Source organism: Pseudomonas sp. CFSAN084952 (assembly GCF_009648855.1).
Taxonomy (GTDB): Bacteria; Pseudomonadota; Gammaproteobacteria; order Pseudomonadales; family Pseudomonadaceae; genus Aquipseudomonas; species Aquipseudomonas paracarnis.
The window spans coordinates 2237964-2468649 of sequence record NZ_CP045767.1 but is presented as its reverse complement, the minus strand read 5'-3'; the positions used below and the strand labels follow the sequence as shown (position 1 = coordinate 2468649).

Below are 230686 nucleotides of genomic sequence, written 5' to 3'. Positions count from 1 at the left end.
GAAACGCTGCAGGTAAGCGCGGCTGTGGACCCGCAGCAGATCCTCTTCACTGGCGGGCGGCGCGCTATGCAGTTGTAGTTGGCGGCTCAGTCCGGAGACATCCAACAGGCTTTTCAGGCGGCGCTTGGTCTCCGGTGACTCGGCATGCCCGCTGCCGGCCGGCGGCTGCACCCAGCCGCCCACGGGCAGGGTCAGCGCATGGGCGCCGGCGCTGTGCCACAGGCTCATTTCGTCGAAAAAAAATGCGGTGGTTGGGTTCATACCGGTTCCAGTTCAGTGGGGGAATGGGGACGGCTGGCGGCGATCATCACCAGAGACAGCAAGGTGATAGCGGCTGCACCAAGCAGCAACAGGCTGAAACCGCCGCTGGCCTCGATCAGGCGGCCAGCGAGCGCCGGGCCGATGGCCAGGCCGCCGCCGATGACCAAGTTGGAGGCGTTCATCAGCTTGCCGCTGTGATCAAGGTCGGCCAGGCAGGCCAGGATCAGCGGCAGAATGAAGGTCCAGGTGAATTTGAACAGCAGCGCCGCCAAAGCAAATCGCAGCAATGCGGGCTGGCCGAACAACAGAAGCACCGCTGCCGCCATCAACAGGTAGCCCAGCAACAACAGCACTCCACGCGGCAAGCGGGTCCCGATCAGTGAAGCGCTCGCGGCCCCGGCAATGCCCATCACGGTGGCGATGGCGAGGATGTCGCCGCTGTGCTGCGCCGAAATCCCGGCACTGGCGCCCAAGGCACCGATAAAGGTCCAGACCCCTCCCAAGCTGATATAAAAGGCCAGGACCGCGCCAACCCCCAGGGCGGCTTTCCAGCGTGAACCGGGCAAGACCGGGGTGTGGCTGGCGGGCAACGCACGGCTACCGGCGGGAAAAGCCCGCGCCAATGGCAGCAGCAGAGCCATCAACCCTGCCAGGATCAGGTAGCAGGCATTCAAACCAAACCGTTCGAACAAACCAGGCAGCACCACCAGGCCGACGGCACCGACGATCAACTGCCCCATCACCCACAAACCATAGACTCGGCTGGGATTGGCGGTGGTGGCGGCACTGGCCAGGCAGAGGATCATCAACGAACCGCCGGCCAGGGCGCTGGCCCCGCGCAACACCAGCAGCACGGCGTAGGTGTCGGCGAGCATCGACAGCAGGTTGGCCGCAATGAACAACAGCGCGGCGACCCGGGCGGCAGTGCGCCAGTCAACCCGCTTGAGCCACCACCAGGCGGGCAAGGTCGCCAGGCTCATGGCGCCCAGTTCCACGGAAAACAAGTCGCCAATCCGCGCCGGGCTCAGTTGCCATTGGCTGGCCAACTGCGCGGCCACGGCGGGAGCAGTCATCAGGAGGGTCGGAGTGATGGCGGCAAACAGTACGATCGCCGCCAGCCGTGCCGTTATCGCAGGGTTGGAAATGGGCATTTTCAAGCTCCAGGGAAAGGGGTCAGAACACATGCACGAGGCGCAACAGCGCTTCGGTGCCGGCATAACCATTGGAAGCCGCAACGTGTTGCGAAAGGCTGACCATCAGTTGGTTCTGCCGGTCGAGCCAGTGCCCGAGTTCGAAGCCGACTTGGGTGTAGCGCTTGTGGGTATCGTCGAGGCGACGGTTGTTGAGGCGCAGGGCGCCACCGTCGGCCTGGATCAGGCGCAATGCGCCGTAAGTGGCGGCGCTGAAGTCATACGAGGCAAAAGCCTGCAGGCGATACAGCGGGGCTTGCTTGAGTTCGCTGCCGAAGTAATCGTCATTGCGGCCATAGAGCTGGGCTTCCAGGTTGGCTTCCAGCACCCATTTCTCACCGATACCGTGGGTGTAGTTGTAGACAAAGGTGGCGCCCCAGCGATTGGCACCGGGGGACACGTCCGGGTTTTGGCTGTGGTACTCACCTATCGGCACAGTGATCAGGCTCAACAAGCCGCTGTAAGTGCGCGTCACCGGGTCGTTGACGAAAAACAGCGTGCCGCCCACCTGTGGATCGCCCAGGCCGCGCTCGCGGCTGCGCTGGTTGGCGCCGGGAAGGCGTGCGCTGATGTCGGCAAAGGGCAGGATGAATTGCGGCGTGCACAACGTGCCGCAGGCGTCGGTGAAATACACCTGACGGTAGGCCACGGCGTTGACCCTGAGGTCGGCCTTGCCGGTGCTGTCGGCGGGGCCATGGAAATCGCTGGCACGGGTGGCGGGCAGGTACAGCACACCCAGGCGGGTGCCCGGTGGGGCGGCGAAAAAATCGCGGGCGTTGAGGTCGGCAGCCTGGCTGTCGAGGCTGAACAGGCTGGCGCACAGCACTGTCAGGTTACGTAGGCGCGTTGAAGTCATGGCGAAGCGTCTCGTGTTAGAGGAGGCCGGAAAATGGGCAACAGCAGCCCGTGACCGTAAAAAACGACCGTGGCAAAACCGTGGGCGAAGCGGGCAGGGTCAGTCGGGCGGGGCGTGCACCAGGTGCGCTATGCGCGCCTTGTCCTTGACGCCGAGCTTGGCGTAGATGGCGCGAATATGGTGGCGCACGGTATTGGGCGAAAGGCCAAGGTCGCGGGCCACTTCCTTGTAGGTCTTGCCCTCGCCGAAGCCTTGGGCCACGTCGTTTTCCCGTGGGCTGAGCTGGGGCAGGGCACGGTTGAGGCGCGCGGCCAACAGCAATTGGTCGCCCACTGGGGACGCCTGGATGTGGATGCGCTTGCCGTCATACCCGCGCTCATCAAGCGGCACCGGCAGGGTGGGGCCACACCATTGCGGCCATTCGCTGAGCAGCAGGTCGACAAAACCGCGCTCGGCGCATTGCAACACACCCCGGGGGTCGCACACCGCCAGGGCCAGATTGCGCGGGCTGGCCAGGGTTTCACGCATGGCCACCAAGGTGCGGATCTGGTTTGCCGAGACCGCCGCCACCAGGTGCAGCATCAGGTTATTGAGCAACTGGCAATCCTGCACGTTGAACGTGGGCGCAGTGGGCTGGCGGTAGAGCGTCAGGTGGTGGCTGAGGTGGGTTTGCGGGTCGATATGGATGACACACAGCAATTCACCTAGGCCGTGGCGTTGCGCTAGCCAGTTCAAGGCGCTGCCGCTGGCGGGGTCGCGCATATCGATAATTACTGCCTCGCCAGGCGAGGCATGCACCCGTGCAACGGTCACGTCCAGATGGCGGATTGACTGCCAGTCCGCCAGGTAGTCGGGCGGCAACTGGTAGAGGTAGCTGTTGTGCTCTTGCGGCAGACCGTTGATGACAGCCGAGCGCCCCCACCAGGCACTGTCGAAGGCCAGCAATTGGCTGACGCGTGCCAGGGCATGGCACTGGAAGTGTTCGATGTCCTTGTGTTGGGCCAAGCGTTGCAGGTCCAGGGTCAGGGTGCTGAAGGCCTGCAACAGGCCCGAGTAATCAAGACGGCTCATGGGTATTCCTCTGTGGGACTTTTTTTGTTGTTCTCGTCACAGGGTGAAGGCCGAAGTGTCGGGTTGACGGGGCAGGGCCTGAGCTGAGTATCGGCGCTGCGCATAGGGATCGCCATCGTTCAGATGCAGGATGGTGCTGGTTGGCTGGTAAGAAAACGCCCGACTCGTCAGCCAGGCGCTTAGCCTCTAAACTGGTCCGCCACTTGTCTTTCAAAGGATGAAATGCAATGCACCCACCTGAACCGTCTATCGTGATCCAGCGTTTTACCGAGGCCCACCTGGAGGGCGTCGCCTCGCTATACAACGAACCGGCTGTTTGCCGTCAGGTGCTGCAAATGCCTTTTCAGTCGGTTGAGATGTGGCGCAAGCGCCTGGTGATGGATAACGAGCGGCGCCTGCAACTGGTGGCGTTGCATGGCAGTGAGGTGATTGGCCAATTAGGGCTTGAGCAGTACCTGCGCGTACGCCAGAGCCACGTTGGTTCGTTGGGTATGGGCGTGGCGCCCGCGTGGCAGGGCAAGGGTGTCGGTTCGCGGCTGTTGGCGGCCGCGCTGGAGGTGGCCGACAACTGGATGAACCTGCGCCGTGTGGAGCTGACGGTCTACGCCGACAACGAGCCTGCGCACAACCTGTACCGCAAGTTCGGCTTCGAAGTGGAAGGGCGGCTGCGCGATTACGCCCTGCGCGACGGTATGTTTGTCGACACCCTGAGCATGGCGCGCCTGCGCACGTCGGCTTGATCCTGTAAAACTGTGGGAGCGGGCTTGCCCGCGAAGGCGGAGTATCAGTCACTGAATCTTCAACTGAACCACCGCTATCGCAGGCAAGCCAGCTCCCACACGGGTCATGCATTGCCCACAGAGTCAGCGCCCGGTACAGATGCCCTGCAAGGCAAACCCCACCGCGGCCTGCGCGTGCAACGCGGTGGTGTCCAGCAGCGGCAGTGCGCTGTGTTCGGGCTGGATCAGCAGGCAGATTTCCGTGCAGCCAAGAATAATCGCCTGAGCGCCGCGTGCGGCGAGAGTCTGGATCGCCTGCTGATACACCTGGCGCGAGGCGTCGCTGATGACGCCCACGCACAACTCTTCATAGATGATTCGGTGCACCGCCTTGCGTTCATCCGCGTCTGGCACCAGCACGGTGAGCCCCTGGCCGGCGAGGCGCGATTTAAGGAAATCCTGCTCCATGGTGAACGCGGTACCCAACAAGCCTACCGTCAAGGTCCCGGCCTCCAGGGCCGCAGCCGCCGTGGCATCGGCAATATGCAGGAAGGGAATCGACACTGCCGCCTCAATGCGCGGTGCCACTAAATGCATGGTGTTGGTACACAGCACCACACAATCAGCCCCCCCGGCCTGCAAGCGTCGCGCGGCATCTTCCAGGATCAGCGCGGTATCGTCCCAACGCCCGGCATGCTGAGCCTGTTCCACCGGGCCGAAATCCACGCTGTACATCAACACTTGCGCCGACCGCAGCGGGCCGAGCTGGTCGCGCACACGCTGGTTGATAAGGCGGTAATACTCGGCGCTGGACTCCCAGCTCATGCCGCCGATAAGGCCGATGGTGCGCATGTGGTGCTCCGGACAAAAAGTGTGGCTTCACCTTACCCATTGAAGGCGGATGAGTCATACGCAGTTGCCAGCCAATTCACCGGAGCAGTTCAAATAACCTTGATCAACGATCACTTCTGATCAATACCCGGCGCTAAATTAAGGTGCGATGCCTCAACATTGGCTATACCTACCACTCGTTCTTACGATGATGCTCGCCAGGGAGTTCAATAATGAAATTAAGGCTAATGATCGGCACACTGTGCGTCGCTTCGCTCGGTATGGCCGGTTGCGCCAGCAAGGTGGTGCAACCGAATGAGTATTCAGGGTTTCTTTCCAACTACAGCCAGCTCAAGGAGGCCAAGTCACCCTCGGGGGCTGAGGTGATGCGCTGGGTTGATCCACAACTGGATTTGAACCGTTACACGGCAGTGTACATCGAGCCCACCCAGTTTTACCCCAAGCCCCAGGCCACTTCCCGCATTCCAGAGAGCACGTTGCGGGGAATCAACGACTATTACAACCAGGCGCTCAAGCGCGAGCTGGCTCAGTCATTGCCCGTGGCCAATGCCCCTGGCCCTGGAGTGATCGTGGTAAGGGCGGCGATTACCGCCGTGAGCAGCAAGACCGAGAGCCTCAAGCCTTATGAGTTTATCCCCGTCGCCCTAGTGGCTGCGGCAGTGAGCACCGGCACCGGCATTCGCGACCAGGAGACCACCCTGGGCACCGAGGCGCAGTTTCTCGACGGCGCCACTCATAAAGTGCTGGCCCAAGTGGTGCGCAAAGGCACCGGCAAGCCGCTGGCTAATGACTCCCAAGTGATGAAGGCCGACGATGTGAAAAGCGTCATCGATGGTTGGGCGTCGGACCTGCACCAGTCCTACGTGAAGCTGAAAAAACACTGAGTCAAAAAAAGCACGGTGGGTCATCGCCCGCCGTGCTTTTTTTCGCCGAGCTTATTTAAGCGGCGTCAACGCTGGTAGCTTCCACTGGCCGCCAGCGACTTCAGGCTTGGGCAGGTAAATGCGCAACACCGCGTAGAACGGGCCGGGCGGGGCCGGCAACCAGTTGCTCTGCTCAGCCTTGGGAGGTTCGTGGTGCTGCAGCGCCAGGGTCAAGCCACCATCGGCATCGAGCTTGAGGGTCGGCAGCATCTGCGAATTGATCAGGTAGCGCTTCTTGTGATTCGGCACCAGCAATTTGGTCTTTGCGTCATACATCGTCAGTGACCAGAACGCATCGGCCGGCGGCAGCTGGTCCTTGGCAAAATGCACGGTGTAGCTGTGGCGTGCACCATTAGCCGGCTTGCCCTCGCTGTCGATGACGTAGCTCAAGTGCGCGGCTTCATCACTGGAGTTGCCGAACATCCCCAGCTCGGCACCGGCGTAGCGGTACAGGTAGTTGTTTTGCAGGTGGTCGCGGCTGCCGTACAGGTCTGCGTCGGTCACTTGGTGGGTATCCACCTTGGCCTTCTTGAACGCGGCGAATTCGGCGCGGCCATCGGCGATGCCGTCCTCCAGGGCCTTGCGCTGCTCGGTAGTCAACTGCTTGACCTTGAACGGCGCGCCTGGGGCGATACCGATCTTGGCAAAGCGTGCCAGCAGATCTTTTTCGCTGTCCTGGGGCGCGGCGAAGGCCAGCATGAAGTTCAGGTAGCGAAACAGCTGCGGGCCTTCGGTCATGGTTGCCATCGGCTTGGGCCATTGGATCTTCGGCACAGTGGCAGGCGCGGGTTGCTTCACATAACTGCTCAGCGCCTGCACCTTGTAGCCGCTCTGGACCTGCTTGACCTTGCCCAGGTCTTTGTCATCAAACAGCTGCGTGCGGTAAAGGGCGTAGGCGATGTTGCTTTCGCTGTAGACCACACGGTCGATGTCCACCGGCTGCTGACCTTTCCAGTCTGGCCCGGCGATCATGTAGTGGCCGCCGTTATTGCCGGTACTGCGGGTACCCAGGTAGGCAAAATTCTGCGTATAGAGGTCGATCAACTGCACCGAGTAATAGCGCTTGTCTTCAATCTTGGGCAGGGTCAGCACCAGCGGCTCTTTACGCAGGTCCATCCACACGAACGAGTAGGGCGTGTCGACGTTGGGGGTGGTAACCGCGTTGTCCTTGGGGGTGAGCACCTGGGCGCCGTTGTCGATACGGTTAAACGGCGCCTTGAAGTGGGCACCGCCTTTATCAACGGCCTGGGTGTAGAGCGTCTTGTACATCTGCACCACCGGGAAGCCGTACAAGTAGGCTTCCTTGGCAATGGCCCTGGCTTCGCTGGGGCTTGCGGTGAAGTCAGCCCAGGCGCCGGAGCTCATGAGTATCCAGAGGCTCGCCAACAGCAGGCGCGTCGGTTTTCCAATCATGTTGTTGCGTCCTTCCTGAGTGCTATCTGAGAGCGTGGCGTGAAGGCGCTGAGTTTCCTGTTTTATTGGCCGGTCGTCACGTTAATCTCTGCAAAGGACGATGAGGAAGGGGCGTTAGAGCATGGATTTGACTTTGTCACGCAATTGATCAATGGAGAACGGCTTGCCAATCACCTGCATACCGGCGGGCACATCAATGTTTTCGGCATAGCCGCTGGCAAACAGGATAGGCAGGGTAGCGCGCAGTTCGCGGACTTTGGTTGCCAGTTGTTTGCCGTCCATGTCGGGCAGGCCGACGTCGGTCATCATCAGGTCGATGATCTGGTCGGTATTTTGCACCTGCGCCAGTGCTTCCCCAGCATCCGCGGCTTCGAGCACCGTGAACTCCAACTCTTCGAGGACATCGACGATCAGCATGCGCACGATGGCGTCGTCTTCGACTACAAGGATGGTGGAGGTGTGGGACATAGTGAACTTTCCTGAACAGTGAGAGCGCTGGGCTTAAAGGCAACTAGATTGTGAGTAATAACAATGCCAGCAAGTTCCGAAGCAATTGCTGGCATTGTGACCTTAGCGGCGCAAAAAGTCCCGTCCGCTTGCGTGTCGACTCACCAAGGTACCGGCGCCATGCGCTTGACCGCATCCGCTGTCAATCAACGCACAAACATAGCGTTGAGCGATGTTATTCGGGCAAACTTGCGGTTTTCCCGCATTTGGCCAAGGCATGCCCATGACACCCGCGTCGTCCGTCGATGAAAAAAGCTTTCGTACCCTGCTGAGCCGGAACGTGGCCCTGCCCTTGGGCGTGGGCGTGCTCAGCGCGGTGTTTTTCGTCTGCCTGATTACCTATTTGCTCTCGGTGATCCAGTGGGTGGAGCACACCGACCGCGTCATTAACAACCTCAATGAGACGTCCAAACTGACGGTTGACCTGGAAACAGGGATGCGCGGGTTCCTGATCACCGGTGACGAGCACTTCCTTGATCCGTACGAAGTGGCCAAGCCGCGGATCATTGCCGACCTGCGCAATCTGCAAGACCTGGTAGCCGACAATCCGCAGCAGGTTGACCGGCTCAAGCGCTTGGAAACCTTGCAGACCGAATGGAACACCTACGCGCAGTCGATGATTGAGCTGCAGCGCAACAGCGGTGATTACCGTGGCGCGGTCAAGGCGGGCCGGGGCAAGCGGCTCACTGATGAAATTCGCAAGGAGTACGAAGACGCGGTGGCGATGGAGCAGCAGTTCCGTATCACCCGTAACGCAGAGGTCACCCGCACGACGGTGATCAGTGTCACGCTGTACTTGGTGTTTGTACTGGGGTTGAGTGGTTTTCTGGCCTACATCGGCAGGAAGAATTTAATCTCACTTTCAAAGAGTTACAGCGCAAACCTCGCGTCACAACAGAAGATTGCACGGCGCCTCGAGCAAACCGCCTGGCTGCGCAATGGCCAGACCGAGCTGGCCGAGCAAGTACTCGGCCAACTGACCCTGAACATGCTGGGACGCAATATCCTGCAATTCTTCGCCCAGTACATGGGCTCTGCGGTCGCCGCGCTGTACGTGCGTGAAGAACACGGCGGCCTCAAGCGCGTGGCCACGTATGGTTTCTCCCGCGAGCAGGAACAGCAAGAACAGTCGATCTACAGCGACGAAGGCATCGTCGGGCAGGCCGCTCAGCTCAATCGTCTGATTCGCCTGGACGATGTGCCGGTGGATTACTTCAAGGTCAGTTCCGGTCTTGGCGAAGGGGCCACTCGCAGCATCCTGGTGATGCCGACCAGCGATGATGACCGTGTCAACGGCGTAGTCGAGCTGGGCTTCCTGCGCCCTCTGGATGAGCGTGATATCGAACTGCTGGAACTGATCGCCGGCAATATCGGCACCTCCATCGAAGCCGCGCGCTATCGCCAGCGCTTGCAGGAAGTGCTGGCCGAGACCCAGCAACTCAACGAAGAGCTGCAAGTGCAGCAGGAAGAGCTCAAGACCGCCAACGAAGAGCTCGAAGAGCAATCGCGCATCCTCAAGGAGTCCCAGGCTCACCTGGAAACCCAACAGGCTGAGCTTGAACAGACCAACGAGCAACTCGCCGAACAGACCCAGACCCTGGCCGAACAGCGCGACGCCATGGACCGCAAGAACATCGAGCTGAACCAGGCCCAGCTTGAGCTGGAAGACCGCGCCGATGAGTTGCAGCGCTCCAGCAAGTACAAATCCGAATTTCTTGCCAACATGTCCCATGAGCTGCGCACACCGCTCAACAGTTCGCTGATCCTGGCCAAACTGCTGGCGGATAACCCGCAGGAAAACCTCAGCGCCGAGCAGGTCAAGTTTGCCGAGTCGATCTATTCGGCCGGCAATGACTTGCTCAACCTGATCAACGACATCCTGGATATTTCCAAGGTCGAAGCCGGCAAGCTGGAAGTGCGCCCGGAAAACGCCAGCGTCGAGCGCCTGGTGGATGGCCTGCGTGGCATGTTCGAGCCGCTGGCAATGGACCGCAAACTGGGCTTCCAGGTGGACGTGCAACAAGGCTCGCCAACCCTGCTGTTTACTGATCGCCAACGCCTGGAGCAGATCCTCAAGAACCTGTTGTCCAACGCCATCAAGTTCACTGAACAGGGCGAGGTCAGCCTGTCGGTGTCCCGCGCGCCGGGGGAGGGCATTGCCTTTACCGTGCGCGATTCCGGCATTGGTATCGCCCCGGATCAACAGGAAAGCATCTTCGAAGCTTTCCGCCAGGCCGACGGCACCACCAATCGCCGTTACGGCGGTACAGGCCTGGGCTTGTCGATTTCCCGTGACCTGGCCACCTTGCTGGGCGGCTATATCAGTGTGACCAGCGAACCGGGCAAAGGCAGTATTTTCACGCTCGTATTGCCTGAACAGTATGTAGAACGCGACGAGGCCGCGGCGCCGATCGAGCCACCGCGCCAAGTGGTGGTCGCGCCGGCACCAACGCCCGTCAAGGTATCGCCGCTGCCGGTGGCTGATGCCGAGTTGATCCCGCGCTTTGCCGATGACCGCGAAAAAGCGCCGTTCAGCACTCGCTGCATCCTGGTAGTGGAAGACGAGCCGAATTTTGCGCGCATTCTGTTCGATCTTGCCCACGAGCTGGGTTACCACTGCCTGGTCGCCCACGGTGCCGACGAGGGCTACAGCCTCGCCGAGCAATACATCCCCGACGCGATTCTGCTGGACATGCGCCTGCCCGACCACTCAGGACTGACTGTGCTGCAACGCCTCAAGGAGCACGCCAACACGCGCCACATCCCGGTGCACGTGATCTCTGTGGAAGACCGTGTCGAAGCCGCCATGCACATGGGTGCCATCGGTTATGCGGTCAAGCCCACCACCCGCGAAGAGCTCAAGGACGTGTTCGCGCGCCTGGAAGCCAAGTTGACCCAGAAGGTCAAGCGCATCCTGCTGGTGGAAGACGATGACCTGCAGCGCGACAGCATTGCCCGCCTGATCGGCGACGATGACATCGAGATCACTGCCGTAGGCTTCGCCCAAGAGGCCCTCGACCTGTTGCGCACCACCATCTACGACTGCATGATCATCGACCTCAAGCTGCCGGACATGCTCGGCAACGAGCTGCTCAAGCGCATGGCCACCGAGGACATCTGCTCGTTCCCGCCGGTGATCGTCTACACCGGGCGCAACCTGACCCGGGACGAAGAGGCCGAACTGCGCAAGTATTCACGCTCGATCATCATCAAGGGGGCGCGCTCGCCCGAGCGTCTGCTGGATGAAGTCACGCTGTTTCTGCACAAAGTCGAATCCCAGTTGTCCCATGACCGCCAGAAGATGCTCAAGACCGCCCGCAGCCGCGACAAGGTGTTCGAGGGGCGCAAAATCCTCTTGGTGGACGACGACGTGCGCAATATCTTCGCCCTGACCAGCGCCCTGGAACACAAAGGCGCGGTGGTGGTGATCGGGCGTAACGGCCAGGAGGCTATCGATAAACTCAATGAAGTCGAAGATATCGACCTGGTGCTGATGGACGTGATGATGCCGGAGATGGACGGTTACGAGGCCACCGCCTTGATCCGCCAGGACCCACGCTGGAAAAAACTGCCAATCATTGCCGTGACGGCCAAGGCCATGAAGGACGATCAGGAGCGTTGCCTGGCAGCAGGCTCAAACGATTACCTGGCCAAGCCGATTGACCTGGACCGCCTGTTCTCACTGATTCGCGTATGGCTACCGAAGATGGAACGCATTTAAGTGGAGCAGTGTTTCTTGGATAAGAGCAGCGATATTGAGCTGCGCCTGTTGATCGAGGCGATTTACCTCAAGTACAGCTACGACTTTCGCGACTATTCGGGCGCGTCGGTCAAACGCCGTGTGGCCCATGCCTTGCGTCAGTTCGACTGCGCGACCATTTCCGCACTGCAAGAGCGCGTGTTGCACGACCCTGCAGCGTTCATGCAGTTGCTGCAATTCTTGACCATCCCGGTGAGCGAGATGTTTCGCGACCCGTCGCACTTCCTCGCGATTCGCCAGGAAGTCGTGCCGCTGCTCAAGACCTACCCGTCGATCAAGATCTGGATCGCCGGCTGCAGCACAGGCGAGGAGGTGTACTCCATGGCCATCCTGCTGCGTGAAGAAGGCTTGCTGGAACGCACCATCATCTACGCCACGGACATCAACCCGGCGTCGCTGGATAAAGCCAAGCAGGGCATCTTTTCCCTGGAGAACGTGCGCGCCTATACCGCCAATTATCAGCAGGCCGGCGGGCAACGTTCATTTGCCGACTACTACACAGCAGCTTACGATTACGCGATCTTTGACAAGACATTGCGCGAGAACGTGACCTTTGCCGATCACAGCCTGGCGACCGACAGCGTATTTTCAGAAACGCAATTAATTTCATGCCGTAACGTATTGATTTATTTCAATAAAAAATTGCAAGATCGAGCGTTTGGCTTGTTTCATGAGTCGCTGTGTCATCGCGGCTTTTTGGTGCTGGGCAGCAAGGAAACCCTGGATTTTTCCGCCTACAGCAAGCAATTCGAACCCTTGGTCAAGCAGGAACGGATCTACCGAAAATCATGAGCGACGCGCCGGACACCCCGATTTCGGGGATCGAAGCCATCGTCGTCGGCGCGTCCGCCGGCGGCGTCGAGGCGTTGCTGAGTATTTTCGGCCAGTTGCCCAGTACCTTCGGCCTGCCGATCATTGCCGTGCTGCACCTGCCGGACGAGCGCCGCAGCCAATTGGCGGAAGTCTTTGCCCGGCGCCTGAACATCCCGGTCAAGGAGGCAAGGGACAAAGAAGCGCTGGAGGCGGGCACCTTGTACTTTGCCGGGCCCGGTTATCACCTGTCGGTAGAGCAGGACCGCAGCCTGTCCCTGAGCCAGGAAGACCGGGTGCACCATTCCAGACCCGCCATCGACTACCTGTTTTCCTCGGCGGCCGATGTGTATGGGCCTCGCCTGCTCGCCATTTTGTTGACTGGCGCCAACCAGGACGGCGCAAGTGGGCTGGCCCACGTCAAGCAATCGGGTGGCATTACCATCGTGCAGGACCCACAAGAGGCACGCATTGCCGTCATGCCCCTGGCGGCCCTGGCCTTGCACACACCTGACCATATTCTTTCCTTGAGCCGAATCGGCTCATTGCTGGCTTCCCTGGAACCCTTCCCATGTTAAGTACTGTCCAGGCCAAACTGCTGATCGTCGACGATCTGCCGGAAAACCTGCTGGCCCTAGAGGCGCTGATCAAGCGTGAGGATCGCCAGGTCTTCAAGGCATTGAGTGCCGATGAGGCGTTGTCCCTGTTGCTGGAACATGAATTCGCCATGGCGATCCTCGACGTGCAGATGCCTGGCATGAACGGGTTCGAGCTGGCCGAACTGATGCGCGGCACCGAAAAGACCAAGAACATCCCCATCGTGTTCGTCAGCGCCGCCGGGCGCGAACTCAACTACGCCTTCAAGGGTTATGAGAGCGGCGCGGTGGACTTCCTGCATAAGCCCTTGGATATCCATGCGGTCAAGAGCAAGGTCAATGTGTTCGTCGACCTGTATCGCCAGAGCAAGGCGATGAAGCTGCAAGTCGAAGAGCTGGAGCGTAGCCGCCGCGAGCAGGAACTGTTGCTCACGCGCCTGCAGGCCACTCAGGCCGAACTGGAACAAGCGGTGCGCATGCGTGACGATTTCATGTCGATTGTCGCCCACGAAGTGCGTACACCCCTGAACGGGCTGATTCTGGAGACCCAGTTGCGCAAGATGCACCTGGCCCGGGACAACGCCGCCGCGTTCACTCTGGACAAGATGCACGCCATGGTTGACCGCGATGAGCGCCAGATCAAAAGCCTGATCCGTCTGATCGAAGACATGCTTGACGTGTCACGCATCCGTACCGGCAAGCTGTCCATACGCCCGGCGCGTTTTGACCTGGCGCAGTTGGTGCGCAACCTCGTGCACAACTTCGAGCCACAGGTCGCCGCGGCTGAATCGTCGATGCAGTTGGTGGCAGACGAGCCTGTAGAGGGCCACTGGGATGAATTCCGTATCGAGCAGGTGATCACCAACCTGCTGACCAATGCCCTGCGCTACGGGGCTAAAAGCCCGGTGGATGTACGGGTGTATACCGAGCATGGCGAGGCGCGCGTGGAAGTGCGCGACCGTGGCATTGGTATCAGTGAAGACAACCAGAAGCGTATTTTCCAGCAGTTCGAACGGGTTTCCGCCAATCATGCCGCCGCCGGCCTGGGCCTGGGATTGTTTATTTCCGAGCAGATAGTAGCGGCCCATGGCGGCACCATCGAGGTGGAGAGCCAGATAGGCGAGGGCGCCTTGTTTCGTGTGTGCTTGCCCCTTGAGGCGACCGCGTGAAATCAATCGTCAGCTCGACGCAACCTCTGCGTGACCCCATGGTCGTAACTGCAGCAATTGACCGGACAAAGGCTTCCCATGAGTGAAGATGCACAAGATGTCGTACTGATCGTCGAGGACGACGAATCCATTATGTTTGTGCTGGGTGAGTACCTGGCAGGCTTGGGCTACCGGGTCTTGAAGGCGATCGACGGGGAGCAGGCCTTCGAAATCCTTGCGACCAAACCGCACCTGGACTTGATGGTCACCGATTACCGCCTGCCGGGTGGAATTTCCGGGGTGCAGATCGCTGAGCCGGCGCTCAAGCTGCGACCGGAACTGAAAGTGATCTTTATCAGCGGCTATCCGCAGGAAATTCTCGACTGCAACAGCCCGATCACGCGCAACGCGCCGATTTTGGCCAAGCCGTTTGATCTGGATACGCTGCAGGAGCATATCCAGCGTTTATTGGCGTGATGATTCAAACGAGACGCGCAAGTTTTGTGCGATAGCAAAAGTTCTTCTCGAACCACCGAGAAGAACCTTTTTGAGGTATTGCGCGTTTTTCCCGCTTGACGACATCCTTTATGCCGAAGGCACGAAATCCTTCAAGGGAAGACCAAACGGCTGTTTACTGACAGGGTCAAGGGCATACCATTTGCCGTTTTTCTGGGTGGCAGCGATTGCTGTTGTTGTCCCTTGCATGTTGGCGTTGCCTATTGTGGCGTTCTCAACGTTCCTGAAGATCTTTACAGGGTCATACTTGATTTTAAACGAAGGTTGATTATTCCGTCCGGGACCACTGTTCGCCAAGTAAGTTATACCTTCTTGCACGAAGCCTTGCGCAATACCCTTTGGATCGATAGGGTTGAGTGCGCCTATGGCGCCACGCACCAATCTTTTTGCGGTACTTCCAAACGCAGACGAGCCCGCTCTGGCACCAGCGCCAGCGGCCCGCACCGCCCCACCGGCGCCGGCAAGAAGAAAGCCAAAAACATCAAACGCCACATCGATAAGGCCCTCGCGCCAGTTTCCTGCGATAAAGTTTTTGACGGCGTTATAACCCGGAATAAGCCCTACCACAAAATCTTCGATTTTTTGCCAGAAAGGGACTTCACCATCGAATGCAGTGGTGCCCCGCAGTGACTCTGCGTTATCCCGAATACTGATTTTTTTTACCATGGCATCAGCGATGTACTGGGTCTTTTCGCTGGCGAAGCTGTTGGGAGCATCGTTGACCGCGTCGGTGGACCCGGCCGTAAGAACGTTATCGCTGTAATTGCCATCAGGGGCGAGGGGGACAAGGCGCTTGGAGTTAATCTTATCGTCCGAAATGGCACCTGGGATTTTGTCGTTCAAATCGATACGTTTTCGAATGGTATTTTTTGCGCTGTCTATTTCATAGGTATGGGTGCCTTTATTGCCTTGTGCATCCACAAACTCGCTTTGTAAAAATATACTGGTCGGTGAAGAGTCTTTTCTTTTTTGTACCTGCGAGTAAGCTTCGTACGAAACGTCTACTTCTTTAGAAATCGTAACTTTCCCATGCTCAATTATTTTTCGATCCTCAATAGGGAGTTTGGAAATCAAGTTCTTGACTTGCGTTTGCGTGGCTCGTTCAAAGCGATCGAATAAAACAGAAAGCTGTGTTTCGAATGTATAAACTACGGAACTATTTGTAAACTTTCGCAAGGCGATGGTGCTAAGATCGATATCTTTATCGCTGGATGTATAGCTATCCAAAGCGACATCCTTATGGTGTCGCTCCGCGTTAATCAATATATCCACCAATGAGTAGGGCCCTGGAAATTCCAAAAAGCCAGAGTCCTTTGGTGTCAGCACTTTTCGTTTTATTTGCTCTTCCGACAAGTGCGGATTTTGCTCTTTGATGCTGGCCACTGCCATTTCATGCAGCACAGGGAACGGCGTCGCAAACGTCTTGGAAGACTCATTCAACTGATGCATCTGCTCATTGAATGCAGCGCGCACCTTTGTCATATCTTCTTCTGAGTATTGATCTGTGCTGCTCCTGGTCAGCACACCATTGTAAACGCCCCAGTCTTTCAGGGCGTCCGTTTGAGCCTGCTGCTCAACCAGTTTGTCTGCCAGCGTTATTGGCGCCAGTTCATGTCGCATCATGACTTGGGCATACGTCATTCGGCTGGTCGAGCCAGGAGCCTCAGCCTCTATACGGGCTACTGCCGTAACGAAACTGACCCAAGAGTGGGTGCCCTTGGTCAATGTTTCGGGTATGTCTTTGACCAAGAGTTCCGGAGCCTTGCGGGCCAATAGAACTTCCATGGCCAGCACGCCGTTGTAATGGTTCGTCACTCCGGTTTCGCGCAAGTGATCAGACAGCGTTGCGTATATGTCCTGGGCGTTCATTCCGGAGAGGTTCATGTTGGCCAGGTCGAAGCCCGCAACTTTAGTCCTGTTCGAATCGGGTGAAGTTGCGTTGATGCTGAGGGGGTCCAACGCGTCGTAGAGCGCTGTCAACATCCAATCAGCGATCACGTTAGGCGATGCAATTTCGCCAAATTCGCGCTCCGCCGCAAGGGCGAATTTTTTAACATTGGGAAACTCCAGGACGTTGTCAATGCCGCGGCTACGATCTTCCAGAAAGCTTGCACCGAAATTCTGTCGATATTCAACCCCGCGAGTCAAATAGGCGAGCAGGGTGTTTTCTGGCTGACCTTCCAAAAACTTACTGGTCATGGCGGCAAGTGCACGCCGATCATCATTGCTCATCGGCGTTGGCCATGAGTGCGCCCCACCTAGATTGCCATGCGCCGGTTTTTCAATGGGAGGGCTTGCCAACGACTGCGCAATGTTCTTTAACTCCGACGCATTAGTTGGAAGTACTATGCCATGCCCTACGAGGTAGTCGCGCAGTGTCACCGCCACATCCGGTTTCAGATTGTGGTCCCGGAAGTAGGAAGAGGTGGGATCTATCTCAACTGGCGTATCCAGAACATTTTGCAACCGTTGCTTAATGGTTAGCTGGAGCTTTTCGATAGTTTCTTCGTAACCAGATCTTTTTTGCCAGAATTGGAGCTCGGCCTCCAGGTCCTCAAGGTCCTTAGCTTTTTCGTTTACGACGTTTGATATTACCCCAATCACGGCATTTCGATTGTTCAGATCCCCCAACTCCGACACTTGATTATTCAGGTATTGCTGGGGAGGGAAATTAAACCTCTCATTGTAGGTGTCAGAATCCGGATCCTGCAGTTTATCAAGTAGCTGCTGGATGGATGCCTGTCGCTGAGAAGGCGATAGTATGCGGTCGGAGGGCACGGCATGACCATGAAACCGTGCGATGTCTGCGATCGTTGCGGTGGTCGCGGTGGATGCGGTATCGAAACTTACGACATTGCCGGGGCCTGCCAACGTTTTGGCAACACTCTTGAGCAGGGGCCAACCCGTAAAGCTGTGAATATCCAAGGATTTGGCGGTGGGCGTGGGCGGTGAAAAGTCGAAGGGGTTTCGCTGTTTGGCCCCCGTGGTCGTGACGTCGAGGGTACCGCTGTCGACATTGATAGTAAGCGGCTTTGATAGGTCTACATCATTCTGCTTGGCCCAGTCCTTGAACGCAGGGCTTTCAAGTAGTTTAAGCATCAGCGCACGCGTCTGCCCTAAGGACGAATTCCACGGGATTCTGTCAACTTCAACTTCGCGATAGTCTTGATTGTCACCCAACAAATCTCGCAACGTACCACCGTATATGCTGGCTAACCACTGATCCTTATCTTGCAGAGAGGTTTGTCTTGTTCCCGGAAGCTCTGTCGCGACCTCGAGGCGGGCAGATTGCGGTTGTGGAACGGCGCTTGACAGTTGGGGCGTATAAAGCTCGGAAAAGCGTGAATTGGAAATAACAGTCATCAGAAATATTCCTGGTCGATGTGGGTAGTGCGTTATTCGCCAACGTATGTGGAAAAAAACTCACATCGATTCCATCTGCTGCCTGCTAAACCGTGACGACTTATTGCCACATGTGGCCGCTCTACGCCTGGATCATCTCACGCACCTTGGCCGTCAACAAATCAAACGTAAAAGGCTTGGTGATCAGTTGCATCCCCGGGTCCAGGAAGCCACCCCGCACCGCGGCGTGCTCGGCGTATCCGGTAATAAACAATACTTTGAGTTCCGGACGAATCTGCCGGCCGATTTCCGCCAGTTGTCGGCCGTTCATCCCCGGCAAACCGACGTCGCTGATCATCAGGTCGATGCGCTGTTCGGATTCAATGATCGGCACCGCCGCATTCGCGTCCCCAGCCTCGATAAACCCGTAACCCAGTTCTTTGAGCACCGCGCTGACCAACACCCGAACTGCGGGATCATCCTCGACGATCAAAACCGTTTCCCCTGCATTGGCAAACGGCAGCAATGTCGGGTTGAGCGGCTCCTGAGCTTGGGGCTCACCGATAAAGCGCGGCAGGAACAAACTGACCGTCGTACCTTTGCCGACTTCGCTGTGGATGGTCACATGCCCACGAGACTGGCGAGCGAAGCCGTAGATCATCGACAGCCCAAGACCGGTGCCTTGGCCGATGGGTTTGGTGGTAAAAAACGGATCAAACACGCGATCCATCAGGTGTTGCGGTATGCCGCAACCGTTGTCGCTGACACTCAGTTCTACGTAGTCGCCCGGGGTCAAGGTGCCGTAGGCGGCGGTAAAGACACTGTCGAGGTGACGATTGGTGGTCTCCACGGTCAGCGTGCCACCCGTGGGCATGGCGTCGCGCGCGTTGATCACCAGGTTGAGCAGGGCGCTTTCGAGCTGGTTCGGGTCGGCCTCGGCCGTCCACAAGGCGTCGCTCAGGCGCATGTCCAGGTTGATACTTTCGTTGATGCTGCGTTGCAATAATTCGCCCATGGACGTGACCAACTGGTTGATCTGCACAGGCTTGGAGTCCAGTGATTGTCGACGGGAGAACGCCAACAGTCGATGGGTGAGGCTCGCTGCGCGGTTGGCCGAGGTCACGCCCAGGTCGATCAGGCTGTCCAGGTCATCCAGTTTGCCCCGGGACACACGTCGGCGTAGCAGTTCCAGGCTACCGATAATGCCGGTAAGCATATTGTTGAAGTCATGGGCGATACCCCCGGTCAACTGGCCAACGGCTTCCATTTTCTGCGATTGGCGCAGGGCTTCTTCATTGTGACGCAGTTGGGCGGTGCGTTCTTCCACTTGCTGCTCAAGCGTTTCCAAAGTGCGCTGGAGACGCAACTCACTCTCGCTCAAGTCAATCAACCGGTCCCGCGCTTCGTACTGGCGCCGTCGACCGCGCAGGGCCGCGCTCACCAGGCTGATCAAGGTGATGGGATGGAACGGCCGCTCCAGAAACGTGACGTTGCCCAGCAAGCCGCTCAGCCGCGTCGAGCCGTTCTGCTCTTTGCCGCCATGCTGGGTCATCAGCACGATAGGCAGGTCGGACCAGGCCGGTTGCTGATGCAACAGCTCGAGTAACGGCTCAAGGTCGACGCCACGCAGTGCCTCAGCCGCAATGATGAGCAGGCCGGCGCCTTGCGTCAGCTCTTCGCACAGAGCGGCCAGGCTGTTGGCGACAATCCCGCTGTAGCCGGCTTCGTTAAGCATCATCAGCGCCAATGAGCCATCGCGGCCCATGGGCGCCAGCACGATGGCACGCTCGTAGACGGGAGACAGGGCCGGCACTAGCCCTCATCCTTGAGCAGAGGGGAGCCGGCACCCATATAGGTTGGAATGCCCCGCAGCACACCCTGGAAGTTATCCAGGGGTACACCTACCGTCATACCGCGGCTGCCGATGCGATATTCACGAATGGTCGACTCGTGGGAGCCCGTTCTTTTTTTGATGACCGAAATGGCCCGGCGAACTTTACCCAGGGCCTCGAAATAACGCAGCAAGATCACGGTGTCGGCCAGGTAGGTGATGTCGACCGGCGTCTGCATGTCGCCGACCAGGCCGTGCTGGGCCACCGTCATGAAGGTGGCTGCACCACGGCGGTTAAGGTACAGCAGCAGTTCATGCATATGCAGGATCAGCGCGTTTTCTTCGGGCATGGCCGCCTGGTAGCCGTTGATACTGTCGATGACCACGGTCTTGATACCGCGCTCATCCACGCAGCGGCGAACCCGGTGGGAAAATTCGCCGGGGGAGAGTTCGGCCGCGTCGACCTGTTCGATCAGCAGGTTTCCGGTGTCCCGTAAGGCGGCGAGGTCGATGCCCATGTTCTTCATGCGCTCGAACAGCAGGCCCAGCTCTTCATCGAAGATGAACAGCGCAGCCTTTTCGCCACGGGCCACGGCGGCGGCAGCGAAGATCATCGAGATCAAAGACTTGCCGGTACCGGCCGGGCCGAGAATCAGGCTGCTGGAGCCGGTCTCGATCCCCCCGCCGAGCAGAGAATCCAACTCCTCGATACCGCTGCTCAAGGTTTGACGGTTGTAACCGCCGCGATGTTCGGCCGCCACCAGGCGCGGGAATACGTGAATGCCGTCGCCCATGATGGTGAAGTCGTGGAAGCCGCCACGGTATTTCTGGCCCCGGTACTTGACCACCCGGATACGCCGACGCTCGGCGCCATAGTTGGGCGTCAGCTCCTCCAGGCGAATCACCCCGTGCGCAACGCTGTGCACGGTCTTATCCAGGGATTCGGTGGTCAAGTCATCCAGCAGTAACACGGTGGCGTCATAACGCACGAAGTAGTGCTTGATCGCCAGGATCTGCCGGCGATAGCGCAACGAGCTTTGCGCCAGAAGGCGGATCTCAGACAGGCTGTCGACCACCACGCGGGTCGGCTTGACCCGCTCTACCACTTCAAAGATCTGGCGGGTGGCTTCACCCAGCTCCAGGTCGGAGGAGTACAGCAGGCTTTGCTGGTGATCGGCGTTGAGCAGGCTTTCCGGTGGGGTCAGCTCGAAGATATGAATATGCTCATCCAAGTCCCAGCCGTGGGATTTGGCACCCTGGCGCAGTTCGTGCTCGGTTTCGGACAGGGTGATATATAAGCAACGTTCGCCGTTCTGCGCACCGGCCCGCAGAAAATGCAGGGCCACGGTGGTTTTACCGGTGCCGGGTTCGCCTTCGAGCAAAAACACGTGGCTTCGCGATAGCCCCCCGGCAAGAATGTCATCAAGACCTTCGACGCCGGTGGCCGCCTTTTCACTCAACAGCTGTTTGGATGTACTCAAGAAGTGCCCTCAGGTCACGTACAAGTAGAGGGGCACGCCGACTGGGACGTGCCATATTCACTTGACCGTAGTGGCCACTAGCGGTTCAACGTTTTGGATGAATTGTACGAAGAGAGGTCGCTTTACACGTTTTTTTGCAGTGCTGAGCTGATCGCCTATCAGAGGCCCTGTTGTAACGCCGGATCATCCGGGTTCTGTTGCTCCAGTTGGGCGAGCAGCACCTGAACGTTCTGCAACTGCCCGGTCTCTTTCCAGTAATTGACCAGCAACACGCGGGCTTTGCGATTGGCGGGATGCCGCTGGACGATTTCTTCCAACTGGCGCTGGGCCGCCTCTACTTCGTCCTGGGCGTGCAGGGTGGTGGCCAGGTCATAGCGATAATCCGGGTTGTCCGGCGCAAGCTCCACCGCCTTGGACAGGCCGAGCAGGGCGTAGGGGCGCTCGCCATGGTGCAACAGCCACATGCCCAAGGCATGTTGCAGGTAGGCCGACTCCGGATGCGCCGCCAGTTGCCGGGCCAGCAGTTGGCGCGACTCGTCGGTCTTGCCTTGCTTGTCCAGCAGTTCGATTTGCGATACCACCGCTTGCAGGTTGTCCGGCTGCAAGCGCATTGCCTGCTCCAGGGCGTTTTGCGCCTCCGGCAGCAGGGCGCTGTGGATGTACAGACGCGCCAATTGAATCCAGCCTTCAGCGGTTTCGGGCTGGGCCTTGAGCGTTGTCACGAATTCATCGAGCACCTGCTGCAGTGGGCCAAAGTACAAACCCAGTGTATCGGGCGACAGGCCCAGCAAGGCGTTGGCGGCGGCAAAGCGCACCGATTGTTCCGGATCGTCCAGCACCGGACCGAGCAGTAAGGTGCGCTGGCCAGTGGGCACCAGGCCGACGATGCTGTGAATAGCGGCTTCGCGCACCAGCGCCGACTCATTGGCGAGGTCTTTATCGGCCAGCTTCAGCGCCTGGGGGCTGGGGTAATTGGGCAGCTCAGCATGCAAGGCGGCGCGGCGCTTGGGCGACAGGTCCGGCCGGCCCAACTGTTGGTACAACACACGTGCGGCGCCGGGCTCGCCGTTATGCGCCTGCTTCAAGGCCTTGGAATAGCCATGGGCGATGGCTGGGGGTACGGCCACTGCAGGGGTGCGGGAGAAAAACCAGGTGATCAGTACGATCAACAACAGGGCGCACAGGCCGATGATGGAGTAACGGCGTGACTTTGACATGCAGGCGTCCGAAAGCTTGGGCAGCAAAGTTCCAAGCTTCGGTCAGTGCGAGGCGAGTGTCAAACCCGCGTCAGGTCAGCACGTAGTCCGCTGGCTCCAACGCTGGCGGCAGGTTGACTTCACCAAGGGCGGCGAGGATCTCGCGCTCCAATGTCCGCAGGATAGCATCACACGGCAAGTCGTTTTCGTCGAAGCCGAAGGGGTCTTCCAATTCGTCGCCAATCGCATCCAGGCCAAAGAAGGTGTAGCTGACAATCGCGGTGAACACTGGCGTCAACCAGCCAAGTGGCTCGGCCATGGCGAATGGCAGCAAGATGCAGAACAGGTAAATGGTGCGGTGCAACAGCAGGGTGTAGGGAAAGGGCAGTGGCGTGGTCTTGATGCGCTCGCATGCCGCCTGCACCTGGCTCAGGCTGACTAGCCGGGCTTCCAGTTGGGTGTAGCGCCATTCGCTGATCACGCCCTGTTGTGCCAGGACCGAAAAGCGCGCACCGACCGTTTGCAGCACGCTGTCCGGCAAGTTGGGGTGGCCCACTGGCATGCTGATCCAAGGGTGTATCGCCCGGGCTTGATCTTCATGGCGCAAATGCGCGACCAAGCCATGGGCAAAACCGCACAGGCCGCGCAGCAGGCCAGCACGCTCGGCGGTGTCCCCCAGCACCTGGGTCTCGCGAATCAGCGAGCGCACGTCAATGACCATTTGCCCCAGTTGCTTGCGGCCCTCCCACCAACGGTCGTAGCAGGCGTTGTTGCGAAAACTCATGAAGATCGACAATGACAGGCCCAACAAGGTGAAGGGCGTAGCGTTGACCTTGGAAAAATAGGCGGGGTGCAGGGTTTCCACCAGCACGATGACCGAGGCCAACAGCGTGACCAGGAGGCTGCGCCAGGCAATGCGCTTGGCAATGGAGCCTTTGAGGGAGAACAGGATACCCAGGACGTTGGGTTTAGGGCGAACGATCATGGAGGGCTTCTATGGCGTGCAGGCGGTCAGATTAGAAGCTGCTATGCATCGCGTCCAATCACTTGGATCGACCGCCTGATCAGTCGACTCAATGACTAACGTGGGAGCCGGGCAGTACATAACCCTGTGGGAGCTGGCTTGCCTGCGAAAGCGGTGGTGCAGTGACAGCTGTGGTGACTGACCCACCGCCTTCGCGGGCCAGCCCGCTCCCACCGAAAAGCGAAAAAGCCCCCCGCGTTTCGCTACGGACTGGCCAAACCAGTCAGCCAAGTTGAAAGCTTTTACCATTGCCGCTGCGCCGCTCTGGAGCGACTATTTCAGCGCTTTTCTCGAGTTGAAAACGTCCTGAAAATAAAAACACAGAAGGATAGGAAGCGATGCGTGAGTATTTGGCTGCCACCACCGAGTTTGATTACCAGCACACCGTCGACGCCGCACTGGCCGGCAACCTGCAAGCGCTCAATGCCTGCGTGGAATGCTGTGACCGTCACGCGTTGCCGGGGCGCATCGCGTTGTTCTGGGAGGGCAAGGACGGACGCAGCGCCACGTCAACCTTTACCGAACTGCAAGAGCAGGCCGCGCGTTTCGCCAACTTCCTCTTGGCCCAGGGCGTCAAGCGCGGTGACAAGGTGGCGGGCCTGTTGCCCCGTACTGCCGAATTGTTGGTGGTCGTGCTGGCGACGTGGCGCATCGGCGCGGTCTATCAGCCGCTGTTTACCGCGTTCGGACCCAAGGCAATTGAACATCGCTTGAACAGCTCGGGTGCAGCGCTGGTGGTCACCGATGCAGTGAACCGTCCCAAGCTGGCGGAAGTCGCCGACTGCCCGACCATCGTCACGGTCGCCGGGGCCAAGGGCGAAGGTATCGTGCGGGGCGACTACAGCTTCTGGGCCGAACTGCCCAGCTACTCTTCTCACTGCGAGCCGGTGCTGCTGGGCGCAGAGGAGCCGTTCCTGCTGATGTTCACCTCCGGCACCACCGGCCCGTCCAAGGCGCTGTCGGTACCGCTCAAGGCCATCGTCGCGTTCCAGGGCTACATGCGCGACGCCGTGGACTTGCGCCCCGAGGACGCATTCTGGAACGTTGCCGACCCTGGCTGGGCCTATGGCATCTATTTCGGCGTGACCGGGCCGTTGTCCATGGGGCACCCGATCACCTTCTACGATGGCCCGTTCACCCTGGAAAGCACCTGCCGGGTCATCAATAAATACGCGATCACCAACCTGACCGGTTCGCCCACGGCGTATCGGCTGTTGATTGCCGGTGGCGAACAGTTCGCCGGTTCGATCAAGGGCAAGCTGCGCATCGTCAGCAGCGCCGGTGAGCCTTTGAACCCGGAGGTGATCCGCTGGTTCGCCGACCACCTGGGCGTGACCATCCACGACCATTACGGCCAGACCGAGCTGGGCATGGTGCTGTGCAATCACCATGGTTTGGCGCATCCGGTGCATGTGGGCTCGGCGGGTTTTGCCTCGCCAGGGCATCGCATCGTGGTGCTGGATGACAACCATCAGGAGCTGCCAGCCGGCCAACCCGGCATCCTGGCCATCGACCGCGAGCAATCGCCTATGTGCTGGTTTGCCGGGTACGACGGCGTGAAAACCAAGGCGTTCGTCGGCAAGTATTACCTCAGCGGCGACACCGTGGAGCTGAACCCGGACGGCAGCATCAGCTTTGTCGGACGCAGCGACGACGTGATCACTACATCCGGCTACCGCGTGGGCCCCTTCGACGTGGAAAGCGCGTTGGTCGAACACCCGGCGGTGGTCGAGGCTGCCGTGGTCGGCAAGCCTTGCCCGGAGCGCACTGAGCTGGTCAAAGCCTTTGTGGTGATCAGCGAGCAATACCGCGCCACCCCGGAGCTGGCTGAAGAGCTGCGCCTGCATGTGCGCCAGCGCCTGGCCGCCCATGCGTACCCGCGGGAAATCGAATTTGTCAGCGACTTGCCCAAGACCCCGAGCGGCAAGCTGCAACGCTTTATTTTGCGCAATCAGGAAATAGCCAAGGCCCAGGCGGCCGTGGCTTGACCCTTTTAAAAGGAAACAACGATGCAGATTGAAAACAAGGTATTCCTGGTCAGCGGCGGCGCGTCGGGCCTCGGCGCGGCCACGGCCGAAATGCTGGTCGCCGCGGGTGCCAAGGTGATGCTGGTGGACTTGAACGCCGACGCCGTGACTGCCAAGGCCAAGCAACTGGGCGACAATGCCCGCAGCGCCGTGGCGGACATCAGCCAGGAAGCCGCTGCAGAAGCGGCCGTGACGGCGGCGGTCGAGGCCTTTGGGGGCTTGCACGGCCTGGTCAACTGCGCGGGTGTCGTGCGTGGCGAGAAGATCCTCGGCAAGAACGGCCCGCACGGCCTGGCGAGCTTTGCCCAAGTCATCAACGTCAACTTGATCGGCAGTTTCAACCTGCTGCGCCTGGCCGCTGCGGCGATCGCTGAAACCGAGGCGAATGCCGACGGCGAGCGGGGCGTCATCATTAATACCGCCTCGGTGGCGGCATTCGATGGGCAGATCGGCCAGGCTGCGTATGCCGCGTCCAAGGGCGCGATCGCCAGCCTCACCTTGCCTGCCGCGCGGGAACTGGCGCGCTTTGGTATCCGGGTGATGACCATTGCACCCGGCATTTTCGAAACCCCGATGATGGCCGGCATGACCGACGAAGTCCGCAACTCCCTGGCTGCCGGCGTGCCGTTCCCGCCACGCCTGGGCAAACCCGCCGAATATGCCGCGCTGGTACGCCACATCATTGAAAACAGCATGCTTAATGGTGAGGTGATCCGTCTCGACGGTGCCTTGCGCATGGCCGCCAAATAAGGAGCAATGGCTATGAACGATCCAATTGTTATTGTCAGCGCCGTGCGCACGCCCATGGGCGGGTTCCAGGGCGACCTCAAAAGCCTGACCGCGCCGCAACTGGGCGCAGCCGCCATTCGTGCGGCGGTCGAGCGTGCCGGTATCGCCACCGATGCCGTCGACGAAGTGCTGTTTGGCTGTGTACTGCCCGCCGGGCTTGGGCAAGCGCCTGCTCGCCAGGCTGCCTTGGGCGCCGGGCTGGACAAGGGCACGCGCTGCACCACCCTCAACAAAATGTGCGGTTCCGGCATGGAAGCGACGATTCTGGCCCACGATTCGCTGCGCGCTGGCAGTGTCGATGTAGTGATCGCGGGCGGCATGGAAAGCATGTCCAACGCCCCGTACCTGCTGGACCGTGCGCGCAGCGGCTACCGCATGGGCCACGGCAAGGTGCTGGACCATATGTTCCTCGACGGCCTTGAAGATGCCTACGACAAGGGGCGCCTGATGGGCACCTTTGCCGAGGACTGCGCCGAGCACAATGGTTTTACCCGTGAAGCTCAGGACGCGTTTGCCATCGCTTCCCTGACCCGCGCACAAGAGGCTATCACCCACGGCAGCTTTGCCAGTGAAATCGTCCCGGTGCAGGTCACCGTGGGCAAAGAACAAAAAACCATTCTGCACGATGAGCAACCGCCGAAAGCCAGGCTGGACAAGATTGCCAGCCTGAAACCGGCGTTCCGTGACGGCGGTACAGTGACAGCAGCCAACTCCAGCTCGATCTCCGATGGCGCCGCGGCGTTGTTGCTGATGCGTGAGTCCCAGGCGCTCAAGCGCGGCCTCAAGCCGTTGGCAGTGATCCACGGGCACGCCGCGTTTGCCGATGAGCCTGGGCTGTTTCCGGTGGCGCCGGTGGGGGCGATTCGCAAACTGATGAGCAAGACCGGCTGGAGCCTCGACGAGGTGGACCTGTTCGAAATCAACGAGGCCTTCGCCGTGGTCAGCCTGGTGACCATGAGCAAGCTGGAGATTCCCCATGACAAGGTCAACGTGCATGGTGGTGCCTGTGCATTGGGCCACCCCATTGGTGCCTCCGGCGCACGCATCCTGGTGACGTTGCTCGCGGCCCTGCGCCAGAAGGGCCTCAAGCGTGGCGTCGCCGCTATCTGCATTGGCGGCGGTGAAGCCACGGCCATGGCCGTTGAATGCTTGTATTGAGGATGACCTATGTTGCCCAATGACGAACAACTGCAGATCAGCGACGCCGCCCGGCAATTTGCCCAGGAACGTTTGAAACCCTTCGCCGCCGCGTGGGACCGCGAGCATCGTTTTCCCAAGGAGGCCATTGCGCAAATGGCCGAACTGGGCTTTTTCGGCATGCTGGTCCCGGAACAGTGGGGCGGTTGCGACACTGGCTACCTGGCCTACGCCATGGCCCTGGAAGAAATCGCCGCCGGCGACGGTGCCTGCTCCACGATCATGAGCGTGCACAACTCGGTGGGTTGTGTGCCGATCCTCAAGTTTGGCAATGACCAGCAGAAAGAGCAGTTCCTCACGCCCCTGGCCAGTGGCGCCATGCTCGGTGCCTTCGCGCTGACCGAACCCCAGGCAGGCTCCGATGCCAGCAGCCTGAAAACCCGGGCGCGCCTTGAAGGCGACCACTATGTACTCAACGGCTGCAAACAGTTCATCACCTCCGGGCAAAACGCCGGGATCGTGATTGTGTTTGCGGTCACCGACCCCGCCGCAGGCAAGCGTGGGATCAGCGCGTTTATCGTGCCCACCGATTCGCCCGGTTATACCGTGGCACGGGTGGAAGACAAGCTGGGGCAGCATGCCTCGGACACTTGCCAGATCCTGTTTGAAGACGTGAAAGTACCGTTGGCCAACCGTCTGGGCGAGGAGGGCGAGGGCTACAAAATCGCCTTGGCCAACCTGGAAGGTGGCCGCGTGGGCATCGCCTCCCAGTCGGTGGGCATGGCCCGTGCCGCCTTCGAAGCGGCCCGCGACTATGCCCGTGAGCGTGAAAGCTTTGGCAAGCCGTTGGTCGAACACCAGGCCGTGGCCTTTCGCCTCGCCGACATGGCCACCCAGATCGCCGTCGCCCGGCAGATGGTGCATTACGCCGCCGCCCTGCGTGACAGTGGCAAGCCGGCGCTGGTGGAAGCGTCCATGGCCAAGCTGTTTGCGTCCGAAATGGCCGAGAAAGTCTGCTCGGCCGCCTTGCAAACCTTGGGCGGTTACGGTTACCTGAACGACTTTCCCCTGGAGCGGATCTACCGCGATGTGCGGGTCTGCCAGATCTACGAAGGCACCAGCGATATTCAACGCATGGTCATCTCACGCAATCTTTAAGGAGCCGATACATGAGTTACGAAACCATCCTGCTTGACGTCCAGGGCCGTGTGGGGCTGATCACGCTTAACCGCCCCAACGCCCTGAACGCTTTGAATGCACAACTGGTCAGTGAGCTGAACCAGGCGCTGGACAGCCTGGAAGCCAACCCTGAAATTGGCTGCATCGTGCTGACTGGCTCGAAAAAAGCCTTCGCGGCCGGTGCCGACATCAAGGAAATGGCCGAGCTGACCTACCCGCAGATCTATATGGACGACTTGTTCAGCGACAGCGATCGCGTGGCCAATCGCCGCAAGCCGATCATCGCCGCCGTGAATGGCTTCGCCCTGGGCGGTGGCTGCGAACTGGCCCTGATGTGTGACTTTATCCTTGCCGGCGACACCGCCAAGTTCGGCCAGCCGGAAATCAACCTGGGCGTGCTGCCAGGCATGGGCGGCACCCAGCGCCTGACCCGTGCAGTGGGCAAGGCCAAGGCCATGGAGATGTGCCTGACCGGGCGTTTTATCGACGCGGTAGAGGCCGAGCGCTGCGGGATCGTGGCGCGCATCGTGCCCGCCGATGAATTGCTGGAAGAAGCGCTGAAAGTGGCCGCCCTGATCGCCGGTAAATCCGTACCGATCAGCATGATGGTCAAGGAAAGCGTGAACCGTGCGTTTGAAGTCAGCCTGTCCGAAGGCGTGCGCTTTGAGCGCCGGGTGTTCCATGCGGCGTTCGCGACCCAGGACCAGAAAGAAGGCATGGCCGCATTCGTGGCCAAGCGGGCGCCGCAATTCAAGGATAAGTAACCCCTGCCAAACGCCGCAGAGCAAAGGTGGGAGCTGGCATGCCTGCGATGGCATCGCCTCGGTTTAACTGATGTACCGAGGTGTCTGCATCGCAGGCAAGCCAGCTCCCACAGGGCTTTGGGTCATGCCCATCAGAGCTGGTAGTTTTTCAACTCCCTGGCAATCACCATCCGCTGAATCTCGCTGGTGCCTTCGTAAATCTGCGTGATCCGTGCGTCCCGGTAGTAACGCTCCACCGGGTAATCCTCCAGATACCCATACCCTCCATGAATCTGCATTGCCTTGGAGCAGACCCGCTCGGCCATTTCCGAGGCGAACAGCTTGGCCTGGGAGGCTTCGGACAAGCACGGTTTGCCGGCGGTGCGCAGGCGCGCGGCGTGGAGGATCAGCAGGCGCGCAGCGTTGAGCTGGGTTTGCATGTCGGCCAGCAGGTTGGCCACGCTCTGGTGTTCGATGATTGCCTTGTCGAACTGCACCCGATCACGGGCGTAGGCCAGCGCGGCTTCAAACGCGGCGCGGGCGATGCCCAGGGCCTGGGCGGCGATACCAATGCGGCCGCCTTCCAGGTTGGAGAGGGCGATGGCCAGCCCCTTGCCGCGCTCACCCAGCAGGTTGGCTTCGGGAACCTTGCATTGGTTGAGGGTGACGGCGCAGGTGTCTGACGCACGAATGCCCATCTTGTGCTCGGTGCGGTCGACCACGAAACCTGGGGTGTCGGTCGGCACCAGGAACGCCGAAATGCCTTTCTTGCCCAGTTCCGGGTCGGTCACGGCGAACACGATGGCCAATTTGGCGCGCTTGCCGTTGCTGACGAACTGTTTGGCGCCATTGATGACCCATTGGCCATCACGCAGTTCGGCGCGTGTGCGCAGGTTATGGGCTTCGGAGCCGGCCTGGGGCTCGGTCAGGCAGAAGCAACCGATGGCCTGGCCGCTGGCGAGTTCGGCCAGCCAGGTGTGTTTCTGTTCGGTGGTGCCGTAGTTGAGGATCGGCCCGCAACCGACTGAATTATGGATGCTCATCAAGGCGCCAGTGGCGCCGTCACCGGCGGATATTTCCTCCACGGCCAGGGCGTAGGCCACGTAATCGACATAGGTGCCACCCCATTCTTCCGGGACCACCATGCCCAGCAGGCCCAGCTCCCCCATCTTCGCCACCAGGGCGTCGTCGATCCAGCCGGCTTTTTCCCAGGCTTGGGCGTAGGGGGCGATTTCGCCACGGGCAAAATCCCGCGCCATGTCGCGGATCATCACTTGTTCTTCAGTGTATTCAAGATCTTGCATGGCTTATTTCTCAATCTGCGCGAAGTCGCGGAAGAAGCTCTCCACATGGCTGGCATCCAGCGCATGGAGGGTGGGCGGGTTCCACTTCGGCGTCTTGTCCTTGTCGATGATCAGGGCGCGAACCCCTTCGATCAGGTCGCCGCGCTCGAACCATTGGCGGTCCAGGTGCAGTTCGAGGGCAAAGCAGTGTTCCAGTGGCAGGTGGCGGCCACGGCGCAGCATCTCCAGGGTCACGGCCATGGCCAGGGGCGAGCGGGTCTGCATGAGGTTGGCGGTGGTCAGCGCCCAGTCATGGCTATCGGCCACGGTGACTTGTTGCAGTTGCTCGACGATGCTGGGCACGTCCGGCAACCCGAAAAAGTGGTCAATGGCCGGGCGCAAGGCCGCCAGCGGGGCGTCGGGCAATTGCTGCACGGCCAGCCTGGCAAGTGCGCCTTGCAAGTCCTTGAGGGGAGACTCGCTCCATTGCAGACGGTCGAGCTTCTGATCCAGTTCAACCAGCTTGGCGCTGTCGATGTACCAGTCCGCCAGCCCGCAATACAAGGCATCCGCCGCGCGGATTTGCACGCCGGTCACCCCAAGGTAGGTGCCCAGTTCGCCAGGAATACGCGAGAGGAAATAACTGCCGCCCACATCCGGGAAGTACCCGATGGCCACTTCCGGCATCGCCAGGCGGCTGCGTTCGGTGACCACCCGCAGGTCCGCGCCTTGCACCAGGCCCATGCCACCGCCGAGTACGAAGCCGTCCATCAATGCCAGTACGGGTTTACGGTAATGGTGGATGGCAAGGTCGAGGGCATATTCCTCGACGAAGAAATCCTGGTGCAGGGTGTCGCCTTGCTTGAAGCTGTCGTACAGCGAACGGATGTCGCCACCGGCGCAAAAGGCCTTCTCACCGGCGCCGCGCAGGACGATGGCATAGACCTCAGGGTCGTCGGCCCAGACCTGCAAGTGCGCGGCCAATTGGCGGACCATGTTCAGGGTGATGGCGTTAAGGCCTGCGGGGCGGTTGAGGGTGAGGTGGCCGATATGGTTACGCACCTGTGCCAGAACTGCATGCTGCTGGATCTCGGCGTGGCTTGCTTGGGATGAAACCTGAGCAGTCATCTCTAACTCCCTGCTTTTATTGTTCTTTATCAAGACGTTCGCGGGCGAACTCTCTCGTGATCGTACCAGTGCAAATTTGCCTCGTACAACTTGGAATCATGCAGGTCGTTGTTGCATTTATGCAGTGTCGCTCAAACCACCCGGCTGGCCAGAACCTCACCGATACTGCGACGCCGGGCATGGCCCTCGGCGGCGTGGATCAGTTGTTCAAGCTCTGTCGGTTCGACATCGTAGAACTGCTCCATCTCGGCCAACGCTAGCTTGAGGTCGGCTGCCGTGATGCTCGGCTCGCTCACGGCGGTGGCAGTGCCCAGGATAACCGGGGCAGGCTCGGCAAGCCCCTTGGGATAACGCGTGCGCGTGGCATTGTTATAGGCCAGCGCGCAGGCGAGCAGGGCGCCGGCCCCTAGCATCACCGGCGCAAGCTCGTACCAGCCGAGGCCGACCGATGCCGGATCGGCCAGCACCAGGGTCATGGCCAGGCCGCCGGCCGGCGGGTGCAGGCAGCGCAGCCAGCAGATGAGGATCACCGTCATGCCTGCCGCCAGGCAGGCGCTGCCCAAGGTGCGCCCCAGGACGCGGGCGACCAGCAACGCGACGACGCCTGCACACAGGTAACTGCCGATTATCGACCAGGGTTGGGCCAGCGCCCCCGACGACACGGCAAACAGCAATACGGCCGATGCGCCAAGAGGGCCGAGCAGGTGCAGGGCCACCTCCATGCCGAACACCTGGGCACAGGCCCAGACACTGAACAGCGTGCCCAGGGCCATGCCGATGGCTGCACGGCTCCATTCGGCGGGACGGGTGTTGATTGCAGCGGGTAACCAGCGAGCGAGCATTGAAAGACGGTCCATAAACAGCGGGCGAAAAAAAAGGCCTGCCTGGTTTCCCGGAACAGCCCTTTGAAGGTTCCAACATTGGGGGAAGGAACCTGCGCAGTGTGCCGCGCTTGATCTGGTGGCGCCACTGCATATTAATGAACATTGAATGCAAAATAAATGCAGTTAACCGGCTTCGCCATAGGTTATCTGCCCGGTGGACGCGGATGCAGCGGGGTTGATCTTGCCCAGCACGCGACTATGGGTTTCTTCGTTGAACAGGCGCGCTTGCAAGTCTTCGCGCAGCCTGGGGTCGTCGGCCAACGGCCCCTTTAACGCCACCAGTGCGTCACGCAATGCCATCAAACGATCCAGCCTGGGTAAGGGTACGGTTAACAGGTCTTCTCGCACGGCATTGTCCTCTCAATGAAGTAAGCCATCGCGCGCGGGCAGCCTACAACGTCCTTGTTGTGAAGTGCCCTGACCCAAGCGTTTCAGGGCAGTCCTGACGATCGGGTGGTAGATAGTAAGTGCACGTGGCAGCGAGTCTACAGTTGGGCTCCGAGCACCGGAAGGGAAAGTGCACCAGCCATTACGCAAACAAATGTAGGTGTTTTCTTGGTACCTATGATGAAAGTCGCCCACTCGTGGAGGGAGTGGGCGTTCTTCTTACAGTGCAGCCGGAAAAGCACTCAAGGCGTCGAGGCTTTTGCCAAATGCAGCAACACATAGGGGGTTTTGTCGAACGCTGCGGTAAGCGTTGGCGTGATTGAACGCAGGCGCGGATCGTCCAGCGCCTGGAAATCAGCCTGGCTCATGACCAACCATGCCGGCGCCTGGACCGGTTTCAATTCGGCAGGCAATTGGGTAAACAGCGGAACCTTGTCGCAATCGAAGTTGACCATGAATTTGATGGCTTTCGCGTCTTTGCCCAGTGCGTGCAACACCAGCGGCGCCGGTTGCTGTTGAACCTGCGCCTTGACGGCGAGGCTGAAGGTGCGGGTGTCGTACACCTGACGTTCCAGGGGTTCAACCACCATGATGTAGGTGGCCCAGAGTGAGAGCACGGCGGCCAAGGCGGGACCGTAGGTGCGCAGCCGCGAGCGGAACAATGCCAGCAGGGCCAGCACCTGTAGCAAGCCAAGCACGACGAAGATCAGCTCAAGGTCGGCCAGCGGTTCCGGGTAGCGCCGCCGCGCCACCACCAAGCCAATGGCCAACAGCGTTGGCAACAGCGTCCAGATGCCCAGCATCAAGGCGCGCAGCCACGCAAACAGTCGCCCTTGTGTGACCGCGAAGGGATACGCGGCAATGATCGCGGCCATCGGCAACATCGGCAGGATATAGCGCGCTTTCTTGGCTTGGGGCACCGACAGCCCCAGCATCACCAACACACCGGCTGCCGCGCAGTAGAGCACCAGCTTCAATGCCGGGTCCGGCGCACGTCGACCGCCCATCAGCACCGCCAGCAGCACCAACAACGCGATTGGATAGGCCAGGGCGTAGTTGCCCAGGGAGCTGGTGAAGTAATACAGCACGCCGCCGGAGCCTTCGCTGCCATCCATGCGCCCCAGGAACTGCATGCGAATCACGTCATGCATAAAATCTTCGCCGCCGCTGAGCTTGGCCAGCAGCAGCAACAGGCCGACGCACGCCGCCAGCAGCGCCAGTGCCAGCAGGCCGAAGCTGAACAGTTGGCGCCACTGGCGGTTGATCAGGTAGTAGCTGCACAACACGCCCGTAGGGATCACCAGGCCGATCGGGCCGCGAATGGCAAACCCCAGCAGCACCAGCAAAAACACCCAATGCAGGCGCTTGGCTGCGGCGAAATGATCATGGGCGTAGCCCAGGTAGAACACCGCCAACGCCACGGCGGCGAGCATCTGGTCGAGGGAGACTGCACGGGTTTCGCTGATGAACGTACTGCTGAGCAGCAGCATCGCAATACTCAGCAGGCCCCAACGTGGCGAGTAGGGTGCAGTGAGGCGATAGACCAGCACCACAATCAGCGCCGACGCGACCGCAGTGGGCAGCCACGCCGTCAGGCTGGTGACCTGGCCCAAGGGCACCGACAGCAGCCACGTCAACAGGGTCGACGTCGCCAGGTAATCGGCATACGGCTGACCATAGGTGGTGGGAAAGAAACTCGGCCCGTGACGCAGCATTTCCTGGGCAAACAGCACAAAGCGCGAATCAAAGCCGATGATCGCCTGGTGCCAGTTGCCGACGATAAACAGCACCAGCGCCAAGAGCCCAAGCCCCAGCGACTGGTGGCGGATCGTTGCGCGCTGCGCGGACGGTAAGGCGTTGTTCACCTAGCAAGCGTCCTTGACCTGTTCCACCCAGTTTTGCTGGGGGATCGGCAACTCGCAGGAATCGCCGCGGCCGATGGGGAAGTATTTGAAGCCTTTGCGCGCCAGGCGCTCGCCGTCGTACAGGTTACGGCCGTCGAAGATCACCGGGGTTTTCAGGCGCTGGTGAATCAGGTCAAAGTCCGGCGCCTTGAATTGCTGCCATTCGGTGCACACGATCAACGCATCGGCGCCGCCCAAGGTGGATTCCGGGGTGCCCATCAGCATCAGGCGCGGGTCATCGCCGTAGATGCGTTGGGTTTCCTGCATGGCTTCAGGGTCAAAGGCGCGCACATTGGCGCCGGCAGCCCACAGCGCTTCCATCAGCACGCGGCTGGGGGCATCACGCATGTCATCGGTGTTGGGCTTGAAGGCCAGGCCCCACAGGGCAAACGTCTTGCCCTTGAGGTTGCCCTGGAAGAACGCGTTGATGCGCTCGAACAACTTGCTCTTCTGGCGCTGGTTGATGGCTTCCACGGCTTCGAGCAGGTCGCTGGAGCAGTTGGCCTGCTTGGCGCTGTGGATCAGGGCGCGCATGTCTTTGGGGAAGCACGAGCCGCCATAACCGCAGCCGGGGTAGATAAAGTGGTAGCCGATGCGTGAGTCGGCACCGATGCCCAGGCGCACCGACTCAATGTCGGCACCCAGGTGTTCAGCCAACTCGGCGATCTGGTTGATGAAGCTGATCTTGGTGGCCAGCATGCAGTTGGCGGCGTACTTGGTCAGTTCTGCGCTGCGCAGGTCCATGAAGATGATGCGGTCGTGGTTGCGGTTGAACGGTGCGTACAGGTCGCGCATCACGTCGCGCACCTCTTCACGCTCGCAGCCGATGATGATCCGGTCCGGGCGGCGGCAGTCGGCAACGGCGGAGCCTTCCTTGAGGAATTCCGGGTTGGAGACGATATCGAACTGCAGCTCACGGCCGGCGGCACGCAGGTTATTGAGGATGTGGTCACGCAACGTGTCGCCGGTGCCTACCGGTACGGTGGATTTCTCCACCAGGATCACCGGCGCCACGCGATGGCGGGCAACTGCATCACCCACCGACAGCACGTATTTCAAGTCGGCCGAACCGTCTTCATCCGACGGCGTGCCCACAGCAATAAACAAGACTTCACCGTGCTCGACGGCGAGTTTTTCGTCGTGGGTAAAGCGCAGGCGTCCGCTTTCCAGGTTGTCCTTGACCATGGCTGCCAGGCCCGGCTCGAAGATGGTCACATGCCCCTTCTGCAGCGACTCGACTTTGTGCTTGTCAACGTCCATGCAAATGACATCGTGACCGACTTCGGCTAATACCGTGGCCTGAACCAGACCAACGTAACCACTACCAAATACACTGATTTTCATGGGGTATTCCTGGGACTTGAGGTGCTAGCACGACGAGAGTTGATAACCAGTACGCCGAGGATGACCAAGGCCACCCCCAGGGTTTTTGAAAGCGAAAAATCTTCGTTGAACACCGGTAGGCTGGCGGCCAGCAAATACACCAGCGCGTAACTGATGCTGAGCAGCGAATAGGCGCGGCCCAGGGGTAAGTGCTTCAGTGCGCCGAGCCAGCACAGCATCGACAGCGCATAGGCGATGATCGCCAGGATCACCACGCCCAGGGCGCCGAGGTCGATGCTGTTGTCCGTGAAGGCAGCCAGCCATTGGGTGGGCAGCGGCAGGCGCGTCATGCTCCAGCGCATGCCCAATTGGGCGCCACTCACCAGGCCGACACTGCCCAGGGCCAGGGCGAAACCCCGCATGCGGCTCATACCTGGCGCCCCAGCAAGACCACGCCGGCAATCACCAGCCCCACACCCAGCCAATGACGGGCATCAATGGGTTCGTGAAACACAAAGCGCGCCATCAGCGTGACCAGCACAAAATTCAGGCTGAGCATGGGGTAGGCAATGCCGACTTCCAGGCGCTGCAACACCAGCAGCCACACCAGCAAGCCCAGGCCTAGGCACACCAGCGCCGACCACAACCACGGCGAGCGCAGTTTCGGTGCCCAGCCGTCCGGCACGCCGCGCCAGCTCTCCACGGCGAATTTTTGCGAGACCTGGCCCATGCAGGTGAGCAGGCAGGCCGTGAGCAGTAGCAGCAGGGTGATCATGGCGCGACCTGCGGGAAAATCAGGATCACGATCTTGCCTTGCGCATAACGCTTGCCGTCAGTGGGCAGCAGCGCGAGTTCTTCCTTTTCGCCGGTGCTATTGACGCGCATCACCACGCCCACCGCACCGGTACGACGGGTTTCGGCCATCCACGTCTGGATGCGGTTACGGTCGACCAGACGCGGGGCCGTGTCCTCGTAAGCCAGGCCGTACTTGACCTCACCCGAGGTGTTGTACAGCGTGATATCCGGGCGTTTGAGGCGCCAGGACAGCGCCGACGCGGCGCCCAGGTCGTTGCTCAGCAGGGCAACGCTGGGCTGCAACTCGTCGATGTGATCAATGATGAACTGGTCCGGGGTCTTGTTGTAAACCACCGAATGGGGCAACGCCGCAGGCACCAGCAGCACCAGTAATCCACTGCCGATCAGCGGCGCGGCCCACAATGCCAAGGGGCGTGCCGCTTGCAGCAGATTGACCACGATCCAACCGAACAAAAAGATGAACACCAGCACCAGGCTGACGGTTTCCTCACCCGGTTCGTAGACCGGCTTCTTCAACTGGAACCAGCTGAGGGCCAGCAACACCAGCACACCCATCACCAGGTTCAACCAGCCATTGATGCGCAGCACACGGCCGCGACCTTGAGCCAGTTTGTCGCTCAGGGCCGAGCCCATCAGCAAGGCCAGGGGGAGCATGCACGGCATGATGTAGGAGGGCAGCTTGCCTTTGGCCAGGCTGAAAAAGGCCAGGGGCATCAACAGCCACAGTAGCAGGAACGCGGTTTTCGGCACGCGCCGCTGCAGCCAGGCCTGCTTGAGCGCGGACGGCAACAGCGCGACCCACGGCAGCGCGAACCCTACCAGCAGCGGCAGGTAATACCAGAAGGGTTCGGCGTGCTGGGCGTCTTCACCGGCAAAGCGTTGGATGTGCTCGTGCCAGAAAAAGAAATGCCAGTAGTCCGGCTCTTGCAGGTGCACAGCCAACGCCCACGGCACGCTGACAGCAATCGCCACCACCACGGCAACAGGGCCAAATTTGCACAACTCGACAAAACGTTTTTGCCAGACGGCGTAGGGCAGGGCGACCAGCACCGGCAGCAACCAGGCCAGGAAGCCCTTGGTCATGAAGCCCATGCCGCACGCCAGGCCCAGCAAGGCCCATGACCACAAGCGCGCGCGCCGCGTGGTGCTGTCGAAACAGAACCACAAGGCCACGCCCGTCAGGTTGACCCAGAAGGTGAACTGCGGGTCCAGGTTGGCATAGCCGCCCAGCGCGGCCACGCTGACGAAGCTCATGTAGAGCAACGTGCTGACCAGGCTCTTTTGCGGATCATTCCACAACCGACGAGAGACCAGGTACACCAGCAAAATGCTCAAACCGGTGCTCAACGCCGAGGCAAACCGCACGCCGAACAGGTTCTGCCCGAAGATCGCCTGGCCCAGCGCGATCATCCAATAGCCTGCGGCGGGCTTTTCGAAGTAGCGAATGCCCATGAAGTGCGGCGCGGCCCACTTGCCGGTCAGCAGCATCTCCTGGCTGATTTGCGCATAGCGGGTCTCATCGGGAATCCACAGGCCATGGGTGGCCAACGGCAGCAGGTAGAACACGGCGAACGCCAGCAGGAGCAGGGGCAAAGCCCAGCGGCGGATCATGCCTGCTGCACTCCCAGCCAACCCTCGCGGCCCGTCAAGGCGCCGCGCACCAGCTGTTGCTGGGGCAGGGTGGTCACATCCGCGGGCAACAGCTCGCCCAAGGGTTTGAACTCGATGCCGCGCTGCCCGGCCTGGGCGAGCAACTGGCGAAAATCATTGGCCATCAGAATCCCTTCTACTTCCGCGTGGATCGTGTAGACGTTCAGCTTTGACGCGTTGAACCGATCAAGAATGAAGCGGTTGAAATCGTTGGCAGCCACCACCGGCCCGACGACTTCGTCGAAGGTCGGCAGGTCTACCGGAATTTGTGGGGTGCCCGCGCTGCCATCGGCCAAGGTTGGTCGAAACAGACTGGAGCCCCGGCAATCGCTGTTGTAGCGAAAGTTGAAGCCTTGCTTGGCTTGCACCACACGCTCATCGGCACGCCAGCCGGCGGCCGCTGAACAGTCGATGCGTTCGCCGAGGATGTCGCCCAAGGTGTCTACGCCGCGTCGAATCTGCTCGACCAGTTGTGCCTCGCTCCAACGCCCGGTGTTGGCCTGCCAGCCATGGTGGTCCCAGGCGTGCAGGCCGACTTCATGCCCGGCAGCCTTGGCCTGGCGCATCAAATGCCCCAGGTCTCGGCCAATCGGCTTGCCTGGCCAGGCAGTGCCGGCCAACAAGATGTCCCAGCCATACAGGCCGGCCGCGTTGGAGCGCAGCATCTTCCACAAAAACTGCGGGCGGATCAGGCGCCACAAGTGACGCCCCATGTTGTCCGGCCCGACACTGAAGAAGAACGTCGCCTTGACCCCGGCTTCGGCCAGGGAGTCGAGCAACCGCGGCACACCTTCACGGGTGCCGCGGTAGGTGTCGACGTCGATGCGAAGACCTGCCTGCATTACTTTTTATCCGCAATTTCAAGCATGGCTTCACGCAGGAAGAAATCGAGCGTGTTGCCGATGGTTTCGCTCATTTCTACGCTCGGCTCCCAGTTCAGCAGGCGCTTGGCGTTGTCGATGCTCGGCTTGCGGTGCGCCACGTCCTGGTAGCCCGTGCCGTAGAACGCCTTGCTCTCGACGTCGCGGAAACCAGCGAACGGCGGGAAGTTGTGGCGCAGCGGGTGGGCCTCGAACTGACGCAGCAGCTCTTCGCCCAACTGGCGAATGCTGGCTTCGTTTTCGGGGTTGCCGATGTTGATGATCTGCCCGTCGCAGACGCCATTGTCGTTATCAATGATGCGCGCCAGGGCTTCGATGCCGTCGGCAATGTCGGTGAAGCAACGCTTCTGCTCACCGCCGTCGAACAGACGGATCGGCGTGCCTTCCACCAGGTTCAGGATCAGCTGGGTAATGGCGCGGGAGCTGCCGATACGCGCCGAGTCCAGGCGGTCCAGGCGCGGGCCCATCCAGTTGAATGGCCGGAACAGGGTGAACTTCAGGCCCTTGTCGCCGTAGGCCCAGATCACGCGGTCCAGCAGTTGCTTGGAGACGGAGTAGATCCAGCGTTGCTTGTTGACCGGGCCCACTACCAGGTTGGAGGTGTCTTCGTCGAAATACTGGTCTTGGCACATGCCATAGACTTCGGAGGTCGACGGGAAAATCACGCGCTTGTTGTACTTGACGCAGTAGCGCACCAGCTTGAGGTTTTCTTCGAAGTCCAGTTCGAATACGCGCAGCGGGTTACGGGTGTACTCGATCGGCGTGGCGATGGCCACCAGCGGCAGCACCACGTCGCATTTCTTGATGTGGTACTCGATCCACTCGGTGTGGATGCTGATGTCGCCTTCCACGTAATGGAAGTTCGGGTGGCTGCGCAGGCGCTCGATGGCGTCGGAGCCGATGTCCAGGCCATAGACTTCGTAGCGGTCGTCACGCAGCAGGCGCTCGGACAAGTGGTTACCGATAAAACCGTTCACGCCCAGGATCAGCACACGGGTACGGCGCGGCTTGCGACCCGACTCGGCGCCGCGTAGCACGGAGCCATCCACCAGGCCCAGTTCATCGGCCAGGGACGGGCCGGCCAGGTACAGGCCGTTTTCGTTGCGCTGGCCGAACTTGACCACCAGGGAATCTTCACCGCAGGCAATGCGCAGCGGGTTGACGCTGATTACACGGCCAGGCGCCAGACCTTCGTTGCCCTTGACCACGTCGGCTTGCCACACGATCAACTTGTGCTCGCCCACGGCGCAGAAGGCGCCCGGGTACGGCTGGGTCACTGCACGTACCAGGTTGAACAGTTGCTCGGCGGGCTTTTTCCAGTCCAGCTTGCCATCGGCGGCGGTGCGACGACCGAAGTAGGTGGCTTTGCTCTCGTCCTGGGCGGTTTCGCTCAGCTTGCCCTGGGCCAGCTGTGGCAGGGCATCACGCAGCAGGGCAGTCGCCGCATCGCGCAGCTTGGCGTGCAGGCTCAGGCCGGTATCGCTGCGCTCGATGGTGACTTTCTGCTGGGCCAGGATCGCGCCGGCATCGGCACGCTTGACCATGCGATGCAGGGTCACGCCGGTTTCGGTTTCGCCGTTGACCAGCACCCAGTTGGCCGGGGCGCGGCCACGGTATTTAGGCAGCAAGGAGCCGTGCAGGTTGAACGCGCCTTTGCGGGCGGTGGCCAACAGCGGCTCGCTCAGCAGGTTGCGGTAGTAGAACGAGAAGATGTACTCCGGGTTCAGCTTGGCGATGCGTTCGATCCACAGCGGGTGGTTGGCGTCTTCCGGTGCATGCACCGGGATGCCATTGCGGGCGCAGAGTTGGGCGACGGAACCGTAGAAGTTGTTTTCCTTGGGGTCATCGGCATGGGTGAATACGGCGGCAATGTCGTAACCGGCGCTGAGCAGCGCTTCAATGCCTGCGCAACCAATATCGTGGTAGGCGAATACAACAGCTTTTGAACTCATGACTGGACCTGATCCGAAGAAGAAGTAGACGTATGGGAAGACACCAGGCCGTCGACCACGACGACTGGAGCCGGTGCTGCCGGTTGGTTGCGCAGCACTTTTTCAATAAAGAAGCGTGGGCGGGCGCGGACATCGCTGTACATGCGGCCCAGGTATTCGCCCAAAAGGCCCATGCCGATGAACTGGCCACCGGTGAACACGAACAACACCGCAAACAGCACGAACAGGCCATCACCGGCCCAGTCGGCGCCGAAGGCCAGGCGCATGACGATCAGGGCAAAGGCAAACAGCACGCCCAGTGCCGCCAGGCTGAAACCGACGATGGACAGCAGGCGCAAGGGCGTGGTGGTCATGCAGGTCAGCAGGTCGAACATCAGGCTGATCAGGCGCATGGCGCTGTATTTGGATTCGCCGTGCTCACGTTCGGCGTGGTGCACCAGGATTTCCGTGGTGTGGCGGGCAAAGCCGTTGGCCAGGATCGGGATGAACGTGCTGCGCTCACGGCAGGCGAGCATGGCGTCGACGATGGTGCGGCGGTAGGCGCGCAACATGCAGCCGTAGTCGGTCATGGCCACGCCGGTAGAGCGCTGCACGGCAAGGTTGATCAAGCGCGAGGGCCAGCGGCGGAAGGCCGAGTCCTGGCGGTTATTACGCACGGTGGCGACCACGTCGTAGCCCAGGGCGGCTTGCTCGACCAGGCGCGGGATTTCTTCCGGCGGGTTCTGCAGGTCGGCGTCAAGGGTGATCACCACTTCGCCACGGCACTGTTCAAAGCCGGCCATGATCGCCGCGTGCTGGCCGTAGTTGCGGTTAAGGATCACCGCCACCACATTGCTGCCGTCTTCGGCGGCGGCGTCTTCGAGCAGTTGGGCCGAATTGTCGCGGCTACCGTCATCCACTAGGATGATTTCGTATTCGTAAGCCAATTGCTTGCAGGCTGCCGTGGTGCGGCGCAGCAACTCAGGCAGGCTTTCTTGTTCGTTGTAGACCGGGATAACGATCGACACGCAATAAATAGGGTAGGGTTTCAAAGATTCATGACCTCGGGCTAAAGCGACTTCAAGCGTGAAAACAGCAGCGTTCATTGGGCAAAACTACAGCCCGCAGGATATAAAACGGGGCTAAAGATGATGCGTTTTCAATAGGTTAGTCGATAATCCACGGATTGCTCTCAAGTGTTGCCTACAAGGTTAAGCGCAAAAATGTGCAACGAATATGAAAGGCGGATGAAAAACTCGTTTATTTGACAGGCAGACAGCTAGGGTTCAGCTAAGTAATCAAGGCGTTACATGTAGGCCTCACAGGGCGATATCGGAGCTTCGTGCAAGACGCTTGGTTCAATCTGAGCGAGGCGATCAGCCCAATGTTTGCCCTTCAACAATCTTCTCTGCATTGGCGCTCAAGTGCCGGTAAAGTAAGCCCTCTCTTGCCAGGGTACTCGGATGAATAGCGTGCAGCTTTTACGCGGCCAGTTGCGGCCAGCGCTGATGGGATTGTTGATGACGGTGGCCTGTGTCACCAGCGTGCGGGCTGATCAGGGCGTCGCGCTGACCCCACTGGACCAGGTGCCGGACGGGGTGGAAGTGCGCGGCAAGCAGGTCGCCGCCTATACCTGGGATGACCGCCAAGGCAAAAACCTGCTGGTACTCGCCGAGCAAGTCGGTGAGCGCGATGACGATGGTACCCAGTCGGCCTTTGTCTACGCGGCGCAATACGTGCTGGGAGGCGAGCGCCCCAAGCGCGTGTGGATGCTGTACGACGATGTACAGCACTGCGAATTCGACGCCGGGCTGCGCTTTGACCGGGCTGCCACCAAGGTCACCGACCTGCTGGGCGACGGCAATACCCAGGCTACAGTCGGTTATTCGCGGGCCTGCACCAGTGATGTCAGCCCCAACGAATTCAAGCTGATCATGCATGCCGGAAAGTCCGAGAAGTATCGTCTGCGCGGCCTCGACCGCGTGGGCGCAAGTTGGTGGGATGAGGACGCTGGCGCCTTGCGCGGCATGCCACTGCCCACTGACTGCAGCGTCGTGGCGCAGCAAGCGTTGGTCAGCCAATACAAGGAGCAGGGCACCGAACTGCCCCTGCCAGGCTGCTATGGCGACGAGAAGGACTTTGCCAAGGCGCCGGACAGTTATCTCGCTTTTATGCGCCAGCAGTGGTTCGCGCTGATGCAGCAACAGGACGCCGACTGGAGCCAGTCCCAGGCCCAGCCCCAGGCAGCCAGTGAGGACGACGATACAGCCCCGTGATTTTGTGCCAGGGCCGCTCCTGGGTTAGACTCGGCCTTCGCCAACCCACTAAATACATCGACTAATCAAATAGTTGGTCGATGTATTTAATCCAAAGGCTGATCTACCTTGACCGAGTCCATTCGCAACCCGCTGACCCTTTACCTCACCCGCCTGGCGCCTTCCAGCCAGTTGACCATGCGCTACGTGCTGCAGGATGCCGCCGACCGCCTGGGTTTCGAAGACCTCAACCTCGAAGAGATTGACTGGCACCTGCTGCAGCCCGAACACGTCATCGCACTGGTGGCTGCCTTGCGCGAGGACGGCTTTGCGCCGAACACCTCGTCGCTGTATGTGAATGCGGTGCGCGGGGTGATGAATGAGGCGTGGCGCATGAGCTTGATCAGCCAGGACCACCTGTTGAAGATGCGCTCGGTCAAGGCCACGCCCGGTACGCGCCTGGGCCAGGGCCGCAACCTGCGCCGCACCTTGATCCGCGAGATGCTCGACGTCTGCGCCGCCGACCCCCGGCCTCAGGGCCTGCGGGATGCCGCAGTGATCGGTCTGTTATATGGCTCGGGCATGCGCAAGTCGGAGTCGGTGAACCTGGACCTGGCACAGATCAACTTTGACGAGCGCAGCTTGCGCGTGATCGGCAAGGGCAACAAAGAGCTGGTCAAGTACGCGCCGGACTGGGCGTTTGCCAAGCTGCAGGCCTGGCTGGCGTTCCGCCGCGAGCACCTCAAGGAAGGCGAGCAGGACGACAGCTTCTTGTTCAACCGCATCCGGCGAGGCAGCCATATCACCCGGGAACGCATCACCAAGCATGCGATTTACTACATCGCGCGCCAGCGCGGCGATCAAGTGGGGGTCAAGATCATGCCCCATGATTTCCGTCGTTCGTTTATCACGCGGGTGATCGAGGAGCATGATTTGTCGATTGCGCAGAAACTGGCGCATCACACCAATATCCAGACCACCGCCAGCTATGACGTGCGTGACGACAATGAGCGGCGGCGGGCGGTGGATCGATTTGATTTGTAGGCTTGTGGATACACCACGATTCAAATGTGGGAGCTGGCTTGCCTGCGAAGAGGGCCTCACAGGCAACCAGAATGTTGAATCTGCCTGCTCCTCTGCTCAGGAGGAAGGCGGGACGCTTGAGACCAGGTGAGCCGGCAAGCGCCGCAACGTCCACAAGGTGGTCAGCATCGCGGCAAGCGCACACAGCGCAATGCCGATCAACATCGGCGCCGGTGTATGGTCGGCAAAGATCCCCACCAAGGTCATCGCCACAGCCGCCGTGACCATCTGGATCGCGCCCAGCAGTGCAGACGCAGAACCCGCCACCGCACCATGATCCTCCAGCGACAGTACCCCGGCCGCCGGCAATAGCAGGCCAAGAAAGCCAAAACCGATAAACAACAGCCCCATCATCAAGCCCAGGCTGTCACCCCACAGTGTAGTAGCCGCCAGCAAGCTCATGACCGCCGCCACGCCCACCACCGACCAGCGAATCAACGGCGCCAGGCCAAAGCGGGCGCTGAGGCGGGCGGTCAATTGGCTCATGGCAAAAAACGAAGCCGCGTTGAGCGCAAAGCACAGGCTGAACTGGGTCGGTGTCAGGCCAAAAAATTCGATGTACACGAAGGGCGCGCTGCCGATGAACACGAAAAAGGTGGCCAGGCCAAACCCGCACACCACCGACAAACCCGTAAAGACCGGGTCGCGGAGGAGGGCGCCATAACTGCCGAACGCCTGGCCCAGTGTCTTGCCCAGGCGGCGCTCGGCCGGGTGGGTTTCTGGCAGTTGTACGGCGGTCATCACCAGACACAGCACGGCCACCACCGCCAACACGGCAAACACTTCGCGCCAGCTCCAGATCGAAATCACCAGGCTACCGGCCAGCGGCGCGAGGATCGGCGAAACACTCATCACCAGCATCAACAAAGCCATCAGACGCGCCGCTTCATGGCCGGTATACAGGTCACGGACAATCGCCCGTGGGATCACCATGCCCGCACAAGCACCGAACGCCTGCACCGCACGAAAACCAATCAACACTTCGATGGTCGGTGCCAGCGCGCAGCCGACGCTGCCAATGGCAAAGATCACCAAACCCGCATAAATCGGTGGTTTACGCCCGAACACGTCGCTGAGGGGGCCGTAGAACAACTGGCACACGCCGATAATCATGAAGAACACCGTCAAACTCATCTGCACGGCCGCCGGCGAGGCCTGGAGGCTGGCGCCCAGGGTCGGCAGCGCCGGCAGATAGATGTCGATAGCAAACGGGCCCACGGCGGTGATCAAGCCCAGCAACAGGGCGAGACGGGCGATACGTTGAGGCATTTGGCAGATCCAGGTAGAGCAACGGACGGTCAGCTTAAGGGAACCGCGCAGATCCGCAAACTTAGGCTTCACTAACAAGCAACAGCTGCCGATACAGCTAGCAGCGACATTGAAACGGTTGGGTTCCCAACCGGCGGTCCTGGCACGGGGTACCACTATGACGATCAAATTACGCTTGGTGCTGTTGATTGCGACCGGGTTGCTCACCGCTTTGATCATGAGCCTGGCTGGCTACCTGGGCAATACGCGGATGGCCGATGCGGTACAGGACAACGACGTCAGCATGACGGTACTGCGCAACCACATGGAAGCCGACATGATGCACGACGCCCTGCGTGCGGATGTACTGTCGGCGATGTTGGTCGGGCTGGGCAAAAGCACCAGTACGCCGGCCGAGGTCAACAGCTCGATCAAGGAGCATGCCGAGCACTTTCGCGAGGTGCTGGCGGACAATCTCAAGCTGCCGTTGGACGCCTCGATCAAGGCCAGCCTGGAAAAAATCAAACCCAGCCTGGACACCTACATCAGTGCCGGCGAGCGCATCGTCGCGCTGGCCCTGGACAATCCCGAGGCCGCACGAGGGGAACTGCAGACCTTCAATGCCGCGTTCAGCCAGTTGGAAGAACAAATGGCGGCGTTGAGCGAACTGATCGAAAACAATACCCAACTCACCAGCACCGGTACCCGGCAAACCATCAGTAACGCTAACTGGACCTTGATTATTGTATTGGGGGCGAGCCTGCTGTTGCTGCTGGCACAAGGACGTTGGGTGACCCTGAGCATCATGGGGCCGTTGCGCACCGCCAGCCGTATTGCCCAGAGCATTGCCCATGGCAACCTGAGCGAGCCGATTGCCGAACCCAAGAACCAGGACGAAGCCAGTGCACTGATTCGCAGCCTGGCGACGATGCAGCGGGATTTGCGCGGCATGATCGAAGTGGTTCGCAGCAACGCCCATGGCGTCAATGGCATGAGCGAGCGCCTCAGCCAGGGTTGCCATGAAGTGGCAGGCAGCAGCCAGCAACAAAGCGTCGCCGCCAGCACCATGGCCGCCGCCGCGAGCGAAATGACAGCCAGCATCGAAGAAATCACCCGTCACGCCCAACGTGCCCTGGACATGGCCAGCCAGGCTGAAACCCTGGCCAAGGACGGCGGCCGGGTTATCCACCAGGTGGTCAGCGACATGGATGCAATCGCCCGTTCTGCCCAACAGTCAGCCCAAGTGATCCGCACGCTGGACAAGGAGTCCGAGGCGATCTACAGCATTATCCAGGTGATCAAGGGGATTGCCGACCAGACCAACCTGCTGGCCCTGAACGCCGCCATCGAAGCCGCCCGCGCCGGTGAACAAGGGCGCGGCTTTGCGGTCGTGGCCGACGAAGTGCGCAGCCTGGCCGGACGCACCAGCGCCTCCACCCAGGAAATAGCCAGCATGGTCGGGAGTATCCAGCAGAACACCCGTGAAGCGGTGATCAGCATGGAGGAGGGCGTTGCCCAAGTGGACAAGGGCATGGCGGTGACTGCCGAGGTGGAGCGCGCCATTCGCGAGATCCTCCAGGCTACGCTGAGTACCACTGAATTGGTCAACGATATTTCACGCACGATTAGTGAGCAGAGCCTGGCCAGTAATGAGATCGCTCATCAGGTGGAGAGAATTGCGGGGATGTCGGAAAGTAACAGTCGGGTGATTGGCGAGACGGCGTCGACGACGGATGAATTGTCGAGTTTGGCGGGGAAGCTTTCGCAGTCGGTGGATCGGTTTAGGCTTTGATGGATGATGACTATATATAACAACAAATAACAGTGCTATCGAGAACTGATTTTTGGTCGACGTGCCCAGCAGGATAAAACTCAACCGGAATGATTTGAAATGACTGCTATCGCTCTTCTGAATTCTGAGCTAGACCCTCACCTGATTGCAGACACTTTGCTCAGCGTTGAGGGAGCAGACCCAGATGTCAAAAAAACGATATGGCTGCCAGCGCTAGGAAATATTTGTTCTGAGTGGGGCGAGGGCGAAAAGTTGTGGCATATATCTCGACTGGGACGAAAGTCATTTTTCCTTCCTAATCAGTCAGGCGTGTTGTCCTTCGCAGGTGTTTGTGCCCCAGCCGCAAAGTTTCTTGATGAACTATCGAAAGCCTTTCGCAATGTTTACCAGTTTGATCAAAGTGCGAAAGTCGACAGTGGACTTATTAACCGAGTATTAAATAACACCGAGAGGGTCCAGGATTTTTGGCTGATAGGTGTATTGGTCGATAAAGACGGAAAGCGTGAGCCTTATACTCACAATACCGTTAAAAAGATAGAAACTGAACATTTCGGTATCTGTTACGCCGCCGGCTCTGGGGCCGAGCTGATTGAAAAACTGGTCAATTCCGCTGATCAACGAATAACCGCGGGCGTCTGGAGAGATGCGACTCATATCAGCGTAACTGAAGATCTGGCCGAGCATATTTCTTGCGAAATGCTATACAGAGAAAGCGATATTAGAAATGGCGTCGAGCCAGGCACACCGTTCTCTATCGGATGTGGTGGATTTTATGAGTGGTACGCCGTTTTGCCTCAGGGGGTCAAGCCGATGCGCTCCCGACTCGATATCCATGTGTACTTTCACGAAGGGAAACTAGTAGTTTCACGAATGTATTTTTGTGAACAGGTTCAGAATAATACTTTAAGGTTCGTTGATTCGCTGCTGCCCTCGCAAGATTATTACCTTTCAATCTACACCCTGGGGCTTGATCCAGTGGAGATCCCCCTGGATCTCCTGATTGGAGACTGGACAACAATCGTTCCTGTAGAGTCAATTGGGACGTTGATTGGTTCTTTTTTAAATGCTGGAAAATCAGTTGATTGCAGTAGTAAGTCGCTGTTATCAGGGAGTGTGTCCTCCGAGATAGCTGAAAAATTATTTGGCGAACCGACGAATGTTAATCGCGTGAGAGTGATTGTTACCTATAACGGGCGCGCGATCACACGAAGCATCCTATCTCAACCTCATGAACCGAGCAGTGCACAGGTAAAAGAGGTTGGTGGGCGTGTAGCCGTATGCTTAAGCCAGAAAGTGATGACGACGGTGGTAGAATCCGTTGCCCATCTGATTGAAAAAAGCCCCTGAGTAAAATAGGTAGCAGCTAAATTATCATGAATAGACATTTATATAATAACGACGAGCTTTCCGAATATGGTCCTTTCAACGGGACCGTCATTTATTCCGCTCGCCCGATCAAACTTTTGGCGGGTGATATTATTCAGGTTGTGTCCGGCTCTACTACAAAGCCGAAGCAATATTATTATCATGGGGCCTATGTCTATTCCCACGAAGTCAAAAGTGATAAGCCCGAGCGCAAAAAGTACCTAATCAATAGTCTTCAACCGTTGAACCCTCCAGTTGAAGTGACGCGAAATTTGCTCCCCGAAGGAAATACTTTTAATACATTTATTGGTAATTTGACGACTTCCCTTCGGAGGGTTCCGGAAGTCTATCTGGAGTTGTATCAAGATCTGATAGAGTCTAGTGGTCAGTACAAAGCTAAACTTGATTCCGATATCGACAGGATTGTCGGCTCAGACACTGGCGTAAGGACAAGTATAAACAGGGAATTGTTGTGTCGCCTCGGGCAAGGAAAATTCAAGAAAAATGTCGAGCGAGTCTGGGGGAGTAATCGGTGTGCACTGAGCGGGATAGATCTGCCGGAGTTGTTGATTGCGTCACATATTAAGCCTTGGGCATCATCCGATAATGGCGAGCGTTTGAATGGGTGCAATGGGATTCTGTTTGCGAGTCATATAGACAAACTGTTTGACAGCTTCATCATTACGTTTAAAGAGCTTGGCGGCCAGTTTGTCCTGCATTCCTCTCCAAAAATCAAAGCTTTCCTAGAGAATAATTTCAGAATTAATAAGAGCTCGCTTGATCTTGGCAAACTCACACCGTCGAATTTTAGAGAAGTTTCCGGCTTTCTAAAATTTCATAACTCTGAGTTTGAACGTTTGCATATTGAATAGGCACGAGTCAGATATATGTAAGATAAATTTGCCCTGGTTTTTATAAGTGCAATATTACTGTTGACGATTGGTTTCAGAGTCCGATAGGAGCTGTTTGCCAAGTTTCACTGGTTTCATAAGCGCTATTCTAGCGATGGTCAACGCCCCTTACCGGGGCCACTGCAAACTAAAAAAAGAAGGGAAAAGCCTTATCAATGAGAAGCGCGCATTCTATTGAGGGTGCGGAAGTTCTGACCAGGGTAGGGGCCTTAGGTAGCGTGCTGGCTGGCCTATGGATATATTAACTCTAGGGGCGCACCTTCATATGCGCTTTCCAGCGATTGTAATCGAGGGTTTTGGCCGTGACTGACCAGTCCGGTGCTAAGTTTCCTTAAACAACATCCACGATGCAGCACCATAATTGTCACGCCGTCTTTTCTGTTTAACCCACGACCTTCATCACCAAGCGAAAATTAGCGTATGCAGGAGAATATGAGTACGGATGACCTTAATGAGATGTGCTATTAACTCAACTAAATGACTATTTAGTGTAGTTATATTAATTCGTCATTCGCGTAGAGTAGGGTACGCCCCAAACTCAAGATCACTTTCCGGCCTCTAAAAGGGCTTGGAAAGCTTCCCCGGTTGCTTCTTCAGTCTCTTTGATTTGTGTCAACACTGAGTTTATATGATTATTAATGTCAGTTTCTGATGCAGAATTTGGAAGATCACCTAACAGGCTACATATTTTTTCAAGGCGATTAACTTGGGCAAATGCATTTGCCAATCTGTTGTTAACCTTTTCAGTGAATATATCAGCCTTGTCCAAAAACTGTGATGGGAGGTCAAGCCTTACTTTTGTTGCCTTATTCGCTAAATCCTGGCGCACATTTTCATCATTTTTCAGGGCTGCCAAGTAGGTTTGGTCTCCGTTTAGTGGACGAACCACGCAACGGAATTTAGCGATTTCAACCTGCGCTGCGCCAAAAGGAGTTGTCATAATCTGAGCTAAGAGCTTGGCGCTTGCACCCCGTTCGCGCCTCCTTTGAGCTTTATCAAGGCTCCAGATAATAAGTGCGATGATTGCAGCAGCAGCCGTCGCGACAGCAGCTACAGCGTCCCAGTCGATTTTCCATTCTGTACAAAGCCACATGCAATTTCTCCGTCAATTGGTGAGGCAACGTTTGTCTGGCGGCATTCAAGCACGCAGTGATCAGCATCGCCAAGCTGAAAGCAGGAGGCGCCGTCAGGCTTCAAATCTGACCACCAGGCCCCAGCCCCGTACATGACAGTTCGCATAATGTATATTATGTTAAATTAAGTGTTATGCCTTATAGGTTCATGAGCTGTCCGTTTCCAGTAACCTACGCACTGGATTTCCCAAACCCCCGAAATCCCGCGAAATCAACGCCCCCACAACGCACTTCTCAACCATTCTCTCATCTCCTGGTTCACAAACCTGCGAAGCCCTATCAAATCCTCATCGCTGGCTCAACCCAACTCCGAAATCACTGTCTGTTCACTAAAACAGTGATCATTGCCAACTTAGTTACCTTCATCAAACAGTGATGATTACTATTTTAGTGGGCACTACAATTCACTGATCGGGTCAATGACTACCGGATTTGATTTACGCTATAAATACGTCAGTCATCCTGATTACCGCATTCAAGCCAGTTCGAAACAATCACAAAACCTCAACGAAATTGTAGCTCGTGGGAGCGCTTATGCCTGCACCGTTCACTCCATTCCCCATCTTCGCACCGTACGAAGATTGGAAGCCGGTTGGTTCCACTGACGTACCCGAAAACCTAGACGTTCGACGTAGACTCGACCAAGTCGAACCAGCATGCCAGGCGTATCTGAGCATCCTATGTTGCTCGCATTTTCTCGAATATTTGTCCCATCGGTGGACACCAGGCCGGGCTAAAGTCCTCTATACCGAGACCTGCCGATACCTTGAGCAGATGCTGAATTGGAGCTTCAAAACCGGTATCTCACTATTGGACTGGGAAACGCCGAACTTCCTGCAATTTCTCGATTTTCTATGTCATCCGCCTATTGATTGGTGTGCAACTGCGTCAAACCAAAAATATATGTTGTCAACGGGACAGGCTTTCCGAAATCGGCCTATCAACGACCGCTGGAATATCTTTTACCGACATATTGATGATACGGGCGCTGCGAAGCCACCAAGCCGCCGGGATGTGCGTCGCTGCGTAAAGGTCGTGAAGGATTTTTTTACTTTCTATATTTCGGAGAACGACATTTCGGAGATCGACGCCACAAATGCATTACCTGATGGATCACCGAGCATCCCACCACGAGCCAACCCCGCCCAGAACACTCCAAATGACCTCCTCCATACCTTGGCGAAAAGCCGGCCTTTGATCACTTTTGAGCCCCATGAGCTGGATTGGGCGTTTCAACAGATCGCTGACGGTGCTGTTCCGATATTACGGCCGGAGCAGATCCTGTTCTACATGGCGATTGCCCGGTTCTCCGCCATAAAAATCTCCCACGTCCAGTCACTGAGCCAGTTTCAAAAGAATCCGGATGGTGTCTGGGTTTTCGACAATGGTCTGGTGCCCACAACTATGATGGAGCTTTCCCAAGAGTTCTCCGCTCACTTGGAGCGTTACCTCCAATGGTACGCCTTAGACCCCAACGAGACGCTGCCATCAGTGCCTGCGTTCCCTACCAATGATGGTAGCCAGAGCTATGTGCCGGACGCTCTCCATCAACACCAAGTCGAATATGGTAAACGACTGGCGGATGCGGCTTTCGCTTGTGCAGATGCGGCGATCGCAAGGGCCGAGAGCAAGTTCAGGCACATGTTGTTCACAACGATTCGTAGATCCACGAGTTTCACTCACAAGGCCAGAGTGTCTGAGTATCAAGCCCAGTATTATCGTGAGCGCGTTCAAAAGGCCAGGGTGGCTCTACGAGCTCGGCTGTCGTGAATCAAGCCTCCCGCGAGACGGTCGTCTTGACCCTACGGGCTTCCATCCTCACGCCTGCGCGCTCCGCTTGCCTGAATAAACAAGCCCCCTGCCCCACACCTGAGTCTCTATGACCTCTAGGAAAAGCTACGCACGACGTTAAATGATCGATAAGATTGGTCGTATCTCAGTTGTGCGAGCCAGGTATGGCAAGGCCTCCAAAGGCAAAGGGACAGAAAGCTCCCACCTCAAAACCCAAACCCCAGCAGAAGAAGGTCACAAGTCCTATTTCAACGGGCGGGCGCGGTGGTGCATTCGAGCAACGCGTGCAGGCTGTGCGGCTGCTCGCTATGTGCCTGGGCATCCCGTGTGCGGGGTTGCGCGAAGGATTTGTCATCGTAGGGTTGCTGTTCCAAGGTCGAGGGTTTGACCACAACACTGACGACCTGGTTGTCCACGCTGCTTCGCCGAGCACTGGGCAAAAAGCGACCATCAGAATGCAGATGAAGCGGTCACTCAAGGCGACTGCCAACGACGTTTTTACTGAGGCCGTAGGGCTTGCGTGGCTCGACTTCATCAAACCAACTTTTCAACGCGGACTGGACGACAATCTGATCGTCTATCACGTGTCCAGCTCGTCATCCATGGAAGGCGCGGTCGAGGTTGTCAGGCTGGCCTTGGCGTCGATTTCGCATGAATCTTGGCACGTCCGTGTGCAGTCAGAGGGGCTGAGTAATGCTCGGAACCGAACTGCTTACGCCGCCATCAAGGCTGCAGCTGAACAATATAATGAGGCAGCGGTTAGCGACGAAGACCTGCGCCAGTTCGTGTTACACCTGAAGTTCGTGCCCCACGACCTGGACTCAGATCGTACCCAGGAAGTCGGATACCAAAAGCAATTTATCGCTCAGGCATTACCAAGCCGGGACAGCGGCGCAGTGTGGGCGCAGTTGCTGTCTGTGTGTGCTGAGCTCAATGGCACGGCCGGAGAAATCGATCTTTCTTCTGCTTCAGCCCATCTAGGCGAGCTTGCCAAGGAATTTCATACGGCCAAGCTGATACGCGACAGTGTACGCGCCTGCCAAATGGGCACGATTTCTGTCAGCCAAGAACGCGCATCAGAGCTTACCCCGCTGGCGGAATACCTCGCTCCCCTCCTCTCCGTTGGCCGCGCTGCCGGCAGCACACTGATGACTGATGACCTCCCCATCGCAATCCAAGGGTCGGAAACTACATTTGCTACGCGTCAGCTCGACCGCATCAGCACGCTGCACAACGATCGCCGGTACAAGGATGCCTTAACTCAGCTGGAGCTCCTCGAAGATGAGCTGGGAACGTTTGATATCCACCAGAAAGCCCGTTGGCATTTCCTTCGCGGAATGTGCTTCTGGCATCTTGGGGACGATGAGACCGCCTCGACAGATCTTGAGACAGCCGCAAACCTCTACGCCGACGATGAGCGCATTGCTGCGGGTCATGTCCGGGCTCACATGCTTAAAAATGACGTGCAGGCTGCTCTTCAGGTTGGCCAGGCGGCACAGGCTCGCTTCCCGGAGTCGTATTCGGTATGGATCGCTTACACCAACGCGAGAGTCCTCATTAGAGAACAGCTAACTGAAGACGAGATCCCCGAAGCCTTTCGCAATAAGTCCGGGGCCTGGCAGATGGTGGCCAGTTCCAGGGCTGGCGCCGGGAACGAGCTTGGTGCCGTCAACGCTATCAAGATAGCTTTGGAGCAGCCTGACAGTTCCATTTTCATCGTTGAAAACTATCTGCGTTTTGCCCTGCGACTCGCTACGGACAACCCGTTCCATGTGAACACGCGATCTCAGCCTCAGGATCGACGCGAGCTCATCATCGATGCCATGTCCAAGTTTGAGGATCGTGAGGCTGCGCTATGGGCCGAGCAAAGCCCCAGGACAAAGACTGACGTCGTGTTCCACCTCGCCTATGCGTATCTGCTATTGGGGCAGCCGGCTCAGGCGTTAGACATGATCGAGCAAGGAAGGCAGCGAGGCGTCCCAGAACATGAAACCTCGGCCCGAGTGGAACTTGAGGCCCTTTGCGATTTGAATCGTGAAGGTGAAGCGGTTGATCGTTTCTGCGATCGCCTTGATCAGCTTCCTGATGACGCACTGGTGATCTTCGGCCAAGCATGCTTGGTCGCTGGTAAAGAGGTAATGCTTGAGGCTGCCTACGGCGTTCAGGTGAAGCGGCCTGTTACGGATGAGTCGGCGAAAGTGCTGCGGATACTCCGCCACATGCACTGGGAATTGTTGCTGCGTCAGCAACGCAATGATGCAGTTCAGCAGGAGCTTTCGCAGCTAGGTGTAACTCCCCAGAACAGCAATATTACCGATGGGGTTTTCGCTGCTCGAGCCTTCATCGATAACGAAGCAGTGCGCCAGGCATTCGAGAATCGTGTAGCCGAACTTGCACCACAAAGCTCCGATTTGCTGGAGCTGTCCATGGCATCGCAATGGATGCTCCATGCACGGCGTCACGATGACGCTATCGCAATGCTTGAACGCGTGCTTCCTCACGACTCGTTCACTCCACTGCACGTTGATCTTCTTCACGCCTACGCCCTAACTGATCAGCGTGCGAAGGTTCGAGATCTGCTGGAGTCGCTTCCAGGTGAATGGCGCCAGTCCGCAGATGTCCGAAACGTGGCTTTGAACGTTTACGGTAACGCCGGTGATTGGCCCAGGATGCGTGAAATCGCAGAGATGATCGTTTCTGAGACCCCTCTCGAAGCCAGTGCATGGTTGTTGCTGATTCAGGTTCTAGCCAACATAAACTCTGAGCAGATGGACGCGTGCTTAGCTACGCTTCCTGTCTTTCTGGAAGGCTCTGCTCAGGATCAATTGAAACTTGCTAACGCAGAGATCATTCGGGGGATGCCTGATCGAGGCATCGCTCGCATCTACCGAACCATGCGAGTTAGCTCGGGCAATCTTGAGGCTGCTGCCAGTCACATTTCACTGATGGTGATGGCATCCGGCACAGTGGATGCTTTCCTCACCAACCCAGTTGAGGTCGCTAGTGGGACGACAGTCGAACTCGAAGACGGCAACGGCGTCAGTGGTTACGTTTCAATAGATTTTGACATCGACCCACCGCTCCCGCCGACCGCGGAGTTCATCCCTGCGGACTCAGCGCAGGCTGTCGCGCTTATTGGTCTCAAAGCTGGCGAAACCACATCGATCCGCAGTTTGATAGGAGAGCAGACGCTCAAGGTTAAGCGGATAGTGACCATTCACCGACGCCTGCTCGACCTATCATATGGGCAGGTATCAAGCGCGGTCGTTCCGAGCAAAAAATTAGTCGCTATGACTATCCCCACGCGTGAGGATGGCGAGCTGGACATCTCCTTCTTCATTGAGCAAATCGAACGAAAAAAAGCACAGGGTCTGAACACAATCGGGCTATATGGCCAGCACATGGCCACGCTTGAACTGATCGCGCGGATGCTGGGTGTGGATGTGATCGATCTCGTCAGAGGCTGGCCCGATGAGGGGCCTTTGCTGGAGATATCGATGGGCGTGGGCCAGACCCACGATGCATTCTCCTTGGACGCTGCCCGTGATCTCCCATGGGTTGTCGATCTCTCTATGTTGGTGGAGCTTGCGACGTTGGGAATGCTCGATGTTCTGGAGCGCATCCCAAAGCTTTACATAGCTACTGCCACCAAGCAGGCGATCGAAACGAAGATCGAGTCGTCATCGCGCTTTCGCAAGGGAGGGACGCTCTTTTCACACGACGGGCAGCTCGGCATGCAGGAGCAGACAGAGGAAAATTGGCGTCGGAAGCGTGCTTTTCTCGACTCAATCTGTGCCGCTATTGATGAGTATTGTGAGGTGGTACCGGCATACGGCCCACCTTTATTACCGGCACAGATGCATACGCTCAAAGACATTCTGGGTGACGGAGAGTACGCATCCCTACTTGTCTGCCTGGAGTATGGCGGTGGCCTGCTGTCGTTAGACGCCCGCCTCCGAGCCATTGCAGGGTTTCTGGAGATCAAAGGAGCATCTCCTCAACTGCTACTGGCGAATGAGCTAATTTCAGGGCGCTTGTTGCGTGCCGAGTACTCCCGGGCAATTGTTCAACTGGTGATGGCCAGGCGCAGCTTCGTCTCGATCCAAGCTGCAGACCTTATCTCCATGATGGATCAGGGTGAGGCGTTTGCAAACATAGGTATAAACCGGTTGCGCAGCTATCTGGCCGAGCCGAACCTCACACTAGATAGTGCCGTACCCGTCATAACTGATTTTGTCTGTCTGATGTTCTTACAGGTGCGCTGCAATCTTGGTGTGATGCTGCAGCTGATCGAATATTGCTTTGAACCGATGTTCCGCCACCCAAGCTGTCCTGATGATTTCCATCGGCTGGCGTACACACAGATCCTGCTCACATTAGCAGGTGTGGAAATCAATTCTGTGGCCCGCAGAGCCATAGGGCACAGACTACATGTTGCGATGCAGCGCGCAGAGCGACCTAGCAAGCCGGTGACATTGGAAGCGAAGGTTTCCTTCGCTTATGCAGTCCCTTTCTGGGCGGTCGTGGCGCCCTCACCGCTGGCTTCAATTCGGCTTGAAGCCCAAAATCCTGCGCCGGCATCGGCTGAGAGCGGTCATACCGAGGAAAGCAGGAACGTGGATTAGCTTCCGACAGGGATCATATACACGCAGTGCTTGTAGGGCGTGGCTCTCCGAGCTCAGCTGTCGTGAATCTAGCCGCCCGCCAGGCGGTCGTCTTGACCCTGCGGGCTTCCATCCTCACGCCTGCGCGCTCCGCTTGCCTGAAGCTCATAGTGATATGGTCAGTTAGCGATGCACACATCTTGAAGCTGGTTACTTTGATGCGCCCTCGCCCTGCCCTGGCGTTTCGCGCTTCATTTTCAAGTACGCAGCTGCGGGGGATGAGCCCCAGAGTAGCCTTGTACCTGGCTTTCAAATGAGAGCAAGGCTTGGTCAGTCCGAAGTGCGCAGCTTGAGCGTCCAGTCTAGCAAGCTATCACCGGCAGCTGCAGGTAGTGAATCATCCTTCGGAGGATTGCCGCGCTTCCAAAGCCTGACTTCTATAACGCTGTCTTTCCAGATCACGACGCCACGATCCCCCGCTGGGCCATCGAACTTGAGTTTCACACATTGGCCTACCAAAGCCTTCAGTGCATCTGACCTGTACAGCCGGTTATTAAACATCACACCTTGAGCAGTCACCTTTAGTTTAGTGTCCATTTTGTTCCCTCGATGATCGTGGTCTTTCCAGAGCATTGGTACCAGGCCGAATGAACCTACAAGCCGAGATCGCGTGCGAACAGCTTGCAGCGAAGGCTGTCCGTGGCTAGACCATCTTTCACAAGTTTTTCCAACAACACATAAGTTAGATCAGCCCATGAACCTACTGATTTAGTCCAATAAAAGTCGTCAATCCATATAAACGGTTTTTTGTCATGCTGATCTTTAATGTATGCGAGCGTCCTGATTGCCACCGCTCCCTCACCTTCCAAAATTTCAATTGGTGGTTTGAAGAGCGACTGTAGATGCGTAACGTCCGTGCGAGAGTAATCGTGATACATTGCATTCGAGTGAAACTTGCCCACAATTTCCTCGAACATCGTTCGGAGCTGGCAGGCAGAATATGCATAGCTTGCGGTTTGCCAGATAAAACTTACCTGCTCGGCGTCGAATCCGCATTCCAATGAGGTATTCAGCACTGTGTAATAGGCTCTGCGTACTGAAAGAGAAATTCCAGTGCCAGCTACCTTATAGACCGAGCCGGCTCGGCGAACTTTTCTAATCTTCCTAATCCTTTCATTGTGGATAGCAACCCTTAACTCGACCCTACGCTGTATCTCTGCAAGGGTCAGATGAGTGGAATCCTCCTTCCCCACCTGCCAATGCCTCATTCGTTGTGTGAGCCTCATCACGGCACGCTCCACAATCCCGTTCAGTTTTCGCGCGCTATATTGGACTTTATATCCTGCACCCAGGATCACGCTGACCAAGGTCGTAGAGTGAAAGTCTCTACCGTCATCGATTACGAATTTTGGAGTACCCGACCCTAGCCGCCCTGACGACAGAGCCCCTGCCAACGCATCGCTACGGCTTCCGGTAGCCTCTATTGTTTTGTTGAGTACACAGCCGCAAATAGGATTAAGCATGAGGACAAGATATGGGCGGCAAATCACTGTGGCGCGATCTTCTTTGTACGCCAGAATATCAAGCGCTATGACCTCAATAACCGGATCTGTGCTCATCGCCTGACGCCCCCGCGAACCATCAAATCTAATTGCTGTGATAATCATGTGTGGTCAGCCCATAGATTGATTATCCCGCAGTAGGAATTTAGGGTGTTCGCCTGGTGCCTATTGCAAACGGATTCTGTTTATTTATCTTAAAACCTTTTTGCCCATCTGGTCATTACGAATGATTTCTATGAGGGTAGTTCTAAACCGCAGTCTGTCAAGATCGCTCTGTGAAAAAAAAAGGAGCCCCATCTTTCTCATCGGCTAGTTTTGCAAATCTCGTTAGTTAGTACACTCAGCGCACTAACTACATAATGATGAAATATCATCATTTCTATCAGAAGTTCCATTTGATCTCTGCGGTTCGATTCCTTTAACTTACGCGGAGCATTTTTAAGAAAGAGCCGTAATAGCTATCTTGAAGTCGCGAAACCGCGCTGAACCTCGCCAGCTTGAAACATAGGTATCGATGACCTTATTTCCAGGGATCGGTGAGCTCAACTGAAAATTTGCAGGTGGAGTCCTGGGTTTCTTGATAAACAAGTCTTGCGCCCTCATCATGAAAGCGGGGGCCCTTCTTCTTTTGTCGGCACTCTGCCTACATGGAAGGGAAATCGGCTTAGCCCACTTCCCTGTCGTGCTTCCAGCAACGCTGTGTATCCTTCGGAGCCTGTACCTGATCTGGACGCTGCCATACTCCGGGTATCGAGCACCACTTAAGGAATGAATATGCTGATCGAGTTCGACCTGAACCATAATGACGCGCAAGCGCTGTTGAACCACTGCACTGAGCATCAGCCAAACTCTGAAGATTTTCGAGAAAATGCTCGCCTGAGGGAGGCTCTCGAAACGCTTGCAACGGCAATCAACGACGCGATGAGTCCTCGAAAAGAACGCTACGAATCATCGGAAACGATCGACCCTAGGGTGCTTCATGCAGCAATGGCTTTATTCGGCGACAAGAAAAGTGCGGTGGAATGGCTATCGAAACCCTTACGAGCTTTGGACGAGAAACGCCCGAGGGATGTCTCCATCGAGCAGGCCCTGACGCTACTTGCGCGTATTGAGCATGGGTTTGGAGCCTGAAAAGCCTTACAAGACATTCATTCCAAAATGGTCAAGGCACGCGAATTTCCCCCGAATGTGTCCTTTTCAATGGGTTCGGCGCCCTCGCCCGTATCTAACTAGCTCGCCACGCGTTTGCGCCGTTACCGATTGCTCTATCCAGTCTCAGGTTCCTGACTAAACCTTTTCAAGGTGGTTCGGATCTGTCCTTGAATGGCCAGCCATGGGCGTCTAGATTCCTGCAATACGAGCTCTGAGCTCGATTACAAAGTCCTCGATGAATGAAGAGACCATTGCAGTGTGGGGCATACCCGGCGCCATGCTCTGCCTCATTTCATCGACCCGGTTTAAAGCACGCTGAATGAGCCGAGGGGATCCTCCCTCTCGAATATCCTCTTCTAGCTCCATTAGAGTTCGCTCAGCCTGGTACCGCAACAGGTTGAGGACTCTGGTACGGCTTTGAACCAGTTTCAAGCGATTGAGCGCAAAAACGCTAATCGTCGAAAGCGCCCGCACCTTCACCCATTCATCATCCGTATTCGCCAGCACAATGCTGTAGGTGGATTTTGACCACTTGAGGTAGTCGGCAGGATCGTCCACCATCGGATCGAGTAGGTGATGCCTTTCGTCATTCAACGATCCCCCGAAGTAGGCGCGAACCCCCGCAATAGGAAATTGATTGGCTTTGCCGTGGGCCTGGTCAGGTTTTCGGGCCCGCAGCGCCAGTAAATCTTCTTCCGTGAGGTTTTCAGTTGCAATGTGCTGAAACCGGTTTTGGTTGCACGGTGTACAGGCTGGCAGCAAGTTTTCCCAGCTATGAGTGAGCCACCAATACCCGGGATGATTGTCCTCACCGGTTACTCCACCTTTGGGGCGGAAGTGCTCGACGTCCATGTCGTCGCCGACATCCGTTTCGCAGTAGGCACACTTGTCATGGAACAGTGTGCGCAGGCTGATGGTGACGTCATCATTTTTGTACTGCAAAAATGTGTATGTCTTGGGTCTCGGTTTCGCCGTCGGATCGTAGGTACTGTAGGAAACGGCTGCGGCAGTTTTCTCCTCTTGGACAGGCCTGCTCGGCCCAGCTAGTGATGGAGGCGCGGTCACCGTCGTTCGGTCAACATACCGCATGCTCAGTCCTCGGCCCTTGTAAGAGCTTCGATGATGGCCTCAACCGCCTCCGCTCGGAGTTTGGGGCGTATACTCCCGCGCTCTGATTCCCGGCGTTCCAGGTAGGTCGCCAAAGCCTCCTGCACCACCTGTTCACTAGGGGAGTCTCCGACGAACAGACGCCCAACCAATTGGGAGGTAGCTGCGGCTGGAGTGACCGTCACTATTCCTCGATCTGAAGTGTGCGCAACATCGCCGGCGATGCTGGCTAGCTTGATTTCAGTTGCGGGGTCAGTCGTACTGGCCAGCCCGAAATAGTCGGAGGTCAGAAGCTGCTCGGCTGTCATCCCTCTCACGTTAGGCAAGTCCTCAAGGGCTTGAATCCGCCCACTTTGATCTCGTTGCAACACCATCACCTCCCCATCGTCCATTCCGCGCAAACATAGCGGATCATGGGTAGTCACGATGAACTGCACACGAGGGAACACCTTGCGCAGTGAGGTCATGACTTGCATCTTCCATCGAGGATGAAGGTGCGTCTCAAGCTCATCGATAAGCACCAGGGCTTCCGCTTTCTCGAGGTTCTGGGATTCATCGATCAGCTCACGGATAATGTCGACCGTCATGACAAATACCGACCGATAGCCCTCGCTGAGCGCGTCGATGGGAGTTACGCGGCCGTTGGCCCTGACTGCCAAATGGTCAGGTTCAATGATCAACTCATCGTCCTCGCCCAGAGCCAATATGACCCGGAGTGCGGCTGCGATCGTATCGAACCGAGCCCCAGTTTGCGCCCTCAGCCAATCTCCTGGATATGGAATGGTCGCCAAAGGGTCGAACAGAGTTCGAACGCGAGCCGCAGCCCCCGGTTTGTGATAGCGCTTTTTAGTGTCGAAGAAGCGGCGCGGGCCGTACGCCAATATCTTAAGTGCGGGATCTTTGAAGCCTTCCGGCTGGTGGTGTGCGGGGTCATACTCAAACACCGCAGGTTGCTCGTGAAAATGAAAGTCAATCTTCACATTGACCACCTGCTGATCAAGCTGATCGAAGCGGTTTAACGCTGCACTATGGGCCAATGCTGGCAGGTATTTTTTTAGTTTCTTCGCCTCATGGGTGCCAATAGCGGCTAGCGCTATAGCGGCCAAAACGCTTGACTTTCCGCTCGAGTTCTCACCTAAAATCATCAAAGCTGGCGCTCCAGCCCTTTCAGGCCGCCTGATCGGCATCTTGAGGTTGAGCTGCTCAATGGCCTTGAAGTTCGAGATGTGTACCGATGCAATATCTCCCGATTTTAGCGACCATTCAGGTGTGCGAATGGTCTCCATATGCAAGCCGTGATCTAAAGCTGGGGGCTTCGGCGGATCTAGCCTACCTGACCGAACCTCATCTATCGCCAGCGGTAGCCGAGCTTTGGCTTCGCTGGTGCAATTTTCCCAGAGCTCTACAAACCGATCGGCGAACTTCGCCTCTGCCCCTACGCTGGATCTGCCGTCGGGTCTCCAGATAAGCAAAATTCGTTGAAGAATATTGATTACTGCCCCTGAGTGTGGGGCGCTCAAATCCAGGCTTCGATGGAGCTCGCTCACCAGACTGCCGTCGAGTAGGTGAAGCACGCGCTGGATCGCTTCGTGCCTGGCTTCAACCAGGCGTGGGCGATTCAATGTGAAAACATCTATTGTCGCGGCACCTTTAGGGGTCTTCGGACAGATCAGTCCTCCCGCGGAATAAAACACATTTTTCCCTGGATCCTCCGCGGTCGGGTCGATGAGCAGAGCACGCTCATGACTTATGACGTCCGTGAAGGCTGCCAGGAAATCTGCGCGCTCATTCTCTAAAGGAAATCTGTCCCCTTTGCATTTTATGCAGACGTCGCAGGCATAAAACAGATTCCTCCATTCAAACGCCAGCCAGAGGTAGTAGTCCCAATTGTCTTCAGCATCACCTTCTACACGCCGTACAGGGCGCATATGTAGAACGTGACCATCATCGTTGAGGGGAGACTCACAAAATGCGCATTTGAAGTGGAAGACACGCGCCAGCTCAAAGCGTAATCCCGGATCAAAAAACAAATCCTCATTCAGATTATCTCGTCTCTGCCGGCGCTCACTGGCATCGCGACGCAAATATGAGAGGATCTTGCGACGCTCTTCCAGGACTTTGGGGGAACGAAGAAATCCAGGTGCTGCTTTGGGCCTAAAAATCCTGAGCATCAGTACCTCCTCCGTGAGAGTTCGACTGCGTTGGGTGAGCCAGGACGTGGTCGATGCTTCGCGTCCACATCGTTTAGGGGCGGACGATACCAATTGTCACAGGCATGGGTCGAGCATCAGGTGCCATTTCCATTCGTACTACAAAAACTCGACTCCGGGTAATAGCGGCTTTATCCACCTGGGAGTGGATAACATCGGCCCGAATGCTTGCCTCATGAGGCTGCACTCCTTCCTTCGTGCCAGCCTTACCCGACTGACGATGTCTTACTGCTTACCCGGGCTGCGATGGAGGGATTGGAGGTCATCTGGCGCGATGGGTACCGATATAGCAAGGCAGAGATCTTGCTGATGGATCTGCACAAGCGCGGCGAATTTACGGGTGATTTGTTCACCCCTCCCCAGCCAGCGAGGTCGGACGAACTGATGCGCGTACTGGATCGCATCAATGTGAAATTTGGGAAAAACCCCCTTCACTAGGGACGAATGCCGATTGAGGCAGTGTGGGCGATGAAGCGCAGGATGATGAGCCGCAGCTACACGACGAACTTTGATCAGTTAATGAGATACCGAGCCTTCTAGCAGCGGGGCCAGAAGGCATCAGGGTAGCTGATTAAAGAACCGTAATGCCTATTTAAACTCGAGCCAAAAGCTGATTTACATATTCCGCAAGCTCTTGAACAAATGCTTCATACTTCACCGGATCAAGATACTCCTCCACGATTTGCGCCGTTCGTTCGCTCGACGCAGACATAGATCCACGTTTTAACACACGCTCCACCTCAGACAGCCATTTCTCGTTCTCGAACTCTCCTGCGGGCTCTGGAAGGCCAGGGAATCTTTCAACAGCCTCCTTGACCTTCTGAAGATCAAGCAACGCTACGAATGATGGCTTAAGGTGCATCACTTTGGTGGTGCTGCTTGGTTCGATACGTCTAGCCATGCGTAGCGAATGTGGGTCGCCTTCGAGGACAAACACGGCGTACTTTCGAGACTCTCGAAGGAGTTCAAACAGGCGACCTGACTGCGCTACTCCACCCAGAGCCACAGCGTTTACGTCCCCTACTCCCAGGCGCTTGGCCAGTCCGAACCTAGCGCGCATCACGTCGACGAACCGCTCGTCGAACTTTCCCTCAACAAACAGGGTCAGATCAATCGCACTCTTGTTTGGAACATGCTCTGGTGCTGGAGGCAGCTGTGACGCCTCAGCTTCGCGTTCAGCTTTAGCTTCTTTGAATACTTTCGCGGTACCTTGGATTCGACCAGCACGCGCGAACAGCGGCATCCAACCGTTCCCTCTCGCCCAGATCAAAGGAAGAGACGTGTTGGGAGTGTTGTGATCAAAAACGAGCAACCCGCCGATGTTGCCGTAACCAAGATCCGATCTGGCAGCAATTCGGCAATACCGCTTGATGCGATCCAACGTTCTGGCGCGCTCAGACATGGGGAGCCCATTGTAAAAGGGAGCGTCGAGGTCGTTAACCGTATCCTTCGTTGAGTACTCGAGTGCAGATATGATCGACGCCCCAGTCTCATTGACCAGCTTCGAAATGCCCTCAACGTACCCTGCAACCGTTAATACGTATACGTTCCGAGATTTGGTCAGACTGTGGACTTCCTCAATGACCCTGGCAATGTCAGTGGCTACAGACTGGCCTGTCCCGATTACATCATCCAGCAAGACGATATTCTCAATCTGACTGAAATCGATTTCGTCTTCTTCATCCTGTGTGAAGAAATCAGATTCAGAGACTTGAGCAGCCAGTCGATAGTGGTAGGCCATGACGGCGCCACTCTTGGATGCTTGGCCAACGCCCGCGTAGAGCGTGTTGCTCTTCTTGATCGGAGCACCCTTTTCGATGGCTGCGCGTTCTAGCTTTGCCTGAGCCACTTCAAACGCAGCACGTACGTCTCGCTGAGCCAGTACGTCGATATTTTCAAGGATACGGATAGCTAAACCGTAGTCATCTCGATCGAACTGCAATACCCATCGAATCACATGGTCAATGGGTACTGAAGTGGGCCAACAGCCCACCGCACGCTCTACTCGCTCTATTTCACTGGCTATGGAAGACGGTAACGCATTTATCATTCCCTGACTCCGACACATTTTGGCTTCAAAGCGATGCTAGCGTTTTTTCATAGGTAAAAACCATGCTGAAAGGTAGTGTGCGGAAATTGAAGCGCTCTATTTCCATACGAACCAGAATCGTCCTCCCTCTCAGGCTGGATCAGTCGCTCTCGATTACAGCATTGCGCCATTGCAATTCTGCGCTTGGAAGGGTGATTGCGAACTTGGGATCAAGCTGCTTGGCTTACCGATTTTCACAATTAATCTTTGGCGATCACGGCCGGTAAGCATTGTGCTTAGCTGCCGGTGTGCGAGGCTGAATCCTGACAGGCCAACATCGTGACATGGGAGTGCTGCGGTCAAAGAGTCCATGGATTACTTCCTTGATGGCTTGCTCTTAGGCTGGGGTGTTGGTGGGTTTGGATCGTGCTCCTCCAGGTCTCGCTCGTGTAGTCGGCGCAAGTTCTCCGCCTCCAACTGGGCAGCTGCCAGCAACAACCGAACCTCCTGCTCGCGCTCACTGCTCTGGGTTGCAGCCTCACTGAGCGCCTTGGCATCTTGTCGAAGCGTAGCAATCTGTTCCTGAAGCTGCTCGGAGATGCCGGCGGATTTCGCTTCGGCCAGCTTCAAACCTTGAATCTCTCCAGTCAGAGCCTGAATGCGGGCCTCATGGGCATAGAGTGTCTTGACTTGCTGACGGGACTCACTTAACAAGCGTTCATTCTCACGGTTAAGCCGGGTCAGGTCGTCCTGCTTCAGCACCAAGGTTTCCTGAAGCTTTCGCTGCTCCACTTGGGACTCATGTAGCTGGGATTCATGCCGGCGTTGATCTTGATCGCGCTGTTCCTTCACGGATTCCCGGTAATGCTCCAGGGCGCCGCGGGCATGGGCATGCTTCTCCTCTAGGGATTGGATCTGTTTATCCCTGTCACCAACTAAGGCTTCCAGGTCAGTACAGCGCTGGGTGATTCCGGCGTTACGCGTCAATTCGGCCTGAAGCGAAGACAGCGCGGTTTGAAGGTCGGCCGTTTGCGCCTCGATGGCTGCTTGCTGCGTATCCAACTGCCTGCGTGCAGTGGTCAGTTCAGATTGCACTCTAAAGATCTGTGCCTCAAGGCCCACTCGCTGCATATCAAAAGCAGATCGAGCCTGTTCGATCGATTCATTACCCTCCTGCATCAGCCGATCCAGAAGGCTTTGAACCATCGTTGAAATCTCTTCTCCCATGCGCTCGCGGGAGGACGGCGGGCGCGGATCAAAGGACTCGATCTCCTTCAGGTATCGAGAAATGGTGGTTTTGGAGCCCGTATTACCCAGCTCAACACGCACTGCGTCGATGCTTGGGTACAGGCCCCTGGCGAGCAAGGCCTGCCGAGCTTTTTGCACTACTGCCTTATTTATGCCGCCGCGCGCCATGAGGGCTCCCACGATTTCGTAATGTGTTACGTGTTATGTATTTACGTATCATTTTAACATAAAAATCGCTGTTAAATTATAGAAGTTATAAGAAGCTATAATAGTGCTTTATGGCTTCTTGATAATCTCCAACGCCTGGAAAACGCCGTGACGGCCTACACAGGCGTGAAAGCTCCAAATTTGAGGGCAAAACGGTGGAAAAGGCAGATCGGTACCTAAACGCCGGTACCCGGGAGAACACTCGGAAAAGCTACCGGGCTGCGATTGAGCACTTTGAAGTGACCTGGGGTGGGTACTTGCCCACTACCGGTGTTGGCGTCGTTCGGTACCTAGCGGAGTACGCGGACAAGCTGTCCATCAACACCCTGAAGCAACGTCTGGCAGCCCTTGCCCAATGGCACATCACTCAAGGCTTCCCAGACCCAACGAAGACGCCTGATGTTCGCCAAATGATCAAGGGCATCCGAGTCGTGCATCCCGCCCAGGTCAAACAAGCCGCCCCGCTGTTGCTCACCCATCTGGAACAGGCGGTCACTTGGCTTGAGCGCCAAGCGGCCTCTGCGCTTGAACGCGGTGATTACAAATCGCTGGTTCGCCACCGACGCTCCGTGGCGATCATCTTGATAGGTTTCTGGCGTGGCTTTCGAGGCGATGAGCTGGCTAGGCTCACGGTTGAGAACACTCAAGCCGCCAGTGGTGAAGGGATCACTTTCTTCCTGCCCTACACCAAGGGTGACCGCCAGCACGAAGGCACTACCTTCCATACGCCAGCACTGGCCAAGCTCTGCCCCGTGGAGGCGTACATCAACTGGGTGACGGTAGCCGGTATTGCAACGGGGCCGGTGTTCCAGAGGATCGATCGTTGGGGCAATCTGTCGGGCAAAGGCCTGCAGGCCCATAGCCTCATCCCAGTCTTGCGTCGTATCTTGAAAGACGCCGGCTTACCGGCAGAGCTGTATAGCAGTCACTCGCTGCGCCGCGGCTTTGCGACCTGGGCGTCGGCCAGCGGCTGGGACATCAAGGGACTGATGAGCTACGTGGGTTGGAAGGATATGAAGTCAGCTCTAAGGTATGTGGACTCGGCAGTGTCTTTCGGAGGTCTAGCTGTCCGGCCAGCCACCGCACAATTGAGCAATCGATGATTGCCAATTGGGCACGCTCAGCTCGTAATGTCGAACTGCGCGTATTTCGATACACGTATCTAAAAACCTTCATGCATCGGAACATTGACATCTCGAAGACCCAGACTGCTGGTCTGAGTACCCTTGCACCTAGGAACGCTCTAGTTTCGCGCTTCCAGAAGCAAAGTCGTCATGAGGTCATTCAGGATGCATTGCATTTCCCTTGGTATTAGCCATCCAGCATTTGCGCCCAATTGCAGCTGTAGCGATCTGAGTCGTTCGTCGTTGGCGCTCGCGATGAACGACTCCAGAGAGCAGCGCGCTATGTGCTCCGGAAGGTCACGTTGAATCACGGGCAATTTCACGTCTACTCGCCCAATCAGATACTGGTGGGATGCGAGCGGCAGAATGACGTCGACAAGCTCATCATCCTTGTCCAGGTAAGGTTTGTATTGACGATCCCCCTTCACATGGAACAGGACGATGGAATCGCCCAGAGGCAGGTTCCCCGGTTCAAATGGCTGCACCGAGTAATGGAGATGTTGGAAACGCCTCAATCGTGCTGCTGGGGAAATAGACTCGCTTAGGACACGGACATGGCTTTTTTTGATCACGTCCGGCATTCCCTGCCTGAGTCCGGCAGCGAGAGTGGGGATCATGGTGGCAAACCTCTCGATGACTGGCTTCAGTGCCTGTTCCATAGTCTGCCCATTCAGAGTGAGGACGGTCTGGAACTGATCGTAGGTAAGACCCGCCTTGGAAAGCTCGCCTTCAAGCGCGGGAGATCCGGGCTTGAAATGCCTCGCCAGCAACGTACTCAAAACGGTTGGATCTGAAAGCTCCCTAAAGAGATGCTCAGCGATGTGGTCGACCGCAGAATGCATGTTCGAACGGAAGTGCCGACTGCGAATTTCGAAATGGGCCAATAGTTCAGGTAAAAGGTGTGCTACTCCCTCTACCCTACCTGCACGCAATTGATCTACGACTGGCGAATAGACAGTGCCTTCCCTATCGGTGATTTTGTCATCCAGCTCAGACTCAGTAGCCGCAGCATAGAAATGACGCTCTGTGGCGTTTTTGGAGATATTGGATGGTCGAACCTTTCCCCCTCGCTCGTACACCCAGCATCGGGCGATCTTGCCGTTTCCCTGGCCGCGAAACCCTTTCTGGAGAAACTTTGGAATGAAGTGTTGCGATATACCAGACATCCATTTCTCCTGAGTTTCCAGTTTGACCTTCCAACGCAGAATTACGCTGGCGCGAAAAGCGTCGGCAACTATCTCAATTAAAGGCTGGCACGGTACGCAAGTCCAAGTGCTCGACCGCTATCGAAGCGCCGTAGCGGCCACCAAGAAGCGCTGACTCATGACCCGCGCCGTAAGCCTAGGCCGCAATCGACAGAATTTGCTTTTCGAAATCAAAATCCAGTCTTTTTCCTCAAGACTTGTTGCACTTGCAGTGCTGCAGGTCAGGTCAGAGCACGCGCCGGAGCGGCCGCGATTGGCACAGCAGTCAGAATACGCTTGAGCTCGATTCCCAGCGTTTCCCCTTCTGATTCAGCTCCGATTTGCCAAGCTCCAACCCCATAGTCCGCATGATAGATCGGGCTGGCCAACATCGTAACCTCCTGCGCCCGAGGGATCAGAAGCAACGAGGCGTCAGGCTTTATGCCCTTCCACCGCAGACTGTCGTGATAAATGTGCGCAGACGCCATTGCATCCAGGACGCTGGCGCGGGCACTGCGATATTTCGCGTCAAAAACTACGAAGCGCTTCGCCGAGGGCGAGTCCAGCGTCACGACGATGTCTGGGTATCGCTCTCGCGATAAGCTTTGAAAACCTCGATGCGCTGCTTGATCGATTGCAGGACATCGGGCTTGGTAACACGCCTCAATGATTATGTCAGCGGCTGCTCCCTGCCACACGATTTCTTTCAAACCCACCGATCGATATTCACGACGCCAAACGAGATCAGGAAACTGACGTTGTAGCTGTGAGACTACCGTCACGAAGCACCAGCGTTCATAAATCTCCCATGTTGGGCTTATCCACAGCGTCTCATCGGCATCCTTTCCCAACCACCCTGACCGTAATGCGTACCAACCAAACCGATAAGCTCGCGCATATGCCGGGTGAGCCGAGATCGCATTCAACCCTGCGGAAGATAAACGTCTGGCTGTCAATATGCAGAAAGGTCTTGCGCGTTGGAGCCGTTCAAGTTTGCGAGCAAGCGACTCGGTGAACGCGATTCGACGTACCAGCCTTGGCGTTAACGTCGATCGGGTATCGCTGACCACCTCAGCCGCCGCCGCCTGCTGAAGTCCACTCACTACCTGCCGGCATCGTCTGATGACATCGAAGAGAACAAGTCCAACCGCCTGATTCGCGGGATTGTCCTCCTCCTCGTATGATCTGCTGACCTCAAAGCGCACAGTGTTCAAGGCCGGACGCTGAGTGCTAGAGGGGTGCAGCAGTGCCTGGCCCGTTGGCCCTCTCAGTGCCTGATGTACGGATGCGAAATCCAACCGCTTCACCGTGTGTGCGCTCACCGGCGCGCGATCGCTCTTCAAGGTTGTCAGCGGCCGCTGAGCTATTTGTTTGAGTGCGCGATGTAGCCGATCCCCATAGCGTCTCAGCCTTGTATACTGCAAATGCGGGTTGGTTAGTGCTCCATCATGGCCAATTCCAAACTGAGCCTCCTCTGTGCCCAGAACGAGAGCCGGGTCGAAATCAAGAATCGACTCAACCATGGCAGCGAATGCTTGGCCTCCAAGCTTATGATCAGATGCTGAGACATCCAGACGGTAAATGGCGGCAGTCCGACCCTGGTCATCCAGGAGCTCCGCCGCGACCTCACCAGCATAAAAGCCCGGCGACCATAGCCAGGCAAACGTCCCAGTTTGATCGACCGTCTCAATCAAAACGTCATCGATGTAGAACGAAAAGCCTTCAAGCGCGGTAAAACGATAAGCCTTTTTCTCCATGAACCCTGGGTTCAACTGACCTGGGTATACGTCAAATTGAGCATTCCCCTGCGATACCTGCAAGATGATCGACATGGTCTACCGCCAGAATCTGGTCGAGCCGGAATGGGCCAGGTCGTCGGCCATTTCTTTGATCTTGCGCAGTGACATTCCCAACCCAGCATGTTTGAGAGTGGTTTGGAGCAATGTGAAGACCTCCTGAAGTCGAGGACTGTCTTCACCGCGCAACTTGGGGAGTATTTTTGAGTAAATAGCCTGGTCGAGTGCTCGTGAGAACTCGATAACACCACCCGCCTGTGTTTGCTGCAGATAGCCGATCACGTCGTTGAGCGTGCGCCACCCGAAATGCAGTCGAGCTGGACGAAGCACATCCATGAGTGAGGACATAAGATTTCTAACCATCGCGATCTGTTCGTCCTCAAGCGAGCTCTTCTGCCAGCCCGGGAATGCTTTGACCTCAATGTCCCAGAATTCGATCACGGAGGCTCGATCAAGCACCTTGTCGCTCAGTCCATGAGTGGTCTCGTCCATGTTCACGGTGCCGATGATCACCAGGTTGCTTGGATACGGAATGCCCGGAGGAACACCATCAATCTCGTCGACCTGACCGTGGAAACCAATCGTTTCGCCGGTCTCCATCGCTGAAAGCAGCGGAGCTAGATATTGTTCCGGATGAGAGAGGTTCATCTCATCAAGAATCAGGGTGTAAGGCTTCGTCGGGTTGGCGCTTGCTTGCAGGAGGAAGTCCAGAACGCCGGTACGCACATACGCGTCTGACTCCAGCGGATTCACGTAACCCAGCAGACTCGTGTAATCATGCCAGCCTGGCTGGACGGGCACGATCAGCAACCCTTCATTTGGCTCGGGGTCGTCCTGCCAAAGACTCAGGGCATAATTACGAGCAAGTTGTGTTTTTCCCGCACCGCTCAAACCTGTGAGCACGGCGAAATGACGCCTCGGATGCCCCCACAATCCAGCATCAAGTTGTCCGATCAGCTCTTCTGGAAAGCGAAACTCTTGATCAAACCGGGCGATCAGTGCGCCTAGCTTCGGCCTCTCGATCGCGATATCGATCTGTACTAGGGAGACTTGAGGCAAGGACGGGCTGATGCCTGCAATGCTTGCAAGGCCCTTAGGCTCCCAGTGAATTCTATTAACCCACTGCCTACCCCTTTCGGTGAGACTTAGCACTTTCTCCTGGATAGTGGCCAGATCAAGGTATCTGAACCAACCAATAATTGCTGACGGGGCAAAGTCAGACGTCCACCCAGGATTTGCCTTTCTGAGGGTAAGGATGGCATCACGATTGGATAAAGGTGAGTCACGCAATGCCGCCAGCAAATAGTCAAATCCCAGGATGCGGGTGACCATCCAGTCAATGATCTCATCTGGATCACCTGACTCCAGAAATGCCTCGCCGCGGGGCGTTAACTGCAGGTTATTTCCGTTGGCACGCAGCACGCCCCATTCGGCGATCAGAGCGTTTAGCTGAGTGCTGCAAGTCGACGTTTTTGATTGAGGGCTAATTGAGTGCAAGTGTTGGATGAAGTCTTCACGTGTGCATCCATCAGTCGCAAAGTCGATCATGCTTTGGATGGTGGCTGTACCTCCGCCAATCGCCAGCAGACCGCGCCTCCTTCTCTCAGGAGGCAACGGCTTGAGTACTTCGTCACCCGTCTCCAGGTCGGATATTTCGGTGGCTTCGCCTTCTGGGTTCTGAACATAGTTGACGAACAGCAGCCAAGGCAGCGTCAAACGTGAGACACCCTCCCTGGAATAGACGTCAGCCACCTTACCCAGCACGGCATCTAACCGGTTCAATACGAGGCGGTGCAGATGACGCCTCTGACCGCTGAGAGGAAGCCCCATGGCATGAGCCAGCTCGCGCAGTTTTCGATAATGCGCTATCGATGTGAAAGCGCCTGGACAAAGCAATGCGAAAACGCGGTACATCTTGAGTCGAGGGTTTCTTTTGGTCAGCCCGGCAACCTCGGACGCTATTTGAGCCCAGGCGTCAGCGATGAGCATCTCATTTTCAGAAGGATCGCTGGTCTGCGCGTACTTTTGCTTCAGGTGCCAGAGGCTTTCTGCGATTGCCGAACTGTCGGCGACCGCTGAAATGTTGATGCGGCCCATGCCAGTTGCCGAAACAGCCTCGGTGTCCCAGAGCGACTGTTGGAAGTCCTTGCTCAGGAACTCCTCATGAGACACATCCCTGACCCGCACCAACCATTTCTGAAATTCGGTGATCCAGCTTTGGTTACCCGCCAAGGACATTACCTGCTCCTGGAGGCTGATACACGCAGTGCGCAGCTGTTCGTCATCCTTAAGATCCAGCAAGTCCATTCTCCACCAGCGATATTTATAGATGGCTAGATAATGTCACCGCTGGGGCATGGAAGCCAGATCCGACCAATGCATTACCATCTTGATGGGTGAGCCATTTTCGGTTGAACCAGACAATCCATCGCCGATTTGCTGACAAATTGCCACTAGACATGATGCTTCAACCTCCGTAGCGTTCTGACGGTATGGAGTTGCTAGACATTTATTATTCAAGGGACGTGTGATGGGCGAATGGTCAAAAAAACTGGGAGAGCGCGGTGAGCACATCACCGAGTCGCTGCTCAATCTGATTGGTTGGAAGGCAGCGCTTAAGGGACACGAGTTTGACTGTTTGAAACCAGGCCCTCACAGCGCAACCGGCACCCCAAGAAGAACTCATGGCGCCGATTTTGTCTTCAGCTGCCTATCCCCTCTGGAAGACGGCGTCCTCAAGCATCTGGTCATTTCTTCGAAATTCACATCGGGCCCCTACCCGACTTCACCTGGGACAATATTCAAAGACCATTTCTCCGACCTTGCCACGACAGTCGAATGCTTCAATCGCTCGCCATTGAAAAGGTCGGTCAATCAAGGCTATCCCAGCGCGAGTGGTCAGTCGCTCGCAGGCATCCTTTGCTGGTTCAGCGCCGCATCGGACGCAGACGCAGACGTGGTCAGCCAGGTCGCAGGTTCGCGGAATCTGGACACTGCGAATTACGGCACGATCTACGTGATTGATAATCACCGAGCGAACTTCCTGTTCGAGGCCATCGCATACGCAAGAAATCGCTTCGGTGCGGAAAATGTTCGCTTCCTCTACCCCTCCACCGGGAAAAACGTGAGCCCCATAGAGAGGGTCACCAACGGGACGATACTGCCTCCCGAATACCTCAACAGTGGCTTGATTCCGTTCTTCATCCAAGAGCACGAAAGGAAATCGCTGCTCATCTGCTGCCAGGATCCTTTCAGCATCGAAGCGGTAAAACGCATGATCGGGTTCTCGATGGATATCGCCATGGAGTTTCCCGACAAGGTGGCTTTAGCGTTCCCTGACTACAACTATGTAGATCATGAGGAGATCGCAGACATCGCAAAGCTGTCCATCGCGAACAAGGAGTTCGCTTCAATCGTCGAATTCGAATCCTATCAAGCAGATTTCAGGGGATGATGCAGTGAGTAATCAGAATATTGACTCTATCCTTCCCCAAGGTGAGGCGCTGCGCACCTATCTGGCTCAGCCTTACATCGGTGCTGGCGATATCAAAACGGTTCTGAAGAGCCGAGGCGTCTTCATCGGCAGCTCGGAGAAAGAGCATTCCATCCCTGCCCTTACCCTGTCACTGATTCGTCCGAGTGAGTTTTCAAAGCTTCAGCTCGCCTACACGACTAAGGAAGACAACCCTAAGATCACCACCCAGACAATCAAGTGGCAAGGTGAGGATGCTCTGCTTGATGCCATACCTACCGTCATGGATGTCAACAAGCTGCTGGATCTTGACTTCGTGAACTTCAAGGTTCTGGGGACGCCGGAATTTTATCCAGTCAACAAAGACCTCGACACGATCCGGATGGACTACCTGCTGGAGCGGATTGACCGCTCCAAAAGCTGGGCTGACTCGCATAAACATTTCAAAGGCTCCATCGAGATCAAGAAAAATAAGGCTCAGGACGAGCTCATCCTGATTTCCACACACACTGCGCCAGAAACACGGACAACCAACAAAGCGATGTCGAAGCATCTGATTTCACATTTCAAATCGATCAAGCAGATCAGCGAAAGTGAGCAGGCGACGTCTATTCGTTTTTGCGATTTCACCAACCAAAACAGGTTCAGCTATCTCTTAGGGCTTACACAGCACAGCAGGTTGACCGCCCTGTCATTTGTAGAGGTCGTCGATATCGGGATCTCGCCTGATCCAGATATCCTCCTACCGGTAGCCCTGGACTGGATGAAGGAAAAGATTCGAAATCTGGACTTGAAAGGCTTCAGCCTTGAGCACTCTGACTTCCTTTCGGATGTGTCTTATCGCCCGAGCCTTTTCCTGCACAGGGTCGATGCAAAATTCCGATTCAGCACGTCGGGCCTGGATGGTGACTGCGTCATTTCGCTGGGCTTTCCAGAGTTTTCTGCGGGCCAGAAAAAAGACAGTGAGATTGAACTGAGAATCAAGCAGATCAGCTTTGACAACACAGGGCGGTCTATCGACAAGAACGACGCCAAGGAAACGATTCTGAAGGAGTTGGAATCCGAGAAGATCGAGACCTTCAAAACCCTGTCGATCCCTGCCAGCGGCGCGGTAGCCCCTTAGTCCCGATTGCTTGTCAAGAATCGTAGGCTGCATCACCAGAAGCGGAAGGCAGCGGTGATGCTACTAGCATTTCGTCCCGCAAGTATGAACGTGCGACACCTGTGACTACGGTGCCAGGGCTCCACGCCCTGGCCCCCAGACTGATCATTAATCACCATTAATGCCGTCGCTAGAACCAGTAGGGTTGAGTGGCAGATACTCCAGCTCCATACCTGCCATGGACTCCTGCGACAGTGCCAGTTTCTTCAACAGCATGTCTTTCACCATAGGTATGGCCGCGCGTTGTAGCCATTCACGCGCAACATCCTGGTTTTCATAATCCTGTGGCTTGTCCCAATTGGAGGCGACGATTTCGGCAATCGTGTTCGCCGACGGCACGACAATACCCTGTGCTTTTGCGGTCAGCGTATTCATCCAACCTTGAGGGTCGAAATCGGGGAAACAGATGACGTTCTTCACGCCGGCAAGAGCTCTCGTCACTGCGGCCGGTGTGATTTGAGGACTCCCACGAAAGAGCATGGGTAGGTGCATGACATTGCCTGGCCAGCGATATGCGTTGACCGCGAACATCACAGCTTGGTTCTCTACCAGTATTACCGTGTCGAGGCCGTGAAGCTCCTCTGCAGGTACGTTCAGAGTGCCTCCGGCCGGGTGGCTGTACACGCCGGTTGCCAACTGGATTTGCCCGGACAGCGACGCGACCATGACAACGAAATCTCCGGGCCGCAACCGAGCCAACTTCTCATTACGTGATTTTTTGGCCAGAGCCAAGCGGTCACCCTCTAGCTCTTCCATGCTGACAACTAGAGCGTCTATGCCTGTTTCCCTCTGTAGCATCATACGCACGGTGTTCAATTCAGCGTTTGTCAGCGACAGGTAGTTAGCCCCAAGCCTTTTGCCAATGCTGTAGGTCGTGTGCAGGGACAACCAGGTAGCGTTGATTTTCACCTTTCGCGCGTCTTGCCTGATTGCAATCACCACGGGTTTGATGGCCCTGATGTTGTCAAAAATTCTCATCGTCGCTCAGCTCTTTCCAAAATCAGGTCAATGACACGCCGGTTGGCAGATATGCGCGGGTATGGGGCGTAAGTGGGGTTGAGCCGGTAATTGAGCGGTTTGTGTCGCACCTTGGCTACCGCCGACTGCAGACGAACGTATCCATCCAACGCATAAAGCCAGATGCTTATTGAGATGGCACTGTCGCCATGGGCACTCCAATAGGCAACTGCAGACTGCGCTTGATTGGTCTTGTTCAGGGCCACAAGCATGCGCATGAGATGATCACGAGCAAAGGGTTTCTCCAGAGCCTTGGGGGCCTCTTCGGCTGGTTTCACGGCCTTCGATTCACGAGCTTTCGCGGGCTGCTCGATTCTTCGCTCTTTCGGAGGCGGTAGTGAGGCTATCAGCAGTTCTAACTGCTCCAGGCTCTCCCCTGCGTCGACGTCACAGTACGCGCTCCCCGCCAAAGTCATTTCCACTGCCGGAGCCCAGGCAGCCGCGTCTCTGCCATCAAACAGCGGTTCCAGATCAATCGGGTTGCCCGCCTGAAGGAACAGGTCAACGGCATGAGCTATCTGGCGCATGTGATTGCGCTTACGCACCGCCAAACTCAACCGATCTAAGCGTCCGATCATCTCGTCCAGAGCGAGGCGGTTTCGTGAAACAGCACCGAGAAGGTTATCCAGGAGGACGCGCCGTAGAGAACGATCACTGCCGGCCATACTTGAAAGGCCTACATGAGTGAACAAACCCAGGTTTTCGTGGAGCCGTTTGAGCCTGTTGATCGCATTATTGATATCTCGCAGCCGATCTCGCAGCCGTGGGGAGAACCCATACCCCCCTTCGATGAACGCTCGGGTTTGCGCTTGCTCGTTACGTAAGTGGTTCGTGACTTGACGGCAGCTGTACGTCAATCGTTTCAGGTGCTGTTCGGCCTCATTGGAGGAGTTGGCCGCTTTGGCGTCACGGTATACCTCGCAGTGCTGCTCAATGGCTATGAGGGATTCTTTCAGGTCAGGAGCAGCACGACCAAAGCCCTGAAGAGAAATTTGCGCGCCGACGTCCAGCAGCAAGCCACTGAGGTAGTAGAGCTCATCATCTTCTTCAATGAGCCCTTTGGACATCAAAAAGGAAATCCCCTTTGTCCGTCGCTCCGGCAGCGCCACACCGTCCTCGTCTGCCATCGCCAATGCTTCAAGAAAAGGTGCATTTCGTGTGAGTGCATCGCCCAGCTCGATCCAGTCTGGCTCCTTCACAAATTCAGCCCTCCCTGATGTTCAGTGTGCGATTGGTCGCTGGCACCGATGTCGAGGCTGAGCGAGTTGTATTCGGCTATCCACGCCAAGATTGTATGAACGTAGCCCATCTTGCCTGTGGCGATGTAGTTCGCCGACTCGCTGTTGCGCTTGACGATGTACCCGGCGTCAGCCAATGCGCGCAGGACAAGTTTGAGCCTGTCGTTGTTGTCCTTACCGCTTTTGGATTTGTTAAAAAAGTCGTACCCGCTGAGATCCCAGAGCTGCGTGCGGTAGGTGGGATGATTCTCGATGGAGTCCAGCATGTCGGCGAATGAAATGACGTCGCCCGGGGCCAGGCATGTCTCACTGCGTCCCGCGCGGTTTATTAGCCGCATGAATTCAAGGCAAGGCCGAATCTGATCTCGCAGCTCGATCAACTGCGCTGTGGCCGCCTCTCGATCTACAGGTTCAGAAAGGTCAATGAACCGTGCGAAGAACGTATCGGGGGCTTCAGGCTCACCAAGTGTCGCCAATTTTCGACCAAGCGGCGCAAGCGCACTTTCGACGCAGTCCGCAAAATCAGCCTCTCTTAACTGGCGGTGAAGCTCAGGATAGGCATACTGGCAAATGAAGCTGCCGGCAAGGAGCTTGCTCAATACGTTTCTCAAGGGGGTCATTGTGCGTCCTCCTGATTGTTGCTTCCCAGTGCATCGTTAAGGGCATCAAGCTCGTCCTTTTCTTCCATGCCGTACTCCTTGACCACGATCGAATCGGTGTCCGACCGGCGCTCCAAGCTGTACCGGTTATTGAACTGCCGCAGCAGTTCCGGCGCGCCTCCAGGAAAACATGCCAACATGGATAGCCCGCGATCATTGAAGTAGTTGACCAGCGCAACGTAGTTTTCTGGTGACAGCTCCAATGCTTCGTCAATGGGGATCGACATCTGAAAGTCCGCCTCATTTCGCAAAAGCTCGAACAGCGATACGTAGATCATGGCCACGATGATTTTCGTCAGCCCTGTGCTACTAAGGTGGATCAGCTCCGCGTTATTTGTCGCGACCTTCACCCTCCCCTGGTCGTTGCAGGTGACGGAGACATCGAAACAATCTGAAAGCTGGGACGTGAACGCGCCGTCTTCAATCTGGCGTTCGACGGTGCGTAGGGCATCCATGAAGCCATCAGTTGGAAGATAATCACCTCCCATTCCACTCCACCGCTTGTACTGCTGCTCGTAATTCGTCATGTCGTCCCAAAACGACATCTCGTGTATGCGTGACGAAACTTTGAATTCAAACTGGCGGATCTGGGCGAAAGAGCCGAGTACCTCGCTCGCCTTCTCGGTCGCGTCCTTTCCTAACTTCAAAATGCTTCGGTGCAGGTGCTGCAGTTTCGAGCGGTTATCGCAGAGCTCGTCTGAGAGGTTTTTTGCCTGGATAATCAGCTTGGTCTTCTGGTCAGGGTGAGATATCTCAATGTATTCCTGGAGGTTCGCAGCGGCTTCCAACCACGCCAGCTCAAGCTCATATGCGCTGTTCGAGGCGTGATTGATGATCTGTTCGATGGCCGCGCCCTGCGGCGTATGCACCAGCCGATCTCTGACGAATCGATGGTGAACGTCGCGATAAAGCTCGGCGCCTTTGCGGTGGTGTTCTTGTTTGCGACGTTTGAGCTTACTGACCTCATCCTCGATGTCTGCAGCCTTCAGCGTGGAACCCAAATGGGCCTCAGCGGCTGCGTCAATCTGTTCAAGATCTCGCAGCACCCGTGATACTGCGCCTAGCTCCTGGTCATCGGCGTGCCCTTCGGTGACCAATGCCTTTCGACGCTCGGAAATCGTTTTCTGCGCAGCCCGTAGCTCAAGTTGCCATTGTTCAATGGCGCGACTGATCCGCTCAAACTCTGCGATTGCGCGAGCCAAGGCCGCCTTACGTTCAGGAACTGCTGGTACTGATTCTCTAACCCAAAGTCGATAGCCATCGATCTCCGATTCATGATCCCTTAAACGTTTGATCCTCTTCTCCAGCTCAGCAATCTCGGAGCCAAGCCGCTTGCTCGCCGTGTCATCAACGCCAGCTGTTTTGAGCTGGGCATCAAGGTCTGCCTGAGCTCGTTCCAGTTCCGCCGCGAGGGTGGCGTCGACCCGTTCTTCTGCGGTCTGCAGTTCCCGCTCGGCCCGAGACTGATCCTGAGTCAACTGCAGTCGAGACTTCTCTGCGTCACCTTGCAGGTCACTAATTTCCTGCCTGTGCCGTTTTTTCAAACTGTCTAGGTGGCTGGCGATCAATTCAAGCCGATGTGCTGCTTCCAAGACGCGGGCGGCCTGCATCTCAAGTTCCTGCACCACCTCTTCGCGAGCCCGATCAACCAAACCGGCGTGATCCCCTTTGAGCGTCTCCAGATCCAGACTCGCATTGGTCAGTTCTTTTTGAGCTGCCGATGCCCGGATACCTGTCTGGCGCAGGCGATCTTCTATTCCTCGCTGCTGTCGCTCTATCGCCTCCATATCAGTGCCGAGCGCTCCAATCTGGGTGGTCAATAAAACGACCTCAGCTTCGAGAGCGTGAACACTGGCAACAGTGGCCTGGGGGAGCACGTCGAGATTGATTTCAACACCGTAGAGACTCTCTCGAACTGCCTCTAGCAACGCGGGATTCAAATCCGTGCGCATCAACGTTTCTGTCGGGACAAGTCGAGCGATATTCTCTGTCCAGCTAGGGTGGTGCCGTCGCAGGAAACCAAGCAATGTTTCGGCACCGGCGTTGATCTGCAGCTTGAGGGTATTTCTGGACTCGACCAAGGCGTCTTGCCTGACTTGCAAGCCGCTGTACTCCGCAGCGCGGGTCTGTCGTTCCAGCAATAGGCTCTCTACCTCAGCTGACACAATATTCAGCGAGTTTTGAAACTCGGCAATGAGCAGCATCTGCTCATTGATGCCTCTTTGGGACGCATCCAGCGCGATCTGGGCGTCAGGAAGCGCGCTGAGGGACTTGAGTTGTTCAGCACGTGCAAGCTCGCGAGCCTGAGTACCAGTTGCCTGGAGCTGTTCTTGCTGGTGCACGGCGAGCTCGTCCTCATGAGCGGCCCGTCTCTCATCAAGCAATTTATCTTGAGTAGCGGACAACTCTTGATGCCGTTGTTGGATCGCGTGTGAGGACGCATGGTACTTGGAGAACGCAGCACTCTTTCCATCAGCAGCAGCCTGCTTCGCAGCCGCTTCGAGTTCCAGAAACACGCTTCGGATGTCAGCCCCTTGGCGGTTCAATTTGACCTGATGTTCTTGCTTGAGGTGTAACTGGTCTCGTATCTCCCCAAGCTGGTCGAATTCCTCCGAGAGCGACTGTGTACGATTTTGCAGGTAGCGATCCCGCTTTTCGTTGAACCGATGCTGCCAGGAGTCCTCCTCTGTCACCAGGATCTGAGCTTCGCCCTTTAGACCGCTGAGTCCACTCATATGATCCCGGTTACGGTTTTGTAGCTGCTCATCTTCTGAATTGAGCTGGGCCAGCACTTCCACTCGACTGTTTTGTCGTTCCTTGAGTTTCTCTTCGACCATGAGTGCTCGGCGCTTGTGCACGCCCAACTGCCGCAGGACTGCACGAAATTCGTGGCAGTGGCGATTCATTTCAAATATCACCGGTTTCAGCGACTCCATCAGGAGATAGCCCGCGCGGTTATCAATGACATTCCTGAACGGCTGCGCGTTGAGCATCATTAGAGTGCGGCTTGGATCTGCGTTGTCCTGCTGAAGGATTTCGGCCATGGTTGCCTTCATCGTGTCGAAGGTGCCGCCGCTCTCGATAAGCGCCAGAGTCACAAAATCGATGCCGTTGAAGTCCTTGCGCTTTGGTGCGAGTGAGAAGCCCATCCGCAGACTCACGATCAGCTTGCGCTTGGTGGCGTCGGTGATTTTCTCCAGATGGGCTGTGCCACTGTTGAATTGAATGATCTGCCGGTAGTGGTACGGTTGCAGCTCTGGGGAACAGGCGATCCCAAGGTGGGTCAGGTGGCCATGCAGTTCACCTGGAAGTACCAACAGGCCTGCATCATAGTCGCGGTAGAGAAGTTCCGGGCTCCAGGCGCTTGATACCAGTCGATATGCATACCCTTCCCCGCTACGATGCATAATCGCGCAGCGAGCATTCCCAGCAAAGTTCACGTATTCAAATACGATGAAGCTCGAAGAACGTGGGAGATACCAGTTGGCAAAGCTCTCGCGGTTGGTTCCAGCCTTCACCAGGCGCCCTGGAGACGCGCCATAAAACACAGGGATGAGCTTTATGAAGGACGACTTTCCGATTCCGTTTTCACCCGTGACGCTGGTGTTACCTTCCATCACAAGCTCTGCTTTGGCGCCCGCACAGAGTGAATCGATCAGTACAATTTTGATGAGTTGCGACATCAGCGGCCTCTCTGGCTAACCTCGTATCAATACCGCCGACGGTTTCTCGGCATCCCTTCGCAGCGTCCATCCAGTCCTTCGACGGTGCTTGCGCTCTCACTCTACGATATGTAGATATATCTGACACATCTACGGTGTTTACGCATACAGGTAAACTTTTCGAGCACATGGTGACGGTATGAAACGGGCGAAAGCGATTGAGGCTGTACGCTGGGATTTGGCATTGCGTTACAAACTGATAGAGACCGTTGCCTGGTGGGAAGGTCGCCTGACCACGGGGCACTTGATGCAGAGCTTTGGCATCAGTCGCCAGCAGGCGTCGAAGGACATCAACACCTACATCGATGAGCATGCGCCCCGAAATCTATCGTATGACAAGCACCTAAAAGGTTACGTACCCACAAAGCACTTCAAACCGCTCTTCATGAAGGAAAGTGCAAGTGCATATCTGCACCTGCTGAACCAGAATCACGAACGGGCTCCGCACATTGAAGGATTGACGTTGGCGTATGCGCACATTGACATCCTTGACGTGCAGGATCGCTCTATCCGCCCCGAAGTGCTTAGGCCGTTGTTGAAGGCCTGTCGAGAAGGTCAACGACTCGAGTGTGAGTACGCTTCTTTCAAAACGCCAGATGGGGAAACCCGACTCATTGCGCCGCATACGCTTATCCATACCGGCATGCGCTGGCACGTGCGTGCATACTGCGAGAAAAATGGTGAGTACCGCGACTTTGTGTTGAGCCGGTTTCGGGGTACTCCGGAGCTGATGAATGATTTCACAGAGCATTCACGTCAGCTCGACCCTGGGTGGACGACGCCGGCGACAGTGATCCTGGAAGCGGATTCGAGATTGAAGGCTGGGCAGCGGGCCATTCTCGAAGCCGATTACGGAATGGAGAACGGACAGTTGATGATAGAAACCCGCGGCGCGTTGGTTCAGTACGTCTTGAATCGCTACCAGATCGATACCGCCAAGATGCATATGAAACCAAGCGCCCAGCAGCTCATCGTGGCTAACCTGGACGAGCTCAGCCAGTGGCTCTACTAGACCCGAGCCAGCACCGTGAATGTGTAAACAAATCATGCAAATCGCGTAGGCGGGGGTTGCTCACGTCCATCAGAAATCGCGACGCGCACCACAGCGGACGCCCTTCACCCACAGGGTTAGCAGGATCGTCGCCTTTGGAAAAGCTGTAAGCCTCGTCAGCTCACGAGGCCTACAGAATGGATTCCCGGCTATGTGATCTATTTAGTTGGCCTCGGCGCACCATCGATCGTGATGAGGAATGGCTGCTCGACACCGCCGAACACGTGAGGAGCTACTGCCGGAATTCGGCATTGCAAAACCAAGGGTCATCCGCCAAAGCTTCGTAGAGCACTTTCTTCCATCCATTGATCAGCAAGCCGGCTGCATTAGCGCCTGAACGGAGGAAGTCTGAAAACGCTTCAGGAGGCAGCCTGCCGAAATAGCTCGACTGCATATCCATCAGAAAGCCGAGTTCTGAGCCCGCTTGGATGCTGTAGCGCTCGGCGATTCCGAACAGGGAGAAATGGTTAGCTACTCTTGCCTTGTCCTCATCACTCCAGTCATCCGGTGGGTAGGCAAAGTAAATGATCGTGCAGGGGGTGGTATGGGATACGGAGACACTGATCCACCTCTCTTCGAAAAACTGTCGCTTGTCCAGGTACGGATGAAGCAGCTGCTGATGCGGGTGGTCAATCAGGGGGTTGCCCTTGTCGGTATTGCAATCACGGCAGGCGGGGATCAGGTTCTGAGGAACGATCGCCAGCTTCGGATAGTTGGCTTTTGGCAAATAATGATCCAGAGTTCGAGGCTGTCCTATCCCCCCACATGTCGGACAATGATCACCCGCAGCCACCAAGATCGAGTCATAGAGCGCTCGGCCAGGCTCTCGTTTCACCATGTAGTATTCATAGAGGTGAACCAGCTCGCTCTTGCGAATGTCACCGATCACGAAAGGATCTTCCCCCTTGGCCAATCTCAAATAGGGTAACTCCCAGGTGGATCCGGCAGCGACTCTTTCGATGAATTCAGCAGCCGTGTCTCTGATGCTTGGCAGAATGCCCCTCATTCTGTCTCGCTGCTGATCATTGATGATCGCAGAGGTGCACGCCATGTAGGCATCCTCGGGGGTGCAGTTCGGTGCTAACAGTTGCTTCATGGCTGCGCCTTCGAATCACGCTCAGCGATTAACGCCCGAAGCACTGCTTGCCCCTCGAGGCCCAATCTTCCGCCAAATTTTCGAAGGATCACCTCAAAGGTGTGCCCCTCGGCGGCTTCAGCAGCAAGTAGTGTATGAAAACCCGAGGATGCCACCTCCAAGCCAAAAACCTCCCGGGTCAGAATCCCTACGTTCTCGCCGAACGTCTCGACTGTTGGCCGCTGGGCTGAGGCCACCAGATTAGAACGGTGAATTTTCCACACACACGACGCGGGGATTTCTTGGAGCACTACTGGAGAATGCGTGGCTAAGATCGCTACACCATTGCGATCCAGGAGCAACTCACTCAGTGCCCTGATCAATGCTGATAACAGCGGTGGATGCAAATGGCTTTCGGGCTCGTCCATAAGGACGAGAGTCTTTTCTTCGGCCCGCTCAACCAGCTTTGTGATAGTTAGCAGCACGATCGAATGGCCGGAGCTGAGGTTCGAAAAGATTTCGTTAGCTGCCGTGACCCATTCGTCGCCACTCAGCGAGAGAAGCCTATGAAACCCGAGGCCTGCGAAATTCTCATCAGACTGCAATGTTTGAACGGCATGACGCCAACGATTACGCTTATGCGTTTCCCGCAGGCACCCTCTCATACCGTCAATGAAGTCAGATCTGAGGGCGTCTCGGCGCTTTAAGTCATGCCATGCGTCCTCACCTTTGGACTTTAACCCGACATAGAAAAAACAGGTGCCTTTGGCTGGGTCAGGCTGCTCTGGAGGCGGATCAAAGGGATCAAATGCGCTAAAGGATACGAGCACTACGCTGCTGAAAAAATCTGGCTCAATAATCGCCCGTTGTTGCCCCCAGAACTGAACTTGGTGGATGGCATCTGCGCCAGCGTGGCGATTATGGATGGCGTTGGTGATGCCATTCAGGATGGTGGTTTTTCCGATGCCATTTCGTCCGATTATCGCGTGAACATTTGTTAGGGGCGTCGAATCAACGTCAACGTCGAAACCTAACTCAATGCCGGCGGTTGAGCTGTCAGCTTGCTTCGTGTAAACGAAGGAAAAATCGGTTCGGATAGCACCACCTAGAAGGACTCGCGCAAATTGATTTTTGACGCTGGCCAAGCTGACATCTCGCAACAAGGAGATAGAAAGTACTGGCTCGTCTTTTATCGCTTCCAGGATCTCAGGGTTGGCCACGATGTCATTCATCGCCCGCAGAAAACTAAACTGCAGATCGCCTGAGGATGAGCTCGCGATTTTCTGGTAATACTCAACACTGGTTCCGAGTGAGAAGAAGCCCTCCGGAAGCCTCTCAAAAGAGTCCGGGAGTTTGGATCGAGTGGACGTGGAAGTGTCCTGTCCTTTGAACCCGATCTTGACGTTCTCGAGGTCATGGGCTTGACCAAATTCGTCAAACACGATCACGTAGAACATCGTGATGAAGTTGTGATCGTTCCAACGGTCGTACTTCAGGTAAACAGTACTGGCCTTGCCGCTCGGAAATTTCTCTTCCCTGCCGATGATGTGGAATTCCATTTTTCCCTGCCCGTGCTAGGGCCCTATGCTCAGAGGCCGACATGATTGGATGGCGCGGATGATGTCATTTCGGCCTCACAACCACAAATTGTTGGTATGACGCCGGGACGCGGAATCTCACAAGGACTGCCGCATCTACTATTACCCTGACACTAGGGCATGACTATGAGAGATCGCCCGGCGGCCTCAGCGCCTGTCCGAGGGTAGACTTATGTAGGTCAGTGCCGGCGGGCGACGGGATTGGTAGCCCCGTTCTCGTGCGAACGATGTGCTATGACGTAGACATCGTCGGCTGCGCTGACGAGCTCGTACTCCTCTACCCAGGCTCGGTCTTCGATGACGCCGGTCTGGAAAGGAGATCCGTCGCACAAGCTTGCGCTTTGATCGCAAAACAGCAGGCCTGTCACCCTACCCCGTCGCTCCAAGGCACAAAGCAGGTACCCTGCAATCCTTTCTGGGTCGACAGCTGATTGTGCTCGTGCAATGGCTTCGGGTAGCTTGTCAGACCAGAACTCGCTCATTGGAATAGGCTTGTGTCTAAGTGTTCGGCTTAGAGCCCGAGGCGCTCACTCATAGCAGGAATTGAGTGTCTGATCGTATGCTCTATGCGCTTGACGCGATGCGGGCAGGTTTGATTCTCACCCTACGTAACCTCTCGCCTTAGTGGGGCGATGTCATTGGGAGCGCTTGGGCTGTTGAGTACCGACGAGTCTCACCCCTTTTTCCAATAAATCGTCGAGGATTTCGTCGCGGGACAACCTCGAATGACTCGCCAAATTAATCAAAGCTGCACAGGCCTTTGATGCAATCCTGCGTGCTTGAACGCGCTGCGCAGTGGGTATTTTGTTCATGCCCCCACGACCATGAATGAAAGCGCTCCTAACGTTGAAAAGCTCGTCATACACGTCAGCAGCACCGGTTTCGTGCAACGCGGCGGCCAAACGCCTAGCGACCCTTTTGGTCGCGCCCATTTTCTTGAAATTGCGACGGCGGTCGGGATCGTGATCATCTTGCAAACCCAGTGCCGCCTCAACCGCAGTCAGGTGGGCCATGAACTCGTCGATGCCATCCGACAGAAATCCTCGAACCAGAAAATGCATGATCGGCGTTTCGAATAGCTCAGAGTCCAGTGCAGTCTGAAAAGCTTGCCAGTGGGCATCTCCCAGGCCCGCAAGGAATTCAGTGGCGGCATCGGTAAGCCTCAGCTCTACCGGTCTTTCAATTTCCTCAGGCTCTCCCCACTGGTCATGGTAAACATACGGTTCCCAGGACAGGCTGTCTGGGCCGCGAGGGATTGATGGCGCGACAAATAAGTCATCGTCAAGCTGATAAATCCAAGGGATTCTAAAACCTCGCCAATCGACTTCAGGCATCATCGCCCACTCCTGCCACGGCGCGAGCAGCAGGAAAAATAGCGCTTTCTCTACTGCGACGGGGAAACGGCTTTTGTGAGGATCAATCTCCCCCAGATCTCTACTCATCATCATCGAGAAGGCCGGTACAGCCCGATCACCAGCATCCTCTCCCGTTGCTACAACCTCTTCAACTACGAGCCAGTGAAATTGAGAGAAGCCGTCGAAATTGAGATCCTGGTTGGGATAGTACCTAGCCAGTCGCGACCTATCGAAGAGGTTATCCAGCTCGGCAGCAGTGAGCACCGCGACCCTGGCATTTCCGAAAGTCATTGTTGGAATCTGCTCAGCTAGGTCGAGCGGGCACAGGTAACGACGGCGTATCGTCTGCTGTGTGAACGCGGCTTCGAGCATGCTCGAAGCGTGGGTTGGATCAAACGGGCTAGATTGCCTTGACGATGGAGACAAGCACGCCAGGCCCAACGATTTCAGCGCATGATCCAAAGCGAATGTGAGCCCGAACGTTACCTTACCTTGCTGATACTTGGCCGCACAAGCCTTGCGCAGTTCATCGAAGGCAGGCTCCTTCCACAGCCCCTCAGGCCCAAGCTGCTGGAGCTTCCATAGCTTCTTTACAGCCTCGAGAATATCCGTATTCATATTGACCTCACTGGGACGTCTTCCTTTGCGTATATCTATTCTCAACCCTTAAAGCAGGAGCTCTATGCAGGCCCCGCGGGCATCTTGTCTTCCGATCCTGAAAAACCGGAGAAGGAAAGTTAAGGGGCCCAGGATCTAGAGGGAACCTGATTCAGAAGCTTGATCGAGACAGACTTTCTGAAGCCCTGCCCCACAAGCACAAAGATCGTGTCACTGGTTTCAAAGATGCCCCGGCCATCGTAGCTGGTCGCGTAGCCGGTCTTGATGCGCTCGCCGTTCTCATAATCTCCGGTGCTGTGAAGCAGCACGCTATGGCTAAACAAGACGATGGGTAACCGCCCTATGGCAGCCAACGGGTCGGCATCCACATCAAGTACATCAATAATGACCCAAGCAACCGCAGCACAGTATGCTTTACCCGTTTCTGCGACACGTGACCGGATGAACTTAGCTTCCGCCTCAGACGCCCCAGACAGCGGCTCGCCGTCGAGCGCCACGGCTTCCGCAAGATGTAGTAGATGCATCAATCCTCCAATCCCTGTGGTACCTCGTGCGTATAGAGGTGTCCGAAATTCTGTTCCACGGAGCCCGCCGGGTGGATGAGCACATAGCAGCTACCCGTAAACGTATGGGCAAGCAAATAACCATGCTCCCTAGTCAGTTGCATGATGGCGGAGGTCTGAATCAGACCACCCTCCAAGAAACGCTCGCTCAAATCCCCATGGATCTCACCAGCCAGGCACGCCCCATGAGGGAACGCTTGCCATAGAAATCCACTGAGTCGAGATTTGAAGTTCAGCCATGCAGCTTGAACAAGTTCGCTAGGAACCTCAATGCTGGATGTCATCGGCATGTCCTCCGGCGCCGAGCTCACTCACGATCAAAAAGTGATGATCCCCGCTTGGAGTCCGCATCAATTTAAATCCCGACTGGGTTTTCACAAGTTCCAGCGGTGGGGTGGCAACGGTCATTCCGTCGAGGCTAGCTCCGGATTTATCCCCATACACTATCGCAGCGTAACGTTGCCCTACCCTTGCCGCATCGTAAAGGTATGCATCGACGGTCACACCCCAATCCATGACTTGAGCTCGGATGACTGCACCAGGAGTGTCCTGGTTCTGACGCTCGACAGCTTCCTTCTCTGCGACACGCTTATGGGCAAAATTGATCATCAAATCGAAATCTCAAAGAATGGGTCAAAGCCAGTCTGCTCGTTGGGATACCCCCGGGGATTACTGACCACTCTGCAGCCGGCCAGCTCCACATCCACTGCTTGATGGGTATGCCCAAACACCCATAAATCCGCCTTCTCGATGAGGCTGGGCCAGTCGTTGGTGTAAGCCGCATTTAGATGCCCTTCATGCTTCGTTCCGACAACTACAGGTGATGGGGCGTGGTGAGTGATGACGATCGTTTTACCTTCAAAATTTTGAGCAAGCTGGTGGGTCAGCCAGGCCTTTGCGGTATGGTTGCGAGTGACGAGGTCATCGGGTCTCAGGCGCCGGTATCCCGCATCAGCCCGGATGTAGTTGAAGTCATTCATCCACTCCCAAGCCATCCTGCTCGCGGCAACCTGGTCGCCCGTTGAAGAAAAGTCCGTCCACGCTGCGGTGCCCAAGATGCGGGTGCCGTTGATGATGAGGCTTTGTTTCTCGAGCAGATGGACATGGGGCTCAGCGGCGTCTCTCATTTTTTGAAGAGTTCGGTCGATATGGCCGTCATAAAATTCGTGGTTGCCGCTTATGTAAGCGACCTTGCACTGGAACGTGTTATTTGCCCATTTTACGCCACGGGCCTTTTTGTCGATGTCCCCTGCGAGGATGACCAAGTCGACGTCGGGATCGAGGGCCGGCGGGTCGAAGCGATGAAATTCGTTATGCAGGTCTGAGTAAATTCGTAGTTTCATTGGTCGATCGCTTATAAATGTGCTGTGTTTCAAGGTGGTTTAGAGGTTGCACGGTGTGAGTATTTGCTCACCTCTTTGACCACCTTGCCGTCATGAGCTTTGCTGTCTTCGGGTATCGCCACCTTCGCCTTTTGAATCACAGTTGGTAGCCTGTTGAAGGTCAGGTCTCCAATCGTAGATCCGAAGGTTTTGATCATAAATGCCGAAGGGTCTGGCAATGCTGTGTTGCTCACTAGTGGTTCCTCGCATAGGCCTTTCGGCAGACGACGCTGCTCTGTTCGCTGCACGCCGATTCCGGAGATCACCGCTATCGACTTCGCGCTTTGAGTTCTTCATCCCGTCTAGGGGCCGCCACTGCAGCTGATTGTCAACACTCGGACGCCATCTCTACTGACCTGAGTTCTGCAGCTTGCCTAGGGCTAGAGGATAAAAAACACAATCGACGGTTTAGAGCTAAATTGATATCTGGTAGAGAGATGTCGCCCTGAGCCGCTGCCCTCATTCGCCTGCCTGAAACTACGCAGGGGTAGGCCGAGCCACGTGCTTGCGCTGTAACTGTACGACCACTATATACGGTAGAGTGTTACGGCACAACATGGCTACATCCTCGGTTTTGAGGATTGCCTGTGTCGATGAAGGTACCTTTAGCCGCGATTCTTCGCGCGCTGCGAGCTCACAAGAGGTTGACTCAGGAGTCAATTCCCGAAGGGAGTAATCGTCAGTACCTGAGTCAGCTAGAGCACGGCAGGTCGAGCCCCACCTTGGACAAGCTGCAGGACTTGTCAGAAGCTTACGGGGCGTCTCCCCTGTTGCTGGTCGGCGCAGCTACCTTGATTAAGGAAGGCATCAGTGTCGAGGCACTCATAGGAAAATTCGCCGAACAGATGCGCGAGCTGGATGCCGTCGGCACACTCGCGGCAGCGCGAGCGGAGTTGGGTGACAATGGGCTACGCAGCAGGCCGGCCGGCCGAGTGATTGACCGAGATCTGAAGGCCTCGATTCAGGACTGTAAGGCGCAAGGCCTAACCCAAGCGCAGACGTCTCAGAATCTTGGGGTAAACAAGATGACTGTCAGTCGTTACTGGCGCTAGTCGGAATGATCCTTCCGGTGGAACTGATCTGCGGTGACCCTTTCGCTACACGACTCTTCCGGATAGCGATGGCTCACACCCTCTGCGGCAGAAATGCCTCCCAACCGACCAGTAATAGGTGAAAACAGCCTAAGGTATGGCATGAGGCAGTCGAGTTATGATCGGTTCTAACGCGCCCACTTCTCGACAACGTCGGCTCCGTGTAGTGCTTTCCACTGCTTCAAGACTTTATGGTTAGCACCACGAGTCTCCACCACTTCACCGGTGTGGGGATTGAGATAGCTCTTAAGCGGACGAGGCTTTCTTTTCTTAGGAGCTACCTTCAACAGCCCTGCAGACCCATCAGAAAGTCCTTTGACGCCAAGACTAGGATCAAGTAGCAATACTATGTCCTTGGGAGCAAACTGATACTTATCAGCAAGTGCATCCAGGCGACTAAGAAAGTCAAAAGCCTTGATCACTTCAGGGTCATTAACGAGCGGCATGGCAGTAGAGCACTCATTAGCAAGTCGATCATTCACTTCAAGCAGCTCAATCAACTTATCCATGGCGCCATCAATCTATGTAGTAAAAGCTATCAGGCATAAGAACTTTCACGAGCGTGGAGTCGCTCATTTTTTGATATCTTTTTCTGAGATGGCTTCGCGGTATCGACAAGAGTTTTCTCAGTCGCTCCGTCTGGAATAAGATCAAGCAAGGGATTCACACTGCGCTGCGTGAACTTATCGCGAGCGCTGAGCAATTTGACCACTTGAGACGTGGTATAACCAAACTCGATCATCAGTGCCTTGAGCTGGGCCTGGAACTCAATGTCCAAGAGATAGTCTGGCTGATCCTTCTTCTTTGAAAGGGCGACCAGCATCGTGGCCAGCTGATGCTCAGCCAGCCGTAATTCGACTAGGGTATGCGACCTGCTCATGTCATCCACCAATCCGCACTGAGTGAGCCATCTCCGCTGAGTGTAGCCGATGCCCACTTATGAAGAAACCCATTCTGACGGGTACCTCCACTTGTGAAAGCCGATGCCAGACGTCTTTTGCGTCAGTATTTTGGCTGTTCGCAGCAGTATTCAAAAGCATCGTGAGCATTAGTATTCCTAGGGAAACAAACGACTGACGAGGTTGCAGAGGAGGAAGCGTTCGTAAAAACCGAACACTCCTACCATGAGTGATGGCGACCTTTCTGTGGCTCGACTGGCACTCATATTAATATAGACCTAAACCGTCTATTGATCAATTTTGGTTAAATCCTGCCCTTCCGGCTTACAGAGGCTCTAGCACCGGACTCCGCTGCCTTCCAAGGTTTCGGAAGGCCCAAGCAATAACGCTAAATCCTTAGCTATCCGCGATAGATCGCCAGAATATCCTTGATGCAACGTGCCCAGGCCACCAGCCAACCATGGCGTCCTGGCGAACGGTTCTACAGGAAATTGGTGCGAAGCTTCCCCACACAGCAACCAGCGAATTTTTCTTGACGTATGAGACTTCGGCATTTGCAAATTTGGCTACTATAGTCTAGCCGCTACAGCCAAAAATCCTGTTTCACGTCCAGTTAGTTATTCGCTGAGCTCCACCAAAGCAAAAGCTGCTCGTTAACTTGTGCGAACTACATGGCGTGATGAGGTAAGTAATACAGCGCAAGATGCAGTGCGTATACATAACTACATCAACGCCCGACCGTCCTGTTGCCTCGATCTAATCGCATCCATTGCAGAGCACATCTACCGTGAGAAGTATGAACGATAAAATGCCGCCACCATTCATTTTATAAAATTAGGACGCGACAATTATTATATCAATCTGTCTGGCATGTTGACGCTTTCTGCCACCTACCGGAACAGATAAGACAAGTTTGAAAGGCTCAGAGCACCGTTCAAAATTATCGCAGCAGGTCTTTCTGCCACCTGGGAAAGCACAGTATTCTTTACCTCAGAGCGCAGCATACGGACAAGGATAGCTCGAGCCGTCAGCCAGTACTTTCTGCGCGTCTCGAATGGGCAGCTTGATCAGATAAGGAAAGCAAGCAATGAAGCTGTGCAGTCTGCGGATATCCAATTTCCAGTCGTTTGGCCCTCAACCTGTTCCGATCACATTCGAAGACATAACCTACCTCTTGGGCCCAAATGGCGCGGGCAAAACCGCTGTCCTCCAAGCGCTCTGCAGGCTATTTGCCTTCGAGCCTGGACTGCGTCGCGTCCGCCCTTCAGACTTTCACGTCCCGGTGGGCCTGAGCGATGCTGAGGGTGGCACGACGCTATGGCTTGAGGCCGAGTTTTCCTTTCCAGAGACAGCTGACGATGAGGACAACGACACGGTTGCTCCGCACTTCGATCACATGCGTCTCCAGGCTACGGGCGATGTACCGCGGGTTCGCTACCGACTCACAGCCACAGTCGACGACGAAGGTGATGTGGAAGAGACGCTTGTCTATGTCACGCAGGCGGATGCCGATGGAAATCCAATCGTCAGTTCCATCGTTCCCAAGCATCAGCGCAACCAGATCCACCTTCATTACATCCCGGCTCGTCGTGATCCATCCGACCATATCGCCTATGGCGCAACTGCGTTGCTAGGTCGTTTGCTTCGTGCAACACAGTGGGGTGGCGACAGAAATACGGTCAAGGATTTGACCGACCAAATTACCAGTTGCCTAGCCGGCAATGCTTCGGTCACAGCGCTTGGGCAAAGCTTAAATGCCTCATGGAAAGGTCTCCACAAAGGAGCTTTCTTTGCCGAGCCGAAGCTCACTTTCGTCAATTCTGACATCGAGATGCTGTTGCGGCACATGTCGGTGTCATTCACGCCGGGCCATGGTGAGAATGAAGTCGACTTTACACGACTGAGTGACGGGCAGAAATCAATGCTCTACCTCTCACTTGTGTTGGCCGCTCACTCGATTAACCGTGACGTGAGGTCGGGTAAAAATACGGCCATTGATCCAGCGAAGCTGAAACCACCCGCCTTTACCATACTGGCCATGGAGGAGCCTGAGAACAGCCTGTCACCTCATTACCTGGGCCGGATCGTGAACGCCCTGAAAGGATCAATCGGTGTGGATGCGCAGGCCCTAATCGCGACTCACGCGCCCTCAATGCTACGCCGGGTTGATCCCGAGAATATTCGCTACCTACGGCTCGGATCGAACCGGTGCTCTGTCGTCAGCGGCATCGCGCTGCCAGCCAAAGAAGATGTCGCACATAAATTCGTTCGAGAAGCAGTCCAGGCTTTTCCTGAGATCTACTTCTCACGTTTGGTCGTGCTGGGCGAAGGTGACAGCGAGGAAATCGTCCTTCCGAGGATTCTCCAAGCTAAAGGGGCGCCTGTCGACGAGTCCGCAGTGACCATCGCCCCGCTAAGTGGCCGTCACGTGAATCACTTCTGGCGTTTACTTTCCCAATTGGGCACCCCGTACATCACTCTGCTCGATCTGGATCTCGCAAGGTACCAGGGAGGCTGGGGACGGCTAAAATACGTTAATGACCAGCTGTCGCTTTTTGAGCCTTCCAAGGTTTTGCCCTATACATTCCCGGCCTGGGATGACGCAAATACCCGCATTAGAGAAAAAAATGTCCCCATCACTGGGTCTTCTGAGACGGTCTTCGATCATCTGGAGGCTAGAGGGGTATTTTTTTCGGCACCGCTTGATCTGGACTTCGCGATGCTCACCGCCTTCCCAAAAGCATTCAACGCTATTCCTATGGCGGCGACACCAGAAAACCAGAAGGCGGTGCTTGGCAAAAGCCACGAAGGCGCCGATCAATACACTCCTCAAGAGCAATCGTGGTTCGATGCCTACCACCACTATTTCAAGCTCAACAGCAAACCCGCAGCACACCTCTCGGCCCTTTCGAGCCTCTCTGACCCTCAGCTTTTGGCTGGCCTCCCACCCGTTCTGGATCGTCTTGCGAATGCAGTCATAGCAGCGTTAGAGGAGTCACCGGAGTGATCCACCCTGACCGCTGGATGCACTCACCTGGGCTCACTCTGGAAGCGAATGCGTGGCACGCCATTAAGGACACTGAGCACTCGCTCGTCCTTCTAGCAGGGCCTGGCGCTGGCAAAACTGAGATACTGGATACTGGCACAGCGTGCGGACTTTCTCCTGCGCACAGGCAGTTGCCGGTATCCAAAGCGAATCCTAGCGATTTCCTTCAAATCCGACGCGAGCCGCAATCTCAAAGACCGTGTAAGCCTGCGATGTGGCTGGGAACAGGCCACCCGATTCGACAGCTTTACGTTTCACTCTTTCGCCAATCGAATCGTCAGTCGCTTTCGCGTTTTATTAACCGGCCCAGACACGCTCAAACCCGACTACTCGATTGGCAAAGAGGCCATCCCAGGCGAGCAGATCACCTTCATGCAGCTGCTTCCCATGGCGCTCAAAATTCTGCGTATGAGCAAGATCGCCCGAAACACTATCCGTCAGACCTACGCTCACGTGTTTCTCGACGAATTCCAGGACTGCACCTCTGATCAGTACCAACTGATCAAACTTCTGTTCGAGGGAACGCCGGCGCTTCTGACAGCCGTGGGCGACACCAAGCAAACCATCATGGGTTGGGCTGGCGCACTGAATGGCATATTCAAGCTTTACGCCGACGACTTCGCCGCCCGACCATTACGGCTCTACCGAAATTTCCGATCCAAGCCGCGACTGCTCCGCATGCAGAACAGCGTCATCCGGGACATCGACCCTTCAGCCCTCATGCCCGACGAAATGATCGCGGGAGACGATGGTGTGATCCGTGCGGGGAATTTCTCCTCGAGCGCAGCTGAAGCCGTTTCCCTGGCGAACGTTATCCAGAAATGGATTGAGGTCGAAAATTTGCGACCAGCCCAAATCGCCGTTCTTTTCCGCGGTGAGATCCATTTGTATGGCGAAGAACTGATGGAGCAGCTGGCGGCTCGGAACATACCCTTTCGCAACGAGAATACCCTTCAGGATTTGCTCAAAGAGCCTGCAGCCAGGCTGATGATCGACTACCTGACCTGCCTCTACACGCGAGGTGCCAACAAGGCATGGTCTCGGCTGATGGATCTCTTCGCGCCCTTCGACGATGAAGGCAACAGCGACAGAACTCACAAGTCATTCGAGCGCTGTTACAAGCAGCATCAGAAACAGGTGAGAGCGGCTGCGAAAACAGCGGCCCCTTTCACAGATTGGTGGGAGCTGGCCAAGGCTTTTTTCGATACCTTGGGCCATGCCGTAATGACGACTCTTTCTTCTGACTACGAAACCAAGCGACGCCTGAAGGAAATCATCCGCGATACCCGTGACCACATCACTTCCCTTCTGCAGGTAGATCCCGACCTGACCAGAGCCCTCGCTCGGTTCTCCGACGACAACGCTGTCCGCTTCTTATCCATGCATAAAAGCAAAGGATTGGAGTTTCATTCGGTGATCATTCTCGGAGTCGAGCAGCAATCCTTCCGTGGCAAAATAGGAGAAGAACGGCAGGTCTTCTTCGTCGCAGTATCACGCGCGAAAGATCGTCTGATCATTACCACTGCGAATCAGAGACGGCGCCCAGAGGGAATCTCGGCGGGCAAAAGATGGGATGTAGCGAGACAGCCGCATGTGGCCTTCGTCACTTACGTCACTGAGCACTTGTCGCCCAAACAGCCGCAGTGAAGTACAGCCGGTGTGAATGTGGAACGCCACCACGGTCTGGATTAATCAGCAAAACGCGCTTATGCCGGCGAATCGGGTCGGTAAATTCTCTTGAGCGGGTAACAGCTCGGAATGTGCGGGGAAGTTACGGCGCGTCTTTGGGTCTGAGAAGCCGAACAAACACCCATGAGATCGACTGAAACTCTTCAGGGGTCAGCGATTCATTCGCGTCCTTAAGCATCCTGGCCAACCCTGCCTCCAGATAATTTCGGTTGGTCGCCGCCGCCACCTGCAGTCTTGTCGTAGGAAACTCGGCAACTTCTGATCGGGTTATCTGGTTTATAAGGTTGCCCTCCTCCTGCGTGATCACCCCATAGGCGATACCCATCAACCAGTAAGCTACAGCGATTTCCCTCGGGCTCGCGGTGTCGATCGATACCTGGGGAGATGTGAGGCTCTGATCCACATCACTGCTTGGATACCAGGAAGTCGAAGCATGGAAATACCCTCGGGCTATCCCTGGACTCAGGTGCTTAAAAACAGGTGGATGCAGCCATAAGGCCATCAAAAACTGTAACCCTCTGCCCGCATGGCCAGCCGCGGCCTCTTGTCCAGTTTTCTCGCAGAGGGCACGTTGGTACCAACGCTGAACTCGTTGAGTCAGCAGCAATAGCTTTCTGTTATTCGCTAGCGCTCCTTGGGGTGACGACCTGCGCAAGGCAAAATCAACGTCCAATCGCGGCAAGGGGCTGTCCAGATACTCTTGGAAGCCTTGCCACCCCCGATCACATAAATCCTTGGGCCGCTGAATGAGCCTCGAAAGGAGTACAGGACGATCATGAAGCACGCACACTGATACGCCGCGCATCCGCCATGACTGACGCCAAGTGGGTGTATGACACGCTCTGATGTCGTTCTGGAAACACAGCCGGCAATATTTATCGTTTACGCCAAGGGGTACAGTGTTTGATTCCACCATCCCAAAATGAGCGAGGATCTGGGGTCGTTGGGCAGGGCTGAACATATCCAGAAATGCGGATGATTTGTACAGCAGGTCTAGGTCGCCGTTCACACTGGAATCTCGAACTCCAAGACGCAGGATTTCCGTTTCAAAATTCGAATCGATGTAATGTTGGTGGGACATGCGGCTCAGCCACGATGCCAAAGACTCATCGCGCAGCGGCTTCAGTAACCCCGAGAACGCACGCACTGTTGAGCCCGCTACACACGAGTCGCGGGTTGCGGATCGCCAATCCCGTCGTCGGAATATTCGTCGTGTTCGTTCTCGACGAACAGTTGCTGATAAATCCTGCTCTGCGATGCATGAGCGATTGCCCTAACCTGCAATTCAAGCCACTGAATGACCCTAACTGTGAGCCCTATTCGGCCATGTGATTCGCGATACACCTCAAGGATGTCGAGAGTGGCGAGGAAGTCTTCGCCTAACGAGTAAGCCCGGCAGATATCTCCCACAAGGGCGTTGTAGTCGTCCCCAAGCTCCATGGGTTGCAGCACCTCCAACTCACTAGGAATGCCTGCATCCACTAATCTTGAATGGTGGTGCTCCACCCCATCTGTGAGCCCACTCAAAATAATTAACGGTGGTCGTTGCAGGCGGGAGATGGCTACAAGTGTCGCCATGTTGGGCTCGACGCCCCGCCATTCAACATCTTTGTACCTTTGCACATCCTCCACGATCAGGACGTCGTACTGCCGCAACTCAAGAATGCCAGCGCACAGAGTAGATAGACCGTCGTAGCAAGGTATGGAGCTGGACGTACCTACACCCAGACAGTGGAGTAATTTGGCATGCAAGTATTTGTTCCCGGGAAAGGGGGCATCGTCCAACAGCAGCACCCGCCTTCCAAGCCTGCGAGCCCGTCCAGCTGTCCTTTGCATCAACGCCGTTACGCCAGACCCCGAAACACCAGTAATGCAGAGTGCTTTTGGCATTGCTCCGTTATGCGCTGCGATCGAATCTAGGCAACCTCGTAAGATTGGATCGTTGCAGGTACTGGCAATCCACGGGGAAGAGTCAACGGCAGGTCTGATGGCTCGCATTCGCTATTCACTCGTGGCCAAGGTAATGCGCGCGCTCTGAATCAATAGCGCCTGAGCATCGGCTTTGCCCGTGAGTCTGTCCGCAGCAGTTTGGAGGCTCACGACATCGACGTACTCCTCACCTGAAACGATGGCGTAACGACACGCCTCCTTCAAAATGTCGATCATAGTTCTCAATGAGCTATGTTTGCTCCGCTCACGGTATTTTTTACCTTCCTGTATCTGTGCTTCAAAACGAGCAGGCGACGCCAGGCTGTACAGTTTGTCGAGGAAAATGGTTGATGTGACCTCAGAAGGAAGCTGCAGTGGCATGTAGCACATGAAGGCGGCAATGAAAGACGCGAGCAAGTTGTTATTTTTCCACTCTGGCAGCTCAGTCGTGCGATGCCCATAACGCGACTGGATCTGATCATCAAGATCGAGCATTTCCCGCAGATCCTCGATGCCGCACAGGATCACATTCAATCCCCAGTCTTGGTTGGAGAAGCCTTTCAGTGCTTCGAACATGTTGTGCAAGCGCTGGCTCGTCACCCGGAGATTCAGACCATGAGCCTCGTCGAAAATGACTGCACGAATGTTGAGCCTCCGGACAGCTTGCTGCGCTTCTGCATAATCTTTGGCACTAAAGGTGTACGCCCGCCCGCGGACAATCATCCCAAGATCCTGCAAGAACCTTTTCTCCAGATCTACGCCCTTTTTGCGGTTAGACAGATCGATGTACATGACCTTTCCTGCCCAACCTCCCTTGTCGGAAAAGCTCTCTTCGCTCCACCGTTGCGCTAGCCTGCTCTTGCCGACGCCAGGAGCGCCAATGACAGCCATCCCGGGATTAGCCTTGACCCTGGGTAACGAAACCAGAAGCTTGGCGCACTCGGTCAATGCAATGCCGTAGGGATGCGGTACCCAAACATCTCGGTAGCACAAGAGCGCGCGCTCTTCGGGTGGAAGCAGCAGATATTCGCGGGTCTTCTTGGTCAGATGATTGTTCATATGTCTTCATCCAGTTCGGGAATGATGACGGGCATGGGCTCGACTGGTCTGGCATCGCTAGGCTCGCTGGGGTCACTGGGCTCATGGGTAGGCCCGAAATGCCCCATACGTTCGTTCTGAGCGACATCCTCCTGCGCCCTTTGGATGGCCCTTGCCTGCTCCTTCCCCCCTGCCTTGACAAGGTTGAGTTGCTCTTGGGCATCCAGGCGCTTGTCATCGGCATCTGGGTTTAGCCGGCGTGATTTCAGGATCATCTTTTGCTCAGCCAAAGTGAGTGGCTGAGTGTGCTTGTTGACCAACCAGAGCGGATACCATTGATCTTCATGGCGCCCCCATATCCTGTGAAGATTATTAGGGTCGATCTTGATAAAGATCTTTTCGCCGACCATCTTGGTAAATGGGCCAAATTTATAAACCAAATGGCGAGTAACGACGCCATTGCGCGCTACGGTTACTTCACGACCTTCTAGAATATCTATAACAAAGCGGCTAGGGTCAGATACTGTCGGTGGTGAAACGACAACACCGTCATGCAGACCGTACTTACGCTCGAATCGCTGATTCGGTGACAACTGATCTCGGCGACTTTTTCGGTTATTAAACTTGCATATCCAGACGATGATCAACTCAGTGAGCCTCTCTAGTGTATACACAGCTTTTTTATGAGGTTTATAACCGGGCCCCTTCTTGGGTGCCGAAGCTGTGGCACCGTCCAAAGTTTGGACGAAGCTGCGGTTTAATATCCCTAAGCACCGCTCCACACCGCCTCCCGACGGTGGGCGCAGTCTAGGGACGTGCTTGATACCTTCATGGTCGCAGGCAACCCTGAAGCTCTCGGCCATTAGATCAGATCCATGATCTACGACATATTGCGCAGGCTTCCCATATAAGGGCCAGTGGAGATGAGACAGTCCGAACTTTGCCAACAGTGCTGTCTTCGGACATAAGGCCATGTGTATGGCTGCGGATATGCTGGCGCGTTTTGGGGCGCCAAACAGTAGCGCAAACCCCATTATGCCCTGCGTGTCCCGATCACGAACTAGCGTGAGAAACGCCCTGCCCAAAGCGGCACCAGTGACCGAATCTATTGCATGACAATCTAGTGGGGTATGGTCGATGTCGTGGATTCTTCCTGGATAGAATTCTTCAACAGTAGGCGTCGGAAAATGACCGAATTTTGCTTGCGCCGCTTCAGGCCCATCAGTTGACTCAAGCCGTTCTCTCGCTGTCAGCTCGTGCCAGCGTCTCCAGATAGTCGTGCGACTGGGTGGACGCTGGTTAATTTTTTCACACCGCAGCTGTATTTCATCCAGCGCTTCGACGTCATTAGCTCCATATCCCACGCGATGACTCTTAAAAACTGCGGTGATTATCGCGTCCACCTCTGGGTCAATGCGCTTCTCGCCTGAGCGCCTGCCATCTCGCCCGGCGACCTGCGCCCGCCAGTCAGGGTTGAGTAGGAAGATGCGTTTTATTTTATGAAAGATCGTCGAGGCGACCTTTAATTCCGCCAGAGCCTGGCTTTTTGAGATCGGATCGATCTTCGCGCAATGCCTGCTCATTATATCCGTTCGTCGCTGGGCCTCGAGTTCAGCTTCACTAGCAACCTGAGTAATTGGCACTGGCTCATCGTCTCCCAGACTTGCTGGAGAGTGTTCGTAATGTTCGGCCAGCGCTGCGGTGGCCGCTTTGTCTAAATGGCCATCAACTTTGATTAAGTTTTTTTGAGAAACCGTGCGGAAGGTTTCCACCCCGATTTTCGACTTGAGCCTGAAGGTGTTACTTGAGAGGTCGTAGGTCACCACCTCATAAACCGAAGCCGACTGACTAGGGGTTGACGTTTCTTGGGCGGTTATGGGGTCATCAAGGCCAGGAATGCCACTGCCCTGCCCAGAATCCTGCTCTTCGTTCAGCGCAAAATCCCCGGGCAAACTCCAGCTCTTTGCGTCGACGGCTTCACTGGCTTCATCGACCGTCACCAGATCACCGATATGGAACAGGGCGGTCATGGCTACATCGCCTTGATGTCAAACATCAGTCCACGCGGAGTTGCGAATACGGCTTGCTCGGGTTTTTCCGTAGAGAGAAACGATGTGATGTCGCGGATCCGACGGAGCATCAGGGATTTCGTGGGTGCACTCACCCCTGCTGTCGCGCAATAGATTTGGATTAGCCGGCACAGGTCGACTTTGGTACCGAAGACGTCAATGTGACCTGTCTCGGTGAGAACCAAGTTCGTTGCCACCATTTCGGTGATGACACCCTCCCTGATGAAGTCCTCCTCATGTGGGAAAATCTTGGATGGAGATGATGGCTGGGTTGGCGGTTGGCTGGTCGAGTGGGACTGCCGTAGCGGTTGTTTTTGATGGCGCCCTTTGGTCGAAGGGGGTGTGGCCGTTGAGCTGAACCGGTCGTTGCCCTTGGTCGAACTACGAGCAAGTTCGGCGGTGTAGATGTCGGGCTCGCGGCAAGCAATGTAGGCGTAAGCGGCTGCCACCAAATCATCTTTCCCATCTAGGACGTCGTGATTCCCGTTCGGAGTGGCTGACACGATCAATTTTCGCAGTCGCTCCACCCCTTCCAGTGCTGGAATCACCGAAACGTTTTCCTCTTTGGCAGTCCTGACGACGCCATTGCTCCACTTGAGGATCCTGACCCGAGCACCCAATGACTCCTTGCCGATGATCAGGCAGAGCTCGGGATCTTCACCATGTGTGACGAACGCACCAACATAGGTCATGGCAACCCACTCTAGTGAGTAATAACCCTTAAGGTTTAGCAGCATTTAAGGGTTACGCCACGGGAAATTGCGTAGGTTTATAAGCTATTGTTTTTATTGTGAATTAATAAATATTTGTTTCGCTAACCTGCGAAATTTGCGTTTTGAAAAATCGGTAGTTTGTGAAATTTTGTGGGTAAGGGTGATGGGAAACAACGGGTTGAGTGGATTGCGCAGGTTAGTGGGGACAGACATGAGCTACGTAAGTCACTGATTCGACGAATTCGTTTTTACGCCTACTCTCTCAACGGGCCATGTCCATAATGCCGTTTCTCTTCAGGTCAACGACTACCGCTGTTCGTGCAAACTGGTGACGCGGCGCCGTTGCCCAGGCTCGTCCCGTTCATGTACGTCCACTCAGACTCAGGAACCGCGCTTTCAATGATGCCTGGCGGCGAGTACCTTGAAGCCCTCGATGTCGACTCGGTTTGACGCGGGCGCTGGCGAAAGCGCTTGATGAAACTCGCGTTGATCAACTCTTCCACATCCAGATTCAAAGCACAGTTGACTAGCGCCGCTTCGCGCCTCCTACGATAAGCGCGTCGGTAATCTCAGTTCAGCGCACAATCCGCCGCCTTCGCGATTTCTCAAGGTCAGGGTGCCGCCGAGGGCTTGTGCCAGCTGCTGGGCGATAGCCAGGCCCAGGCCCGTGCCGCCGGTGCTGCGGTTGCGCGAATTTTCCACGCGGTAAAATGGCTCAATCACACGGGCCAGCTCCTCTTCGGCAATGCCGGGACCACGATCCATCACGGTCACCGACAGGCTGTCGCCCTCCTCCGGCTCGACCCGCAGCTGCGCGGCACCGGCGAATTTGAGCGCGTTATCCGTGAGGTTTACCAGCACTCGGCGCAGCGCGTGGGGCCGAGTGTGAATCACCGCGTTGCTTTTGCCGCTGAGCTGCACGTCCTTGCCCATGTCCTGGTAGTCGAACACGAGGCTGTCGAGGAATGAATCAAGATCGGTACGGCGGCTTTCCTCGGTGGCGCCATGCACGCTGCGGGCATAGGCAACGCCTTCACGCACCAGATGCTCCATCTCGCCGAGGTCATTCCACAATTTGTCTTTGTCGCCGCAGTCGTCCATCAATTCGGCACGCAGCTTCATGCGCGTGATTGGGGTTTGCAGGTCGTGGGAAATCGCCGCCAGCAGTTGCATGCGTTCTTTCAGATAGGCCGCAATGCGCGCCTGCATGGCATTGAAGGCGATGGCAGCGTGTGCGACTTCGGTCGGGCCTTGTTCATCCAGATGCACCGGGTGAGTGTTGGGATCGAGGTTTTCCACGGCCTGGGCCAGGCGGGTCAGCGGGCTTATGGCAATGCGAACGGCCAGCCACGTGCATAGAATCATCAAGGCCAACTGGCCCAGCAAAACCACCGGCAGCCACGGCGACAACGGCACCATCGAGGGGCGCACGTCGATGGTCACCGGGCTGCCGTCGGCCAGTTTCAGATGGACCTGGAAATGTTTGATAGGCCCGGGAATGTCTGTCACGGTCATCGGGTAATCCTTGCCGATGGCCTCCTTGATCGAGGTCACTGCAATCGGCGTGTCACGCAGAGCGACGCCTGGCGAGCCTTCGTCGAGCAAATAGCGGTAATTGCGTCGATCCAGTTGTTTCAACCAACTCATGCGTTCCTCGGCGGGCAAGCGGTCAAGGATGGCAATGGACGTCGATACATCGGTTTCCAGGTTACCGAGCATGGTGTTTTTCGCGGTTTCGTAACGCTCGTAATACTGCACGCCGAAGGACAAGGCCTGCGCCAGGGTCAGCCCTACCAGAAAGATCAGCGACAGCCGCGAGATGAGGGTACGAGGCCAATGCAGCGAAGGCTTCATGCCGGTGCTCCAAGCACTTGCACCGGCAGCGAGAAGACATACCCCTCGCTGCGTACGGTTTTGATGTAAGCCGGCTCGCGCGCATCGTCAAGCAGGCGTTGGCGCAGGCGGCTGACCAGCAGATCAATGGAACGGTCGAACAGGTCGGCGTCACGGCCCTGGGTCAGGTTGAGCAACTGGTCGCGATTGAGTACCCGTTGCGGATGGTCGAGGAACACCCGCAGCAGGCGATATTCAGCGCCGCTGAGGGCGACCATGGTGCCGTCTTCATCAAGCAGATGGCGGGCGGAGGTGTCCAGGCGCCAGCGCCCGAACCCCAGCCACCTTCCGGTTTCGGTAACGACCAGGTTGGGCGGCAGCATGCGCGTACGGCGCAGCACAGCGTTGATGCGTGCCAGCAATTCACGGGCGGCGAACGGCTTGACCAGGTAATCGTCGGCGCCCATTTCCAAGCCGATGATGCGATCGGTTTCGTCGTTGCGGGCGGTCAGCATCAGCACCGGCGTGGCCTTGTGTTTGCCGGCGCGAATGTCCCGGCAGAGCACCAGGCCATCGTCGCCGGGCATCATGATGTCCAGCACGATCAGGTCTACCGGCGTGGCCTCGAGAAACGAGCGCATCTGGCGGCCATCGGCAACCACGGTGGTGCGCAGGCCGTTCTTCTTCAGGTAGTTGCCTACCATCTCTCGAATCTCACGGTCATCGTCCACGATGAGGATGTGATCAACGTGTTCCATGGGCCAAGCCTCTGTCAATGGGAATTGCGGCTCAGTCTATAGAGGCTGAGCCCGTTCGCCCGCGGCGGTTTGTATTGCAGTGTATCTGCTGTGGCGAAGGATACATGCAGAGGCAAAAATCACAATTTTCTAGGCTTTGTATGGCTGTGTATCGGGACGGGGTCCTGATACGAACCGATTTATCCGCGCCGGTTTTTGACACAGACGAGATACCTCGCGGGCTTCTAATGAGCCACATCGAGGCCAACCCTAGCGCCTCGGCTCAACCGAACGACCCAGACCTTGAAGCCTTGAGGAAACGACCATGAACACCAATACCCTCTATGCCACTTGCCTGTTTGCCGCCCTGAATATCTGCACCTTCTCGGCCCGCGCCGAAGCCGACGTCACGCCGCAAACCTACACCTACGACACGCATCTGGACATCCAGAAAGTCGTGGCATTGACAGAGGATGCCGGGGCTGCCTGCGGCATTGTCGATGCCCAACTGACCTACCTGAATTCGCAGGGCAAGACCGAGATCCTGAACTACCGCAAATTTGCCGAGTGCCACAGCGATAACTGAGCCCGGCCCACATTTCATCAGGAGACCCTTATGTTCCTCATCGCATTCCTGGGCGGCTTATTGACCGTCCTCAGCCCTTGTATCCTGCCGGTCGTGCCATTTCTGTTCGCGGGTATCGACCGCACACGCTCATCGATCCTGCTTACCCTTGGTGGCATGGTCCTGACCTTCGCGCTGGTTTCCAGCCTGGCCGTGGTCAGCAGTGAATGGATGATTCAGGCCAACAACACCGGGCGTCATGTGGCACTGGTGGTGATGGCGCTGTTTGCCTTGTCGCTGATCTCGGCGCGAATCAGTGGCTGGCTGGCCAGCCCGTTCGTGTTACTGGGCAATTGCCTCGACCCCCAGACGCGCAAAATGTCCGGGGCGCTGGGTTCACTGATGATCGGCGTCGCCACCGGCCTGCTCTGGGCGCCGTGCGCCGGGCCTATCCTCGGGGTGATCCTTACCGGCGCCATGCTGCAAGGCGCCAATGCGCAAACCAGCCTGCTGCTGGTGGCCTACGGCCTGGGCAGTGCACTGTCGTTGGGTACGCTGATTTTCGCCGGACGTGGTTTAGTCAATCGCCTGAAGGCCTCGATTCCGGTTACTGGTTGGCTGCGGCGCGCCACCGGTTTTGCGGTCCTGGCCGCAGCGCTGATGATTTCTACCGGTGCCGACAAAACGCTGTTGGCCGGGGCGTCGTCCGAAGGCGTCAGCGTGCTGGAAAACGGGGTGCTGCAAAGCGTCCCCAAAGTCGTCGAATACCTGGTAAGCAAGGCCAAGGCCGAACCCACCCTCGACAACGCCCGAGGCCCGATGCCGTCGCTTTCTGGCGCGGTGGAATGGCTCAATTCGCCCGCACTGACCAGTGAATCGCTCAGAGGCAAGGTGGTGCTCGTCGATTTCTGGACTTACGACTGCATCAATTGCCAGCATACCCTGCCGTACGTGAAGGACTGGGCGCAGAAGTACCAGAAGGATGGCTTGGTGGTAATCGGCGTCCACACCCCGGAATACGGTTTTGAACGCATCATCAGCAATGTCAGGGATGAGGTGAAAAAGCTCGGCATCACTTACCCGGTAGCCATCGATAACAACTACGCGATCTGGCGCAACTTCGATAACCAGTACTGGCCCGCGCACTACCTGATCGACGCCAAAGGGCAAGTGCGTTTCACCCACTTCGGAGAAGGTCGCTACGAGACGCAGGAAAAGATGATTCAGCAACTGCTGCAGGAGGCGAAAGCTCCAGCCGCGTAACCCTTGAAAACCCATGGCCCACAGGCAACGTGCTGTGGGCCATTAGCTTTTTCTCCTGCGGCCTGGGTTGCGCGACCACCCTCTCCCGCCAACCCCAGGCTAATCCGACACGATGCTTTTGGCCTCAAGAAATGCTTGCAGCCCAAAGACTCCAAACTCCCGGCCGACACCGGACTGCTTTACCCCGCCGAACGGCGCCAGCAGCTCTGGCGAAATTCTGTTGATCAACACCGAGCCGGCCTGCAGCTGGGTCGCCAGGTGTTGGGCACGGTCCGGTTGCCCGCGATAAGCACAACGCCCGGTATGCCCAGGCGTTGGCCGCGTCGAATCCCCTCTCCCGCGTTTCAGCGTTGCACAACTTCAAAACGAAACCCGCCGGGCGACGTGCAAAACTCGCCTCGGCGTAGAACGCTGAAAACGCCGCTTCGCCCCTGGCGTGTCATTTCGCCGTGGCGGCTCTTTCGATGAGGCGGGCAACCGGTTCCGGGTTCGAAACCATCACCACATGTGAAGCGCCCTTGACCACTTCCACGGCTTTGGCAGCGGCGCGCTTGGCCATGAATGCCATGGCTTGCGGGGGAATGTTCTTGTCCTTGTCGCCGTAGATGTACCAGGACGGTATATGCTTCCAGGCAGGGCTGCCGGACGCTTCGTTGAGCGCCGCTTCCGTTACCGGGCGTTGGGTGGCGGCCATCAATGCCGCCTCTTTAGCGGGGACGTCAGCGGCGAACTGGTTGTGAAACTTGTCCTGCTGGATGTACAAGTCCTTGCCCCCATCGGCCAGCGGTACAGGCGCAGCCAGCGTTGGGCCCAGCGTACTGCCCGGGAATTTGCCGGCCAGCCCGGCGACGGTTTCCCCGGCCTCAGGTGCAAACGCACTGACGTAAACCAGGGCTTTGACGTTTGCATGATCGTTGGCCGCGTCACTGATAACGTTGCCGCCATAGGAGTGGCCGACCAACACCACCGGCGAATGAATGCTCGTCAACAATGCCGAGATTGCCGAACCATCGCTCTTTACACTGCGCAATGGGTTGGCAGCGGCAACCACTGGATAACCGTCCTTCTCGAGAATCTTCACGACCCCATTCCAACTCGACGCATCGGCAAAGGCGCCATGTACGAGCACAATCGTGGGTTTTTCAGTTTGCGACCAGGCGTGTGTCGCCATGCTCAGGCTGACGGCGACGGCCAGTGCGGTTACTACTTCTTTCATTGTTGACTCCAGGTTTGACGGGAAATCAGGGAGCGAAGCGAGTGAAGACAAAATCGTGATTACGCACTCGCGCCTGGTGACAGGCGAAGCAGGTTTGGTGTTGGGCTTCATCGGCCGGTTTACCGTTGATAAACCGCCCGAATCCCCAACCACCGGTTGCTGCATATTTTTTCGAGTCCTTGACCATCACCTGCACGGTCGTGGCCGGCCCCGGGATGGACGCCGGCTCGAATTCCGGGGACTGCACATGTTTCCAGGCCAGCTTTACCAGCACCGTGCCATCAGGGAATGGCAGCGTTGAATCCTGATAAGCCTTGATGGCCAAGTCATTGCCCAGCACGGCTCGCAGTTCGTTCAAGGGGGCCGCTTCCTGCGCCGGCGCAATCAGCGGCCATAGGCGGTAGTTTTCCGGCAATTTCACGCCATAGATTGGTGAGGCGTCGCCAGTACTGGCGTCGCCCGAGGCCACACCGGCAGCGCTCAACGCTGCGATTGCAATGGCAGCCGACATCGCGGCCAGAAATTTCAGCTTCATCATCGCCATCCTCTCAGCCGGTTTTCAAAGATGATCGGCGTCGATCACCGCCTGGGCGAAGGCTTTCGGCGCTTCCTGCGGCAAGTTGTGGCCTACACCACCGGTGATCAATCGGTACTCATACTTGCCAGTGAAGCGCTTGGCGTACGCTTGGGCAGGTGGGTGCGGTGCGCCGTTCGCATCACCTTCCAGGGTGATGGTGGGCACACTGATGGATGGAAATGCCGCGAGTTTCTTCTCCAGCGCGTCGTATCTGGCCTCGCCCTTGACCAACCCCAGGCGCCAGCGATAGTTGAAAATCGACACGGCCACGTGATCAGGGTTTTGCAAGGACGCCGCGCTGCGCTCATAAGTGGCGCCGTCGAAATTCCACTGTGGCGACGCCAGCTTCCAGATGAGCTTGGCGAAGTCATGGGTGTTTTTCTCGTAGCCCAGGCGCCCGCGCTCGGTCGCGAAATAGAACTGGTACCACCACTGCAGTTCGGCGGCTGGCGGCAATGGCGCCTTGCCCGCCTCTTGGCTACCTATCAGGTAACCGCTCACAGCGACCAGGGCTTTCACTCTTTCCGGCCACAGTGCGGCAACGATATCCGCAGTGCGGGCGCCCCAGTCAAACCCACCCAGCACCGCGGTCTTGATCTTCAGCGCGTCCATGAAGTCGATCAGGTCGGTCGCCAGCGCAGCAGGTTGACCATTGCGAATGGTCTTGGCCGAGAGAAAATGCGTATCGCCATAACCACGCGCAGAAGGGATCAACACTCGATATCCCTTGTCCGCCAAAGCAGGCGCGACATCAGCGTATGCGTTGATATCGTAGGGCCAGCCGTGCAACAAAATGACCACAGGGCCATCGGCTGGGCCGAGTTCCGCGTAAGAAACGTTCAGCAACCCCGCTTTCACATGCTTAAGTGCACCGAGAGAGGTGTGAGCTCCCGGGTTGATCGCCCCAATGGTGGACGCGGGTACATCAGCCGCGTTGGCTTGGGAAAAACCGACAGCCACCGCCGCGAATTGCAGCACTGCTGCTGCCAACAGCGATGGGGCAAGACCCCGCAGGCGGCTGGATTTATTTTGATTGTTCAGCAAGGTCATCTCCATGGTATTTCTCCGTAGCGAGCCGCCGAATAGCGGCCCGGTGTGTTGGCTCGATTGCGTGTGAGCTACCGGGCTGTCTTCGTTGCACTCAGCTTGGCGCGCAGCGGCCGGAAGGCCTCCCGCAACTCTTCGCTGAACAATTGAGGTTGCTCCCAGGAAGCGAAGTGGCCGCCCTTGTTAACCTGGTTGTAGTAGGAAAGTGATGGGTAAGCGCGTTGCGCCCAGCTTTTTGGCGCCTGATAGATCTCGTGCGGGAAGACCGTGATCGCCACCGGCACCTTGATGCTTGCGGTGTTCTGCGCGGCAGCGCTGAAATTGTTGTTGTTGTTTTCCCAGTAGAAACGCGATGACGATGCGCCTGCGTTCGTCAGCCAGTACAGGCTGATATCGTCCAGCATCTCGTCACGGGTCAATACCCGTTCAGGCTGGCCATCACTGTCCGTCCACGCGGCGATTTTTTCGTACATCCACGCCGCAGTTCCGGTAGGCGAATCGGCCAGCAGGTAACCGATAGTCTGCGGGCGCGTAACCATCATCGCGCCGTATGCTGCATTGCGGCCGAAGAAGGTGCTCAAGGAATCAAACGCCTTGCGTTCAGGCTCAGTGAGCCCGTCAGGGGCCGGGTCACCACTATTGATCGGCTTGACCAATTCGGGCGGGATGGTGGCCGGCATGTTCAAGTGAATGCCCAACAGCCCCGGCGGATTCAGGCGGCCCAATGCATCCGATATGACCGAACCGTGATCTCCGCCCTGGGAAACATAGTGGGTATAACCCAGACGCTTGATGAGCACATCCCAAGCCTTCGCGACTCGATCCGGCCCCCAGCCCAATTCAGTTGGCTTACCGGAAAAACCGTGTCCCGGAATCGATGGAATGATCACGTCGAACGAATCTTCAACCCTACCGCCGTAAGCAACGGGATCCGTCAGCGGGCCGATAGTCTTCAAGAACTCAAACTGTGAGCCAGGCCATCCGTGTGTCAGAAGCAGCGGCATCGCGTTGGGGTTTGGCGAGCGAACATGGATGAATTGAATATCCACGCCGTCGATAGTCGTGATGAATTCAGGCAGCGCATTGAGCTTCGCTTCGGCCTTGCGCCAGTCATAGCCGCTGCCCCAATACTTCACCAGCGCCTGGACCTGGGCCAACTGCACGCCTTGGGAAACGTCGTTGACGGTCTCTTTGTCCGGCCAGCGGGTCGCCGCAATGCGCTTTTTCAGATCGGCCAATTGCGCTTCATCGACGTGAATTCGATAAGGTCTAATCGATTCGGGATGGGTCGAGGCCGAGCTGGCACCTGACGCATCGACGGCCGGGCCAGCAGCCCAGGCAGCACCGCTGCCGGCTATCAGGGCCAACCCCAAAGCGCCCATTCTCACGGAAGAAGCCAGACAATGGCGCCAGGTGAAACCGAACGTAGCTGCAGGCATTTTGAATTTCCTATAAGTCATTGGTCGACAACGTCGCGAAACGCGCAGGGATAACCGCGAGTTAAATGAGTCATCCATTGAAAAAGGTTTGCGCCTTCTCGATGGGTTCATTTAAAGCCCCGCGGGTATCCCGTATGTGTCATCAACCGACTTAAAGGAATCGCTGTGTATCTATCCAAAGCGCAGATACAAAACGATACAAACCGACCACTCGCTCATAAAAAAGCCAATGCCCCGACTTGTCGGGGCATTGGCTTTTCTGGGACCTGGAAAACATAAGGGCTTTTCAGCCCATCAAGCTCGGCAAAGGGCACCGCGTCGATTGCCAGGCAGCATGACTTGGCTACCCAAGGAACAGGCAGTTCCCCCGCTCCACTTCACGCCCTTCCACGCCTGCAAGAAACTGCAGAAATTTGCCCCTGATTCTGGTTAGCGTTCACCATCGTTTCTACCGCGTTAGCAATCTTATTGAAGCTACTGCTGTTCAGCGACCAAGCAATCTCTTCAGCACCAGTAGAGCAACAGCCCCGATTGCCAGTGCCGCAACCGGTTTTTCTTTGACGAATGTAGAAACGCTGTCCAGTGCGTCACCATAGGTTTGCGTCAGTTGACCCGCAGCCTGGCGTCCAGCGCCCTCAGCTTCCAACTTCGAATCACCAAAAAGCTTCCCGACTGCGCTCTGCGCTTTGCCAGCAACCTTTTCTACAACGCCTTCTACCTGTTCGCTCTTCATGATTAACCAAACCTTCGTGTGTGATTGGGTAACCCAGGAAAAACCTGGGTTTGAGGCAACGTGCAAAGCGTTAGGTGGACAGGCTTATTGATTAGTTCAAAGTTGATGAGCCTCACTTAGTCTAGATCAACCGATAAGTCTTCTTCCCTATAGCGGCATCGTGATAGGGGTTTTCGCCCGGGACACATCGCGTGCGCACGCACGGGCGTCCCTCGCAGTCAATAATGGCGGCGTCACCACCCTGGCGTTTCAACGCTTCTATGTTTTGCTCAAGCGCCGCTAACTCTCGTTGCCTTTGCGCTCTTCATCTTGAATTCGATCAAAGGACTTTATATATCTGCGAAACCACCCGCCTCATCGCCTCCTCAATCGTCCCTTCATTGCGACAGATCACCCACCCCTGCCCCACCGCCGCTCGTTCAAACGCCTCGGTACACACAACTTGCTCCTCCAGCTTAAACATCACCGTACTGCTCAGCCCGCGCCGTCGTGCTGCCGCCCGTGCCCAGGATATTTGCGCCGCGGTGACAACCCCCACATGCAAATCCGGCACTTGCACCTGCCGATCAATGTTCAGTTCAAGAATGTCTGCAAAGGGTATCAATCGACGAAACGCAGCATCAGACGGGTACCAGCGATCCATCAGGATGATGCTGTCAGGTGGCTGTGCGGCCAGTACGTGCTGGGTAATCCAGCTGCGGCTGTCAGCAAAGCGCTCACACACCTCAAGTTCCAGATCCCGGCTGGGGTCTCTGGCGAATTTGTTAACCAGCGCCATCGTTTGCGCTCGATAGGGATCGCTCTTGCGCTCGCACAGTCGGACGACCTTTTTATTGTCGGCCCTCAACGCTGTCGTAACGGCCTCCAACAGCGTGGTTTTGCCGGTACCCTTGGGCCCATCCAACGAAATAAACAGCGCCCGAGTCATACGAGCGCTGCGTCATCGTTAAGGTTGTACAGTTCCATGGGGCCTCTAGTTTGAGCGTTTGGGCAAATTGGACTTCATTATGGGGAACCCTATCGCCCAACGCGAGGCTGGGCTGGCCGCCGCGCCCTCCCCGCGTCGACGGTCAGTCATTCAGCATCCGGCTTTGCGGCACGCCAGCCTCGTACTTCAACGCCCACGGCGCAATCAACCGCTGCGGGGTCTGGCAGGTTTTGCGTTTGAACACGAAGTTGCGGCATTTCTCGGCAAACTGCTGGCGATTTCCTACCATGTCGAATCGCATCTGTGCCAGTTCCTGCTCGCGACAGCGTTCAACTTGCTGAGTATCCAGCGTGGCTTTACGTGTGCGTGCATGAAGGTACTTATCATCGGTCAACGCACTGTCGGCCTGTTGCAAAAGCCACAAGCCAAATGCTTGTGGGCAACGCGGGCCGATGGCCTGAACCATGCCGTACTGCTGGGCCTGGATGGCGCTGATGGGCAGGCATTCTTCGGTAAGCTTATGCGCGATTTCGCTGCCCACGGCCCGTGGCAGGCTGTAGGTCCAGTATTCGGAGCCGTAGAGTCCCATGGTCTTGTAGTGCGGGTTGAGCACCACACCTTCGCGGGCCAATACAATGTCGGCGGCCAGCGCCAGCATCACGCCGCCTGCGCCTGCGCTGCCGGTCAGGCCGCTGATCACCAGCTGCCTGGCAGTGAGCAGCTCCAGGCACACATCGTCGATGGCTTGAATGTTGGCCCAGGCTTCCAGCCCCGGCACGTCGGCGGCCTGGATGACGTTTAGGTGCACCCCATTGGAAAAACTGCCGCGCCCGCCCTTGATCAGCAACACCTGGGTATCTCGCGCCTTGGCCCAGCGCAACGCTGCGACCAGCCGCTGGCATTGTTGGGTGCTCATGGCGCCGTTGTAGAACTCGAACGTCAGTTCGCCGACGTGGCCGAACTCTTGGTAGCGAATGGGTTGATAGACCCGCTCGTTGAACGCCTGGCAGGCGATTGAACTGTCCAGCACCGGCACCCCGGCCAACTGCTCAGCCAGAACGTGCCGTGCCGGTCGCTTGAAGGTCTCTGGGCCTTTGGGTTTGAGCGAGCCGATCCACAGGCTGTGATCTCCAGCCGCTACCAGCACGGCATCGTCCTGCACTGCGAGGATTTCTCCCGGGGTGCCCTGGCGAGCGTCCAAGTGCGCGTCGTAGAGGTAATATTGCCCGCCCAACAGGCTGGCCAACACGCCGGGCTGGCCATCGGCAGCGTCGATGCTGCGCTTGATAAAGCCTGCGCAATCGAACCAACTGAAGGTGCGGTCGGCCTGGGTCATGTTCGGCTGCAAGCGTCCGATGACGCTGGGTTGGGTGTAATCGAGCGGTGTCGGGACGAAGCCTTTGGCGAATTTCGCCACTACGTCACGAATGCAAACCATCGCGGCGTCGCTCACCAGGCCGTTGTACAGCTCGGATTTGCGCACCTGGGCGGGCATGTCGAACTCACAGGTGGACCAGATTGGCCCGGCGTCCATTTCCTCCACCGCTTGCAAGGCGGTGACGCCCCAACGGCGGGCCTGCTGGGTGATGGCCCAGTCCAGCGCACTGGCGCCACGGTCGCCGACGATGCCCGGATGGATGATCACCACCGGGCGTTGCGGATGGCTCCACAGTTGATGCGGCACACGGTCCTTCAAAAATGGGCAGATCACCAGGTCGGCGCCAGACGCCTCGACCTGCTGGCATACCGTGGCTTGATCGGTGAACACCACAACGCTGGGGTCGTGACCCGATTGGCGCAGATCCAGCCAGGCCCGTTGGGTTAAACCGTTGAATGCCGATGATAACAACAGGATCTTCAGTGATCGCATGGCTGACTCTTCCTTGAGAATATGCGACCAGAGCAGCCCGTTGAGCCGTCCCTGGCCATCGATAAGCGCCCAAGGTTATAGAGCGAGCCAGCCTCCCCACCTGATCGAGATCAATAGATGAAAGCGGCTTATTTTTTCTGAATCACCGCGCAACCTACTCATCAAATGAACATGCCCTGCTCGGGTACGCCTTGTTAACCGTAACGGAGCCACGTTCATGTTCGAGAAACCGCATTACCTCATCAGTTTCATCCTCGACAACCAGCCACAAAGCCGCACGCTTGAGCACGATGCCGACACGCTGGACCCTCAATGGGCCGAGTCCCTGCTCAGGCAGCGCTTTGCAGAGCTCAAGGACGCGAAATTGAGCGACGTCCAGGTGCAAAAGCGCAACAAGCCCGCGGATGAAGGCCATGACGTCCCCGGGCATTACCAGCAGCCATGATCGCGTATCACAAAAGCGCTGACCGTTCACCAATCACTGAATATTCGGAGGACCTATGAACCCGACAACTCAAGGTTTGCCCTGCGCCTGCCCAGGCTGCACTTGCCAGGTGACCGATGACACAGGTCATCAACGCAACGGCAAAGCCTACTGCAGCCAGGCATGCGCCGACTTGCACCCACAGGGTCAAGCGTGCCCCAGTGCCGATTGCCATTGCGAGTCGAATGTGAAGGTGCGAGACCGCTCCGTCAGCGATAGCCAGCTCGACGAGGCGATTGAAGAAACCTTTCCTGCAAGCGATCCCATATCGCCTTGATCATTCAGCCCCACTAGGAAAACGGGGGTTGCATCGTGGCTCTAGGGTCTAGCAGTTGACAGCCCCCGGCAAAAATCAACAACCTGCACGTCTCACCGCCCTGCCCTGAGGCTGCCCTTGGACTATTTCACCGCGCTCACCGCCTTCATCGAAGCCGCCGAAGGCAACAATTTCTCGCGTGCCGCCGAGCGCTTGGGGATCAAGGCCTCAACGGTTTCACGCTATGTGAAGGACCTTGAGCAGGACCTGGGCATCGCGCTGTTCAACCGCTCCACACGCACGCTGCATCTGACCGAAGGCGGCCAGACCTTCCTGATACATGCACGCAGGGTGCTGGACGAGCTGGAACACGCCAAGGCCGCCACGTCAGCGCTGAACCAGCATCCCCGGGGCGTGTTGAAACTCAACCTGCCACCGGCGTTTGCTCGCCATCACATCCTGCCGGCGTTGAATGACTTCCTGGTGCGCTACCCGCAGATCAGCGTGGAACTGGTGCTGGATAACAACAAGGTCAATTTGATTCATGCCGGCGTCGACTTGGCCATCCGCATTGGCGAGCTGGCCGATTCGACGCTCAAGGCACGCAAGCTCAGCGACGGCCACTACCGCTTGGTGGTCAGCCCGGCGTTTGGCACGCAGCACCCTCCTCCGTCCACGCCCACGGACTTGGCCGGTGTGCCTGCGGTGCTGGGCACGGCTACCACCGGCGATATCAGTCTTGTATCCGCCGGCCGCGCGCTCCCGTTGCAGCATGACGGCGTGATTCGAATCAATGACCTGGACGCGCAACTCATCGCCGTGCGCCAAGGCTTGGGCTTTGGGCTGTTGCCGGACTGGCTGGTGGCGCGAAGTATCGAGGCCGGCGACTTGGCAGTGTGGCTACCCGAATGGCACATCCAGGGCGTGGAGCGGGCGTTTGCGGTGTGGTTTGTGTACCCGCCCAAGCGCATCGTGTCATCGAAAGTCCGGTGTTTTATCGACTTTATCGTTGAACGACTGGGCGAAACACCGGACTGGAAGTGACTCAACTGAAGCGGATATCCAACGCACGCAGGTAGGTTTGCAGCCCCGCATCCTGAATCGGGATCAGGAACGCCTCGCTATCCGATTCATTAAAGTGCGCATGCCAGTAACCGGGTGGTGTGACAAACGCCAGGCCGGGCGACCAGTCGACCCGCTGCGGGTTACGGATTTGCCCATCCGCGTCCAGCTCGGTGCCCACCAATGAATAACAGCCCTTGGGGCAATCAATAATGAAGTCCAGTGCAATCGACTGATGCCGATGGGGTTTCTGCACCGATCCCGCCGGCAGAATCCCGTACATGGCCCACAGCACGTGGGTCACCGTGCGCGTCTGCGGGAAGCGGCGGTTGCCCAGCAGGATGCTGATGCGGCTACGGTCCTGTGCCCTGGGATCATCGGCCGCTTCACGCAACTTCGCGTTGGCCAGCGCTGCTGGGTACAGGGTCGGCGCAAAGCGATCGGCGCGGGGTGTCACCCCCAGGTAACGCAGCAACGGCTCATCGTGAACATAGTAAAGACGTGCATCCTCGCGGGCACTGAAGTGCGCCTGCTGTAATCCCGGCAGGGCAATAAAGCAGCCCTTGGACCATTGAATCTCATACTCCCCCTGAACCACGCTGCCTTGCCCGGCAATCACGTAGAACACCTGGGAAGTGGCGTTGGGTTGCAGGGTCAGTGTGTCACCACGGTTAAGGCGCATGAAGTTTGCGCATAACCCGGGGCCGGTGGCGGGGCCTTCACAGCCCAAAGCCTCGCTGAGGTCCAGCGGTACCACGCGGGAGGGGCCATTGTCATACAGCGAGGCGGGAAAGCTGTAGTAGGGAATGCGGGAAATCAGGTTGGCACTGATGGGGTTCGCCGCCTTGCTGTACTCGAAGTACTCGGCGTCCACTTGGTTGATATCCGTCAGTGCGGGGTCCAATTCACGGTTCATCAGGCTCACCTCAGTCTTGGGCTGGATCGCGCAGCGCGGTTGAAGCGCTGCACGGGGTGAGTGGACTATAGGCATTGCCCACTGGCGGATGAATGCCTGTGACGGCACAGCAGTTATGCGAAACGGGGCAGTTAACGCAACTGGAACCAGGTGGTTTTCAGTTGCGTGTACTTATCAAACGAATGCAGCGACAAATCGCGCCCGAACCCCGACTGCTTGCCGCCGCCAAACGGCACGGTCACATCCAGCGCATCAATGGTGTTGACCGACACGGTGCCAGCGTTCAGGGCACGGGCCACGCGATGCGCACGGTTCAGGTCATCACTCCACACCGAGGCCGCCAGGCCATAAAGGCTGTCGTTGGCTTGCTGAATGGCCTGTTCTTCGGTATCGAAAGCGCTCACCGCCAGCACAGGCCCAAACACCTCCTCCTGGGAAAGGCGCATGTCAGCGGTGACGTTGGCGAATATCGTCGGCTGGATGAAGTTTGAACAACCCTCAATGTTCAACTGTTGGCCACCGGTCAACAGCGTGGCACCGTCTGCGTGCGCCCGGCCGATGGCTTGCATGATGCGTGCGGTTTGCCCGCTGTCGACAATTGCACCGGCGGCGCTGGCGGGATTAAGTGGGTTGCCGGGCATCCAGGCGCGGGATTTATCGATCAGGCGCTCGATGAACTCGTCGTGGATGCAGCGTTGCACGTAGAGGCGCGAATTGGCCGAACACACCTCGCCCTGGTTGAAGAAAATCCCAAAGGCCGCCTTCTCCGCCGCCAGGTCCAGGTCCTGACAGTCTGCAAACACCAGGTTCGGGCTCTTGCCACCACACTCCAGCCACACCTGTTTGAGGTTGGACTGGGCGGCGTACTGCATGAAGTATTTGCCCACCTGGGTGGAGCCGGTAAACACCAGGCAATCAACGTCCGGGTGCAACCCCAGTGCCTTGCCGGCGCCCTCGCCCATACCTGGCACCACGTTTAGCACGCCTTCGGGGATGCCTGCCTCCAGCGCCAGTTGGGCCAGGCGCAGGGCGGAAAACGGCGATTGCTCAGCGGGCTTGAGCACCACGCTATTGCCGGCCGCCAAGGCGGGTGCCAGTTTCCAGGCGGCCATGTCCAGCGGAAAATTCCACGGCACCACCGCGGCAATCACACCCAGGGCTTCGCGGGTGATGGTCGCCAACGCGTTGTGGGCAGTCGGCGCGACCTGATCGTAGAGCTTGTCCAGGGCTTCACCGTACCAGGCGAACACATGGGCCGCGCCGGGCACGTCGACGTTATAGGCGTCCATTACCGGCTTGCCCATGTTCAGGGAGTCCAGCAATGCGAGTTCTTCGCGGTGGGTCATCAACAGGTCGGCGAGTTTGATCAGGACTTTTTTGCGTTCGCCTGGAGGCATGCGCCGCCACGGGCCGTTCTCAAAGGCGCGGCGTGCGGAGCGCACTGCCAGGTCGACCTCCGCTGCACCGCAGGCGGCGACCTGCGCAAGGACTCGGTTAGTCGCCGGGTTGATGGTGTCGAAGGTCGCCCCGCAGAGTGCACCTACGGGATGGCCGTCGATCAGGGCGGTGCTGATGAAGGTTTGGCGAGCAGCGCGTTGCTGCCAATAGTCTAGGTTGAACATGTTGTATTCCTGAAGCGGGGTATGGATCCAACATCCTGGCCGGCCCTGAGGGCGCCATCGGGGGCAAGCCCCCTCCCACATGAGCCCAGGTGTGTCAGTTGTATAAGTGGGTGGCTATTTCGCTTATTCGGCCATGTGCAATTCCGGCATCCCCACCCGGAACCCTCGGGTGAGGCACAGCAAACACAGCAGCCCCAGGCCCATCCAGCCCAGGCCGATGGTGAACGACAGGCCCGACAGGCTCGTCCACAACCACAGCGTGCTGAGAAACCCCAGGCCTGGCAGGGCGGCGTACAGCAGATAGTTGCGTGTACCGCGCAGCTTCTGGTCGCCCAGGTAATGCTTGATCACGGCCAGGTTCACCGCCGAAAACGCGAACAGCGCGCCAAAGCTGATCATGTTGGCCACGGTGTCCAGGCTGATAAACAGCGCAATCAGCGAAAACAGGCTGACCAGCATGATCGCGTTGGCCGGCACGCGTTTTTTCGTCACCAGCTTGCCGAATACCCTGGGCAATGCGCCGTCGCGGCCCATGGCGAACAGCACCCGGGACACGCTGGCCTGGGAGACCATCGCGGAAGCGAAACAACCCGCCACGTAGGTGGCGGTAAATGCACTCACCAGCAGCTCACCGCCGACCCGACGCATCACATCCACCGAAGCCGCGTCGGGATCGGCGAAACTGTTCCATTCCGGGAAGACCATCTGGGCGCAATACGACACCACCAGAAACAGCAGCCCACCGATCAGCGACACCGCCATGATCGCCTGCGGAATGGTACGGCGCGGGTCCGGCGTCTCCTCGGCCATGGTCGATACTGCATCAAACCCCAGGAACGACAGGCACAGCACCGCCGCGCCGGTCATGATCAGCGGCACACTGAAACCTTCATGGTAAAACGGCTTGAGCAGCGGCACCGGCTCGGCTTGCCCGCTGAGGTTGTGGATCGACAACCCCACGAACACCACGATGAACACCAGTTGGGCCACGATCAGCACCCAATTGACCCGGGTAATCGACTCGATACCCACCAGATTGAGCGCCGTCACCAAGGCAATGGAGCCCAATACCCATACGGCGGTGGGCACGGTAGGAAAGTATTCGGACAAGTAGATGCCGATCAGCAAATAGCTGAGCAGCGGCAGGAAGATGTAGTCCAGCAGCAAGGTCCAGCCGGCGATAAAGCCGAAGGAGGCGCCAAACGCCTTGCGCGTATAGGTGTAGACCGAGCCCGAATAGGGGTGCGCCTTGACCATGCACCCATAGCTGTAGGCCGTCAGCAGCATGGCAGCCAGGGTCAACAGGTAGGCGGTGGCCAGATGCCCTTTGGTCATCTGGGTGACCAGGCCGTAGGTGGTAAACACCGCCAGCGGCACCATATACGCCAGGCCGAACAGTACAAGCCCGACAAGGCCCAGGGGTTGTCGAAAGCGGCGCGATGAGGTCAGTTGGGTTGAGGTTTGATGGGCGGGAGTATCGGCTACGTTTGTTATTGTATTCATTGCTGACTCCTGGAAAGTGGAATGCAGGGCACCGCGGCGTTCGATCAAATCGACACCGTTGATGAGTCATCCATTGGGAGCGGTGGGCAGGCCGCTATGGGGCGCCCACCCTGTTCAACCGAGCGGCATGCAGGGGCTTAGCCCTTCACAGTTTTCCCGCGATCCGTGCGGTGCGGTCCACCGCGATGCGGGTTTTGTCGACCAGCTCATCAAGCTCCGCGCGGCTGGCCACCAGGGCCGGCGCCATGATCATACGGCCCAGGGTCGAGCGAATAATCACGCCTTCTTCGAAGCCAAACGTGCGGCATTGCCAGGCCAGGTCGTTTTCATTGGCAAAGCGTTTGCGCGTGCCCTTGTCCTCGACAAACTGCAAGGCTGCCAGCAGGCCGGTACCCTGGATCTCGCCGATCAGCGGGTGGTTCCCAAAGACTTCATGCAGGAGCGTGTGCAAATACGGCCCGGTGTCGTCCTTCACCTGGCGCACGATCCCTTCGTCACGCAGCGCCTTGAGGTTGGCCAGGGCCACCGCCGCCGCAACCGGGTGCCCGGAATACGTCAGTCCATGGGCAAACACCCCGCCCCGCTCCACCAGGGCTTCGGCCATGCGCTTGCTCAATACCAAACCGCCCATGGGCAGGTAACCGGAGGTCAGGCCCTTGGCGATCGACAACGTGTCGGGTTCGAAGCCGAAATGCTGATGGGCAAACCATTCACCGGTACGGCCGAAACCGCCAATCACTTCATCAGCGCACAGCAGCACATCGTATTGGCGACAGATGCGCTGGACCTCTGGCCAGTAGCTTTCTGGGGGGAAAATCATGCCGCCGGCGCCCTGGAAAGGTTCAGCGATAAAACCGGCGACGTTTTGCGCGCCCAACTCCAGTATCTTTTCTTCCAGTTGCAGGGCGCAGCGCCGCCCGAACTCGGCCGGGGTCAACTCACCGCCCTGGGCGTACCAATAAGGCTCGTCAATGTGCGCGACGTCCGGGATCAAGCCGCCCATTTCATGCATGAATTTCATGCCGCCCAGGGCAGACGCCGCCAGGGTGGAGCCGTGATAGCCATTCCAGCGACCGATCATGATCTTCTTCTGTGGCTTGCCGAGCACTTGCCAGTAGCGCCGTACCGTGCGGATCAGCACCTCGTTGGCTTCGGAACCGGAGTTGGTGTAGATCACATGGCTGTAGTGCTTTGGCAACAGGCTGAACAGCAACTCGGACAGCTCGATCACCGCCGGATGGGTGGTGTGAAAGAACATGTTGTAGTACGCCAACTGATCCATCTGCGCAGCCGCCGCAGCGGTCAGGTCCTTGCGCCCATAACCCAGCTGCGTACACCACAGGCCCGACATCCCGTCCAGGTAACGCTTACCCTCGCTGTCCCACAGGTACAGGCCCTCACCGCGGACCATTACGCGTGGGCCTTCGGCATTCAGCGCGTTTTGATCCACAAAGGCATGGATATGGTGCGCCGCGTCCGAAGCCTGGTAGTCCTGGGTCTGGCGTTGCGGTTCAAAGGGTAGGTTCATGGCTTTTTCTCTTGTTGTGGGTGGTCATGCAGCCGGTCAACGGCTTTTGCTCATGTAGCGTTCGAGGGGGTCTTTGCTCAGCCCGCCCTGGGCCTCGGCCAACGAGTCGATAAACAGGGAAAACAGTTCCGATTGCGTGCCGATGTCGAGCTTGCTGTAGATGTGCTTGCGGTGGGACTTGATAGTGTCTTCGGAGACTCCGAGGCGCTCGGCCAGCGAACGTGTGGAGTGGCCGCGCAGGATCAACTGGGTGATCCGGCATTCGCGTTCGGTGAGCAGCGACGAGCCGAAGTTGTTGAGTGCCGAGTGAATACGCTGTTCCAACAGGCTTTCGAAGCGCGCGCCCTGAGTCTCCAGGCCGGCGAAGTGCTTGCCCAGCACCGCCAGTACCCAAGGTGCTATGCGCTTGAATTGCTCGGTGGTGGCCGCGTCGAGCTTTTGCGTAAAGGCCAGCGACACCGCCAGGCTCAAGCCGTTGCTCGCCTGCAGGATGTAGTTGAGCTCATCCTCCAGGTGCGAATGCCGGTAAAACGACTGGTAGTACTCGCTGTGCTCGAAGTGATCGGGGGCTACGTCGGCGAGGTCGTAGCAGCCGGAAGCCGCCCCCTCCACGCAGGCGCCGTAGAACGGGTCGAGCAAGTAAAACCCGGAGAGGTACTGGCGCACATTGCCCTGGGGCAGCCATGGCCCGTCCAGTTCGAACACTGCGCTGGGCATGCCGTCGTGGGGGTACAGGTACAAGGTCGTGGCCTGAATGGGGCGGATACACCCCAGGGCATCGAACAACGTGGCGGCAAACCCCGCGTGCCCGATGCTCTCGGTCACCCTGGCTATCTGTTCGAACCACTGGGCTGAAGACAGTCGATCATTATCCACTTCGAAGACTCGCCGTCATAACGGTTGGGTGCGACACCAGGTCACTGGCGCCGGGGACTGAAGTGATAGTCCCACACCCGCAAAGTCATCGAAATCACCCCTTAGGGTGAGGGGGTGCGCGCAAACCTCGGAATCGCCAAGCCCAGGCTTTCACGCAAGGTCGAGCCCTCGTAGGCCGTGCGATAAACACCGCGCTCCTGCAGCAAAGGGATCACCTCCTGAGTAAAACGATCAAATTGCCCAGGGTGCCCGATGTAGATATTGAACCCGTCCACCGCCCGCGCCTGGAACCAATCCGCCAGTTTCTGCGCCACCGTGGCGGCGCTGCCCACGAACGCGCCTGGGCGCAATTGCCGGCCAAACTCGACGGCCTGGCGCAGGGTAAAGCCCTTTTCCCGGGCCTGGTCTGCGATGCGTTTGGCTGCGGTGAAAAAACTGCTGCGCGCGGCCTCCAGGCTCTCTTGCGGGAACGGCGCGTCCAGGTCGTATTGGCTGAAATCATGCCAACCAAAATTGCGCCCGAACTCCTTGAGCGCCAGCGCGAAACTGTGGTCGAGCTGATGATAGTGCTGCTCGATTTCCCGGGCATGGGCATCGGTGTCGCCCACGTAAATTTCCGCACCGGGCATGATCAGTACCTGTTCCGGATCGCGCCCCCGTTGTGCCGCCCTACCCTTGATATCCCGGTAAAACGCCTGGCCCTGCTCGATACTGGCTGCGTGGGTGAAGATCACATCGGCGGTGGCGGCGCCCAGGTCGCGGCCTTGTTCGGAGTCGCCAGCCTGGAATATCACCGGTTGGCCCTGGGGGGAGCGCTGGATATTCAGCGGGCCCACCACCGAAAAGTGTTCGCCCTGGTGGTTCAGGCTGTGCAGCTTGCTCGGGTCGAGAAACTGCCCAGTGGCACGGTTGCGCACAAACGCATCGTCTTCGTAAGAATTCCACAGCCCCTGTACCACCTGAACGTGTTCGGCGGCACGCCCATAGCGCGTGGCGTAGTCGTAGTGTTCGTCGCGGCTGTAATTGCCGGCGGTACCGGCATCGCCACTGGTCACCACGTTCCAGCCGGCGCGGCCTTTGCTGATCAGGTCCAGGGAGGCCAGGCGCCGGGCGACGTTATACGGCGAGTTATACGAGGTGGTCAGCGTACCGACCAGGCCGATATGCCGCGTGCTCACGGCCAGTGCCGACAGCAACGTCAGCGGCTCCAGGCGATTGAGGTAATGGGAGGGCGAGCCTTCGGTGATGAACTGGCTGTCGACGATGAACAGCAGGTCGAACAGCGCCGCCTCGGCCTGGCGCGCTATCTCGATGTACCAATCGACGTTGACGCTGGCATCGGCCGGCAATTGCGGGTCAAGCCACAGGTTATGGCGGCCCGGCCCACCGCAGCCCATGGTCAGGGCGCCCAGTTTGAGCTGTCTTTTAGTCATTGCGCAGTAGTCCTTCAAGCGGTCAGGGCTGGGTGGTGACGACGGCGGGTTGCAAGGCGGCCGCGAATGAAGGGTCAAACAACGTGGCGGCCGAGTAAGACTTGACCAGACCCAGGCCGGCAAAAAAGTCCACGGTCTTTTGCGCCTCGATGGGCGCCTGAGGCGTCAGCGGCTCGACGGTGGTGCGTGCGCGGGCAAACCAGACGCGGGCGATGTCGGCATCAGCGCGGGTGCGCTTGGCCCAGGCATCGGCATACGCGTTGGCGTTGGCCGGGCTCTGGCGCGCCCAGTCGCGGGCTTTTTTAAGGCGCTGGAGAAAGTCACTGATGGGTTCACGCTTGGCCTCCACAGCACTGGCGTTGGCGGCAATGAAACTCTGGGCCGGGATCAAGTCTTCAGCGGTTGCCAGCACCCGCGCACCTTGGCGTTCCTGTTGCGTGACGTAGGGTTCCCAGGTGGCGATCACGTCAACGGCACCGCCTTCCAGCGCATGGGAGGCATCCAGGGCGCTGAGGTAGCGCCATTGCAGCGAATCCCGCGCAACCCCGGCCTTGTCCAGTGCGGTCAGCAACAGTTGCTGGCTCCAGGAACCTTTCCAGATCGCAGCGCGCTTGCCTGCCAGATCGGCCAGGCTGTGGATCGACGAGTCTTTTTTTACCAGGATGGCTACGCCGTCGAGATTTTGCCGGCTGACGGCAATCACCTTGATCGGTGCACCCAAGGCGCCCAGGAACAACACCGGGGCATCCCCGAGCAGGCCCAGGTCCAGGCTGCCGACGTTGAGCGCTTCGGCCACTGGTGAGCCGGCCGTGAACTGTTTCCAGTCCAGCGTGTAGGGCAAGTCATCCAGCACCCCCGCCGCTTCCATCACGGCCTGGGCGTTGTAGCTCTGGTCGCCGACCACCAGGGTTTGCGCTTGCGCCGTCAGGCACAGAAATGAGGCGGCGAACCCGGCCGCCAGGATTTTGAGGTAACGCACGTTCGTCTCCAGATGCCTTGTGGGGCATGCAAGTCGATCCGCACGCACGGTCTCGGTTTAAAAGGTTATTGTTTATAGCTATGGGGTGTGAGGGCTATTTTTGCGGGCTGAAGGTAAGATGTAAAATACTGATTACGCATAACCTAATTCAATTAAAATGCGTATATCGCATCACGCTAGCGCGCAAATTCAATCCGGGCCACCAAGCCCGAACCACGCCGAAGGCGAAAGAACGGGTCGAATACACGCTCCAGGTCCGCTTCGGGAATCCCCGGCCCCTCGTCGCTGACCTCAGGCCGGCCCGGCATACAGCCCCGGCGCTCGTTAGCACGCCTGCTCAAACGTCATAATCACAGGGGCATCTGCGTGGTAATCTCCCGGCACCACGAATAGACATTGATCGTCACTTGACGATGACCAAAGCCAGGAAAGACCATGCCCAAGATTTCTCACTCAGCGCTACGCCGTAACTTCCGTGACCTGCTGGCAACGCCCCTGTGCGTTGAAACCGCCTCCGTATTCGACCCCATGTCTGCCCGCATCGCGGCCGACCTGGGGTTTGAAGTGGGAATCCTGGGCGGTTCAGTCGCCTCCCTGCAGGTGCTGGCGGCCCCCGATTTTGCGTTGATTACCCTGAGTGAGTTCGTCGAGCAAGCCACCCGCATCGGCCGTGTGGCCCAGTTGCCCTTCATCGCCGATGCCGACCATGGCTACGGCAACGCCCTGAACGTGATGCGCACCGTCGAAGAACTGGAACGCGCCGGCGTCGCGGCGCTGACCATCGAAGACACCCTCTTGCCCGCGCAATTCGGGCGTAAATCCACGGACCTGATTTCCGTCGAAGAAGGCATCGGCAAGGTCAAGGCCGCGCTGGAGGCACGTGTCGACCCGGCGCTGTCGATCATTGCGCGCACCAATGCCGGCGTGCTGCCCACCAGCGACGTGATTGCGCGGACCAAGGCCTACGAAAAGGCCGGTGCTGACGGCATCTGCATGGTCGGCGTCAAGGACTTCGACCACCTGGAGCAAATCGCGCAGAACCTCAGCGTTCCGCTGATGCTGGTGACCTACGGCAACCCGCAACTGCACGACAGCGAGCGCCTGGCCAGCCTGGGCGTGCGCATCGTGGTGGCCGGGCATGGCGCCTACTTCGCCGCGATCAAGGCCACTTACGACAGCCTGCGTGCCCAGCGCCAGCTGACCCACAGCACCTCGAACCTCAGTGCGACGGAGTTGACCCACACCTACACCTTGCCTGAGAGCTATGTGGCGTGGGCCGAAGAGTTCATGGATGTAAAAGAGTAATCAATCACTCACGGCTCAGCCGTTGGCGCATCCCTGCGCTGGCGGCCGGGCCGGGCTGTACCACGCACTGATCCATCGCCACCCACGCACCTTCCTCCGTCGCCATCATCGGCTGCACCGGCCGGCCCGTCTCGCGTTCCACCACCTCGACACTGATGCCCTCCTCGGCGTAATGCCGATTGCCCCACGCCACCAACGCCATCAGCACCATACGAAAGTCTTCGCCTCTGGCCGTCGGCACGTATTCGTAGCGTGGCGGCCGCTCGCTGTAGGCGCGGCGCTCCAGCATCCCCGCTTCTACCAAGCCATTAAGGCGGCGCGTCAGCATGTTGGGCGCGATGCCCAGGCTGCGCGAGAACTCGTCAAAACGGCGCAAGCCGTGCAAGGCGTCGCGCATGATCAGCATGCTCCACCACTCCCCTACCCGTTCAAGGCTACGGGCGATGGGGCATTCGGCACTGATGAGGGATTTGCGCTGCATAAGTATTCCTGTGTGCGAGTACAAACTTGTAGGACACCATGTTACTTTCATGATGATAGTGACGTCCATACGCTGTGTATCCTTCAAGCAACAGGAGTCGATTGAGCATGAGTAAACGTATCGTCGTGACGGGCATGGGCGCGCTGACGCCGCTGGGGTCGAGCGTGGAATCCACTTGGCAGCGCTTGCTGGACGGGCAGTCGGGCATCCGCTGTTTGCCGCAAGAGATGATCGGTGATCTGGCGGTCAGCATCGGCGGCCAGGTGCAAAGTGCGTTGCAAGACCCCGAAGCCGGTTTTGATCCTGATCGACTGTTGGCGGCCAAGGAACAGCGCAAGATGGACCGCTTTATCCTGTTCGCCCTGGCGGCGGCGGATGAAGCCCTGAAGCAGGCCAATTGGGCCCCCAAAACACCTGAGGAGCAGGCGCGCACAGCGACCATCATCGCCTCCGGTGTCGGTGGTTTCCCGGCCATTGCCGATGCGGTGCGCACCACTGACAGCAAGGGCCCGCGTCGTCTGTCGCCCTTCACCATTCCATCGTTTCTGAGCAACATGGCCGCCGGGCATGTGTCGATCAACTATGGCTTGAAAGGCCCGCTGGGTGCGCCAGTAACCGCGTGTGCAGCCGGGGTTCAGGCCATCGGCGACGCAGCGCGAATGATCCGCGCCGGGGAAGTCGACGTCGCGGTATGCGGCGGTGCCGAAGCGGCGATTCATCGCGTCAGCCTGGCCGGTTTCGCCGCAGCGCGAGCGTTGTCCAGCGATTTCAATGCCACCCCGCAGCGCGCTTCGCGCCCCTTCGATCAAGCGCGCGACGGCTTTGTGATGGGCGAAGGCGCCGGCATTCTGGTAATTGAAGAACTGGAGCATGCCCTGGCGCGGGGCGCGCAGCCGATTGCCGAACTGGTGGGCTATGGCACCAGTGCAGACGCCTATCACATGACCGCAGGGCCTGAAGACGGTGACGGTGCGCGCCGGGCAATGACTCAAGCGTTGCGCCAGGCGGGCATCGAGGCATCGCAGGTGCAGTACCTGAATGCCCACGCGACCTCCACGCCTGTGGGCGACAAAGGCGAGCTGGCGGCGATCAGGACGGTATTCGGTACCGGCGGCAGCCCGGCGATCAGCTCGACAAAATCCGCCACCGGCCACTTGCTCGGTGCTGCGGGGGGCATCGAAGCCGTCTTTACCGTGCTTGCCCTGCGTGACCAGATCGCGCCAATGACACTCAACCTGGAAAACCCGGACGCCCTCGCCGACGGCCTGGACATGGTGCGCGATGAGGCGCGTCCCATGCCGATTGAATATGCGCTGTCCAATGGCTTCGGCTTTGGCGGCGTGAACGCCAGCGTACTGTTCCGACGCTGGATATAAGCCGGGGTTTGCCCCTGGGCTGAATTTCACCGACCATGGCGCCTTTCTGTTCCTGCCAACACGAGGTGCCCATGGCCAACCACGACCTGTCCTATACCCCTGACCCGGACGCCGATTCCATCTCCTCCGACGTGATCGGCTTCAACGGCATCCTGGTCTCCACCCAGATTCCCACCCATGCCGATGGCAGCCTGGAGCTGGGCGATATCACCCTGCAAAGCGAGTGCACCCTGCAAGCGCTGAAAGTCGCGCTGGAAAAAGCCGGCAGCTCCATGGACCGGGTCATGCACCTGACCATCTACCTCACCGATATGGCCGACCGCGCGGCGTTCAACGAGGTCTACAAGCGCTTTTTCGCCAAGCCCTGGCCAGTGCGGGCAGCAGTGGGCGTTGCCGCCTTGGCGGTAGAAGGTATGCGGGTGGAAGTGACGGCGATGGCTGCCAAGGCTTGAATCTGTGGCACCGTTAGCGCCGATCTGATCGGAATGTCGAACGCGGTCAAAAAGGTGGGCTTGCCTGCGATAGCGGTGGTGAATGTTCCATCGCCATCGCAGGCAAGCCAGCTCCCACATTGGGGCTTCGTTGCGTTGAGCATTGCGTTTGCTTAACGAACTTGCATTAGGCCCGACAGCCCTGCGGTAGATGCCGCCCAGGCATTTCACAGCTACAATGCGCGCCTCAACCGTGACAAGCCTGACTAAAAAAACTATGTCCTTGCCCAAGCATCACCTGGAATTGCTCAGCCCTGCCCGCGATGTCGCCATTGCGCGCGAGGCTATCCTGCACGGCGCCGACGCCGTTTACATCGGCGGGCCGAGCTTTGGCGCCCGCCATAATGCGTGTAACGAGGTGAGCGATATCGCCCAACTGGTGGAATTCGCCCGCCGTTACCACGCCCGCGTCTTCACCACCATCAACACCATTTTGCATGACAACGAGCTGGAGCCCGCGCGCAAGCTGATCCATCAGCTCTACGATGCCGGTGTGGATGCGCTGATCGTGCAAGACCTGGGCGTGATGGAGCTGGATATTCCGCCGATCGAGTTGCACGCCAGCACCCAGACCGACATCCGCACCCTGGGCCGGGCCAGGTTTCTCGACCAGGCCGGTTTCTCGCAGTTGGTACTGGCCCGCGAGTTGAACCTGCAAGAGATCCGCGCCATTGCCGACGAGACCGATGCCGCCATCGAGTTCTTTATCCACGGCGCCCTGTGCGTGGCGTTCTCCGGGCAGTGCAATATCTCCCACGCGCAAAATGGCCGCAGCGCCAACCGTGGCGATTGCTCCCAGGCCTGCCGCCTGCCCTACACCCTGAAAGATGACCAAGGCCGCGTGGTAGCCTTTGAAAAGCACCTGCTGTCGATGAAAGACAACAATCAGAGCGCCAACCTGCGCGCCCTGGTCGAAGCGGGTGTGCGTTCGTTCAAGATCGAAGGCCGCTACAAGGACATGGGCTATGTGAAGAACATCACCGCCTATTACCGCCAGCGCCTCGACGAGATCCTCGAAGACCGCCCGGACCTGGCCCGCGCTTCCAGCGGGCGTACCGCGCACTTCTTCCTGCCCGACCCGGAAAAAACCTTCCACCGTGGCAGCACCGATTACTTTGTCAGCGACCGCAAGATCGACATCGGCGCGTTTGACACCCCGACCTTTACCGGCCTGCCCGTGGGCACCGTGGAAAAAGCCGGCAAGCGCGACTTGCAGGTGGTCACCCATGAGCCGCTGTCCAACGGCGACGGCCTCAATGTGCTGATCAAGCGTGAAGTGGTGGGTTTTCGCGCCAACATCGCCGAGCCCAAGGGTGAGTTCGAGGAAGACGGTGAAAAGCGCTACCGCTACCGCGTCGAGCCCAACGAAATGCCGGCCGGCCTGCATCAACTGCGCCCCCATCACCCGCTCAATCGCAACCTGGACCACAACTGGCAACAGGCCCTGCTCAAGACCTCGGCCGAGCGCCGTATCGGCTTGTCATGGGTCGCGTGCCTGCGTGAAGAGCAGCTGCAAATCACCGCGACCAGCGAAGAAGGCATCAGCGCCAGCGTCACCCTGCCCGGCCCGTTTGGCGTGGCCAACAAGCCGGAACAGGCGCTGGACACCCTGCGCGACCTGCTCGGCCAACTCGGCACCACCGAGTACCATGCCACCCGCATCGAACTGGATGCGCCGCAGGCGTTCTTCATTCCCAATTCGCAGCTCAAGGCCTTGCGCCGTGAAGTGATCGAAGCACTGACCGCCGCACGCGTCGCCGCGCATCCGCGGGGCGGGCGCAAGGCTGAAACCTCGCCGCCGCCGGTTTACCCTGAGGCGCACCTATCGTTCCTGGCCAACGTCTACAACCAGAAGGCCCGGGACTTCTACCATCGTCACGGCGTGAAGCTGATCGACGCAGCCTTCGAAGCCCACGAAGAAACCGGCGAAGTGCCGGTGATGATCACCAAGCACTGCCTGCGTTTCTCGTTCAACCTGTGCCCTAAACAGGCCAAGGGTGTGACCGGGGTAAAGACCAAGGTGGCGCCGATGCAATTGATCCACGGTGACGAAGTGCTGACCCTGAAGTTCGACTGCAAACCCTGCGAGATGCATGTGGTGGGCAAGATCAAGGGGCATATCCTCGGCCTGCCGCAGCCTGGCAGCGCGGTGGAGCATTTCAACCCGGAAAACCTCATCTATCAGGGCACGCACTAACCCTCATCTGTAGGAGCGAGCTTGCTCGCGAAAAGCTCGAGGACGCCGCGTTTCAACCCGATGCGCTGCGTCATCGTTAGCCTTCTTCGCGAGCAAGCTCGCGCCTACCGAGGTTGCGGGGCCACCACCAGCCCCGCTGCAACCCTGCCGCTGCCAGCAGAATCGCCGCCACACCCAGCCATTGCAGCCACCCCAGGCGATGCCCGAACGCAATCCAATCCACAAAGATCGCCGCAATCGGGTAGATGAACGACAGTGCGCCGGTAATGGCCGTCGGCAGTTTCTGGATCGCGCCATACAGCAGTACATACATCAAACCCGTGTGCACCACCCCCAAGGTGACCAAGGCCGCCCACGTCGTGGTGGATGCCGGCAGGCCATTCCAGGGCACCAGCGGCGCCAGCAATAGCGCGCCAGTGGCCACCTGGATCAATGCCATCAAATGCGGCGGTACTTCCTTGAGGCGCTTGATGATCAACGCCGCGACCGCATACAAAAATGCCGCGCCCAGGGCCAGCGCGATGCCTACCAGGTAATCTCCTCCACCCGTTTGCTCGCCATGGGCGGTAACAATCGCCAACATGCCCAGGAACGCCACGCTCAACCACGCCAGTTTCTGCACGGTGATTTTTTCACCGAGAAACACCGCCGCCAGCATTACCAGAATAAACGGCTGCACGTTGTACACCGCGGTGCTGATCGCGATGGAGGCACGGGAGTAGGATTCGAACAGCAGCAACCAGTTGCCGACAATGGCCACACCGCTGAGCACGGCCAGCCCCAGTTTTGCCCAACTGAGCAGGTCCAGGCGCAGGTAACCCAGCCAGGCGCACACCAGCACCAGCGTCAGCGCACCGATCACGCAGCGCCAGAACACCACCTCGATCACCGACACGCCAGACACCAGCACAAACCAGCCAATGCTGCCCGAGATCAGCATGGCGGCGACCATTTCCCACGACCCGCGACGGATGGATGAATCCATGATTGAGGCTCCTCAAGTGAGGCTCCAGTATGGCAATCTGTCGGCGACGGCTACAGCGACTAAAAAAGGCAAAAGCCCGAAATCACCTTTTCTTATTAGGCACAGACCATGATCGACACCATCGACCAGCAATTGATCGCCGCTTTGATGGACGACTCGCGGTTGTCCCTCAAGGCCCTGGCAGGCATCACCGGGCTGTCGTCACCCAGCGTCAGCGAACGTCTGCGGCGCCTGGAAGAACGCGGCGTGCTGACCCACTACACCGTCGACATCGACCCCAAACACTTCGGTTACCTGCTGCAAGCCATCGTGCGCATCCGCCCCCTGCCCGGCAAACTGCAGGAAGTGGAGCGCCAGATCCAGGCGATCCCTGAGTTCACCGAATGCGACAAGGTCACCGGCGAGGACTGCTTTATCGCCCGCCTGCATGTGCGCACCATGGATCAGTTGGACAGCCTGCTGGACCGGATCAATGGGTATGCCGAAACCAATACTGCGATTGTGAAGAAAACCCCGGTGAAACGGCGCTTGCCGCCGCTGGGGGCTCGCTGAGGTGTCATGCCAAGGGAGTGTCATGACCAAACACAGTCAAATGTGGGAGCGGGCTTGCTCGCGAATACAGGGTGTCAGACACCGACTCTGTTGACGGGTATACCGCATTCGCGGGCAAGCCCGCTCCCACAGAATGCCACTTCAACCCGGTGATTGTTTGAACCCGCACTTGGCCACCGCCCTCCAACCTGAATGAACCACGGCCGGGTGCACGCACTATGACTTTCATTCTATGGTTGGCCGTATTGGGCGCGGTGCTGCTCACCCTCGCCCTCACGTCCTCCTACCTGCGCTGGATGCCGGTCACCACTTCGGCGGTGTGCCTGTTGCTCGGCATCGCCATCGGCCCCCTCGGTGTGGACCTGCTGCACCTGGACATCAAGGGGTCGGCGCGCTGGATGGAGCACCTGACCGAAGTGGCAGTGCTGTTTTCGCTGTTTGTCAGCGGCCTTAAATTGCGCCTGCCGCTCAAGCATCGCACCTGGCGCATCGCCTTCGGCCTGGCCGGCCCGGTCATGCTGTTGACCATCCTCGGCACCGGGCTGTTGCTGCATTACCTGCTTGATCTGTCGTGGGGGGTGTCTTTGTTGGTGGGCGCGATCCTGGCGCCGACCGATCCGGTGCTGGCGGGCCTGGTTCAGGTCAACAATGCCCAGGACTACGACGCGCTGCGCTTCGGTCTGTCCGGCGAAGCGGGGCTGAACGATGGCAGCGCCTTTCCGTTTGTGATCTTCGGCTTGCTGTTCATGCAACACGGCGGCTTCGATGGCGACTGGGTCGGCGGTTGGGTGCTGAAAAACCTGGTATGGGCGGTGCCGGTCGGGCTATTGATCGGCTACTGGATGGGCCGAGGTATCGGCCGTGTGACGTTGCGCCTGCGCCTGATCAATGCCGACAGCACCCTCTCGCCCAATGATTACCTGACACTGGCATTGATCGCCCTTGCCTATGTGACCGCCGAAGCCGTGGGCGGCTATGGCTTCCTGTCGGTATTCGCGGCGGGCCTGGGGTTGCGTCAGGCCGAGGTGAAGTCCACCGGCAACGCCCAGACACCCGCCGAGCACCTGGCGCAACCGGTGGTGGGCCACCTCGAAATCGAGCCCGAGCAAGCCTTGCACGGCGACGTCAGCCAGTTGAAGGACACCCAGATCGCGGCAGGCGTGATGATGGGTGACATGCTGGCCTTCGGCAGCCTGGTGGAGCGGGCCATGGAGGTGTTCCTGGTGACCGTCTTGGGCATCGTGCTGGTCAGCCACTGGGAGTGGGCCGCGTTGGCGGTGGCGCCGTTACTGTTCTGTGTGATTCGCCCCGCCAGTGTATTCGCCATGCCTTGGGGCCGCCTGCTGGACCATCGCCAACGCAGCCTGGTCAGTTGGTTCGGCATCCGTGGGATCGGCAGCATTTACTACCTGTTCTATGCGCTCAACCACGGTCTGGTGGGCACCAGCAGTGCGGTGGCGGTCAACCTGACGTTGTCGGTCATCGCATTGAGCATCCTGGCCCATGGCCTGACTACCCAGCCCATGCTGGCATGGTATGAGCGTCAGGCTGCGCAAAAAAATTGAATCCTGCACCACGCCGGGGTTTCAAACAGCCAAGACCCACACTGCGAGTCAGCTAATGAAAAAGATCGCCCAACGATTGCTTGAGGAACGCCAACGCCTGGGATATTCGCAGCAATACCTGGCGCAGGCAGGCGGCGTGACCACACGCGAGCAACGTCAATATGAACTGGGCGAAGACCTGCCCCATGCCAACTACCTGGCAGCTCTGGCCGAGCATGGGGTGGATGTGGTGTATGTGATCACTGGCAAGCGCAGCACGGTGGTCAATATCAGCCGCGATCAGGCGCAGACGCTGATCGATAACCGCGTGGTGGGCCAGGAGGTGTCGCTGGACGGCGGGGCCGAGGAAGACGTCTACTTCAAGCTCAGCAATCCCTCGGGCCCGCCGCCGGATCAGTCCTGATTTTCAGTGTTGCCAACGTCCGCCGCTTCATCCAGGTCGTTCAGCGGCACCTCGGCATCGTCCATCAACGAACCCGGGTCTTCATTGCCGGGATCGTTGAGTTCATCGTCCAGTTCTTTTGACATGTGCGTCTCCTCTAACCGCCTTGGGTATCGATATCGGCATCGGTTTCAGGCTTGTGCTCGCGCTCGGGCTTGAAGTCTGGACTGTAGTCGTTTTCCTTGGCCTTCGGGTCGCTCGCAGGCGTTGGATCCTTGGGAGCATCGGCGGCGGTGCCAGGGGCAGGCTCGCCGCCGTCGATGGCGGGGTCGTTGCGATTGTGGGTCTGGGGATCTTTAGGCTGGGGCATGAGGCACCTCTTTGCAGGCCGGTGAAAAATCTGAACCGCATAGAGCTAAGGCGTCACGGCCACGGCTGAAGTTCCGTCCGCGTGGTCAGCGCAGTGGATTGTCCACCTGGATATAGAACGCATAGATGCCCAACACCAGCCAGAACACCATGAACAACCACGGCGCACGCATGGAAAACAACAACGACTTGCGATAGCCCTTGTGGCTCGACTCCACTTCGGAAAACAGGGGCGACTCATCGTAGGCCATGCCCATCACTGGCTCGCTGCGCAGCAATTCGCTTTGCTTGTAGTGCCAGTGGTCGATGATTTCATACGCCGCACGGATACCGGGCCAGGCATTCAGCGAACTGAGAATACCCAGCGAAACCAGGAAGATCGGCACCACCAGCGTGAACAGCTTGCCCCATTCCGGGTTGAGGTTGCCCATGCCGGAGACAAAGGCAATCACCAGGAAGGATTGCGCGGTCAGGTAGGCGTCGGTGCGGTTGGCCAGGATGCTGGTTTCGTACTGGATCTCGCGCCGGTAAAAGTCGAGGCGGTCCTTGGGCGAGCCGAATATCTTTGCGTTGTGTTCGCTGTGGTCGTTCAGGGCCGCTTCCGGAGTGTGGGGGGAGATGATTCTGGACACGACGGTGCTCCACAAGGTGACGAAACTCCTTAGAAGAATCGGGGCTCGATGAAGTTCAAGTGGGTTGGCGCACCAATCTGAAACACGCCGCGCCCCATTGTGGTGAGCCCCCTCCTGTGGCGAGCGAGCTTGCTCGCGCTGGAGTGCGCAGCGCTCCCGCTTTTATTGGGGCCGCTGCGCAGCCCGGCGCGAGCAAGCTCGCTCGCCACAGGTTATTGATGCCTAGTTCGCATTCCGGCACAGGCATTGCTTTATCCATTCACCATCCCGAAAACAGGAGCATGCGTTACCCCCCGACCCAGAGCCGCCCCCATAAGAAAGTAAGGACCAGGTCTGTTGGCACCTTCAGCCACGGGCTCATAAAAACATGCGTTTTTTTAAGCGGCAGTGCCACCCAAAGCCACACTGGGCACTGACAAGGTACTGGAATGGCTCGATCTTTCTTTGATGAAATGAATGACGCAAACGGCGTATGCCGTGCGCATTATCAGGACTTCTCTCGCTGGCTGGCCCACACGCCGCCGGAACTGCTGGCCCAGCGTCGCCGTGAAGCTGATTTGCTGTTCCATCGCGCCGGGATCACCTTCACCCTGTATGGCGACGAGCAAGACACCGAACGCCTGATCCCCTTCGACATCATTCCCCGCAGCATCCCCGCCAGTGAGTGGAGCCTGATCGAACGCGGCTGTATCCAACGGGTCAACGCGCTGAACCTGTTTTTGGCCGACATCTACCACGACCAGCGCATTATCAAGGCCGGGATCATTCCCGCCGATCAGGTCCTGGGCAATGAGGGCTATCAGAAAGCCATGGTCGGTCTCGACCTGCACCGCGGCATCTATTCGCACATCTCGGGCGTCGACCTGGTGCGCGACGGCGACGGTACCTACTACGTGCTGGAAGACAATCTGCGCACCCCCAGCGGCGTGAGCTACATGCTCGAAGACCGCAAGATGATGATGCGCCTGTTCCCGGAAGTGTTCGCCAAGCAGCGCATTGCCCCGGTGGACCACTACCCCAACCTCTTGCTCAAGACCCTCAAGAGCGCCAGCCGCCTCGATAACCCGAATGTGGTGGTGTTGACCCCTGGGCGCTTCAACAGCGCTTTCTTCGAACACGCCTTCCTTGCCCGGGAAATGGGCGTGGAACTGGTGGAAGGCGCCGACCTGTTCGTGCAGGACCTCAAGGTGTTCATGCGCACCACCGACGGCCCCAAGGCCGTGGACGTGATCTACCGACGCATCGACGATGCTTTCCTCGACCCCCAGGCGTTCAATCCCGAGTCGATGCTCGGCGTGCCGGGGCTGGTGGCGGCTTACTGCGCCGGCAATGTGGTGCTGGCCAATGCCATCGGCACCGGGGTGGCTGACGACAAGTCGATCTACCCCTACGTACCCGCGATGATCCGCTTCTACCTGGACGAGGAACCGGTCCTGCAGAACGTGCCGACCTTCCAATGCCGCAAGCCCGATGAGCTGTCCCATGTGCTGGCCAACCTGGAGCAGTTGGTGGTCAAGGAAACCCAGGGCTCCGGCGGCTACGGCATGCTGGTGGGCCCGGCGTCGACGGCCGCCGAGATCGAAGACTTCCGCCAGCGCATCAAGGCCCGCCCCCATGCCTATATCGCTCAACCCACCTTGAGCCTGTCCACCTGCCCGACCTTTGTCGAAAACGGCATCGCGCCCCGGCACATCGACTTGCGACCCTTCGTGCTCTCGGGCAAGGAAACCCGCCTGGTGCCCGGTGGCTTGACCCGCGTGGCGCTGAAGGAAGGCTCGCTGGTCGTCAACTCGTCGCAAGGCGGTGGAACCAAGGACACCTGGGTGGTGGAGGGCTGAGTATGCTGAGTAGAACAGCTGCAGATCTGTATTGGATGTCGCGTTACCTGGAGCGCGCCGAGAACCTGGCACGCATGCTGGAAGTCAGTTATTCGTTGTCCTTGATGCCCCAGGCCGGGCGCAGCGATGGCCTGGATGAACTGGCGATGTCGTTGCTCAGCAGCGGCACCCTGGACAGCTACCTGGAGCGGCACCAGACCCTGGATGCCGAACGCATGTTGCACTTCTTTGCGCTCGACGCGCAAAACCCCGCGAGCATCTACAACTGCCTGCGTGCCGCCCGAGGCAATGCCCATGCGGTACGCGGGCGCATCACCGCCGACATGTGGGAAAACCTCAACGCCACCTGGCTGGAAATGCGCAGCATCGCCGCCGGTGGCCTGGCACGGCATGGCATCAGCCACTTCTGTGATTGGGTCAAGCAACGCTCGCACCTGTTTCGGGGCGCAACCTCGGGCACCATCATGCGCAATGACGCGTACCGCTTCATTCGCCTGGGCACCTTTGTCGAACGTGCTGACAACACCTTGCGCCTGCTGGATGCGCGCTATGAGATGTTCGGCGAGGAGTCGGAAGAAGTCAGCGACGTATCGGCACGCGGTTATTACCAGTGGAGCGCCCTGCTGCGCGCGTTGTCGTCGTTCGAGGCCTATACCGAGCTGTATCCGAATGCCTTGAATGCACGCTCGGTGTCAGAGTTGCTGCTGTTGCGCAGCGATGTGCCGCGTTCGCTGCATGCCTGCATCGAGGAGTTGAGCCATATCCTGGCCGACCTGCCCGGCAGTTACGGGCGCACGGCGCAACGCCTGGCGGCGGAGTTCGAGGCGCGGCTGCGGTACACGGGGATTGATGAGATTCTGGAAGATGGGCTGCACACTCGGCTGACAGAATTCATCGACACCGTGCGTGAGTTGGCCCGGGAGATACAGAGCTCCTACCTGGAAGTGGTGTAGCCCAAACCTGTAGGAGCGAGCTTGCTCGCTCCTACAGGGGCTTGATCGCCCACCAACGCGGCAACAACTGCTGCACCCGCGATTCGCTAAAACGGTCATCGATCAGCATCACCACCCCGCGATCCTGCTGGCTGCGGATCACCCTCCCCGCTGCCTGCACAACTTTCTGAATACCGGGATACAGGTAGGTGTAGTCATACCCCGCGCCGAAAACAGCGCCCATACGTGCCTTGATCTGCTCATTCACCGGGTTGAGCTGCGGTAAACCCAGGGTGGCGATAAACGCACCGATCAGGCGCGCTCCGGGCAGGTCGATACCTTCGCCAAACGCACCGCCCAGCACCGCAAAGCCAATGCCCTGGCTGTGGTGGGTGAACTGCTCCAAAAAGGCTTGGCGCTCGGCCTCGGCCATGCCCCGCGCCTGCAACCACAACGCAATCTGCGGGTGCCGTTCGGCCATTAACTGGGCCACCTGTTGCAGGTAATCGAAGCTTGAGAAAAACGCCAGGTAGTTACCCGGTTGCGCAGCGAATTGCCGCGCGAGCAGTTCCACGATAGGTTCCAGCGACGCCTGGCGATGCACAAACCGCGTAGAGATGCGGTCAACGATGCTGACCTGCAATTGCTCGGCCTTGAACGGTGATGCCACATCAACCCAGGCGGTATCCGCCGGCAGGCCCAGCAAGTCCGCGTAATAATGGCGCGGGCTCAAGGTCGCGGAAAACAGCACACTGCTGCGCGCGGCGGTCAGCCTGGGCCGGATGAACTCGGCCGGCACCACGTTGCGCAGGCACAGGGTCGAGCTGCTGCGCTTGCCGCTGAACGAGCGCTTGGTGATATCGAAGATAAAGTGCTCATTGAACAGCTCGGCCACTTTGGCCCATTGCAGCGCGTCGAAGTAGAAGGCTTGCAGGTCACCGCTGAGGGCTTCGGGGTGGTCGTTGAAGTAGTCGCCCATGGCGCTGGTGCACAGGCTCAGGGCCTGGAGCAGTTTGTCAGGTTTGGCGGCGTACGCCTGATACGGTGCGAGTTGGTCCTTGTGCAAGGCATTCCACTCACGGTTCAAGCGCTGCAAGGGTTTGTTCAGGGGCTCGGGCGCGTTATCGCGCAAGATCTTGAGGCTGTACTGGTCCAGGCTAGCGCTGTACATCGAGCGCGCGCGTTCGACCAGGTTGTGCGCCTCGTCCACCAGCACCGCGACACGCCACTGGTTGAGCTGGGCCAGGCCGAACAGCATGGCGCCAAAGTCGAAGTAATAGTTGTAGTCGGCGACGATCAGGTCGCTCCAGCGCGCCATTTCCTGGCTCAGGTAGTACGGGCATACCTGATGGGCCAGCGCCACGTTGCGCAGGCTTTGTTGATCGAGCAGGCGCACCTTGGACGCGGCCTGGCGGGCGGCAGGCAGGCGGTCATAAAAGCCCTTGGCCAATGGGCAGGAATCGCCGTGGCAGGCTTTGTCCAAGTGTTCGCACGCCTTGTCCCGGGCCACCAGTTCAAGCACACGCGGTGACAGCTCGGGGCTGCTGTCGTACAGCACCTGGGCGGCATCCAGCGCCAGCTTGCGCCCGGGCGTCTTGGCGGTGAGGAAGAACAGCTTGTCCAGTTGCTGCGGCGCCAGGGCCTTGAGCAGCGGGAAGATGGTGCCGATGGTCTTGCCAATACCCGTGGGCGCCTGGGCCATCAGGCACCGGCCCGTAGTCACCGCTTTGTAGACCGACTCGGCCAAGTCGCGCTGCCCGGTACGGAAGTCGACATGGGGAAACGCCAGGCTCTGCGCGCCAGCGTTGCGTGCCGCACGGTGCTGCATCTCCTGCCGGGCCCAGTCCAGGAACAGCGCGCATTGCTGATTGAAGAACTGCTCAAGGTCGGGTGCATCGAACCGCTGGTTCAGCACGGTTTCGCCTTCGCCGACGATGTCGAAGTACACCAGCGCCAGGTCGATATGATCGAGCCCGAGTTTCTGGCACATCAGCCAGCCATACACCTTGACCTGGGCCCAGTGCAGTTGCCGATGGTTGGCGGGCTGGGCAGCGAGGTCGCCACGGTAGGTTTTGACTTCTTCCAGGCGGTTGGCGTCCGGGTCGTAGCCGTCCGCCCTGCCCCGCACCTTGAGCTGCTGGTAATCGCCCTCCAGGGTGACCTCGTGCTGATAGTGCGCGCTGCGCCGGGATGCCACCGTGCGATGGCCGACGATGCCTTCCTGGGCGCTGGGCGACGGCGTAAAGCGCAGGTCGAGGTCACCGACCTTGGCCGTGAACTCACACAGCGCCCGCACGGCCACGCTGTAACTCAAGCGGGTTGCTCCGCCCAACGCACGTAGCAGACGGTGACCGGCATCTGGTACTCGCCGCAGAACGCCAGCCAACGCAACTGGTTGTCTTGCAGGCGGTCGCCGGGCCCCTTGACCTCGATCATGCGATAGGTGTTTTGCGCCGGCCAGAACTGGATGAGGTCCGGCATCCCGGCCCGGTTGGCACGGATATCCTGCAACAGGCGCGTGAACCAATGGCGCAAATGCTCGGCGGGCAGGCAGGCCAGGGCTTGCTCCAGCAGGTCTTCGCTCAGCAGGTTCCAGAACACAAAGGGCGACTGGATGCCCCATTTATCCACGTAGCGTTGGCGGATGCTTGCCTTGTAGCGACCGTCCTCCAGTTGCGCAAAGCACGCGGCAAACAAGGCTTCTCGGCGTTGATAAAAGTCCTCGCTGTGCAGGTCCGCCGGCCCGCGCTGGAACGGGTGGAAGAACGCCCCCGGCAGCGGCGCAAAAATCGCCTCCCAGCACAGCAAGCCAAACAGCGAATTGATCAGGCCATTCTCGACGTAATGCACCGGTGCATCCGGTTCGCTCAAGTGCGCCAGCACGCAGGATTCCACCGACAGCAGCGGTTCCTGCACCAGCGAAAGGTCCAGGCGTGCCACCGCTTGGGGCTTGGCCCTGGGCAGCGCCGGCCCGCCGAGTTTGCGCCGCAGGCGCGGCACTACGCGAAGCAGGTGTTGGTGTTCCGCTGCGCTGTGTGGGGCCTGTTGCGCCTCGGTCGCCAGGGCCATGGCTTGGGCGTAATCCTCCTGACGTTCCAGTACGCGGATCAGCCGCGCCCGCGCGCCGGGATGAGTGCAATTGCGGTAGATCTGTTCGGCCAGTGCCAGCTCGGCGCACCGTTCGCAATACTGGCCGATCTGGAACAGCAGCTTGGCACGACGCTTTTCCAGCCACGGGTTGTCGGTACACAACGTGGCGACCTGCGCCAACACCGTATCCAGTGCCTCACCGGCTTCAAAGGCTTGCTGGCACTGGTGCAGGAATAAAAACCCATGCACGTCGTCACGGCTGCGTAAACCACGAGACTCGGCGCAGAACTCGACTTTTTCATAGGTATAGATGCCCAGATCTGCCAACACGAATTCCGACCAGTCCTGGTGCAGGTTGCCGAAGAACATCAGGCGCAGGCGATCACACAACTCCATCACTGTCAGGCTATACAGCACATCGCCCACGTCGGGACACCACTGGGCAAAGCTGCGCGGTTCGGTAAATTGCGCCGCCAAGGGTTCAAGCCAGTCGGCCTTGTTGCCCTTGGGTTGGTCGATCCAGGGCCTGAAGGCGCCGAGCAATTCACTTTTTTGCAGCAGGGCGAACAGGGTGGCAAACGGCAGCGGGCTTTGATCCTCCACCCACCCCAACTCACGCAGTGGCCCCGCCGCCGCATGAGGACAACCGATTTCCAGGTAATGGAGCTTGGTGGCGCGAAAATGCACGCCCTTGCGCATCACCATCCGCACCAACAACGCCTGGGACGCCAGAGGCAACCTGTCAAATTGCTGAATGAAATGCTGTTCGTGCGCATCGAGCAAATCGGCATAGCGCTGCCCCAACCAAACCAGCACTTGGCGGAAGTTATGCAGGTAATACAAGGGATCTTCGAGGGGGTTGGCCATGGCGCAGAGCAATCAAATACTGGTTATGCATACAGAGTGCCGGGGCAAAGCGGTTGTTGCAATCAGTAATAGATAAATGGCGCCTGCAACTTTTTGCAAAAAAACAATCTGATGAGGGGGTTGATCAAGTAATATTTATGGCCGCGCAGCCAGACGCTGCGGGACTTTTCAGGGTTAAAGGTAAGGGTTATGAACATGAAGAATTTGGGTCTGCCACTGGTTGCACTCACTTTTCTGGTATTGGCCGGTTGCTCCACGCAAACCGTGGTGACCTTGCAGAACGGCACGCAGTATTTGACCAAGGACACGCCCAACGCCAAGACCGCCGACGGCTTCTACGAGTTCACCGATATTGCCGGCAAGCGTATTCGTATCAAGGCCGATGATGTGGCCACGGTGCGTAAGGAAAAGTGATCTTCTAGCAACACCCCATCAAATGTGGGAGCTGGCTTGCCTGCGATAGCGATTTGTCAGTCACCGCATGGCTGTCTCGACCGCCGCCATCGCAGGCAAGCAAGCTCCCACACCGAATACGTTAGCTGATGACTATCCCCTCCCCCGACAGACTGCTCACACCCACCAGCGTCACCGAATCCGTACCAAAGCTAATGACGGTATCCGCGCCCACCACCTTGACGTGATCGCGGTAATCGGTGCTGCCCGCCACGTCGTTGAACACCAGCTTGTCCGTCGTCTGGTAGCCAATCACCCGGTCATTGCCAAACTGCCCGCTAAACAAAAACGTGTTATGCCCGCTGCTGTCACGGATGGTGTCATTGCCCTTGCCACCTTCGATAAAGTCCGCGCCCCTGCCGCCTTTGATCAAGTCGTCGCCGTCACTGCCAATGATGAAGGTATTGCCCTTGTGCGCCTCGGCATTGCGGTTGAGGTCTTGCACCCAGGTGGTGGCCCGTGCCGGATCGGACAGGTTGGCGACGATCACCGTCGAGTCGCGGGTCATCTGTTCGTAGAAGCCCGAGTCGAGGATGCGGGTCATGCCGTCGCCGTAACCGGTGGGCAAGTGCGAGACCCAGGTGGGCAGGTTGAGGATGGAAAATGGCAGCAGGTTCCACAGGGATGAAGCGTAGTGGTCGTTGAAGCTGACGATGTTGTCGGTGCTCGACTCGTGGGGCTTGTCGTGCACGCCCAGGGACGACAGGTTGAATGACGAGCCATCCAGGGCGCGGAACACCGGGTCGTTTTCATAGCCGACGTTAAGCACCTTGTCGCCGGCGCTCTGGGTCGGCGATGCGTAGGCCACGTAGTTGGAGTCCTTATAGAACCCCGACCAGCTGTTGTCGCTCAAGTCGGCCATGCTGTTGACCGCGAGGCCCCCAAGGCTGTGGCCGCTGACCACCACGTCATTGCCGCCCAGGCCCTGGGCGCTGGCGTAGTCCGCCACGTTCTTGAGCAAGCCGCCAAAGGCTTCCCCCGCGTAGTTCTTGGCATAATCCTTGGGCCCGAAGGCGGCGAGCAGGTCGCTGATCACATCGCCGATGGAGTCGGTGATCACGCTTTCCCGAGGCCCCGAAGTGCCGCGAAAACTGATGCCGATTTCCTGCAGCTTGCCCGCATCATCGTACTTGCCCAGCACCTCGGCCTGCGCCGTGCCGTAGCCGAATTTTTCGCCAAAGAAGGTGCCGCGCGCATCGACCTTGCCGCTGTAGCCCAGGGTACTGGCGCTGATAGGCTTCCAGCCGGCTGCTTGCACCGCCTCCAGGGCGGCTTTTTCCGAGTCGGGGTTCCAGGGGATCCCGGGGATGACCCCTTGGGCATTGCTGCCGCCAATCAGCGCGCTGACCAGGGTGGCAGGCAAGCCCAGCCCGAGGCCGTTGTTCTGGTAACCGACGGCAAAGCCGTTATCCAGGTTGTGGTAGGAATACAGCGTGATCGCCATGGCATCGGCGAACAACGCCTTGGAGTCCTCGGTACCGAGGTTTTTATAGTCAAAGATACCCATTGGTAGTGCCTCTCTGTTGTTGGATTTGTAGAGAAAGCCAAAACACCTGTTATCCGTTACCACCTGTAGGAGCGAGCTTGTGTGGCGAGGGAGCTTGCTCCCGCTGGGCTGCGCTGCGGCCCCAAAAACTTGCGGGCGCTGCGCACCCGAGCGGGAGCAAGCTCCCTCGCCACAACCCACTGCATCTGGCCTTTAGAACGCCCAGTCCAGGCTCAAGCCGACGCCGTGCACCTTCTCCTTGCTGGCCAGCAGGCCGTTGTAATCGAAGTTCACCCGCGCATCCTTGCTCAATGCCAGGCTGACCCGTGCTCCGACCAACGCGGCATCGCGCACCATTGGCGCACTTTCCACCGTGAACGACGGGCCGCCCGAGGCAAACGCCAGGTGCTGCTCCGAATCGGTGCTGCTCAGGTTGTGCTGCCAGCCCAGGGTGCCGGAGACTTCCAGTTGCTGATGGTCGTTGATATTGAAGGTCTTCAAGGCACGCATACCCAGGGTGCTGAGCACCAGGTCACGGCTGTCGTCGCCACTTCTCAGCGCGGCGGCGTCGCCCTTCTCTTTGAAGCTGTCAGTGTCCAGGTGCACGTAGGCCAGATTGGCGAACGGCTCCAGGGCCAGCGGTTGCAGGTTGATACGGTACGCCGCCTCCGTGAATACCTGGGTGCTGTGGGCATCGACCTTGGCTTTTTGCTTGCCGCTGACGTCGCCGTATTGCAGGTCGCGTTTGACATCGGCGCGGTGCCAGCTGTAGGTCGCGCCGCCACTCAGGCGCCAGGCGCCGATTTCATGCCCGGCATAGGCGCCGAAATGATAGCTGTCGACCGAGGCGCGGCTGTGGGTGCCGCTGCCCATGTTCAGCGACGTGTCGCTGTAGCCGGCCACCAGGCCGATGCGTGTGGCCTCATCGAGGGCGCCGTCCACACCGGCGAGCATGCCGCCGATAGAGGTGGTGTAGCCCGCCGTGTCGTTGCGGCTGTCGGTCTTGCCCCATGCACCCAGTGCCTTGACCCACACGTTGCCACGGCTGTCGATGGCTTGGCTGGTAGCGCCCATCTCGCCATTGCGCAGGCGTTCGCCCACCGCTTCGCGTACGTAGCGGCTGTCATTGACCAGTGCGGTTTCCAGCGCCGGGTATACCTCCCCGCTCAGTTGCTGGAACGCGCCTTGAGCCGAAGCGGCCGTGGGTGCCAGCAGCAAGCTTTCATACACGCCATTGCCTGCGCCCAATTGCTCGGCGGCGGCGGCCACGGCGCGCTGGTTCGGCGTAGCCGCCACGCTGGCGAAGCTGTTAGTGCGTGCCACATCCAGCTGCACACCGTTGGCGGCGTAGTTCAAGGTGCCGCCGACAAACAGGTAATTGGGCACCACTGCCGCGAAGCTACCGGTGACGCCGCCTGCCGCTTGCAGGATGTTGTACTGACGGCCGATCAGGCTTTGGGCCTGGGTGGCGCTCAGCAAGGTCGGGCTGTTTTCCAGGGCAAGAGTCACGGTGCCGCCGTTGAGGGTGGCCGTGCCGCCGGCGACGATGCGATCGCTGCTGGTGGGCGACAGTTCTACCGCGTAGGTCGAACCCGGTTCAAAGTTGACGTTGCCCGCCACGTTCAAGGTGCCGATGGAATTGCCCGGCGCCACGGTGCCGCCGCTTTTCGCGCTCAGCGAACCGATACGCCCCGAACCACCGACCACACCGCTCTGGCTGACGGTAACGTCGGAGGTGACCGAACCGTTGATTGCCAGCAAGCCCTGGTTGACCAGCGTCGGCCCGCTGTAAGTATTGGCGCCGGTGAGCACCAAGGTACCGATGCCTTGCTTGGTCAGGCCGCCATGGCCCGAGATGTCGTTGCTCCACACATCCCGCCCGCAGTGCAGGTCATCGCACACACGCTGGGTGGGTTTGCCGGCATCCACCACCGCGCCGACACCCGGCAGGTCCGCGACGAACTGGCCGCTGCCGTAGGCGCCGTCGATACGGAACTCGGCCGGGATATCCTCAGCGGTGATAAACATCCCGGGGCCGTTGACCGCCTTGCCCAGGTTGATCATGCCCCAGCCATACAGCGAATCGATGCCCGGCGCGCCGAGGTCGGTGGCGGTGGTCTTGAGCACGGTGGAGATCTGGTCGCCGCTCATGTATTGGAAGCGCTCCATCAGCACCGCTGCGGCGCCTGCCACGTGAGGTGCGGCCATGGAGGTGCCATTTTTGTTGGCCCAGTCGGTGGTGAGGTTGCTCAGGTCGGTACCGTTGATGATCGAACTGTAGATCTTGGTGCCGGGTGCCGACACGCAAAAGCTCGCCGCATAGCCACAACGCGAGGAGAAAGTACTGATCACATACGGATCGGGGCTTGCCGTATTCGGGTTCTGCTGGAGGGCCGCGACGGACAGCCAGTTAGGCGCGATCTCTGGCACAAAATACGCAAGGCCGGAAATCGCATCCGGGTTGTTGAGGTTGTAGTCATTGCCTGCAGCAAAGATGGTCAGCACACCGCTACGGGCCGCGTCGATGGCGCCTTGGTACGCGCCACCTGCTAGGGTGCCAAGGATCGGCCTGATGGTATTGAACTGCGCCTGGGCTTCGTTGACGGTGAAATTGGGGAACGCCGGATCGCGGCCGCCCTTGGCGTACTGATCACCGATGCCGATGCCCCAGCTGTTGTTGATGATACGCGCGCCACTGGCGACCAGCCCATCCCAGCCGGCCTTGTACACGGCGCCGTCGTTGCCGAGGATGATCCCGTCTTCCGGGCCCGGGTCACCGTTTTCGGCGGTGAGGATTTGTGCGTTGAACGCCACGCCGTGCATCGGCCCGCCATCGCGGTTACCGGCCGCAATGCCGCCGACATGGGTGCCGTGGTTACCCAGCTTGCCGTTGGAGTCCTTGGACGGCGTGCCGTCGTAGCGGAACGCGTCGCCGGCCTTCACTGGGATATACGGGTCGGTGTATTGGCGAATGCCCTCGGTGACAATCGTCACCACCTTGTCGGGGCTGGCAAACTCCGGGTGCTGGGCGTACACCGGCTGGTCGAAGATCCCCAGCTTGACGCCCTTGCCGGTATAGCCAGCCGCATAGGCGGTGTCGGCGTGCACGGCGCCCAGGCCCCAGTCGGCCTTGAACTCATTGCTGCGCCAGCTGGCGGCGTCGCCCAGTTTGCCGGTTTCCACATAGGGTGCAGCCTGGGCGGTCCCCAGGCTTGCCAGGCAACACAGCAACGCGCCGTATGGCACGCAGCTCAGCGCCTTGAGCGGATAGCCCGGGCCTGTGTGGATGGCGGTAGTTAACCCTGACTTGCTTTTTTTCACGGTGACCTTCCTTAGTTTTCTTATTGCACGTGTGTAAATCACTTTCTCCAGAACACCGCCGCTGATCATTCCCACGCTCCGCGTGGAAATGCGGCCCCGGACGCTCTGCGTCCCAAAGCGTGACGCGGAGCGTCACAGGAGGCGTTACCACGCGGAGCGTGGGAACGATCAGCGGAGCGTGGGAACGATCAGCGGAGCGTGGGAACGATCAGGTTCGCGGTGTCTTCAGAACTGCCAGTTCAGGCTCAAGCCCACGCCCTGGGTTTTCGCGCGCCCACCCAGCTGGCCGTTGTAATCCAGGTTGACCCGCGTCGACGCATTCAACGCCAGGCTGGCCTGCACGCCCACCAGGGCAGCGTCGCGCAGCAATGGCGCACTGCGCACCGCAAATGAAGGCCCGCCGGCGACAAACGCCAGGTGTTCCTCTGACTCCACCGCCGTCAGGCTGTGTTGCCAGCCCAACGAACCGGACAGGTCCAGTTGCTGGTGGTCATTGAGGGCCAGGGTTTTCAGGGCGCGCACACCGAGGGTGCTGAGCACCGCATCACGCCGGTCGCTGCCGCGTTCCAGGGCAGCGGCATCACCTTTTTCGTGGAAGGACTCGCTGTTCAGATGCACATAGGCCAGGTTGGCGAACGGCTCCAGGGCCACCGCTTGCAGGCGGATGCGGTACGCGGCTTCGGTGAAGACCTGCGCCGTGGTCGCGTCCAGCTTGGTTTTTTGCTTGCCGCTGACATCCCCCCATTGCAGGTCGCGCTTCACGTCGCCGCGATGCCAACTGTAGGCACCGCCGACGCTCAGGCGCCAGTCACCCAGCTCGCGCCCGGCGTACGCGCCAAAGTGGTAGCTGTCGATGGACGCCGATGAATGGGTACCGCTGCCCATGTTCAAGGAGCTGTCGCTGTAGCCGGCAACCACACCCACGCGGGTCTGCTCATCCAGCGCGCCGTCCACACCCGCCAACAGGCCGCCGATGGAGGTGGTGGACCCCGCCGTTTCAGTGCGGCTATCAGTCTTGCCCCAGGCGCCCAGTGCTTTGAACCACAGGTTGCTTTCACCGGCCACTGGCACATGGCGCAGGCGCTCGCCCACGGCATTACGCAGTTGCAGGCTGTCGTTGATCAACATCGCACCCACGGCGGGGTAGATTTCCCCGGACAGTTGTTGCAAGCCCTGCTGGGCCACGGCAACCGATTGCGACTGCAGCAGGCTTTCATACACCGGGTTGCCGGCGCCCAATTGCTCGGCGGCAGCCGCAACGTTTCGCTGGTTGCGGGTCGCGCCGACGCTGGCGAAGCTGGCGTCGTTGCGCCCCACGTTCAGTTGCACGGCATTGGCGGCGTAGTCGAGGGTGCCACCGAGGAACAGGTAGTTGGGCAGCACTTGCCCGAACTGGCCCTGAATGCCACCCGCCGCCTCGAGAATCGAGTACTGCCGGCCAATCAGGCTGTGGGCCTGGCTCTGGCTGAGCAAGGTCGGGCTGTTTTCCAGCGCCAGCGTGACGGTGCCGCCGCCAAGAATCGCCTGGCCACCGGCGACAATGCGGTCACTGCTGGTGGGCGTCAGCTCCACGGCATAGGTCGAGCCGGCGCCGAGGTTTACGCCCCCTGCCACTTGCAAGGTGCCCACGGAATTGCCCGGCGCCACACGGCCGCCGTTGTTTACCGACAACGCGGCGATACGCCCGGAACCGCCGAGGGTGCCGCTGTCATTGACCGTCACTGCCGAAGTCAGCGAGCCATTGACGGCCAACAGTCCGCCGTTGACCAGGGTCGCACCGCGATAGGTGCTGTCGCCGCTGAGCACCAGACTGCCGGCACCGGCCTTGATCAGGCTGCCCTCGTACACACGCTGGGCCGCCGCTTGGTCGCGGGCACTGCCGATGGCGTAATCAGTCTGGTCCTGCTGGCTGGCAGAGGCACCCACGCCGTTTTGCCAACCCTTGTCGATCAGGGTTTGCTGCCAGGCCGTGTGCTCGGCGCGGTCCTCGGCCTGGCGCTGGATGAGCGCCTGGTCGGAGATGCCGTTGCTCCACACATCGCCCTGCCCGGCGGCCAGGTTGACCTCCATGGGCCCGAGCAGTTGCCCAGGACCGTGCATCGCCCGGCCCAGGTCAGGCACGCCCCAGCCGACAATGGCGTTGGGCGCCTGGGTGATCGAGCCGTCGAGCTGCGTGGCGGTGGTCAGCAGCACCTGCAAGGCTTGCTCGTTGGTCATGTAGGGATAACGTTCCATCACCAGCGCCAACGCGCCGGTGGCATGGGGCGCTGACATCGAGGTGCCGGACTTCACCCCATACCCCCCGTCAGGAATGGTGCTGTTGATCAGCGCGCCGGGGGTAGAAATACACCAGTACTTGGCGACGCCGCATTTGTTGTATTTCTGGTTATTGGCCTTATCCAACCCCGACACGGCCAGCCAGTGGCCTTCCAGTTCCGGCTGGAAATACGGCAAGGCCGAGCGCACGCTGGCGTTGGCATAGCCGCTGTTGCCGGCGCTGAACACGTTGATCACACCGGCCTTGGCCACGTCCGCGGCCGCGTCCAGCCAGGTGCCACGGTTGTAATGCTGGGCGTACGCCGCATGCATGTTGTCCAGGGTCTGGTAGCTGACGTCCTTGGGCTGGCTGCCCCAGCTGTTGTTGATGGCGCGCACGCCGGAGTCCACCAAAGCGGTGTACACGGTCTTGAAGTATTTGGGGTCTGGCGTGGGGCCGAACAGGAAGCTGTCGTTAGCGTTGGTGTTGCCCACATAGACTTGCGCGTTGTACGCAACCCCATGCATGCCCACGCCGTCGCGAGCGGCGCCCATGGTGCCGGTGACGTGGGTGCCGTGGGAATCATTGTTCGGGTTGAGCGCGCCCGTGGTGCTGAAGGCGCTGCCATCGACATAGGTGCCCGTGGCGGTGACCGGGTGGAAACGGTCTTTGGAGGCTTCCGGGTGATTGGTATCGAACCCTGAGTCCAGCGCACCGATTTTCACGCCTTGGCCGCTGATCCCGGCGGCGTAGGCTTCATCGGCCTTCATGCGGCCCAGTCCCCAGTCGCTCTGGTACTCGGCGGAGCGCCAGCTGGCGGGGTTACCCGGTTGGCCGGTCTCGGTGTATTGCGCCTGTGCCGCAACGGACAGCAAGAGCAAGGAACCTGCGGTGAAGGGTTTGAAACGTGGTGAATCGGTGATCATGTGCACACTCCCTATTATTGTTATTCCCTGCCCTGTGGCGAGGGAGCTTGCTCCCGCTGGAGTGCGAAGCGCTCCCTAAAAAAGCCGGCTCCAGCTTCGCTGTCGAGCGGGAGCAAGCTCCCTCGCCACAAAATACGCGCTCCTACAGTTTTCCATCCGGGCCGAAGGCTTCGTCCACTTTGGCCAAGTCGGTGTCACGCAAGTTGCCCGCGTAATAGTGCAATTTGGTCCAGGCCATCAAGTAGTCATAACGCGCCTGGGCCAGGTCGCGGCGGGTGCTGTACAGCTGCTGTTCGGCGTTCAAGGCATCGAGGTTGACGCGCTCGCCGCCGAGAATGCTCTGCTTGGTCGACACCACCAGCGCCTCGGCAGATGCCAGCGCTTTCTGATAGGCGCGCAACTTACTCACGCCCGACAGGCACGCACTGAACTGGCGACGCAATTCGATCAGGGTTTCCCGGGTCTTGCCTTCCAGCTCGTACTCCGCCTGCTCCATCGCGCGGCTGGCCTGGCGGGTGGAGGCCGAGATACCGCCACCGGCATACAGCGGCATGCTCACTTCGACGCCGATGGTGTTGGTGTCGTAGCGCTGGTTATAGGTGTTGCCGCTGTCGGACTCCTGCTTGCGCGAGGTGGCATACGCGGTGATTCTGGGCAAATGCCCGGCACGGTTGCGTTCCACTTCATAGCGCGCCACTTCCAGGGACTGGCGCTGCGAAGCCAGCACAGGGTTGTTGGTCAGCGCCAACTCATGCCAGGTGTCGTAGTTGGCCGGGGTCAGGGTGAACGCGGCAAAGCTCTGGTTCAGCGGTGCCAGGTCGTTGATGTTGACGCTTTGCACACCGATCAATGCGCCCAACTCCCGGAGCGAGGCGTCCTGCTCATCCAGGGCCTGGATCTCTTCGGCGGTGGCCAACTCGTAGCGCGACTCGGCTTCAAGGATATCGGTGCGGGTGCCCTCGCCTTGCTGGAACAAATGCCGGTTCTGCTGGAACTGTTGTTCGAACGCCTTCTTCTTGGCCCTGGCGATGTCGATCTGGTCCTGAGCAAACAGAGCCTGGGTGTAATAGCTCAACACCCGCACCAGCAACGCCTGGCTCTTGTCGCGAAAGCTTTCATCGGCGAACAGCGCCTGGGCCACGCCCTTGCGGTAGTTGGCATAGGCTTCGTAGTCGAACAACGGCTGTTGCAGGCTGAAGGTCGAGCCATAGCTGTTGTAGTTACGGTCGTCGCGGTAACTACCGCCGCGCCCGTCGGGCAGGTGCGCTTCGGAATTGTTGCGGCCCTTGTTGTAGTTGTAGGACAGCCGCGGCAGCAAGCCGGCACGGCCAATGGTGCGGTTTTCCAGGCCGGCGTCGCGCTCCTTGATGGCGCCGAGGAACACCGGGTCGTTGCGCAGCGCCTGCTCGTACACATCGAAGGGCCCCATCGCGGCCTGGGCACTGCCACACACCAGCAACAGCGAAATGAACACTGGCTTCATGCTCATTCCTCAGTCAACGCAGAGCCGGCGCGGTCCAGCAGCGGCTTGAACAGATAGTTGAGCAGTGAACGCTCGCCGGTGCGCACGAACATCTCGGCGGGCATGCCGGGCTTGATCACCAGGCCGTTGAGTTTTTCCATCGCCGCCTCGCTGACGCTGGTGCGCAGCACGTAGTACGGCGCACCGGTCTTTTCATCGAGCATCTGGTCGGCGGAGATCAGGCTGACTTCGCCCGGCACCCGTGGCGTGCGGCTTTGGTTGAAGGCGGTGAAGAGGATGTCGACCGGCAAGTGTGTGCCGACCTTGTCCACCAAATGCACCGGCAGGTGCCCTTCCACTTCCAGGCGTGTGCCCTGGGGCACGATCTCCAACAGGGTTTCACCGGCACGCACCACGGCGCCTTCGGTGTGCACGCTGAGGTTGACCGCGATGCCATCGGCCGGCGCGTTGATCTCGCTGTGTTGCAGGTTGAAGCCGGCGGAGGTCAGTTGCTGTTCAAGGGTCAGGCTGCGCAGTTGCGCGTCGGCCAATTGGCTGCGCACCTCTTTTTGATATTCCTCGCTGTGCTGCTGCAATTTGAGCCGCGACTCAACAATGCCCTGCTCTATCCGGCCGCTTTCACCGGCGTTTTGCGCCAGGTCCTGCTGCACCTGGGATAACTGGCGCTGGTAGTCCATCAGGCGGTTGCGCGGGATGTAGCCGTTGTCGGCCAAGGGTTGCAGGTTGCTCAGTTGCGCGCGCAGAGATTGGGCCTGGGCGGTCAAGTCACTGCGGGCACGGCGCATACCACTTAGCTGAGAGTTGGCGCCCTCGATGCTGGCGCGGATCCCGGCTTGTTCACGGGCAAACGCGTCGCGACGGCTGCTGAACAGTTGGCGCTGACCTTCTAGCACCAGCATCAAGGCCGGATCGGGGTTGGCACTCAGTTCTGCAGGAAAGGTGATGCTGGAGAGGTTGTCACGCTCGCTCTGCCAGCGCGCCACGCTGGCCCAGGCCATGCGGTACTGGGCTTGCAGCGATTGCACATCGGCCTGGTTCTGGGTCTGGTCGAGACGAAACAGCGGCTGGCCTTGCTTGACCAACTCGCCCTCTTTCACCAGGATGCGGCTGACCACGCCGGGGCTGAAGGTTTGTACCGCCTTGCGCTTGCCAGACACCACCACGGTGCCTTGGACCGGAATGCCTTGGTCCAACGGTGCGAGGCTGGCCCAGAGGAAAAACCCACCGGCACCGACAATGGTCATCACCCAGCCCATTTTTACGAAAAAGCCGGCATCGCGTTCTTTGATTTGAGGTTCAACAGTAAGGCTGCTCATGCGCCTGGATTCCTTCCGGCCTGGTAGTGACGGCTGAAGCTGACACCGGTTTTTTCTTTCGGCGCTTCCTGCTGCCCGGACAACGCCCGCAGCACCTCCTGACTGGGCCCGAACGCTTGCAGTTGGCCTTCGCCGAGCACTAGCAACTTATCGGCCTGGGCCAATGCCGAGGAACGATGGGTGACCAGCACCACGCTGCTGCCCTGGGCTTTCATCTGCATGATGGCGCTGGCCAATGCGGCTTCGCCGACGGTGTCGAGGTTGGAGTTGGGTTCGTCCAGCACGATCAGGCGCGGCCCGCCGTACAGGGCGCGGGCCAGGGCCACGCGTTGTTTCTGGCCGCCGGACAAGCCACCGCCGTTGTCGCCCAGCACGGTGTCGTAGCCTTGGGGCAGGCGCAGGATCAGTTCATGCACGCCGGCCTGTTGCGCGGCCTTGACCACCAGTTCCGGGTCGGCCTCGCGAAAGCGCGCGATGTTGTCGGCGATGCTGCCACTAAACAGCTCGATGTCCTGGGGCAAATAGCCGATATGCGGGCCGAGGTCGTCGCGGTTCCAGCGGTGAATATCCGCGCCGTCCAGGCGTACGGTACCGGCCAGGGTTGGCCACACGCCCACCAGCACGCGAGCCAGGGTGGACTTACCGGAACCGGACGCGCCGAGCACGCCCAGCACTTCACCGGCAGCCAGGTTAAAGCTGACCTGATGCAGGGTCGCCATGCGCCGCCCCGGCGGGCCGGCGCTGACCTGTTCGAAACTGACTTGGCCGTTGGGCGCAGGCAAGGCCATGTGCTCGACCTCTGGCGGGAATTCGCGCAGCAGTTCGTCGAGGCGCTGATAGGCCAGCTTGGCCGAACTCCATTGCTTCCACACTGCAATCAGTTGGTCGATGGGGCTGAGTACGCGGCCCATCAAGATGGAGCCTGCGATCATCATGCCGGCGGTCATGTCGCCCTTGATCACCAGGTAGGCGCCCAGGCCCAGCACCAAAGATTGCAGGCACAGGCGCAAGGATTTGCTTAAGGAGGTGATGATCGAACCGGTGTCGCTGGCCTGGTTCTGCAAGCCCAGGAACTGCGAATGCACGCCAAACCAGCGTTGGCGCAGCGCACCGAGCATGCCCATGGCCTGGATGGTTTCGGCGTTGTGCAAATGGCTGGTGGCCAGTTGGGTGGACTGCTGCGAATAACCGCTGGCCTCGCCCAATGGCTTTTTGGTCAGGTATTCGTTAAGGCACGCCAGGCCAATCAACAGCACCGCGCCGGCCGTGGCCAGCACGCCGAGCCACACATTGAACAGGAAAATCACGAACAGGTAGATCGGGAACCAGGGCGCATCGAAAAACGCGAACAGCGCTGGCCCCGTGATGAATTGGCGCAGAGCGGTCAGGTCGCCCAAGGATTGCCCGGCGTGCCCTTGGCCGCGCTGCAGGTTGCGTTCGAACGCGGCTTTGTACACGCGCAAGTTGAAACGTCGCTCCAACTGGCTGCCAATGCGGATCACGATAAAGCTGCGCACCACTTCCAGCAGGCCGATAAACGCAAAGAAGCCCACGACCATCAGCGTCAACATCACCAGGGTGGTTTCATTCTGGGAGGACAACACCCGGTCATACACTTGCAGCATGTAAATCGAGGGCACCAGCATTAATAGGTTAATCAATGCCGTGAAACAGCCAACGCTGATCAAAATACTCTTGTATTCACCCAACGCCCTGAATAAGGGCGCCACCCCATGGGACTTCGCCATATTAATTGTTTTTCCTTGCAGCGAATTACGCAAAAGGGTCACCCCTACCAAGTAGGGTACGGCCGCCTAACAAATCGAGTTATATGCTTATAACTTTTAATTAAAGTTTTCGTTGCAGCCTTACAACTTCGCCCGCTTTAGTGCGGGCTTGATAGTCGCCCTCTTTCTGGCGATTCAAATGGGTGATCCCTGAGCCTTCAGCGTTAAACAGCCAAATACCATCCGGGGTGGGCGACCACGTCAGCGGCTTGTCGCCCAGCCATTGCTCGGCACAGGCGATATCGCCCTCCAGCGCGTTGGCTTGCTCCACTAACTTGAGCGCGCACACCTGATCCTGCTGCTTCAGCTCCCACTGCCCGGCAAGCTGCGCGGAGGTGGGTAATACAAGACTGCTAGCCATTGCGTGGGCTCCTGCCGACACGAACAACACCTGCACAACACAGGCGATCAAATGGGAAAAACGTGGCATATCCAACTCCGGCCTGGAGCGCGGCGCCGAAGCACCGCGCGCTTTACATCAGGCTACGATGTCACTGGCAGCCGCCTGGCCAACGGTGGTGACGAGGAAATCCGCCACGCCGTGCCCGGAGAAGTCCACCGCCAAGGTGCCCAGGTTGGTACCTGAGGCATAGGTCAGTACAGCATCGCCGGCATGCCCGGTAAAGGCGTTGACGAAGGTCACGCCCGCACCCTTAGTGATACCGGACAGGTCGATCTTGTCCGAACCGGAGGTGAAGTCGAAGATCTTGTCCGCAGCCCCTGGCCTGGAGTCGGAACTGGCACCGTACACGAAAGTGTCGCTGCCAGTGCCGCCCCACAGCTGGTCCGCACCGCCGCCGCCGTAGATGAGGTCGTTGCCGGCCCCGCCCTTGATGGTGTTGGCGACTTGGTTACCAATGATCAGGTCGTTGCCCGAACCGCCGAACGCGTTCTCGATGGTGACGCCCTTGGCGATGGATACATTGCCCACCAGGCCGCCCACATCAGAGAACGAGGTGGCAGTGAGGTTGATCTTCTGGTTCTGGGTAAAACCGGAGAAGTCCAGGGTGTCGTTGCCGCCACCGTCCCATACCGAGAACACCAGCTTGTCGGCATTGGAACTGGCGCTGAGGAAATCACGCCCGGTGTTGGAGTTGAACCCGTAGGTGGTGTCCGTGGCGCGGGTGCTGAGGTTGGCACCGTAGAGCTTCTGGATCGCGGCGATGTCGTCGATCAGCGGGCCGGAAGCGTAAGCCTCGACACCGCCTTTGCTGAAGTTCTGGTTGGTGTTGCTCTCGCTCCAGTAACTCATGAGGCTATAGCCACGCGTGTCCTGTCCATAGGTGGCGTCGTTATAGGTCGGGTTGCCGTTCCCGGCGTTGTAGTCGCCAGGGTGAGCCAGGCCCAGGGTGTGGCCGATTTCGTGGGTCAGGGTCTGCCGGCCATAGTTGTTCAGGTCCGGGGTCTTGTTCGGCGTGTAGCTGTTGTTGGTCAGGTACCACGAGGTGCCATCGTAGCCCGCACCGGTGCCGGGCAGGTAAGCGAAAGCCGCGGCGCCGTCCTGGCCGCTGCTGTAGTTGCCGAAGGTCATGTGGCCGTCACCGCCGGAAGCCTTTTCAGTAAAGGTCACGTTGGCGACATCCGCCCAGGATTGCATGGCCAGTGCGGCCTGTGCTTTCTGCTGGGTGTTGAATTGGCTGAACCCCGAGATGCCATGTTTGTTCATGGTGCTCTGGGTAGCCGAGGTGAGGAAGGTGTAGGTCAGATCGATCTTGCCGTTGCCATCAAAGTCCCGGTACGCAGCACCATCCCGCAGCAGCTGGGTCGCTGCCTGGTCTACGGTGTAGGACGGTTTGCCATTGACCGTGAGGTTGCCGCCACGGTCATACAAATGGCTGAAGCTATCGATTTGCGAGTAAGCAGTGCTGGCTTGCGCGGCAGATACAATAGCTTTGTCTTTTACTTTTGACATAAACGTACTTCCTTGTTTGCAAGTGCATCAGTCTTTGTTCGATAGGAACCTCGCGGGCGAGGATAGTCCTATCACTCACCTCTTTTGAAGGCGTAAGAAAACTGACACAACTTGAAATCTTTCGTCTACATCTATTTCCATCGCACACTTGTGACGCAGGTTCAAGTTGAAGAAGTCGCACGCAGTGTTTATTGGGGGCCGTTGCGTTTGTGTGGCCGAATCGGCGCACATCACTATTTAAATATTAAATACAAGTAAAGCCACTCTAAGTGAGCGGCCCACTTGATTAATGGATCCAATATATTGTCACGGTGTCATTAGCAACATTAAAGAGCCACTATTCGCACTATTAAAGTGCGCTGTCCCCCATTACCGGGACATACTCCAGCCACACTGTTGCATGGCTGCCAAGAGGGTTTCGCCAGCCAGGCCCGGCACCGTGACGCCGTCTTGGGTGGTCATGTCTTCACCTGCCAGAATGGCATTGATGATCGCCTCCTCCACCGCCTCTGCCGCCGCGCTGAACAGCGGCGAAATATGGTCGTTGTTGACCATCTGCAAGCCGGTGCTGAGCGGCAGGTCCTTGCGCCCATAGTCGGCCGGCGGCAAATCACGGTTACCGGTGGCAAACGCCAGGAACAGGTCGCCGCTGGAATCCTCGGTGCCGCCACCGGTGCGCGCAATGCCAATGGACGCGCGCTGTGCCAGGCGCTGGCATTGGTGCGGCAGCAAGGGGGCGTCCGTGGCGATGATCACCACGATGGAGCCCATGCCGGGAGTGCCACGCTCGGCAAAGGGCGAAGCAATGTCCGTCAAATGACGGCCCACCGGGTAACCATCGACCCGCAGCTCCTGGCGCTTGCCATGGTTGGCCTGCACCAGTACGCCCACGGTCCAGCCGCCCTGCTCCGTTGGCAAGCGCCGTGACGCAGTGCCGATGCCGCCCTTGAACTCGTGGCAAATCATGCCGGTGCCACCGCCTACCGCGCCTTCCTGCACCGGGCCGCTTTCAGCCTGGTCCAGGGCCTGGCGCACATGCTCAGGGCGAACATGCTGGCCCCAGATGTCGTTGAGCAGGCCGTCATAAGTTTCCATGACCACCGGCATGCACCAGTACACCGCCGGGTCCGCCAGACGCTCGCGCTCCAGGGCGATCAGGCTGTCGCGCACCACCCCGATACTGTGGGTGTTGGTAATGGCCATCGGCGTGGTCAGCAGCCCCGCCTCGCTGATCCATTCAAGCCCCGTGGCGTCGCCATTGCCGTTGAGCACGTGATAGCCGGCAAAACACGGTTGATGTCGCGCTTCCCCGGCACGCGGCTGGATCAGCGTAACGCCGGTGCGCACCTGCTTGCCGTCGACCTGTGCCTTGAGCGTGGCATGACCGACGCGAACCCCGGGAACATCGGTGATGGCATTCAATTCGCCGGGCATGCCCAGCCCCAACGTGATGCCCAATTGACGTGCACGCATACCCACTCCTTACAATTTCTGAAACGCCGGACTCAACCGGCCACTGATGCAATACAAAATCACCGACAGGGCCAGCAAGCCGATGATGATCATGATGTCGCGTACCGAGGCCTCAAGAATCAAGGTGACCAGCAGGTAACCGGCACCGAGCACCGCCAGCAATGCCGGCAGCGGCCATAACGGCATGCGATAGGGATGCTCGCGATCACGCAGCAGCACCCGGCTCATCAGCGCGCTCAGCGCCACCACCAGGTACACCAGCATGATCAGCAGAACGCTGAACGAGGTCAGGTCGGCCAGGTTGGAGCTGAAGCTCAACAGCGCCGAAGGGATCGCCAGAAACAGCGTCGCCAGCCACGGTGAGTCCCAGCGCGGGTGAATACGCGTGAACAGCTTGTTGATGCCAGGCGTCCACAACGCATCGCGGCCGCTGCTGAACACCACCCGGCCAATCTGGATCACGATGGCAACGATGGCGTTGAACACCGACAGGAAGATCCCGGCGCTCACCAACCGCGACAGGGTTTCATTGCCATGGCTGGTCAACAGGTAGCCGATCGGGTCGGGGCTGCTGATCATCTCGCTCAGGGACGGCGCGCCGATCAACAGCGCGGTGATCGGCACCAACTCAATCACCACCACCAACCCCAACGACCAGAGCACCGCCTTGTGCACGCCCTTGCCGCCGCACTTCATGTCTTCGGCCAGCAACACCGCCGGGCCGTAGCCGTTGAACGAGAACAGGCCGATGCCGACGGCGCCGATCACCAGCGCCCAGGGCGCCAGGTGCAACACGCCGTTTTCGACGATCTGCGGCTGCAGCAACACACTGGCCGGCTGCACCGGATTACCGAAGCCGATCACCACAATCACCAGTAACGCCGCCACTTCCAACAGCAGGCAGGTGCCGGTGATCCAGGCGTTGAGCTTGATATTGAGGATGCCCAGGGCGTAGCTGCATACCACGATCACCAGAGCGACAGTTTGCGCGTCGAATGTCGTGCCCAGAGCGTTATTCAGATAAGTCGCCGCACCGGTCGCCAATACCGGCGGGATAAACAACAACATCACCAGCACTGTCAGGAAGGTGGCATAACCGGCCATGCCACCAAACACACGCTTGGCATACACGTACTCGCCACCGGCGCTGTTATGGGCGCGGCCGAGCTCGGCGTAACAGAAGGCAAACATCAACGCGAGCAACGCCGCCATCACGAATGCCAGGAACACGCCACTGCCCGCCTGCTGGATGGCAAACGGGGCGATCACGAAGACGGAACTGGCCGGCGTTACCGCTGAAACGGTAATGGCCACTACATCGAAGACGCTCAGGGTGGGCTTGAGCACGCCATCGGGCGCGGGGGAAGCACTCATATCGTTATCCTCTGTCGTTGTTTTTGGTGTGAGGCAGAAACGAAACATGATTTTTCCTCGGGATATGCTTCCCGTTGGACAGTGACGACGTTATCGGCTGGCGGGGCTGTCGGCCAATTCCCCTATTGGCGTACTCCCCTTGACGGTGCCCCCCAGAAGCCTAACCCTTGGCTGATCATTTGAGGGTGGGGATGTTGAGATGAACCTGTTCCGGGAAATCGGTATGCACGCGGGGTTGGGCCGCACCCTGTCTCAGATCGGCACGGAGCGGTTCTGGAAGCAATTGGTGCTGTTATTGCACCAATGCCTGCCCTTCGATAATGCCCTGGCGATTTTCTATCCGCTGGATGGCCCGCCCCAGGCCCTGGAAGAGTACGACGCCCAGCCCAGCAGCAAGCCGGCGTCGATGCTGGTGTACCTCAACGGCTTGTACCTGCTCGACCCGTTTTACCAGGCCTGCCGCGAAAACTACGCCAGCGGCGTATACCGCCTGGAGGAAGTGGCGCCGGACCATTTTCGCCAGAGTGAGTACTTCCTCAATTATTTCCATGACAATGTGCTGGAAGACGAAGTGCAATTGATCCTGCAATTGCCTGGCGCCGGCACCCTGTCGCTGTCACTGGGCATGCAACGGCGCTTCAGCTTTGAAGAAACCGGGTTGTTGAACACGCTGTCGGCCTGGGTGTTGCCGCTCATGCAGCAGCATTGGCAGCAAAGCACCGAGCGGGCACCGGCCATGGACAGCCAGATTCGCGATGCCCTGAGTCATTTCGGCAGCGGTGTACTGTCGGACCGCGAACTGGAAATCGCCCGGCTGGTGTTGCGGGGGTTCTCCTCCAAGGCCATGGCCGAACGCCTGAAGATCTCGCCGGACACCGTCAAGGTGCACCGCAGGCATTTGTACGCCAAGCTGGACATTTCGTCGCAACCCGAGTTGTTTTCGTTATTCATTCAGTCGTTGGGGCATGACTTGGAGAATCCATAGGCTTAGTCCGAATGAAAGAAATTAATATGCTGCGGCAAAAGATTTACGCCATCAACGCGTATAGAAAAGTTCGGCCCTTCAGGGTTGACCTTGATAGTCAAAGTGCTCACGCCAAACTCATGAGTCAGTTGCACATCCCCCACTTCCACGGGCGGGCCTGGCTGAATATTAATAGCTGAGATGTTGTGGTCTTTTAATACCCCGGCCACATCGATTTCATCCTCCTTGGGGTTGAAATTCAACAGGGTGTCAGGGTCAACGCTAAGGGAGTCGGTACTTTTTTCATATTTGAATGTGTTTTCACCCTGGCGCCCCACCAGCTGGTCGCCACCGCCACCGCCGATGAGGACCGAGGGCTCGCCACGCCTGGCTTCGAGGCGCTCACGCTGGTCTGTGCCGCGCAAGGTGGGCGGGCTGTTTTCCGGGTGGGTCCACGTGCCGCCAGTGGGAAGGCTTTGTATGGAAGACATATAAGTCACCTGTCAGATCATGAGTGTATGTGAAAGTGTTACGCGTTGCGGATTGAAATCTCTCACGCAGGCAATAACACTTTCCACTCCAAATAATTGACATCACATGTCTTAACTATGACGTGATTATTTATCCCACCCAGTACCGATGACTTATCGGCCTTCCTGGTGGCGCTGTTTTCCTGTTATTTAACGCCCCGTACGAATGGTATTCCAAACCCGAGTACGCACCCGGTCGATGTTCAACGGCATGGCTTGCAGTGCAAATAACTTGCCCATCATTTCCGCACTTGGATACACCTTGGTATCGGCCTTGATCGCCGGGTCTACCAGGCTGTCGGCCGCCGCGTCGCCGTTAGCGTAATGCACGTAGTTGGTGATACTCGCCATCACGTCCGGGCGCAGCAGGTAGTTCATGAACGCATAGCCGGCTTTCTCATTCGGTGCGTCGACGGGCATGGCGACCATGTCGAACCAGATTGCCGCGCCTTCCTTGGGAACGTTGTAGCCGATATTCACGCCGTTTTTGGCTTCTTTGGCGCGGCTTTCGGCCTGCAGGATGTCGCCGGAGAAACCGACGGCGACACAGATGTCACCATTGGCCAGATCGGCGGTGTATTTCGAGGAATGGAAATACGCCACGTAAGGTCGCACTTTCATCAGCAAGGCCTCGGCCTTCTTGTAGTCTTCGGCTTTTTTGCTGTGGTGCGGCAAGCCCAGGTAATTCAGCGCGGCTGGCAGCAGTTCGGGGCCGTTGTCGAGGATGGCGACGCCGCATTTTTGCAGCTTGGCCATGTTTTCCGGTTTGAAGATCAAGTCCCAGGAATCCACCGGGGCGTTGTCGCCGAGTACCGCCTTGACCTTGTCGATGTTGTAGCCGATACCGGTGCTGCCCCACAGATACGGAAAGCCGTGGGCATTGCCGGGGTCGTTGTCTTCCAGGGCCTTGAGCAGCACGGGGTTGAGATTTTTCCAGTTGGGCAACTGGCTCCTGTCGAGTTTTTTCAGGGCGCCGCCCTGGATCTGTCGCGCCATGAAATGGTTGGAGGGGAACACCACGTCATAGCCCGATTTACCGGTCATCAGCTTGCCGTCGAGGGTTTCGTTGCTGTCGTACACGTCATAGGTGAAACCGATGCCAGTGTCTTTCTGGAAATTCCTGGTGGTGTCCGGCGCGATGTAGTCCGACCAGTTATAGATCTTCACGGTCTCGGCGGCCTGGCTGATAGAGGCCACCAACATCAAGGGCAACAGGGCAATGGCTTTCATGGTTCGATTTCCTGGCGGTTTTAGGGCTGTTTTTATGGCAGGCGATCAAGGATCAAAGCGTTACAGAATCAGGACATAGGTCTTGCGCACGGTTTCCTGGATATCCCAGATACCGGTGCTATTGGCTGGCAACATCAGTGCGTCACCGGCTTGTATGTGCAGGGTTTCCCCGTTGTCGGGCGTGAAGGTGCAGCGCCCTTGGATGAAATGGCAAAACTCCTGGGACGTGATCTGCCGACGCCAGCGCCCCGGGGTGCAGGCCCAGATGCCGGTCTCGACGCCATCGTTGCGCTCCACGCTCAAGGTGGAGGCCACGGCGATGGGCGCGCCCAGGGGCACCGCCACCGGTGATGAATCTGGCAGAGGGGTGTTCAGCGTGTCTTTGAATTGGGTAATGCTCATGGTTTTTCCCTGTGGGTGACGAGTCAGTGCATGAAACCTTCCATGAAACCGGCAATGCCGGTCGCCAGCTTGCGGCGCCAGGGCGCAGTGTTGGGGTTGGCCAAGACCTGGTCTTCATGAACAAAACTACGGATGATCGCGTTGTAACCCAGCCAGCGGCACGGCTCCGGCTCCCAGGCCTTGAGTGCTTTGAGGCCGCCTTCGCGAATCACCCAGGGTTGTTGGGTCAGCAAGGTGTCGCGGCCGAGGATCAAATCGGCCAGGGTGCGGCCGCCGAGGTGGGTGGCGCCCACGCCCTCCCCGCCATAACCGCCGGACAGTGCGATGCCCGTGGCGTGGTCACAGAGCATGTGCGGACGAAAACGGCGCGACATGCCGAGGTTGCCGCCCCAGGAATGGGTAATCCTGGCCTTTTTCAGCTGTGGGAAGAGTTCGCCAAACAGGTAGCGACGCAACTCCACTTCGCTGTCGGTCAGGTCGAAGTTGTGCCGCAACTTGCCGGCAAATTGATAGCCACCACGGGCGCCGAAGACCAGACGATTGTCGGCCGTACGCTGGCCGTAGGTGACCTGTCGGCTGCTCTCGCCAAAGGCCTGACCCTGACTGAGCCCGATGTCTGCCCAGGTGCTGGCCGGCAGCGGTTCGGTGGCGACGATCAAGCTCTGCACCGGTAACTGGTAGCGGCCCAATGGGGGCAAGGTAGTGGCGTAACCCTCGACAGCAGGCACCACCCAGGCGGCGCGCACGCTGGCCTTGGCGGTGCGCAGGCCGCCGGACTGCCAATGGGTCACGGGGCTGTTTTCGTAAATGGTCACGCCCAGGTTCTCAACCGCCCGCGCCAGGCCACGCACCAGCTTTGCCGGGTTGATCGTCGCGACGTGGGGGGCATAGATGCCGCCATAAGGCTTGGCAATGCGGACCTGCTCGGCCAATTGCTGCGGGCTGAGCCAGCGGTAGTCGTCTTCGGTGAGGCCCTGGGCGTACAGCTTGTCCAGATAGCGGCGCAGGCTGACTTCCTGCTCGGGGTAGCGTGCGGCGCAATACAAGGCGCCGCCTTTGCGGTAGTCGCAGTCAATGCCTTCGCGGGCCAGCACCTGGGCCACTTCATCAGGGATACCGTGCAGCAGGTCAAACGAAGCGCGCCGGTGCTGAGGGGCAAGCTCAGCCAGCAGTCGGTCTTCCCCCAAGAGGTTGCCCATCAACCAGCCACCATTGCGACCGGATGCGCCAAACCCAGCGGTCTGTGCCTCGATGATCGCGATTTTCAGCTCGGGGGCCTGGCGCTTCAGGTAATAGGCGGTCCACAGGCCGGTGTAGCCGGCGCCGATAATCGCCACATTGACGTCCAGGTCGTGCTCCAGCGATGGACGCGCTAACAGCGGGTCGTCCAACTGGTCCATCCATAAACTGATATTGCGCCATGCCGGCATGCCAGCTTCCCCTACCTCGGTTCGATAGGGCCGATCCTAGAGTGCAGTGTCAGGGGCTGTCTTGCGCGCGTGCACGCAGGGAAATTTGTTTGAGGTACGCCTTGGGCGATTGCCCGGTGTGCTGGCGAAAAGCGCTGTAAAACGCCGAGAGTGAATTGAAACCGGCCGCAAAGGCCAACTCATCAACTTTGACCGGCGCGGTGGCGTGATCCAGCGCGGCCAGTAAATGCTGGAGTCGCGCCTGGTTGACGTAGCGATAGAAGCTCTGCCCCAGCACTTGGTTCAGCAGGTAGGACATCTGGTTGCGACTGTAGCCACAGGCCTTGGCGACCCGCTGCAGATCCAGCTCCGGGTCCAGATACGGCTGCTGACGCTCAAAATATTGTTGCAGGTCATTGGCCATATAACCCAACTGCTGGGGCGACAGGCCCAGGCGGCTGACCGTAGGGCGCAAGGCCTGGGCGGGTTGCTCGTGCACCAAGGACGCATATTCATTCACCCGCCAGATCAACCCGTCGCGCACCGTAATGGCCTCACTGGTACGAAACGACACCAGGCCCTGGCCGCCACGCAAGGTGATGCGGTACTGGATAAACGCCGTATCGCCATCGGCGCGGATGCGGTCAGTGTGTTCAATGGCCTCATCCGCCTCACGGGGCATGCTGGCTTGCAAGTACTCGCGCAACTCGGCATAGCCCACCACACGGTTCTGGAAAAAATCGTGGTACTGGATCTCGGGATGGTAGTAAGCCATCACCCCGTCCAGATCGCGATGACGCCAGCACAGGTGATGGCGCAGCACCAACTGGCCGGTAGCGTGGGAATTCTGGCACTCATCGTCTGGGGCGATGTCGGGCATATTGGGCTCTACGACGGGAGAAAATGTTTGAGAGTGCCGAAGTTTACCCGCCCCTTCAATGGTCAAATCGAGCGCCTGACTAATGGCCTTTTGCCTATTCCTCTGTAGGACATGACCTATATCAAAACCAGGCGAAAGAACCGCCGAACGGGCGCAAAAAAGTCACCTTGCAGTTGCGAACGAATGCTATTTTTAAGCCCTAGATGTCATGACCAGCGAAGGTCCTGGCCCCTGCCGCGAGCTAAAGGAAGCGCTCAATGAACAAGGTGGGCAACATGAACAAAGTGACATTTCCCAACGCCTGCCAGCTGATGCGCTGGCATTTTCACCCCATGGGCTTCGAGGGCAGCATGGACGCCCCCGGCAGCATGATCGCCCGCCTGTTCGACCGGGCCAGCGGCGAGACGTTGATCGCTATCGCGGGGATTCCGTGCGCTACGGTGATGAACGCGGCTGATGTGGAGCGCATCATCGAGGCCGTGGAGGATGAATTGGAGAGTTTCGTGCCGCCGGTTTCGTTGCGGGCGTGAGGCGGGGCTAACCGCCCCACTCTGACGGTAACCACGATGCGAAGCGAGTCGCTCTTGATCTGCTTTTGATCTCAGGCGCCCCGTTCCAACTGTGTCGCCTGTCAGGCCGCCTTCGCGAGCAAGCCCGCTCTCACAGTTGGATCGTGGAGTGTCAGGTAGATAGGCGTCTGCTGTCAGGCCGCCATCGCAGGCAAGCCAGCTCCCACATGTTCGATCCCGTGTTGTCAGGTAGAGACGCGTCGGCTGTCGGGCTCTTATTGCAGGTCAGCCAGCCCCCTTCGGCGCACGCTGATCATCAAAAAACACCTTCCTGCCATCCACCCGCTCAGACGCCCTGGGCACATTCACGCCTTGGCCTTCCGGCTTCTCCACATACCAATAGCAATGGCTGACCGCCCGGGTGATCCCCACATAGGCCAGGCGCAACACCTCGTCTCTCTGGGCATTGTCATAAGGCTCACTGTCGCCATCCTTACCCAAGCCCGCCATGCGATAGACCTGATTCTTGTACGGCGAGCTGGTGACATGCTGACAATCGCCCAGCAAGAACACCGCATCCGCCTGCAAGCCCTTGGCACTGTGATAAGTCAGCTGTTTAAGCCTGCGCGCCTGAGGCGCCGAGCTAGAATCCACATTAACTACAGACTGAATATGCTCTTGAATCAATAACTTATCGCTACTTTTTCGATAAAGCATCAGGATCGAATCGCCCCGCTGATAGTGCTCGAGCAACCGCTGCCCCAGTGCCGCGTCGTCACGCTCCAACACCGTGACGGGCACCAATACCTTGGGCTCGCCACTGGCCTTGGCCTTCTTGCCCGGGATGGCCGGCGCGCTACGGACGATATGTTCGGCAGCGTCGATGATGTGCTGGTGGCTGCGGTAGTTCTCGCCCAGCATCACGCGGGTGGTGCTGGGCGAAACAAACTCCTTGTTGAACTCCATGAAGTACTTGGGCGAGCTGCCGCGCCAGCCATAGATGGATTGCCAGTCATCCCCCACGCACAGCAAGGATGAGCGTTGGGCTGCGCGCCCGACGTGCATGGCCGGCCCACGGCTGCGGATTTCGCGCAGGCTGGCGCGGATCCAGGACACGATCTGCGGCGATACGTCCTGGAATTCATCGATCATCAAGTGCGACATCGGCCGCAACAAGGGATCACTCAGCAGCTTGAGGTTCTCCGGGGTGTTTTCGCCAAACAGCGAGAACATCCGGTTGTAGGTCATGATCGGCGGCGATTGTTCCAGCAGGTGATCTTCCAGCGCCTTCCAGAAAATGCTCAGGGCCTCGAAGAACAGCCGATCCGGGTCGTCCTTGGCAAAACTCATCTGGCCAACCGCCGTGGGGACATCCAGGCCGAGGTTCTCGATAAACCCGGCTGCCATGACAAAACTGTCCAACAGGGGCGCCGAGGCGAGTTCGCCTTTAACCTTGTAATCGAAGCCTGGCCCGGCCGTGGCATCGCCGCCCAGACTGCTCAAAAGGCGCTTTGAAGATTCGTAATTATCCAGCCATATCAGTGGCTTATTACAGAAAGCTTGAAACAACGTGCGCTTTACTGCCCATTCTGCACGCACCGAGAGTTTCGAACTCGGCCGACTGATCTGCGGGTTTTCACGCCCATCGAACCCCAGTACCACCCAGGCGTCCAGCTCCGGGATGTAGCCGTGGCAATGAAATCGCGCGCCGTTGATTTCAAAGGTCTGACGGCTGGGTTCGATACCTTTGATCGGCCAGGCACCGGCGCGAAACCACAGGTCCTCAATCACATCACAGAGTTCTTCATCGCGCTTGGCGGCCAATTCAGTCACGGCCATACGCTTTTGCACGTCAGGATGATCGCGCTCCAGCTCCTTGAGCTGAAGGCTATGGCGGGCCAAGGGTGCAATCAACTCGCGAAAACGCTGATGGCGGCCATACAAGCGGTGATAACAAGCGTTCATCTGCTGGCGCTGGGCGTCACTGATACGCAGGTCGAAGGCGTTGCTGTCGGCGTCTTCAAAACCACCGCTGAGGTTCTCAAAGGCCTGCAGCCGCTCAAAACCCGGCAGGCTGCGCACCATCGGCAGGATGCGCGAATGAAAGGTGCGCACCAGCGCCTGGGCTTCCTTGCTGCCAAGGGGTTGGCCCCACAGGTTGAGAATTTCCATGAGTTTGTTGATAAAGTCCTTGCGCGACTCGCGGGTGAACGTCACCACAGTCATCGAACTCAGTTCAAAGCCCAGGTAATGGCTGAGCAGCAGGATGCGCAGCACCAGGGACGTCGACTTGCCAGCGCCGGCCCCCGCAATCACTGAGGTCGAGGGGGTGTCGCTGAAGATCATCTTCCATTGCGCCGCGCTTGGCTGCGCATGGGCTGGCAGCAGGCGCGCGACATCGGCCTTCATGCGCTTCTTCACCTCTGCGGTGAGCGGCAATCGCCAATCGTCGAACAGGCTGTCATCTATGCCTGGCGCACGGTGCTCATCGGGGCGAAAGTCACGAATCAGCAGGACTTGTCGGCCCTCCTCGATGCCATCAGCCCTACCCTCACGGTAACCGTACTCAACGCCCGCCTCATGCCCACTGCGAAAGCCGTCGGCCTGGCCATGCAACCAGGAAAATCGATGCTGCGCACGCAAACGGGTGAGGCCATGGCCGAACAGGCGCGCGGCAAGCCGCTTCAACAACGGCATTTCAGCCAAGGGGCGCAGTTCGGGGGGTAGATCAGGCTGTTGTTGCGACACGCGGACTCCTGCGGTGAGCTTGTTTTGACCAAGCCGTCATGGTCGCCGGAAACGCCGCTCAGTTCCAGCCAAATGCTTTGTTGTCATGCAGTTAGGCGATGAAGTGAAAGTGAACACCGGGGTTAAACATCGAATAAATGAATCATAAACAGGCATTTTTTACGCTTTTTCTCGATCATGCGCTGCTGGATGATAGGTTCATCAACAGGAGACGATCATGCTTGAACTTCGACCTTTCAACACACTGGGCGGCGCCCACCATGGCTGGCTTGACGCTCATCACCACTTTTCCTTTGCCGAATACCACGACCCCCAGCGCATGCACTGGGGCAACTTGCGGGTATGGAACGACGACATCATCGCCCCCGGCAGCGGCTTTCCCCAGCACCCGCACCGCGACATGGAAATCATCACCTATGTGCGCGAAGGGGCCATCAGCCATGCCGACAACCTGGGTAACAAAGGCCGCACCGAAGCCGGCGACGTGCAAGTAATGAGCGCGGGCACCGGCATTGCCCACAGCGAGTACAACCTGGAGGCCACGCCGACCAAAATCTTCCAGATCTGGATCATCCCCAATGAAGCCGGCTTGCCACCGTCCTGGGGCGCCAAACCGTTTCCACAAGGCAACCGCGAGGGCTTTGTAACCCTGGCCAGCGGCAAGGCTGGCGACAGTGAAAGCTTGCGAATTCGTGCGGATGCACGCTTGGTGGCAGCTAACCTGAAAGCTGGAGAAAGTGCGGAGTACCGGCTGGACAGTGGCCGCCGGGCGTACCTGGTGCCCGCCACGGGCGTGATTGACGTCAATGGCGTGCAGGCAAAGGCGCGAGATGGTGTGGCGGTTGAGGATGAACAGGTATTGCGGGTAACGGCGATTGAGGACAGCGAAATCGTGCTGGTGGACCTGGCCTGATCTCAACTCTCGTTGCTATCTAATGTGGGAGGCGGCTTGCTCCCTCCCACACTTCTACCGCATGAGTGTCAGTTATTGGCTGATTGCACCATCAACCAACACCTGCGCCTCCTCCACCAGTTGCTTGAGGTGCTCTTCGCCAACGAAACTCTCGGCGTAGATCTTGTAGATGTCCTCAGTGCCCGAGGGCCGTGCGGCAAACCAGCCGTTTTCGGTCATGACTTTCAAGCCGCCAATCGCCTGGTTGTTGCCCGGCGCATGGCTGAGGATCTGCTGAATGGTCTCCCCGGCCAATTGCGTGGACGTGACCTGCTCCGGCGACAGTTTGCCCAGTAGGGCTTTTTGCGCTGGAGTGGCTTTGGCATCCACACGGATAGCGAACGGCTCACCGAGGGCATCGGTCAGGCCGCGGTAGATCTGGCTGGGGTCCTGGCCTTTGCGCGAGGTCATTTCGGCGGCCAGTAAGGCCGGGATAAGGCCGTCCTTGTCGGTGCTCCACACGCTGCCGTCCTTGCGCAGGAACGAGGCACCGGCGCTTTCTTCGCCGCCAAACCCCAACGACCCTTCAAACAAGCCATCGGCAAACCATTTGAAGCCCACTGGCACTTCGTACAGGCGGCGACCAATACGCGCTGCGACGCGGTCGATCAGGCCGCTGCTCACCACGGTCTTGCCTACGGCTGCATCGGCGCGCCAGTCCGGACGGTTCTGGAACAGGTAGTCGATGGACACCGCCAGGTAGTTGTTGGGCGCCAGTAAACCTCCGGAAGGCGTGACAATGCCGTGGCGGTCGTGGTCCGGGTCGCAGGCGAAGGCAACGTCGAAACGCTCCTTGAGCCCGATCAGACTTTGCATGGCGTAGCTGGAAGACGGGTCCATGCGAATCTGGCCGTCCCAGTCGACGCTCATGAAGCGGAAGGTTGCGTCGACCTCGGTATTCACCACCTCCAGGTTCAAGCGGTAGTGCTCGGCAATCGCCGACCAGTAGCGCACCCCTGCTCCGCCCAGTGGGTCCACGCCCAAGCGCAGGTCGGCGCTGCGGATCGCGTCCATGTCGATCACATTGATCAGGTCGGCCACATAGCTGTTGAGGTAGTCATGGCGATGGGTGGTGTCGGCCTTGAGCGCCTGGGCGTGAGTGATGCGCTTGACCCCGGCCAGCTTGTTGGCGAGCAGTTCGTTGGCCTTGGCTTCGATCCACTTGGTGACATGAGTATCAGCCGGGCCACCGTTAGGCGGGTTGTACTTGTAGCCGCCACTTTGCGGCGGATTGTGGGACGGTGTAATCACAATGCCGTCCGCCAGGCCGCTGGTACGGCCGCGGTTGTAGCAGATGATGGCGTGGGAAATCGCCGGCGTCGGCGTGTACTCGTCGCCCTCGGCCAGCATCACATGCACGCCGTTGGCCGCCAGTACTTCCAAGGCGCTGGCACCGGCTGGCGTCGACAATGCATGGGTATCCAGGCCGACAAACAAAGGGCCAGTGATGCCCTGCGCTTCGCGGTACAGGCAGATGGCCTGGCTGATAGCCAGCACATGCCACTCGTTGAAACTCAGTTCAAACGAGCTACCGCGGTGCCCGGAAGTACCAAAAGCCACACGCTGAGTGGAGATCGCTGCATCAGGCTGGCCGGTGTAGTAGGCCGTGACCAGTCGCGGGATATCCACCAGCAACTGGGCTGGCGCCGGTTTGCCCGCAAAAGGACTGATAGTCATGCATAAACCTCGAAAAGAAGGATTCGGAAAAAATGACAGTTTACTGGGACTTGGACTACTGCGCGACGGTATCGATCCGACGGCCTGAAGAGAAATTTCGGATAATTGAGGTGAGGATATGCACTCGGCCTGACAGCCTGATTGGCCGTCAGCCCCCTATCGCTGCATCGGTATCTACACAATTTTGGTGCGACGCTGGACCTGTGGCGAGGGAGCTTGCTCCCGTGACGGCCCTGCAGACGGCGCTGATCTAACTGACGCGCCGAGATCTCAATGTGGGAGCTGGCTTGCCTGCGAAGGCGGCCTGACAGTCAACACAGTTGGACCGTGTACATATCCATTCCTGCGGTTAAGGCTACTTAGGGTTCCGCCCTGACGGCGGCTCACTTTTGAAAAGCGCAAAAGTAAGCAAAACGCTCTTGCCCCACCACTCGGCACCTCGCTTAGGCTCGGTGTGCCCGTAATCCGCCAGTGATTTGGGGGGCCGCCGCCACGCGCCATCCATGGCGCGGGGCGGCTAAACCGGCATCCCTGCCGGTTTACCCCCCAAATCCCTGTCGAATTCCGGCCAGCGTGGTTTAACGGGGCGCTTGAGATCAAAAGCAGATCAAGATCAAGAGCGGCTCGCTTCGCATCGTGGTTACCGTTGGCTGCTACAACCTACAAAATTGTGTAGATACCTATGCCTATCGCAGTTCAAGCCAGCTCCCACATTGGATAGTTGTAGGAGCGAGCTTGCTCGCGAAAAACGCACAGGCGCCGCGTCTATTCAGGCAGCGCGCGTTATCGTTGACGTTTTTCGCGAGCAAGCTCGCTCCTACTCAGTCTGCGCCTGCCGTAGTGACTGCGCCAGCGTATCCAGGGCGATGTCCAGGTTGGGATGGCCGCTGAAGGTATGGCTCAAGCGCATATGCTGGTGATGTAAACCACTGAGACTGAAGAGCTCGCCGGGGGCAATCACCACCTGCTGGGCGAGCATGCGCTGGAATACCAGGCGCATGTCCACCGGCGCCATGGACTGCAACCAGAAACTCGCCCCGGCCACGGGCATGCGGTAGTGCACACGCCCTTGCATACGCGCATCCAAGCGGTGACTCATGGCGTGCGCCTGCTCATGGAGGCGCTGGCGCAACGTCTGCAGGTGCTGGTCGAACCGACCGCTTTCGTACAGCCGGGCAATGGCGCGTTGTCGGATAGCGGACAATCGAAACGAACGCAGTAAGAATTGGCGCTGCAATTCACTGCTCATCTGCTGCGCCAGCAGGTAACCAAAGGGCGCCTCCGGGCCCAACACCTTTTCGAACGAAGAAAACACAATCAGCCGCTCTGGGTTGACCAGGCCGCGCAAGGCCGATCCGGGCGGCGCAAAGCTCAGGTCACCAAAGGTATCGTTCTCCAGCAACCAGCAGCCGTGCTGGTCGAGCAGACGCGCTACGTGCAGCCGCTCGGGCTCGGTCATGGCGTTCCCCGAGGGCATGCTGACCACGGACGAGAGCAGCACCAAGTGCACCGGCTCATGGCGCAGCAGGTGCTCAAAAGTGGCCAAATCCGGGCGGCCGTCGGCGCGCCAAGGCCATTCAATGACCCGCACACCTGCGGCCTGTAGCAGGCGCAACACCAGGTAATCGCAGGGAGATTCAACCACCACCACGGTGCCTTTAAGGCCCAGGGCATCAATCAGGATGTCCAGAACACCTTGAAGGTCGGCGCCCACATACACCTCATCCGCTTGCCAACAACGGGTGGGCGACGAGGTATAGCGTGCGGCCAAGGCGGCGCGCAACTCCCACACACCACAGGGTTGCGAAGGTTGCAGGTGATGGGGATACCGGCGTACCAGTTGACGCTCCAGCGCCAGCAACGCGCCATCCAGCGACCCCAACAGCGCCGGTTCATCGCCACTGAGCACCACCATCGCCGGGCGCCGGGCGGCCGTGTACAAACGCTCGAGCAAGTCTGTACCTGCCATAAGGGGCGCGTTTGCAGCCACGGGCCAGGCGAAGTAGCCGGACTTGGCCACCGAGTACACTCGTCCTTCCTTTTCCAGCAACGAATAGGCGTACTGAATCGTCGAGATCGACACATTCATGCGCGTCGATAACTGCCGCAGGGAAGGCAGTTTCACTGGCGTTTCCCGGCTGACTTCGTTGATCAGATTGATCATGTAGCGGTACACCGCCTGATAGGCAAAATCTACTTGCCGCTCCCCCCGAAGGTTCATTGTTGATCACCGGCTTTGATTGGCGAATACACGCTGCTAACGCCCCGACACTTGGGCGATGCGCACCTTGGGCCGCGCCAGCGTTTGTTTGCATACCCGCATGCCGCGCCCTCCCAGCAGCGGGCGCTTACGATACAGGTGCTGCAACAGCGGCAGCGGCAGCCCACTGGTATCCACTAGCCACTGGTGCAGGATGTCCGCAGCGGGTTTGCCCTGTAGTGCCTTGTGCAGTTCAGGAAGTGCCACCAGCATGCCGGGATGGCATTGACGCAAGAAGCTCTCCAACCGTTCGCCATGTTGAACGAAGGGCGCAAACAACAGGCACGTCAACTGGCTGTCGTCCAGGCCGGAGAACTCCTGAATGTAGGCGGTGGACAGCAACTGCCCCTCTGGCCCTGACGCTTCTTTGATCAGCGCGACCGGTACTTGCCTGCGGTGCAGGAAGTCTGCCGCACGCCGAACAAACCCCGCGACGCCATGTTCGTAGGACAGCTCACGCAGACACTGGGCCTGCACGCCGTGCAAATGCGCCATGAGCAATGGGTTGGGATAGGCGGGATGGCTGAAATGGAACTCGAACGGGTCCCGTTTGTAGGCGAGGAACCCGGTGAGCAGTGGCGCATGGGCGACATCGGCGTCCTTGAGCAGATCAGCGATGCCGATATAGGCCAAATGACGATGCCCGCCCCGGCCCGGACTTTCGTTGCCGGCATAGTGCTCGCCATAGAGGTCGCGGTAGCACCCCACGCTCCATTCCTCCATGCGTGCAAACCACCCATTGAGCGACGATGGCTTGCCGGGCGCAAATGCAAGGCCGGTCGCCAGCGCATTTTTTTTCAGCCACGCGATGTATTGGCTTTGCTTGCGCACTGAATCACCGCTGACCAGGGCATGCACGCCGCCGTTCCAGGTAGCGACCCGCTGGTAGAAATCGCCCAGGGCCAGGAGCGTGTCATCGCACAGGGCGGCGCGGATATCGCCGGACGTCAGGTGCCCAATCATCAGTTTGTTACGCTGGCTGATTTCCCGAGCGGCACTGGACGCCGGGCGCTGATGGTTGAACGGCAGCACCTCATGGTTTTCCACCATCAACAGCTCTACCCGTGGGTCGTCATGGAAGAACAGCGCTGCGTAGCCCTGATTCAGGCAGTCGAGCGTTGCTTGAGTCATACCCGCATGCCGCAATGTTGCCACCCGTATCTGAAAAGTCTTGGGCGAGCGGCCGGCAATGGTCAGTTGCGCCGCACGCAGCAACGCGAGGGTGTAGCTGCTCACTTCGCCGCCACCGTGGGCGATCAGTACTTTGTAATTGCCCACTTGTTCCATGCCGCCTGCGGCCACCACGATGCGCTGAACGAGCAATTGAAGTGACGTTCGTTCGGCACGCGTAAAGTGCCCGATTAAACGTTGCAGAACTTGCTGGTAAACATAGCTCATGGCTTGTTCATGAATAGTGCTCATCGTTCTACTACCCGAGTTGAAATATCAGTTTCAAGCAACTACCAAACAGCGTTGCTCGACTTATTACATCTGTAGGCTTGTCATCCAGTGCGCAGCACAAGTTTGAGTCAACATTAGCACCTTGCAACAAAAGCGCAGGTGAGAGCATTGAGGGGGCCTATGGCCGCCCCGCCGGAGAATCCAGCGCCTGCGCGGGCTCTAGCGAAATAGCTATTAGCCTTAGGAATGTTCCGACAACGTCCTACACTGTTTTAACTAAGCAATTAGAGAATTGTCCGACAAATATTAATCACCTGCGCACCTTGGGTGCGCGTAAAGCAAAAGGGTATTCGTTTTGCACTTGCCGGGAAAAACAATCCGAGCCTCGTTAGTTCTGAAGGTGCGTGACGCAACTGCCGTGTAATCAATCATGGCTCAATCCTTGAGATAACAATGAAGACTCAATTATCGGCACTCAAATAATGATTAACAGATACAGAACAGCGTCAAAAAGCAGCTCAGATGAGCTGCCTGCCCAACTTAAATGACGCCCACACACAAGCGCCGCACTGGATTTCAGGGCGGCGCAAGGCAATAACAGTATTGTTTACGGGGCAGAACGCCCCTGCGGCGGCTCAACCCCGGTGCGGGTTAAGCCCTGTCAAATGGCGCATTTGCCTCATCAGCTCAGGCGCCGGAGTATTCATTTGCGAATACTCCTACAGCTCAAACAGCTTCAACCTGCAACGCCACCCGTTCGCGGCAAGGGCATTCGTCCATGTATCGGTGCGCTTCGACGAACTGACTGAATGGAAATACCGTAGTCTTCAGTGGGACAAGCACCCGGTCGGCTGTCAGCTGGTTGATATCGCGCAACGCGCGCTGCAACGCCACGTGATCCTGGATAATGCCCAACTCCGGCTTGCCGGTGAAGTTGCCGATACAGTGCACAAAGAACTGAATGTTCTTCTGGAACGCCGCACAGGCCGGGAATGGCGTCTGGTTGCCACCTTGCAGGCCATACAGCACCAGGCTGCCGCGCGGCGCCAGGACGTCCCCGAGCAGCGACATCTGCGGGCCACCCAGGCCATCGAACACTACGTCGACGCCCCGGTTGTCGGTGAACTTGTTGATCTGCATCAGCAGGTCTTGTTCTTCGGTCACGATGACTTTTTCTGCCCCGAGGGACAGCAGGTATTCACGTTCAGCACTGTCTTTGGTGGCGGCAATCACCCGCACACCCAGGGCCTTGCCCAACTGCACAAACGAAGGGCCGGCACAGTGGCTGGCATCGGTCACCAAAGCGAACTGGCCGGGTTTGACCCGCGCCAGGTCCATGTAGGCAAAGTACGCAATCAGCAGTGGCGTGTAGTGCACGCTCGCTTCAATCGGACTCAAGACATCCGGATAACGGGTCAGGGCCGAACGGGGCAAGACGATCTGCTCGCCATACACCGGGTAATCATTGGGGCTCTCGGCCGGAAAACTGGCCACTTTATCGCCCACCGCCAGGTCATCCACGCCGTCGCCGAGGGCAACCACAACCCCGGCCATCTCATGGCCCAGGCCAGAAGGCAGGCGTGCATGGGAAGACGCCAGGTTCTGGCGCCACAGGATGTCGTACCAACTGATGCCGATCGCGTCGACACGCACCTGCACTTCGCCCGGTGCGGGCTGCGCGGCCGCATGCTCTTCGCATTTGAGCACCTCGGCCGGACCAAACTTGTGAAAACGGATCGTGCGGGACATCGCAAACCTCGTCAAAGTAACCTCTAATGCCATGAACTTTATCTGGGCTTTGGGGGTAAGACCACCGGTCACCATTAATAGTCGACATGCCTGTCATTGATTCCGCGAAGGAGGAACACCCCTCAACTATCGTAGGAAAAATCAATTAGCCGGTGCAGAGTACCAGCCTTTCCCCGTAAGATTCATGCCGGTCATCCCTCTGAATCGAACCTCAGGGGTTGCTACATGACCGCTCACATCAAGTTTGCTGACTCTTCCAGGACACAAGATGAACCGTAACGACCTGCGTCGTGTCGACCTTAACCTCTTGATCGTATTCGAAACCTTGATGCATGAGCGCAGTGTGACCCGCGCCGCCGAGAAATTGTTCCTCGGCCAGCCGGCCATCAGCGCAGCGTTGTCACGCCTGCGCGGGTTGTTCGATGACCCCCTGTTCGTGCGCACCGGGCGCAGCATGGAACCCTCGGCCCGCGCCGTGGAAATCTTCGCCCTGCTCTCCCCGGCCCTGGACTCGATCTCCACCGCCGTCAGCCGCGCCGCCGAATTCGACCCTGCCACCAGCACCGCCGTGTTTCGCATTGGCCTGTCCGACGACGTGGAATTCGCCCTGCTCCCGCAACTGCTCAAACGCCTGCGCTCCGAAGCCCCCGGCATCGTGCTGGTGGTACGCCGCGTCAACTACATCCTGATGCCCAGCCTGCTCGCCTCCGGCGAAATCTCCATCGGCGTCAGCTACACCGCCGACCTGCCCGCCAACGCCAAACGCAAGGTACTGCGCCGCAGCCTGCCCAAACTGCTACGCGCCGACAGCGTACCGGGCTCGCTGAGCCTGGATGACTTCTGCTCACGGCCCCACGCCCTTGTGTCCTTTGCCGGCGACTTGAGCGGGTTTATCGATGAAGAGCTGGAAAAACTCGGCCGCAAGCGCCACGTTGTGCTCGCGGTGCCGCAGTTCAACGGCCTGGGTACGTTGCTGGCGGGTACGGACATTCTGGCCACCGTGCCGGATTACGCGGCGGAAGCGCTGACCTCGGCGGGTGGGTTGCGTGCCGAAGACCCGCCGTTACCGGTGCGCTCGTTTGAGCTGCATATGGCGTGGCGGGGTTCGCAGGATAATGACCCGGGGGAGCGGTGGTTGAGGTCGCGGATTCAGATGTTTTTTGGGGACCCCGATAGCCTGTAATGGAATTCCACTAAATTCCATAAAACCGTTTTATAACAACGAGTTATTGATAATTTAAGTCTACTGCCGTCTGTCTAAATCCAATGGATTCCACGACTCATGGGGGCATAATTGGGGGCAAATTTCGGTTCCTTAAAAAGGGTGCCCCCACCGATGCCCCCAGATAATGCGGTTGTTTTCAAACGAAAACTCAGCGATGCCTTGATCCGCTCGCTGACCGAACCCGGCAAACACGCCGATGGCGAAGTCCCTGGGCTCTACTTGGAGGTAAGGGCGTCGAGCAAGGTCGGCAAATCCCCTTCCAAGGTTTGGCGATTGAAGTATCGCCTGCATGGCAAGGAAAACCGCTTCTCCATCGGCGCTTACCCCGACATTGGTCTCAAGGAGGCGCGCGACATTGCCCGCGGCGCACGCCGCGACGTGGCTAACCACACCGCTCCGCTCAAGGCCAAGACCGCCAAGATCGAGGCGCAGTTGCTCAATGAAGAGCGCACCTTCGCGTACGTGGCCGAGCAATGGTTGGCATTCAAGTCTGCCGAATTGGTGACCAAATCCATCTCGGGCTTTACCGGAGCGCTGAACAACCACATCTTGCCTGCCATTGGCAAAAAACCGATCAGCGAGATCAAGTTGGAGCACATCACTACGATCATCACTGAGTTGCGCCGCCAGCGCACCATGGCCATGGCCCGGCGCGTGCGTACCATCATCCGTGCCGTTCTGGGCTTTGCCGAAGGTCGCGGCTGGGTGGAGCGCAACGTGGCGCTCAGTAACATCGAGGAGTTGAAGATTCGCCATATCGTGACCAGCAACCCGGCGATCGAAAGGCCATCCGACCTGGGCAGGTTTCTTCTACGCCTTGATGACTGCAACGACGGCAGCGTTGCCACCGCAATGCGCCTGTTGGTCATGCTGCCGGTCCGCCCAGGCGAACTGGTGCAGATGCGCTGGGAAGATGTCGACTTGGTGGGCGCCGATTGGCGTTACGTCGTGAGCAAGACCAAGCATCTGGATAAGAGCAAGCACATCGTGCCGTTGCCTGAGCAAGCCTTGGTTCTGTTACGCGAGCTACATAAAACCCGCGTGGTGGATGAAGAAGGCAAAGGCTGGGTGTTCGTCTCGCCGGTCTATCCGGGTCGCCCCATCAATCCGACCTCCATGCTCAAGTCCTTTCAGCGTATCTGGCCGGAGTATGACATCACTGCTCACGGCTTTCGCGCGACCTACAGAACCATTGCCCACGAGCACTTGGGTATCGATCCAATCGTGCTCGAACTTTCGTTATCTCACCGAATGCCAGGAGCTCTTGGCGCTGTGTATGCGCGCGCGCAACTGCTAGTGCAGCGCCGGGAGGCTGCTCAGCAATGGGCTGACTATTTAGATCAGTTGCGGCAAAACGCTGCGCGAATAACCACAGATTGACGATACAGCGAATACAAATCAGGAGATTGGAGCCGGAAACGTGACTCGCATCTGGTGTTCGACCCATTGAAATCTAAGGGGTTTCTGTGATTCATAAAACAGGAATGGACTTGATTCTGGACTTATTTTGAAGCCGTATCGAGAGCAAAGAGGTAGCAATTCCAAGCCACGCTGTCGAGTTCTATCGACAGCCAATCGGGGAGCAGTCACTCAGCCAACGGTATCTATTTCGCTGGGGTGGCGCACAGCTACATACCGCCGACAACCGGTGCTGTCTTACGCCCTCCAACGCTCAAGGTCAATGACCTACTGGCCCCGCGCCTAAAAAAACGCCACTCTCCAGGAGTTCGAACTGGAGCGCCTACATAAGACCAATGGTCATGCCGAGGTGGTTCATATCGCTTATCAGCTAACACGTAGCAGGAAGCCTGAAACCGCAGTGTGAATCGCCAAGTCAATTCGGCTGAGCTGCTAGGCCTCTGCGCTGGAGGGCTGCAACAAAGAGACAGCCCTTTATTTGAATCGCTGAGCGAAGTCAGTTCAGTTGGCTTGGTAGTTCCTCATCTTTTTATTATTAGCATGGCGAACTGAACGGACTGGACTCAGCATTCAACCTGCGGAAGGAAGAAGGATGCCGGCACATTGCAGTGACTTCGATCGCCATGTACGGGTACAACGGCAATTGCATTAGCAGGTCGTGCAGCTCTTGAACACTATCGACGTCGAATACGCTGTAATTGGCATAGAGTCCGGCGATTCGCCACAGGTGACGCCAGTTGCCTTGACCTTGCAGGCGCGGGGCCATGAGCCTTGACTATTTTCGGAGTTTGCAACAGTGAAAAGCCTCATTTGTTTTTTTCGAAAAGGCGCTCTCTTCCAATCCAGTTAACCTTGGGTTGTGTTGCGTAATGCTCAGCATTTCGCTGGCGTTCTTCGTTGTCTGGCATGCGTGGGGAAAGGTGTAACATTACAAAGCCCTGACGGCACTCAACACTATTTTCCAGGACGCCAATTGCTAAGACCAGTCGACACCGTCCAAGCAATCAACTTACCTCCTCGTGAGAAAAACAACCTGAGAGCCCAGACTTCAATATAGCTAGCCGATAGAAAAACCCACAGGCTTGGCTGAGCTAAAGACTCCCCTAGATCAAGCTCATCAAATCCGATTGAACGCCATTACGATGCTCTATCCATTTCCGGCACAACTTCAGGGAGACCGCCGGGAGAGGAATCAAAATTGCTTTCATATTTAGTGATCATCCAATGGCGTCGCAAATATGAATAACGATTTCCTAGCCCAACCGCCGAGCGCACAACCACCTTACCTGAGCCGCATACAGACCCACGACCCCGACGAGCATGCTCGTCATCTGAGTGGGTGGCGGCTTAGCTATGATCAATTGAGTCACGGCCGCTTCAAGGGTGAGCTCGACGAGTTTCGCTCGGAAAAGATTCAGATAATCCGCGAGCGCTCTAATCAGGCCATGACAAAGAGAGGTGCGGGAGCCGAAGGTACGGTTGCTTTCTGCGTCACGCTGATGAAGCACGATGATGTGTACTGCTCGGGACATCAGATTAGTGAGCCCTGCATAATGGTGGCTCATAGCGACAACATGCCTGAACTCAAGGTTCCGGAAATTGTCGACATCCTTGTGGTAGCCATCGACCAAAGGTCGTTGCAACATACACTTGAGCGTCAAGGTAGCAGCTTTCGCATTACCGATTTCCCCAAGTGTTACCCAATTTGCAATTCGCCCGCATGGAACGAGCTCAGATGGCTGGGTACTGAGCTAGCAGATGCATCACTATGCGCCAATAAATTCCAGCAGAGGACGATTCGCAGCGATATCAGTGATACCGTGATCATGCATTTGATCGATATGGTCACCGGTGACGAGGTGCTTTCACTTAAGCCAACAGCTCGAAAACGTACGGTTGATAGAGCCTGCGAGTATGCGATGAGCCACCTAGACGAACCCTTCTCAATCCTTGACCTTTGCAACAGTATTGGCGCAAGCCGACGGAAATTGCAGTATTGCTTCCAAGAAGCATTAGGCATCAATGCCATCGCTTATCTCCGAGCACTACGCCTTAATTCAGTGCGTCGTGAACTTCGAGGAAGCGGCACATCACAGGCAATACAGAAAGTCGCGGAGCGTTGGGGCTTCTGGCACATTGGCCGATTTTCCGCCGATTACCATGCGATGTTCGGCGAACGTCCATCTGAGACCTTGCGACGCTAAAATCTGTGCCGAAATTGGATATAGAAAAAAATAGCAGTACAACATGATGTCCTTACTTCGCCGAGCCGAATGAGGACATCCCTTGAAAAACAATACTAATAACTGCACAAAACAATTCGTGGCACTCACACTCAGTCTACTGGGCGCATGGACATCAGCAGATGCAACTGAGAATGGGGTCCCAACCACTACCTTCGGTGTTTATGATTTTGGGGCTGGCATGAACCCACCGCCCACCGCGAATGGGACCGTAGGAGTACGAACTGGTTACTATTCCGCCAGGACCCTAAAAGACAGCCGTGGCAACCGTTCTGACGAAGATTTCTCTCTCGACCTACTAAGCATCGCCCTCATTTATGTGCGGATGACCGAACATACCCTGTTTGGTGCCAACTATGGGTTCGGTGCCGTGCTGCCCTTCTTTAAGATGGATGCGGAACTCAAGACTCAGACTTCGGTTGGCCCAATGAGGCTCGAAGCTGATCCGTTTCGAATGTCTGACGCGATCTTCATTCCATTGATACTGCAATGGAACCTATCGCCCAATTTTTTTGTAAATACATCCCTAGGGATCATAGCCCCAACCGGCGATTACGATAAGAATCGTTTGGTCTCACCAGGTCTTAACCACTGGACCTACTCACCTACACTCAATGCAACTTACATTACCGACAATGGTTTCGAGGTTTCATCAAGCTTCCAAGTCGACTTCAGCACCCGCAATAAAGCCACCAACTACAAAAACGGTATTGAGTATCGACACGAGTTTGCCGCAGGACAGCATATCGGTCCATGGACCGTCGGTTTGGGAGGCTTCTATTACCGTCAAGTCAGCGACGATAGCGCTCCAAATCTAAAAACCGGAAACCGTTCCGGGGCCTTTGCCATCGGCCCTGCAATAGCCTATTTCGAGCCAGGAACACCCCCTATATCGGCGCACATATACAAGGAGTACGATGCACAAAACCGACCTGAAGGTTACACATTTGCCGTGCGCGTATCTCAAAGCTTCTAAGCCTCTTAGCTACTGTCAATGAGCCTGAGAGTTTTAGCACCAGAACTTGCCTCTCAAAAATATCAACGCTGTCATTGCGCCTGCCGAACGCCTATCATTAAATGGATAATGACTCGGCTAGGCAAGTGACGGCGCCTAGAATAAAAGTCCCTCCCCCATAAACCAATGAGCTCATGAATACCAAATAAAACCGACTGCAGCGCGGTGTAATCGCAAATACAAGAATCACCTCGCTGAAACTGTGCTGAAAACGGATAGGATCAATCGTTATACCCCATTAAAATACCAGGCATCGCTGATTCAATCTGCAGGCACAATATACATCGAGTCGAAACTATTCGAGGCAGGTCTTTGTAGGCAAACGCTATCGAGTACCGTAGCCCGGCCAGCTCGCTCGTCATGGGAGATCTCAGCAGAGTATGAATCACTCAGCAACGCTTATTGGGCTCGACAGTAATGGATGAATTATAACTTTTTTCTAAGTTCGTCGAAGGCCAGACGATGACTGCTGTAGCGGGAAAATGTCTAGTCACTTGGAAGCGTATCAACGGTGTCTGGCAACTGCATAGGGTCGTAGTCAGCAGAAATAAAAACGACGACTGAACATAAAACCTTCAGCTCGCAAGCGAGCTTTTTTAGTTCATATAAAGAAGGAAGACGCGGATGAAAACCGAGCCAACCATACAAAACAACACTCCACACAGATCAAACGAACTGTGGACTTGGAGTGCGACAGACCTGGCTAAAGCAATCAAAACGCGACAACTTTCCTCTCGTGAGATTGTACAAAGTTGCCTTGAGCGCATCGACACGATCAACCCCATCATCAATGCCTTCGCCGAGGTCCATCACGAAGAAGCTTTGGTTGCTGCAGATGAAGCCGATCGCGCTGTGGCCGCCGGAGAAATACTCGGGCCGCTACATGGAGTCCCCTTGTCGACCAAGATCAATATCGATCAACGTGGTCACGCGACTACTAACGGAGTAGCTCTATTCGCAGGTAACATTGCCACCGAAGACTCACCGTCGATAGCCAAGGTCCGGCAAGCTGGTGCCATATTAACCGCGAGAAGCAATGCACCAGCATTTTCACTTCGCTGGTTCTCTAGCAACAATTTGCACGGAGTCACTCTGAACCCTTGGAGCAAGGAACATACTCCGGGGGGCTCGAGTGGAGGAGCCGCCGCAGCCGTAGCAGCCGGCATGATGCCCCTTGCAATTGGAAATGACATCGGCGGTTCGATCCGACACCCTGCATACTGCTGTGGAGTCACAGGAATCAGACCCACCGTTGGACTAGTCCCCCGCTGGTTCGGCCCTAAAAATATGGATCAACCTCTTTGTGTGCAAGTCATGGCGACGGATGGGCCTATTGCGCGCAGTGTCGGCGACCTACGACTCGCACTTTCGGCCATGAGTGGCTTCGATACACGAGATCCATTATCGCTGCCTAGATATCACAACACAGAAAACGCTAAACGCCCAATGCGTATCGGAGTGCTTCGCAAATCAGCTACGATGCCTACCTCAACAGAGGTTTCTGCAGCCCTAGAGCGCGCAGCTACTTATCTGTCAGACGCGGGCTATATTGTTGAAGAGATAGAGTTACCCTTCCTGGAGGAGGCGTACCGTCTCTGGTATCTGCTTGCGATGGAGGAGTTTCGTGAAATGCTCCCGATCATGGAACAAGCTGGCGATCAAGGGGCACTGACAGCGATGAAGTATTTCTTTGACGTCGCAGCCGGCTGGTGGGGAACTCAACCTACATTAAACGACTACATGCATGGTTATGCTAGACGCGGCAGCCTGGTCGCCCAAATGCAAGCGTTTCTGGAGTCCTATCCCGTCATCCTGCTTCCAATTTCCGCCGAACAGGCTTTCCCACAAAATCTAGACATCGAAAGTCTGGAAGGCTCACGGCGAGTGACAAAAGCTAATTGGTCTATGATGGGGATAGCTAACTTAGGATTCCCGGCAATGTCAGTCCCTGTCGGTATTGACAATAAACTCCCTTGCGGGGTGCAATTACTTGGTCGACGTTATCGCGAGGAAGACCTATTTGACGCTGCAGAAGTCATCGAAGCTCGGGCTGGCCGACTAACACCGATTGACCCACGCTGAGCTTATGACACTGTCGGGCACATCCGCAAAAATATCGCAATGTGCCTGACGGGTCTTGAGCGTAACGTCTTTTCAAATTCTATGCCCCCTGTGTGCCTTTCAACAGACCTGGTAAGAACACGCTTTTGAGCTGATATCGTGTGCATTGCCTGCAACCATTTCACTTCAAACCGCACGTCACAGATGGTCGCCCTGATCCAGGCAAGGAGCGCGGTTGCAAATAACTGTCCCAACGTCCCTCAGAGTGAATCGTCCCAGATTTCTTAGATAATAAGCGACCGCATACGACTCTCGAAACGATGCCCGCTGAATATTCACTATCTATTGCTTTCACCAATGAAAAAATGCCAATCCGCGAAGTCAGAAAGGGTTGCTGATCCACTGCCTCACGGGCGCACTTCATGGAGTGCTACGGCAATCCATCGTTTCTTCCTTCCTGGGATGAACCTGCAACCGAAGTGACTGGCTCAGTGAGTTGCGCTGGATGGACGAGACTTGTTGCTCCAAGGCTGAAAATTCTCGCGCCAGCGTCTATGGTAGATAGTTGCAGCTGCGGCCAGCCTCTAATATCAAGATCGCAGTGGTGGCCCTTTGCGGCCATCACGCCTGATTGGAGCATTTCATGATCCTGCACAACACGCAGACAACCCCCAGCGAACTCGCAGCGTTCGTCAACGACCACTTTTCCGGACGAGGAATCAGGCCGGATGGGGTCATTGCTCAGTCCTGGTATCGCAGCGTTGTGGAGCACCGCCTCGATCCTGGCGCGGCAAGCCGCAAGAACATCCTCAACGCTGAGGACATCCGTCGTCACCAGGAACAGCATCAGCAATATCTTTCCATCGCCAGCCAGGGTGTGAACGGTCTGGCCCGGCGCGTGGTGCCCGCCGGCTTCGCCGTGCTGCTGAGCGACGAACACGGCATCACCCTGGATTCCCGGCTGCCCAGCCATCACGATGCCTACACCCGATCTGGGCTGGTGGTGGGCGCGCGGTGGGACGAGTCGGAGGTCGGCACCAACGGCATCGGCACGACCCTAGCGGCGGCGCAACCGCTGATCATTCACCGGGAAGAGCACTTCCTGGCGTCCAACTTCCGCCTGAGCTGCTCGGTGGCGCCGATCTTCGACGCTCAAGGCTTGTTGCGCGGTTGCCTGAATGCGACCTGCATGAACAACGAGGGTCCTCGGGAAAGCCAGTACCTCACGCTGCAGCTGGTGATTATGTACGCCCGCCTGATCGAGAACGCACACTTTCGCCAGAGCTACCGCGACCGCCTGACCCTGTCCCTCAAACCCATCGATGAAATCACCGACCTGGCCAACGAGCAACTACTCGCCCTGGATGAAAGTGGTCGCATCATCGGGACCAACCGTGCCGCGTTTGTCGCCTTGGATTTGGGCGACAATCCCAGATTGCTCGGCGCTCGCATCGACAGCCTGCTACCAACCACGGTGGACGAACTGCTCCAGCTCACCAAGGGTGGCGCCCAGGGGGTGCGCTTGCGTGGCCTGCGTGATGAGGCCTTGCTGGACGTCGGCCTGCGTATCCCCTCCGAACAGCACCGCCCGCTGCCCATCGCCCGCCCTGCCCTTCAGGCCCACCCGCACCTGCAGCAACTCGCCGGTCTAGATGCCCGACTGCAACAGAACGTGCGACGCGTGCGCAAGGTGATCGACAAGGGCATCCCTATCCTGATTACCGGCGAGACCGGCACCGGCAAGGAAGCCTTCGCCCGTGCCATTCACCAGGCCAGCCTCCGTCGCGCCGGGCCTTTCGTGGCATTGAACTGCGCGGCGATTCCAGAAACGTTGATCGAGAGCGAGCTGTTCGGCTATCGCGCCGGCAGTTTCACCGGCGCCAACCGCAAAGGCATGAAAGGCAAGCTCGAACTGGCGAACGGCGGCACGCTGTTTCTCGATGAAATCGGCGACATGCCCGCCCACCTGCAAACCCGCTTGCTGCGGGTGCTGGCGGAGCGAGAGATCTCGCCGCTGGGGGCCGAATCGCCGGTGACACTGGATGTCCAAGTGATCTCGGCCACACACCAGGATCTGCACAGCATGATCGGCGAGAAGCGCTTTCGCGAAGACCTGTTCTACCGCCTCGCCGGGATGAACCTCGCGCTGCCGGCCTTGCGCGAGCGCAGCGACCGAGCCGAGCTGATCGACACGCTGCTCGCTGCCCAGACCGGCACCCGCGGATTACGGCTGGACGCCAGTGCCCGCCAATGCCTGTTCGATTACCCCTGGCCTGGCAACATTCGCCAGTTGCTCAACAGCCTGCGCTACGCGGTGGCCTTGGCTGAAGACGGGGTGATTGATCTGGACTGCCTGCCCTGCGAATTGCTGGCACCGCAAAGGCTGGCATCGCCGACCCGCGCCACGCCGCAGGCTGGCAACCTTGGGGAACAAATGGGCGGCGAAGAGTCCCGCCGCCTGCTGGGGACTTTGCGTCGGCATAGCTGGAACATCAGTGCCGCCGCGACAGATCTGGGTATCTCGCGCTCGACGCTGTATCGCAAGATGAAGAAACACGGTGTCGTGGCGCCTAACAATCAGCTTTGATAGCGGATCCGCGTCAACAAAAATGCCGGCGCCCCGTGCGGGGAACCGGCATTTTTTCCAGGCCCAGGCCGTGGATCAGATTTGAATGTAAACCACGTGGGTGTGGGTGTATTCATACAAGCCGTGCTTACCGTCCGCGCCGCCAATGCCGGATTTTCGCGTCCCCGCATGGAAGCCCTGCATCGCTTCGAAGTTCTCGCGATTGATGTACGTTTCGCCGAAATCCAGTTCATGGCTGGCCCGCATGGCCGCGCTTAGGCTGCGGGTGTAGATCGATGAGGTCAGACCGTATTCGCTGTCATTGGCCAGGGCGATAGCTTCGTCCAGGTCTTCGACAATCTGGATTGGCAACACCGGGCCGAAGATCTCCTGGCGCATGATCGCCATGTCGCTGCCACAGCCGGCCAGAACGGTTGGCTGGTAATGGAAACCCTGGCCCTTGTCGGCCACGGCGCCGCCAGTCACCACTTCGGCGCCCTGCCCCCTGGCGGTCCTGACCATCTGCGCAACCTTGTCCAGCGCGGCCTGGTTGATCAGCGGTCCCATGTCCAGATCGTCTTCGGCCAGTGGGTCGCCGTAGCGGGTCGCGGCCATCGACGCGGCAATCTGCTCGATGAACTGATCGGAGACCTTGCGTTCGACGTACACCCGCTCGGCACAGTTGCAGACTTGCCCGGTGTTGATCACCCGCGACGCGGTGATGGCCTTGACCGCCAGTTCCAAGTCGGCGTCCGCGAGCACGATAGCCGGCGCCTTGCCCCCCAGTTCCAGATTGAGCTTGGTGATGTTCGGCGCCGCCGCGGCCATGATCCGCGAGCCAGTTCCGACGCTGCCGGTGAAGCTGATCAGATCGATGCCGGCATGGCTGGTCAGCTGATGCCCCACTGTCGCCCCCGTGCCGCTGACCACGTTGAACACCCCAGCCGGCAGGTCGGTCTCGGCCACCAGGCGGGCGAACTCGAAGCAATTGATCGGGGTTTCTTCACTGGGCTTGATCACGATGGTGTTGCCGGTCACCAAGGCCGGCGCCATTTTGCGAGCGATCAGGAAGAACGGGAAGTTCCACGGCAAGATGCCGGCGACCACGCCCAAGGGCTTGCGCAGCAGGAAGATGCTTTCGCCGGCGCGGTCGCTGGTCAGCACTTCCCCTTCAAGACGCCGTGCCCATTCGGCCATGTAATCCAGGTAGTCGGCCGTGAAGTTGACCTCCACCCGCGCCAGCCCCAGCACTTTGCCTTGCTCGGCGGTGATGATGTGGGCGAGTCGTTCGGCGTTGTCGCGCACTTTGCTGGCAATCTTGCGCAGGTAACCGGCGCGTTCGATGGCCGGCCGCGCTGCCCAGCCTTTCTGCGCCTTGCGCGCCGCGGCGATAGCCGCTTCAACGTGCTCGCCGCTGGCTTCGGGCACCCGCGCCAGCGGTCGGTCGTTGGCCGGGTTGCGCACTTCGATGCGGGGGTCGCCGGGAACGAAGGCGTTGGCGATGAAGTTCTGGTACTCGATGATTTCGGTCATGTGCTTGCTCTCGCGGTCGGTCTCGAAAACGATCAGGGACACTCTGGCCCCTGCATCGCGGGCGTTCATTTGGCGCTGAAGGTTTTCCAGACGCCGCCTTCCTGCTGCAGGTCGTGGGCGCGCTTGATCAGGTATTGATGAATCTGGTCCACCTGTTCTGGCGTGAAGGCATCGGCAAAGGACGGCATGCCGTCGGGCACTCGGCCGCCGAAGAGAATGCCAAGGAACATCTGGTGTTTTTCGGTGGTCAGCTTGCGCAGGTCCGGCAGCACGCCACCGCTGACTGCATGGATGCCGTGGCATTGCGAGCAGTAGCCGTCATAGAGCTTGCCGCCGGCGTCCACCGCCGCCATGTCAGTGGTCAATGGCGGCGGTTTCGGCGTGTCGGCAAGCGGCGCCGGCTCGTTGAGTTTCGCGGTGCCACCCAGTTTGTAGGTCAGCACCTGGGAGAACGGCCGAACCCCGGCGCGCAGGGACAAGGCCCCGGCGAACGTCGAGAAAGCGCCGCCCCACCCGGCCATGAAGGTGACGTACTGCTCACCGTCCACGCTGTAGGTAATCGGCGCGGCCATGACGCCACTGGCCGCCGGCTGCTCCCAGAGTTTCTTGCCGGTGTCCGCGGCGTAGGCAATGACTCGGCCATCGGCGCTGCCCTCGAACACCAGGTTGCCGGCGGTGCTCAAGGTGCCGCCGTTGAAGATAGTCACGTAGGGTACTTCCCAGGCCGGCTGCTGCTTGACTGGGTCCCAGGCGATGAGTTTGCCCGACCAGCCCTTGGCCATTTCCAGCAACCCATCGGCGTCCTCGGGCATCATCCCGGTGCGCAGGCCCAGTTGGTACATGCTCTTGAACGGGTTGCGCTTGGGCGCTTCGGGGATGTGTTCGTAATAGGCGGACATGATGTGCGCCGGGATATACACCAGTCCGGTGTTCGGGTTGTAGGACATCGGCTGCCAGTCGTGGGCGCCCCAGAACGCGGGCGTGACCAACTTGCGCTTGCCGTCCTTCCAATACGCGGCGTTCTCGTCATCGACGATCGGCCGCCCGGTCTTCATGTCCATGCCCTTGGTCCAGCTCTGCGGCACGATGCCCTTGGCCGACAGCAGCTCGCCCGTGGCACGGTCGATCACGTAGAAGAACCCGTTCTTCGGCGCCTGCATCAGCACCTTGCGCGGCTTTCCATCGATCGGCAGTTCCGCCAGGATCATATGCTGGGTGGCGGTGTAGTCCCAGGCGTCTCCCGGCGTGGTCTGGTAGTGCCAGGCGTACTCGCCCGTGTCGGCATTGACCGCGACAATCGAGGACAGGAACAGGTTGTCACCCTTGGCCTGGCTGCGCCATTTCGGGTCCCACAGCGAACCATTGCCCACGCCGATGTATAGCAGGTTCAAGTCAGGATCGAATGCGAAGGAGTCCCAGGCCGTGCCGCCACCGCCCTGGGCAACGTACGCGTCGCCGTGCCAGGTCTTGGCGGCGATGGCCATGGCCTTGTCTTCCGGCGGCAGCTTGGGGTCACCCGGCACCGTGAAGAAGCGCCAGGCTTGCTTGCCGGTTTCGGCGTCGTACGCGGTGACATAACCGCGTACGCCGAACTCGGCGCCGCCGTTGCCGATCACCACTTTGCCGTTGACCACGCGAGGGGCACCGGTGATGGTGTAGCTGCGCGAGTGATCGGCCCGGGTGTCCACCGACCAGGCGCGCTGGCCGGTCTTCGCATCGATGGCCTCCAGGCGACCATCGAGCACACCCACGTAAACCTTGCCCTTCCACACCGCGACGCCACGGTTGACCGCATCGCAGCACGCCTCGCCGGCGCGGTTGCGGTCGGACTTGGGGTCGTACTTCCAGATCAGCTTGCCGTCACGTGCGTCCAGGGCGTAGACCACGGAGAACGGACCGGTGGTGTACATCACGCCGTCGACCACGATAGGCGTGGCCTCGACGCCGCGATCCAGGTCCAGCTTGTAGCTCCAGGCGAGCCCCAGCTGGTCGACGTTCTGGTCGCTGATTTTCTTCAATGGGCTGTAGCGCTGCTCGTCGTAGGTGCGGCCGGTGCTCATCCAGTTACCGGGCTCCTGATCGGCGGCGATGATGCGCTTGCCGTCGACATTCGCTGGCATGTCCTGGGCCCAGCCCGGCGTGGCGTTGAGAGTAAGCGCCAGCACGACAAATAGCGTCTTGAGGGGAGCGCGAAGGGGCGCGGTCCGGGGAGCGGGAGGCACGGCGAGGCCAATCTGTATCATGGGGGACTCCTGATTCTTATTAGTAGCGAAGCCATTGCGCTGCGCAGAGGGACAAGAGCAACCCCTATGCCAGTCCTCGCTAAAGAGCTGTAAGCCGCGTCGTATGGGGCTTACAAGCAGAATCGATTACTGAGTCAACCTGCGACAGTTGTCGCACCTACGGGGCATTTGTGTCACTCCTGGCACACTTCTGTTTGCCCTAACCTCGGCATGTATCGCCATGGTTTTTCCATCAGCCCCTCTTAAGACAGCGACGCGACGATACCCTGGTCCTTGCTGACACAGGCTCACTGCCAGACCGGTCGCTCGGATCATAGATCGATCGATGTGTCTGTCCAGGCAAAAGGTCCAGAGGAAAAAAATGACAAAATAATCCGTCGCCCCCCGCTAAGTGAGAGACTTCTTAGGTACCTTTGGCGCGCAGAGTTTTTTGATCAAAAGCGATGCATGGACTAGTCGGCACTGCGATATTTGCTCAAACCCACTGGGACATTATTAGAACAACGGCGGGGAGCGCTATGGCTGCCAACAAGGTTTGGCAAGCGATGATTCCAGCCATGAGAGGCGCGTCTCCCCCTAACTGCCTTGCCATTATGTAAGAGGATGATGCAGTAGGCAGTGCCTGGAATAGCAATGCTGCAATTGCGGCCTTTCCGTCTAGCCCAAACAGATGGCAGGCGCAAAGCGTGACTAACGGCATGATTAAAAACTTTACTAACGACGAATATCCGACAGGGCGCAGCCATTGTCGTAAGCTCACGAACTCAAGCGCGGCACCAACGCAGAGTAAACCGAGCGGCAATGACGCTTGCCCCAAGGCTTTGAGCACCGCTTCGATACCTACGGGTAACCCCCAGCCTGACGCCTGTATCAATCCGCCTGCGAAGCAAGCCAGTACCAGTGGGTTCAGAGCTATTTGCTTTAGAACTTTGCTGAACGGCATCCTGCCGCCCGATCCATACTTCGCGATAACCATCACACACAAGATGTTCACTGTGGGCACTATCGCCGCATTCGCGACGGCTGCCAGGGCGATGCCTTGCGCACCGAACAAGCCGGCTGCTGCAGACACGCCCACGTAATTATTGAAACGAATGCCACCCTGAAAAACCGAGGTGAACGCCGCATTGTCCGTAGTGATTAGCGCTCGCGCTCCCAGCAGCATTAGCGCCACCACCACAGTCGACAATATGAGCACAGAGACCATGCTTTGAAAGGGCAGCCCATCAAGCTTGGCGGTCGCCAGTCCGTGAAAGAAAAGTGAAGGCAGCAATGCGTAATACGCCAAGCGTTCCGCCTGCGCCCAAAAAGTATCTGCTAAAAATTGACGACGCTTAAGCCATGCGCCCAGCACGATCAGTATTGCGATGGGCAATAAGGCAATCAACAAAGAGAGGGTCATGCACTTGTCTCGATTTTTTGAACCAACCGTTCACAGCCCGCGATGTACTCATCGTGGCCTCGAGGAACCGTCGGAGTGGGCACCACGATAAGAAGTCAGTCCCTAAAATAAAAACGATTTAAAGTTTAGCAACCAACAAGTATTTCTCATTGGTCATCGAATGGGGAATGCGCGATTACGGCGTGTGCCAACGCTGTAGCTAATCGCCCAAGAGGACGGTCTTCGCGCTCCAGCAATACCACACGCCTGGTTTTCTGAGGCGTGCCGAATGGCTCACAAGCGAGCTTCGTCAGGCTTTCAACCTGATGCCGCGCGAGCGGAATTATTGATATGCCGAGTCCGTTTGATACCATCTGAATAATCGCATTCTGGCTATCAAGCTCCATGCTGGTTTGCACCCGCTGTCGCATGTTGCGAAGCTCTCGCTCAATTGTCCGACCTGCCCAAGCGCGGCGATCAAAGCGGATGAAAGGTTGGCTTTTAAGTAGAAGATGCAAGTCCTCATGCGCGTGCGACACTGGCGCAACGATCCAGAAACCCTCCTCGTAAAGCACCGTGCTCACCAGACCGTAAGGGTGCGGCCTCACCGGTTCCGTGGTGATCGCCACGTCTAGCTCTCCCGCTTCTACGCGCGTGGCCAACTCAGCGGACATTCCTGATGCAACAGTGATTCGCAGGTGCGGATGCTCGGCGCGTAATGCCGCAAGCGCGAGTGGCAACGGGCCTGCCAGCGCGGTTTGGATGGCGCCGATTCGAAGCTTGCCGCGTAACTCGATATCACCGCCAATTTCAGATGAGATGCCGTCGTAGAGACTTAGAATTTCTCTCGCGCGCTCCACGGCGATATGGCCCGCATAGGTAAGAACCGGCAAGCGCCGTGAACGGTCAAACAGGAGTGCATTGAAATCCTCCTCTAACGACCGAACATGAAGACTGACTGCAGACTGGGTGAGATGCACGGCGTCTGCTGCCCTGACGAAAGAACCGTATTGGGCAATGGCAAGAAGTGTTCGAAGTGCGCGTAGTGACATGGCCATTCATCCAGCGTGTTGAGCCATGGAATGTGCTCTATGGCGAGCACCATCCTGAACTGGCAGAGGAGGGATCCTGAATTGATCGAAGTTGCACTCGCCCACGTCGATAAAGATGAGGTGCGCAGCGCCTATAACCGAGCGGATTGCATCGAGCGCAAACGCCCCATGATGGCCTGGTGGAGCGACCACATCCAAGAAGCCGCTTTCGGAAACCTATCAGTGTCAGTCGTCTTGGAAAACAGAGACTGGAAAAAATAGTTCCAATACGCTGATCCGCTTTTTTAGTACTGAAGACATTAAAGGCTCTGGAATAACACGAAGTCATTACTCGGGTATGTGGCACGCTCGAAAGCCGGATGCTTACGTCATCGCCATGGATCGAACTCAGACAGACCACTCGCTGATTGCCTGGATGCTCTATGCATGCCTCTTGTTTAATCTATTGGCTTGCGGTACTGCCCACGGACAGATGACGGGTGAGCAAACCACCGAATCAGATTCAGCGCACGAACGGTTTGACGTGCACGCGTACCGCCCAGGCGCCATTGCCCATCGGTTCGCCCAGTGCGACGTAGTCACGGGTGAGACCAGCGTCGACCCCGGCTTCAGTCATCACCAAGTTCTGCAAGGTAGAGAGGCGTTTTTTCCGGATGCAGCACGCTGACTTCCTTGTCATCGCGAATCACTAGCACAGTGCCCTTCTCAACAGCGGCATGCCTGTCGTGAAGAGCTCCGCGGTGCTGGGCGTGTGCGCCTACACCGTGGCGCGCATCGATCAGCGCTCGACCGTGAAAGCCGAGGCAGGCTCCTGCGCAACCTAGAAGAACAACTCAGCGAGGGACGATGAAAGCACTTCAAGTCACCAATCATTGCTTTACTGTCTGATGGAGAAGCACTGAGGTAGGCGACGGTCGCGGCAATCCATTAAATCCAAGCGCTTTGAGGTTCGCATAACACTAGACCGATTCCCAGTTGAAATCGATATGAGGCACGGGATCTGCCGCCGATGATCCGGGTTGCCCGCATCACCGGCGATTGACTTCATTGCCCGTTTTTAACCCGGCTCCAGATACGCGTGCGCAGCCGGTCGGTCTCTAGCGGCATCGCTTCCAGCACGAAGAGTTTCTTCATCACGCTTTCAGGCGGGTACACCATCGGGTCGTTGAGAATGGCCTTGTCGACCATGCCCTCAGCGGCAGCGTTGCCGTTGGCATAGTGCACGTGGTTGCTGATGTCAGCCATGACGTTGGGTTCCAGCAGGTAGTTCAGAAACGCGTAACCGGCCGCTTCATTCGGAGCATCGGCAGGCATGGCGACCATGTCGAACCACATCGGTGAGCCTTCGTTGGGAATGGCGTAAGCAATCTGCTGGCCGTTCCCGGCCTCATTGGCTCTTGCTGCCGCCTGCATCACGTCGCCAGAAAAACCCACGACCAGACACATCGCCCGTTGCAAGATCGCTGGTGTACTTGGAATTGTGGAAGTAATTCACATAGGGCCGCACTTTGAGCAGCAGGGCCTGGGCCTTCTCGTAGTCGGCCTTGCCCTTGCTGTGGTGCGCAAGCCCCAGGTAGTTCAAGGCGATGGGAAGGATCTCAGGGCCATTATCGAGCATGGCTACGCCGCATCGAGCGAGTTTCTTCATGTTCTCGGGCTTGAACACGATGTCCCACGAGTCTATCGGCACATCGCCCAGGACTGCCTTGACCTTGGCGACGTTGTAGCCGATGCCGGTGCTGCCCCACAGGTAAGGGAAACCGTATCGGTTGCCGGGGTCATTGGCCTCCAGAACTTTCATCAGCGTCGGGTTGAGGTTCTGCCAGTTTGGGAGTTTGCTGCGGTCGAGCGGTTTGAGTGCGCCGGCCTTGATCTGCCGCGCCATGAAGTGATTGGAGGGAAACACCACGTCATACCCGGAATGGCCGGCCATCAGCTTGGCGTCGAGGACCTCATTGCTGTCGTACAAGTCATACTGAGTCGGGTGCCCGGTATGGCTGGTAAAGTTTTGCAGGGTACCTGGGGCGATGTAACTGCTCCAGTTGTAGATCCTGACGGTGTCTGCCGCTTGAGCGGTGGACGCGATCAACAGTAGCGGAACGATCGACTTCAACATACGAGACCTCAACCTTTGTTCTTTACGTTATGGATGAAGGCAGTTCAGAAAATCAGCACGTAGCTTTTGCGAACGGTTTCTTGTATATCCCAGACTCCCGTGGTGTTCGCAGGCAACATCAATGCGTCGCCGGCCTGGATATGAAGGATCTCACCGCCATCCGGGGTGAAGGTGCAGCGCCCCTGGATGAAATGGCAGAACTCCTGCTGCACAATCTGGCGCCGCCAGCGGCCGGGGGTGCATTCCCACACGCCGGCCTCGACGCCGTCATCGCGCTTAACGCTGATCGCGGCAACCTGTGAAAGCGGCCCACCCAGCGGTATACCGACAGTGCTCGGTTCCCCGAGAGACAAGCCCGTGGTGTCGCGGAAATGATCGATCTTCATTCGAACGGCTCCTTGGACATCATCAGGCGTTCCATGCAACCAGCCAAACCCTCAGCCATCTGGCGGCGCCAGCGCGGCGCATGGCGGTTGGCCAATATCCGATCTTCATGAACAAAGCTCTGGATAATGGCGTTGTAACCCAGCCAGCGCAGGGGCTCTGGCTCCCAGCGTGGCAACGAGGCCAGCGGACGGTCGGCCAACACCCAAGGCTGGCGAGTCAGTTCGTTGTCCTGACCAAGAATCAGTGCGGCCACGGTGCGGCCACCCAGGTTGCTGGCGCCTACACCTTCGCCGCCATAACCGCCGGCGAGTGCGATCTTCTGGCGGCGGTCGGCCAACATGTGCGGGTGAAAGCGCCGGGCGACGCCCAGGTTTCCGCCCCAGGCATGAGTCAGGCGAACATTGCGCAAAATAGGAAACAGCTCGCTAAACAGATACTGGCGCAACTCACGTTCGGCCAGACTGAGGTTGAAGTCACTGCGCAGGCGACCTCCAAAGCGATAGCCACCGCGGGCACCAAACACCAAGCGGTCATCGCGGCTGCGCTGACCATAGGTGACTTGTCGACTGTTTTCGCTGAAAGCCTGACCACGGCTAAGTCCAATTTCGGCCCACACATCGGCCGGGAGCGGCTCAGTTGCAACGATCAGGCTCTGCGCGGCCAGTTGATATTTGTTCAACGGGGGCAAGGCGCTGGCATATCCCTCGACTGCCGGGACCATCCAATCGGCGCTCACGCGGCCGTACTCGGTTCGAACCTGGCCTGCCTTCCAGTCGAGCACAGCGCTTTGCTCAAAAATGCGCACACCCATGCGTTCCACGACTTCGGCTAGCCCCCGTACCAATCTGGCAGGTTGAATGGTCGCGCAGTGAGGTGAATACAGGGCGCCGTACGCCTGGGCCACATTCAATTGTTCGCGCAAGGCCTGAGGGCTCAGCCAGCGATAATCGTCTTCACCCAGGCCTTGCGCACGGGCGGCAGCGAGCTGTTCGCGCAGGCGCCGTTCTTGCTCGGGATACCGCGCCGCGCAGTACAACACGCCACCTTTGCGCAGGTCGCAATCGATGCTTTCGGCATGGCATACCCGCGCCACTTCGTCGGGGATCCCATGCAGCAGTTGATATCCCGCATGACGTTGTGTGGCAGGCAAGGGTCCCAGGAGTCGGTCTTCGCCTAACAGGTTACCCATTAGCCAGCCGCCATTGCGGCCAGAGGCGCCGAAACCGGCAATCTGTGCTTCAACTATGACGATGTCTAGGTGTGGTGCTTGCTGCTTGAGGTAGTAGGCCGTCCAAAGGCCGCTGTAACCGGCGCCGATGATCACCACATCCGCTCGCAAGTCCTGGTGCAACGCCGGGCGCGGCGTCAGCGCCTCGTCGACTTGCTCCATCCACAAACTCACACCACCCCAACCTGCCATCACGTGCTCCGTCGTTTGATTGCCGACAGAGCTTAATGCGCAGCAAAGGGGCCTGTGTTATCTGCGGGCACGCGCGCAATTGGCCTTTAACCAAGCCTTGGGTGTGCAACCATTGTGGCTACGGAACGCCTTGTAGAACGCCGATGTGGAATTGAACCCGGCACCCACAGCAAGGGCATCGATGGGCGCGTTCTCATCATAACTGGCGAGGCGTTCAAGTAGGTAGGCCAAGCGAGCTTGGGTCACGTAGCGATAGAAACTTTGCCCCAGCACTTGATTCAGTAGGTAAGACAGCTGATTACGACTGTACCCGGTGGCGCTGGCAATCCGTGCAAGATCCAGATCAGGGTCCAGGAATGGCTGCTGGCGGGTAAAGTAATCGGCCAAGTCTCGCGCCATGAAACCCAACTGGCGCGCCGAGAGCCCTAGCTTACTGATGGCGGGGGCGCGACGCCCGGCGTGCGGCTCGCCGTCGCGCACCAGTGACGCATATTCGTTTACACGCAGGATCAGACCATCACATACCGTGATCGCCTCGCTGGTACGAAAAACCACCCGCTCGCCACTGCCCTTCAGAGCAGTCTGGTACTGGATGAATGCCGTGCAGCCGTCCGCGCGGATGCGGTCATTGTGCTCAAGATACTCATCGGGATGGCGCGGCAACGTGCCGGTGATGTAAGCGCGCAGCTCTGTCAGGCCCATGCTGCGGTTCTGGAAAAAATCGTTGTACTGCACTTGCGGGTGATAGAGCGCGAGTATCGCCTCCAGGTCGCGCTGCTTCCAGGCCATGTGATAGCGCAGCACCACCTCGAGGGTGAGCTTTGTCTGCTCGGCGGTATCTGGCGGGATGAGGAGCATGGTCTGACGGGCCTGATGACTGGACCGCACCAGTCTAGTGCTTGAACGGCTGAGTGAACAAATACAGGCAGGCCCAGGCGTACCTGATTGAGCGAGCTGAGCCTCTAGCTGCCTGTGGCGCTGCCATGTTTGCCGCCCAGCACCAACGCAACACCACCCAGCACAGTGATGGATGCCAACACCATCCTTACGCTCAGGCTTTCCCCCAGAAAAACAATACCAGCCAGCGAAGCCAGGATGGGTACGCTCAACTGCACTGTCGCTGCTTGAAACGAGGCAAGGTGACGTACCGCGACGTACCAGGCCGCGTAACCGACGCCTGACGCCAGCGCTCCGGAAAGAACGCCATAAAGTACCCCCAGCGGGTCCCAACGCAGCCCCGCCAGAAACGGCAAGCTTGCCATCAGGACCAGCGGAATGGAGCGGATGAAATTTCCGGCAGTGACCGCCAGAGGATCACCGACACCTTTACCAAGCAGTGAATAAACTCCCCATGCCAATCCCGACAACAGCATTGTGAGCGCGCTAGCGGGGTCAGGGGCGGCTGCGCCTGGAAGCAGCAGGCTGACCAAGCCAGCAAGCGCCAATACAAATCCAGCGATTGCCTTCGTATGCATCCGCTCGCCTTTGAGCATGCCGTACAGAACCATGCTCAGCTGAACCGCCCCAAACAGCAGCAACGCCCCCGTCCCGGTCTCCAAATGACGGTACGCGAAGGAAAAAGCGAAAACGTAAACGAACAAGGCTGCGGCCCCCTTCCAACTGCCTTTGATCGTGGTTGAGGACCGTCTCAAGGCACACATCAGCCATAACACCACGGCCCCGCTGGCCAGCCGGACAATACTGAAACTCGCGGCATCGATGTCGGTGTGTTTAAGTGCCAGGCGGCACAGGAGCGAGTTCGCGGCAAAGGCGAACATGGCGAAACAGGTCATCGCTATCAATCTTGTCGATGCTGACGATTTGAACGCCCGAGTGAAGTGTTTGCTCATTGTCATGATCGATCCCAATGCCTGGGTAGACTCTCAGAACGCTCGACGCCGCCGCGCCCTTTGAAACACGTTCAACTACGGTGGGCTTATAGACGCCTATGTACCGATCGGTCAATACAACTATCTTCCTGCGACCATGGGATGAGCTTCTCCCGTCTGTATCCTTCAGCGCGCACGCATGGGTATGATTGGCGCTCAACCGGTTGGAATTGACTCATGGGAAAAAAGAACGCCGTCGTCGCTGCCGAACCTGCTGAAACAAGCACCAAGGAGCGGATACTGAGGATCGCTGCGCAGTTGTTTTCGACGCGCGGGTTTCACGCGACCGGCATGGCTGAGTTGGAAAAAGCCACTGGACTGGCTCGAGGCGCGCTGTATTACCACATTGGCAGCAAGGAAGAATTGCTGTTCGAAATCACGAGTCGATATTTGCGGGTGCTCATCGCCGAAGGTACGCCTCTGTGCGAGAGCGATCTGCCCGCGGAAGATAAATTTCGCCAGTTCTCGGCCATCGTGATGCGCACGATTGTCACCCACCTGGCCGAAATGACGGTGTGTTTCCGGGAAGTGTATTCGGTCATTGGCGAGCGCCAGACCGAGTTGCTCGATCTGCACCGCCAGTATGAAAAGCTCTGGTCGCAAATCCTCAAGGCCGGTGTGAGCGAGAGAACATTCCGCACATCTGACTCGTTGGCCGTGAAGGCTATTCTTGGTATTCATCACTACAGCTACTTGTGGATCAAGCCCGGAGGTCCCCGCTCCCCGGAATCCATCGCGACGTTCTTCTGCGATACCCTCCTGCCCGGATTGAAGGTTGAGCCGCGCCCGGCTTGACTGTCATCAGCGGCGCTTAAAATGCGCCGCCTCCCTCGACCTCCTTCTCATTCACGTTCACTCACCGATGGTTGTCCCTGCGACTGGACCACGGGCGTTTTTCGTTCTAGGCTTACTACGGACCGACCGATCGGTCTATAGACTTGCTGTTGGGTCCATCCCGACAAAGAACCAGAGGGAACAACAATGACAAAAAAAAACATGGTCCCCGCCAAGCAAGACATGCCTCAAACATCTTTGGCTCGCAGGGATTTCCTGATTAGAAGCGGGGCCGTTATCGGTACTGCTGCCTTTGCTCTGGGTGATAGCGATCTTGTCAGCGCCGAGACGACCAACATCGCCCCTCTTGATCCGAACCTGCCTCTTGAAGTCCCGCAATGGACCCGTAGCCTTGGCGCCCCCACGGCAAGCCCTTATGGCAAACCTTCAACGTTCGAAACCAAAGCCGTCAGGAATCTATATCCCGGCCTGAAGGACACGATGTCCGCCTACAGCACCTCCCCACTTCAAGAGCTGGACGGCATCATTACACCGAACGGCCTGTTCTATGAGCGCCACCACGCGGGTGTCCCGCAAATCGATCCTGCGGAACACCGGTTGGTGATCCATGGCCTCACCGAAACAGCCTTGATCTTAACCGTGGATGAGATACGCCAATTCCCCGCCGTGTCACGGGTGCACTTCATGGAGTGTTCGGGCAACCCATCATTTCTTCCTCCCTGGGGTAAAACCGCAGCCGAAGTGAGCGGCCTGGTGAGTTGCGCTGAGTGGACGGGCGTTACCCTGAAAACTCTGCTGGATGAAGCCGGGCTGATGCCGCAAGCCAAGTGGATCATCGCCGAAGGTGCGGACGGTGCAGCAATGACGCGCAGTATTCCCATCGAGAAATGCCTGGACGATGTGATGGTTGTCTACAGCCAGAACGGCGAGCGACTAAGGCCGGAACAAGGCTACCCGCTGCGCCTGTTTGTCCCGGGTTACGAGGGCAATACCCACATCAAATGGCTGCGCCGACTTCACGTCACCGACGCGCCCGCCTACAGCCGGGAAGAAACTGCCAGATACACCGACTTGATGGCGGACGGCAAGGCTCGGAAATTTTCCTTTGTCATGGAATGCAAATCGCTGATCACCTACCCTTCCGGCACCCAGAAACTGACGCGCAAGGGGCTGCATGAGATGCGTGGCATCGCTTGGAGCGGACACGGCAAAATCACCCGCGTTGACGTTTCCATCGATGGTGGCAACAACTGGACGCAAGCCAGCTTACAGGAGCCCATTCTGACCAAGGCACTGACCGCCTTCAGGGCGCCTTTCGAATGGAACGGCCAAGAGTTGATGATCATGAGCCGCGCCATCGACGAGACAGGATATGTTCAGCCGATGCTGGAACATCTGATCGATGAACGTGGCAAGGTCTCTTTCTACCACAACAACTCGGTGCAACCGTGGCGCGTGTCCAGCAGTGGGGAGGTGACCAATGGACGGGCTTAAAGGTGGTTCGTTATTCATAGGTTTGCTTTGCGCCTGTGCGCTGACCCATGCCTCAGCACAATCCCAATACGGTTTGGGCACTAAGGCTACCGACGCGCAGATCGCCAGTTGGAACATCGATGTGGCGCCCGACGGTAAGGCTTTGCCTCCAGGGCGCGCGACGGTGGCGGACGGGGAAAAGGTTTACATGAACAGCTGCGTCAGTTGCCATGGCGTGAAGCTCGAAGGCGGCGTCGGTCCTGCGTTGGTGGGGGGCGAAGGAACCCTGACTACTGACAAACCGCTCAAGACAGTCGGCAGCTATTGGCCTTATGCAACGACGCTTTTCGACTACATCCGCAGAGCCATGCCCTTCCAGGCGCCACAGTCATTGTCCAACGAACAAGTCTACGCAGTGACCGGCTACATCCTACACATGAACAAGCTGCTGGAAGCCAACGCGACCGTGGATGCATCGACCTTGGCGGATGTAAAGATGCCGAATCGAGACGGCTTTTATACCGACGACAGACCGGACAGCAAGGCTGTTGCCTGTATGTCGAACTGTTTAAAAGTTCACTGACAGATCAAAAAATGTAAAATCCGCTCGCCGATAAACCGTTCCTTCTCAACGAGCTTTGCTGATGAAGCTGGCCAGCCGCGAAAAATCGATGATTGCCTGGGTGCTGTACTTCAGCATCCTGTTCGGTTCGTTGCTGTGCGCGATGGGCCATGGACAAATGGCCGGCTTGCGATTGAGCGGTTTGGACAGTGGGCTGTTTTGCACTTCGAACAGCGGCGCGGTGTACGAAGGCCTGCAGGATGTGCCCGCCCCTCCACTTTCCGTCGATGGCGATTGCGTCATTGCCAGCCTGTTCGGTGCGATTCTGCTGGCTGCGTTCTTCGGACTGCTCGCCATGCTTGCGGGGGAGCCAGCCAAGCCCTTGCCCACACAACCGGCGCGCTGCTCACCCAGGCAGCGCTGGCCCCTAATCAATCCTGGCGCCTCCCCCGCCCTGCTTCCCGCGCTTTGACATCATCACCACTTGCAGCTGCATGACGCACGGCCGGTGTGTGCTCATAGAATTAAGCCAGGAAGCTTTTCATGTTTCGCTTGACTACTTTAGCGCTGCTCGCAGGCAGCACCTGCGCGTGGGCGCAAGACACCACTCTGACCTTGCCCACCAGCTACATCAACGCCTCGGCCGAACAGCCGAAACCGGCCACTATCCTCGACCTGGACACCTCCATCGAAAGCGGCTCGCGCCTGAACCTCAGCGCCCGGGAAAATCCCGCCTCTGTGAGTGTGGCCGACCGCAAGACAATGGAACGCATTGGAGCACGAAACTTTCAGGACGCGGCAAACGCCCTGCCTGGGATAAACGCTTCTGCACCGCCCGGCTGGGGCGGCTATGTGTCGTACCGTGGCTTCAACGGTGCCCAGATCAGTCAGCTGTTCAACGGCATCAACCTGCAATATGGTGGCGCAGCTCGTCCGATCGGGGCCTGGATTTATGACCGGGTGGAGTTGTTAGGCGGCCCCTCCTCGTTCCTCAACGGTAGCGGTGCCGTTGGTGGCAGCCTGAACGTGATCACCAAGCTTGCCAACCGCGAGGAAGATACCTTCGAGGGCCGGATGAGTTACGGCCGCTACGACACCTGGGAAACCGCAGTCGGCTTCAATAAGGCACTCAACAGCGGTGACGGCCCACGCCACTATGCGCGGCTCGACTACAGCCGCACCAGCGGCAACGGCTACATCGACCGCCAGGAGAACGGGGCGGGCAACCTGGCCTTCTCGCTGCTCAGCGACATCAATGACCAGCTCTCCCATACGCTGGCGATCGAATATCTGGAAGAGAAAGAAGACAGTCCGTATTGGGGCACGCCGGTGTTGCAACCGCTGACCGGCAAACTGCACATCGACAAGCGCAACCGTTTCAACAACTACAACGTCGACGATGGCCGCTACGAGCAGCGCACCCGCTGGATACGCTCGATCACCGACTATCAACTGGACGACGACACCCAGTTGCGCAACACCTTCTACCATTACAGCGGCCAGCGCGATTACCGCAATCTTGAGGTTTATCGCTTCAACGGCGATAACAGCGTCATCGCCCGCTCCGGCGGTTATCGCCAGCGGCACGACCAGGAAGTCAATGGCGACCGCATCGAGCTGACTCACCAGGCTCAACTGTTCGGCCTGGCCAGCGATTGGGCTCTGGGCGTGGATTACAACACTAACCAGCAAACCAACTATCCATTGTCCAAAGGCGCCTTCGACACCATCGATCCAGATGGCTTCGAGCCGGGCCACTTCTTGGACATTCCGGGGATGGATGCACCGCGCACTAAAGGCCGCAGTACTTGGACCGACACCTCGTCGGCTTTCGTCGAGAACCGTACGCACCTGACCGAACAACTGTCGTTGATTGCTGCGCTGCGTTATGACCATATCGACTTCGAAATCGTCGATCATACGGCGCAAGCTAAGCTCGACAAGCGCTGGGATGCAATCACGGGTCGCCTGGGCCTGGTATACGACCTAACCTCGAATGTTAGCCTTTATACCCAGTACAGCACGTCGGCCGAGCCGCCGGGAGGCACGCTTACCAGCGCCTCCATTTCCCAGGTGGGCGACTTCGACTTGAGCACCGGTCGCCAGGTAGAGGTGGGAAGCAAGTTCGATTTTCTTGACGGTCGCGGTTCGGCCACTGCCGCGGCCTATCGCATCGTGCGCAAGAACATCTCCGTCCCCTCCTCGACCGTGCCCAACACCACCGAACAAGCGGGCCAGCAAACCTCCACCGGCATCGAGTTGGCAGCTTCATTCAAGATCACGCCCAAGCTACTGGCGGCCGGTAACTTCAGCTGGGTCAGGGCCGAGTATGACGAGTTCAATGAAACCATCGCCGGTGCTGTGTACTCGCGCAAAGGCAAGAATCCGGTGAACATTCCCGACCGTGTGGCCAATCTCTGGCTGACTTATGACGTGGCTCCTGACTGGCAACTCGGGGCCGACGCGCGCTACGTATCGTCGGTCTACGCCAACATCGCCAATACGACGTGGGTGCCTTCGTACACCGTCTATGGTTTGTCCATGACCCACGATCTGGACAAACACGTGCAGCTCAGCGCGCGTCTACGTAACCTGACCGACGAGGTCTACGCCCGTTTCATCCACCAGAGCAACACCCAATATTATCTGGGGGAGCCGCGCAGTCTGGAGGTCGCTATGCAGTGGCGCTACTGATGAGAAAGAAACCGTAGCATTTTGCCCAGACCCGCAGGGCTAACATCCAAGCGCGCCTTTTCATGATTCAAGCAGCTGGTCGTTCCCATTCGATAAGCTCGAAAACATCGCTTATAGAACGTGGTTCGCCAGACTGCTTTTTGGGCGATTTTCTTCAGGCTCCTACTGTTGCGGCCAGCTGCTTGCGAATGTCCATTCGGTCAAAGTGAGCGCGCTTTTTAATGATTTTTCCATCGGTAACGGTCAGGAGCATCATCAACGAAAATCGTACTCGGGCCCCTTTCGGCTCAATCCCTTCAAATATTCCGGTTTGCCGGCCATCGAATATCATGTAAGCCGCAACCTGATCGCCCTCGGCGAGCAGTGATTCGATCTTAAAAGTGAATCCTTCGAAGGCATCGAAGTTTTTTTTCTCCGACTGGATGAGTCCTGCTGTGCCAAGAATAGGCGTGTCTACTTGGGTATAAAAAACAAAGTTCTCATGGCAGCAGCTCGCCGCCGCCGCGTAATCCTCAAGCTGAATAGCGGCATAAAATTTTCGCACCAGTTCTTTGTTTACTTCGACCGACATTAACTTTCTCCTTGCTGAATGGTCGTTTGGGCTCGCTGAATCAGAGACTACAAGTCTCGCCGTCTTCAGGGATGAGCAAGCGATCAGTCATGCCCTTCTCCACGGAGAACTCACGAAGCTCTTTACGCGTCAGCACCGCATGGTTTACAGACTCCATATGGGTAGCGATAAGCGTCGCCTGAGGCGCTGCCTGAAAAACTTCGTAGACGTCCTGCTTACCCATGATGATGGAACCGAGCCCGATCACCTGAGCATCTCCGGCATTTAGAATGACGACTTCGGGCTGAAACTGCTGCAGGGCGTCCTGGACGTATTGATTCCAGATCGTGTCGCCAGCGAGATACAGAGTTTTCTCGTCTGGATGACTGAACATTACCCCGCACACCTCGCCAAGAATTTCCCCCATAGCTGCCATTGCACCATCAGTGCCGTGTTGGCCGAGAGTCTGCGCCAGCGACACACCATTAAATAGCGCTCCTTTGATCAGTCGAACGTCGCCGAAACCCTGAGATAGGATCAACTCACGGTCCTCTTCATTCTGAACAAAAATCGGCAGTTGTTTTGGAACCAGGGCTTTAGCGGCTTCGTCCCAATGGTCGGGGTGGGTATGGGTCACGATGACGGCGTCAACGTTCAAGATGTCTTCCATCGACACCGGCAATGCCACCGTAGGGTTGAACAAATGGCTATTAGCCGTCCCCTCAAACCCCGGATATGCCCCCTTCTTTGCAAGCAAAGGGTCGATCAGAAACCGAGTCCCTGCGTATTCAATAATCAACGTTGCGTTACGTATCTGTGTGACCTTCACGATATTCTCCTTAATTCAGGCTATGATTTGGACCGACCAGTCCAAAACGTATAAAATTTTTGCGACGGTTAGAAATCCAAATTCGACAGCAGCAGGTGTAACGCACTTTCTAAATCTTGTTTGGCGTATCCAGCACGTGCCATGACCTGCAGTCCAGGAAAAGCCAAAACCAAGAGACGGGCCAATTCTCGGGCAAGCCGCTTACTACCCAATGACCCATCTTGTTGCCCTCGTTCAATCGCCCTCTCCAACGCCTCCTCAATGAGATGAAAGTCCTCCATGACCCTCTGACGGACATCAAGATCATGTGCCGCCATCTCCACAGCTTGATTGATGCTCATGCAGCCATGGGATTCGCCCGGGTCACCGATGTCAGCAAAGAGAGAACGGAAGAACGCCTCGATAGAATGACGTGCAGGGCCGTCCTGCAAGGCTCTATGCATGTCCTTAGTTCGATCACGACGATACGCGTCGAACGCCATGATGAACAACTCGCGCTTGCCGCCAAATGTTGCGTACAAGCTGCTTTTGCTCAATCCCGTGGCGCCGAGAAGATCAGTTATCGAAGTAGCCTCATAACCTTTGCGCCAAAACACGACCATTGCCTTGTGTAACGCTTCTTGCGTATTGAATGCCTGCGGTCTGGACATGGTCGATTCGAGCGCTCCGTTGCGAAAGCAGATTGGACTGTTTGGAGGCGTACTCTAGCCATTTAGGACCGATCGGTCCAGAAAAATGTCAGACCATTGGTCAGTAAGGGCAAACTCACCATAAGGAACGCTCAGGTCACGTGGCGTGCTTCAACATTTCTATCAGTTGCGCGTGCAGTGACCGGTCCCCGCAAGCGATGATCGTTCCACCCTGCTGGGCTGAGCGGCCATCCCAAGTGGTAATCACGCCACCTGCGCCTTCAACAATTGGAATCAGCGCTTGGATATCGTATGGCTGCAGACTGGCCTCGATAACCACATCAACGAATCCCGATGCGAGCATGCAGTACGCATAACAATCTCCGCCAAAACGAACCAACTTCACTTGATCCGCTACCGCTTGAAAAGCGTCTCGACGAACTGCCGTGTCGAACAATTGCAGTGTCGTACACATCAACGTGACCGAGGAAATATCTGGGCATTGACGTGTCTTTAACTTGTTTCCATTGAGCCAAGCGCCTTCAGGCGTGCCAATGTACCGCTCGCCAGTAAATGGCTGATTCATCACTCCGAGGATGGGGCGCTGACCATCGTTTAGGGCTATAAGCGTGCCCCACAGGGGCAACCCGGTGATAAACGATCGAGTCCCATCGATAGGATCAAGTACCCAAGTCAGTTCACTGCTACCCAGCAGCGAGCCTTCCTCCTCACCTAAAATTCCATGTGTGGGGTATTGATCCTGAATCAGTTCACGCATTGCTTGCTCGGCATTCCGATCAGCCAAGGTTACCGGATCATAGACGCTCCCCCCTTTGTGCTTTACATCCAACTTAACTCGAAAGTACGGCTCAATAACCTTTGCGGAGACATCAGCTAAACGCTCAGCGAAATGCTGATACTCATTAATCAAACGCATGTTCAACAGATTAACCCTCCTTCACGGGCGCCGACTGACCGCTGTCTTTCAGGGCTTTGGTCACTTCCGGCGGCATGTATTTTTCGTCGTGCTTGGCCAGCACTTCGTCGGCCACCACCACGCCGTCGGCGTTGAGCTTGCCCAGGGCGACGATGCCCTGCCCTTCGCGGAACAGGTCCGGAAGAATGCCACGATAGGTGATGGTCACGGTCTTGCTGAAGTCGGTGACATTGAATTTCACGTCCAGCGAATCCCCGGAGCGCTCCAGCGAGCCTTTTTCCACCATGCCGCCAGCGCGGATGCGGGTGTCCTTGGGGGCTTCGCCGTTGGCGATCTGGGTCGGGGTGTAGAACAGGTTGATGTTTTGCTGCAGGGCGCTCAGGGCCAGGGCGACCGCGGCACCGACACCCACCAGGATCGCAAGAATGATGACAAGACGTTTTTTGCGCAGCGGATTCACTGACCGTTCTCCCGGCGCAGACGACGCGCCTCTTGTTGCAGATACCGCTTGCGGGCCAGGATCGGCGCCGCCACGTTGAGGGCCAGCACCGCCAGGCAGATGCCATAGGCGGACCAGACATACAGGCCGTGATGGCCCATGGCGAGAAAATCGCCGAATGATGCAAAACTCATCGAGCGGCCTCCAGGCTGTTCTGTACTTCGGCCTTCACCCAACTGGCCCGGGACTCGCGCTTGAGCACTTCCAGGCGCATGCGCAATAACAGCACCGCGCCGAAGAAGCAGTAAAAGCCCAGCACGGTCAACAACAGCGGCAGCCACATCTGCACGGGCATCGCCGGTTTTTCCGTGAGGGTGAAGGTCGCGCCCTGGTGCAGGGTGTTCCACCACTCCACCGAGTACTTGATGATCGGGATGTTGATCACGCCGACAATCGCCAGCACCGCGCAGGCCTTGGCGGCGCTGTCACGATTGCTGATGGCGTTACCCAGCGCAATTAGACCGAAGTACAAAAACAGCAGGATCAGCATCGACGTCAGTCGGGCATCCCAGACCCACCACGAGCCCCAGGTCGGCTTGCCCCAGATCGCCCCGGTGACCAACGCCACGGCGGTCATCCAGGCACCGATGGGCGCGGCGCATTGCAGAGCCACGTCCGCCAGCTTCATCTTCCACACCAGCCCGACCACGCCGCACACCGCCAGCATCACATAGATGGACTGAGCCAACAGCGCCGTGGGAACGTGAATGTAGATGATGCGAAAGCTGTTGCCTTGCTGGTAGTCCGGCGGTGCGAATGCCAGGCCCCAGACCACGCCGATGCCAATCAGCAGCAGGGCGACGACGCTCAACCAGGGCAGCATCTTGCCGCTGATGCCGTAGAACCATTTGGGTGAGCCGAGCTTGTGAAACCAGGTCCAGTTCATTGCTGTTTCCATCACGGTTGCGGCTCAGGATTGCGACCGCTGAATCTGCCCATGGAACAGGCCTCGCTAGCTGTTCGTGTTCCCTTTAACCAAGAGTTTTTTACATTCTGGACGCTTCAAAAAATGCACGGTCAGACCAAAAATCAACCCCCAAAAAGGGGCGGAGAATCCACAAAAAGAGACCCCAGAAGCAGTAACGAGAAAAGTGAAGAGTCCTGCGTCGAGCTCTTTCGATTCACTCAGGCTGCGCACCAACGCGTCGCTGATCGCGCCATACAACGCCAAGCCTGCAAGTGCTGCGATCAACGCTCGAGGAAACGCCGCGAACAACGAAACCAGCGTGGCACCCGCTATACCAAACAGCAGATAGGTGGCACTCCCGGAAAGAGCAGCGACATAGCGCCGCCGCGGATCCTCATGGGCCTCACGGCCGGTACAAAGGCTCGCCGTAACTGCCGCGAGGTTCAGACCATGGCAAGCAAAGGGCGCCAACAGCATCGCGCCGATAGCACTGACACTGATAATGGGACTGGCAGGCGTGTTGAACCCTGCGTTGCGCAAAACCGCCATGCCTGGCATGAACTGGCCCGTCAGCGACACCACAACCAACGGCAATGCCAAATTCAAAATGACCGTTAAAGAAAACTCAGGAGCGATCCATTGGGGAGTGGCTAGGTCAAACACTAACGCTTCGGTTCGCAAGTGCCCGCCAAACATCGTGACGGCCCCACCGACCAGCAAAACTGCCAATACGGCATAACGTGGCCAGACCCTGCGCATCAGGATGTACGCAATAAACATCGACAAGACCAAGGCTGGCTGCTCCGGTAGCACCCGAAACACCTCGATGCCGAACGAAAAGAGAATACCGGCTTGCATGCCCGCCGCGATCGAGCCCGGCAAGCGAGCGATGATCCGATCGAAAGCACCGCTAACGCCAATCAGCAGTAGGATGACATTGGCGACTATAAACGCACCCACCGCTTGATTGATGGTCATTTGCGGAAGCGCCGTAACGAGCAGCGCCGAACCGGGGATGGACCAAGCAATCACGATCGGCACCCGATAATACAGGCTGAGCAAAGCCCCAATTACCGCACTGCCAATTGATATCGCCCATATCCAGGATGAAAGAATTTCCTGTGAAAGGGACGCACTCTGTGCGGCGTGAAAAACCAACACAAGCGGGCCTGCATAAGAAATCAACGTTGCAATTATCCCCGCCACCAGAGCTGATAGCGAAGAATCTCTGAGCACACTTTTCATGGCATTCGCAATTATCAACGCAACAAGGAACAACGACTCACAAGAACAGGGCCCATCGCGCAGGCCCCGTTCTGATGAATTAATCATGCATCCTGGAGGGCCCGGGGGCGCAGACTACGTTGCTCTGCGGCTGGAGCAACGGCGCGTTGCAGTTGAAAGTCGAACTTAAGCTCAGCGTACCGTCCCGAGACACCTCGTGCGCCATCCTCCTTAAATTCCACCTCTCCAACCAATCCATCGCGGGTGGCGTAAGCAAAGTCATCCCAGAGGTACTTGTCTCCTGAAAGGTTGATCTGAGTAGTCAGGTGCCTGTGTCCTGGAGCCGAAATAAAGAAGTGCACATGCGCGGGTCGCTGGCCGTGACGACCGAGCCCATCCAGGCATTCCTGGGTAGGGCCCTGCGGATCGCAACCATAGCCGGAGGGCACGATACTGCGCGCACGGTAGCGCCCCTGCGCATCTGTAATGATGCGACGACGCAAGTTGTACTCAGACTGGCTCTGATCGAAAAATGAATACGTGCCCTTGGTATTGGCGTGCCACAAATCTACCGTGGCGCCCGCCAGTGGATGACCCTGCGTATCAAACACTTGGCCTTCAAGAAACATCACGGTGGCTGGCCCCTCCTCGTTGCCGTCGTCCATACGGACTTCGCCTTCGCTTATGGGCGCACCGGCAACGTAAAGGGGGCCCTCGATGGTACGTGGCGTACCGCCCGTCAACCCAACCTGCGCATCCTTAGCGTCTTGAAGCAAATCAAGGAAGTGCTCAATACCAAGGCCGGCGACCAGTAACCCGGCCTCGCTGCGTCCGCCCAAACGGTTGATATAGTCAACCGCTTTCCAGAACTCATCTTCGGATATCTCAAGGTCTTCGATAATCCGGGCGGTATCGTTCAACACACGCAGCACGATGCTTTTGAGGCGTGCGCTGCCTGCAGCATTTTTCAACCCGGCTGCGTCCTCGAAGAACTTTTGAATCTCAGCAGTCTGCGAAATTTTCACGGTCATGGTGTTCACCTCATCTTGTTTTTTTAGAGTGATCGAATAGCTGTTGGGGATGTTTCAACGGTCGTCCGCATGGATGGACGAAGGATGGCGACACAGTCCGTCGACCTCGATGCTCATGTATGGGAAGAGAGGCAGCTGCATCAGGGTGTCATGCAGCGCCTCGACGCTAGGTACATCGAACACGCTGTAATTCGCGTAGTGGCCAGCTATGCGCCAAAGGTGGCGCCAAGTACCCTCGCGCTGCAGACGCTGGGCCAGTTCTTTTTCATCGGCTTTAAGCTGCGCGGCCTTGCTCGCATCCATATCGAGTGGAAGGATCACAGTCATCTTGACGTGGAATAGCATGGTTCTCTCCTTACAGTGTTGCGGATTCAGGAACGGCTAAAATGAGCCAGGCGATCTTCATCCAATACCAATCCCAGACCTGGCGTGGATGGAACAAGAAGGTGGAAATCACGGTACTGCGGTCGCACGACCACGATGTCTTCGGTCAACAAGAGCGGACCAAACAGCTCGGTGTCCCAGGTCAGGTGTTTAAGCGTGAGGAATGCATGAGCTGAAGCTAAAGTGCCGATGGCACCTTCCAGCATTGTTCCCCCGTACAGGGCGATGCCAGCGGCTTCGGCAATCTGTGCCGTACGCAGCACAGCGCGAGGGCCACCATTTTTTGCAATTTTCAGTGCGAAGACGCTGGCTGCACCATCCGCAGCCAGGCTGAAGGCGTCTTCGATGCTTTCAATGGACTCATCAGCCATGATGGGTGCTGGGCTTCGCTGGTTCAGCCGAACCTGGCCTGATCGATTAACCCGCGATATGGGCTGCTCGATCAGGTCGATTCCGTTCTCGCCTAGCACTTGGCAGCCACGTATCGCCTGGGACTCATCCCAATACTGGTTGACGTCGACCCTTACACTGGCACGATCACCCAACGCCTTTTTGATCGCAACGACATGTTTGAGATCCTGCTCTAGAGGATTGGCGCCGATCTTCAATTTAAAGATGCGATGACGGCGCAACTCCAACATCTGCTCGGCCTCGGCAATGTCCCGAGCCGTATCGCCGCTGGCAAGCGTCCAGGCCACTTCCAGGCTGTCGCGTACCCGACCGCCAAGCAGCTCGCTGACGGCCATCCCAACTCGTTTGCCCTGGGCATCGAGTAACGCGCTTTCGATACCGGACTTGGCAAAGGTATTGCCTTTGGCGATCTTGTCGAGTTTTTGCATCGCCGCATTGATATTGTCCGCAGCCATGCCTACCAGCGCGGGCGCCAAGTGGGCGTCGACATTGGCCTTGATGCTCTCCGGGCTTTCATAACCGTAGGACAAACCGCCGATGGTAGTGGCTTCTCCGATACCTTCAATGCCGTCGCTGCATTGAAGCCGCAGAATGACCAAAGTCTGCTTTTGCATAGTGTGCATGGCGAGCTTGTGCGGACGAATAGTCGGCAGGTCGACGATGATCGCCGATAGGCTGTGGATCAGGACTTGGCTCATGACAATCTTCCGATACGTGAACTTAGAGACACCTGGTTCCGCTCAAGGAACAAGGCAAGAATGGTTACGGTTTGGCGGTCATCAAAACATTCGAATTGGCCATGCTTCTTTTGCCAACCAGAGTGAACAGCGCCATGGCTATCGCCGCAACGACACCTGGAACGGCGAACGCGACGAAGTTCAACGGCAGGGGGAGACCAGCGCCCAACAGTGCTCCACCTAGCAGGGGCCCCAGAATCGCGCCATTGCGACCAATACCGGATGCCCATCCAAGGCCGGTGGAACGAATCGACATGCCGTAGAACTGGGCGGTTGCGGCATACAGGAGAATTTGAGTACCAATGGTGGTCGCACCGGCCACACTGATTAGCAAATACAACAGCGCCGGCGTACTTTTGAACCCTAGAAGACTGATGGAAACGGCAGCGGCCAAGAAAAACACCACCGTGACTTTTCCAAGGTTATAGCGGTCCCCGAGCCAGCCACCAAAGATTGCTCCAGCCATGCCACCGAAATTCAGTGCCAATAGAAAGGTCAGGCTTGAGCCTAAGCTGTAACCTGCGTTTGCCATCAACTTCGGCAGCCAGGAACTGAGTGCATACACCATGAGCAAGCAGCAGAAGAACGCAACCCACAAGCACAGGGTGCGGGACGCGCGCCCCTCACGAAACAACGCCAGCAAAATCACTCCGCGGCCCTTGCTGTCCGCCTGGCTCAACGTATCGGAATCGCTTGGAGCCAAAGCAGGATCGACTTTGCCCAGAAGGCGCCGCGCCTGCCCTTCCTTCCCGACCCGAATTAAAAAACCAATCGACTCGGGTAAAAACCACAAGATTATGGGCAGCAGCAACAGGGGCACGGCTGCGGCGAAGAACATGGATTGCCAACCGAAAAGCGGAAGCATATAAATCCCCACGCTTGCGGCAAGCACGCCTCCCAGCGAGTAGCCACTGAACATGACGGCAACTAAAGTGCTGCGTAGACGTCTCGGGGCGAATTCACTCATCAATGCAACCGCGTTAGGCATTAGCCCACCGCACCCCAATCCGGCTAGAAATCGGCAAATACCAAACTCCGTCGGATTGCTGGCAAAACCATTGATGATGGTTGCCGAGGAAAACAACGTGAAGCAGATTGCGATGCTTTTCTTTCTTCCAATCCTGTCAGCCAGCGACCCAAACACCAGCGCTCCGAACATCATGCCGAACAGTGCATAACTGCCTAGTGCGCCGGCCTGGAGCGGGGTGAGTTGCCACTCGCGCATAATGGCCGGTAGCACAACGCCGAAGATGAACAGGTCGTATCCGTCGAATATCAAGAGCAGCGCGCAAAGCGTTACAACTCCCCAATGGAATCGGCTAAAGCGTGCGTTGTCGATGAACTGATTAACGTCGATTATTCGCATGGCGTCGTTACTCTTGTTTTTATTTTTGGGAACTGCATCGCTGAGCAAATCTGTCGCGTCTGACTTGCGACAGATTTGCCGAGTCAGCCGAGGTCGCCGCCACTGACTGGCAGCGTCACGCCGGTGATATAAGAAGCGTCATCCGAGGCAAGGAACAGGATCGCCGCGACTTGTTCATCGATCGTCCCGTAGCGCTTCATCAAGCTGCTTTGAATCGTCTGATCGACGATTTCCTGATACCAAACCTTCTCTTCTTCGGTTGGCTGCGCGGTATTACGTGGAATACGTCGCGGTGGCGCCTCGGTGCCCCCGGTCGCGATCGCATTGACCCGGATCCCACGTTCGGCATTCTCGAAAGCCAAGCAAGCGGTCAAGGCGTTAACCCCGCCTTTGGCTGCGCCATAAGGAACACGGTTGACTCCCCGTGTAGCAATTGACGAGACGTTAACAATCGCGCCGTTACCTTGTTTAAGCATGTAAGGCAACGCCGCGTGACAGCACCAAAGGGTTGGGAACAACGAGCGACGCACTTCCGACTCAATTTGCGTGGCCTGATAATGCTCAAACGGTTTGGTCCAAATTGTCCCGCCCACGTTGTTGATCAATATATGCAAACTGCCAAATGCCTCCACGGCGGCAGCCATCACCAACATGCATTCCGTGTGCATCTCCAGATCAGCGACCAGGGTTAGTACATCGTCTTGTTTGAGCTCATGTACCAGCTCCGATCGGTCAACAGCGACAACACGCGCACCCTCGGCCAGCAGTTGCTCGCAAACGCGTCGACCGATTCCTTGAGCCGCGCCAGTCACTAGCGCGACCTTATTTTCGAATCTGTTTTTCATGACAACCTCGGACGGAGTGTCTCCGTAACGATTCAGGCCGCGGCAGGCGCGAACTTCTCAAAATAGAAATTGGCAGGGTTAATCCCTTGCTCGCGGATGTAGTGGTTTACCGCTTCGACCATAGGTGGCGGGCCGCACAGATAAACGTCTACTTCGCCCCCGTTGAGATGACGTGGCTCGATGTGTTGCGTGACATAGCCCTTGAACGGATGTGTACTTTGCGGATTGGCCACACAGGCGCGAAAACTGAAGTTGGGTATACGCGCAGCGAAAGCCTCCAACCGATCCAGCTCGACCAGGTCGAAATCATTAGTAACGCCATAGATCAGGTGCACCGGGTGCTCACTGCCCTGCTCTGCGATTTTTTCCAGCATCGCTGTGAATGGCGCCAACCCGGTACCGCCGGCCAGCAGCAGCAATGGCCGTTTGATTTCCCGCAGGTAAAAACTGCCCAAGGGACCAGCCAGATTCATGCTGTCGCCGGCCTTGGCCAGGCCAGTCAGGAAACTGCTCATCAGGCCGCCCGGTACGTTACGGATCAAGAAACTGACCTCACCGTCCTTCTGCAACGAGCTGAAGGAATAGGCACGAGTCTGCTCGCTACCGGGTACTTGCAAGTTGACGTATTGGCCCGGCAGGAACGCCAGTTTGTTCAGGCAATCTCCCTTGATCGATAGCGCGATGGTACTTTCAGACAGTTGCCGCACATCACTGATCGATGCCTGGAAACTCGCCTGTTCGGTCTTACAGACTTGCGAACCTGCGGGCACCCGCACGACGCAATCGCTCTCAGCACGCATCTGGCAAGTCAGCACGTACCCTTGGGCGAGTTCGTCTTCGCTTAGGGCGTCTTCGATGAAGTTGTCACCCATGTCGTAGCGCCCGGCCTCGGCGAAACATTTGCAGGTCCCGCAGGCACCGTCACGGCAGTCCAGCGGGATGTTGATGCCTTGACGATAAGCCGCATCAGCGACGGTTTCGTGCCCCTCGGCCTCAATGAAGCGGGTGATCCCGTCTTCAAAATTCAATGCGATCTGGAAACTCATGTTGTACCTCACTCACAGCGTCGAGCCGACATTTGAATGCGTCGACAGCGCTCGCAGCAGCCTGATCAGATGTGATAGATGTCGATGACCTGGCGGACGTAATCGTTTTTCAGCACGACTTTCTTCGCCTTGATGAGCGGCTGATCGCCCCGCAGGTCAAGGGTGTAGAAACTGGTGCCGAAATAGCTGTCCGTTACCTGGTAGCGAAAGCTCAGGGTGTGCCAGTTAAAGCGCACCAGGCACTGCCCTTCGGTCTGCTCGACAATTTCAATATTGCTCAGGTTGTGAGAGGTACGCGTGTCCGGAATGGTCGCACTCGAGCGCTCGGTCTTGATGCGGAAGACACGGTCTTCCAGGCCGCCACGATTGCCGTACCAGATCAGCGATATTTCGCTTTGCGGATCTTCGGTCAGCGTGTCGTTGTCGTCCCATGCTGGCATCCAGAAGGTGGCATCAACGGCGTACAGCTCCAGCCATTGGTCCCATTGAGCATCGTCCAGGTAGCGAGCTTCGCGATAGAGAAAATCACGCACAACGTCATAAGTACTCATTGCACGGCCTCCACTGGAATCAGTTCCTGCTCGTCGGAGACGGCGTTGAGCATGGTCTCTTGCCAATATTTGTGTTGCAGGACAAATAGACCCTCGTCTTCGGTGCGCTTGCCAGAGAGCAGCGGCTTGAGATCGATTTCCTGCGCTGCGGCATCTGCGCCCTCTACCCAGTGGCCTGCACCACGGGACATGTCATTCCATCCGCGCCCAGCGCCATAACCGGTCTGGCAGGAGCGGAATTCTTCCAGATCGTCCGGCGTGGCCATGCCGCTGACGTTGAAGAAGTCTTCGTATTGACGAATGCGCTTGGCGCGCGCCTCGGCGCTCTCGCCTTTGGGGGCGATGCAGTAAATGGTGATTTCAGTCTTATCGACCGAGATGGGCCGAGCGATGCGAATCTGCGAGCTGAACTGATCCATCAGATACACGTTCGGGTACAAGCAGAGGTTGCGGGAGTTTTCGATCATCCAATTGGCGCGAGCCTGTCCAAAGTCACGTGCCAGCTCATCACGACGCTCGTAGGCAGGTCGATCCTCCGGGTTGGCCCAACGAGTCCATAGCAACAAATGGCCGTGGTCGAAGGAGTAGAAACCACCCCCATTTTTTGCCCAGCTACCGGCGCTCATGGTTTTGATTTCTTCGCCCGATTCGCGTTGCTTGCGCTGGTTCTGGGTCGCTGCGTAGTTCCAGTGAACAGAGCTCACATGGTAGCCGTCAGCGCCGTTTTCGGCCGTCAGTTTCCAGTTGCCTTCATAGATATAGGAACTGGAGCCACGCAGGACCTCCAACCCTTCCGGCGATTGATCCACGATCATGTCGATGATTTTGGATGACTCGCCCAAATGCTCAGCCAGTGGCTTTACGTTAGGGTTCAGGCTGCCAAACAGAAAGCCACGATAGGACTCGAAACGAGCAACTTTTGTGAGGTCATGGGAACCTTCACAATTGAAGCTTTCGGGGTAGCCAGCGTCGCTTGGGTCCTTGACCTTGAGCAGCTTGCCGCTGTTATTGAACGTCCAACCGTGAAATGGGCAGGTGTAGCTGGAACGACTGCCGGACTTGTGTCGGCAGAGCATGGCGCCGCGGTGGCTGCAGGCGTTGAGAAAAGCGTTGAGTACACCGTCCTTGTTGCGCGCGATGAAAATCGGCTGGCGCCCTATGGTGGTGGTCAGGAAGTCGTTGTTGTTGGGAAGCTGGCTTTCGTGGGCAAGGTAAATCCAGTTGCCTTCGAAGATGTGCGTCATCTCCAGTTCGAACAGACGTGGATCAGTGAACATCTCCCGCTTGCAGCGGTAGATGCCCTTCTCCTTGTCTTCCTCAAGCAGGGCATTCAGGTAGTCGTTTCCCAGGAACATGGCCAGGGCCTCCATTGTTATTGTTCAGGCCCGACCAGATTAGGCAGACAACTCAGGAGGAAATATCCGATTCCTGCAGATCGCTATCCATTTTGCGCAGCCATCACGCCGAATGGATTAGCGGCATCGACGCGCCAGGATGGCGCATTTAGACACGCGACTTGAGGGTTTGCGAAGGAAGCTCGCCGAACTGCGAACGGTAAAGCTCAGAGAAGCGGCCAAGGTGCAGAAAACCATAGTCCAGCGCCACCTCAGTAAGGCTGCGGACCGGACAATCCGGGTCGCTCAGGCAAGCTTGAATGCGCTCCAATTTGCGCTGGCGAATGTACTGTAAAGGTGTGATACCCAATTGGCGCTCGAACAGTACGTATAAGGACCTTGTGCTCACGCTGACCTGTTGTGCCAGGTGCTCAGCGTTCAAGTCCTGTTTCAGATTCCGGTCTATGTAATCGAGAATGCGATCGAAGCTGGCCGATTGTGATCCGGCGCTTTCGCGGCTGACGTTGGTCGTCATGAGCGACAGCAACTTACTGCCGATTATCTGGGCGTAATGCTCTTGCACCCGCAGGATCGGCGTACTGGCCTCGGACTCCTGGCAAATCATTGCCAGCAGGCCAAGGAACCCTTCCAACTCGTCCATCTGGTAATGATTACGCAAAAAACGTATGCCTGTCGCAGGCCGAACCCACCGCAGCTCATCACATATCGACTCAAGCAAATGCACAGGCAATTTAAGAATGAATTTTTCGCAATCCTGCGAGTATGTCAGATCGACAGGATCGTCTGGGTTGATCAGCAGCAGCTCGCCCGGGAGAAGGTAGTGCTCGCGCTTATGGCCTCGCCACAGACAGTTGCCGCTAAGCAACACCTGAAGGTGGTAAACGTTCTCCAGTGCCGGTGATGTAACACGCACGCTTCCGCCATAGCTGATGCGGCACAGGTCCAGATCTGCGAACTTTCGATGGTTCAGGCTGGCCTGAGGGTGGGCGGTTCGAGAAAGGCCGATGCGATGGGTTCCAACATGCAAATTCACATAGTCGGAAACAGCGTAAGGATCCGCATCCCGAAAAATGCTACTGCGCTCACTGAGCAGATGGCTATCCATCGGATTGGCACTCGAACTTGCAAATAATAGAGTCATTACGCTCACCCGAAGAGAAACCTGCGCCTGGCGTGGTGCGAATGCCTCCAGGCTTAACGGCGCGTCGGCAATGACACGCCCCCTTTGGACTGACGATCAAGCATGCCGCAATCTGAGTGTACACCCACTTAATCATCAGACTTTGAACTGCGCCATCAACTGTTGTTGATGATTGGCCAGATGATTCAAGGACTGACTGATCTGCGCGGATTTCTTTGACTGATCGGACAGGGACTCGGTGACATCACGAATAGATGCCACATTTCGATTCACCTCCTCCGCAACAGCACTCTGCTCCTCGGCCGCGCTGGCAATCTGTAGGTTCATATCATTGATAATCGAAACCGCGCCGCTTATACGCTGCAGTGCCGTCACAGCTTGCACGACCTGCCCCGCACTCCCCTGGGCCTGTTGGTGACTATTGTTCATCGCGCTTACTACTTCACTCGTACCGCGCTGCAACGTCTCGATCACCAGGCGAACCTCTTCGACGGAATCCTGGGTTCGTTTTGCCAATCCCCTCACTTCGTCGGCCACAACCGCGAATCCACGACCAGCATCACCCGCCCGCGCAGCCTCAATGGCCGCATTCAGTGCCAAGAGATTGGTTTGCTCGGCGATCGCTCGTATGACATCCAGCACAGAACCAATCTTGCCGCTGCTGGCTGCCAAGCCTTCGACCTCTCTTACCGCAAGACTCATGTCTTTGGCCAAGCCATCGATCAGATGCGTGGTTTGCTGTATCACCGCCAGGCCTTCCGATGTCGCCTGCTCCGCACCACGAGCCGCTTGCGCAGCCTGGGCCGCGCTATTGGCCACATCATGGGCCGTTGCACTCATTTCCTGCGACGCTGTGGCCACCTGTTCGATTTCCCTGAACTGGTGCTCCATCCCTGTACTGGTTTGCTCGGACAGTGTCGCTGACTGATCTGCGGTTGTGCGGGCGTCGTGCACCGACGCCTTAACGTCTCGGATTATCGGGTGGAGTTTGTCCAGGAAGCGATTAAACCAACCTGCTAACTGGCCCAGTTCATCGCTACCTTGATAGTCCAAACGTTTGGTGAGATCACCCTCACCGCTCGCGATGTCGCGAAGCATGCTGGCGACACTTAGAATCGGCTTACTGACGCCGCGAGCGGTCAACCACAGCACAACCAGACCTAACAGTGCCACGCCGCCGGCAAGCCCTGTTTCCCATAGCGCACCGGACAGGCTTCGCTCATCCAGTTCCTGATGCAGCGCAAGCGCCGGTTCCAGCAAGATTGCTCGCGGAACCTCTATAACCAATCCCCAAGGTTTCCCTTCAGGAGTCACCTTCAGCGGCTCCAAAATGCGCAGGCTCGTGAGCGTATCCACGGACTGAGACTTACCTGAGCTCAACATCGGCAGTAGGTTAGCCCCATCTTCCTGGACGCTTTCCAATGTACGACCGAGCGAATCCGGATTATGGCTATCGCCCGCGACCAAACCGGCGGAACTAACTATTCGCAGCGTCCCCCTACCCTCATAGAGCTGCTGGCTGCCATCCAAACTCAGCTGCTGCAAACGGCTCAAGCTGATATCCGCGCCAATGATCGCTACGACTTTGCCTTTTTCGATCAATGGAAAAGCAAGAGTCGTCATCAGTAAAGGCTGGCCAGACGTGTCGTCAAAATAAGGATTGAGCACGCATGGCCTGAGGGTTTGCTCTGGGCAGCTATACCAGGTGTTGAACGGTGTACCATCCAACATAGGCGTGGTGTCCGCGATGATTTTCTCAGGCACGGCCATGTAACTGTCTGTCGAATCCTTTTGACTCCAGTAGGAAGCAAATCGACCTTTTTCATTACTGCCGGCGGTAGATTCATCCGTAAAGCGCGCATCCTGGCCGTCCAGTGCATCAGGCGCAAATACCACATACAAACTCAATAGCGAAGGATTGGCTTTAAGGCCGTCGTGCACCAGTTGATTTAGATCCTTGCGTAGCTCCCGGGGATCGGCTCCATGCTTGGTTGCTTGCTCTCGAAGTTGTTGGACTTGTCGAGTGAACTGATTGCCGTAATTATAGATATCCGAAAAAAATCGCTGAGTGGTCTCAGCTTGCTGTTCTCCACGAGCCTCCATGCGCGCACGGGCAGCCGCCTCAAGCATCTGTGAATTGGCTGATTTGACCAGTGCGAGACTGGTATCCATGCGATACAGGGACGTACCCACCAGCAGTACAACGGTACACAGCAGACAGAATCCCGCCAATAAAGTGATTTTCCACTTAATGGAGACACGCGCGAAACGCATAGATACCTCCCCGTACCCGGGATTTTTTAATGGAGCTAAATCAATCACACAATGTGACTAAGCCCTGATTGATGTTTCTGCGCGAAAAAATCTCTTCAGCCAATTCTTCTTTCAGATCCAAAGTAATCGCAACACTCGCCCAACAGGGAAAGAGCTTCCTCGAACTCCAGAACACGCCCCTCCCGCAAGAGAATGCTGGCTAAATGCCCCGCCACCCGCGCGGCGCCCAGGCTGGCTCCTGCCATGCCCTCCCCGGCCTGTTCAGGTGAGTTACTCCAGGCGCCAAACAAACGAGGTCCTAAGCGCGAGAGTTGCTCCCACTTACAACGAGCATCTCCGGTGCCACCGATCACACTCTCGTAACCCGCCGGATAACAAGCGCCACCCCGGGCAGGGCGGGCCGCAACAACCAGCATTTTCTCAGCACCGGCGTTGTAGACAGCCTCGCGCAAAGGCGCACGATCAGCAGCAAGTCCCAGGCTCATGCAAACAATGTCCACTCGATGAGAAGAGGGTTGCGAGACGAACCAGTTGAGCGCCATGGCAACCTGAGCGGCGGTTGTTACCGGCCGCTCATGGAAGACTTGCGCGTGGGTAATGACTACCTCAGGGCAGCTATTGCGAATCACTTTCGCAACTACCGTTCCATGCCCCAGGCGATCCGGTACGCACGCCTCAATCCGCCCATCTGAAAGAAAAGCCAGAGAACCTTCGATTTCCATCAAAGGTCCCCCGCTGTCAATCACGCCAATACGGACGGTCATTACTGGACCGTGAACAACCGCAAGGCTGAGTTGTTTGACATGTTTGCGTTACCTGGCAGCTTCAACTCCCCTACCTTTTCCAAGGTTGTACCATCATAAATAAGCAGATCGCCACCAGCACCACCAATCCAGACATATTTGTTATCGGAACTGACGGCAACGGAGTAAAACGTGTGGGGCAGGCTTACTTGCTTGAGAGGCTTCCCACTATTCTTTAAGTCAAATGACTGCAGCACGTTATAAACGGCATAGGCGCGTTTTTGATCTGGGCTAGCAGCCATTGAAAAATATAGAGTCTGCGTTGGTTCAATGTTATTCATGTGCAACTTACCCTTTTTCAGATCCAGAGTAAGCAGCCCAGTTTGGAACGTTTCAGGGTTCGCAGGATCCTTATTACGCAATTTGACGTAATACGGTGCGACCATGAGCTGAGAGTTGTCATACTGATACCAGACATTCAGCATATCTGGGGGAAAATGATCCTTTTGCGACCATTTCTGAATAGGCATTTCCGCCAATTGCTTTCCCGATTCAGCATCGAAGACATACATATCCTTGCCCAATGCATAAATCTTTTTCCCGTCAGTCGAGTACATCAACATCGTCACTTGGCGGGGGGCAGGCGCTGTAAATTTCAACGTCAAGGTATCCGCATCGTATAACGCAATGCGGGTGGGCTGAACTTTGAATTCGTTGCGCAGGTGCTTCACGGGGTTCTGATACACCGCGAGGGTCTTGCCGTCAGGCGAAAGATTCATGCCCCACGTTGCCCATACACGTTCGTCAGCTTTGCTCATATCCAATCGGAGCAGGTTTTTCCCCGTCTCCATGTCCATTTTCACGACACTTTGGCTTCCGTTAGCCAGGACGTACACATATTTGGCGTCAGGGCTTACCGCAGAAACAATTGGTGTAGCGCCACTGTTTTCAACCACAAAATCTTTCAGGATCTTGCGATTGTCCATATCCACAATGAAAACTTTGTCAGGGTGCGCAACAACAGACAAAAAATCTTTAGCCACGGCAGGCGTTACGCCGCTCATTGCACCGATTACCGACAATACGGCGAAGCAGGTTGACTTTATCATTATTATTAGCCCTTAGATTCGGGGAATACAGAATTCAGGTTGCGCCAATCTTGAGTTGGATCCGCAGTGTCCTTGCCCCAAGTCGGATAAGTAGACATCGTGTCTGGAACTTGTGCAGGCCACCAGCAAGGATCGGAACATGCGTACAAATCTGCTTCCATGGGCTGGCACAGGTTGGAAACGCCACCAAACCCATCGATTTCCCATCCCGGATCAAAAGAAGTCGAACACCCTACCAAGGAGTTCATCGCTACAACTTCTTCTTCACGACCTTCGGCGTGAGCTTCAACAAAGGCCTTGGCCTTTGCATTGGCTGGAGTCAAATGTTTCATACTTTGGCGCTCCGTGGTTCGATATGATTACGGAAAAAGCTAGGATTACTTTTCATAATTCGCACGTAAGATTCGATTCCGAAATCTACCCAATCGCGCAGCAAGTCACAGTAATGATAAACAGGAGCAAACGGATCACCTTGTTTCGCATAAGACTCGTGATAACACCCGCCCGCACAAATAGAGCGAATTCGGCACGTTTTACAACCGAAACTGTTGCGGTCTTGGGCGCCTTCAATAAACGCCGCTAATTTAGGCACATCGATACCGCGATCGACGTTGCCATAGGTCGGTTGATCAGACCCAACGAAACGATGACATAGATGCAGGTCGCCATCCTTATCGACAGCCAGCAATCCCAAACCGGCACCACAGGGCACTACTTTTTTAGTGCCCTGAGCGATGTCCGTCAGCAATTGGTGCATGTTTGAAAAGCCGATATTTTCGCCACGGCAAGCCGCCTCGACATACCGCCGCCCCAGGGTCTTCATGTCGTTGAAAACCTGCTTCAACGCATCGTTATCCAGATTGAAAGATGCAATAGGACCCGAAGTCGCTGGGCCAAACCCAACTTCAGCAAAACCCAGATCATTTTTTAAGTGATTATGGATACCCAGGACGTCTGTCACTCCGCGGGTAAGTGTCACCCTGACGCCGACAGCGCGCGCGGTATAGCGGGAAAGCAACATCCGCACCTTACGCGCCACCACGTCATAGGTTCCGTTGCCCCCTACCGTAATGCGGTTGGCATCATGCATCGCTTTCGGTCCGTCCATCGATACCGTCAGGCCAAAGCGATGCTCGTTGAGCCAATCAACCATTGGTTCTGTTAGCAGCGTGCCGTTGGTGGTCAATGAAAAATCGATTTTCTTGCCCTCTTGCGCCGCACGGGCTTCGGCGTAAGGAACCATTTCACGGATGAGGGCATAGTTGGAAAGCGGCTCACCACCAAAAAACACCAGATTCACCTGATCCCGATTTTTAGCCTGTTTGAGTAACAACTCGAACGAAGCCTTGGCGGTTTCAAAGCTCATCTTGACGCCTTTCGAGGGGGTCGTGAGGTCTTCCTTGTAGCAGTAAGTACAGGAAAGGTTGCAGCCGGTATTTACGTTAAGAACAATTGTTGAAAGCGGTATTTCATCAACCTTAGCTATAACGCGAGGTGCTTCAACAACACCTGGCTCACGCAAGATATCCAGGTCGATAAAGCTGCTAATACACTCTGCCAGACTGTCCGAGGAATGCCGGGCGCCAAGCTCGGTGCGCATGACCTCGCTGTCGACGCAATCGAAGCGACTAAAGAGGTCGTATACATCGCGACCAACCCCATCAAGCTCGAAAAGGCTGCTGCTGGGGACATGCATCATCATGGCATGACCATCCACATCTATCTGATGCGCGTTATGCCGAATAAGGGTAAGCGCTGTCATGGGAGCCTCAACGAATAGGAGTGTCGACGAAACGTTGGACGGTGACATAGAGATGCGCCTCGCCCGGGAGAGATTTGCCGTTATCATCAACGGTGGCAATTACCTTGAGATTTCCAAGGTTATTAGTGGACATTGGCCGTTCAGGATTGAGGCCAGCATCCGCAGGCGTGAAGCGGCCGTTCTGTTCGATGGAACCAGCGTACTTGGCGTCCTGCATCTGCGCGGCACCTTCGTCCCAGTTATCCACCGCCCACGAAGCGTCAAACGCACCCACCCGGATGTCGTCATCGGTTCCAAGCTTCCCATCGGTTCCTTTGAGCAGTCCGATTGCCTCAAACTGCGCAGGAACCTTTGCGATAGGGCCACCGTTACCGCCAACCCGTGCGATAGTTTGTTCAGGCTCAACGCGAACACCGTCAAGCTTGGAAAAGACCACCAGTGGTGCAGTTGCCTTACCAACGCCGACCTTCACAGCTCCCAGAGCTTTTTCTGATGAAAGCTTCATTACGACTTTGGTATCACTCTGAGAAACAACGGTTGCGGCAACTCCTTTTGGCAGAACCGGCTGACCCGACAGCCCCACTCCGACAAACGTGACCTCACTCTCTACCCCAGTTCTGAGGTAAGACGGGCTGACAGAGAGAATCCGAGACGGGGCATTGGTAGGCGAAGCTTTGAAGCGAGCACCAATCACTTCATTCGATTTCTCGAACCAACGACCTGTGAGTGATCCATCTGAATTAAGAGCAAAAACCTGACGAATTTCCTGCTTTCCGTCGCTTAACGTGGCTCGCCACTCACCCTCGCCCAAAAGCACGCCACGCCCTTGATATGTCGCAGAGCCATCCTTGCTATCGAGTGTCATTGAAACATCATAGCCCTCCTGCGCAGACTTCAATGACAACGTTCCGGAATAGTCGCCGCGCCCAGGCTGATGACCTGCCACAACCCAGTTCTCGCCCAATTTGGTATTGACTGCCTTGGGTGCCTGACCAAGCGGGTAATTTTTTGCCAGGAATGGCAAGACTTGGCTATTCACATATGTCCACCAATCCCGATCACGCGCCAACGCCTGAAGCTCCAACGTCGGGAATTGACCCAGGTGGAAGTTGAGCAATTTCTCCCAGTCCGCAGGCGTTCGACGCTGCAATGCGACTCGCGCATAGGAGTGACATCTGGAGCAGGTTTCAGTCATCATCTGATTAGGTGCCACGTCTGTCGCTACAGGCTCCTTTTCCAAGACATAACGACGCCCCTCGGTTTCCTTCACGCTCAGCCCGCGCGTCTGGGCTAGGTATCTTACGACTGCAGTGCGGTCATCCTGGGTCAGCGGAACATGATGGTTGCGCATCATCCGCACGACCGTCATATCCCAGGCTTCCGGGGTTTTACGAACAGCGTCTATACGCTCGAAACTACCGTCGGCAGCAATATGACAGGCGGCGCACATGGTATTTAGAACCTGCTCCCCTGTCTGTGCTGCCGCAAACGGGGCGATAGCGAGCGCCAACACCGTACTACATGAGATGAACGCAAGACGACGGAGTGGTTTCATCGATCAGAATTCCTTTGGCTCTTCACAGGGGACAAAGCCCATGCTGGCGATTTTTTTATAATGTTGACTTTAGTTTTTGTTTTATTGCACACCAATGCCCGGCGTGGCATCAGGGTGTCTTGTCAGTCAAATACATATTTCGTGCCATATTGCATAACCTACTGATTTATATAGATAAATATGGCCAAGTCATGACAGCGAGTGTGGGAAGTGATCTATTTCTGAACACTGTGTTCAACACCTCTCATGGCGCGACACACGCCCTAAGTAGCTGTGGAAAAACGTATGTTCAATTGGCGGGTTAGACGGCCCCAAACCATGAAAGGGAATGCAGGAAGATCCGTCCGGATACCGGAGAATGGCGATTGGCGTGTTTTTCAAAAAAGATAAGACGAATATTGTGTAACGCGGATCGAAGCCAACGAACTGATTGGAAGCTGGATTTAATGCCTAGCCGCGCGTTCGCTGGATTGCAATATGGTCCAACGTGATCAAATAACTATCACACTCAGGAAGGGGGCCAAGAATAACCCCTTAATCCTGAGCGACCAACACACTATTCCATCCTGAGCTTACGATAAATAGTGCCACGAGCAACACCTAGCTGCTGCGCAGTCGCTTTCACATTTCCGCGATTAGCATCCAGCGCGTCTTGAACCTTCTTCCTTTCAAATTCTTTTAACGACTTCTCATCTCGTTTACCTTCCGGCTGCTCCAAACCTGGAAAGTGTTCAGGGAGAATCGCGAGCCCTTCCCCAGCCAACGCCACCGCCAGTCGAATAGCTTGCTCCAGCTGCCTGATATTCCCGCGCCATTCTTGATTTTTCAGGAGATCCAATGCCGCAGGATGCATTGCGCCTCCTTGGTAGCGTTGAGTCAATTTGGCAATGATATTGTCGATATCCTGCCGCTGACGGAGCGCCGGAATATGAACTTGCATACCATTGAGGCGATAGAAAAGATCCTCTCTGAAACGCTGCTCCTGAATGAGTTTATTAATATCGCAGTGGGTGGCGCTAATGACCCTTACGTCCACCGGACGACGCTCAGAACTACCGAGACGGGTGACCTCCCTCTCCTGCAGTACGCGAAGCAGCCGGGTCTGAAGATTGAACGGCATATCCCCAATTTCATCAAGCAACAGGGTCCCGCCATTCGCCTCTTCGATACGACCCTTTGTGCCCCCTCGACGCGCCCCCGTAAATGTTCCCTCAACATAGCCGAACAACTCCGCCTCAATCAGATTTTCAGGTATCGCGGAACAGTTAATGGCTATGAACGGAGCCCCGGGATTCACCGAGTCGTGTAGTGCCTTGGCGAAAATTTCTTTCCCTGTTCCCGTTTCACCTTGCAGGATGATCGGAATACTCGCTGCGAAGGCCCTCGAAGCCATGTTGAATTGCTGATTGAGCGCAGGGTCGTGCCCGATTCCATGGGTAGCATGACGCCCACGAAGAGCAGGCTGGGAACAACCTGGCAACGATAATGACTGAGCGTAAACCGAAGAGCCGTCGTTCAACGCTATCAAACTTGGTGAGTGTACGACTATAGACTGAGGTCCACGCTCAAAAAAGCTATCCCAATCCAATGAGGATTCAACTAAAGCAGAAGCATCAATACCCAATATTTTCTTTGCAACTTTATTGGCCGCACAGAATTTCCCATTCTGATCGAAAGCGACCAAACCTTGAAAAGGTGTTCCAATCAATCTTGCATCAAACTGAAGTGCTACAATCTGGCAATCTACCAACCCCGAGTACAACCTACTTTCGATGGCCATAGCCGCGATTTTGAGTTGCTCTAAAACCGCAGTCGCATTCCGTTGGCCAATGCCGGTTATGTCGATCGCACCCACCAGCTCTCCACGCACTCCAAAAACGGGTACGGATACGCAGAAAAAATTTTCAAACTCTTTTAAATAATGCATGCCTCCGCAGACGATAAACGGCTGCTGCTCATGAAGTGTGCAACTGGGCGCGGTAGTCCCTATGTCTACTTCATTGACACGCTTTCCCACTTTCAATGAGTCCACAACATCGGGCGCAGATGCGTGCTTGGCGTAGACGATCACGCCTTCGAGATTTACACAAAACAGTGCCCATTCTTGCCCTCCGAATATTCCCCACAACCGGTCGATTTCAGGTTGAGCGCAAGCGGCTAAACGCGAATCTGAGCTACTCAACTCATGGGCGCGCCAACGTCCTGTCAGACGCTTATCCCAAGGTGAAAGCCCTGCTTTCCTGGACCGCTCCCAAGAACTGGCCACGGCTGGAGGCAGCAGATCCGTCGGCAAGGAGTGTCCATCCAGAAAGCGACGCCGAACCTCATCAAGGCCATGCATGTCTCTTATATTCATGTGCTGACCACTCATTACCTTTCGACATTCTGGTATGTTTTTATCATCAATAACGGTCGACCGCATATAATTACATCGCATAAAAAAGCGCCCGTTCAGAACGGGCGCTTTTTCTTCATGATCTTGCAATTACGTTCCAGCCAGCTCCTTAAAGGGCATAAGGAGTAGCCTCATCCTTGATGGTCACCCATTGCCATTGAGTGAACTCTTCCCAGTTCGCCGCCCCCCCTACGCTCGTTCCATTTCCAGACGCGCCCCAGCCGCCGAATGGATTCACCACCTCGTCATTTACTGTCTGGTCATTGATATGAAGCATACCAGTCCGAAGCTTGTCACCGACTTTCATCGCGCGCCCAATGTTCGAACTGATGATGCCGGCAGCCAAGCCATATTCGGTGTCGTTAGCGAGTCGTATTGCGTCCTCGTCAGAGTCAAAGGGTACGACAACGGCGACAGGTCCAAAAATTTCCTCACGGAATGCGGGGTTATCCGGCTTAACATCGCTGAGCACCGTAGGCTGGAAGAAAAGCTCTTCGTAACGGCCACCGACTTCGAGTTTTGCGCCGGCCTGCTGAGCCTCGTGGACGATTTTAGCAACTTGATCACGCTGGTGCGCGTTAATGAGCGGCCCGAGCGAGACCTTTGTTGTTGCGGGGTTACCAACCGAAAGCTTTCCGACTTTGGCTGTCAGCGCTTTCAGGAAGGCAGGGTAAAGGCTGCGCTGAACCAGGATGCGCCCAGTGGCCATACAGATTTGCCCCTGGTGCAAGAATGTCCCCCAAATAGCATTGGCGACTGCTAAGTCGAGATTCGCATCGTCCAGAATTATTAACGAATTCTTCCCACCTAGTTCCAGCGATACCTTTTTCAGATTGCGGCCGGCCGCTTCGCCGACTTTCCGACCTGCGGCAGTCGACCCGGTAAACTGAATCATTGCCACGTCTGGCGATTCAACCAACGCGGCGCCCGCATCGCCTGCACCAGGCATGACGTGGAGAACTCCCTTTGGCAGGCCTGCAAGCTCAAATAAGCGACCAATGACCAGCCCGCCGCTAACGGCAGTTCGGGGATCCGGCTTCAGGACGACACTGTTACCAACCGCCAAAGCAGGCGCGACCGAACGCATAGCGAGGTAAAGCGGAAAATTGAAAGGTGAGATGACTCCGACAACCCCAAGTGGACGGCGCCTGGCCAGGCT

At 57.6% G+C, this 230686-nt stretch carries 185 protein-coding genes and 10 pseudogenes (2 of these 195 only partly in view); 59 read left to right on the top strand and 136 right to left on the bottom strand.

Annotation, left to right across the window (positions count from 1 at the left end; translation table 11 throughout):
- The 4 genes from GH769_RS11115 to GH769_RS11100 all read right to left on the bottom strand — a co-directional run.
- Positions 1–261, bottom strand: the 5' end (the start) of a protein-coding gene (locus tag GH769_RS11115) for a class II histone deacetylase (RefSeq protein WP_032903045.1). 852 nt of this gene lie to the left of the window's left edge; the window shows 261 of its 1113 coding nt (coding positions 1–261); the start codon lies at positions 259–261; its stop codon lies off the left edge, out of view.
- Positions 258–1412: an MFS transporter gene (locus GH769_RS11110; protein WP_032903047.1), complete on the bottom strand. Its 1155-nt coding sequence runs from the start codon at positions 1410–1412 to the stop codon at positions 258–260. Before GH769_RS11110 ends, GH769_RS11115 begins: the two co-directional genes overlap by 4 nt.
- 22 nt (positions 1413–1434) lie before the next feature.
- Positions 1435–2307, bottom strand: a complete 873-nt coding sequence (locus tag GH769_RS11105; protein WP_019817065.1) for a transporter — start codon at positions 2305–2307, stop codon at positions 1435–1437.
- A 99-nt stretch (positions 2308–2406) separates the two neighbouring features.
- Positions 2407–3378 (bottom strand): helix-turn-helix transcriptional regulator, encoded by a 972-nt coding sequence (locus GH769_RS11100; protein WP_032903049.1) that lies wholly within the window; start codon positions 3376–3378, stop codon positions 2407–2409.
- Between the two features lie 227 nt (positions 3379–3605).
- On the opposite strand from GH769_RS11100, the gene GH769_RS11095 reads away from it, so the two are divergent.
- On the top strand, positions 3606–4118 hold the full coding sequence (locus GH769_RS11095) for a GNAT family N-acetyltransferase (RefSeq protein ID WP_014718491.1): 513 nt from the start codon (positions 3606–3608) through the stop codon (positions 4116–4118).
- 123 nt (positions 4119–4241) lie between these two features.
- On the opposite strand, the gene GH769_RS11090 is transcribed toward GH769_RS11095, so the two are convergent.
- Entirely contained in the window at positions 4242–4949 is a 708-nt protein-coding gene (locus GH769_RS11090) for an aspartate/glutamate racemase family protein (protein WP_032903051.1), read from the bottom strand.
- A 212-nt stretch (positions 4950–5161) separates the two neighbouring features.
- On the opposite strand from GH769_RS11090, the gene GH769_RS11085 reads away from it, so the two are divergent.
- Positions 5162–5833: a DUF3313 domain-containing protein gene (locus tag GH769_RS11085; protein WP_014718489.1), complete on the top strand. Its 672-nt coding sequence runs from the start codon at positions 5162–5164 to the stop codon at positions 5831–5833.
- 51 nt (positions 5834–5884) lie between these two features.
- On the opposite strand, the gene GH769_RS11080 is transcribed toward GH769_RS11085, so the two are convergent.
- Together GH769_RS11080 and GH769_RS11075 are read right to left on the bottom strand one after the other, a co-directional pair.
- Complete coding sequence (locus tag GH769_RS11080) at positions 5885–7285, bottom strand: DUF1254 domain-containing protein (RefSeq protein ID WP_032903052.1); 1401 nt, start codon at positions 7283–7285, stop codon at positions 5885–5887.
- Between the two features lie 114 nt (positions 7286–7399).
- The gene (locus tag GH769_RS11075; RefSeq protein ID WP_014718487.1) at positions 7400–7753 is read right to left on the bottom strand and encodes a response regulator; all 354 of its coding nucleotides are present in this window, start codon (positions 7751–7753) and stop codon (positions 7400–7402) included.
- Positions 7754–8015: 262 nt separating this feature from the next.
- Between GH769_RS11075 and GH769_RS11070 the strand changes: the two genes are divergently transcribed.
- The 5 genes from GH769_RS11070 (at position 8016) to GH769_RS11050 (ending at position 14583) form a co-directional block, all read left to right on the top strand.
- Positions 8016–11513, top strand: coding sequence for a response regulator (locus GH769_RS11070; RefSeq protein ID WP_020302771.1), 3498 nt, complete (start codon positions 8016–8018; stop codon positions 11511–11513).
- The gene (locus tag GH769_RS11065) at positions 11514–12344 is read left to right on the top strand and encodes a protein-glutamate O-methyltransferase CheR (RefSeq protein WP_019817062.1); all 831 of its coding nucleotides are present in this window, start codon (positions 11514–11516) and stop codon (positions 12342–12344) included. It begins immediately after the preceding gene.
- Entirely contained in the window at positions 12341–12940 is a 600-nt protein-coding gene (locus GH769_RS11060; RefSeq protein WP_020302772.1) for a chemotaxis protein CheB, read from the top strand. Before GH769_RS11065 ends, GH769_RS11060 begins: the two co-directional genes overlap by 4 nt.
- Positions 12934–14127 (top strand): hybrid sensor histidine kinase/response regulator, encoded by a 1194-nt coding sequence (locus tag GH769_RS11055; RefSeq protein ID WP_020302773.1) that lies wholly within the window; start codon positions 12934–12936, stop codon positions 14125–14127. Before GH769_RS11060 ends, GH769_RS11055 begins: the two co-directional genes overlap by 7 nt.
- Before the next feature lie 78 nt (positions 14128–14205).
- Complete coding sequence (locus GH769_RS11050; RefSeq protein ID WP_005788286.1) at positions 14206–14583, top strand: response regulator; 378 nt, start codon at positions 14206–14208, stop codon at positions 14581–14583.
- Positions 14584–14691: 108 nt separating this feature from the next.
- Here GH769_RS11050 and GH769_RS11045 read toward each other — a convergent pair whose 3' ends face one another.
- The 5 genes from GH769_RS11045 to GH769_RS11025 all read right to left on the bottom strand — a co-directional run bounded on the left by GH769_RS11045 (position 14692) and on the right by GH769_RS11025 (position 23457).
- The gene (locus GH769_RS11045; protein WP_032903053.1) at positions 14692–17985 is read right to left on the bottom strand and encodes a hypothetical protein; all 3294 of its coding nucleotides are present in this window, start codon (positions 17983–17985) and stop codon (positions 14692–14694) included.
- A 121-nt stretch (positions 17986–18106) separates the two neighbouring features.
- On the bottom strand, positions 18107–19777 hold the full coding sequence (locus GH769_RS11040; protein ID WP_020302775.1) for an ATP-binding protein: 1671 nt from the start codon (positions 19775–19777) through the stop codon (positions 18107–18109).
- Positions 19777–21276, bottom strand: coding sequence for an ATPase domain-containing protein (locus tag GH769_RS11035; RefSeq protein WP_014718480.1), 1500 nt, complete (start codon positions 21274–21276; stop codon positions 19777–19779). The genes GH769_RS11040 and GH769_RS11035 overlap by 1 nt, the downstream gene beginning before the upstream one ends.
- Positions 21277–21434: 158 nt before the next feature.
- Entirely contained in the window at positions 21435–22493 is a 1059-nt protein-coding gene (locus GH769_RS11030; protein ID WP_032903054.1) for a tetratricopeptide repeat protein, read from the bottom strand.
- 70 nt (positions 22494–22563) lie between these two features.
- The gene (locus GH769_RS11025; protein WP_014718479.1) at positions 22564–23457 is read right to left on the bottom strand and encodes a bestrophin family protein; all 894 of its coding nucleotides are present in this window, start codon (positions 23455–23457) and stop codon (positions 22564–22566) included.
- A gap of 377 nt (positions 23458–23834) precedes the next feature.
- On the opposite strand from GH769_RS11025, the gene GH769_RS11020 reads away from it, so the two are divergent.
- The 5 genes from GH769_RS11020 to GH769_RS11000 are packed head-to-tail and all read left to right on the top strand — an operon-like array spanning position 23835 to position 29392.
- Positions 23835–25484 (top strand): AMP-binding protein, encoded by a 1650-nt coding sequence (locus tag GH769_RS11020; protein WP_014718478.1) that lies wholly within the window; start codon positions 23835–23837, stop codon positions 25482–25484.
- Between the two features lie 21 nt (positions 25485–25505).
- Complete coding sequence (locus GH769_RS11015) at positions 25506–26273, top strand: SDR family NAD(P)-dependent oxidoreductase (protein WP_014718477.1); 768 nt, start codon at positions 25506–25508, stop codon at positions 26271–26273.
- A 12-nt stretch (positions 26274–26285) separates the two neighbouring features.
- A complete protein-coding gene (locus GH769_RS11010) occupies positions 26286–27470 on the top strand; it encodes an acetyl-CoA C-acyltransferase (protein ID WP_032903056.1) in 1185 nt (394 codons plus the stop codon).
- Between the two features lie 9 nt (positions 27471–27479).
- Positions 27480–28607, top strand: coding sequence for an acyl-CoA dehydrogenase (locus tag GH769_RS11005; RefSeq protein ID WP_032903057.1), 1128 nt, complete (start codon positions 27480–27482; stop codon positions 28605–28607).
- Positions 28608–28618: 11 nt separating this feature from the next.
- On the top strand, positions 28619–29392 hold the full coding sequence (locus GH769_RS11000; RefSeq protein WP_014718474.1) for an enoyl-CoA hydratase: 774 nt from the start codon (positions 28619–28621) through the stop codon (positions 29390–29392).
- 131 nt (positions 29393–29523) lie between these two features.
- On the opposite strand, the gene GH769_RS10995 is transcribed toward GH769_RS11000, so the two are convergent.
- The 12 genes from GH769_RS10995 to arnC form a co-directional block, all read right to left on the bottom strand.
- Positions 29524–30675, bottom strand: coding sequence for an acyl-CoA dehydrogenase family protein (locus GH769_RS10995; protein ID WP_014718473.1), 1152 nt, complete (start codon positions 30673–30675; stop codon positions 29524–29526).
- A 3-nt stretch (positions 30676–30678) separates the two neighbouring features.
- Positions 30679–31782 (bottom strand): enoyl-CoA hydratase/isomerase family protein, encoded by a 1104-nt coding sequence (locus GH769_RS10990; RefSeq protein WP_032903058.1) that lies wholly within the window; start codon positions 31780–31782, stop codon positions 30679–30681.
- A 131-nt stretch (positions 31783–31913) separates the two neighbouring features.
- Positions 31914–32624: an HPP family protein gene (locus GH769_RS10985; RefSeq protein ID WP_019817055.1), complete on the bottom strand. Its 711-nt coding sequence runs from the start codon at positions 32622–32624 to the stop codon at positions 31914–31916.
- A 165-nt stretch (positions 32625–32789) separates the two neighbouring features.
- Entirely contained in the window at positions 32790–32978 is a 189-nt protein-coding gene (locus GH769_RS10980; RefSeq protein WP_256200704.1) for a type VI secretion system contractile sheath small subunit, read from the bottom strand.
- A gap of 317 nt (positions 32979–33295) precedes the next feature.
- A complete protein-coding gene (locus tag GH769_RS10975; protein WP_032903059.1) occupies positions 33296–34918 on the bottom strand; it encodes a glycosyltransferase family 39 protein in 1623 nt (540 codons plus the stop codon).
- The gene (locus GH769_RS10970) at positions 34919–36301 is read right to left on the bottom strand and encodes a UDP-glucose/GDP-mannose dehydrogenase family protein (protein WP_014718468.1); all 1383 of its coding nucleotides are present in this window, start codon (positions 36299–36301) and stop codon (positions 34919–34921) included. It abuts the gene before it with no gap.
- Positions 36298–36711 (bottom strand): 4-amino-4-deoxy-L-arabinose-phosphoundecaprenol flippase subunit ArnF, encoded by a 414-nt coding sequence (gene arnF / locus GH769_RS10965; protein WP_014718467.1) that lies wholly within the window; start codon positions 36709–36711, stop codon positions 36298–36300. The genes GH769_RS10970 and arnF overlap by 4 nt, the downstream gene beginning before the upstream one ends.
- Entirely contained in the window at positions 36708–37055 is a 348-nt protein-coding gene (gene arnE / locus GH769_RS10960; RefSeq protein ID WP_014718466.1) for a 4-amino-4-deoxy-L-arabinose-phosphoundecaprenol flippase subunit ArnE, read from the bottom strand. Before arnE ends, arnF begins: the two co-directional genes overlap by 4 nt.
- Positions 37052–38707, bottom strand: a complete 1656-nt coding sequence (gene arnT, locus GH769_RS10955; protein ID WP_032903060.1) for a lipid IV(A) 4-amino-4-deoxy-L-arabinosyltransferase — start codon at positions 38705–38707, stop codon at positions 37052–37054. The genes arnE and arnT overlap by 4 nt, the downstream gene beginning before the upstream one ends.
- Positions 38704–39588, bottom strand: a complete 885-nt coding sequence (arnD, locus tag GH769_RS10950; protein WP_032903062.1) for a 4-deoxy-4-formamido-L-arabinose-phosphoundecaprenol deformylase — start codon at positions 39586–39588, stop codon at positions 38704–38706. The genes arnT and arnD overlap by 4 nt, the downstream gene beginning before the upstream one ends.
- Positions 39588–41579 (bottom strand): bifunctional UDP-4-amino-4-deoxy-L-arabinose formyltransferase/UDP-glucuronic acid oxidase ArnA, encoded by a 1992-nt coding sequence (gene arnA / locus GH769_RS10945; protein ID WP_014718463.1) that lies wholly within the window; start codon positions 41577–41579, stop codon positions 39588–39590. The genes arnD and arnA overlap by 1 nt, the downstream gene beginning before the upstream one ends.
- On the bottom strand, positions 41576–42610 hold the full coding sequence (arnC, locus tag GH769_RS10940) for an undecaprenyl-phosphate 4-deoxy-4-formamido-L-arabinose transferase (RefSeq protein WP_153649758.1): 1035 nt from the start codon (positions 42608–42610) through the stop codon (positions 41576–41578). Before arnC ends, arnA begins: the two co-directional genes overlap by 4 nt.
- 411 nt (positions 42611–43021) lie before the next feature.
- On the opposite strand from arnC, the gene GH769_RS10935 reads away from it, so the two are divergent.
- Both GH769_RS10935 and xerC read left to right on the top strand, forming a co-directional pair.
- On the top strand, positions 43022–43834 hold the full coding sequence (locus GH769_RS10935) for a M949_RS01915 family surface polysaccharide biosynthesis protein (protein ID WP_032902545.1): 813 nt from the start codon (positions 43022–43024) through the stop codon (positions 43832–43834).
- A 108-nt stretch (positions 43835–43942) separates the two neighbouring features.
- Positions 43943–44857 (top strand): tyrosine recombinase XerC, encoded by a 915-nt coding sequence (gene xerC, locus GH769_RS10930; RefSeq protein WP_032902546.1) that lies wholly within the window; start codon positions 43943–43945, stop codon positions 44855–44857.
- Between the two features lie 96 nt (positions 44858–44953).
- Here the strand turns inward: xerC and GH769_RS10925 are convergent, their stop codons facing one another.
- Positions 44954–46165, bottom strand: a complete 1212-nt coding sequence (locus tag GH769_RS10925; protein WP_014718460.1) for a multidrug effflux MFS transporter — start codon at positions 46163–46165, stop codon at positions 44954–44956.
- Between the two features lie 157 nt (positions 46166–46322).
- Between GH769_RS10925 and GH769_RS29425 the strand changes: the two are divergent.
- The 4 genes and pseudogenes from GH769_RS29425 to GH769_RS10910 all read left to right on the top strand — a co-directional run.
- Positions 46323–47078 (top strand): annotated as a pseudogene (locus GH769_RS29425) (MCP four helix bundle domain-containing protein); the annotation flags it as partial.
- Complete coding sequence (locus GH769_RS29420; RefSeq protein WP_371921756.1) at positions 47073–47936, top strand: methyl-accepting chemotaxis protein; 864 nt, start codon at positions 47073–47075, stop codon at positions 47934–47936. The pseudogene GH769_RS29425 and the gene GH769_RS29420, both read left to right, overlap by 6 nt.
- A 99-nt stretch (positions 47937–48035) precedes the next feature.
- Positions 48036–49283, top strand: coding sequence for a hypothetical protein (locus GH769_RS10915; RefSeq protein ID WP_133244139.1), 1248 nt, complete (start codon positions 48036–48038; stop codon positions 49281–49283).
- A 26-nt stretch (positions 49284–49309) separates the two neighbouring features.
- The gene (locus GH769_RS10910; protein ID WP_050587229.1) at positions 49310–50173 is read left to right on the top strand and encodes an HNH endonuclease; all 864 of its coding nucleotides are present in this window, start codon (positions 49310–49312) and stop codon (positions 50171–50173) included.
- Between the two features lie 583 nt (positions 50174–50756).
- Here the strand turns inward: GH769_RS10910 and GH769_RS10905 are convergent.
- Positions 50757–51305 (bottom strand): hypothetical protein, encoded by a 549-nt coding sequence (locus tag GH769_RS10905; RefSeq protein WP_032902551.1) that lies wholly within the window; start codon positions 51303–51305, stop codon positions 50757–50759.
- Positions 51306–51879: 574 nt separating this feature from the next.
- On the opposite strand from GH769_RS10905, the gene GH769_RS29080 reads away from it, so the two are divergent.
- Both GH769_RS29080 and GH769_RS10895 read left to right on the top strand, forming a co-directional pair.
- Positions 51880–53115: a hypothetical protein gene (locus GH769_RS29080; RefSeq protein WP_239688369.1), complete on the top strand. Its 1236-nt coding sequence runs from the start codon at positions 51880–51882 to the stop codon at positions 53113–53115.
- A gap of 185 nt (positions 53116–53300) precedes the next feature.
- Positions 53301–57761, top strand: coding sequence for a lipopolysaccharide assembly protein LapB (locus GH769_RS10895; RefSeq protein WP_239688370.1), 4461 nt, complete (start codon positions 53301–53303; stop codon positions 57759–57761).
- A gap of 309 nt (positions 57762–58070) precedes the next feature.
- Here the strand turns inward: GH769_RS10895 and GH769_RS10890 are convergent, their stop codons facing one another.
- Positions 58071–58337: a Mu transposase C-terminal domain-containing protein gene (locus tag GH769_RS10890; protein ID WP_032902552.1), complete on the bottom strand. Its 267-nt coding sequence runs from the start codon at positions 58335–58337 to the stop codon at positions 58071–58073.
- A gap of 56 nt (positions 58338–58393) precedes the next feature.
- Positions 58394–59407, bottom strand: a complete 1014-nt coding sequence (locus tag GH769_RS29075) for a hypothetical protein (RefSeq protein WP_239688371.1) — start codon at positions 59405–59407, stop codon at positions 58394–58396.
- 669 nt (positions 59408–60076) lie between these two features.
- On the opposite strand from GH769_RS29075, the gene GH769_RS10880 reads away from it, so the two are divergent.
- Entirely contained in the window at positions 60077–60433 is a 357-nt protein-coding gene (locus GH769_RS10880; protein WP_032902554.1) for an MbcA/ParS/Xre antitoxin family protein, read from the top strand.
- Between the two features lie 210 nt (positions 60434–60643).
- On the opposite strand, the gene GH769_RS10875 is transcribed toward GH769_RS10880, so the two are convergent.
- Entirely contained in the window at positions 60644–61543 is a 900-nt protein-coding gene (locus GH769_RS10875; protein WP_032902555.1) for an HNH endonuclease, read from the bottom strand.
- Between the two features lie 2 nt (positions 61544–61545).
- Positions 61546–63732 carry an AAA family ATPase gene (locus GH769_RS10870; protein WP_050587230.1) on the bottom strand — a complete coding sequence of 729 codons (2187 nt, stop codon included), beginning with the start codon at positions 63730–63732 and terminating at the stop codon, positions 61546–61548.
- Positions 63733–64215: 483 nt separating this feature from the next.
- Here GH769_RS10870 and GH769_RS29415 point away from each other — a divergent pair, with 483 nt between their 5' ends.
- Entirely contained in the window at positions 64216–64311 is a 96-nt protein-coding gene (locus GH769_RS29415; protein WP_256586494.1) for a DUF4113 domain-containing protein, read from the top strand.
- A gap of 52 nt (positions 64312–64363) precedes the next feature.
- Here the strand turns inward: GH769_RS29415 and GH769_RS10860 are convergent, their stop codons facing one another.
- Together GH769_RS10860 and GH769_RS10855 are read right to left on the bottom strand one after the other, a co-directional pair.
- The gene (locus GH769_RS10860) at positions 64364–65821 is read right to left on the bottom strand and encodes a hypothetical protein (protein ID WP_032902556.1); all 1458 of its coding nucleotides are present in this window, start codon (positions 65819–65821) and stop codon (positions 64364–64366) included.
- A 354-nt stretch (positions 65822–66175) separates the two neighbouring features.
- Positions 66176–67216, bottom strand: a complete 1041-nt coding sequence (locus GH769_RS10855; protein WP_032902557.1) for a DNA-binding protein — start codon at positions 67214–67216, stop codon at positions 66176–66178.
- Positions 67217–67512: 296 nt separating this feature from the next.
- Between GH769_RS10855 and GH769_RS10850 the strand changes: the two genes are divergently transcribed.
- Positions 67513–68358 (top strand): tyrosine-type recombinase/integrase, encoded by an 846-nt coding sequence (locus tag GH769_RS10850; RefSeq protein WP_133244140.1) that lies wholly within the window; start codon positions 67513–67515, stop codon positions 68356–68358.
- A gap of 140 nt (positions 68359–68498) precedes the next feature.
- Here the strand turns inward: GH769_RS10850 and GH769_RS10845 are convergent, their stop codons facing one another.
- The 3 genes from GH769_RS10845 to GH769_RS10835 all read right to left on the bottom strand — a co-directional run bounded on the left by GH769_RS10845 (position 68499) and on the right by GH769_RS10835 (position 73660).
- Positions 68499–69545 carry a hypothetical protein gene (locus GH769_RS10845; protein WP_032902560.1) on the bottom strand — a complete coding sequence of 349 codons (1047 nt, stop codon included), beginning with the start codon at positions 69543–69545 and terminating at the stop codon, positions 68499–68501.
- Positions 69546–69805: 260 nt separating this feature from the next.
- Positions 69806–71395, bottom strand: a complete 1590-nt coding sequence (locus GH769_RS10840; protein WP_050587231.1) for a nuclease domain-containing protein — start codon at positions 71393–71395, stop codon at positions 69806–69808.
- A 3-nt stretch (positions 71396–71398) separates the two neighbouring features.
- Positions 71399–73660 carry an McrB family protein gene (locus tag GH769_RS10835; protein ID WP_177480926.1) on the bottom strand — a complete coding sequence of 754 codons (2262 nt, stop codon included), beginning with the start codon at positions 73658–73660 and terminating at the stop codon, positions 71399–71401.
- Between the two features lie 229 nt (positions 73661–73889).
- Here GH769_RS10835 and GH769_RS10830 point away from each other — a divergent pair, with 229 nt between their 5' ends.
- Together GH769_RS10830 and GH769_RS10825 are read left to right on the top strand one after the other, a co-directional pair.
- Complete coding sequence (locus tag GH769_RS10830; protein ID WP_032902565.1) at positions 73890–74813, top strand: hypothetical protein; 924 nt, start codon at positions 73890–73892, stop codon at positions 74811–74813.
- 4 nt (positions 74814–74817) lie between these two features.
- Positions 74818–75954: a hypothetical protein gene (locus GH769_RS10825; RefSeq protein WP_032902568.1), complete on the top strand. Its 1137-nt coding sequence runs from the start codon at positions 74818–74820 to the stop codon at positions 75952–75954.
- A gap of 147 nt (positions 75955–76101) precedes the next feature.
- Here the strand turns inward: GH769_RS10825 and GH769_RS10820 are convergent, their stop codons facing one another.
- The 4 genes from GH769_RS10820 to GH769_RS10805 are packed head-to-tail and all read right to left on the bottom strand — an operon-like array spanning position 76102 to position 82590.
- A complete protein-coding gene (locus GH769_RS10820) occupies positions 76102–76971 on the bottom strand; it encodes a hypothetical protein (protein ID WP_032902569.1) in 870 nt (289 codons plus the stop codon).
- Positions 76968–78209 carry a hypothetical protein gene (locus GH769_RS10815; protein ID WP_108538455.1) on the bottom strand — a complete coding sequence of 414 codons (1242 nt, stop codon included), beginning with the start codon at positions 78207–78209 and terminating at the stop codon, positions 76968–76970. The genes GH769_RS10820 and GH769_RS10815 overlap by 4 nt, the downstream gene beginning before the upstream one ends.
- On the bottom strand, positions 78206–78868 hold the full coding sequence (locus GH769_RS10810) for a hypothetical protein (protein ID WP_032902573.1): 663 nt from the start codon (positions 78866–78868) through the stop codon (positions 78206–78208). The genes GH769_RS10815 and GH769_RS10810 overlap by 4 nt, the downstream gene beginning before the upstream one ends.
- Positions 78865–82590 (bottom strand): ATP-binding protein, encoded by a 3726-nt coding sequence (locus tag GH769_RS10805; RefSeq protein ID WP_032902575.1) that lies wholly within the window; start codon positions 82588–82590, stop codon positions 78865–78867. The genes GH769_RS10810 and GH769_RS10805 overlap by 4 nt, the downstream gene beginning before the upstream one ends.
- A gap of 178 nt (positions 82591–82768) precedes the next feature.
- Between GH769_RS10805 and GH769_RS10800 the strand changes: the two genes are divergently transcribed.
- Positions 82769–83641: a WYL domain-containing protein gene (locus GH769_RS10800; RefSeq protein WP_012724236.1), complete on the top strand. Its 873-nt coding sequence runs from the start codon at positions 82769–82771 to the stop codon at positions 83639–83641.
- A 271-nt stretch (positions 83642–83912) separates the two neighbouring features.
- Here the strand turns inward: GH769_RS10800 and GH769_RS10795 are convergent, their stop codons facing one another.
- From GH769_RS10795 to GH769_RS10765, 7 genes are all read right to left on the bottom strand, one after another.
- The gene (locus tag GH769_RS10795) at positions 83913–84776 is read right to left on the bottom strand and encodes an HNH endonuclease (RefSeq protein ID WP_239688372.1); all 864 of its coding nucleotides are present in this window, start codon (positions 84774–84776) and stop codon (positions 83913–83915) included.
- Positions 84773–86314 carry an AAA family ATPase gene (locus GH769_RS10790; protein ID WP_032902577.1) on the bottom strand — a complete coding sequence of 514 codons (1542 nt, stop codon included), beginning with the start codon at positions 86312–86314 and terminating at the stop codon, positions 84773–84775. The genes GH769_RS10795 and GH769_RS10790 overlap by 4 nt, the downstream gene beginning before the upstream one ends.
- A gap of 674 nt (positions 86315–86988) precedes the next feature.
- On the bottom strand, positions 86989–88326 hold the full coding sequence (locus GH769_RS10785) for a hypothetical protein (protein WP_032902583.1): 1338 nt from the start codon (positions 88324–88326) through the stop codon (positions 86989–86991).
- A 119-nt stretch (positions 88327–88445) separates the two neighbouring features.
- Positions 88446–88850: a hypothetical protein gene (locus tag GH769_RS10780; protein ID WP_050587232.1), complete on the bottom strand. Its 405-nt coding sequence runs from the start codon at positions 88848–88850 to the stop codon at positions 88446–88448.
- A gap of 306 nt (positions 88851–89156) precedes the next feature.
- On the bottom strand, positions 89157–89498 hold the full coding sequence (locus tag GH769_RS10775) for a hypothetical protein (protein WP_050587233.1): 342 nt from the start codon (positions 89496–89498) through the stop codon (positions 89157–89159).
- Positions 89498–90232: a metallophosphoesterase gene (locus GH769_RS10770; protein ID WP_032902587.1), complete on the bottom strand. Its 735-nt coding sequence runs from the start codon at positions 90230–90232 to the stop codon at positions 89498–89500. Before GH769_RS10770 ends, GH769_RS10775 begins: the two co-directional genes overlap by 1 nt.
- 29 nt (positions 90233–90261) lie before the next feature.
- Positions 90262–90465, bottom strand: coding sequence for a hypothetical protein (locus GH769_RS10765; RefSeq protein WP_081036819.1), 204 nt, complete (start codon positions 90463–90465; stop codon positions 90262–90264).
- Between the two features lie 399 nt (positions 90466–90864).
- On the opposite strand from GH769_RS10765, the gene GH769_RS10760 reads away from it, so the two are divergent.
- A complete protein-coding gene (locus GH769_RS10760) occupies positions 90865–91323 on the top strand; it encodes a transcriptional regulator (RefSeq protein ID WP_032902589.1) in 459 nt (152 codons plus the stop codon).
- A 167-nt stretch (positions 91324–91490) separates the two neighbouring features.
- Here GH769_RS10760 and GH769_RS10755 read toward each other — a convergent pair whose 3' ends face one another.
- Both GH769_RS10755 and GH769_RS10750 read right to left on the bottom strand, forming a co-directional pair.
- The gene (locus tag GH769_RS10755) at positions 91491–91871 is read right to left on the bottom strand and encodes a histone-like nucleoid-structuring protein, MvaT/MvaU family (protein ID WP_032902591.1); all 381 of its coding nucleotides are present in this window, start codon (positions 91869–91871) and stop codon (positions 91491–91493) included.
- A gap of 29 nt (positions 91872–91900) precedes the next feature.
- Complete coding sequence (locus tag GH769_RS10750; protein WP_032902634.1) at positions 91901–92242, bottom strand: hypothetical protein; 342 nt, start codon at positions 92240–92242, stop codon at positions 91901–91903.
- A gap of 1106 nt (positions 92243–93348) precedes the next feature.
- Between GH769_RS10750 and GH769_RS10745 the strand changes: the two genes are divergently transcribed.
- Positions 93349–95268 carry an ATP-dependent endonuclease gene (locus tag GH769_RS10745; RefSeq protein ID WP_032902593.1) on the top strand — a complete coding sequence of 640 codons (1920 nt, stop codon included), beginning with the start codon at positions 93349–93351 and terminating at the stop codon, positions 95266–95268.
- Positions 95265–96954, top strand: a pseudogene (locus GH769_RS10740) (UvrD-helicase domain-containing protein). The gene GH769_RS10745 and the pseudogene GH769_RS10740 overlap by 4 nt, the downstream one beginning before the upstream one ends.
- A 124-nt stretch (positions 96955–97078) precedes the next feature.
- Here the strand turns inward: GH769_RS10740 and GH769_RS10735 are convergent.
- The 7 genes from GH769_RS10735 to GH769_RS10705 all read right to left on the bottom strand — a co-directional run bounded on the left by GH769_RS10735 (position 97079) and on the right by GH769_RS10705 (position 105336).
- Positions 97079–98113 carry a TniQ family protein gene (locus GH769_RS10735; RefSeq protein ID WP_306108848.1) on the bottom strand — a complete coding sequence of 345 codons (1035 nt, stop codon included), beginning with the start codon at positions 98111–98113 and terminating at the stop codon, positions 97079–97081.
- Between the two features lie 41 nt (positions 98114–98154).
- The gene (locus GH769_RS10730; protein ID WP_239688373.1) at positions 98155–98790 is read right to left on the bottom strand and encodes a hypothetical protein; all 636 of its coding nucleotides are present in this window, start codon (positions 98788–98790) and stop codon (positions 98155–98157) included.
- A 207-nt stretch (positions 98791–98997) separates the two neighbouring features.
- On the bottom strand, positions 98998–99984 hold the full coding sequence (locus GH769_RS10725) for a TniB family NTP-binding protein (RefSeq protein WP_032902598.1): 987 nt from the start codon (positions 99982–99984) through the stop codon (positions 98998–99000).
- Complete coding sequence (locus GH769_RS10720) at positions 99981–101993, bottom strand: Mu transposase C-terminal domain-containing protein (protein ID WP_153649757.1); 2013 nt, start codon at positions 101991–101993, stop codon at positions 99981–99983. The genes GH769_RS10725 and GH769_RS10720 overlap by 4 nt, the downstream gene beginning before the upstream one ends.
- 2 nt (positions 101994–101995) lie before the next feature.
- The gene (locus GH769_RS10715; protein ID WP_032902635.1) at positions 101996–102724 is read right to left on the bottom strand and encodes a hypothetical protein; all 729 of its coding nucleotides are present in this window, start codon (positions 102722–102724) and stop codon (positions 101996–101998) included.
- Between the two features lie 567 nt (positions 102725–103291).
- The gene (locus GH769_RS10710; protein ID WP_032902600.1) at positions 103292–104599 is read right to left on the bottom strand and encodes a HAMP domain-containing sensor histidine kinase; all 1308 of its coding nucleotides are present in this window, start codon (positions 104597–104599) and stop codon (positions 103292–103294) included.
- On the bottom strand, positions 104596–105336 hold the full coding sequence (locus GH769_RS10705; RefSeq protein ID WP_014718447.1) for a response regulator: 741 nt from the start codon (positions 105334–105336) through the stop codon (positions 104596–104598). The genes GH769_RS10710 and GH769_RS10705 overlap by 4 nt, the downstream gene beginning before the upstream one ends.
- Before the next feature lie 304 nt (positions 105337–105640).
- Here GH769_RS10705 and GH769_RS10700 point away from each other — a divergent pair, with 304 nt between their 5' ends.
- The gene (locus GH769_RS10700) at positions 105641–105901 is read left to right on the top strand and encodes a DUF2790 domain-containing protein (protein ID WP_032902601.1); all 261 of its coding nucleotides are present in this window, start codon (positions 105641–105643) and stop codon (positions 105899–105901) included.
- Between the two features lie 30 nt (positions 105902–105931).
- On the top strand, positions 105932–107143 hold the full coding sequence (locus tag GH769_RS10695) for a cytochrome c biogenesis protein DipZ (RefSeq protein ID WP_032902602.1): 1212 nt from the start codon (positions 105932–105934) through the stop codon (positions 107141–107143).
- 99 nt (positions 107144–107242) lie between these two features.
- Here the strand turns inward: GH769_RS10695 and GH769_RS10690 are convergent, their stop codons facing one another.
- From GH769_RS10690 to GH769_RS10650, 9 genes and pseudogenes are all read right to left on the bottom strand, one after another.
- Complete coding sequence (locus tag GH769_RS10690; protein ID WP_014718444.1) at positions 107243–107374, bottom strand: aldehyde dehydrogenase family protein; 132 nt, start codon at positions 107372–107374, stop codon at positions 107243–107245.
- A gap of 118 nt (positions 107375–107492) precedes the next feature.
- A pseudogene (locus GH769_RS29070) lies at positions 107493–107570 on the bottom strand (creatininase family protein); the annotation flags it as partial.
- A 12-nt stretch (positions 107571–107582) separates the two neighbouring features.
- Positions 107583–108359, bottom strand: coding sequence for an alpha/beta fold hydrolase (locus GH769_RS10680; RefSeq protein ID WP_032902604.1), 777 nt, complete (start codon positions 108357–108359; stop codon positions 107583–107585).
- 25 nt (positions 108360–108384) lie between these two features.
- A complete protein-coding gene (locus GH769_RS10675; protein ID WP_032902606.1) occupies positions 108385–108894 on the bottom strand; it encodes a cytochrome P460 family protein in 510 nt (169 codons plus the stop codon).
- Between the two features lie 24 nt (positions 108895–108918).
- Entirely contained in the window at positions 108919–109992 is a 1074-nt protein-coding gene (locus tag GH769_RS10670) for an alpha/beta fold hydrolase (protein ID WP_032902608.1), read from the bottom strand.
- 62 nt (positions 109993–110054) lie between these two features.
- Positions 110055–111422 (bottom strand): epoxide hydrolase family protein, encoded by a 1368-nt coding sequence (locus GH769_RS10665; RefSeq protein ID WP_032902609.1) that lies wholly within the window; start codon positions 111420–111422, stop codon positions 110055–110057.
- 484 nt (positions 111423–111906) lie between these two features.
- Positions 111907–112155 (bottom strand): CsbD family protein, encoded by a 249-nt coding sequence (locus GH769_RS10660; RefSeq protein ID WP_014718439.1) that lies wholly within the window; start codon positions 112153–112155, stop codon positions 111907–111909.
- Between the two features lie 319 nt (positions 112156–112474).
- Positions 112475–113083 (bottom strand): dTMP kinase, encoded by a 609-nt coding sequence (locus tag GH769_RS10655; RefSeq protein WP_014718438.1) that lies wholly within the window; start codon positions 113081–113083, stop codon positions 112475–112477.
- A 142-nt stretch (positions 113084–113225) separates the two neighbouring features.
- A complete protein-coding gene (locus GH769_RS10650; RefSeq protein WP_032902610.1) occupies positions 113226–114953 on the bottom strand; it encodes a hydrogenase maturation protein in 1728 nt (575 codons plus the stop codon).
- 217 nt (positions 114954–115170) lie between these two features.
- Here GH769_RS10650 and GH769_RS10645 point away from each other — a divergent pair, with 217 nt between their 5' ends.
- The 3 genes from GH769_RS10645 (at position 115171) to GH769_RS10635 (ending at position 116737) form a co-directional block, all read left to right on the top strand.
- Positions 115171–115398 carry a hypothetical protein gene (locus tag GH769_RS10645; RefSeq protein WP_032902611.1) on the top strand — a complete coding sequence of 76 codons (228 nt, stop codon included), beginning with the start codon at positions 115171–115173 and terminating at the stop codon, positions 115396–115398.
- A 55-nt stretch (positions 115399–115453) separates the two neighbouring features.
- On the top strand, positions 115454–115714 hold the full coding sequence (locus tag GH769_RS10640) for a metallothionein (RefSeq protein WP_173877502.1): 261 nt from the start codon (positions 115454–115456) through the stop codon (positions 115712–115714).
- 117 nt (positions 115715–115831) lie between these two features.
- Positions 115832–116737, top strand: a complete 906-nt coding sequence (locus tag GH769_RS10635; RefSeq protein WP_032902612.1) for a LysR family transcriptional regulator — start codon at positions 115832–115834, stop codon at positions 116735–116737.
- Position 116738: 1 nt separating this feature from the next.
- On the opposite strand, the gene GH769_RS10630 is transcribed toward GH769_RS10635, so the two are convergent.
- From GH769_RS10630 to GH769_RS29410, 8 genes and pseudogenes are all read right to left on the bottom strand, one after another.
- The gene (locus tag GH769_RS10630; protein ID WP_032902613.1) at positions 116739–117671 is read right to left on the bottom strand and encodes a cupin; all 933 of its coding nucleotides are present in this window, start codon (positions 117669–117671) and stop codon (positions 116739–116741) included.
- Between the two features lie 131 nt (positions 117672–117802).
- A complete protein-coding gene (locus GH769_RS10625; RefSeq protein WP_020301498.1) occupies positions 117803–119293 on the bottom strand; it encodes an aldehyde dehydrogenase in 1491 nt (496 codons plus the stop codon).
- Positions 119294–119416: 123 nt separating this feature from the next.
- Positions 119417–120796, bottom strand: a complete 1380-nt coding sequence (locus GH769_RS10620) for an APC family permease (RefSeq protein ID WP_032902614.1) — start codon at positions 120794–120796, stop codon at positions 119417–119419.
- Between the two features lie 145 nt (positions 120797–120941).
- Entirely contained in the window at positions 120942–122324 is a 1383-nt protein-coding gene (locus tag GH769_RS10615) for an aspartate aminotransferase family protein (RefSeq protein WP_032902615.1), read from the bottom strand.
- A 36-nt stretch (positions 122325–122360) separates the two neighbouring features.
- Positions 122361–123200, bottom strand: coding sequence for a helix-turn-helix transcriptional regulator (locus tag GH769_RS10610; protein ID WP_032873985.1), 840 nt, complete (start codon positions 123198–123200; stop codon positions 122361–122363).
- 101 nt (positions 123201–123301) lie between these two features.
- Positions 123302–124633 (bottom strand): LLM class flavin-dependent oxidoreductase, encoded by a 1332-nt coding sequence (locus GH769_RS10605; protein ID WP_032902618.1) that lies wholly within the window; start codon positions 124631–124633, stop codon positions 123302–123304.
- 22 nt (positions 124634–124655) lie between these two features.
- Complete coding sequence (locus GH769_RS10600) at positions 124656–125612, bottom strand: ABC transporter substrate-binding protein (protein ID WP_032902619.1); 957 nt, start codon at positions 125610–125612, stop codon at positions 124656–124658.
- A 176-nt stretch (positions 125613–125788) separates the two neighbouring features.
- A pseudogene (locus tag GH769_RS29410) lies at positions 125789–125905 on the bottom strand (ATP-binding protein); the annotation flags it as partial.
- 142 nt (positions 125906–126047) lie between these two features.
- On the opposite strand from GH769_RS29410, the gene GH769_RS10590 reads away from it, so the two are divergent.
- Positions 126048–126917 carry an oxaloacetate decarboxylase gene (locus tag GH769_RS10590; RefSeq protein ID WP_019820071.1) on the top strand — a complete coding sequence of 290 codons (870 nt, stop codon included), beginning with the start codon at positions 126048–126050 and terminating at the stop codon, positions 126915–126917.
- Positions 126918–126921: 4 nt separating this feature from the next.
- Here GH769_RS10590 and GH769_RS10585 read toward each other — a convergent pair whose 3' ends face one another.
- The gene (locus GH769_RS10585; protein ID WP_032873990.1) at positions 126922–127398 is read right to left on the bottom strand and encodes a helix-turn-helix domain-containing protein; all 477 of its coding nucleotides are present in this window, start codon (positions 127396–127398) and stop codon (positions 126922–126924) included.
- A 107-nt stretch (positions 127399–127505) separates the two neighbouring features.
- Between GH769_RS10585 and fabF the strand changes: the two genes are divergently transcribed.
- The 3 genes from fabF to GH769_RS10570 all read left to right on the top strand — a co-directional run bounded on the left by fabF (position 127506) and on the right by GH769_RS10570 (position 131462).
- Complete coding sequence (gene fabF, locus GH769_RS10580; protein ID WP_019820073.1) at positions 127506–128774, top strand: beta-ketoacyl-ACP synthase II; 1269 nt, start codon at positions 127506–127508, stop codon at positions 128772–128774.
- Between the two features lie 71 nt (positions 128775–128845).
- Entirely contained in the window at positions 128846–129226 is a 381-nt protein-coding gene (locus GH769_RS10575; RefSeq protein WP_014718423.1) for a RidA family protein, read from the top strand.
- Between the two features lie 256 nt (positions 129227–129482).
- Entirely contained in the window at positions 129483–131462 is a 1980-nt protein-coding gene (locus tag GH769_RS10570; protein ID WP_014718422.1) for a U32 family peptidase, read from the top strand.
- A gap of 76 nt (positions 131463–131538) precedes the next feature.
- Here GH769_RS10570 and GH769_RS10565 read toward each other — a convergent pair whose 3' ends face one another.
- Positions 131539–132447, bottom strand: a complete 909-nt coding sequence (locus GH769_RS10565) for a DMT family transporter (protein WP_032903427.1) — start codon at positions 132445–132447, stop codon at positions 131539–131541.
- Positions 132448–132555: 108 nt separating this feature from the next.
- Between GH769_RS10565 and GH769_RS10560 the strand changes: the two genes are divergently transcribed.
- From GH769_RS10560 to GH769_RS10550, 3 genes are all read left to right on the top strand, one after another.
- Positions 132556–132999 (top strand): Lrp/AsnC family transcriptional regulator, encoded by a 444-nt coding sequence (locus GH769_RS10560; RefSeq protein WP_014718420.1) that lies wholly within the window; start codon positions 132556–132558, stop codon positions 132997–132999.
- A 218-nt stretch (positions 133000–133217) separates the two neighbouring features.
- Complete coding sequence (locus GH769_RS10555) at positions 133218–134564, top strand: sodium:proton antiporter (protein ID WP_019820078.1); 1347 nt, start codon at positions 133218–133220, stop codon at positions 134562–134564.
- 55 nt (positions 134565–134619) lie between these two features.
- Positions 134620–134967, top strand: coding sequence for a helix-turn-helix domain-containing protein (locus tag GH769_RS10550; RefSeq protein ID WP_014718418.1), 348 nt, complete (start codon positions 134620–134622; stop codon positions 134965–134967).
- On the opposite strand, the gene GH769_RS29065 is transcribed toward GH769_RS10550, so the two are convergent.
- From GH769_RS29065 to GH769_RS10540, 3 genes are all read right to left on the bottom strand, one after another.
- Positions 134958–135092: a hypothetical protein gene (locus GH769_RS29065; RefSeq protein WP_014718417.1), complete on the bottom strand. Its 135-nt coding sequence runs from the start codon at positions 135090–135092 to the stop codon at positions 134958–134960. The two genes, GH769_RS10550 and GH769_RS29065, sit on opposite strands and share 10 nt — an antisense overlap.
- An 11-nt stretch (positions 135093–135103) precedes the next feature.
- Entirely contained in the window at positions 135104–135316 is a 213-nt protein-coding gene (locus tag GH769_RS10545; protein ID WP_014718416.1) for a hypothetical protein, read from the bottom strand.
- 85 nt (positions 135317–135401) lie between these two features.
- On the bottom strand, positions 135402–135947 hold the full coding sequence (locus GH769_RS10540) for a hypothetical protein (RefSeq protein ID WP_014718415.1): 546 nt from the start codon (positions 135945–135947) through the stop codon (positions 135402–135404).
- A gap of 428 nt (positions 135948–136375) precedes the next feature.
- Here GH769_RS10540 and GH769_RS10535 point away from each other — a divergent pair, with 428 nt between their 5' ends.
- Complete coding sequence (locus tag GH769_RS10535; protein ID WP_014718414.1) at positions 136376–137785, top strand: circularly permuted type 2 ATP-grasp protein; 1410 nt, start codon at positions 136376–136378, stop codon at positions 137783–137785.
- Between the two features lie 2 nt (positions 137786–137787).
- Positions 137788–138738 carry an alpha-E domain-containing protein gene (locus tag GH769_RS10530; protein WP_014718413.1) on the top strand — a complete coding sequence of 317 codons (951 nt, stop codon included), beginning with the start codon at positions 137788–137790 and terminating at the stop codon, positions 138736–138738.
- Positions 138739–138769: 31 nt separating this feature from the next.
- Here GH769_RS10530 and GH769_RS10525 read toward each other — a convergent pair whose 3' ends face one another.
- Together GH769_RS10525 and GH769_RS10520 are read right to left on the bottom strand one after the other, a co-directional pair.
- Positions 138770–141031 (bottom strand): ATP-dependent DNA helicase, encoded by a 2262-nt coding sequence (locus GH769_RS10525; protein WP_032903426.1) that lies wholly within the window; start codon positions 141029–141031, stop codon positions 138770–138772.
- A complete protein-coding gene (locus GH769_RS10520; RefSeq protein WP_032903425.1) occupies positions 141028–142674 on the bottom strand; it encodes a VRR-NUC domain-containing protein in 1647 nt (548 codons plus the stop codon). The genes GH769_RS10525 and GH769_RS10520 overlap by 4 nt, the downstream gene beginning before the upstream one ends.
- Positions 142675–142863: 189 nt before the next feature.
- On the opposite strand from GH769_RS10520, the gene GH769_RS10515 reads away from it, so the two are divergent.
- On the top strand, positions 142864–143088 hold the full coding sequence (locus GH769_RS10515; protein ID WP_003191162.1) for a YgdI/YgdR family lipoprotein: 225 nt from the start codon (positions 142864–142866) through the stop codon (positions 143086–143088).
- 121 nt (positions 143089–143209) lie between these two features.
- Here GH769_RS10515 and GH769_RS10510 read toward each other — a convergent pair whose 3' ends face one another.
- The 10 genes from GH769_RS10510 to GH769_RS10465 form a co-directional block, all read right to left on the bottom strand.
- A complete protein-coding gene (locus GH769_RS10510) occupies positions 143210–144634 on the bottom strand; it encodes a lipase (RefSeq protein ID WP_032903424.1) in 1425 nt (474 codons plus the stop codon).
- A gap of 192 nt (positions 144635–144826) precedes the next feature.
- Positions 144827–147934 carry an autotransporter domain-containing protein gene (locus tag GH769_RS10505; RefSeq protein WP_019820082.1) on the bottom strand — a complete coding sequence of 1036 codons (3108 nt, stop codon included), beginning with the start codon at positions 147932–147934 and terminating at the stop codon, positions 144827–144829.
- A 225-nt stretch (positions 147935–148159) separates the two neighbouring features.
- Positions 148160–151117 (bottom strand): autotransporter serine protease, encoded by a 2958-nt coding sequence (locus GH769_RS10500; RefSeq protein ID WP_032903423.1) that lies wholly within the window; start codon positions 151115–151117, stop codon positions 148160–148162.
- A 142-nt stretch (positions 151118–151259) separates the two neighbouring features.
- A complete protein-coding gene (locus GH769_RS10495; protein ID WP_003191155.1) occupies positions 151260–152600 on the bottom strand; it encodes a TolC family outer membrane protein in 1341 nt (446 codons plus the stop codon).
- Positions 152601–152602: 2 nt separating this feature from the next.
- The gene (locus GH769_RS10490) at positions 152603–153916 is read right to left on the bottom strand and encodes an HlyD family type I secretion periplasmic adaptor subunit (protein ID WP_014718407.1); all 1314 of its coding nucleotides are present in this window, start codon (positions 153914–153916) and stop codon (positions 152603–152605) included.
- On the bottom strand, positions 153913–155664 hold the full coding sequence (locus tag GH769_RS10485; protein ID WP_014718406.1) for a type I secretion system permease/ATPase: 1752 nt from the start codon (positions 155662–155664) through the stop codon (positions 153913–153915). The genes GH769_RS10490 and GH769_RS10485 overlap by 4 nt, the downstream gene beginning before the upstream one ends.
- A 100-nt stretch (positions 155665–155764) precedes the next feature.
- A complete protein-coding gene (locus GH769_RS10480) occupies positions 155765–156133 on the bottom strand; it encodes an AprI/Inh family metalloprotease inhibitor (protein WP_014718405.1) in 369 nt (122 codons plus the stop codon).
- Between the two features lie 48 nt (positions 156134–156181).
- A complete protein-coding gene (locus GH769_RS10475; RefSeq protein ID WP_014718404.1) occupies positions 156182–157615 on the bottom strand; it encodes a serralysin family metalloprotease in 1434 nt (477 codons plus the stop codon).
- Between the two features lie 369 nt (positions 157616–157984).
- Positions 157985–159088 carry a P1 family peptidase gene (locus tag GH769_RS10470; protein ID WP_032903421.1) on the bottom strand — a complete coding sequence of 368 codons (1104 nt, stop codon included), beginning with the start codon at positions 159086–159088 and terminating at the stop codon, positions 157985–157987.
- A gap of 9 nt (positions 159089–159097) precedes the next feature.
- The gene (locus GH769_RS10465) at positions 159098–160462 is read right to left on the bottom strand and encodes an APC family permease (RefSeq protein ID WP_014718402.1); all 1365 of its coding nucleotides are present in this window, start codon (positions 160460–160462) and stop codon (positions 159098–159100) included.
- A gap of 199 nt (positions 160463–160661) precedes the next feature.
- On the opposite strand from GH769_RS10465, the gene GH769_RS10460 reads away from it, so the two are divergent.
- Positions 160662–161447 (top strand): helix-turn-helix transcriptional regulator, encoded by a 786-nt coding sequence (locus GH769_RS10460; protein ID WP_032903419.1) that lies wholly within the window; start codon positions 160662–160664, stop codon positions 161445–161447.
- 2 nt (positions 161448–161449) lie between these two features.
- Here the strand turns inward: GH769_RS10460 and GH769_RS10455 are convergent, their stop codons facing one another.
- The 5 genes from GH769_RS10455 to GH769_RS10435 form a co-directional block, all read right to left on the bottom strand.
- Positions 161450–161917 (bottom strand): M10 family metallopeptidase C-terminal domain-containing protein, encoded by a 468-nt coding sequence (locus GH769_RS10455; protein ID WP_032903418.1) that lies wholly within the window; start codon positions 161915–161917, stop codon positions 161450–161452.
- A gap of 189 nt (positions 161918–162106) precedes the next feature.
- Positions 162107–163186 carry a polyamine ABC transporter substrate-binding protein gene (locus tag GH769_RS10450; RefSeq protein WP_032903417.1) on the bottom strand — a complete coding sequence of 360 codons (1080 nt, stop codon included), beginning with the start codon at positions 163184–163186 and terminating at the stop codon, positions 162107–162109.
- A gap of 60 nt (positions 163187–163246) precedes the next feature.
- Positions 163247–163588 carry a cupin domain-containing protein gene (locus GH769_RS10445; protein WP_032903416.1) on the bottom strand — a complete coding sequence of 114 codons (342 nt, stop codon included), beginning with the start codon at positions 163586–163588 and terminating at the stop codon, positions 163247–163249.
- Positions 163589–163611: 23 nt separating this feature from the next.
- A complete protein-coding gene (locus GH769_RS10440; protein ID WP_032903415.1) occupies positions 163612–165018 on the bottom strand; it encodes an FAD-binding oxidoreductase in 1407 nt (468 codons plus the stop codon).
- Positions 165019–165067: 49 nt separating this feature from the next.
- Positions 165068–165877, bottom strand: coding sequence for an AraC family transcriptional regulator (locus GH769_RS10435; protein WP_014718396.1), 810 nt, complete (start codon positions 165875–165877; stop codon positions 165068–165070).
- Positions 165878–166134: 257 nt separating this feature from the next.
- Here GH769_RS10435 and GH769_RS10430 point away from each other — a divergent pair, with 257 nt between their 5' ends.
- A complete protein-coding gene (locus GH769_RS10430) occupies positions 166135–166407 on the top strand; it encodes a DUF1652 domain-containing protein (protein WP_014718395.1) in 273 nt (90 codons plus the stop codon).
- Positions 166408–166671: 264 nt separating this feature from the next.
- On the opposite strand, the gene GH769_RS10425 is transcribed toward GH769_RS10430, so the two are convergent.
- Positions 166672–169134: a UvrD-helicase domain-containing protein gene (locus tag GH769_RS10425; RefSeq protein WP_032903413.1), complete on the bottom strand. Its 2463-nt coding sequence runs from the start codon at positions 169132–169134 to the stop codon at positions 166672–166674.
- 217 nt (positions 169135–169351) lie between these two features.
- Between GH769_RS10425 and GH769_RS10420 the strand changes: the two genes are divergently transcribed.
- Complete coding sequence (locus GH769_RS10420) at positions 169352–170047, top strand: pirin family protein (RefSeq protein WP_014718393.1); 696 nt, start codon at positions 169352–169354, stop codon at positions 170045–170047.
- Positions 170048–170119: 72 nt separating this feature from the next.
- Here the strand turns inward: GH769_RS10420 and pgm are convergent, their stop codons facing one another.
- The 4 genes from pgm to GH769_RS10400 all read right to left on the bottom strand — a co-directional run bounded on the left by pgm (position 170120) and on the right by GH769_RS10400 (position 177173).
- Entirely contained in the window at positions 170120–171763 is a 1644-nt protein-coding gene (gene pgm / locus GH769_RS10415; protein ID WP_014718392.1) for a phosphoglucomutase (alpha-D-glucose-1,6-bisphosphate-dependent), read from the bottom strand.
- An 817-nt stretch (positions 171764–172580) separates the two neighbouring features.
- Positions 172581–173984: a PLP-dependent aminotransferase family protein gene (locus GH769_RS10410; protein WP_014718391.1), complete on the bottom strand. Its 1404-nt coding sequence runs from the start codon at positions 173982–173984 to the stop codon at positions 172581–172583.
- Between the two features lie 36 nt (positions 173985–174020).
- Positions 174021–175445, bottom strand: a complete 1425-nt coding sequence (locus tag GH769_RS10405) for a hypothetical protein (protein ID WP_172832665.1) — start codon at positions 175443–175445, stop codon at positions 174021–174023.
- A 705-nt stretch (positions 175446–176150) separates the two neighbouring features.
- A complete protein-coding gene (locus tag GH769_RS10400) occupies positions 176151–177173 on the bottom strand; it encodes a zinc-dependent alcohol dehydrogenase family protein (RefSeq protein ID WP_014718390.1) in 1023 nt (340 codons plus the stop codon).
- Positions 177174–177441: 268 nt separating this feature from the next.
- Here GH769_RS10400 and GH769_RS10395 point away from each other — a divergent pair, with 268 nt between their 5' ends.
- Together GH769_RS10395 and GH769_RS10390 are read left to right on the top strand one after the other, a co-directional pair.
- Positions 177442–178356, top strand: a complete 915-nt coding sequence (locus GH769_RS10395) for a LysR family transcriptional regulator (RefSeq protein ID WP_032903409.1) — start codon at positions 177442–177444, stop codon at positions 178354–178356.
- 153 nt (positions 178357–178509) lie between these two features.
- The gene (locus tag GH769_RS10390; protein WP_029300006.1) at positions 178510–179778 is read left to right on the top strand and encodes a site-specific integrase; all 1269 of its coding nucleotides are present in this window, start codon (positions 178510–178512) and stop codon (positions 179776–179778) included.
- Positions 179779–180352: 574 nt separating this feature from the next.
- Here GH769_RS10390 and GH769_RS10385 read toward each other — a convergent pair.
- A pseudogene (locus tag GH769_RS10385) lies at positions 180353–180589 on the bottom strand (muconolactone Delta-isomerase family protein); the annotation flags it as partial.
- A 466-nt stretch (positions 180590–181055) separates the two neighbouring features.
- Here GH769_RS10385 and GH769_RS10380 point away from each other — a divergent pair.
- The 4 genes from GH769_RS10380 (at position 181056) to GH769_RS10365 (ending at position 187723) form a co-directional block, all read left to right on the top strand.
- Positions 181056–182021, top strand: coding sequence for a helix-turn-helix domain-containing protein (locus tag GH769_RS10380; RefSeq protein ID WP_153649756.1), 966 nt, complete (start codon positions 181056–181058; stop codon positions 182019–182021).
- An 82-nt stretch (positions 182022–182103) separates the two neighbouring features.
- Positions 182104–183036 carry a transporter gene (locus tag GH769_RS10375; protein ID WP_372242391.1) on the top strand — a complete coding sequence of 311 codons (933 nt, stop codon included), beginning with the start codon at positions 182104–182106 and terminating at the stop codon, positions 183034–183036.
- 663 nt (positions 183037–183699) lie between these two features.
- Complete coding sequence (locus GH769_RS10370; protein WP_153649755.1) at positions 183700–185157, top strand: amidase; 1458 nt, start codon at positions 183700–183702, stop codon at positions 185155–185157.
- 622 nt (positions 185158–185779) lie between these two features.
- On the top strand, positions 185780–187723 hold the full coding sequence (locus tag GH769_RS10365; RefSeq protein ID WP_153649754.1) for a sigma-54-dependent Fis family transcriptional regulator: 1944 nt from the start codon (positions 185780–185782) through the stop codon (positions 187721–187723).
- Between the two features lie 75 nt (positions 187724–187798).
- Here GH769_RS10365 and aldA read toward each other — a convergent pair whose 3' ends face one another.
- From aldA to GH769_RS10345, 4 genes are all read right to left on the bottom strand, one after another.
- Positions 187799–189235, bottom strand: coding sequence for an aldehyde dehydrogenase (aldA, locus tag GH769_RS10360; protein WP_153649975.1), 1437 nt, complete (start codon positions 189233–189235; stop codon positions 187799–187801).
- A 65-nt stretch (positions 189236–189300) separates the two neighbouring features.
- The gene (locus tag GH769_RS10355) at positions 189301–191478 is read right to left on the bottom strand and encodes a PQQ-dependent dehydrogenase, methanol/ethanol family (RefSeq protein ID WP_153649753.1); all 2178 of its coding nucleotides are present in this window, start codon (positions 191476–191478) and stop codon (positions 189301–189303) included.
- 475 nt (positions 191479–191953) lie between these two features.
- On the bottom strand, positions 191954–192880 hold the full coding sequence (locus GH769_RS10350; RefSeq protein ID WP_153649752.1) for an AEC family transporter: 927 nt from the start codon (positions 192878–192880) through the stop codon (positions 191954–191956).
- 146 nt (positions 192881–193026) lie between these two features.
- Entirely contained in the window at positions 193027–193911 is an 885-nt protein-coding gene (locus GH769_RS10345; RefSeq protein ID WP_153649751.1) for a LysR family transcriptional regulator, read from the bottom strand.
- Between GH769_RS10345 and GH769_RS10340 the strand changes: the two are divergent.
- Positions 193912–194172, top strand: a pseudogene (locus GH769_RS10340) (integrase); the annotation flags it as partial. It abuts the gene before it with no gap.
- Between the two features lie 244 nt (positions 194173–194416).
- Here the strand turns inward: GH769_RS10340 and GH769_RS10335 are convergent.
- The 6 genes and pseudogenes from GH769_RS10335 to GH769_RS10310 all read right to left on the bottom strand — a co-directional run.
- Positions 194417–194618: pseudogene (locus GH769_RS10335) on the bottom strand (cytochrome c-type biogenesis CcmF C-terminal domain-containing protein); the annotation flags it as partial.
- A 337-nt stretch (positions 194619–194955) separates the two neighbouring features.
- Positions 194956–196027, bottom strand: a pseudogene (locus GH769_RS10330) (polyamine ABC transporter substrate-binding protein).
- 44 nt (positions 196028–196071) lie between these two features.
- Positions 196072–196413 (bottom strand): cupin domain-containing protein, encoded by a 342-nt coding sequence (locus tag GH769_RS10325; protein ID WP_153649750.1) that lies wholly within the window; start codon positions 196411–196413, stop codon positions 196072–196074.
- On the bottom strand, positions 196410–197834 hold the full coding sequence (locus GH769_RS10320; RefSeq protein WP_153649749.1) for an FAD-binding oxidoreductase: 1425 nt from the start codon (positions 197832–197834) through the stop codon (positions 196410–196412). The genes GH769_RS10325 and GH769_RS10320 overlap by 4 nt, the downstream gene beginning before the upstream one ends.
- Before the next feature lie 57 nt (positions 197835–197891).
- Positions 197892–198692, bottom strand: a complete 801-nt coding sequence (locus GH769_RS10315) for an AraC family transcriptional regulator (protein WP_153649748.1) — start codon at positions 198690–198692, stop codon at positions 197892–197894.
- A gap of 104 nt (positions 198693–198796) precedes the next feature.
- Entirely contained in the window at positions 198797–199684 is an 888-nt protein-coding gene (locus tag GH769_RS10310) for a DMT family transporter (protein WP_153649747.1), read from the bottom strand.
- A gap of 216 nt (positions 199685–199900) precedes the next feature.
- On the opposite strand from GH769_RS10310, the gene GH769_RS10305 reads away from it, so the two are divergent.
- From GH769_RS10305 to GH769_RS10285, 5 genes are all read left to right on the top strand, one after another.
- Positions 199901–200518: a TetR/AcrR family transcriptional regulator gene (locus GH769_RS10305; RefSeq protein WP_153649746.1), complete on the top strand. Its 618-nt coding sequence runs from the start codon at positions 199901–199903 to the stop codon at positions 200516–200518.
- Between the two features lie 186 nt (positions 200519–200704).
- Positions 200705–202012, top strand: coding sequence for a sulfite dehydrogenase (soxC, locus tag GH769_RS10300; RefSeq protein WP_256670317.1), 1308 nt, complete (start codon positions 200705–200707; stop codon positions 202010–202012).
- Entirely contained in the window at positions 201999–202574 is a 576-nt protein-coding gene (locus tag GH769_RS10295; protein WP_153649745.1) for a c-type cytochrome, read from the top strand. Before soxC ends, GH769_RS10295 begins: the two co-directional genes overlap by 14 nt.
- A 61-nt stretch (positions 202575–202635) precedes the next feature.
- The gene (locus GH769_RS10290) at positions 202636–203025 is read left to right on the top strand and encodes a hypothetical protein (protein ID WP_153649744.1); all 390 of its coding nucleotides are present in this window, start codon (positions 202636–202638) and stop codon (positions 203023–203025) included.
- Positions 203026–203096: 71 nt separating this feature from the next.
- Positions 203097–205247, top strand: coding sequence for a TonB-dependent siderophore receptor (locus tag GH769_RS10285; RefSeq protein ID WP_153649743.1), 2151 nt, complete (start codon positions 203097–203099; stop codon positions 205245–205247).
- A 154-nt stretch (positions 205248–205401) separates the two neighbouring features.
- Here GH769_RS10285 and GH769_RS10280 read toward each other — a convergent pair whose 3' ends face one another.
- The 26 genes and pseudogenes from GH769_RS10280 to GH769_RS10160 all read right to left on the bottom strand — a co-directional run.
- The gene (locus GH769_RS10280; protein WP_153649742.1) at positions 205402–205818 is read right to left on the bottom strand and encodes an ester cyclase; all 417 of its coding nucleotides are present in this window, start codon (positions 205816–205818) and stop codon (positions 205402–205404) included.
- Between the two features lie 40 nt (positions 205819–205858).
- Positions 205859–206626: an MBL fold metallo-hydrolase gene (locus GH769_RS10275; protein ID WP_047738995.1), complete on the bottom strand. Its 768-nt coding sequence runs from the start codon at positions 206624–206626 to the stop codon at positions 205859–205861.
- Positions 206627–206694: 68 nt separating this feature from the next.
- Positions 206695–207276 (bottom strand): TetR/AcrR family transcriptional regulator, encoded by a 582-nt coding sequence (locus GH769_RS10270; RefSeq protein ID WP_153649741.1) that lies wholly within the window; start codon positions 207274–207276, stop codon positions 206695–206697.
- A gap of 136 nt (positions 207277–207412) precedes the next feature.
- Positions 207413–208192, bottom strand: a complete 780-nt coding sequence (hisN, locus tag GH769_RS10265; RefSeq protein WP_153649973.1) for a histidinol-phosphatase — start codon at positions 208190–208192, stop codon at positions 207413–207415.
- A gap of 10 nt (positions 208193–208202) precedes the next feature.
- The gene (gene ccmE, locus GH769_RS10260; RefSeq protein ID WP_153649740.1) at positions 208203–208652 is read right to left on the bottom strand and encodes a cytochrome c maturation protein CcmE; all 450 of its coding nucleotides are present in this window, start codon (positions 208650–208652) and stop codon (positions 208203–208205) included.
- Positions 208649–208825 (bottom strand): heme exporter protein CcmD, encoded by a 177-nt coding sequence (gene ccmD / locus GH769_RS10255; protein ID WP_007939192.1) that lies wholly within the window; start codon positions 208823–208825, stop codon positions 208649–208651. Before ccmD ends, ccmE begins: the two co-directional genes overlap by 4 nt.
- The gene (locus tag GH769_RS10250; protein WP_153649739.1) at positions 208822–209577 is read right to left on the bottom strand and encodes a heme ABC transporter permease; all 756 of its coding nucleotides are present in this window, start codon (positions 209575–209577) and stop codon (positions 208822–208824) included. The genes ccmD and GH769_RS10250 overlap by 4 nt, the downstream gene beginning before the upstream one ends.
- A gap of 66 nt (positions 209578–209643) precedes the next feature.
- Positions 209644–210843: a benzoate/H(+) symporter BenE family transporter gene (locus GH769_RS10245; RefSeq protein WP_153649738.1), complete on the bottom strand. Its 1200-nt coding sequence runs from the start codon at positions 210841–210843 to the stop codon at positions 209644–209646.
- Positions 210844–210926: 83 nt separating this feature from the next.
- Entirely contained in the window at positions 210927–211853 is a 927-nt protein-coding gene (catA, locus tag GH769_RS10240) for a catechol 1,2-dioxygenase (RefSeq protein WP_153649737.1), read from the bottom strand.
- A gap of 54 nt (positions 211854–211907) precedes the next feature.
- Positions 211908–212198 (bottom strand): muconolactone Delta-isomerase, encoded by a 291-nt coding sequence (gene catC, locus GH769_RS10235; RefSeq protein WP_153649736.1) that lies wholly within the window; start codon positions 212196–212198, stop codon positions 211908–211910.
- 26 nt (positions 212199–212224) lie between these two features.
- Positions 212225–213346 carry a muconate cycloisomerase family protein gene (locus GH769_RS10230; protein ID WP_153649735.1) on the bottom strand — a complete coding sequence of 374 codons (1122 nt, stop codon included), beginning with the start codon at positions 213344–213346 and terminating at the stop codon, positions 212225–212227.
- A gap of 64 nt (positions 213347–213410) precedes the next feature.
- The gene (locus GH769_RS10225) at positions 213411–214751 is read right to left on the bottom strand and encodes an MFS transporter (protein ID WP_153649734.1); all 1341 of its coding nucleotides are present in this window, start codon (positions 214749–214751) and stop codon (positions 213411–213413) included.
- A gap of 83 nt (positions 214752–214834) precedes the next feature.
- Positions 214835–215596: a 1,6-dihydroxycyclohexa-2,4-diene-1-carboxylate dehydrogenase gene (locus GH769_RS10220; RefSeq protein ID WP_153649733.1), complete on the bottom strand. Its 762-nt coding sequence runs from the start codon at positions 215594–215596 to the stop codon at positions 214835–214837.
- A gap of 32 nt (positions 215597–215628) precedes the next feature.
- Complete coding sequence (gene benC, locus GH769_RS10215) at positions 215629–216642, bottom strand: benzoate 1,2-dioxygenase electron transfer component BenC (protein WP_153649732.1); 1014 nt, start codon at positions 216640–216642, stop codon at positions 215629–215631.
- A 65-nt stretch (positions 216643–216707) separates the two neighbouring features.
- On the bottom strand, positions 216708–217193 hold the full coding sequence (gene benB / locus GH769_RS10210) for a benzoate 1,2-dioxygenase small subunit (RefSeq protein ID WP_153649731.1): 486 nt from the start codon (positions 217191–217193) through the stop codon (positions 216708–216710).
- Positions 217190–218548, bottom strand: coding sequence for a benzoate 1,2-dioxygenase large subunit (gene benA / locus GH769_RS10205; protein WP_153649730.1), 1359 nt, complete (start codon positions 218546–218548; stop codon positions 217190–217192). Before benA ends, benB begins: the two co-directional genes overlap by 4 nt.
- A 148-nt stretch (positions 218549–218696) precedes the next feature.
- Positions 218697–219653, bottom strand: coding sequence for an AraC family transcriptional regulator (locus tag GH769_RS10200; protein WP_153649972.1), 957 nt, complete (start codon positions 219651–219653; stop codon positions 218697–218699).
- Positions 219654–219824: 171 nt separating this feature from the next.
- Positions 219825–220340, bottom strand: a pseudogene (locus GH769_RS29405) (methyl-accepting chemotaxis protein); the annotation flags it as partial.
- Between the two features lie 342 nt (positions 220341–220682).
- Positions 220683–221792: pseudogene (locus GH769_RS29400) on the bottom strand (HAMP domain-containing protein); the annotation flags it as partial.
- Positions 221793–222058: 266 nt separating this feature from the next.
- Positions 222059–222727 carry a S8 family serine peptidase gene (locus GH769_RS10190; RefSeq protein WP_153649728.1) on the bottom strand — a complete coding sequence of 223 codons (669 nt, stop codon included), beginning with the start codon at positions 222725–222727 and terminating at the stop codon, positions 222059–222061.
- Positions 222727–223815, bottom strand: a complete 1089-nt coding sequence (gene peaD, locus GH769_RS10185; protein ID WP_153649727.1) for a quinohemoprotein amine dehydrogenase subunit beta — start codon at positions 223813–223815, stop codon at positions 222727–222729. The genes GH769_RS10190 and peaD overlap by 1 nt, the downstream gene beginning before the upstream one ends.
- Before the next feature lie 5 nt (positions 223816–223820).
- The gene (gene qhpC, locus GH769_RS10180; protein WP_153649726.1) at positions 223821–224147 is read right to left on the bottom strand and encodes a quinohemoprotein amine dehydrogenase subunit gamma; all 327 of its coding nucleotides are present in this window, start codon (positions 224145–224147) and stop codon (positions 223821–223823) included.
- Complete coding sequence (gene peaB, locus GH769_RS10175) at positions 224144–225577, bottom strand: quinohemoprotein amine dehydrogenase maturation protein (protein WP_153649725.1); 1434 nt, start codon at positions 225575–225577, stop codon at positions 224144–224146. The genes qhpC and peaB overlap by 4 nt, the downstream gene beginning before the upstream one ends.
- A 7-nt stretch (positions 225578–225584) precedes the next feature.
- On the bottom strand, positions 225585–227132 hold the full coding sequence (peaA, locus tag GH769_RS10170; protein WP_153649724.1) for a quinohemoprotein amine dehydrogenase subunit alpha: 1548 nt from the start codon (positions 227130–227132) through the stop codon (positions 225585–225587).
- Between the two features lie 556 nt (positions 227133–227688).
- Positions 227689–229617 (bottom strand): sigma-54-dependent Fis family transcriptional regulator, encoded by a 1929-nt coding sequence (locus GH769_RS10165; protein WP_153649723.1) that lies wholly within the window; start codon positions 229615–229617, stop codon positions 227689–227691.
- A 19-nt stretch (positions 229618–229636) separates the two neighbouring features.
- Positions 229637–230686 carry the 3' portion of a benzaldehyde dehydrogenase gene (locus GH769_RS10160; RefSeq protein WP_153649722.1) on the bottom strand. The gene runs 426 nt beyond the window's last position, so 1050 of the gene's 1476 nt are visible here — the last part of the coding sequence; its start codon lies off the right edge, out of view; the stop codon is at positions 229637–229639.

Excerpts from the sequence above, each read along its gene's own strand:
- GH769_RS10575 (WP_014718423.1), top strand. The coding sequence starts at position 128,846 with ATGGCCAACCACGACCTGTCCTATACCCCTGACCCGGACGCCGATTCC.
- qhpC (WP_153649726.1), bottom strand. The coding sequence starts at position 224,147 with ATGAAACATTTGACTCCAGCCAATGCAAAGGCCAAGGCCTTTGTTGAA.
- soxC (WP_256670317.1), top strand. The coding sequence starts at position 200,705 with ATGACAAAAAAAAACATGGTCCCCGCCAAGCAAGACATGCCTCAAACA.
- GH769_RS11105 (WP_019817065.1), bottom strand. The coding sequence starts at position 2,307 with ATGACTTCAACGCGCCTACGTAACCTGACAGTGCTGTGCGCCAGCCTG.
- GH769_RS10400 (WP_014718390.1), bottom strand. The coding sequence starts at position 177,173 with ATGTCCCGCACGATCCGTTTTCACAAGTTTGGTCCGGCCGAGGTGCTC.
- GH769_RS10720 (WP_153649757.1), bottom strand. The coding sequence starts at position 101,993 with ATGACCGCCCTGTTCCATATCGGTGATCTGGTGACGGTCGATGAAGCC.
- GH769_RS29415 (WP_256586494.1), top strand. The coding sequence starts at position 64,216 with ATGCCGATTGAGGCAGTGTGGGCGATGAAGCGCAGGATGATGAGCCGC.
- GH769_RS10625 (WP_020301498.1), bottom strand. The coding sequence starts at position 119,293 with ATGTTCAACCTAGACTATTGGCAGCAACGCGCTGCTCGCCAAACCTTC.
- GH769_RS10305 (WP_153649746.1), top strand. The coding sequence starts at position 199,901 with ATGGGAAAAAAGAACGCCGTCGTCGCTGCCGAACCTGCTGAAACAAGC.
- GH769_RS11010 (WP_032903056.1), top strand. The coding sequence starts at position 26,286 with ATGAACGATCCAATTGTTATTGTCAGCGCCGTGCGCACGCCCATGGGC.
- arnD (WP_032903062.1), bottom strand. The coding sequence starts at position 39,588 with ATGCAGGCAGGTCTTCGCATCGACGTCGACACCTACCGCGGCACCCGT.
- GH769_RS10395 (WP_032903409.1), top strand. The coding sequence starts at position 177,442 with ATGAACCGTAACGACCTGCGTCGTGTCGACCTTAACCTCTTGATCGTA.
- GH769_RS10895 (WP_239688370.1), top strand. The coding sequence starts at position 53,301 with ATGGCAAGGCCTCCAAAGGCAAAGGGACAGAAAGCTCCCACCTCAAAA.
- GH769_RS10775 (WP_050587233.1), bottom strand. The coding sequence starts at position 89,498 with ATGATCAATTTTGCCCATAAGCGTGTCGCAGAGAAGGAAGCTGTCGAG.
- GH769_RS10770 (WP_032902587.1), bottom strand. The coding sequence starts at position 90,232 with ATGAAACTACGAATTTACTCAGACCTGCATAACGAATTTCATCGCTTC.
- GH769_RS10545 (WP_014718416.1), bottom strand. The coding sequence starts at position 135,316 with ATGCCCCAGCCTAAAGATCCCCAGACCCACAATCGCAACGACCCCGCC.
- GH769_RS10450 (WP_032903417.1), bottom strand. The coding sequence starts at position 163,186 with ATGAAAGCCATTGCCCTGTTGCCCTTGATGTTGGTGGCCTCTATCAGC.
- arnF (WP_014718467.1), bottom strand. The coding sequence starts at position 36,711 with ATGAGCCGCATGCGGGGTTTCGCCCTGGCCCTGGGCAGTGTCGGCCTG.
- GH769_RS10345 (WP_153649751.1), bottom strand. The coding sequence starts at position 193,911 with ATGTCACTACGCGCACTTCGAACACTTCTTGCCATTGCCCAATACGGT.
- GH769_RS11075 (WP_014718487.1), bottom strand. The coding sequence starts at position 7,753 with ATGTCCCACACCTCCACCATCCTTGTAGTCGAAGACGACGCCATCGTG.
- catC (WP_153649736.1), bottom strand. The coding sequence starts at position 212,198 with ATGCTATTCCACGTCAAGATGACTGTGATCCTTCCACTCGATATGGAT.
- GH769_RS11090 (WP_032903051.1), bottom strand. The coding sequence starts at position 4,949 with ATGCGCACCATCGGCCTTATCGGCGGCATGAGCTGGGAGTCCAGCGCC.
- GH769_RS10370 (WP_153649755.1), top strand. The coding sequence starts at position 183,700 with ATGAAAACCGAGCCAACCATACAAAACAACACTCCACACAGATCAAAC.
- GH769_RS11110 (WP_032903047.1), bottom strand. The coding sequence starts at position 1,412 with ATGCCCATTTCCAACCCTGCGATAACGGCACGGCTGGCGGCGATCGTA.
- GH769_RS10695 (WP_032902602.1), top strand. The coding sequence starts at position 105,932 with ATGTTCCTCATCGCATTCCTGGGCGGCTTATTGACCGTCCTCAGCCCT.
- GH769_RS10490 (WP_014718407.1), bottom strand. The coding sequence starts at position 153,916 with ATGAGCAGCCTTACTGTTGAACCTCAAATCAAAGAACGCGATGCCGGC.
- GH769_RS11015 (WP_014718477.1), top strand. The coding sequence starts at position 25,506 with ATGCAGATTGAAAACAAGGTATTCCTGGTCAGCGGCGGCGCGTCGGGC.
- GH769_RS10200 (WP_153649972.1), bottom strand. The coding sequence starts at position 219,653 with ATGGATAGCCATCTGCTCAGTGAGCGCAGTAGCATTTTTCGGGATGCG.
- GH769_RS10500 (WP_032903423.1), bottom strand. The coding sequence starts at position 151,117 with ATGATCACCGATTCACCACGTTTCAAACCCTTCACCGCAGGTTCCTTG.
- GH769_RS10220 (WP_153649733.1), bottom strand. The coding sequence starts at position 215,596 with ATGAAAAACAGATTCGAAAATAAGGTCGCGCTAGTGACTGGCGCGGCT.
- GH769_RS10795 (WP_239688372.1), bottom strand. The coding sequence starts at position 84,776 with ATGAAGCAACTGTTAGCACCGAACTGCACCCCCGAGGATGCCTACATG.
- GH769_RS10800 (WP_012724236.1), top strand. The coding sequence starts at position 82,769 with ATGAAACGGGCGAAAGCGATTGAGGCTGTACGCTGGGATTTGGCATTG.
- GH769_RS10495 (WP_003191155.1), bottom strand. The coding sequence starts at position 152,600 with ATGAAGCCAGTGTTCATTTCGCTGTTGCTGGTGTGTGGCAGTGCCCAG.
- catA (WP_153649737.1), bottom strand. The coding sequence starts at position 211,853 with ATGACCGTGAAAATTTCGCAGACTGCTGAGATTCAAAAGTTCTTCGAG.
- GH769_RS10710 (WP_032902600.1), bottom strand. The coding sequence starts at position 104,599 with ATGAAGCCTTCGCTGCATTGGCCTCGTACCCTCATCTCGCGGCTGTCG.
- GH769_RS11080 (WP_032903052.1), bottom strand. The coding sequence starts at position 7,285 with ATGATTGGAAAACCGACGCGCCTGCTGTTGGCGAGCCTCTGGATACTC.
- GH769_RS10725 (WP_032902598.1), bottom strand. The coding sequence starts at position 99,984 with ATGAACAATCATCTGACCAAGAAGACCCGCGAATATCTGCTGCTTCCA.
- pgm (WP_014718392.1), bottom strand. The coding sequence starts at position 171,763 with ATGACTATCAGTCCTTTTGCGGGCAAACCGGCGCCAGCCCAGTTGCTG.
- peaB (WP_153649725.1), bottom strand. The coding sequence starts at position 225,577 with ATGACAGCGCTTACCCTTATTCGGCATAACGCGCATCAGATAGATGTG.
- GH769_RS10860 (WP_032902556.1), bottom strand. The coding sequence starts at position 65,821 with ATGATAAATGCGTTACCGTCTTCCATAGCCAGTGAAATAGAGCGAGTA.
- GH769_RS10665 (WP_032902609.1), bottom strand. The coding sequence starts at position 111,422 with ATGCCTGCAGCTACGTTCGGTTTCACCTGGCGCCATTGTCTGGCTTCT.
- benB (WP_153649731.1), bottom strand. The coding sequence starts at position 217,193 with ATGAGTACTTATGACGTTGTGCGTGATTTTCTCTATCGCGAAGCTCGC.
- GH769_RS10810 (WP_032902573.1), bottom strand. The coding sequence starts at position 78,868 with ATGACCCCCTTGAGAAACGTATTGAGCAAGCTCCTTGCCGGCAGCTTC.
- GH769_RS10440 (WP_032903415.1), bottom strand. The coding sequence starts at position 165,018 with ATGCCGGCATGGCGCAATATCAGTTTATGGATGGACCAGTTGGACGAC.
- GH769_RS10325 (WP_153649750.1), bottom strand. The coding sequence starts at position 196,413 with ATGAAGATCGATCATTTCCGCGACACCACGGGCTTGTCTCTCGGGGAA.
- GH769_RS10420 (WP_014718393.1), top strand. The coding sequence starts at position 169,352 with ATGCTTGAACTTCGACCTTTCAACACACTGGGCGGCGCCCACCATGGC.
- GH769_RS10680 (WP_032902604.1), bottom strand. The coding sequence starts at position 108,359 with ATGAAAGAAGTAGTAACCGCACTGGCCGTCGCCGTCAGCCTGAGCATG.
- GH769_RS10285 (WP_153649743.1), top strand. The coding sequence starts at position 203,097 with ATGTTTCGCTTGACTACTTTAGCGCTGCTCGCAGGCAGCACCTGCGCG.
- GH769_RS10435 (WP_014718396.1), bottom strand. The coding sequence starts at position 165,877 with ATGCCCGACATCGCCCCAGACGATGAGTGCCAGAATTCCCACGCTACC.
- GH769_RS10840 (WP_050587231.1), bottom strand. The coding sequence starts at position 71,395 with ATGTCGATCATCTTGCAGGTATCGCAGGGGAATGCTCAATTTGACGTA.
- GH769_RS10560 (WP_014718420.1), top strand. The coding sequence starts at position 132,556 with ATGATCGACACCATCGACCAGCAATTGATCGCCGCTTTGATGGACGAC.
- GH769_RS10650 (WP_032902610.1), bottom strand. The coding sequence starts at position 114,953 with ATGCGATCACTGAAGATCCTGTTGTTATCATCGGCATTCAACGGTTTA.
- GH769_RS11100 (WP_032903049.1), bottom strand. The coding sequence starts at position 3,378 with ATGAGCCGTCTTGATTACTCGGGCCTGTTGCAGGCCTTCAGCACCCTG.
- GH769_RS10820 (WP_032902569.1), bottom strand. The coding sequence starts at position 76,971 with ATGAGAATTTTTGACAACATCAGGGCCATCAAACCCGTGGTGATTGCA.
- GH769_RS10485 (WP_014718406.1), bottom strand. The coding sequence starts at position 155,664 with ATGGCGAAGTCCCATGGGGTGGCGCCCTTATTCAGGGCGTTGGGTGAA.
- arnA (WP_014718463.1), bottom strand. The coding sequence starts at position 41,579 with ATGAGTTCAAAAGCTGTTGTATTCGCCTACCACGATATTGGTTGCGCA.
- GH769_RS10315 (WP_153649748.1), bottom strand. The coding sequence starts at position 198,692 with ATGCTCCTCATCCCGCCAGATACCGCCGAGCAGACAAAGCTCACCCTC.
- GH769_RS10585 (WP_032873990.1), bottom strand. The coding sequence starts at position 127,398 with ATGCAGCGCAAATCCCTCATCAGTGCCGAATGCCCCATCGCCCGTAGC.
- GH769_RS11020 (WP_014718478.1), top strand. The coding sequence starts at position 23,835 with ATGCGTGAGTATTTGGCTGCCACCACCGAGTTTGATTACCAGCACACC.
- GH769_RS10750 (WP_032902634.1), bottom strand. The coding sequence starts at position 92,242 with ATGAGCAGGTCGCATACCCTAGTCGAATTACGGCTGGCTGAGCATCAG.
- GH769_RS10430 (WP_014718395.1), top strand. The coding sequence starts at position 166,135 with ATGAACAAGGTGGGCAACATGAACAAAGTGACATTTCCCAACGCCTGC.
- GH769_RS10310 (WP_153649747.1), bottom strand. The coding sequence starts at position 199,684 with ATGAGCAAACACTTCACTCGGGCGTTCAAATCGTCAGCATCGACAAGA.
- GH769_RS10460 (WP_032903419.1), top strand. The coding sequence starts at position 160,662 with ATGAACCTGTTCCGGGAAATCGGTATGCACGCGGGGTTGGGCCGCACC.
- GH769_RS10700 (WP_032902601.1), top strand. The coding sequence starts at position 105,641 with ATGAACACCAATACCCTCTATGCCACTTGCCTGTTTGCCGCCCTGAAT.
- GH769_RS10250 (WP_153649739.1), bottom strand. The coding sequence starts at position 209,577 with ATGAACTGGACCTGGTTTCACAAGCTCGGCTCACCCAAATGGTTCTAC.
- GH769_RS10475 (WP_014718404.1), bottom strand. The coding sequence starts at position 157,615 with ATGTCAAAAGTAAAAGACAAAGCTATTGTATCTGCCGCGCAAGCCAGC.
- GH769_RS10780 (WP_050587232.1), bottom strand. The coding sequence starts at position 88,850 with ATGCATCTACTACATCTTGCGGAAGCCGTGGCGCTCGACGGCGAGCCG.
- GH769_RS10915 (WP_133244139.1), top strand. The coding sequence starts at position 48,036 with ATGACTGCTATCGCTCTTCTGAATTCTGAGCTAGACCCTCACCTGATT.
- GH769_RS10380 (WP_153649756.1), top strand. The coding sequence starts at position 181,056 with ATGAATAACGATTTCCTAGCCCAACCGCCGAGCGCACAACCACCTTAC.
- GH769_RS11085 (WP_014718489.1), top strand. The coding sequence starts at position 5,162 with ATGAAATTAAGGCTAATGATCGGCACACTGTGCGTCGCTTCGCTCGGT.
- GH769_RS11095 (WP_014718491.1), top strand. The coding sequence starts at position 3,606 with ATGCACCCACCTGAACCGTCTATCGTGATCCAGCGTTTTACCGAGGCC.
- GH769_RS10790 (WP_032902577.1), bottom strand. The coding sequence starts at position 86,314 with ATGGAATTCCACATCATCGGCAGGGAAGAGAAATTTCCGAGCGGCAAG.
- GH769_RS10995 (WP_014718473.1), bottom strand. The coding sequence starts at position 30,675 with ATGCAAGATCTTGAATACACTGAAGAACAAGTGATGATCCGCGACATG.
- GH769_RS10320 (WP_153649749.1), bottom strand. The coding sequence starts at position 197,834 with ATGGCAGGTTGGGGTGGTGTGAGTTTGTGGATGGAGCAAGTCGACGAG.
- GH769_RS11005 (WP_032903057.1), top strand. The coding sequence starts at position 27,480 with ATGTTGCCCAATGACGAACAACTGCAGATCAGCGACGCCGCCCGGCAA.
- GH769_RS10280 (WP_153649742.1), bottom strand. The coding sequence starts at position 205,818 with ATGTCGGTCGAAGTAAACAAAGAACTGGTGCGAAAATTTTATGCCGCT.
- GH769_RS11055 (WP_020302773.1), top strand. The coding sequence starts at position 12,934 with ATGTTAAGTACTGTCCAGGCCAAACTGCTGATCGTCGACGATCTGCCG.
- GH769_RS10550 (WP_014718418.1), top strand. The coding sequence starts at position 134,620 with ATGAAAAAGATCGCCCAACGATTGCTTGAGGAACGCCAACGCCTGGGA.
- GH769_RS10605 (WP_032902618.1), bottom strand. The coding sequence starts at position 124,633 with ATGACTAAAAGACAGCTCAAACTGGGCGCCCTGACCATGGGCTGCGGT.
- GH769_RS10630 (WP_032902613.1), bottom strand. The coding sequence starts at position 117,671 with ATGAACCGTGAATTGGACCCCGCACTGACGGATATCAACCAAGTGGAC.
- GH769_RS10355 (WP_153649753.1), bottom strand. The coding sequence starts at position 191,478 with ATGATACAGATTGGCCTCGCCGTGCCTCCCGCTCCCCGGACCGCGCCC.
- GH769_RS11050 (WP_005788286.1), top strand. The coding sequence starts at position 14,206 with ATGAGTGAAGATGCACAAGATGTCGTACTGATCGTCGAGGACGACGAA.
- GH769_RS10470 (WP_032903421.1), bottom strand. The coding sequence starts at position 159,088 with ATGCGTGCACGTCAATTGGGCATCACGTTGGGGCTGGGCATGCCCGGC.
- GH769_RS10480 (WP_014718405.1), bottom strand. The coding sequence starts at position 156,133 with ATGCCACGTTTTTCCCATTTGATCGCCTGTGTTGTGCAGGTGTTGTTC.
- GH769_RS10670 (WP_032902608.1), bottom strand. The coding sequence starts at position 109,992 with ATGGAGATGACCTTGCTGAACAATCAAAATAAATCCAGCCGCCTGCGG.
- GH769_RS10365 (WP_153649754.1), top strand. The coding sequence starts at position 185,780 with ATGATCCTGCACAACACGCAGACAACCCCCAGCGAACTCGCAGCGTTC.
- GH769_RS10990 (WP_032903058.1), bottom strand. The coding sequence starts at position 31,782 with ATGACTGCTCAGGTTTCATCCCAAGCAAGCCACGCCGAGATCCAGCAG.
- GH769_RS29075 (WP_239688371.1), bottom strand. The coding sequence starts at position 59,407 with ATGATTATCACAGCAATTAGATTTGATGGTTCGCGGGGGCGTCAGGCG.
- GH769_RS10745 (WP_032902593.1), top strand. The coding sequence starts at position 93,349 with ATGAAGCTGTGCAGTCTGCGGATATCCAATTTCCAGTCGTTTGGCCCT.
- GH769_RS10655 (WP_014718438.1), bottom strand. The coding sequence starts at position 113,083 with ATGACTCGGGCGCTGTTTATTTCGTTGGATGGGCCCAAGGGTACCGGC.
- hisN (WP_153649973.1), bottom strand. The coding sequence starts at position 208,192 with ATGCGTTTGATTAATGAGTATCAGCATTTCGCTGAGCGTTTAGCTGAT.
- fabF (WP_019820073.1), top strand. The coding sequence starts at position 127,506 with ATGAGTAAACGTATCGTCGTGACGGGCATGGGCGCGCTGACGCCGCTG.
- GH769_RS10880 (WP_032902554.1), top strand. The coding sequence starts at position 60,077 with ATGCTGATCGAGTTCGACCTGAACCATAATGACGCGCAAGCGCTGTTG.
- GH769_RS10830 (WP_032902565.1), top strand. The coding sequence starts at position 73,890 with ATGGGCGAATGGTCAAAAAAACTGGGAGAGCGCGGTGAGCACATCACC.
- GH769_RS10890 (WP_032902552.1), bottom strand. The coding sequence starts at position 58,337 with ATGGACACTAAACTAAAGGTGACTGCTCAAGGTGTGATGTTTAATAAC.
- peaA (WP_153649724.1), bottom strand. The coding sequence starts at position 227,132 with ATGAAACCACTCCGTCGTCTTGCGTTCATCTCATGTAGTACGGTGTTG.
- GH769_RS10715 (WP_032902635.1), bottom strand. The coding sequence starts at position 102,724 with ATGACCTATGTTGGTGCGTTCGTCACACATGGTGAAGATCCCGAGCTC.
- GH769_RS10465 (WP_014718402.1), bottom strand. The coding sequence starts at position 160,462 with ATGAGTGCTTCCCCCGCGCCCGATGGCGTGCTCAAGCCCACCCTGAGC.
- GH769_RS10295 (WP_153649745.1), top strand. The coding sequence starts at position 201,999 with ATGGACGGGCTTAAAGGTGGTTCGTTATTCATAGGTTTGCTTTGCGCC.
- benA (WP_153649730.1), bottom strand. The coding sequence starts at position 218,548 with ATGTTCCTGGGAAACGACTACCTGAATGCCCTGCTTGAGGAAGACAAG.
- GH769_RS10350 (WP_153649752.1), bottom strand. The coding sequence starts at position 192,880 with ATGACCCTCTCTTTGTTGATTGCCTTATTGCCCATCGCAATACTGATC.
- GH769_RS10515 (WP_003191162.1), top strand. The coding sequence starts at position 142,864 with ATGAACATGAAGAATTTGGGTCTGCCACTGGTTGCACTCACTTTTCTG.
- GH769_RS29065 (WP_014718417.1), bottom strand. The coding sequence starts at position 135,092 with ATGTCAAAAGAACTGGACGATGAACTCAACGATCCCGGCAATGAAGAC.
- GH769_RS10875 (WP_032902555.1), bottom strand. The coding sequence starts at position 61,543 with ATGCGGTATGTTGACCGAACGACGGTGACCGCGCCTCCATCACTAGCT.
- GH769_RS10675 (WP_032902606.1), bottom strand. The coding sequence starts at position 108,894 with ATGAAGCTGAAATTTCTGGCCGCGATGTCGGCTGCCATTGCAATCGCA.
- GH769_RS10615 (WP_032902615.1), bottom strand. The coding sequence starts at position 122,324 with ATGAACCTACCCTTTGAACCGCAACGCCAGACCCAGGACTACCAGGCT.
- GH769_RS10620 (WP_032902614.1), bottom strand. The coding sequence starts at position 120,796 with ATGAATACAATAACAAACGTAGCCGATACTCCCGCCCATCAAACCTCA.
- GH769_RS11030 (WP_032903054.1), bottom strand. The coding sequence starts at position 22,493 with ATGTCAAAGTCACGCCGTTACTCCATCATCGGCCTGTGCGCCCTGTTG.
- GH769_RS10190 (WP_153649728.1), bottom strand. The coding sequence starts at position 222,727 with ATGACCGTCCGTATTGGCGTGATTGACAGCGGGGGACCTTTGATGGAA.
- ccmD (WP_007939192.1), bottom strand. The coding sequence starts at position 208,825 with ATGAGTTTTGCATCATTCGGCGATTTTCTCGCCATGGGCCATCACGGC.
- GH769_RS10245 (WP_153649738.1), bottom strand. The coding sequence starts at position 210,843 with ATGAAAAGTGTGCTCAGAGATTCTTCGCTATCAGCTCTGGTGGCGGGG.
- GH769_RS10910 (WP_050587229.1), top strand. The coding sequence starts at position 49,310 with ATGAATAGACATTTATATAATAACGACGAGCTTTCCGAATATGGTCCT.
- GH769_RS29420 (WP_371921756.1), top strand. The coding sequence starts at position 47,073 with ATGCAGCGGGATTTGCGCGGCATGATCGAAGTGGTTCGCAGCAACGCC.
- GH769_RS10270 (WP_153649741.1), bottom strand. The coding sequence starts at position 207,276 with ATGTCCAGACCGCAGGCATTCAATACGCAAGAAGCGTTACACAAGGCA.
- GH769_RS10555 (WP_019820078.1), top strand. The coding sequence starts at position 133,218 with ATGACTTTCATTCTATGGTTGGCCGTATTGGGCGCGGTGCTGCTCACC.
- GH769_RS10565 (WP_032903427.1), bottom strand. The coding sequence starts at position 132,447 with ATGGATTCATCCATCCGTCGCGGGTCGTGGGAAATGGTCGCCGCCATG.
- GH769_RS10520 (WP_032903425.1), bottom strand. The coding sequence starts at position 142,674 with ATGGCCAACCCCCTCGAAGATCCCTTGTATTACCTGCATAACTTCCGC.
- GH769_RS11070 (WP_020302771.1), top strand. The coding sequence starts at position 8,016 with ATGACACCCGCGTCGTCCGTCGATGAAAAAAGCTTTCGTACCCTGCTG.
- GH769_RS10845 (WP_032902560.1), bottom strand. The coding sequence starts at position 69,545 with ATGTCTGGTATATCGCAACACTTCATTCCAAAGTTTCTCCAGAAAGGG.
- arnT (WP_032903060.1), bottom strand. The coding sequence starts at position 38,707 with ATGATCCGCCGCTGGGCTTTGCCCCTGCTCCTGCTGGCGTTCGCCGTG.
- arnE (WP_014718466.1), bottom strand. The coding sequence starts at position 37,055 with ATGATCACCCTGCTGCTACTGCTCACGGCCTGCCTGCTCACCTGCATG.
- GH769_RS10905 (WP_032902551.1), bottom strand. The coding sequence starts at position 51,305 with ATGTGGCTTTGTACAGAATGGAAAATCGACTGGGACGCTGTAGCTGCT.
- GH769_RS10925 (WP_014718460.1), bottom strand. The coding sequence starts at position 46,165 with ATGCCTCAACGTATCGCCCGTCTCGCCCTGTTGCTGGGCTTGATCACC.
- GH769_RS10640 (WP_173877502.1), top strand. The coding sequence starts at position 115,454 with ATGAACCCGACAACTCAAGGTTTGCCCTGCGCCTGCCCAGGCTGCACT.
- benC (WP_153649732.1), bottom strand. The coding sequence starts at position 216,642 with ATGAGTTTCCAGATCGCATTGAATTTTGAAGACGGGATCACCCGCTTC.
- GH769_RS10510 (WP_032903424.1), bottom strand. The coding sequence starts at position 144,634 with ATGGGTATCTTTGACTATAAAAACCTCGGTACCGAGGACTCCAAGGCG.
- GH769_RS11045 (WP_032903053.1), bottom strand. The coding sequence starts at position 17,985 with ATGACTGTTATTTCCAATTCACGCTTTTCCGAGCTTTATACGCCCCAA.
- GH769_RS10855 (WP_032902557.1), bottom strand. The coding sequence starts at position 67,216 with ATGGCGCGCGGCGGCATAAATAAGGCAGTAGTGCAAAAAGCTCGGCAG.
- aldA (WP_153649975.1), bottom strand. The coding sequence starts at position 189,235 with ATGACCGAAATCATCGAGTACCAGAACTTCATCGCCAACGCCTTCGTT.
- GH769_RS11060 (WP_020302772.1), top strand. The coding sequence starts at position 12,341 with ATGAGCGACGCGCCGGACACCCCGATTTCGGGGATCGAAGCCATCGTC.
- GH769_RS10985 (WP_019817055.1), bottom strand. The coding sequence starts at position 32,624 with ATGCTCGCTCGCTGGTTACCCGCTGCAATCAACACCCGTCCCGCCGAA.
- GH769_RS10785 (WP_032902583.1), bottom strand. The coding sequence starts at position 88,326 with ATGAATACGGATATTCTCGAGGCTGTAAAGAAGCTATGGAAGCTCCAG.
- GH769_RS10230 (WP_153649735.1), bottom strand. The coding sequence starts at position 213,346 with ATGAGCCAAGTCCTGATCCACAGCCTATCGGCGATCATCGTCGACCTG.
- GH769_RS11025 (WP_014718479.1), bottom strand. The coding sequence starts at position 23,457 with ATGATCGTTCGCCCTAAACCCAACGTCCTGGGTATCCTGTTCTCCCTC.
- GH769_RS10755 (WP_032902591.1), bottom strand. The coding sequence starts at position 91,871 with ATGGATAAGTTGATTGAGCTGCTTGAAGTGAATGATCGACTTGCTAAT.
- GH769_RS10760 (WP_032902589.1), top strand. The coding sequence starts at position 90,865 with ATGAAGGTACCTTTAGCCGCGATTCTTCGCGCGCTGCGAGCTCACAAG.
- GH769_RS10225 (WP_153649734.1), bottom strand. The coding sequence starts at position 214,751 with ATGCGAATAATCGACGTTAATCAGTTCATCGACAACGCACGCTTTAGC.
- GH769_RS29080 (WP_239688369.1), top strand. The coding sequence starts at position 51,880 with ATGCCTGCACCGTTCACTCCATTCCCCATCTTCGCACCGTACGAAGAT.
- GH769_RS10405 (WP_172832665.1), bottom strand. The coding sequence starts at position 175,445 with ATGAGCACTATTCATGAACAAGCCATGAGCTATGTTTACCAGCAAGTT.
- GH769_RS10590 (WP_019820071.1), top strand. The coding sequence starts at position 126,048 with ATGCCCAAGATTTCTCACTCAGCGCTACGCCGTAACTTCCGTGACCTG.
- GH769_RS10970 (WP_014718468.1), bottom strand. The coding sequence starts at position 36,301 with ATGAAAATCAGTGTATTTGGTAGTGGTTACGTTGGTCTGGTTCAGGCC.
- GH769_RS10570 (WP_014718422.1), top strand. The coding sequence starts at position 129,483 with ATGTCCTTGCCCAAGCATCACCTGGAATTGCTCAGCCCTGCCCGCGAT.
- GH769_RS10935 (WP_032902545.1), top strand. The coding sequence starts at position 43,022 with ATGAATAGCGTGCAGCTTTTACGCGGCCAGTTGCGGCCAGCGCTGATG.
- GH769_RS10870 (WP_050587230.1), bottom strand. The coding sequence starts at position 63,732 with ATGCTCAGGATTTTTAGGCCCAAAGCAGCACCTGGATTTCTTCGTTCC.
- GH769_RS10445 (WP_032903416.1), bottom strand. The coding sequence starts at position 163,588 with ATGAGCATTACCCAATTCAAAGACACGCTGAACACCCCTCTGCCAGAT.
- GH769_RS10805 (WP_032902575.1), bottom strand. The coding sequence starts at position 82,590 with ATGTCGCAACTCATCAAAATTGTACTGATCGATTCACTCTGTGCGGGC.
- GH769_RS10705 (WP_014718447.1), bottom strand. The coding sequence starts at position 105,336 with ATGGAACACGTTGATCACATCCTCATCGTGGACGATGACCGTGAGATT.
- peaD (WP_153649727.1), bottom strand. The coding sequence starts at position 223,815 with ATGATAAAGTCAACCTGCTTCGCCGTATTGTCGGTAATCGGTGCAATG.
- GH769_RS10290 (WP_153649744.1), top strand. The coding sequence starts at position 202,636 with ATGAAGCTGGCCAGCCGCGAAAAATCGATGATTGCCTGGGTGCTGTAC.
- GH769_RS10390 (WP_029300006.1), top strand. The coding sequence starts at position 178,510 with ATGCCCCCAGATAATGCGGTTGTTTTCAAACGAAAACTCAGCGATGCC.
- GH769_RS10410 (WP_014718391.1), bottom strand. The coding sequence starts at position 173,984 with ATGAACCTTCGGGGGGAGCGGCAAGTAGATTTTGCCTATCAGGCGGTG.
- GH769_RS10455 (WP_032903418.1), bottom strand. The coding sequence starts at position 161,917 with ATGTCTTCCATACAAAGCCTTCCCACTGGCGGCACGTGGACCCACCCG.
- GH769_RS10645 (WP_032902611.1), top strand. The coding sequence starts at position 115,171 with ATGTTCGAGAAACCGCATTACCTCATCAGTTTCATCCTCGACAACCAG.
- GH769_RS10535 (WP_014718414.1), top strand. The coding sequence starts at position 136,376 with ATGGCTCGATCTTTCTTTGATGAAATGAATGACGCAAACGGCGTATGC.
- GH769_RS10660 (WP_014718439.1), bottom strand. The coding sequence starts at position 112,155 with ATGAAGAGCGAACAGGTAGAAGGCGTTGTAGAAAAGGTTGCTGGCAAA.
- GH769_RS10530 (WP_014718413.1), top strand. The coding sequence starts at position 137,788 with ATGCTGAGTAGAACAGCTGCAGATCTGTATTGGATGTCGCGTTACCTG.
- GH769_RS11000 (WP_014718474.1), top strand. The coding sequence starts at position 28,619 with ATGAGTTACGAAACCATCCTGCTTGACGTCCAGGGCCGTGTGGGGCTG.